Annotated in this window: 165 protein-coding genes, 1 tRNA gene and 3 pseudogenes; 109 read left to right on the top strand and 60 right to left on the bottom strand. The window is 70.6% G+C overall.

What is annotated here, in order from left to right:
- Positions 1 to 314 precede the first annotated feature (314 nt).
- Complete coding sequence (locus ACIBJE_RS19295; protein WP_396750117.1) at positions 315 to 1451, bottom strand: polysaccharide lyase family 7 protein; 1137 nt, start codon at positions 1449 to 1451, stop codon at positions 315 to 317.
- A gap of 274 nt (positions 1452 to 1725) precedes the next feature.
- On the opposite strand from ACIBJE_RS19295, the gene ACIBJE_RS19300 reads away from it, so the two are divergent.
- Complete coding sequence (locus ACIBJE_RS19300; protein WP_396750119.1) at positions 1726 to 2175, top strand: DUF4383 domain-containing protein; 450 nt, start codon at positions 1726 to 1728, stop codon at positions 2173 to 2175.
- Here the strand turns inward: ACIBJE_RS19300 and ACIBJE_RS19305 are convergent.
- From ACIBJE_RS19305 to ACIBJE_RS19330, 6 genes are all read right to left on the bottom strand, one after another.
- Positions 2172 to 3434, bottom strand: coding sequence for an RNA polymerase sigma factor (locus ACIBJE_RS19305; protein WP_396750415.1), 1263 nt, complete (start codon positions 3432 to 3434; stop codon positions 2172 to 2174). The two genes, ACIBJE_RS19300 and ACIBJE_RS19305, sit on opposite strands and share 4 nt — an antisense overlap.
- On the bottom strand, positions 3431 to 3832 hold the full coding sequence (locus ACIBJE_RS19310) for a YciI family protein (protein WP_396750121.1): 402 nt from the start codon (positions 3830 to 3832) through the stop codon (positions 3431 to 3433). Before ACIBJE_RS19310 ends, ACIBJE_RS19305 begins: the two co-directional genes overlap by 4 nt.
- 105 nt (positions 3833 to 3937) lie before the next feature.
- The gene (locus ACIBJE_RS19315) at positions 3938 to 5743 is read right to left on the bottom strand and encodes an IucA/IucC family protein (RefSeq protein ID WP_396750417.1); all 1806 of its coding nucleotides are present in this window, start codon (positions 5741 to 5743) and stop codon (positions 3938 to 3940) included.
- Between the two features lie 74 nt (positions 5744 to 5817).
- Positions 5818 to 6420: a GNAT family N-acetyltransferase gene (locus tag ACIBJE_RS19320; RefSeq protein ID WP_396750123.1), complete on the bottom strand. Its 603-nt coding sequence runs from the start codon at positions 6418 to 6420 to the stop codon at positions 5818 to 5820.
- Positions 6417 to 7709, bottom strand: a complete 1293-nt coding sequence (locus ACIBJE_RS19325) for a lysine N(6)-hydroxylase/L-ornithine N(5)-oxygenase family protein (protein ID WP_396750125.1) — start codon at positions 7707 to 7709, stop codon at positions 6417 to 6419. Before ACIBJE_RS19325 ends, ACIBJE_RS19320 begins: the two co-directional genes overlap by 4 nt.
- 30 nt (positions 7710 to 7739) lie before the next feature.
- On the bottom strand, positions 7740 to 9314 hold the full coding sequence (locus tag ACIBJE_RS19330; protein ID WP_396750127.1) for a pyridoxal phosphate-dependent decarboxylase family protein: 1575 nt from the start codon (positions 9312 to 9314) through the stop codon (positions 7740 to 7742).
- A gap of 206 nt (positions 9315 to 9520) precedes the next feature.
- Between ACIBJE_RS19330 and ACIBJE_RS19335 the strand changes: the two genes are divergently transcribed.
- Entirely contained in the window at positions 9521 to 11584 is a 2064-nt protein-coding gene (locus tag ACIBJE_RS19335) for a penicillin acylase family protein (protein WP_396750129.1), read from the top strand.
- Positions 11568 to 12161 (top strand): GNAT family N-acetyltransferase, encoded by a 594-nt coding sequence (locus tag ACIBJE_RS19340; RefSeq protein WP_396750131.1) that lies wholly within the window; start codon positions 11568 to 11570, stop codon positions 12159 to 12161. The genes ACIBJE_RS19335 and ACIBJE_RS19340 overlap by 17 nt, the downstream gene beginning before the upstream one ends.
- A gap of 116 nt (positions 12162 to 12277) precedes the next feature.
- Here the strand turns inward: ACIBJE_RS19340 and ACIBJE_RS19345 are convergent, their stop codons facing one another.
- From ACIBJE_RS19345 to ACIBJE_RS19360, 4 genes are all read right to left on the bottom strand, one after another.
- On the bottom strand, positions 12278 to 13207 hold the full coding sequence (locus ACIBJE_RS19345; RefSeq protein WP_396750133.1) for a siderophore-interacting protein: 930 nt from the start codon (positions 13205 to 13207) through the stop codon (positions 12278 to 12280).
- 62 nt (positions 13208 to 13269) lie between these two features.
- Complete coding sequence (locus tag ACIBJE_RS19350) at positions 13270 to 15378, bottom strand: iron ABC transporter permease (RefSeq protein ID WP_396750135.1); 2109 nt, start codon at positions 15376 to 15378, stop codon at positions 13270 to 13272.
- On the bottom strand, positions 15375 to 16361 hold the full coding sequence (locus ACIBJE_RS19355) for an ABC transporter substrate-binding protein (RefSeq protein WP_396750137.1): 987 nt from the start codon (positions 16359 to 16361) through the stop codon (positions 15375 to 15377). Before ACIBJE_RS19355 ends, ACIBJE_RS19350 begins: the two co-directional genes overlap by 4 nt.
- A 34-nt stretch (positions 16362 to 16395) precedes the next feature.
- On the bottom strand, positions 16396 to 17220 hold the full coding sequence (locus ACIBJE_RS19360) for an ABC transporter ATP-binding protein (protein WP_396750142.1): 825 nt from the start codon (positions 17218 to 17220) through the stop codon (positions 16396 to 16398).
- A 686-nt stretch (positions 17221 to 17906) separates the two neighbouring features.
- On the opposite strand from ACIBJE_RS19360, the gene ACIBJE_RS19365 reads away from it, so the two are divergent.
- Positions 17907 to 19013, top strand: coding sequence for a polyprenyl synthetase family protein (locus ACIBJE_RS19365; protein WP_396750144.1), 1107 nt, complete (start codon positions 17907 to 17909; stop codon positions 19011 to 19013).
- Positions 19014 to 19074: 61 nt separating this feature from the next.
- Here ACIBJE_RS19365 and ACIBJE_RS19370 read toward each other — a convergent pair whose 3' ends face one another.
- Positions 19075 to 19821 carry an SAM-dependent methyltransferase gene (locus ACIBJE_RS19370; protein ID WP_396750146.1) on the bottom strand — a complete coding sequence of 249 codons (747 nt, stop codon included), beginning with the start codon at positions 19819 to 19821 and terminating at the stop codon, positions 19075 to 19077.
- Between the two features lie 239 nt (positions 19822 to 20060).
- On the opposite strand from ACIBJE_RS19370, the gene ACIBJE_RS19375 reads away from it, so the two are divergent.
- The 8 genes from ACIBJE_RS19375 (at position 20061) to mnhG (ending at position 27693) form a co-directional block, all read left to right on the top strand.
- On the top strand, positions 20061 to 20504 hold the full coding sequence (locus ACIBJE_RS19375; RefSeq protein ID WP_396750148.1) for an SRPBCC family protein: 444 nt from the start codon (positions 20061 to 20063) through the stop codon (positions 20502 to 20504).
- A 22-nt stretch (positions 20505 to 20526) separates the two neighbouring features.
- The gene (locus tag ACIBJE_RS19380) at positions 20527 to 21453 is read left to right on the top strand and encodes an ion transporter (RefSeq protein WP_396750150.1); all 927 of its coding nucleotides are present in this window, start codon (positions 20527 to 20529) and stop codon (positions 21451 to 21453) included.
- Between the two features lie 143 nt (positions 21454 to 21596).
- A complete protein-coding gene (locus ACIBJE_RS19385; protein WP_396750152.1) occupies positions 21597 to 24428 on the top strand; it encodes a Na+/H+ antiporter subunit A in 2832 nt (943 codons plus the stop codon).
- Complete coding sequence (locus ACIBJE_RS19390; protein WP_396750154.1) at positions 24425 to 24886, top strand: Na(+)/H(+) antiporter subunit C; 462 nt, start codon at positions 24425 to 24427, stop codon at positions 24884 to 24886. Before ACIBJE_RS19385 ends, ACIBJE_RS19390 begins: the two co-directional genes overlap by 4 nt.
- A complete protein-coding gene (locus ACIBJE_RS19395; RefSeq protein ID WP_396750156.1) occupies positions 24883 to 26445 on the top strand; it encodes a Na+/H+ antiporter subunit D in 1563 nt (520 codons plus the stop codon). The genes ACIBJE_RS19390 and ACIBJE_RS19395 overlap by 4 nt, the downstream gene beginning before the upstream one ends.
- A gap of 11 nt (positions 26446 to 26456) precedes the next feature.
- Positions 26457 to 27062 (top strand): Na+/H+ antiporter subunit E, encoded by a 606-nt coding sequence (locus ACIBJE_RS19400; RefSeq protein WP_396750419.1) that lies wholly within the window; start codon positions 26457 to 26459, stop codon positions 27060 to 27062.
- A gap of 11 nt (positions 27063 to 27073) precedes the next feature.
- Positions 27074 to 27337, top strand: coding sequence for a monovalent cation/H+ antiporter complex subunit F (locus tag ACIBJE_RS19405; RefSeq protein WP_396750158.1), 264 nt, complete (start codon positions 27074 to 27076; stop codon positions 27335 to 27337).
- Positions 27334 to 27693 (top strand): monovalent cation/H(+) antiporter subunit G, encoded by a 360-nt coding sequence (mnhG, locus tag ACIBJE_RS19410; protein WP_396750159.1) that lies wholly within the window; start codon positions 27334 to 27336, stop codon positions 27691 to 27693. The genes ACIBJE_RS19405 and mnhG overlap by 4 nt, the downstream gene beginning before the upstream one ends.
- Before the next feature lie 73 nt (positions 27694 to 27766).
- Here the strand turns inward: mnhG and ACIBJE_RS19415 are convergent, their stop codons facing one another.
- Positions 27767 to 28147, bottom strand: a complete 381-nt coding sequence (locus ACIBJE_RS19415) for a YccF domain-containing protein (RefSeq protein ID WP_396750161.1) — start codon at positions 28145 to 28147, stop codon at positions 27767 to 27769.
- 288 nt (positions 28148 to 28435) lie between these two features.
- Between ACIBJE_RS19415 and ACIBJE_RS19420 the strand changes: the two genes are divergently transcribed.
- Complete coding sequence (locus ACIBJE_RS19420) at positions 28436 to 28657, top strand: hypothetical protein (protein ID WP_396750162.1); 222 nt, start codon at positions 28436 to 28438, stop codon at positions 28655 to 28657.
- A 73-nt stretch (positions 28658 to 28730) separates the two neighbouring features.
- On the opposite strand, the gene yidD is transcribed toward ACIBJE_RS19420, so the two are convergent.
- Complete coding sequence (gene yidD, locus ACIBJE_RS19425) at positions 28731 to 29108, bottom strand: membrane protein insertion efficiency factor YidD (protein ID WP_396750164.1); 378 nt, start codon at positions 29106 to 29108, stop codon at positions 28731 to 28733.
- A gap of 224 nt (positions 29109 to 29332) precedes the next feature.
- On the opposite strand from yidD, the pseudogene ACIBJE_RS19430 reads away from it, so the two are divergent.
- The 4 genes and pseudogenes from ACIBJE_RS19430 to ACIBJE_RS19445 form a co-directional block, all read left to right on the top strand.
- Positions 29333 to 31317: pseudogene (locus tag ACIBJE_RS19430) on the top strand (ATP-binding cassette domain-containing protein); the annotation flags it as partial.
- A gap of 228 nt (positions 31318 to 31545) precedes the next feature.
- Positions 31546 to 32868, top strand: coding sequence for an NAD(P)/FAD-dependent oxidoreductase (locus ACIBJE_RS19435; RefSeq protein WP_396750166.1), 1323 nt, complete (start codon positions 31546 to 31548; stop codon positions 32866 to 32868).
- Between the two features lie 21 nt (positions 32869 to 32889).
- Positions 32890 to 34449: an aminotransferase class I/II-fold pyridoxal phosphate-dependent enzyme gene (locus ACIBJE_RS19440; RefSeq protein ID WP_396750168.1), complete on the top strand. Its 1560-nt coding sequence runs from the start codon at positions 32890 to 32892 to the stop codon at positions 34447 to 34449.
- A gap of 225 nt (positions 34450 to 34674) precedes the next feature.
- On the top strand, positions 34675 to 36282 hold the full coding sequence (locus ACIBJE_RS19445; RefSeq protein ID WP_396750170.1) for an amidohydrolase: 1608 nt from the start codon (positions 34675 to 34677) through the stop codon (positions 36280 to 36282).
- Between the two features lie 234 nt (positions 36283 to 36516).
- On the opposite strand, the gene ACIBJE_RS19450 is transcribed toward ACIBJE_RS19445, so the two are convergent.
- On the bottom strand, positions 36517 to 37395 hold the full coding sequence (locus ACIBJE_RS19450) for a hypothetical protein (protein ID WP_396750172.1): 879 nt from the start codon (positions 37393 to 37395) through the stop codon (positions 36517 to 36519).
- 456 nt (positions 37396 to 37851) lie between these two features.
- On the opposite strand from ACIBJE_RS19450, the gene ACIBJE_RS19455 reads away from it, so the two are divergent.
- Positions 37852 to 38544, top strand: a complete 693-nt coding sequence (locus ACIBJE_RS19455) for a hypothetical protein (protein ID WP_396750174.1) — start codon at positions 37852 to 37854, stop codon at positions 38542 to 38544.
- 114 nt (positions 38545 to 38658) lie between these two features.
- On the top strand, positions 38659 to 39210 hold the full coding sequence (locus ACIBJE_RS19460) for a DUF5872 domain-containing protein (protein WP_396750176.1): 552 nt from the start codon (positions 38659 to 38661) through the stop codon (positions 39208 to 39210).
- An 8-nt stretch (positions 39211 to 39218) separates the two neighbouring features.
- On the opposite strand, the gene ACIBJE_RS19465 is transcribed toward ACIBJE_RS19460, so the two are convergent.
- Together ACIBJE_RS19465 and ACIBJE_RS19470 are read right to left on the bottom strand one after the other, a co-directional pair.
- Positions 39219 to 39794 carry a hypothetical protein gene (locus ACIBJE_RS19465; protein ID WP_396750178.1) on the bottom strand — a complete coding sequence of 192 codons (576 nt, stop codon included), beginning with the start codon at positions 39792 to 39794 and terminating at the stop codon, positions 39219 to 39221.
- Positions 39795 to 39930: 136 nt separating this feature from the next.
- A complete protein-coding gene (locus tag ACIBJE_RS19470) occupies positions 39931 to 40182 on the bottom strand; it encodes a hypothetical protein (RefSeq protein WP_396750180.1) in 252 nt (83 codons plus the stop codon).
- Between the two features lie 107 nt (positions 40183 to 40289).
- Between ACIBJE_RS19470 and ACIBJE_RS19475 the strand changes: the two genes are divergently transcribed.
- Positions 40290 to 40637 carry a PadR family transcriptional regulator gene (locus ACIBJE_RS19475; protein ID WP_396750182.1) on the top strand — a complete coding sequence of 116 codons (348 nt, stop codon included), beginning with the start codon at positions 40290 to 40292 and terminating at the stop codon, positions 40635 to 40637.
- Complete coding sequence (locus ACIBJE_RS19480) at positions 40634 to 41695, top strand: hypothetical protein (protein ID WP_396750184.1); 1062 nt, start codon at positions 40634 to 40636, stop codon at positions 41693 to 41695. The genes ACIBJE_RS19475 and ACIBJE_RS19480 overlap by 4 nt, the downstream gene beginning before the upstream one ends.
- A gap of 63 nt (positions 41696 to 41758) precedes the next feature.
- Here ACIBJE_RS19480 and ACIBJE_RS19485 read toward each other — a convergent pair whose 3' ends face one another.
- The gene (locus tag ACIBJE_RS19485) at positions 41759 to 43771 is read right to left on the bottom strand and encodes a hypothetical protein (protein WP_396750186.1); all 2013 of its coding nucleotides are present in this window, start codon (positions 43769 to 43771) and stop codon (positions 41759 to 41761) included.
- Between the two features lie 106 nt (positions 43772 to 43877).
- On the opposite strand from ACIBJE_RS19485, the gene ACIBJE_RS19490 reads away from it, so the two are divergent.
- The gene (locus ACIBJE_RS19490) at positions 43878 to 44609 is read left to right on the top strand and encodes a VWA domain-containing protein (RefSeq protein ID WP_396750188.1); all 732 of its coding nucleotides are present in this window, start codon (positions 43878 to 43880) and stop codon (positions 44607 to 44609) included.
- 27 nt (positions 44610 to 44636) lie between these two features.
- Positions 44637 to 45377: a PP2C family serine/threonine-protein phosphatase gene (locus ACIBJE_RS19495; protein WP_396750190.1), complete on the top strand. Its 741-nt coding sequence runs from the start codon at positions 44637 to 44639 to the stop codon at positions 45375 to 45377.
- A gap of 108 nt (positions 45378 to 45485) precedes the next feature.
- On the opposite strand, the gene ACIBJE_RS19500 is transcribed toward ACIBJE_RS19495, so the two are convergent.
- Positions 45486 to 47870: a PASTA domain-containing protein gene (locus ACIBJE_RS19500; protein WP_396750192.1), complete on the bottom strand. Its 2385-nt coding sequence runs from the start codon at positions 47868 to 47870 to the stop codon at positions 45486 to 45488.
- A 224-nt stretch (positions 47871 to 48094) separates the two neighbouring features.
- On the opposite strand from ACIBJE_RS19500, the gene ACIBJE_RS19505 reads away from it, so the two are divergent.
- From ACIBJE_RS19505 to ACIBJE_RS19560, 12 genes are all read left to right on the top strand, one after another.
- Entirely contained in the window at positions 48095 to 48769 is a 675-nt protein-coding gene (locus ACIBJE_RS19505) for a hypothetical protein (RefSeq protein ID WP_396750194.1), read from the top strand.
- Between the two features lie 129 nt (positions 48770 to 48898).
- Positions 48899 to 49162, top strand: coding sequence for a WXG100 family type VII secretion target (locus tag ACIBJE_RS19510; protein WP_396750196.1), 264 nt, complete (start codon positions 48899 to 48901; stop codon positions 49160 to 49162).
- Between the two features lie 47 nt (positions 49163 to 49209).
- Positions 49210 to 53664, top strand: a complete 4455-nt coding sequence (locus ACIBJE_RS19515; protein ID WP_396750198.1) for an FtsK/SpoIIIE domain-containing protein — start codon at positions 49210 to 49212, stop codon at positions 53662 to 53664.
- Positions 53665 to 53774: 110 nt separating this feature from the next.
- A complete protein-coding gene (locus ACIBJE_RS19520; RefSeq protein WP_396750200.1) occupies positions 53775 to 55481 on the top strand; it encodes a protein kinase in 1707 nt (568 codons plus the stop codon).
- A gap of 116 nt (positions 55482 to 55597) precedes the next feature.
- Positions 55598 to 56578 (top strand): AAA family ATPase, encoded by a 981-nt coding sequence (locus tag ACIBJE_RS19525; protein ID WP_396750421.1) that lies wholly within the window; start codon positions 55598 to 55600, stop codon positions 56576 to 56578.
- Positions 56578 to 57951, top strand: a complete 1374-nt coding sequence (locus ACIBJE_RS19530) for a DUF58 domain-containing protein (RefSeq protein ID WP_396750202.1) — start codon at positions 56578 to 56580, stop codon at positions 57949 to 57951. The genes ACIBJE_RS19525 and ACIBJE_RS19530 overlap by 1 nt, the downstream gene beginning before the upstream one ends.
- The gene (locus tag ACIBJE_RS19535; protein WP_396750204.1) at positions 57948 to 60110 is read left to right on the top strand and encodes a DUF3488 and transglutaminase-like domain-containing protein; all 2163 of its coding nucleotides are present in this window, start codon (positions 57948 to 57950) and stop codon (positions 60108 to 60110) included. Before ACIBJE_RS19530 ends, ACIBJE_RS19535 begins: the two co-directional genes overlap by 4 nt.
- Positions 60111 to 60165: 55 nt before the next feature.
- Positions 60166 to 60417 (top strand): hypothetical protein, encoded by a 252-nt coding sequence (locus ACIBJE_RS19540; protein WP_396750206.1) that lies wholly within the window; start codon positions 60166 to 60168, stop codon positions 60415 to 60417.
- Between the two features lie 3 nt (positions 60418 to 60420).
- On the top strand, positions 60421 to 61812 hold the full coding sequence (locus ACIBJE_RS19545; RefSeq protein ID WP_396750208.1) for a hypothetical protein: 1392 nt from the start codon (positions 60421 to 60423) through the stop codon (positions 61810 to 61812).
- Positions 61813 to 61826: 14 nt separating this feature from the next.
- A complete protein-coding gene (locus tag ACIBJE_RS19550; RefSeq protein WP_396750210.1) occupies positions 61827 to 62303 on the top strand; it encodes a hypothetical protein in 477 nt (158 codons plus the stop codon).
- 747 nt (positions 62304 to 63050) lie between these two features.
- On the top strand, positions 63051 to 63317 hold the full coding sequence (locus tag ACIBJE_RS19555) for a hypothetical protein (RefSeq protein WP_396750212.1): 267 nt from the start codon (positions 63051 to 63053) through the stop codon (positions 63315 to 63317).
- On the top strand, positions 63314 to 64033 hold the full coding sequence (locus ACIBJE_RS19560) for a DUF6518 family protein (RefSeq protein ID WP_396750214.1): 720 nt from the start codon (positions 63314 to 63316) through the stop codon (positions 64031 to 64033). Before ACIBJE_RS19555 ends, ACIBJE_RS19560 begins: the two co-directional genes overlap by 4 nt.
- 55 nt (positions 64034 to 64088) lie before the next feature.
- Here the strand turns inward: ACIBJE_RS19560 and eis are convergent, their stop codons facing one another.
- Positions 64089 to 65276, bottom strand: a complete 1188-nt coding sequence (gene eis / locus ACIBJE_RS19565) for an enhanced intracellular survival protein Eis (RefSeq protein WP_396750216.1) — start codon at positions 65274 to 65276, stop codon at positions 64089 to 64091.
- 61 nt (positions 65277 to 65337) lie between these two features.
- On the opposite strand from eis, the gene ACIBJE_RS19570 reads away from it, so the two are divergent.
- Complete coding sequence (locus ACIBJE_RS19570; protein WP_396750218.1) at positions 65338 to 66042, top strand: hypothetical protein; 705 nt, start codon at positions 65338 to 65340, stop codon at positions 66040 to 66042.
- A 351-nt stretch (positions 66043 to 66393) separates the two neighbouring features.
- Here ACIBJE_RS19570 and ACIBJE_RS19575 read toward each other — a convergent pair whose 3' ends face one another.
- The 3 genes from ACIBJE_RS19575 to ACIBJE_RS19585 all read right to left on the bottom strand — a co-directional run bounded on the left by ACIBJE_RS19575 (position 66394) and on the right by ACIBJE_RS19585 (position 70528).
- Positions 66394 to 67284, bottom strand: a complete 891-nt coding sequence (locus tag ACIBJE_RS19575) for a hypothetical protein (protein ID WP_396750220.1) — start codon at positions 67282 to 67284, stop codon at positions 66394 to 66396.
- A 443-nt stretch (positions 67285 to 67727) separates the two neighbouring features.
- The gene (locus ACIBJE_RS19580) at positions 67728 to 69281 is read right to left on the bottom strand and encodes an alkaline phosphatase D family protein (protein ID WP_396750222.1); all 1554 of its coding nucleotides are present in this window, start codon (positions 69279 to 69281) and stop codon (positions 67728 to 67730) included.
- Between the two features lie 143 nt (positions 69282 to 69424).
- Entirely contained in the window at positions 69425 to 70528 is a 1104-nt protein-coding gene (locus ACIBJE_RS19585) for a spore photoproduct lyase family protein (protein WP_396750224.1), read from the bottom strand.
- A gap of 87 nt (positions 70529 to 70615) precedes the next feature.
- Between ACIBJE_RS19585 and ACIBJE_RS19590 the strand changes: the two genes are divergently transcribed.
- From ACIBJE_RS19590 to ACIBJE_RS19600, 3 genes are all read left to right on the top strand, one after another.
- Positions 70616 to 71359, top strand: a complete 744-nt coding sequence (locus tag ACIBJE_RS19590) for a DNA-formamidopyrimidine glycosylase family protein (RefSeq protein WP_396750226.1) — start codon at positions 70616 to 70618, stop codon at positions 71357 to 71359.
- Between the two features lie 79 nt (positions 71360 to 71438).
- A complete protein-coding gene (rpmF, locus tag ACIBJE_RS19595) occupies positions 71439 to 71618 on the top strand; it encodes a 50S ribosomal protein L32 (RefSeq protein ID WP_396750228.1) in 180 nt (59 codons plus the stop codon).
- A 97-nt stretch (positions 71619 to 71715) separates the two neighbouring features.
- Positions 71716 to 72468, top strand: a complete 753-nt coding sequence (locus tag ACIBJE_RS19600) for a class I SAM-dependent methyltransferase (RefSeq protein ID WP_396750230.1) — start codon at positions 71716 to 71718, stop codon at positions 72466 to 72468.
- Between the two features lie 122 nt (positions 72469 to 72590).
- Here the strand turns inward: ACIBJE_RS19600 and ACIBJE_RS19605 are convergent, their stop codons facing one another.
- Positions 72591 to 72854, bottom strand: a complete 264-nt coding sequence (locus ACIBJE_RS19605; RefSeq protein ID WP_396750232.1) for a type B 50S ribosomal protein L31 — start codon at positions 72852 to 72854, stop codon at positions 72591 to 72593.
- A complete protein-coding gene (locus tag ACIBJE_RS19610) occupies positions 72851 to 74152 on the bottom strand; it encodes a CobW family GTP-binding protein (protein WP_396750234.1) in 1302 nt (433 codons plus the stop codon). Before ACIBJE_RS19610 ends, ACIBJE_RS19605 begins: the two co-directional genes overlap by 4 nt.
- Positions 74153 to 74219: 67 nt before the next feature.
- Here ACIBJE_RS19610 and ACIBJE_RS19615 point away from each other — a divergent pair, with 67 nt between their 5' ends.
- From ACIBJE_RS19615 to ACIBJE_RS19665, 11 genes are all read left to right on the top strand, one after another.
- Entirely contained in the window at positions 74220 to 74342 is a 123-nt protein-coding gene (locus ACIBJE_RS19615) for a hypothetical protein (RefSeq protein ID WP_396750236.1), read from the top strand.
- 56 nt (positions 74343 to 74398) lie between these two features.
- On the top strand, positions 74399 to 74635 hold the full coding sequence (gene rpmB, locus ACIBJE_RS19620; protein ID WP_396750238.1) for a 50S ribosomal protein L28: 237 nt from the start codon (positions 74399 to 74401) through the stop codon (positions 74633 to 74635).
- Positions 74635 to 74802 (top strand): 50S ribosomal protein L33, encoded by a 168-nt coding sequence (rpmG, locus tag ACIBJE_RS19625; protein ID WP_095565727.1) that lies wholly within the window; start codon positions 74635 to 74637, stop codon positions 74800 to 74802. Before rpmB ends, rpmG begins: the two co-directional genes overlap by 1 nt.
- On the top strand, positions 74802 to 75107 hold the full coding sequence (gene rpsN, locus ACIBJE_RS19630) for a 30S ribosomal protein S14 (protein WP_396750240.1): 306 nt from the start codon (positions 74802 to 74804) through the stop codon (positions 75105 to 75107). Before rpmG ends, rpsN begins: the two co-directional genes overlap by 1 nt.
- Before the next feature lie 107 nt (positions 75108 to 75214).
- A complete protein-coding gene (locus ACIBJE_RS19635; RefSeq protein ID WP_396750242.1) occupies positions 75215 to 76672 on the top strand; it encodes a choice-of-anchor M domain-containing protein in 1458 nt (485 codons plus the stop codon).
- A 132-nt stretch (positions 76673 to 76804) separates the two neighbouring features.
- Entirely contained in the window at positions 76805 to 77980 is a 1176-nt protein-coding gene (locus ACIBJE_RS19640) for a WxL protein peptidoglycan domain-containing protein (protein WP_396750423.1), read from the top strand.
- A 67-nt stretch (positions 77981 to 78047) separates the two neighbouring features.
- Complete coding sequence (locus ACIBJE_RS19645) at positions 78048 to 79646, top strand: TIGR03773 family transporter-associated surface protein (RefSeq protein ID WP_396750425.1); 1599 nt, start codon at positions 78048 to 78050, stop codon at positions 79644 to 79646.
- A 98-nt stretch (positions 79647 to 79744) separates the two neighbouring features.
- Positions 79745 to 81367 carry an anchored repeat ABC transporter, substrate-binding protein gene (locus ACIBJE_RS19650; protein WP_396750427.1) on the top strand — a complete coding sequence of 541 codons (1623 nt, stop codon included), beginning with the start codon at positions 79745 to 79747 and terminating at the stop codon, positions 81365 to 81367.
- 44 nt (positions 81368 to 81411) lie between these two features.
- Positions 81412 to 82347, top strand: a complete 936-nt coding sequence (locus ACIBJE_RS19655; RefSeq protein ID WP_396750244.1) for a choice-of-anchor M domain-containing protein — start codon at positions 81412 to 81414, stop codon at positions 82345 to 82347.
- A gap of 26 nt (positions 82348 to 82373) precedes the next feature.
- Positions 82374 to 83087: an anchored repeat-type ABC transporter ATP-binding subunit gene (locus tag ACIBJE_RS19660; protein WP_396750429.1), complete on the top strand. Its 714-nt coding sequence runs from the start codon at positions 82374 to 82376 to the stop codon at positions 83085 to 83087.
- A complete protein-coding gene (locus tag ACIBJE_RS19665; protein WP_396750246.1) occupies positions 83087 to 84025 on the top strand; it encodes an anchored repeat-type ABC transporter permease subunit in 939 nt (312 codons plus the stop codon). Before ACIBJE_RS19660 ends, ACIBJE_RS19665 begins: the two co-directional genes overlap by 1 nt.
- Here the strand turns inward: ACIBJE_RS19665 and ACIBJE_RS19670 are convergent.
- The 5 genes from ACIBJE_RS19670 to ACIBJE_RS19690 form a co-directional block, all read right to left on the bottom strand.
- Complete coding sequence (locus ACIBJE_RS19670; protein WP_396750248.1) at positions 84008 to 84973, bottom strand: GlcNAc-transferase family protein; 966 nt, start codon at positions 84971 to 84973, stop codon at positions 84008 to 84010. The genes ACIBJE_RS19665 and ACIBJE_RS19670 overlap by 18 nt on opposite strands.
- Positions 84970 to 85305, bottom strand: coding sequence for a YrhB domain-containing protein (locus ACIBJE_RS19675; RefSeq protein ID WP_396750250.1), 336 nt, complete (start codon positions 85303 to 85305; stop codon positions 84970 to 84972). The genes ACIBJE_RS19670 and ACIBJE_RS19675 overlap by 4 nt, the downstream gene beginning before the upstream one ends.
- Positions 85306 to 85376: 71 nt before the next feature.
- Positions 85377 to 97040, bottom strand: a complete 11664-nt coding sequence (locus ACIBJE_RS19680) for a DUF6531 domain-containing protein (protein WP_396750252.1) — start codon at positions 97038 to 97040, stop codon at positions 85377 to 85379.
- 10 nt (positions 97041 to 97050) lie between these two features.
- A complete protein-coding gene (locus ACIBJE_RS19685) occupies positions 97051 to 97917 on the bottom strand; it encodes a hypothetical protein (RefSeq protein ID WP_396750254.1) in 867 nt (288 codons plus the stop codon).
- Positions 97914 to 98333: a YbaB/EbfC family nucleoid-associated protein gene (locus ACIBJE_RS19690; protein WP_396750256.1), complete on the bottom strand. Its 420-nt coding sequence runs from the start codon at positions 98331 to 98333 to the stop codon at positions 97914 to 97916. Before ACIBJE_RS19690 ends, ACIBJE_RS19685 begins: the two co-directional genes overlap by 4 nt.
- Before the next feature lie 316 nt (positions 98334 to 98649).
- Between ACIBJE_RS19690 and ACIBJE_RS19695 the strand changes: the two genes are divergently transcribed.
- The 13 genes from ACIBJE_RS19695 (at position 98650) to ACIBJE_RS19755 (ending at position 120836) form a co-directional block, all read left to right on the top strand.
- The gene (locus tag ACIBJE_RS19695; protein ID WP_396750431.1) at positions 98650 to 98964 is read left to right on the top strand and encodes a WXG100 family type VII secretion target; all 315 of its coding nucleotides are present in this window, start codon (positions 98650 to 98652) and stop codon (positions 98962 to 98964) included.
- Between the two features lie 33 nt (positions 98965 to 98997).
- A complete protein-coding gene (locus tag ACIBJE_RS19700) occupies positions 98998 to 99300 on the top strand; it encodes a WXG100 family type VII secretion target (RefSeq protein WP_396750258.1) in 303 nt (100 codons plus the stop codon).
- A gap of 96 nt (positions 99301 to 99396) precedes the next feature.
- On the top strand, positions 99397 to 100335 hold the full coding sequence (locus tag ACIBJE_RS19705; RefSeq protein WP_396750260.1) for a hypothetical protein: 939 nt from the start codon (positions 99397 to 99399) through the stop codon (positions 100333 to 100335).
- Positions 100336 to 100412: 77 nt separating this feature from the next.
- Positions 100413 to 102710 carry a hypothetical protein gene (locus ACIBJE_RS19710; RefSeq protein ID WP_396750262.1) on the top strand — a complete coding sequence of 766 codons (2298 nt, stop codon included), beginning with the start codon at positions 100413 to 100415 and terminating at the stop codon, positions 102708 to 102710.
- On the top strand, positions 102703 to 103044 hold the full coding sequence (locus tag ACIBJE_RS19715; protein ID WP_396750264.1) for a hypothetical protein: 342 nt from the start codon (positions 102703 to 102705) through the stop codon (positions 103042 to 103044). The genes ACIBJE_RS19710 and ACIBJE_RS19715 overlap by 8 nt, the downstream gene beginning before the upstream one ends.
- A 19-nt stretch (positions 103045 to 103063) precedes the next feature.
- Positions 103064 to 107023, top strand: coding sequence for a type VII secretion protein EccCa (gene eccCa, locus ACIBJE_RS19720; protein ID WP_396750266.1), 3960 nt, complete (start codon positions 103064 to 103066; stop codon positions 107021 to 107023).
- Positions 107024 to 107036: 13 nt separating this feature from the next.
- Positions 107037 to 108446, top strand: coding sequence for a type VII secretion integral membrane protein EccD (gene eccD, locus ACIBJE_RS19725; RefSeq protein WP_396750268.1), 1410 nt, complete (start codon positions 107037 to 107039; stop codon positions 108444 to 108446).
- Between the two features lie 6 nt (positions 108447 to 108452).
- Positions 108453 to 109808 (top strand): type VII secretion protein EccB, encoded by a 1356-nt coding sequence (gene eccB, locus ACIBJE_RS19730; RefSeq protein ID WP_396750270.1) that lies wholly within the window; start codon positions 108453 to 108455, stop codon positions 109806 to 109808.
- A 5-nt stretch (positions 109809 to 109813) separates the two neighbouring features.
- On the top strand, positions 109814 to 112474 hold the full coding sequence (locus ACIBJE_RS19735; protein ID WP_396750272.1) for a hypothetical protein: 2661 nt from the start codon (positions 109814 to 109816) through the stop codon (positions 112472 to 112474).
- Positions 112475 to 112481: 7 nt separating this feature from the next.
- Positions 112482 to 115817 (top strand): right-handed parallel beta-helix repeat-containing protein, encoded by a 3336-nt coding sequence (locus ACIBJE_RS19740; RefSeq protein ID WP_396750274.1) that lies wholly within the window; start codon positions 112482 to 112484, stop codon positions 115815 to 115817.
- Between the two features lie 11 nt (positions 115818 to 115828).
- Positions 115829 to 116137, top strand: coding sequence for a YbaB/EbfC family nucleoid-associated protein (locus ACIBJE_RS19745; RefSeq protein WP_396750276.1), 309 nt, complete (start codon positions 115829 to 115831; stop codon positions 116135 to 116137).
- Positions 116138 to 116173: 36 nt separating this feature from the next.
- Positions 116174 to 119029, top strand: coding sequence for a hypothetical protein (locus ACIBJE_RS19750; protein WP_396750278.1), 2856 nt, complete (start codon positions 116174 to 116176; stop codon positions 119027 to 119029).
- 175 nt (positions 119030 to 119204) lie between these two features.
- Entirely contained in the window at positions 119205 to 120836 is a 1632-nt protein-coding gene (locus ACIBJE_RS19755) for a protein kinase (RefSeq protein WP_396750280.1), read from the top strand.
- Here ACIBJE_RS19755 and ACIBJE_RS19760 read toward each other — a convergent pair.
- Positions 120806 to 124288: a BTAD domain-containing putative transcriptional regulator gene (locus tag ACIBJE_RS19760; RefSeq protein WP_396750282.1), complete on the bottom strand. Its 3483-nt coding sequence runs from the start codon at positions 124286 to 124288 to the stop codon at positions 120806 to 120808. The genes ACIBJE_RS19755 and ACIBJE_RS19760 overlap by 31 nt on opposite strands.
- 55 nt (positions 124289 to 124343) lie before the next feature.
- The gene (locus ACIBJE_RS19765) at positions 124344 to 126680 is read right to left on the bottom strand and encodes an AAA family ATPase (RefSeq protein WP_396750284.1); all 2337 of its coding nucleotides are present in this window, start codon (positions 126678 to 126680) and stop codon (positions 124344 to 124346) included.
- A gap of 307 nt (positions 126681 to 126987) precedes the next feature.
- On the opposite strand from ACIBJE_RS19765, the gene ACIBJE_RS19770 reads away from it, so the two are divergent.
- The 3 genes from ACIBJE_RS19770 (at position 126988) to ACIBJE_RS19780 (ending at position 128744) form a co-directional block, all read left to right on the top strand.
- Positions 126988 to 127350: a hypothetical protein gene (locus tag ACIBJE_RS19770; RefSeq protein ID WP_396750286.1), complete on the top strand. Its 363-nt coding sequence runs from the start codon at positions 126988 to 126990 to the stop codon at positions 127348 to 127350.
- 114 nt (positions 127351 to 127464) lie between these two features.
- Positions 127465 to 128088, top strand: a complete 624-nt coding sequence (locus tag ACIBJE_RS19775; RefSeq protein WP_396750288.1) for a response regulator transcription factor — start codon at positions 127465 to 127467, stop codon at positions 128086 to 128088.
- A gap of 125 nt (positions 128089 to 128213) precedes the next feature.
- Positions 128214 to 128744, top strand: coding sequence for a sugar O-acetyltransferase (locus ACIBJE_RS19780; protein ID WP_396750290.1), 531 nt, complete (start codon positions 128214 to 128216; stop codon positions 128742 to 128744).
- Between the two features lie 66 nt (positions 128745 to 128810).
- Here ACIBJE_RS19780 and ACIBJE_RS19785 read toward each other — a convergent pair whose 3' ends face one another.
- Positions 128811 to 129812, bottom strand: a complete 1002-nt coding sequence (locus tag ACIBJE_RS19785) for a LysR family transcriptional regulator (protein WP_396750292.1) — start codon at positions 129810 to 129812, stop codon at positions 128811 to 128813.
- Positions 129813 to 129883: 71 nt separating this feature from the next.
- Between ACIBJE_RS19785 and ACIBJE_RS19790 the strand changes: the two genes are divergently transcribed.
- Positions 129884 to 130492, top strand: coding sequence for a class I SAM-dependent methyltransferase (locus ACIBJE_RS19790; RefSeq protein ID WP_396750294.1), 609 nt, complete (start codon positions 129884 to 129886; stop codon positions 130490 to 130492).
- Positions 130493 to 130546: 54 nt separating this feature from the next.
- Here ACIBJE_RS19790 and ACIBJE_RS19795 read toward each other — a convergent pair whose 3' ends face one another.
- Positions 130547 to 131329 (bottom strand): M23 family metallopeptidase, encoded by a 783-nt coding sequence (locus ACIBJE_RS19795; protein WP_396750296.1) that lies wholly within the window; start codon positions 131327 to 131329, stop codon positions 130547 to 130549.
- Between the two features lie 324 nt (positions 131330 to 131653).
- Between ACIBJE_RS19795 and ACIBJE_RS19800 the strand changes: the two genes are divergently transcribed.
- From ACIBJE_RS19800 to ACIBJE_RS19820, 5 genes are all read left to right on the top strand, one after another.
- On the top strand, positions 131654 to 132061 hold the full coding sequence (locus tag ACIBJE_RS19800) for a YciI family protein (RefSeq protein WP_396750298.1): 408 nt from the start codon (positions 131654 to 131656) through the stop codon (positions 132059 to 132061).
- Between the two features lie 8 nt (positions 132062 to 132069).
- Positions 132070 to 133215 carry an RNA polymerase sigma factor gene (locus tag ACIBJE_RS19805; RefSeq protein WP_396750433.1) on the top strand — a complete coding sequence of 382 codons (1146 nt, stop codon included), beginning with the start codon at positions 132070 to 132072 and terminating at the stop codon, positions 133213 to 133215.
- 161 nt (positions 133216 to 133376) lie between these two features.
- A complete protein-coding gene (locus ACIBJE_RS19810) occupies positions 133377 to 136226 on the top strand; it encodes a BTAD domain-containing putative transcriptional regulator (protein WP_396750300.1) in 2850 nt (949 codons plus the stop codon).
- 341 nt (positions 136227 to 136567) lie between these two features.
- Positions 136568 to 139579 carry a hypothetical protein gene (locus ACIBJE_RS19815; RefSeq protein ID WP_396750302.1) on the top strand — a complete coding sequence of 1004 codons (3012 nt, stop codon included), beginning with the start codon at positions 136568 to 136570 and terminating at the stop codon, positions 139577 to 139579.
- Between the two features lie 117 nt (positions 139580 to 139696).
- Positions 139697 to 139876: a hypothetical protein gene (locus tag ACIBJE_RS19820; protein ID WP_396750304.1), complete on the top strand. Its 180-nt coding sequence runs from the start codon at positions 139697 to 139699 to the stop codon at positions 139874 to 139876.
- 46 nt (positions 139877 to 139922) lie between these two features.
- Here ACIBJE_RS19820 and ACIBJE_RS19825 read toward each other — a convergent pair whose 3' ends face one another.
- Both ACIBJE_RS19825 and ACIBJE_RS19830 read right to left on the bottom strand, forming a co-directional pair.
- Positions 139923 to 140465 (bottom strand): MarR family winged helix-turn-helix transcriptional regulator, encoded by a 543-nt coding sequence (locus tag ACIBJE_RS19825; RefSeq protein ID WP_396750306.1) that lies wholly within the window; start codon positions 140463 to 140465, stop codon positions 139923 to 139925.
- A 44-nt stretch (positions 140466 to 140509) separates the two neighbouring features.
- Positions 140510 to 140761, bottom strand: coding sequence for a hypothetical protein (locus tag ACIBJE_RS19830; protein WP_396750439.1), 252 nt, complete (start codon positions 140759 to 140761; stop codon positions 140510 to 140512).
- On the opposite strand from ACIBJE_RS19830, the gene ACIBJE_RS19835 reads away from it, so the two are divergent.
- From ACIBJE_RS19835 to ACIBJE_RS19845, 3 genes are all read left to right on the top strand, one after another.
- Positions 140726 to 141610, top strand: coding sequence for a nucleoside hydrolase (locus ACIBJE_RS19835; RefSeq protein WP_396750435.1), 885 nt, complete (start codon positions 140726 to 140728; stop codon positions 141608 to 141610). The genes ACIBJE_RS19830 and ACIBJE_RS19835 overlap by 36 nt on opposite strands.
- Before the next feature lie 117 nt (positions 141611 to 141727).
- Positions 141728 to 142654 carry a DUF1152 domain-containing protein gene (locus ACIBJE_RS19840; RefSeq protein WP_396750308.1) on the top strand — a complete coding sequence of 309 codons (927 nt, stop codon included), beginning with the start codon at positions 141728 to 141730 and terminating at the stop codon, positions 142652 to 142654.
- A gap of 368 nt (positions 142655 to 143022) precedes the next feature.
- Positions 143023 to 143925: a class I SAM-dependent methyltransferase gene (locus ACIBJE_RS19845; protein WP_396750310.1), complete on the top strand. Its 903-nt coding sequence runs from the start codon at positions 143023 to 143025 to the stop codon at positions 143923 to 143925.
- A gap of 90 nt (positions 143926 to 144015) precedes the next feature.
- Here ACIBJE_RS19845 and ACIBJE_RS19850 read toward each other — a convergent pair whose 3' ends face one another.
- Together ACIBJE_RS19850 and ACIBJE_RS19855 are read right to left on the bottom strand one after the other, a co-directional pair.
- Positions 144016 to 144729, bottom strand: a complete 714-nt coding sequence (locus ACIBJE_RS19850; protein WP_357147630.1) for a spermidine synthase — start codon at positions 144727 to 144729, stop codon at positions 144016 to 144018.
- A 395-nt stretch (positions 144730 to 145124) separates the two neighbouring features.
- Positions 145125 to 145502 carry a hypothetical protein gene (locus tag ACIBJE_RS19855; protein WP_396750312.1) on the bottom strand — a complete coding sequence of 126 codons (378 nt, stop codon included), beginning with the start codon at positions 145500 to 145502 and terminating at the stop codon, positions 145125 to 145127.
- A gap of 1331 nt (positions 145503 to 146833) precedes the next feature.
- Here ACIBJE_RS19855 and ACIBJE_RS19860 point away from each other — a divergent pair.
- From ACIBJE_RS19860 to ACIBJE_RS19870, 3 genes are all read left to right on the top strand, one after another.
- Positions 146834 to 147136 carry a DUF4193 domain-containing protein gene (locus ACIBJE_RS19860; protein WP_396750314.1) on the top strand — a complete coding sequence of 101 codons (303 nt, stop codon included), beginning with the start codon at positions 146834 to 146836 and terminating at the stop codon, positions 147134 to 147136.
- A 1247-nt stretch (positions 147137 to 148383) separates the two neighbouring features.
- Positions 148384 to 149811 (top strand): DEAD/DEAH box helicase, encoded by a 1428-nt coding sequence (locus tag ACIBJE_RS19865; protein ID WP_396750316.1) that lies wholly within the window; start codon positions 148384 to 148386, stop codon positions 149809 to 149811.
- Positions 149812 to 149859: 48 nt separating this feature from the next.
- Entirely contained in the window at positions 149860 to 150072 is a 213-nt protein-coding gene (locus ACIBJE_RS19870; RefSeq protein ID WP_396750318.1) for a DUF4396 domain-containing protein, read from the top strand.
- Between the two features lie 296 nt (positions 150073 to 150368).
- Here ACIBJE_RS19870 and ACIBJE_RS19875 read toward each other — a convergent pair whose 3' ends face one another.
- A complete protein-coding gene (locus tag ACIBJE_RS19875; RefSeq protein ID WP_396750320.1) occupies positions 150369 to 151367 on the bottom strand; it encodes a GlxA family transcriptional regulator in 999 nt (332 codons plus the stop codon).
- 109 nt (positions 151368 to 151476) lie between these two features.
- On the opposite strand from ACIBJE_RS19875, the gene ACIBJE_RS19880 reads away from it, so the two are divergent.
- Positions 151477 to 152118 (top strand): isochorismatase family protein, encoded by a 642-nt coding sequence (locus ACIBJE_RS19880; protein ID WP_396750322.1) that lies wholly within the window; start codon positions 151477 to 151479, stop codon positions 152116 to 152118.
- A gap of 589 nt (positions 152119 to 152707) precedes the next feature.
- On the opposite strand, the gene ACIBJE_RS19885 is transcribed toward ACIBJE_RS19880, so the two are convergent.
- Positions 152708 to 153346 (bottom strand): hypothetical protein, encoded by a 639-nt coding sequence (locus tag ACIBJE_RS19885; RefSeq protein ID WP_396750324.1) that lies wholly within the window; start codon positions 153344 to 153346, stop codon positions 152708 to 152710.
- Positions 153347 to 153971: 625 nt separating this feature from the next.
- Here ACIBJE_RS19885 and ACIBJE_RS19890 point away from each other — a divergent pair.
- The 4 genes from ACIBJE_RS19890 to ACIBJE_RS19905 all read left to right on the top strand — a co-directional run bounded on the left by ACIBJE_RS19890 (position 153972) and on the right by ACIBJE_RS19905 (position 168206).
- The gene (locus tag ACIBJE_RS19890; protein ID WP_396750326.1) at positions 153972 to 157196 is read left to right on the top strand and encodes a hypothetical protein; all 3225 of its coding nucleotides are present in this window, start codon (positions 153972 to 153974) and stop codon (positions 157194 to 157196) included.
- A 374-nt stretch (positions 157197 to 157570) separates the two neighbouring features.
- Complete coding sequence (locus ACIBJE_RS19895) at positions 157571 to 160858, top strand: LamG domain-containing protein (protein WP_396750328.1); 3288 nt, start codon at positions 157571 to 157573, stop codon at positions 160856 to 160858.
- Between the two features lie 91 nt (positions 160859 to 160949).
- A complete protein-coding gene (locus ACIBJE_RS19900) occupies positions 160950 to 167327 on the top strand; it encodes an RHS repeat domain-containing protein (protein ID WP_396750330.1) in 6378 nt (2125 codons plus the stop codon).
- Positions 167328 to 167627: 300 nt separating this feature from the next.
- On the top strand, positions 167628 to 168206 hold the full coding sequence (locus ACIBJE_RS19905; RefSeq protein ID WP_396750332.1) for a DUF1877 family protein: 579 nt from the start codon (positions 167628 to 167630) through the stop codon (positions 168204 to 168206).
- A 23-nt stretch (positions 168207 to 168229) separates the two neighbouring features.
- Here ACIBJE_RS19905 and ACIBJE_RS19910 read toward each other — a convergent pair whose 3' ends face one another.
- Positions 168230 to 169411, bottom strand: a complete 1182-nt coding sequence (locus ACIBJE_RS19910; RefSeq protein ID WP_396750334.1) for a toll/interleukin-1 receptor domain-containing protein — start codon at positions 169409 to 169411, stop codon at positions 168230 to 168232.
- Positions 169412 to 169965: 554 nt separating this feature from the next.
- Here ACIBJE_RS19910 and ACIBJE_RS19915 point away from each other — a divergent pair.
- The 12 genes from ACIBJE_RS19915 to dpdD all read left to right on the top strand — a co-directional run bounded on the left by ACIBJE_RS19915 (position 169966) and on the right by dpdD (position 190667).
- Entirely contained in the window at positions 169966 to 170892 is a 927-nt protein-coding gene (locus ACIBJE_RS19915; RefSeq protein WP_396750336.1) for a hypothetical protein, read from the top strand.
- A gap of 207 nt (positions 170893 to 171099) precedes the next feature.
- Positions 171100 to 171498 (top strand): hypothetical protein, encoded by a 399-nt coding sequence (locus tag ACIBJE_RS19920; protein ID WP_396750338.1) that lies wholly within the window; start codon positions 171100 to 171102, stop codon positions 171496 to 171498.
- On the top strand, positions 171465 to 172568 hold the full coding sequence (locus ACIBJE_RS19925; protein ID WP_396750340.1) for a hypothetical protein: 1104 nt from the start codon (positions 171465 to 171467) through the stop codon (positions 172566 to 172568). The genes ACIBJE_RS19920 and ACIBJE_RS19925 overlap by 34 nt, the downstream gene beginning before the upstream one ends.
- Positions 172569 to 172738: 170 nt before the next feature.
- On the top strand, positions 172739 to 172987 hold the full coding sequence (locus ACIBJE_RS19930) for a hypothetical protein (RefSeq protein ID WP_396750342.1): 249 nt from the start codon (positions 172739 to 172741) through the stop codon (positions 172985 to 172987).
- Between the two features lie 219 nt (positions 172988 to 173206).
- Positions 173207 to 176317: a protein DpdE gene (dpdE, locus tag ACIBJE_RS19935; protein ID WP_396750344.1), complete on the top strand. Its 3111-nt coding sequence runs from the start codon at positions 173207 to 173209 to the stop codon at positions 176315 to 176317.
- Positions 176314 to 178761 (top strand): protein DpdF, encoded by a 2448-nt coding sequence (gene dpdF / locus ACIBJE_RS19940; RefSeq protein WP_396750346.1) that lies wholly within the window; start codon positions 176314 to 176316, stop codon positions 178759 to 178761. The genes dpdE and dpdF overlap by 4 nt, the downstream gene beginning before the upstream one ends.
- 1 nt (position 178762) lies before the next feature.
- Positions 178763 to 179719, top strand: a complete 957-nt coding sequence (gene dpdG, locus ACIBJE_RS19945; protein WP_396750347.1) for a protein DpdG — start codon at positions 178763 to 178765, stop codon at positions 179717 to 179719.
- Positions 179716 to 182628 (top strand): hypothetical protein, encoded by a 2913-nt coding sequence (locus ACIBJE_RS19950; RefSeq protein WP_396750349.1) that lies wholly within the window; start codon positions 179716 to 179718, stop codon positions 182626 to 182628. Before dpdG ends, ACIBJE_RS19950 begins: the two co-directional genes overlap by 4 nt.
- A complete protein-coding gene (locus tag ACIBJE_RS19955; protein ID WP_396750351.1) occupies positions 182625 to 183389 on the top strand; it encodes a hypothetical protein in 765 nt (254 codons plus the stop codon). The genes ACIBJE_RS19950 and ACIBJE_RS19955 overlap by 4 nt, the downstream gene beginning before the upstream one ends.
- 26 nt (positions 183390 to 183415) lie before the next feature.
- On the top strand, positions 183416 to 187888 hold the full coding sequence (dpdJ, locus tag ACIBJE_RS19960) for a protein DpdJ (protein WP_396750353.1): 4473 nt from the start codon (positions 183416 to 183418) through the stop codon (positions 187886 to 187888).
- Positions 187885 to 188424, top strand: a complete 540-nt coding sequence (gene dpdK, locus ACIBJE_RS19965; RefSeq protein WP_396750355.1) for a phospholipase D-like domain-containing protein DpdK — start codon at positions 187885 to 187887, stop codon at positions 188422 to 188424. Before dpdJ ends, dpdK begins: the two co-directional genes overlap by 4 nt.
- On the top strand, positions 188421 to 190667 hold the full coding sequence (gene dpdD / locus ACIBJE_RS19970) for a protein DpdD (protein ID WP_396750357.1): 2247 nt from the start codon (positions 188421 to 188423) through the stop codon (positions 190665 to 190667). Before dpdK ends, dpdD begins: the two co-directional genes overlap by 4 nt.
- A 194-nt stretch (positions 190668 to 190861) precedes the next feature.
- Here the strand turns inward: dpdD and dbpB (ACIBJE_RS19975) are convergent, their stop codons facing one another.
- From dbpB (ACIBJE_RS19975) to queC, 8 genes are read right to left on the bottom strand one after another with little or no spacing between them, the layout of a single operon-like run.
- A complete protein-coding gene (gene dbpB, locus ACIBJE_RS19975) occupies positions 190862 to 192022 on the bottom strand; it encodes a DGQHR domain-containing protein DpdB (protein ID WP_396750359.1) in 1161 nt (386 codons plus the stop codon).
- The gene (dpdA, locus tag ACIBJE_RS19980; protein WP_396750361.1) at positions 192019 to 193257 is read right to left on the bottom strand and encodes a tRNA-guanine transglycosylase DpdA; all 1239 of its coding nucleotides are present in this window, start codon (positions 193255 to 193257) and stop codon (positions 192019 to 192021) included. Before dpdA ends, dbpB (ACIBJE_RS19975) begins: the two co-directional genes overlap by 4 nt.
- The gene (gene dbpB, locus ACIBJE_RS19985) at positions 193254 to 194396 is read right to left on the bottom strand and encodes a DGQHR domain-containing protein DpdB (protein ID WP_396750363.1); all 1143 of its coding nucleotides are present in this window, start codon (positions 194394 to 194396) and stop codon (positions 193254 to 193256) included. The genes dpdA and dbpB (ACIBJE_RS19985) overlap by 4 nt, the downstream gene beginning before the upstream one ends.
- Positions 194396 to 195346 carry a hypothetical protein gene (locus ACIBJE_RS19990; protein ID WP_396750365.1) on the bottom strand — a complete coding sequence of 317 codons (951 nt, stop codon included), beginning with the start codon at positions 195344 to 195346 and terminating at the stop codon, positions 194396 to 194398. Before ACIBJE_RS19990 ends, dbpB (ACIBJE_RS19985) begins: the two co-directional genes overlap by 1 nt.
- Positions 195346 to 196146: a GTP cyclohydrolase FolE2 gene (gene folE2 / locus ACIBJE_RS19995; protein WP_396750367.1), complete on the bottom strand. Its 801-nt coding sequence runs from the start codon at positions 196144 to 196146 to the stop codon at positions 195346 to 195348. Before folE2 ends, ACIBJE_RS19990 begins: the two co-directional genes overlap by 1 nt.
- Entirely contained in the window at positions 196146 to 196502 is a 357-nt protein-coding gene (gene queD / locus ACIBJE_RS20000; RefSeq protein WP_396750369.1) for a 6-carboxytetrahydropterin synthase QueD, read from the bottom strand. Before queD ends, folE2 begins: the two co-directional genes overlap by 1 nt.
- The gene (gene queE, locus ACIBJE_RS20005) at positions 196502 to 197140 is read right to left on the bottom strand and encodes a 7-carboxy-7-deazaguanine synthase (RefSeq protein ID WP_396750371.1); all 639 of its coding nucleotides are present in this window, start codon (positions 197138 to 197140) and stop codon (positions 196502 to 196504) included. The genes queD and queE overlap by 1 nt, the downstream gene beginning before the upstream one ends.
- A gap of 5 nt (positions 197141 to 197145) precedes the next feature.
- Positions 197146 to 197850, bottom strand: coding sequence for a 7-cyano-7-deazaguanine synthase QueC (gene queC / locus ACIBJE_RS20010; RefSeq protein ID WP_396750373.1), 705 nt, complete (start codon positions 197848 to 197850; stop codon positions 197146 to 197148).
- 753 nt (positions 197851 to 198603) lie between these two features.
- On the opposite strand from queC, the gene ACIBJE_RS20015 reads away from it, so the two are divergent.
- The 9 genes and pseudogenes from ACIBJE_RS20015 (at position 198604) to ACIBJE_RS20055 (ending at position 206896) form a co-directional block, all read left to right on the top strand.
- Entirely contained in the window at positions 198604 to 199287 is a 684-nt protein-coding gene (locus ACIBJE_RS20015) for a hypothetical protein (RefSeq protein ID WP_396750375.1), read from the top strand.
- A 32-nt stretch (positions 199288 to 199319) separates the two neighbouring features.
- Entirely contained in the window at positions 199320 to 200405 is a 1086-nt protein-coding gene (locus ACIBJE_RS20020; protein ID WP_396750437.1) for an XRE family transcriptional regulator, read from the top strand.
- Between the two features lie 163 nt (positions 200406 to 200568).
- Positions 200569 to 201522, top strand: a pseudogene (locus ACIBJE_RS20025) (APC family permease); the annotation flags it as partial.
- Positions 201523 to 201835: 313 nt separating this feature from the next.
- Positions 201836 to 202525: a hypothetical protein gene (locus ACIBJE_RS20030; protein ID WP_396750377.1), complete on the top strand. Its 690-nt coding sequence runs from the start codon at positions 201836 to 201838 to the stop codon at positions 202523 to 202525.
- Positions 202522 to 203730, top strand: coding sequence for a histidine decarboxylase (locus ACIBJE_RS20035; protein ID WP_396750379.1), 1209 nt, complete (start codon positions 202522 to 202524; stop codon positions 203728 to 203730). The genes ACIBJE_RS20030 and ACIBJE_RS20035 overlap by 4 nt, the downstream gene beginning before the upstream one ends.
- A 145-nt stretch (positions 203731 to 203875) precedes the next feature.
- Complete coding sequence (locus ACIBJE_RS20040; protein ID WP_396750381.1) at positions 203876 to 204661, top strand: methyltransferase domain-containing protein; 786 nt, start codon at positions 203876 to 203878, stop codon at positions 204659 to 204661.
- 56 nt (positions 204662 to 204717) lie between these two features.
- A complete protein-coding gene (locus ACIBJE_RS20045; protein ID WP_396750383.1) occupies positions 204718 to 205467 on the top strand; it encodes a hypothetical protein in 750 nt (249 codons plus the stop codon).
- Positions 205460 to 206449, top strand: coding sequence for a sigma-70 family RNA polymerase sigma factor (locus ACIBJE_RS20050; protein ID WP_396750385.1), 990 nt, complete (start codon positions 205460 to 205462; stop codon positions 206447 to 206449). The genes ACIBJE_RS20045 and ACIBJE_RS20050 overlap by 8 nt, the downstream gene beginning before the upstream one ends.
- A gap of 374 nt (positions 206450 to 206823) precedes the next feature.
- Positions 206824 to 206896, top strand: a tRNA-Arg gene (locus ACIBJE_RS20055).
- 198 nt (positions 206897 to 207094) lie between these two features.
- On the opposite strand, the gene ACIBJE_RS20060 is transcribed toward ACIBJE_RS20055, so the two are convergent.
- The 11 genes from ACIBJE_RS20060 to ACIBJE_RS20110 all read right to left on the bottom strand — a co-directional run bounded on the left by ACIBJE_RS20060 (position 207095) and on the right by ACIBJE_RS20110 (position 215095).
- On the bottom strand, positions 207095 to 208483 hold the full coding sequence (locus ACIBJE_RS20060) for a tyrosine-type recombinase/integrase (RefSeq protein WP_396750387.1): 1389 nt from the start codon (positions 208481 to 208483) through the stop codon (positions 207095 to 207097).
- Complete coding sequence (locus ACIBJE_RS20065; protein ID WP_285789605.1) at positions 208480 to 208665, bottom strand: AlpA family transcriptional regulator; 186 nt, start codon at positions 208663 to 208665, stop codon at positions 208480 to 208482. The genes ACIBJE_RS20060 and ACIBJE_RS20065 overlap by 4 nt, the downstream gene beginning before the upstream one ends.
- Positions 208666 to 208689: 24 nt before the next feature.
- On the bottom strand, positions 208690 to 210474 hold the full coding sequence (locus tag ACIBJE_RS20070; RefSeq protein ID WP_396750389.1) for a replication initiator: 1785 nt from the start codon (positions 210472 to 210474) through the stop codon (positions 208690 to 208692).
- Positions 210471 to 211154 carry a DUF2637 domain-containing protein gene (locus ACIBJE_RS20075; RefSeq protein ID WP_396750391.1) on the bottom strand — a complete coding sequence of 228 codons (684 nt, stop codon included), beginning with the start codon at positions 211152 to 211154 and terminating at the stop codon, positions 210471 to 210473. The genes ACIBJE_RS20070 and ACIBJE_RS20075 overlap by 4 nt, the downstream gene beginning before the upstream one ends.
- On the bottom strand, positions 211151 to 212581 hold the full coding sequence (locus ACIBJE_RS20080) for an FtsK/SpoIIIE domain-containing protein (protein WP_396750393.1): 1431 nt from the start codon (positions 212579 to 212581) through the stop codon (positions 211151 to 211153). The genes ACIBJE_RS20075 and ACIBJE_RS20080 overlap by 4 nt, the downstream gene beginning before the upstream one ends.
- Positions 212582 to 212584: 3 nt before the next feature.
- Complete coding sequence (locus ACIBJE_RS20085; protein ID WP_396750395.1) at positions 212585 to 212869, bottom strand: hypothetical protein; 285 nt, start codon at positions 212867 to 212869, stop codon at positions 212585 to 212587.
- A 101-nt stretch (positions 212870 to 212970) separates the two neighbouring features.
- On the bottom strand, positions 212971 to 213399 hold the full coding sequence (locus ACIBJE_RS20090; protein ID WP_396750397.1) for a hypothetical protein: 429 nt from the start codon (positions 213397 to 213399) through the stop codon (positions 212971 to 212973).
- Between the two features lie 127 nt (positions 213400 to 213526).
- Positions 213527 to 214252 carry a GntR family transcriptional regulator gene (locus tag ACIBJE_RS20095; RefSeq protein WP_396750399.1) on the bottom strand — a complete coding sequence of 242 codons (726 nt, stop codon included), beginning with the start codon at positions 214250 to 214252 and terminating at the stop codon, positions 213527 to 213529.
- A gap of 84 nt (positions 214253 to 214336) precedes the next feature.
- Positions 214337 to 214612 (bottom strand): hypothetical protein, encoded by a 276-nt coding sequence (locus ACIBJE_RS20100; RefSeq protein WP_396750401.1) that lies wholly within the window; start codon positions 214610 to 214612, stop codon positions 214337 to 214339.
- Complete coding sequence (locus tag ACIBJE_RS20105) at positions 214609 to 214851, bottom strand: hypothetical protein (RefSeq protein ID WP_396750403.1); 243 nt, start codon at positions 214849 to 214851, stop codon at positions 214609 to 214611. Before ACIBJE_RS20105 ends, ACIBJE_RS20100 begins: the two co-directional genes overlap by 4 nt.
- Positions 214844 to 215095, bottom strand: coding sequence for a hypothetical protein (locus ACIBJE_RS20110; RefSeq protein ID WP_396750405.1), 252 nt, complete (start codon positions 215093 to 215095; stop codon positions 214844 to 214846). Before ACIBJE_RS20110 ends, ACIBJE_RS20105 begins: the two co-directional genes overlap by 8 nt.
- A 386-nt stretch (positions 215096 to 215481) precedes the next feature.
- Between ACIBJE_RS20110 and ACIBJE_RS20115 the strand changes: the two genes are divergently transcribed.
- The 5 genes and pseudogenes from ACIBJE_RS20115 to ACIBJE_RS20135 form a co-directional block, all read left to right on the top strand.
- Positions 215482 to 216705 carry a helix-turn-helix domain-containing protein gene (locus ACIBJE_RS20115; RefSeq protein ID WP_396750407.1) on the top strand — a complete coding sequence of 408 codons (1224 nt, stop codon included), beginning with the start codon at positions 215482 to 215484 and terminating at the stop codon, positions 216703 to 216705.
- 24 nt (positions 216706 to 216729) lie between these two features.
- Positions 216730 to 217197, top strand: a complete 468-nt coding sequence (locus tag ACIBJE_RS20120) for an NUDIX domain-containing protein (protein WP_396750409.1) — start codon at positions 216730 to 216732, stop codon at positions 217195 to 217197.
- Between the two features lie 1153 nt (positions 217198 to 218350).
- Positions 218351 to 218746, top strand: a complete 396-nt coding sequence (locus ACIBJE_RS20125) for a hypothetical protein (RefSeq protein ID WP_396750411.1) — start codon at positions 218351 to 218353, stop codon at positions 218744 to 218746.
- Positions 218747 to 219114: 368 nt separating this feature from the next.
- Positions 219115 to 219363 (top strand): hypothetical protein, encoded by a 249-nt coding sequence (locus ACIBJE_RS20130; RefSeq protein WP_396750413.1) that lies wholly within the window; start codon positions 219115 to 219117, stop codon positions 219361 to 219363.
- Positions 219364 to 219564: 201 nt separating this feature from the next.
- A pseudogene (locus tag ACIBJE_RS20135) lies at positions 219565 to 219773 on the top strand (IS701 family transposase); the annotation flags it as partial.

Below are 219773 nucleotides of genomic sequence, written 5' to 3' on the forward strand. Positions count from 1 at the left end.
ATGCCGCTGACCCAGGCCGCCCAGACGGTGCAGGTGTCGGCGTACCCGGACCACTACGCCCAGTGGGAGAAGCAGGCCGCCGACCTGGTCGCCGAACTCTGGACCAAGTGACCTACACGAGGGCCTTTTCCCGGGATCGGGAAGGGGCCCTCGTGCTGTCTACGCGCCGGCGGGGCGGAGGTCGGCGTCGTGGCGTACCCGTCGGGCGGGAGAGCCGACGATCCAGGCGGCGGCGGTCGCCATCCCGATCGCGCCGAACGCCAGCACGGGTGTGGTGCCCCGGGCCCGCCGGAGGTCCGGGTCGCGCCAGGCGGTCAGGAGTGCGTCACGCTGAGGCCGTAGATCAGCGTCTGGCCGTGGTTGTCGCTGCTGCACGGCGACGAGTTGCCGCAGTTGGCCTGGGTGTACGCGCCGGCCTTGAAGTAGGCGCCGGAGAAGCTCTTGTCGAGCGTGGTCTGTAGGGTGCCGTTGTAGTACGCCCTGACCTGCCCGCCGCTGACCACGAACTTCACCTGGATGCGGGTGCCGAGCTGGTAGCTGCTGGTCACCAGCTTGTGGTGGGTGGTGTCGCCGTTGGTGACGTAGAGGTTCGTCCCCTCGAGCCGGAACACGGTCACGTCGTCGTCGCCGTCGTGGATCTGCGCGCCGACGAGGTGCGGCTTGGTGGACGGCAGGCGGGTGAAGGCGAGGTCCACGGTCAGGGTGTGCGTGCCGGAGGTGGAGGACCAGGCCGCGTTGGACGACCCGTTGTTGGTCATCTCGCGCAGCTCGGAGCGGGGGTAGCTGGACCCGCCGGTGGTCACGCCGTTGACCGGGGCGCGGAACTGCACCGCCCGGCACGAGTCGGCGGTGACGAACCACGGGTTGACCTGGTAGCTGTCCAGCGCCGGCTGCTTGATCTCGGTCGGGCTCTCCGACGCTCCGGTCGGCAGGGTGATCTTCCAGTTGGTCAGGTTGAGCACGTCGGCGGGGACGGAACAGGGTCCGCCGCTGCCGTCCGCCCCGTACACCCGGGCCTCGGTGATGCTGTTCCAGTCGTTGTACGTGTTGCCGTAGCCGACCACCCGGATGTAGCGGGCGGTGCGGTCGGCGAAGCCGTACGTCTCCAGTTGCGTGGTGCTGCCGCTGCTCGTCCGCTGGCTGACCACCGTGTTCCAGGTGGAGCCGTCGCCGGAGACCTGCACGGCGAACGTCTGCACCCGGGTGTCACCCTGGTGCCAGGCGACGGCGATCGAGCCGATCGTGGTGCTCGCCCCGACGTCGAAGCGGATCCAGGAGCCGTCTCCCTCGGCCGACCAGCGGGTGTTCAGGTCACCGTCGAGGGCGTTGGCCGGCACGTTGCCGTCGTGCGAGCTGGCGGTCACGGCGGAGACCGGCAGGGTCGTGGCGGCCTGGGCGGGCGCGGCGGTCACGCCGAAGCCGAGCAGCGCCAGCGGCAGGATGGCAGCCATCGATCGTCGCAACGGACACCTCACAGGGTCGGGGCAAGCTCCATCGCTTTGCCAACCGCGAGCGACCTTAGGGAACAATTCGTCGCCGGTCAATGTGTTCCGGGCCCATGCCGTTGCCCGAAAGAGGGCCAGTCGTGGAAATCCCCATTCTTCGCGTCGCCTGAGCAGCGGAACCTGTCGGGCGTCGAACGGTCGCGGTGGTCGTCGCCGCCAGGTTTCAGACGGGCTGAAAGGGGGAGATGCGGTCGGATTTCCAATCTGTGGAGGGAGCGACATGGCCACCAGAACCGGTTCCCGCGCTCGGACCAGTCACCCCGTGCGCCGGGCTGCCCAAGTGGTCGGGGCGGTCTTCCTGCTGATCGGGGTGCTCGGCTTCGTGCCCGGCATCACCTACGACGTCGGCGAGATCACGTTCGCCGGCCACGACTCCGAGGCGAAACTGCTCGGCCTGTTCCAGGTATCGGTCCTGCACAACCTGGTGCACCTCGCGTTCGGCGTCGCCGGGCTCGCCCTGTCACGTACCGTCTCGGGCGCACGGACGTACCTGGTCGGCGGTGGCGCGCTCTACCTGGTGCTCTGGCTCTACGGCCTGGTGATCGACCACGACTCCAGCGCGAACTTCGTACCGCTCAACACGGCCGACAACTGGCTCCACCTGTTCCTGGGCGTGGGCATGATCGCCCTCGGCGTCATGCTGACCCGGGGTAAGCGGGCCCCGCGCTAGCTCTCCGTGGGGCGGGGGCCGGCGAGCCGGGCGGCGCGCATCAGCAGGTACCGCTGCTCCGGCTGGCTGCTGGTGCGCTCGGCCGCCGCCCGGTAGTGGACGGCCGCCGCCTCCCGGTCGCCGGCCATCTCGTGCAGGTGGGCGCGGGCCGCGTGCAGGCGGTGGTGGCCGGCGAGGCGGGAATCGGCGGCCAGTTCCGCGAGGGCGGCCAGACCGGCGACCGGCCCGTGCACCATGGCGTACGCCACCGTGCGGTTCAGCGCCACCACCGGGTTGTCGGCGTGCCGTTCGAGGACCCCGTACAGGGCGAGGATCTGCGGCCAGTCGGTCTCGGCGGCGGTGGGTGCCTCGTCGTGCAGTGCCGCGATGGCGGCCTGGATCTGGTACGGGCCGACCGGTCCCCGGGGCAGCGCGTGGGTGACCAGGGCGACGCCCTCGGCGATCGCGGCCCGGTCCCAGCGGCTGCGGTCCTGGTCGGCCAGCGAGATCAGCTCTCCGTGTGGCCCGGTGCGGGCCGCGCTGCGGGCGTCGGTGAGCAGCATCAGGGCGAGCAGCCCGGTGACCTCGCTGTCGTCGGGCAGCAGGGCGTGCAGGGTCCGGGTCAGCCGGATGGCCTCATCGGACAGGTCGACCCGGAGCAGGTCGGGGCCACCGCTGCTGGTGTGCCCCTCGGTGAAGATCAGGTAGAGGACGTGTAGCACGGCGGCGAGCCGGCGACCGCGTTCCGACTGTTCGGGCATCCGGAACGGGATCCCCGAGGCGCGGATGCGCTGCTTGGCCCGGCTGATCCGCTGGGCCATGGTGGCCTCGGGCACCAGGAAGGCACGGGCGATCTCGACGGTGCTCAGGCCGCCGACCGCCCGCAGGGTCAGCGCGATCGCCGAGGCCGGCGAGAGCGCGGGGTGGCAGCAGAGGAAGAGCAGGACCAGCGGGTCGTCCCGGTCTGTCGTCAGGGTCTCGTCGGCTGCCGGTGCGTACCGCCGGTCCGCCGGCTCGTGGCGGGCGGCCAGGTCCTCCCGCCGCCGCCGGGCCTGCTCGCTCCGGACCTGCTCCACCATCCTGCGGTACGCGACCTGGACCAGCCAGCCGCGTGGGTTCTCCGGCACCCCCTCGACCGGCCACTGTTTCGTCGCCGCCAGCAGCGCTTCCTGCACCGCGTCCTCGGCGGTGGCGAAGTCACCGAACCGGCGGGTGAGCACGCCGAGGACCTGCGGCGCCAGCTCGCGCAGCAGGTCCTCGGGGGCGTGGGCGCCCGTCAGATGTCCTGCGGTGGCGCGGACATCACCGGGTGCACCTCGATCGGCATGTTGACCGGACGTCCGCCGGGGCCGGGGGCGGCCGAGGCGAGCGCGGCGATCTCGACGGCCCGCTCGGCGGACTCCACGTCCACGACCCAGAAGCCGGCGAGGAACTCCTTCGTCTCGGCGAACGGGCCCTCGGTGACCACCGGTCGACCGCCCTCGCCGGCCCGGACGATTCTTGCCTGCTCCGGTCCGCCCAGGCCCTGTGCGTCGACCAGCTCACCCGTGGCGATGAGCTTCGCGTTCAGGTCGCCCATGAACCCGATGTGGGCCCGGATCTCCTCCGGCTGCCAGGTGTGGATCGGCGGGAACTCGTCGAACGCTCCGCTGAACTGCATCAACAGCATGTACTTCATGGTCTGCTCCTCAGGGCCACCGCACCATTCTCGGCGCTTGCACCCTGGGTAGAAGCTGCCACCCGGGTTCTCGACATCCTCTGCGGGAGAAATCTCGGAGATTTCTCAGTCGCCCGGGGCGAAGCGGGCGAGGGGGTTGGCGAGGGTGCCGACCAGTTGCAGGGCGGCGGACGGGTCGGCGAGGTCGACCATCTGCTCGTTGTTGCGCAACTGGAGCCGGTTGAGGCAGGACAGGGCGAACTCGTCGGCGAAGAGGTCGTACCGGGCGAACCGCTCGGCCAGGTGCGGCACCCGGTCGCGGTAGTCGGCGGCGCACTCGGCCACCGTCCGCCAGAAGGTCTCCTCGTCGATGACGCCCTCGGTGGCCAGCACCGCATTCAGGTGCCGGAAGAAGCAGTCGAAGACGTCGGTGAAGATCGACAGCAGCCGCATGTCCTCCGGGACGTCCGCCTGGACCCGGCGGACCTGCTCGGGCAGCTCCACCGCCGGGTCCATCACGCAGATCTCCTCGGCGATGTCCTTGAAGATCGCCCGCTCGACCGTCCCGCCGTCGAGCACCAGGATGACGTTCTCGCCGTGCGGCATGAACGCCAGGTCGTAGGCGTAGAAGGCGTGCAGCAGCGGCACCAGGTAGGCGTCCAGGTAGCGGCGCAGCCACACCTCGGGGGCCAGCCCGGACTCCTCGATCAGCGCGGCGGCCAGCGAGCGACCGTCGGCGTCGACGTGCACCAGCGACGCCATGGTGGCCAGCCGGCGACCCTCCGCCAGGCCCGGCACGGGGCTCTCCCGCCACAGCGCGGCGAGCATCTTCCGGTACGGCGAGTACCGGTCGGTGGCCGCCTCGAACTGCCGGTGCCGGTAGCCGACGGCGGCCCGCTCGCGCAGCAGGGTCAGGCCGGTCTCCTTGATCACCTCGTCGGCGTCGAACAGCTCGGCGAGCCAGTCGTTGATCGCCGGAGTGGCCTCCATGTACGCGGCGGAGAGCCCGCGCAGGAAGCCCATGTTCAGCACCGACAGTGCGGTCTTGACGTAGTGCCGCTCCGGCGCGCTGACGTTGAAGAAGGTGCGGATGGACTGCTGGGCCAGGTGCTCGTCCGGCCCCTCGCCGAGGCAGACCAGCCGCCGCTGGGCCACCTCACCGGCGAAGGTGACCGCGAGCCGGTTCCACCACTGCCAGGGGTGCACCGGGATGAACAGGTAGTCGGCCGGGTCGAGGCCGAGGCCGGTGAGCGTGGCGGCGAACCGGTCCAGGGTCTCCGCACCCAGCTCGTACGTCACCAGGGCGTCGTAGTCGAGGTCGGCGGCGCAGGTGAAGGTGGCGTGGTCGCGGTGCGCGGCGAGCCAGAGCAGGCGGACCGGGTGCGCCGCCTCGGGGGCGTACCGGTGGTATTCGTGGATGCCGAAGCCGAGCCGTCCGTTGTTCGCGACGAAGCAGGGGTGGCCCTCGGTCATGCCGGTCTCGATGGCCTGGAAGTCGGCGCGGGCCAGGTCGGCGGCGCCCAGCGCCGGCCGGCTCAGCTTGTACGCGGTGCCGGCCAGGGTGGAGGTGATCTCCTCCAGGTAGACCGGCAGCACCCGGTCGGAGAGGCCGAGCGTGCCGCGCAGTTCGGTGACCAGGTCCAGGGCGTCCAGCGGCAGTTCCGCGCCGTCGCGGTGGCGGGTGATGCTCTCCGGGTCGATGTGCCAGTGCTCCAGGGACAGCAGCTGGGCGGTGAACCGGTACTCGACGCTGCCGTCGTCGCTGCGGACCAGGTACGCGCGCACGGTCGGGCCGGCGGGCTCGTCGCCGACCGGCTCGGGGGTGAGCAGGCGTTCGTGGGTGAACTCGGCGAGCGCCTTGCGCACCAGCAGCCGGTTCGCCCGCGTCCAGTGCTCCGGGGTCAGGTGGGCGACGGACAGCTCCGGGCTCAGCTCGACGGTCGGCTCCGGGGTCGGGGCGGTGGCGGTCGGCTCCGGGGTCGGGGCGGCGACGGATTCGACGGGGTTCACGCGCGGGACTCCTCCGGGGACGGCCGGACCGTGGTGTCCAGGCCGGTGGCTTTCTCGAACATGGCCCGGGTGCAGACGCTGAGCAGCGCCTCCTTCTCGGGCTTGGCGACCGGGCCGACCACCTCGAAGCCGACCGCCGCGTTGAGGGCGTGCACCGCCGTGTTGCGTACGTCCGGCTCGACGACCACGCGGTGGGTCGCCGGGTCGGCGAAGAGCCAGGCCATCACGGTGGTGATCACGGCGAGGGTGAAGCCGTGCACGGGTGTCTCGGCGGGAGCGCAGAGGAAGTGCATGCCGGCGTCCCCCTCGGCCGCGTCGTACAGGCCGACGAGTTCGACGTGCGCCGGGTCGTACCGCTCGGCGAGGAACGCCGGCCGGTCCCGCCACAGCCCGACGAAGGCGTCGTGGTGCGGGTGCTCGTGGATGCGGCGGTACTCGGCGGCGACCCGGGCCACGTCCGCGTCGAGCATCAGCCAGTACGCGGCCTTCGGGTGGGTCACCCAGCCGTGCAGCAGCGCGGCGTCCGCGTCCGGGTCGAGGGTACGCAGGGCGAACGCGCCGAGCCGGTCGTCGACCCGGCGGTACACGACGGTGGTCACGACCCGGCACCCGCCGGTACGCCGAACTCCTGGAAGGCGATGCGCTTCTCGATCGGGTAGTACTCCCGTCCGGTCAGCTCCCGGATGATCCACGAGTTGCGGTACGGCCCCATGCCCAGGTCGGGCGAGGTGATGCTGTGTGTGTGGGTGCCCGCGTTCTGCAGGAAGATCTCCCGTCCGGCGTGGTCGACGGTGTAGTTGCGGGCCACGTCGAAGCGGCCGTGGGAGTCCCAGCGGATCCGGTCCCGCACCGGCTCCAGGAAGTCCGGCACCCGGTAGTGGTAGCCGGTGGCCAGCACCAGCCCCTCGGTGTCGAGGGTGAAGTCCCGCTCCTGCTCGACGTGGCGCAGCCCGAGCCGGTAGCTGCCGGCCGACGCGTCGTACGCGGCGCTGGTCAGCTCGGTGTTGGTGAGCAGCCGGGTGCGGACCGGGCCGTCGAGGCTGCGGGCGTAGAGCAGGTCGAAGATGTCGTTGATCAGGTCGGAGTTGATCCCCTTGAACAGGTTCTTCTGGTCGGACTCCAGCCGGTAGCGGGTCGGCTCGGGCAGGGCGTGGAAGTAGTCCACGTAGTCCGGGGAGGTCATCTCCAGGGTCAGCTTGGTGTATTCCAGCGGGAAGAAACGCGGCGACCGGGTCACCCAGTTGAGCTGGTAGTCGTGGCTGTCGAGGTCACCGAGCAGGTCGTGGTAGATCTCCGCCGCGCTCTGCCCGCTGCCGACCACGGTGATGCTCCGCTTGGCCCGCAGGGCGTCCCGGTGCTCCAGGTAGTGCGCGTTGTGGATCATGTCCCCGCTCAGCCCCGCACAGGCCGGCGGCACGTACGGCGGGGTGCCGGTGCCCAGTACCAGGTGCCGGGCGCGGTACTCGACGGTCTCGCCGCTCGCGGCGACCGTGGCCCGGACGGTGTAGCCGCCGTCGGCGTACTCGACCGAGGTGACCTGCTGGCCGAACCGGAGCGAGCCCAGCTTGCCGGCCGCCCAGCGGCAGTAGTCGTTGTACTCCCGGCGGAGCGGGAAGAAGCTCTCCCGGATGTAGAACGGGTAGAGCCGGCCGGACTCCTTGAGGTAGTTCAGGAAGGAGTACGGGGAGGTCGGGTCGGCCAGGGTGACCAGGTCGGCGATGAACGGCGTCTGGAGCCGGGTGGACTCCAGCAGCATCCCGGGGTGCCAGTCGAAGTCCGGGCGGGCCTCCAGGAAGACGCCGTCCAGGTCGGCGATCGGCTCGGTCAGACAGGCCAGGCCCAGGTTGTACGGGCCCAGCCCGATCGCGATGAAGTCGTGGGTCGACATGGTTCTCCAGGGAACGAGGGGCGAGGACGGTCAGCCGACGTGGCAGGGTTCGGCGGCGACGTCGACGGACGGCACCTCCGCGGGGGCCGGCACCGACACCTCGGCGGCCGTCCGCGCCCGGACGTACCGGCTCGCGTGCGCGGCGACCAGGTCGAGGACGTGCGCGATGTCGTCGATCGTGGTCTCCGGGTTGAGCAGGGTGAACTTCAGGAAGTGTCGGCCGTCCACCTTGGTCCCGGCGACGACGGCGGCGCCGGAGGCGGCCAGTGCCTCCCGGGCGTGCAGGTTGGCGTCGTCGGCGAGGTGACGGTCGGCCGGCAGGTACCGGAACACCACCGTGCTGAGCTGCGACCGGGTGACCACCTCGAACCGAGGGTCGGTGCTGAGCAACGTGTAGGTGTCCGCAGCCCGGTCCACCACCTCGTCGAAGAGCGCGCCGAGGGCGTCCGCCCCCATGATGCGCAGGGTCAGCCAGAGCTTCAGCGCGTCGAAGCGGCGGGTGGTCTGGAGGCTCTTGTCGACCTGGTTGGGGATGCGCTGCTCGACCATGCGGGCCGGGTTGAGGTAGTCGGCGTGGTAGGTGGCGTGCCGCAGCACCCGACGGTCCCGCACCAGCACCGCGCTGGAGCTGACCGGCTGGAAGAAGGACTTGTGGTAGTCCACGGTGACCGAGTCGGCTTGCTCGATGCCGTTCAGCAGGTGCCGCCGGGTGGTCGACACCAGCAGCCCGCAGCCGTACGCGGCGTCCACGTGCAGCCACACCCCGGCGGCCCGGCACTGCTCGGCGATGGCCGGCAGCGGGTCGATGGTGCCGAAGTCGGTGGTGCCGGCGGTGGCGACCACGGCCATCACGACCAGCCCGGCGCGGTGGCAGCGGTCGATCTCGCGGGCCAGCGCCTCGGGGCGCATCCGCCGGTCCGGTCCGGTCTCGACGGTGACCACCGCGTCGCGGGCCAGGCCGAGCAGCTTGGCCGACTTCTGCACGCTGAAGTGTCCGGCCGCGGAGGTGAGCACGCGCAGCCGGGGCAGCAGCTCGGCCCGGGGCACCGGCTGGGACGCGCAGGCCTCCTCCCGGGCCATCAGCATGGCCTGGATGTTGGACTGGGTGCCGCCGCTGGTGAAGACCCCGTCGGCGGTCGGGCCGAGGCCGATCCGGTCGGTCGTCCAGTCGATCAGGCGGCGCTCGATCAGCGTCCCACCGGCGCTCTGGTCCCAGGTGTCCATCGAGGAGTTGACCGCGCTGAGCACCGCCTCGCCGAGCAGCGCCGGGATCACCACCGGGCAGTTCAGGTGCGCCAGGTAACGGGGGTGGTGGAAGTAGACCGCGTCGCGGAGGTAGACCGAGTCCAGTTCGTCGAGGGCGGCGGCCGGGTCGTGCAGCGGCCGGTCCAGGTCGATCCGGTCGATCTCGGGGGCGAGCCGGTCCGGGGTGATGCCGGTGAACGGACGGTCGGCTCCGGCGACGCGGCCCGCCACCCGGTCGATCCCGGCGCTCACCGTCCGCCGGTAGTCGTCGACCGTGTCCTGGTTGAGCAGGTACGCGCGGGCGGCCGTAGGCCGGCGTCGCGCCGGTCCCGGCGCGGCTTCGTGCCCCTGGAGGTTCATGGCGGTTTCCTCAACGGTCGCGTGGAGACGGTCAGAATCGGCCGGCGGTGGGAAACGGACAGACCGGCGCGAGCCGTGGTTAGGTTACCCTAACCTAACTTCTTGTCAAGGAGTTGTGATCGAATCGCGTACCGTCACTGAGCGGGATTGTGCGTGAGCCCCTCCGTTACGTAGGTTAGGCAAACCTTATCGATGGAAGGGGTCGGGTGGAACATCAGGTCTTCCGTGATCCGTGGGGAATTCCCCACCTGCGGGCCGACGATCCGCAGGCTCTGGCCTACGCCCAGGGGCGCAACGCGGCGATCGATCGCGCCTGGCAGATCGAGGTGGAACGCCACCGGTCACAGGGGACCAGCGCGTCCTTCCTCGGGGCGGAGGCGCTCGACTGGGACCGGTTCGCCCGGCAGGCCCGGCTTGCCGACACCGCCCGTCGGTGCCACGACAACCTCGACCCGGCCACCGCCGCCTGGTTGCACGCGTACGTCGACGGCGTGAACGCCGGCCTCGCCGCCGGGGCCCGCCGGGCACCGCAGTTCACCGCCACCGGGCTGACCCCCGGCCACTGGCAGCCCTGGACCCCGCTGGCCGTCTGGCTCGCCCACCACATCCTGTTCGCCGGGTTCCCGGCCAAGCTCTGGCGGACCGAGGTCGCCCGCCACCTCGGCGAGGAGGCGGTCCGCCTCTTCGCCACCGACCGCCCCGACACCGTTGGCAGCAACGGCTGGCTGCTCACCGGCGCGCGGACCGCCAGTGGGGCGGCGATCGTCGCCGGGGACCCGCACCGGTTCATCGAGGACCCCGGCATCTACCAGCAGATCCGGCTGGCCTGCCCGGCGTACGACGTGGTCGGGCTGGCCGTGCCGGGTGTGCCCGGCATCGCCCACTTCGGGCACACCGGCACGGTGGCCTGGGCGATCACCAACGCGATGGCCGACTACCAGGACCTCTACGCCGAGCGGCTGCGCCGCCGGGGCGACATCGTCGAGGCGCTCGGCCCGGACGGCTGGCACCCCGCCGAGCGGCACGTCGAGACGGTCGAGGTGGCCGACGGTGACCCGGTCGAGGTCGAGGTCATCGAGACCGGGCGCGGACCGGTGATCATCGGCGGCCCCGACGACGAGCAGGCGATCAGCCTCCGTTACCCGCCCCGGGTCTCCGGCGACCTCGGCTTCGCCGCGCTGCCCGCCCTGCTCGCCGCCACCCGGGTCACCGACGTGGACGCCGCCGTTGACCACTGGGTGGAGCCGGTCAACGTGGTGCTCGCCGCCGACACCGAGGGCGGCCTGCTGCACCGGGCCGCCGGGGCGGTGCCGGTCCGGGACCGGGCCAACGGGCTGCGGGTCGTCCCGGCCTGGGAGCCCGGCCACGAGTGGCGCGGCTGGCACGACCTGCCCCGCGCCGAGGTGCGCGACCTCGCCGTGATGGCCAACGAACGGGGCGTGGCCACGCCGCTCGGCGTCGAGTTCGCCCCGCCGCACCGGGCGAACCGGATCCGGGAACTCCTCACCGCCCGCGAGGACTGGACCGCCGACGACCAGGCGACCGTCCACACCGACACCCGGCTGGCGTCCGCCGAACCGCTGCTCGCCCTCCTCGCCGGCCTGGACGGGCTCACCCCGGCCGCCGCCGCGCTGCGGGACCGGCTGCTGCGCTGGGACCGCGAGATGCGCGCCGACAGTGTCGACGCCGCCGCGTTCGCCGCCGTCCGGGCCGGGGTGGTGCGCCGTCTCGCCGCGCACCCGACGCTGACCCCCCTGGCCGACCCGACCCGGTACCCGGCACTGTTCCACCCCTGGCTCGCCCTGGTGCCGAAGGTCGGGTTCGCGCTGGAGAGCCTGCTCACCACGGATCTCCCTCCCACGGATCTTCTCCCCGTGGCGGACCGGGCCGCCGCTGCCCGTGCCGCGCTCGACGAGGCGGCCGACGCCGCCCCGACCCCGTGGGGCGAGGTGCACCGGCTCGCCCCCTGGGCGGCCCTGCCCGACCCGGAGGAGCGGTGGCCGGGCCTGTCCGGCGACCACGACTGTGTGCTCGCCACCTCCAGCGTTCCCGGTGCCACCCACCTCTGCTTCCGGGCGTCGGCTGCCCGCTACGTCTGGGACCTCGGCCGACGCGACGACAGCCGGTGGATCGTGCCGTTCGGGGCGTCCGGGGTGCCCGGCGACCCGCACCGGCGCGACCAGTTGCCGTACTGGCTGCGCGGCGATCTCGCCCCCGTCGTCACCGACTGGCACCGGCTCATTGAGGAGCGTGATGACGAGACCCACTGACCCGGTCTGGCGGCGGCGCGTCGACGGCTTCGGGGAGGTGTCGATCCGGCTCGTCGACCCGGTCGCCGACGCCGACCTGATCCACGACTGGGTCACCCGGGAACGGTCCCGCTTCTGGGGCATGCGGGACGCCAGCCGGGAGCGGGTCCGGGAAATCTACGCCTACCTGGACTCGCTGGACACCCACCACGCGTACCTGATCCACCGGGACGGCCGCCCGGTGGGGCTTTTCCAGACGTACGAGCCGGCGGCCGACCCGGTGGGCGAGTGCTACGACGTGCGGCCGGGCGACTTCGGCATCCACCTGATGGTCGGCCCACCTGACGGCGGCACCGAGCCGGGCTTCACGGGTACGGTGCTCGGCGCGTTCCTCGACTTCGTCCTGACCGACGGGTCCCGACGGCGGATCGTCGCCGAGCCGGACGCCCGCAACGAGCGGGCCATCGCCCGGCTGGTCCGCGCGGGCTTCGTCCCCGGCCCGGAGGTCGACCTACCGCACAAACGCGCCCGGCTCCTCTTCCTGGACCGCCCCGGGTCCGACCGCCCCGGCGCGGCCCCCGCCCCCGCCCCTGCTTGATCGACTCGTCTTGCGGCATGTCGGGGCATCCGTGGCGGCCCGGATGGGGCCAACATGCCGCAAGTCGAGTCGATCAAGCGGCCGGCCGGCGGCCGGCGGGCGGGGCGGGGCGGTAGTCAGTCGGCGGTGCGGCCGAGGCGCCAGTAGCCCATGAAGGCCACCGCGCTGCGGTCGAGCCCCCGTTCGGTGACCAGGTGTCGGCGCAGTCCCCGGATCACCGCCGCCTCACCGGCCAGCCAGGCGTAGAGCGGGGCGGCAGGGGGCACGTCCGGCACCTCCCAGAGGATGTCCCGGTCGACGTCCACCTCGGCCAGCGACCCGACCGGCGCGGGGAACCCGCCGGCCAGCGCGAGAGCGGGCCGGCTGGCCGGCAGCAGTTCCCCGGCGAGCGCCGCCACGGTCGGGGCGAGCCGGCTGCCGTGAGCCGCGCCGATTCGGGGCAGCCAGGTCACCGTCATCCCGGACGGAGCGGTCACCGGCAGGACGTCGCCGGTGTCGGGCACCTCGATCAGGGCGTGGCCCCGGGCGTCGGCCGGCAGCCGCTCCAGGATGGCGCAGATCGCCGGGGCGGCCGTCTCGTCCCCGGCGAGCAGCAGCGTCCCGACCGCCGGGGGCCGGAACTCGACCCCGCCGTGCACCCCGTCGTACCCGGCGTCCGGGCCCACCAGGCCGAGCCGGTCGCCGAGCCGGGCCCGTCGCGCCCACCGGGTGGCCGGCCCGCCGTCGCCGTGCAGCACCAGGTCGACGTCCACCTCCTGGACGTCCTGTCGGACCGCCCGGACCGTGTACGTACGGATGTGGCAGCGCGTCTCCTCCGGCAGCGTCCGCCACTGCTGGTACCAGTCGGCGCCGTGCGGCAGTTCGGCCACCCGTTCGCCGGTGCGGGGCAGCGCCACCTTGATCCGCTGGTCGTACCCGTTGTCGGCGAACCGGTCCAGGTCCGGGCCGGCGAAGGTGACCCGCAGGAACGACGGGCTGAGCCGGCGCAGCGCACGGACCTCGACGGCGAAGACGCGCCAGGGCGCGACGGAGAGGATGCTCGGCATGGCGGCCTTCCTTTATCGGTGCGGGGTAGTCCGGCAGGTGTGCCGGACCACCGACTGGGAACTCATCGAGGCCCGGTCGCCGCGCCGCGCGAGCGCCACAGCAACCAGACGAAGTAGGGGGTGCCGATCATGGCGGTGACCAGGCCGGCGGGGACCTGGGCGGGGGCGATGACCGTGCGGCCGAGGGTGTCGGCGAGGCTGACCAGGGCCGCGCCGAGCAGCACGGCGACCGGCAGCACCCGCGAGTGCCGGCCACCGACCAGGGCCCGGGCGGCGTGCGGGGCGACCAGCCCGACGAAGCCGATCACGCCGACCGCGCTGACGGCGGTCGAGGTGAGCAGCGCCGCCGCGCCCAGGGCGAGCAGCCGGGTGCGCTCCAGCCGGACGCCGAGTACCCGGGGGGTGTCGTCGTCCAGCGACAGCAGGTCGAGTTCCCGCCGGGCCGCGACGACGGCCGGGATGCTGAGCAGAAGCGCGATCACGACCGGGAGCACCTGCGGGGCCGTCCGGCCGTAGGTGGAACCGGAGAGCCAGGTCAACGCCTTGCCGGTGTTCCACGGGTCGGAGCTGACGATGATGAAGGTGATGATGGCGGTGCCGCCCTGCCACACCCCGAAACCGATCAGCACCAGCCGGTCGGAGCTCAGGCCGCCGTACCGGGACAGGCCGTAGACCAGGGCGAACGCCACGAACGCGCCGACTCCGGCCGCACCGGAGATGGCGGCGACCCCGGCCAGCGGGACGAAGGTCAGCAGGGCCACCGCGCCGATGCCGGCCCCGCCGGTGATGCCGAGGATGCCCGGCTCGGCGAGCGGGTTGCGGCAGACGGCCTGCACGGTGGTGCCGGCGACCGCGAGCGCCGCGCCGGCCAGCAGCGCCGCCGCGACCCGGGGCCAGCGCTGGTCCAGCACGAAGGTGTACGCCGGTCCGGTGCGGCCCTGCACCCAGTTGACGACGTCACCGAGGAGGACCCAGGTGTCCCCGGCGAGCATGCCGAGCACCACCGCCCCGGCGGTCACCGCAGCGGCGACGGTGACCACGGTCAGGTGGAAGGCACGGGAGCGGACGGCGGCGTGGCCGCCCGGGGGGCGACGGGTGGGGCCGGCGTCCCGGTAGCGGCGGGCCAACCAGACCATCAGCACCGCGCCGAAGAGAGTGGTGACGACGCCGGTCGGCACCTCCACGCCGGCCTGGGCGCCGAGCACGGCCCGCAGCAGCACGTCGGACCCGAGCACGATGAGCACGCCGACGATGCCGGAGAGCGGCAGCAGGACCCGGTGCCGGTGCACCCCGGGCACCATCCGGCCGAGCAGCCGGACGATCACCGGCGCGCAGAGCCCGACGAAGCCGATCGGCCCGGCGAGGGTCACCGCGGCGGCGGAGAGCAGGACGGCGAGCACGATCACCAGGAGGCGGGTACGCCGGACGTCCAGCCCGAGCACGGTGGCGGTGTCGTCGCCGAGGGCCAGCACGTCCATCCGGTGCCCGAGCGCCACCAGCAGCGCGGCGGCGATCGCGATCACCGGGGCGAGCTGCGTGAACGCGGTCAGGTCGGCCTGCACCAGCGAACCGTTGCCCCAGGCGAACAGGCCGATGGTGGCCTGTTCGAACAGGAGCATCAGCAGCATGGTGAACGAGCTCAGGGCGAGTGCGGTGGCGGAGCCGGCGAGGATCAGCCGGGTCGTGCCGGCCTGACCGCCGGTGGCCAGCGTCATCACCAGCCCGGCCGCCGCGAGGCCGCCGCAGAAGGCCAGACCGCCCGCCGGAAGGGCGGGCAGGGAGATGCCGAACGCCGCCACGGCGACGATGGCCAGGTGCGCCCCCGCGTTGACCGCGAGGGTGTCCGGGGAGGCCAGCGGGTTGCGGGCCAGCGACTGGAGGGCCGCTCCGGCGAAGCCGAGCGCGACACCGACGGCCAGCCCGGCGAGCATGCGGGGGATCCGGGAGGCGACCAGCACCCGGGCCGCCTCGTCGTCCGATCCGGTGATCAGGCCCAGCAGGTCGAGCGCGCCGACGGCCGAGGTGCCCTGGGTGAGGTGCACCGCCGTGACGATCAGGAGCAGGGCGGTGGCGATGACGAAGGTGGTGACGACCCGGGTGGGGGCGAACGGTCCGGTCGGGGCCGGCCGGGTGGCCGCCCCCGACCGGGCAGGTGCGCTGAGCTGGCTCAAGCCGTGTAGACCTTCACGAACTCGTCGATGTACTGCTTGCCGGAGAGCGGCCCGCCGAAGGTCCACATGCCGTCGGACAACCGGTGCAGCTTGTTCTGCTGCACGAAGGGCAGCGACTTCCAGATCGCGTTGCCGGAGAGGCCCTGCTGGAAGACGTCGTCGCCGTCCGAGGCGTTGTAGAGGAAGGTGAGGTCCTGCCCCTTGAGGACGGTCAGCCCCTCGACGTCGGTCTGGCCCAGGCCCCACATCTCGTCGACCTTGCCGGTCCAGGCGTTCTTCAGCCCGAGCTGGATGCCGATCTGGGAGACGAAAGCGCCCTGACCGAACATCCGGATGGTGACGTTGCTGCCGTCCTTCCAGCCGTCGGCCACGGTGAACTGCTTCCCGGCGGCCCCGGCGTCGGCGATCTTCTTCTTGCCGTCGGCGATCGCGGCGTCGAAGTCGGCGAGCAGCTTCTCCCCCTCGGCGCTCTTCCCGGTCGCCTGGGCGATCATGGTGACGTCCGACCGCATCCGGCCGAGGTTGTCCTTGGCGTCACTGCCCTTGGTGACCAGCACCGGAACGTACTTCTCCAACTGGTCGACCAGGGTGGCGCCCCGCTCGGCCTCCATCACCACCAGCTCCGGCTGCAACGCGACGATCGCGTCGACGCTCGGCTCGGCCCGGGTGCCGACGTCCTTCACGCTCGCGTCGAGCTTGGCGGCACGGGACCAGGTGGCGTAACCCTTGGTGTCGGCCGCGCCGACGGGCATGACACCGAGGGCGACCAGCGTCTCGGCCTCGGCCCACTCCAGCGCGACGACCTTGGTGGCCGGTGCCTTGAGGGTGACGGCCTTGCCCCGGCTGTCGGTGACGGTGACCGGGCCGCTGGGCGCGGCGTCGGAGGCGGAGGGGCTCGCGGCCGGCTCTTCGGTGGTGCCGCAGGCGCTCAGCGCCAGCGCGGCGACGGCGGCGACCAGGAGGGTCGCACGGGTACGCATCATGACGGTCTTCTCTGCTCGTGATTCGGTTGTCGGGTCAGGCGAGGGACCGGGTCGAGTGCCGGCCGACGGGTCGGGTGGTGAGGAGGCCGTTGAGCGGATCGACGGTCACCTCGATGCGGATGCCGTACGTCTCGGTCAGGGCCTCCTCGGTGAGGACGTCGGCGGGAGCGCCGGTGGCCCGGACCCGCCCGGCGTGCAGGAGCACCACCTCGTCGGCGACGGCGGCGGCCTGGTTCAGGTCGTGCAGGACGACGCCGACGGCGACGCGGTCGTCGTCGGCGAGGTCCCGCATCAGGTCGAGGATCTCGACCTGGTAGCGCAGGTCGAGGAAGGTGGTCGGCTCGTCGAGCAGCAGTACGCCGGTGTCCTGGGCCAGGCAGGTGGCCAGCCAGACCCGCTGCAACTCGCCGCCGGAGAGCTCGTCGACCGGCCGGTCCGCCATCGCGGTGACGCCGGTGGTCGCCATGGCCCGCTCGACCATGGCCGGGCCGTCGGGGTCGCCGGCCCGCCAGCGTCCGCGGTAGGGGTGCCGGCCGTAGCCGACCACGTCCCGGACGGTGACGCCGCTGGGGGTGGGACGGCTCTGGGCCAGCAGGGTGATCCGGCGGGCGAACTCCCGGGCGGTGAGCGTCCGGGCCGAGGTGCCGTCGGCGAGGTGTACCTCACCGTGCTCCAGCGGGTGCAGCCGGGCCAGTCCGCGCAGCAGCGTCGACTTGCCGCTGCCGTTCGGCCCCACCAGGGCCGTCACCGCGCCGGGGCGCAACGTGATGGCGGCGTCGTGGACCACGGTCGCACCGTGGTAGCCCAGACGCAGATCCACGCCGCGCAGACCCTCGACGCGACTGTCCCGACCACTCATGGCGGTTAGGTTAACCTAACCTTAGTTAGATCTGTCAAGGTTCGGTGATGGTCCTGTCGCCGGTGGTGAACCGGGGCCACGACCGGCCCGCCGGGGCACCATTTCTCCCCGGTGCGCGACCGGGCGGCGGGAAAGTGCGCCGGGTCGGCTGGGTCAATGGGCGGGCGGACGATCGGTCGGGTCGCCCGGTAACGGCGACATCCCGGCAGCGTACGGCTGGCGAACCGCAGGCCGGCTCGACGCGGTAAGTGCGCCCACGCCTGTTGTGTCACTGGGTCGCCGAACCTCCGCTGTCCCGGTCGAATGGTGCATGAGCTGCGGAAACAGAGGGCAGCTGCGATCTCGCCGAGGGGTGCGGCGGGGTTGGGGAAAATGCCCGTGGAGGGCCGCCGTCGGGATCCCGTTCCTATACAATCCATCGAGCACTGCCGAATTGTCGCGTGCCATTGTCCGAACCGGTCGCGCAGTACGTGAACCACCGCCTCCGAGAAGGGAACAGGGCCAGCACATGTGGACGGTCGGATTTCGCGACGGCGGGACGAGCGGAAATCGTCGATCCCGTGGTCCGGCTCACCGGCCGCCCGGTTCTGCCGGTGGCGGAATTCGGTGACCCGACCCGACCCGACCCGACCCGCCGTGCCCGTGCGGTCATGGCCGGCCGTCCGACGGCTGAGGGGAGAACACTCATGGTCAACCTAGGCGGCGCGACCCCGGCGGTCGTGGTGGGCCCGACGGCGGTGATCGCCGAACCGGAGGCCGGATCGCTCCGGCGTGAGGTCGACGCGGTGCTCGCCGACTTCCTCGGTGGACACCTCGACACCGCCGGCGACGAGGACTGGCGGCACGGGATCGAACTGCTCCGCTCCTTCGTCCTGGGCGCGGCCGGCAAGCGGACTCGGCCGACCTTCTGTCACCTGGGTTGGCGGGCCTGCGGCGGGGACGGACCCGGGGTGGTCCGCGTCGCCGCCGCCCTGGAGCTGTTCCACGCCTTCGCGTTGATCCACGACGACGTCATGGACGACAGCGACACCCGACGTGGCCGCCCGACCCTGCACGTCGAGCTCGCCGACCGGCACCGGCGACGCGGCTGGCGGGGGGACGCCGAGCGGTTCGGCCGGAACATGGCGATCCTCTGGGGAGACCTCTGCCTGGTCTGGTCCGAGCAGCTGTTCTGCAGCAGCGGCAGCGCCGACCGGGTGGCCCGGGTGCGGACGCTGTTCCAGCGGATGCGCGTCGAGGCGGTGATGGGGCAGTACCTCGACGTCCGGGGTGAGGCCGCCGGTGCCGGGCTGGCCGACTGCCTGCGGATCCTGCGCTACAAGTGCGCCCGCTACACGGTCGAGCGTCCGCTCCAGATCGGGGCCGCGTGGGCCGGCGCCGACCGCGCCGAGCTGGCCACCTTCTCCCGGGTCGGCATTCCGCTCGGCGAGGCGTTCCAGCTCCGCGACGACGTGCTCGGCGTCTTCGGCGACGACACCTGCACCGGCAAGTCCACCCTGACCGACCTGCGCGACGGCAAGGCGACCGTGCTGATGGCGCTCACCCGGCAGGCCGCCACGGCCGCACAGACCGCCGAGATCGACCGGTGGCACGGCGATCCGCACCTCGACCGGGCCGGCGCGGACGTCCTCCGGGAGATCATCGTCGACACCGGCGGCCTGCGCCGGGTGGAGGAGATGATCGCCGCCCGGACCGAGGAGGCCGTGACCGCGCTCCACGACGCGTCGATCGAGGACGACGCGCGGACCGAACTGACCGGGCTGGCACGCAGGCTCTCGGTCCGGAGTCGCTGACGGACCACAGGGGACCGCGCCACGAGATCGAGGCCCGCGAGCTGAGCCCCCGGCCGCTCGGTCAGCGGCGGAGCAGCGCGAAGACCCCCCAGCCGAGGTGATCCCGGACGTACCGCACGTGGCGGACCGGATCCTCGGTCAGTTCGGCGCGCAGCTGCGGGGCGAGGTCGTCGTCCGGGTTGTCGTCGAGCCACCGGCGCAGGTTGAGCCAGTGCGCCGCCGCGTACCGGTCCCAGCTGTCCTGGTCGGCGAGGACCATCTCGACCAGGTCGAAGCCGCACCGCTGGAACAGCTCGACGAGGCCCGGCAGGTCGTGGAAGTCGTCCCGGGCGGTGGCGTGACAGGCCTCCACGGTCACCTGGTCCGGGGGCGTCCGCCGCCAGTAGGGCTCGCCGACCAGCAGCATCCCGCCGGGGCGCAGGCCGCGTTCCAGGATCTCCAGCGTGCCGGGGACACCCCCGCCGATCCAGGTGGCACCGACGCAGGCGGCCACATCCACGGGTTCCCCGGGTACGTACGCGGCGGCGTCGCCGTGCACGAACCGGACCCGGTCGGCCACCCCCAGCTCGGCGGCGCGGTCCCGGGCGGTGGCGGTGAAGGCGGTGCTGATGTCGACGCCGGTGCCGGAGATCCCGTGCTCCCGGGCCCAGGTGCAGAGCAGCTCACCCTTGCCGCAACACAGGTCGAGGAGGGACATCCCGGGGCGCAGGTGGATCGCCCGTCCGAGCGTGGCCAGTTTTCCGGCGTCGAACGGGTTGAGGATGCGCAGGTCGCCCTCGCGGATGACGTGACTGCGGTCGAGGTCCAACGGGCAGCTCCTCAGCTCCAGGTACGGCCGGCACCGGGCCGGCGGTCCATCGTCCGCAGGCTAGGCACGGGTGCGGCTCGCGCCAACCCGATTACCGTCCGCCCCGGTGACCCGTGCCGCCGCGAGCACCGTTCATGATTGACCCGGACGGCGTCGACGAGGTGCGCCGGCGACGGACGGGGCGTACCGGCCGGAGCGCCGGTGGCGTCGACCGCGTCAGGGCCGGTCGGGGAGGAGCCGTGAGGACGTTGGGCATCGCGTACCACCGGAGGGTGGAGATCGCCGCGCCGGCCGAGGAGGTCGCCCGGGTGATGCAGGACGTGGCGGGCTGGCCGCGCTGGAACGCGTCCGTGGCCCGGCTCGACCGGCCGGCGTCCGGGGCGCTGGAGGTGGGCGAGACCGTCCGGCTCAAGCAGCACCGCCTGCCGGCGAACACCTGGAGGGTCACCCGGGTCGACGGGTCCGGTTTCGCCTGGACGGCCACCAGCCCCGGAGTCCGCACCACCGGCGACCACCGGGTGCGTCCGGCCGGACCGGGGCGGTCCGAGGCCACCCTCACGCTGCGGCTGGACGGACCGCTCGCCCGGCTCACCGCTCTCCTCGGCGGTCGGGTGATCCGCCGCTACCTGGGCATGGAAGCTGACGGGTTGCGTCGGGAGGTCGAGCGGGACACCGCCCGATGAGCACCACGGTGGCTACGGCCCGGTGAGCGACGCGCCCACCCGGACCGCCGGCCGGTCCCGCCTGGCCGACCGGTGCGGTCGGATCGCCCGGTCCCGTCCATTCGAGATCGCCATCGTCGTCGTGATCATCGCCAACGGGGTGGTGCTCGGCGTCGAGACGTACCCGCACCTGGGGGTGGCCGGGCCGATCCTGCACGGCCTGGAGTGGTCCTTCCGGGCCGCCTTCGTCGCCGAGATCGTCATCCGGCTGCTCGCGTACGGCCGCCGTCCGCAGGACTTCTTCCGACACGGCTGGAACGTCTTCGACTTCGTGGTGATCTCGGCGATCTTCCTGCCCGGCCTGCACGGCGACTCCGCGCTGCTCAGGGTGGTGCGGGTCGCCCGGATGGTCCGGCTGGTGCGCTTCTCCCCGGGACTACGCACGATCGTCGCCGCGCTGTGGCGCAGCCTGCCCGGGGTCGGCGGCTTCCTCGCGCTGGCCGCGGTGACCCTCTACGTCTACGGCATGGCCGGTTGGCTGATCTTCGCCGACGCCTACCCCGAGCAGTACGGGGACATCGGCCGCTCGCTGCTGACCCTGTTCGTGCTGCTCTCGCTGGAGACACTGCCGGATCTGATCGAGCAGGGCATGGCCCTCTCCCCGTGGACGCTGCTCTACTACGTCAGCTACGTGCTGATCACGGTGAACCTGCTGCTCAACATCCTGATCGCGGTCATCGTCAACTCGATGGAGGAGGCCCGCCGGTTGGAGATGACCGAGCGGCTCGCCCCGGACTACGACGCCGACGGCGACGGCGTGCCGGACGAGGTGGACCGGATCGCGCTCACCCAGCGGCTGGACGATCTCCGCGCGGTCATCGTCGAACTCGAACGGGAACTGCGCATCGACCGTGACGACCCGCACACACGGACACCGCACCGGTACCCGGACCGCCCGGAAGGGCACTGACGGGCCGCCGCGCCCGGCGGGACCGCTGGTCAGGGCGGGGTCGCCCCGAGTAGTTGATCGATGACTTGCCCCACGGCCCGTGTGGATTTCCCGTCTTCCTGGATAGTGTTGTGGAAAAGCCGGGTGGATCTTGGGGAGGTTGTGTGCTGGTACTGGTGGCGGTCCATGCCCTCGCTGCTGTGATCGCCCCGGCGCTGGTACGCACCTGGGGGCGGCGGGCACTCTACCTCGTGGCGGCCGTGCCGGCGGCGACCCTGGTCTGGGCACTCGCCCACACCGGTCAGGTCCGCGCCGGCACCCCGGTGGTGGAGACCTTCCCCTGGGTGCCGGGGCTGGGGCTCGAGATCGCTCTGCGGATGGGCACCCTGGGCTGGTTGCTCGTCGTCCTCGTCGGCGGGGTCGGCGCGCTGGTGCTGGTGTACAGCGCGCACTACTTCAGCTCGGACGATCCCGGACTGGGCCGGTTCGCGGCGGTCTTCGTCGCCTTCGCCGGTGCGATGCTCGGTCTGGTGGTCTCCGACGACCTGCTGCTGCTCTACGTCTTCTGGGAGCTGACCACCGTCTTCTCCTACCTGCTCATCGGGTACGACCCCGCGAAGCGGGCCAGCCGTCGGGCGGCCATGCAGGCCCTGCTGGTCACCACGCTGGGCGGTCTCGCCATGCTCGCCGGGTTCATCATGCTCGGTCAGCACGCCGGCACCTACCGCTGGTCCGAGATCGCCGGGAACCTCCCCGACGGCGGCTACCTGGCCGTGGCGCTGGTGCTGGTGCTGCTCGGCGCGCTGAGCAAATCGGCGATCTTCCCGTTCAACTTCTGGCTGCCCAACGCGATGGCGGCTCCCACCCCGGTCAGCGCCTACCTGCACGCTGCGGCCATGGTCAAGGCCGGCGTGTTCCTGGTCGCCCTGATGGGTCCGGCAGTCGCCGACGTCGCCCCGTGGCGGCCGGTGCTGCTCACCACCGGTCTGGTCACGCTCTTCCTCGGGGCCTGGTCGGCGCTGCGCCAGGTCGACCTCAAGCTGCTCCTGGCGTACGGCACGGTCAGCCAGCTCGGCCTGCTGATGGTGGTGCTCGGCGCGGGCACCCGGGACACCGCGCTGGCCGGCGTGGCGATGGTGCTGGCCCACGCGCTGTTCAAGGCCACTCTGTTCCTCTCCGTCGGCATCATCGACCACGCCACCGGCACCCGTGACCTCCGCGAACTCAGCGGGCTCGGCCGGCGCTCCCCGGCGTTGGCGGTGGTCGCCACGCTCGCCGCCGCGTCCATGGCCGGCCTGCCGCCGCTGGCCGGGTTCGTCGCCAAGGAGGCCGCCTACGAGGCGTTCCTGCACGGCGGCACCGCCGACCGGGTGGTGCTGGCCGGGGTCGTGCTCGGCTCGGCGCTGACCGTGGCGTACACGCTGCGCTTCCTCTGGGGGGCCTTCGCCGCCAAGCCCGGGGTGCCGAGCACCGAGGCGCACCCGGTGCGCTGGCCGTTCCTGGCGGGACCGGCTCTGCTCGCCGCCGCCGGTCTGGTCGTCGGCGTGTCCGCACCGGCCGTCGACCGGCTGCTCGCCCCGTACGCCGACCTGTACCCGACCACCGGAAGCCCGTACCACCTGGCGCTCTGGCACGGGCCGACGCTTGCGCTCGGGCTCTCGGTGGTGGCCGTCGCGGCCGGTGTCGGACTGTTCCTGCTCGTCCACCGCGGGCGGCTGCGCACCGGCGCACGGCTGCCGTTCGACGGTGCCGCCGCCTACCAGCGGGTGGTCAACGGGGTGGACCGGCTGGCGGTGGAGCTGACCGGCGCGACCCAGCGTGGTTCGCTCCCGTTCTACCTGGGCGTCATCCTGCTCGTGCTGGTCGTCCTGCCCGGCAGCGCGCTGCTGGCCGGCAGCCCGTGGTCCGGCTCGTTCCGGGCCTGGGACACCCCGCTCCAGGCGGTGGCCGCCGCCGTGGTGATCGTCTCCGCGATCGCCGCCGCCCGCGCCCTGCGCCGGCTCACCGCGATGATCCTGGTCGGGGTCTCCGGGTACGGCACCGCGGTGCTCTTCATCCTGCACGGCGCGCCCGACCTGGCGCTGACCCAGTTCCTCGTGGAGACCGTCACGATCGTGATGTTCGTGCTGGTCCTGCGCCGCCTGCCGGAGAAGTTCTCGGAGCGGCCGATCCGGTCCAGCCGGCGCGGCCGGATCGGGCTCGGCATCGCCGTGGGCGCGGTCACCGCCGGCATGGCGTACGTCGCCGCGTCCGGCCGGACGGCCGTCCCGATCTCGGTCGACTTCCCGGGCGAGGCGGTCTCCTACGGCGGCGGCAAGAACGTGGTCAACGTGACCCTGGTGGACATCCGGGCCTGGGACACCATGGGCGAGATCGCCGTTCTGGTGGTGGCCGCCACCGGCGTGGCCAGCCTGATCTTCCGGCGCTCCCGCGACCTGGACAGACGCAGCGGCATCCCCGGAGCGACCGGCACCCCGTCCCGGGCGCGCTGGCTGCTCACCGGCGCGACCACCCGTCGCCAGTCGGTGATCCTCCAGGTGGTCACCCGGCTGCTCTTCCACGCCATCGCGGTCTTCTCCATCTACCTGCTCTTCTCCGGCCACAACGCCCCCGGTGGCGGGTTCGCCGCCGGCCTGGTCGCCGGCCTCGCCCTGACCGTCCGTTACCTGGCCGGCGGACGCACCGAGCTGAACAGCGCCGCACCGGTCGACGCGGGCAAGCTGCTCGGCGCGGGGCTGTTCGTGGCGGTGGGCACCGGGGTGGCCGCGATCCCGTTCGGCGGGGAGTTCCTCCAGAGCGCCCTGCTGGACTTCTACCTGCCGGTCGTGGGCCACCTGCATTTCGTCACGTCGGTCTTCTTCGACGTCGGCGTGTACCTGATCGTGGTCGGGCTGGTGCTGGACATCCTGCGCAGCCTCGGCGCGGAGATGGACCGGCAGCACGAGACCGAACGGAGCGACGTACCGGCCGAGGTGCGGGACAAGGAGCTGGTGTGACCCCGAACCTCACCTATGTCCTCGTGGTCGGCGTGCTCTTCGCCGCCGGGGTGACCCTGCTGCTGGAGCGCAGCCTGACCCGGGTGCTGATGGGCGTCATCCTGCTCGGCAACGGGGCCAACCTGCTCCTGCTCACCGGAGGGCGGGCCGGCGGGCCACCGATCGTCGGCACCACCCCCGAGGAGGAGATGAGTGATCCGCTGCCCCAGGCGATGGTGCTCACCGCCATCGTCATCACCCTCGGCATGACCGCGTTCCTGCTCGCGCTCTCCTACCGCAGTTGGCACCTCAACGGCCACGACGAGGTGCAGGACGACGTGGAGGACCGCCGGATCATGGACCTGGCCGACCGGGACGAGGGGCCGGGCACCGCCGACGAGCAGACCGTCGGCGAGCCGGGCGAGGAAGACGACCCGGTGCCCACCCCCACCGGCGCGGACGCGGGGAGGGCCGGATGAACCACCTCGTCCCGATGCCGGTGGTGATGCCGCTGCTCGGCGCGGCGCTCACCCTCATGCTGGCCGGCCGGCCCCGTGCCCAGCGCTGGGTCAGCCTCACCGTGCTCACCGCCACCGTGGTGGTCTCCGCGCTGCTGCTGATCCGCTCCACCGTCGACGGCCCACTCGTCGTCGAGGTGGGCGGCTGGGTGGCGCCGCTCGGCATCGTGCTGGTCGCCGACCAACTCGCCGCCCTGATGCTGGTCGTCTCCGCCTCGGTCACCCTCTGCGTGCTGGTGTACTCCATCGGGCAGGGCATGGCCGACGGCGACGAGGAGACGCCGCTGTCGGTCTACCACCCCACCTACCTGGTGCTCACCGCCGGCGTGTGCAACGCGTTCCTCTCCGGCGACCTGTTCAACCTCTACGTCGGGTTCGAGATCCTGCTGGTCGCCAGCTACGTGCTGCTGACCCTGGGCAGCACCGAGACCCGGATCCGGGCCGGCACCACCTACGTCGTGGTCAGCCTCCTGTCGTCGATGATCTTCCTGGTGGCGATCGGGCTGGTCTACTCGGCGACCGGCACGCTCAACCTCGCCCAGCTGGTGGAACGGCTCGACGCCCTCCCGGACGACCTGCGCCTGGTCCTCCAGGGCATGCTGCTGCTCGCCTTCGGCATCAAGGCCGCCGTCTTCCCGCTGTCGGCGTGGCTGCCGGACAGCTACCCGACCGCGCCCGCCCCGGTCACCGCGGTCTTCGCCGGCCTGCTCACCAAGGTCGGCGTGTACGCCACCATCCGGACCGAGACCCTGCTTTTCCCCGGTGGCCGGACCGCCGACCTGCTGCTCTGGGTGGCCGGGCTGACCATGCTGGTCGGCATCCTCGGCGCGGTCGCCCAGTCCGACATCAAACGACTGCTGTCCTTCACGCTGATCAGTCACATCGGCTACATGCTGTTCGGGGTGGGGTTGACCACCTCGCTCGGCCTGGCTGCCGCGATCTTCTACGTGGTGCACCACATCACCATCCAGACGACCCTGTTCCTCGCCGCCGGTCTGGTCGAGCGACGAGGTGGCAGCACCGCCCTGGACCGGCTCGGCGGGCTGGCCCGGCTCTCCCCACTGCTCGCGGTGCTCTTCTTCGTACCGGCGCTCAACCTCGCCGGCATACCGCCCTTCTCCGGGTTCCTCGGCAAGCTCGGTCTCGTCCAGGCCGGGGTCGACGACGGCGGGCCGCTGGCCTGGGGGCTGGTCGCCGCCGGCCTGGTCACCAGCCTGCTCACCCTCTACGCGATCGCCCGGGTGTGGAACCTGGCCTTCTGGCGGGCGCCGCACCCGGAGATGCCGACGGCAACCGGCCGCGACGACGACGCGGACCAGCCGTACGAGGACCCGGCCGCCGGCCAGTCGGGCGTCATGCTGCCCAAGCTGATGATCGGGTCGACCGCCGCCCTGGTGGTGTTCGGGCTGGCCCTGACGGTGGTCGCCGGGCCGCTCTTCGACATCAGCACCGACGCCGCCGACGACCTGCTGCGCCGTACGCCGTACGTGGAGGCCGTCTACCCGGAGGGGACGCCGTGAGTGCCGATCCGATGACGCCGGGCCAGCCGATCGAGCCGCCGAACCCGCCACTGACCCGCCGCGACCGGCGGCGCAACCTGGTGATCGCGGTGCCCGGCCTGGTCGCCGTCTGGGTGCTGCTCTGGGGCACCTTCACCTGGGCCAACCTGATCAGCGGGCTGCTCGTCGCCGCCGTGCTGCTGGCCGTCTTCCCGTTGCCGCCGGTGACCTTCGCCGGGCGGCTGCACCCGCTGGGGCTGCTCCGCTTCGGGCTCCGCTTCCTCTACGACCTGGTGGTGGCCAGCGCCCAGATCGCCTGGCTGGCCGTACGGTTCGGGCACGAACCGCGCAGCGCGATCATCGCCGTGCCGCTGCGGGTCAACACCGACCTGAACCTCACCCTCACCGCCGAGGCCCTGTCGCTGGTGCCGGGCAGCCTCATCCTGGAGGTCGACCGGGCCACCGGCACCCTCTACATCCACGTGCTCGGCGTCCGCACCGTCGAGGAGGTCGAGCAGTTCCGGCGCGAGGTCCTGGAGCTGGAGGAGCGGATCATCGCCGCCGTCGGCTCCGAGGACGAACAGCGCCTGATGATCGAAGCCACCCACACCGGCACGTCACCGCCGGCCGACCTGTAAGGGGCACCGAGATGACCGCCGTAGCCGTGACCGTCACCGTTCTGCTCGCCGTGGCCGGTGGGCTGACCCTGACCCGGATCATCCGGGGACCGTCCATCCTCGACCGGGCCGTCGCCACCGACGTGCTACTGGCCATCGTCGTCGCCGCCATCGCCACCGAGGCGGCGTACAGCCGGGACGCCACCGCGCTGCCCGTGCTGGTGGTGCTCGCCATTCTCGGTTTCGTCAGCTCGGTCAGCGTCGCCCGTTTCGCCGCGCGGAAGAGCCCGAAGTGAGCCTCGACGCCGTCCTCGACGCCATCGCCGCAGTCTGTCTGATCGCCGGTGCGCTGCTCAGCCTCGCCGCCGGGATCGCCCTGGTGCGCTTTCCCGACCTGCTCTCCCGGATGCACGCCGCCGCCAAGCCCCAGGTTCTCGGCCTGCTGCTGGTCCTGCTCGGCTGTGCGCTGCGGCTGCGTACCGGGGTGGACATCACCACCCTCGTTCTGGTCGGGGTGTTCCAACTGGCCAGTGCGCCGGTGGCCGCGCACATGGTCGGGCGGGCCGCGTACCCGCACGACCAGATCCGGACGGACCTGCTGATCACCGACGAACTCGCCGCGCACCTGGACCGGATCAGCGAACGCTCCTGACCGCGCGCCCGGCGGCCCGCGTCCGGCGTGCGCCGCTGGCCGCGGGACGGGCGTGTGCTGCTGACCGGGCTGGTCAGGGGGTCTCGACGACCTGCCGTCCCAGCGGCCAGAGCGCGGCCGGGACGAGCTTGAAGTTCGCCACGCCGAACGGGATGCCGACGATGGTGACGCACTGGGCCACTCCGGCGACGATGTGCGCCAGGGCGAGCCACCAGCCGGCGACCAGCAGCCAGACGACGTTCGCGACGCCGGAGGGCAGGCCGGCGTCGGGCTTGTCGACCAGGGTGCGCCCGAACGGCCAGAGCGAGTACGCGGCCAACCGCAGCGAGGCCACCCCGAACGGGATCGTCACGACGAGTGCGAAGCAGACGAGTGCCGCGATTCCGTAGCCGATTCCCAGCACGATTCCGCTGCCAAAGATCAGCCAGAGCAGGTTCAACAGAAATCGAATCACCGTTCCATCATGACCCGCCGCCGCCACTCCTCCCGCCGGCCGAATCGACGCCGAACCGCAGGTGGTGACGGAGGCAGCCGGACGGAAAAGGCATTGTCCCACGCCCCGGCCAGCTGATTCTGTCAGCGACTTCCCAGGTTGCGTTGCTACCGTGCCCGCACGACGACGTCCACACAGGACCGCGCGGTGATCCATTGTGTCGCGATGACCGCGTGGTCATTTTCGTGCCGTTCGTCGCGGTCCACAATCGTTTCCGGCCAGCCCGGCCGGGATCTCGAAGGAGAATGCATGCCCGTCACCGCCGACCTCACCGCACTGGTCGACAAGGCGTACCAGGACAAGACCCTCACCGAGCTGGTCGACGCCCCGGTGTCCGCCCTCGCCGGGGTCAGCTCCGGCGACGCCAAGCTGCTGAAGGAGGCCTTCGGCATCGTCACCGTCGGCGACCTCGGGCGGAACCCGTACTTCCGTACGGCGAGCGCCCTGGTCGCGCTGAACGCCGAGAAGTAGTCCCGAGACGTCCGGTGGCCGTGGAGTCGGGTCCTCCCGGCCACCGGGCCCTTACCCGACGGGTGCCCCCCGGTCAGCGCACCGGGTCGTGGGTGCCGCGTGGCACCGAGGGGCGGCAGCGCCGGACCCGCTCGGCGGCCAACCGTCCGCCCACCGCCAGGCCGTGCCGCTCCACCGCGGTCAGGCCGTACGCCCCGCAGGTCGGGCTGAACCGGCACCGACCGGGCCAGTACGGCGACAGCCAGCGCCGGTAGCCGCGGATCGCCGCCACCCCCGCCCGGTCCAGCCCCGGCGCCCTTGTGCGGGTGGCCGCGGCCGAGCCGAGCAGCAGCAGCGTGGAGAAGATCCCGAGGTCGCAGCAGTCGCAGCAGCCGTCCGGATTCCGGGACTTCGAGAACTTCTGCTGCTGTCTGCGGTTCTCCCGGGCCTGTTCCCGGATACGCCTGAGCATGAGGTCATCCTCGCAGGTCGTTGTCGCGGGGCCGCCGCCCGTGTCCGGTGGAGTTGACCACTTCCCCCGATCCTCCCGATGGCGTTAAGTGGTGAGGTCGGCACCGTCGGCGACGTGGTCGGCCGCTGCGGTGGTCGCCCGGTCGCCGGTGGCCGTGCGCCTGGAACGGCTGCGTGCGGTCGGCGTCGACGCCCGTCCCGCCACCTCGCGAGGAGCGCCCGTGACCGGAACCGCCGTCGGATCCGCCCGACCCACCGACGGGGACGATCCCGGACGCCTCGGCCGCGCCTCCGGCGAGGCGGTCCTGCCCGAGTTACGGGCGATGTGGTGGGAGACCGGGGTGCGGGCGCGGGCCGAGGCGGGACTGTTCGCCGTGTTCGCCGAACTGCCCCGGCTGGTCGCGGAGGCGATCCGGGTCAGCTGGCGGGCCGACCGCTTCCGTACCTCCGTGGTGGCCGTCGCGACGGTCGGCGGCGGGGTGATGTCGGCGTTCGGGCTGCTCGCCACCCAACGGGTGCTGGTGGAACTGTTCGCCGGTGGCCCGACCGCCGACCGGGTGGCCGGCGCGCTGCCCGCGCTGCTGGCCCTGGCGGGGGTCACGGCGATCCGGGCCGGCACGGGCATCGCCACCGGGTACGCCCAGAACGGTCTCACCCCGAGAGTGAGCCGGGACGTGGAGCGCCGGCTGTTCGAGGTGACCACGGCGGTCCGGCTGGACGCGTTCGACGCCGACGCGTTCGCCGACGAGATGGAACGCGCGTCCCGGGGCAGCGACTCGGTGATCTCCCTGGTGCAGGCGTCGATGAACCTGCTCGCCGGGCTGGCCGGCCTGCTCGCGGTGGCCGTGGCGGTGGTCGTGATCCACCCGCTGCTGCTGGTGGCGTTGCTGGTCGCGACGCTGCCCAAGGCCTGGGCGGCGCTGCGTGCCGGGCACCTGCGCTACCAGACCTACACCGCCGGGTCGGTCCGGCGTCGCCGGCAGTGGCTGCTGCACCGGCTGATGGCCGAACGTGTCTCCGCCCCGGAGCTGCGCTCGTACGGGCTGCGCCGGTTCCTGCTCGACCAGTACGACCGGGTGATGGAGGTGGAGACCGACATCCAGCTCGCCCTGGCCCGGCGGGTCACCACGACCACCACCGTCGGCGCGGTGGTCGGCGGTGTCGCCACCGGCGTCGTCTACGCCCTGCTCGGGTTCCTGCTGGTCGAGGGGCAGATCCCACTCGCGGCGGCGGCCACCTGTGTGGTGGCGGTGCAGTCCGCGCAGCGGTCCCTCGGCACGGTCACCTTCCAGATCGACCAGGTCTACACCGAGGGGCAGCACGTCAGCGACTACACCGGATTCCTGGCCCGGGCCGCCGCGTACCTGCCCGACGGGACCGGCGAGGGGGCGGCCCCACCGGCGCTGCGGGAGATCACGGTACGGAAGGTCTCGCTGTGCTACCCCGACCGGGACACACCCGCCGTCGACGACGTCACGCTGACCGTCCGGGCGGGGGAGACCGTGGCGCTCGTGGGGGAGAACGGCTCCGGCAAGTCCACCCTGGCCGCGATGATCGCCATGCTGCGTACCCCCAGCGCGGGTGTGATCGAGTGGAACGGACGGCCGCTGGCGGAGTGGGACGCCGGCCGGCTCCGGACCCGGATCGCGGTGGTCACCCAGGAGTACCACAAGTGGCCCTTCACGGCCGCGACGAACATCGCCATCGGCGACGTGGACACCGAGGCCCGGCAGGACCGGATCGAGGCCGCCGCCGCCCGCGCGGTCGCCGACGACATGATCCGCGACCTGCCGTACGGCTACGAGACGCTGCTCGACCGGACCTTCGCCCAGGGGCAGGACCTCTCCGGCGGGCAGTGGCAGCGGATCACCGCCGCCCGGGGGTTCCTCCGCGACGCCGAGCTACTGATCATGGACGAGCCCTCCTCCGCGCTCGATCCCCGGGCCGAGGACGCCCTCTTCCAGGCGATCCGGGACCGGCAGGGCCGGGCCACCACCATCCTGATCACCCACCGGCTGGCCAACGTGCGGCACGCCGACCGGATCTTCGTCCTGCACCACGGCCGGCTCGTCGAGGCCGGCAGCCACCACGAGCTGACGGCGGCCGGCGGCCGGTACGCCGAGCTCTTCGCTCTCCAGGCCGCCGGGTACGACCCGGAGAGCGGACCGGGTCGCCCGGTTCCGCCACCGCCCCGGACCACCTCGTCCTGACCGTCGTCCCTACCCGCCCGACCCCGGCCCGCACGCCGACCGCCGGGTCCGCAGCCGGCCGCCGGATCCCGGACGCCCGAACACCCATACCGATCCACTGTGTACGGTGACTGTCCATCGCCGCTCGGCCGGTGACACCCCCGCGCGGCGCCCTCCGGTCGGTCGGTCGCCCGTTCCTGTGGTGCGGCCGACGGAGGACATGGACCCCATCGAAGGATAGAGACCAACATGTACGACGCGATAGTCGTCGGTGCGCGCTGTGCGGGCGCCTCCACCGCCCTGTTGCTCGCCCGGCGCGGGCACCGGGTGCTCGTGGTGGACCGGTCGTCGTTCCCCAGCGACGTCATCTCGACGCACTTCCTCTGGCCGCACGGAATGTCCTACCTGAACCGGTGGGGCGTGCTGGACCAGGTCAAAGCGGTCACCCCCACGTACACCGCCATCGACGTGGTCAACGACGGGATCCGGCTGACCGGCTCGGTGCCGCCGGAGCTGCTGCGCGAGTACTTCCGGGACCTGCACGGCGACGAATCCGGCGTGGTGCAGAGCTACGCCTCGGTGCGTCGCCGGGTGCTCGACCAGATCCTCGTCGAGGCGGCGGCCAAGGCCGGCGCGGAGGTGCGCACCGGTTTCTCGGTACGGGAGCTGATCGTCGAGGACGGTCGGGTGGTCGGCATCCGGGGCCGGTCGGTCGACGGGCAGACGGTCGAGGAACGCGCCCGGATCGTGGTCGGCGCCGACGGCCGGAACTCGTTCGTCGCCCGTACCCTCGGCCTGCCGAAGTTCGACGAGCGGCCCCGGTGCACCTTCGCCTACTGGAGCTACTTCTCCGGCTTCGACCCCGGCCACGCGCAACTGCACCGGCGCGGCCGGCTCGCCGCCGCCGCGGTGCCCACCAACTTCGAGCAGAACATGGTGCTGGTCTGGGGGCCGAGCGACTGGTCCCGGGAGTTCCGGGCCGACGTGCCGGGCAACTTCCAGCGGGCGTTGGACTTCGTCAGCCCGGAACTCGGGGAGCTGGTCCGCAGCCAGGGCACCCGCGAGGAGCGCTTCTACGGCACCCTGGACCAGGCCGGCTTCCTCCGTCCCCTGCACGGGCCGGGCTGGGTGCTCGTCGGCGACGCCGAGTCGGCCAAGGACCAGTGCACGGCGATCGGCATCACGCACGCCTTCCGGGACGCGGAACTGGTCACCGCCGCGCTCGACCGGTGGCTGACCGGCGAGACGTCCGTCGAGGAGGCGATGGCCGCGTTCGAGGCCCGCCGCCGCAGCCAGAACGCCGCCGCCTACCACGACTACGTCTGCACGCTCGCCGAGATGCGCCCGTACCGGCACGACGAACTGCAACTCTTCGTCGCCCTACGCGGCAACCAGCAGGAGACGGACCGGTTCATCGCCACCCACGCCGATGTCGCCCCGGTGTCGGAGTTCTTCCAGGCGTCCAACCTGTTCCTGCTCAACGACGCCGCGAAGGAGTCCTCCGCCGACCACGCGGTCTTCGAGAACTTCGCCGAGACGTCCCGCATGTACCAGCAGAACCTCTTCGCCTGACACGCCCCGGGAGACGACACCATGACCACCGAACTGCACCAGCGTGACGACGGCGAACTGATCGAGATCATCCTCGACGCGGCCCGTCGAGGCGACGTCGAGACCATGGCGAAGACCGCCATCGAGGTCTCCGAGATGACCCGCAACTGGGCCGGCCACATCCCCTGGGACGACTTCGCCGACCTCGACGCGTCCGGGGCCGACGGCGAACTCGCCCGGATCGTCGAGGACCTGACCGAGATGTGGGAGCCGGCGCACCTGCGCAACCCCGTCGACCCCGACGAGGAGTACGCGCTGGACAAGAACGCCTACGACTTCTACCGGCCCGCCGGCCGGAACCTGCTGGCCCGCACCGAGGACTTCTACGGCTGGGTGGAGGCCCGCCGCCGGACCGAGACCTGGCAGTACTCCCGGGTGCTGGAGGCCGCCCCGGACAGCATCGCCCAGATCACCAACGACCTCGGCAAGCAGACCCGGGGCATCAACTTCAACTCGCAGGACTACCTGTCGTTCAACACCCACCCCGGCATCCGCGAGGCGGCGGCCCGGGCGATGCGCGACTACGGCCCGCACAGCGCCGGCTCGCCGATGGTGCTCGGCAACACCCACATCTCCAACGAGCTGGAGGCCGCCCTCGGCGACCTGGTGCAGCTCGACCACGTGACGCTCTTCCCCACCGGGTGGGCGGCCGGCTTCGGCGCGGTGGTGGGGCTGGTCCGCCAGTCCGACCACATCCTGATCGACCGGCTGGCGCACTCCTGCCTGCAACAGGGCGCGCGCGCCGCGACCCGCAACGTGGTGCGCTACGAGCACCTCAACGTCGAGGCGGTCCGCCAGCACCTGATCGAGATCCGGGCCACCGACACCCGCAACGGCATCCTCGTGGTCACCGACGGCCTCTTCTCGGTGGACGCCGACTGGCCCGACCTGGTCACCCTCCAACAGGTCTGCCGGGAGTACGACGCCACCCTGCTGGTCGACGTCGCCCACGACCTCGGCTCGATGGGGCCGGGCGGCACGGGCGTGCTGGGCCTGCAGAACCTGCTGGGCGAGATCGACATCGTGATGGGCGCGTTCTCGAAGACGTTCTGCTCCAACGGCGGCTTCGTGGCCTCCAACTCCCCGGCGTTGAAGCAGTACATCAAGATGTTCGGCGGCTCGCACTTCTTCTCCAACGCGCTCTCGCCGGTGCAGACGGCGGTGGTGCTGGAGGCCACCAGGATCATCCGGTCGGCCGAGGGGGACGCGCTGCGCACGCAGCTCTTCACCGCGATCGACGCGCTGCGGGACGGACTCACCACGCGGGGCCTGACCTGCATGGGTGAGCCGTCCCCGATCGTGCCGCTGCTGATCGGCAACGAGAAGCTCGCCCGCATCGCCAACCGGCTCCTCTTCGACCGGGGGGTGCTCGCGTTCATGGTGGAGTTCCCGGTGACCCCGACCGGGTCGTCCCGGTTCCGGCTCCAGGTGCAGGCCGGCCACCGGCCCGAGGAGGCCCGCGAGGCGGCCCGGATCATCGAGGGCGCCATCGCCGACGCCCGGGGGTACCTGTCCAGCGCGTTCGGCAGCGCCCCCCGCTAGTCACCGGCGACGGCCGCGTCACGGCCGACGGGGGGCGGGTCCGTACCGGTGCGGGGTACGGACCCGCCCGCGCCCGGGTCGGGCGCGGTGCGCAGTGGCACCCGTGCCGGATCCGCCGGCCGGGGGTGCGGTGCGCGTGGCCGGACCAGCGGTGCCGGGACCACCGACCAGCGTGGTCCGGCACTAGCATGGTGGACCCTGCCCGACCGTCGAATCAGGCCTCCTATGACCGACACGGTTTTCGAGAACGCCCGGATCCACACGCTCGACCCCGCCCGTCCCCGCGCCGAAGCGATGCTGGTGCGCGGCGAGCGCATCGTCGCCGTCGGGGAGCGCGACGGGTGCCGGAACCGGGCCGGTCGCGGGGCGCGCCGGGTCGACCTGGGCGGGATGACCGTGCTGCCGGGGCTCATCGACAGTCACATCCACTCGGCGCTCTACGTGCGCGGCCTGGAACAGGTCGACCTGCGCGGCACCACCAGCCTCGACGAGGCGTTGACCCGGATCGCACGGCACGCCGCCACGCTGCCGCCCGACGCCTGGCTCTTCGGCGGCCGCTGGGACAGCCACAAGTGGGCCCGGCCGGTGCAGCCGACCCGGGCCGACCTGGACCGGGTCTGCCCCGACCGGCCCGCCGTGCTGCCCAGCATCGACGGGCACACCACCTGGGTCAACAGCGCCGCCCTGCGGCGGCTCGGCATCGACGCCCGCACCCCCGACCCGGCCGGCGGGCAGATCGTCCGCGACGAGCAGGGCGAGCCGACCGGCATCCTGCGGGAGGCGGCCGGGGACGCGGCCTACGACCTGATGCGCTCCTCCCTCTCCGGGGACCTGGTCGAGCAGTTGCGCACCCATCTGCCCCGACTGCTCGCCGTCGGCCTCACCAGCATCCACGACCTCGACGGGCAGGACTGCCGGGCCGCGTACGAGACCCTGTACGCCCGGGGCGAGCTGCCGCTGCGGGTGCACAAGTCGATCCCGTCGACCGCGTTGGACGAGGCGATCGACCGGGGCTGGGCGACCGGCGACGGGGACCGCTGGCTGCGTACCGGACCGGTCAAGATCTTCACCGACGGGGCGCTCGGCTCCCACACCTGCCTGATGACCGAGCCGTACGAGGGCGAGCCGGACAACCACGGCATCGCGGTCACCCCGGCGGAGGAGTTCGAGCACCTCGTGACGAAGGCGTCCGGGGCCGGCATCGCCGTCGCGGCGCACGCCATCGGCGACGCGGCGAACCGGATGGTGCTGCGCGCGTACGCCCGCTGGCAGGAGGCGGCGTGCACCGACCCGGCCGCTGCCGGGGCGGTGCCACGACTGCGGCACCGGATCGAGCACACCCAGCACCTGCGTCCGGCGGACGTGCCGCTGCTCGCCCGGCTGGGCGTGACCGCCTCGATGCAGCCGACCCACTGCACCAGCGACATCCCGCTGACCAGCCGGATGCTCGCCGGGCGCGAACTGGCCTCGTACGCCTGGCGCAGCCTGTTGGACACCGGTGCGACGGTGGCGTTCGGGTCGGACGCCCCGGTGGAGGACCCGGACCCGTTCCACGGCATCCACGCCGCAGTGACCCGGCAGCAGCCCGACGGCACCCCGCCCGGCGGTGTGGACCCGCACGAGCGGCTCGACCTCGACGCGGCGCTGCACGGCTTCACCGCCGCCGGTGCGTACGCCTCCTACGAGGAACACCTGAAGGGGCGGCTGCGTCCGGGGATGCTCGCCGACTTCATCGTGCTGCCGCTCGATCCGTACCAGGTCGAGCCGGCGGACCTGCGTGACCTGGCCGTGGCGCTCACCGTCGTCGGCGGCGTCGTCCGGTGGCAGCGCTGACCCCACCGGGTCGGCGCCACCGGCCGTTCACCCGGTAGGCGTCCGGAGGCCCCGGTTCACCGGTCGGCCGGGGCGGGTCACGCGCTGCCGAGGACGGAGACCGAGGCGGCGCCGAAGTCGATGTGCCGTCACACCGGACCGGCGGAGCGACCGGCGATGGACGGTCCGGCACCCGGGCGGAGGCTGCCCCCGCGCGGGACGGCGCTCCGCTCGCTCGTTGCCGGCGATCCGGGATCAGGCGCAGATCGCGTACGCCCGCGGTGCCCAGTTGCCGGTGAAGCCGTCCTGGTCCTCGGCGGCGGTCACCCGGACCTGGGTGTCCGAGATCGGGTCGACGGCGGTCATCCGGACCTGTCCGGCACCGCTGTCGATCTCACCGCCGACGCCGTGCACCCGCTGCCCGGCCGGGCAGGTCGCCACGGCGGACTTCACCGACGTCGAGTCGAGTACGCCGAGACCCGTGACCCGGTTCAGGCCGGCCGGCGGCGTCACGCAGACGACCTCGCCCCGGATCTGCCACTGGCCTGAGTGCCCGGTGCCGTCCTCGATCGCGGTGAAGGTGACGTTGCTCAGGTCGGCGCTCGGTCGCAGGTCGTCCACCACCACCTGGCCGACGCCGCCGTTGACCTCCACCCCGGCGCCGAGCACCCGCTTGCCGCCCGGGCAGCTCACGGTGAGCGTATTGCTGCTGCTCGAGTTGAAGACGGTGGCCGCCTCGGCGTGCTCCCAGCCGACCGGCGTGCGCGCGCAGAGGGCGGTGGCGGTGATCGACCAGTTGCCGGCGAAGCCGGGAGCGTCGTCCTCCCGACCGGTCACCGAGTAGACGTCGGTCGCGCCGAAGACCGGCACCATGGTGTCCATCACGACCTGGCCGTCGCCGCCGTTGAGCCGGCCGCCGCCGGCGATGAGGAGGGTGTCGGCGGGGCAGGCCGCCTGCCAGGTCTTCCAGTCGCTGTTGCTCGGGCCGGTGCTGGTCACCCGGGTCAGTCCGGGCAGGACGGCGGCGGCCGGCGCGACCAGCGTGAGTTGGGTCGTCAGCGCCGTGGCGGACACCAGGGCGAGCGACAGGGTCGTCCGTCCGGCGGTGCGGACCCGGTGGGATCGGACATGCATGGGAATCTCCTCGTTCGTGGTGGGGTTCGGTGTGGTCGCGCCCGTCGCGTCGGTGACGACACCCCGGTGTCGCGGTGTGCTCAGGGCGACTCGACCCGGCCTCTCGGCCGCGACCGACGTTACGGAAGGGTGTCCACAGTCGACGCGCGATTATTCCGGTGTGCTGATCCGGATTCCACGCCGGAGCGGCCCGGACGACGGGTCGACGAGGGCGTGTCCGTCCTGCTGGTCGCGCCGTCATGGCGCCGATCGACGCCGTGCCCCGAGATGCCGCTGACGACGGTGACGGGTATCGGACAGCGACGGGAGTCAAGAGGTGGCTGACCCCGCGTCCCGATGCCCCCGACCCCGACGAGACCGCCGTCGGGTTTGAGCACGATGGATAACGAGCATACGGAATGTCCGACGACGTGCCGTCGAGTCAGACGGCCCCCGCCGATCGAGGAGGCACCGGAAATGCAGCGTCCGATCGCCCGTTCCACCCGTACCGGCACGGTTGCGGTGCTCTGTGCCGGCGTGCTGCTGACCCAGCAGGCATGCGCGGCCGACCCGGACGGACAGCCCGCAGCGGCGCCTTCGGCCGGTCCGACGACGTCTTCCCCGAGCGGCGAACCGCAGGCCACGCCCTCCGCCACCACGTCGTCGGCGACCACCGGTTCGCCGGCGCCGGGAGGTAATGGCGGTGGAGACGACGCCATCCTGCAGGGTGAACGTCAGGTCGTCATCGCACCGGTCGGTTCGTTCGAGTCGGTCCTGGCGGTCGACGGCAAGGGACGACTCAACCTGACCGACGGTGAGGCGGAGTACAGCCTGTTCGTCCTCGACCCGGTGGGCAGTGGCCGGCACCAGATCAAGACGGCGAAGGCCGGCAGTGGCGGAGAACCCTTCTGCATGGGCCTGCGGGACAACGGCACCAGCCCGATCACCGTCGTGTCGGCCGGCTGCGACACGTCGGCAGCCGGGCAGCTCTTCACGCTGGAGCGGACGCGGGCCACGGACGAGCAGGGCCGCCCGACGTACGCGATCCGTGGGGACGGGAACGTCCACCTGCGGACCACCTCCAGGGACGGCCTGGTGGCCCAGGCGGGGTCGGAGACGACCTTCGCCTTCGTCGACAACGGCAAGGCCACGCTGCCGGACCTCGACTAGTGACATGCTCCCGGTGGGCCGGACCAGGGGTCCGGCCCACCGGCGCGAGCGATCTCGGCGGCGGTGCCGGTTCGCGTGATGTTCACACCGCGCGCCATCGGGTAACGGCCCGGTATGGCGCGGTACACGAAACCGGAACTCCGGGAGCAGATCAAGGCGGAGATCAGGGCTTCCGACCGGGGCGGCAGGCCGGGACAGTGGTCGGCCCGCAAGTCGCAGCTGCTCACCAAGGAGTACGAGAAGCGCGGCGGGGGCTACCAGGGGCCGAAGGACCAGCGGCAGCGGTCCCTGCAACGGTGGGGTGCCGAGGAGTGGCAGACGAAGGAGGGCTCCACCCGAGCGCGGCGGAACGGCGAGACGAGCCGATACCTACCCAAACGGGCCTGGACACGGCTCTCCGAGGAGCAACGGCGTGCGACCGACGAGCGGAAGCGGAAGGCATCCAGGACCGGCCGGCAGTACGTGGGCAACACGGGACCGGCCAGTCGCGCACGTCGGCAGGCCGCCGCACCCGAGCAGCTGACGGACCTGCCGGTCGCCGAGGCGGGCAAACTCGTGCGGGGCCTCGACACGCGTCAGCTCAGGACGGCCCTGCGACGCGAGCGCGGTGGCAAGGCCCGCAAGACGCTGATCCAGCGGCTGGAGTCGGAGCTGAACCGACGTTGACGAACGGTTCAGTCGCCGCCTGATCGGGGGGTCAGCGGGAACAGCCCGGCGAGGACCACGGCCGCACCCACCGGTAGCAGGTCCAGCGATGCGGCGATCGCCGCGAACCCGACCAGCACCAGCACCGGTCCCCACGCCGGCACCAGGCGGGCCCGTACCGCCAGCACCAGCAGGGTCAGCAGCCCGAGTTGGAACAGCAGCGGCCCGCCGAGCATCACCGGGTCCGGGGTCTCGACCGCCTCCGCGAAGCGGGGGAACAGGTCCCCGACGATCACCCACACGAACGCGGCCGCCCCCGCCAGCCCGGCCACGGTCGCCATGTCCAGTACGGTGCCGTTCCGGCGCGCCCGTGCCCGCAGCAGGCCGCGCAACTGCGCCATCAGGGCAGCGAACAGCAGGATGCCCAACAGGAACAGCACGTGGCCGACGTTCCACTCCCAGCCGCCCTTGACCCGGTGCCCGTCCAGGCCGTCGAGCAGACGCAGCAGGCCGTAGCCGAGCAGCAGAAGCGGTGCGGTCACGGCCGTCGGCCGCAACCAGGGGTAGGGGGCACGCCCGGCGGCCCGGGCATCGTCGAGGATCATCGCCCCAGCCTGGCAGCGGGCGGGGTCGGCGACATCCGGCTCGAACCCGTACCCGGCCCGGACCGGCGGACCCCGGCTCGGCTCAGGGGTCAGCTGGAGCTGCGCCGGAGGCGTGGCGGTCGTGGGGCCGCCACGGTCAGCGTTGGTCGTGCTGCCCGGCCGGACCGGTCCGTGTCCGGTCGTCGAGGTCGTCTGCGGCGGCGGGGGGTAGCGGCCGTCCCGGCTCCGGGGCGCGGGGCAGCACGATCCGGCCGCGGTAGCCCGGACCGAGGACGATGACCGGGCTGGTCGGTGGGGCACCGACGGCGCTGCTGTGCGCGGCGGGTGCCGCGGGGCTGAAATCGGGTCCGCCGAGGTCCCCGGCGTCCGCTGCGTCGCCGTCGCCCATGGTGACTCTCCCTCCGGTCGACCTTGTGTGTCGTCGGGCGGGCGGACCGTCCGACGACGCCTGAGTCCTGCTGCGCAGGATATCCTGTCTTCCATTATATTGGATGCATGAGTTCTCGGGCGATGACGGAACCCGCCTTCTTCATCCTCACCGTGCTGCTCGCCGGGCCACGTCACGGCTACGGCATCGTCACCGACGTGGCCGACGCGTCAGAGGGGCGGGTACGGCTGAAGATCGGTTCTCTGTACGGGGTCCTGGACCGCCTCGTCGACGAGGGCCTGGTGGAGTTGGACCGTGAGGAGGTCTGGCAGGGCCGGTTGCGCCGGTACTACCGGCTGACCGAGCCGGGGCGTCACGCTCTCGCCGAGGAGGCTGAACGACTGGCGGCCAACGCCCGCATCGCCTCCATCCGGCTACGGGAGCAGCGGAACCCGATCGCGGACGTGACACCGTGACGAGCCGGCTGGAGGAGCGTTACCGCTCGGTGCTGCGGCTGCTGCCCGCCGCGTACCGGCAGCGCTGGGAAGAGGACATGGTCGCCGCCTATCTCGACAGCGTGGACACCGGCGACCCCGAGACGACCGCCGACATCCTCGACTGCGGCCGGCCGAACCTGTCGGAGGTCGCCAGCATCGTGTCCCTCGCGGTCAGGCTGCGCCTCGGTGGAACGGACGCGCCACCCCGGGCGTACGCCCGGGGGCAGGCGGTGCGGCTGGCGACCCTGGCGGCCGTGCTGGCCCACGCCGTCATGGCCACCGGCGGCATCGCCGGCACCCTGTGGCTGTCCGGAAGCATCGCCTGGCTGCCGGCCGTCCCGCCCGACCTGGCGTTCACCCCGCCGTCGAGCACCTGGCACGCGGCGTGGGGCCTCGCCGGCTACGCCTGGGTGCCGGCGTACGTCGCGCTCGTCCTGGGACACCGGCGGGTGGCCCAGGCGGTCGCTCTGCTCGCCGTCGTTCCGCCCCTGCTCACCATCGCCGTGACCCAGGCCACCGGCGCGGCACCGCTGTCCGCGTCGCCCTGGGCGAACGGGATCGTCGACGTCGTCCTGCTCCTGGCCATGGCGGCGTTCCCCCACGGCAGCACGCCGGTGCCGCGCCGCCCCTGGCTGCTCGCGCTGCCGATCGGCATCCTCCTCGTCCCCGTGCCGCTTGTCGCGCTCCAGGCGGCCCGACCGGAACTGCGACTGCTCGACTGGCCGGGCCTCTGCTGTGCCCTGGTCACCGCCGCGATGCTGGTCCACCTCGCCGTCCGGGCCCCCGACCGGTCGGCACGGTTGCCGTGGTCGCTGGCGTTGACCCTGCTCACCGCGGCCACGCTCGCCCTCCGCCTGGTGACCCTGCCCGACTACGGCGGCCAGGCACAACGCGCCGCGCTCCTCGTCCTCGCCGGCGTGCAGGTCGTCGTCGTCCTCGCGGTGGGTGTACCGGTCGCCCGACGGGCCGTCCGAGCACTGCGCCGACTCCCACCGACCCCCGCCGGCACCCTGGGGCCCACCGCGCCGGCCGGATAGCGACCCGTCGGCCCAGTGCCTCTCCCCGTCGGCGGTCCTGGCGGGTCCGCAGCACCCGGGCCGTCACAGCCGGTAGACGGCCACCCTCGTGACGGCGATCTCGAAGCGGTCCGTGTCGTAGTCGGAGGCGAGGTCCGCGCGCAGACCGCCGGGGGTGCCCGCCCGTATCACGTCCATGGTGTCCCGCACTTCCATCAGCAGTCGTTCGCCGGACCAGAGCCGTAGGTCGACGGCGCTGCCGGCGGCGGAGGTGCTGCACTCGGCGCGCAACCGCCGGTCGCGGGGGATGACCTGGGTGTCGGACAGGCTCGTGCTCTCGCCCGCCTGGTACTTCACCGCGCTCACCCCGTTGGCCATCAGGTGGAAGGCGTAGCTGTCGCGATTGGGAGCGACCCGGCAGAAGATTCCGAACGACGCGCCGGCGGGGATGGACACCGTGCTCATGGTCACGTCCATGCGGACCCGTCGCAGGCCGGCCGCCGCAACGTCCTCGGCCAGCCTGGGGCCGGTACTGGCGATGCCGCCGGGCTGGACGGAGAAGTCCAGCCTGCGCGCTGCCGTGTTGACCGTTGCCGAGGCGCCGACGTCCTCGCGTTCACCCCACCCGCCCGAGTCGGTGGAGAAGTCGTCCGAGAAGACGAGAGTCCCGGTCGGCAACGGTGCGGTCGCCGCTGCTGCGGTTGGCGGCGGTGCCGTCCCGTCCGGCTCGTTCGAGAACCGGCTGACGAAGGCGCCGGCGATCGAGAGCAACGGGACCCCGCAGCACACGGCGAGCGCCCCGACGAGGAGCATGGGCATCGACCTCCGCCACGAGCCCGACGCCCTTGTGATGCCCGCCGGTGGCCGGCCCTGTCGCCCTGCGAGTCCCCCGACCAGCGGCTTCACGGCCGCCGGGCGTGGCGACGGCGTCGCCGGAGTCTGCCCGGGTGGCGTCGCCGGTGGTCGTACGGCTGGTGTCGACCACGGTCGTACCGGCGGCGGGGACGCGGTTGGCGCGGTGGCGGGCGGAAGGGGCTGTTGACGTGGGGCCGGCGGTGGCGTCGAGGCTCGTGGGGACGTTCGCGCGCACCACGGACAGCCAGCACCGGTGTCCGGATAGAAGTGCTCCGGACGAACACGGCACCGGGCCAGCTTCTCCTGAACCCTGGTGAGTGCGGCGTACCACTGCGCGGCCGACGGGCGGGCGTCCGGATCGGTCGCGCCGTGCTCGAACGCCTGCCGGAACAGGTTCCTGACCTCGGCGGGGAGGATCTCGATGCCGATCGCGGACGGCCGGGGAGACAGCGAAGGACTCCCGGAGTGGGTCCACGTGCCGGAGCGGGCCAGTTCCGGGACGGTCGGCTTGGATCCGCCGCCCGACCACCGGCCACGGAACGGATGCTCGCCTTCGAGTAACAGCTGATAGATGTGGACAGCCAGCGCGAAGAGGTCGCTGGAAGGGCGGCGTACGGTGGTGCGCCAGTCAGCGCCGATCAGTTCGGGGGCGGTGAAGTCCGGACGCCCGACGTGGCAGAGGAATGTGCGCCCGGTGGACTTCTCCTGGATCTGCATCGAATCGCAGTCCAGTAGCGTGACCAGCGCCTGCCGGGAGACGCGGATGTTGCGTTCGTTGAAGTCGCCGATGACCGCCCCCGTGTCGTGCACGGCATGCGTGGCGAGCGCCAGATTGGCGGCGATTCGGATGAGGTACTGCCAGGTGAAGCCTCGGAGCCAGGCGGTGTCGCCGGTCGCGTCGCCGCGATCGGTGGGATTGGTCGTACGATGCAGTTCGACCGTGCTGGTGGCGTCGATGAGCGGCATGAGGAAACCCACGAACCGGCTGTCGTCGAAGACGACCTCCCGGGGCCAGGCGAGCAGGATGTGCCCGGACTGCCCTTCGATCGACGAGTTCGGTGGCTGCCTGACCATCGCGGCCACCCGGTCGGCCAGGTGCGGGTCGCGATCGAGCGCGGTGGGGAAGTACCGCTTGAACGCCATCCCCTGCGGGACTCGAACCGAGAAGACCTCGCCCTCGCCACCGGCAGCGAGGCGACGGTCCTCGACGACACGGGTCCCGGTCGCGGTCAGCAACACCATGGAGTCGGTCCACCTCCGTCGCCCGCCGCCGCCAGCGACGCCCTGTCAGACATAGCGGCCGCTCCACGGCCGGCGCTATGCTACCCAATCGGTGTCCTAAAAGGACATGACGTCACCGGAATCTCTCTCGGAGTTCGCCTTGGACCTGGCGCCACGTGTCAAGAATGACAATCCTGATCCGCGTATCGCCTGTGCGCTGCTTCTCGATACGTCCAGCTCGATGGCGGGTGAGCCGATCGAGCAACTCAACCGAGGATTCCAGGGATTCTGCGACGAGATCAAGAAGGACGAGCTCGCGAGGAAACGCGCCGAGATCGCGGTGGTCACCTTCGGGAATGTCGCACGGGTCGACGTACCGTTCACGGAGGCCCGGGACCTGGATTTCCGGAGACTGACCGCGAGTGGGGCGACCCCGATGGGTGGCGCCCTGAATCTGGCGCTCGACATGCTCGCGGCCCAGAAACAGGCTTACCATCTGGCCGGCCTGGAATACTATCGTCCCTGGCTCTTCGTGTTGACCGACGGTGCGCCGACAGACGTGGATGTGTTTTCGACTGCCGTCGAGCGGCTTCGCCAGGTCGAGGCGGCTCGGGGCGTGTCGGTCTTCCCGATCGGCGTCGGTCCGTACGCCGACCTCGACCAACTGGGCATGCTCTCCACCACGCGCACGCCGGTGACGCTGCACGGCCTGAGCTTCGGGGAGTTCTTCTCCTGGCTCTCGACGTCACTCGCGGCGGCTTCCGCCTCCAACGCCTTCGGTAGCGACGACGGCAGCGTCGCACAGGCGGAGACGACCGAGCAGATTCCGCTCCCACCGGCGGGTTGGGCGCGGGCCTGACGACCCGTGCAGCGGAATTCGGCGAGTATGTGGACCGTGGTCGGGGCTTCGGTGGCCGGGCGAGGAAAGGCTGCCGTCGGTGGAGCGTGCCAGGACGCGTCGGACTGGCTGGTCGAGTCGAACCTGGCCTGTCTGGTCGTGGCCGACGGCGCCGGATCCCGGCCGATGTCCGCCCACGGGTCGCGGCTCGCGGTGGAGTGCGTCCTTCGCCAAGCCGCCGTACTGGGCGAAACCACCGGCGTGGACCCCGCCGACTGGCTACCCCGCGTCGTCGACCAGGTCCGCCGGTGTCTCGTCCGCAGCGCCGCCGACAACGGTGACCAGGTGGGCGACTACGCCACCACCCTGGCGGTCGCGGTCCTGGCCGGAGAGGTCCTCGGGGTCGCTCAGGTGGGCGACACGATCGCCGTTGCCGGCGAGGCGGGGCGGTATCGGACCCTGGCACCGGCGCCACGCTTCGAGTACGTGAACGAGACCGTGTTCGTGACGGATCCGGGAGCCATCGACCAGCTGAGGCTGACCACTCTGCCCGCCGACGAGGTCGATGCGGTCTTCCTCTCCACTGACGGGCTCCGCCTGAAGATCATCGACGATCTCGCCGTGGGCAATCCGTTCGTGCCGTTCTTCGATGACGTCGCCGCCTACGTCCGCAGTCCAGGCGCGAACTCGGATGCCGTCCACCGCTTCCTGACCGAGGTCGACGATCAGAGCGGCGACGACAAGAGCCTGGTCGTCGCGGTCCGCCGGCAAGGCACCGGCGCGGTCTAGCTCGATCTCGGCGCCAGCACGCGGCCAGCACGTGCGCGACCGTGGGTGGATCTCGGCGTGTCCCGACCCAGGGTCGGGACACGCCGAGATCCGGTTGCCGGCGTTCGCTCAGGGGCGGGGCCAGACGTTGCAGATCCGGAACTCGAAGTGGTGGTCGAACCCCTGCTGCTTGAAGTAGTCGTACTCCGCGCTGCCGGGCTGCGCCCAGACCCAGACGGCGTCCGCGCCGTGGAAGAGCGCGTGCAGCGGGACGGTGCCGGGCGGGGCGTCCGTGAAGCAGGCGAAGGCCGGCCCCTCCATCACCCAGTTCTGCTGCACCTGCGGGTTGTCCGAGTAGTAGTAGCCGCCCACCTCGCCACAGCCGCTGACGCAGCGCGACTGGTAGATGATTTTCAACCCCGGCACCGCATCCGCCGACGGTCCGTAGACCTGGCCGATGGTGGACTGTTTGCTCCAGCCGCCGGGGCCACCACCGCCGGGGGAGAGGAAGTTGGCCCGCTTCGGCGCCGGTGCCTTGAAGCGGTGCAGCGGCGCGGGCGCGGTCGATTCGTAGGTGACGGTCACCGCGCCGCCGGCTGGCAGCGCGGCCCCGGGTGCCGGGTCCTGGGCCAACACCTGGTTGACCGTGAGGGTGGCCGCGTTGTCGTTGCGGTTGCAGGCCAGCTGCACCGTCTGGAGCGTGGCGCACGCCTGGTCGGGACTCATCCCGACCAGGTTCGGCACGGCCGAGTGCGCGTAGTGGTCCAGCACCACGTTCGAGCCCGGGTCCGCGCCCGCGCCGGCGGCGGGGCTCTGCGCCACCACCACGTAGGCGGGGGTGCCCGGACCGAGGTTGCGGGGCACGCAGTTCAGCCCCACCGGGCACGGCGTGTCGTACGGCTGCCCGGCGAAGTTGCCGACCGTGATCTGCGCCGGGTAGGTGATCTCCACCGGGGCGTTGGTGTCCGCCGCGCTGTCCGGTGCCGGGCTCTGCCCGGTCACCACCCGCACCTTGCTGCCGTCGGCGGCGAGCCCGGCGACCCGCTCCACACACGTCAACCGGGCGGCGATCAGAGCCTGGCAGGCCTCGCCGGCCGGAAGGCCGGCGACCCGGGGCACCCGGGTCGGGCCGCGGTAGACCACGGTCACCGGGCGGCCCTCGCTGAGTCGCGACCCGGCCGGCGGGTTCGTGCTGAGCACCTTGTCGGTCTCGCCCTCGCCGTCCGGCTGGGCCACCGGCACGCAGCGCAGCTTCGGTTCCAACCGGGCGCAGGCCGCCGCCCGGTCCAACCCCACCAGCTCGGGGACGGTCAGCAACTCCGGCGCGGGGGGCGGTGGCGTGGGCCGGGGCGTCTTGGGAGGCGGAGGGGTGGCCGACCGGCTTGGCGTCGGCTTCTTCGGGTCGTCCCCCCGACCGGTGATGTCGATCTCGTTGGAACGGCCGTTGGTGTCGAAGGAGACCACGATGCCGGTGCCGTGCGGGTCGTTGATCCACACCCGGTTGTCCCGGACGCTCACCTCGAAGGTGGCCGAGGTGCCCGGCACGGTGGTGTAGGTGGCCACCCGCAGCTCGGCCACCGGGACCACCAGCACGTGCCGGGTGGTGAAGTCCGGCACGTACACCCGTCCACCCAGGACGACCGGGGGGCCGAACTGGTGACCGGCGCGGTCCGGCAGCGTCATGCGCTTCACCTCGCCGTCGCCGAAGTCCGCGATCACCAGCTCGCCACTGTTCGGCACCACCACGGCCAGGTGGGTCGGAGCGCCGGGGGCGGAGGCGACACCGTACCGGGCGTCGAGGTCGAGCTGGCGACGCAACCCGTCCGGCCCGTAGAGGCTGGCCTGTCCGGTCTCCGGCCGGTAGAGCACCGGCGCGCCGCTGACCAGGGTCAGGCCGACCTGCTCACCGCTGCCGGTGACCCGCTGCTTGCCGGTGACCGTGCCGCCGCTGATCTGCACCAGCTCGCCGCTCTCCGGCGCGTACGCCCAGGCGGTGCCGTTGCCGTCGACGACCGCCTTGGTGACACGCGGTGCCGGCACCGGCGCACCCGGGCCGTCCTTGCGCTCCAGCCGGTTGAGGGTGCCCTGCTCGGCGTCGACCAGGTAGGTCGCCCCACCGCCGGTGACCACGGAGAGCTTGCCCTTGGAGTCGGGCCGCCGCTGCACCGGCTCCGGTTCCAGGGACTCGGTGGGCAGGCGGGTGACCACGCCGGTCTCGTTGTTGACCACGTAGACCAGCTCCGGTCCGACCTGGACCACCTCCAGGGTCTGTTTCCCGGTGGCGAGCTGCTTGGCGGTCCGCGCGTCGATGTCCCGGTTGTCCGCGTTGACATGCACCACCCGGGACGACTTCTGCAGGTACGCGCCGCCGTCGTCGAAGGCCGCCCGGGAGGACCGGTAACCGGTGCCGAAGGCGAACGCGGTCGCCCCGACGACCAGGGCGGTCACCAGCAGCACCCGGTTGAGCCGGGTCCCGGTGAGGGTCTTCCGGCTGGGCCGCACGGCGGTCAGCAAGCGGCGCAGCGGGCGCGGGCCACGCCGGGGCGGTGGAGTGGATCGGTCTGCTCCAGCGGAGCCGGACATGGGAATCCTCCAGAGAAGCGCGGTGGGCCGCAGCGCCCAGGCGGCATCGGCGCGGTGAGGCGGCAGTGTCCGAGAATAGGCGAGGACCGCTGGGGTCGGCGGGCCCGGCGAATGGGGAAGGATCCCCAGCAGTCGCGGAAAGGAGCGCAGAACCGGTGACAGGGATGCGGATCGAGGCGGCCGATCACACAGTGGAACCCGACCCGGACCAGCGGGTGACCTTCGGCCGGATCCGGGAGTGCACCATCTGCCTGGACCCGACGGACACCGGCATCTCCCGGATCGCCGGCACGGTGGCCCGGGAGGGTGACACCTGGTGGCTGACGAACAGCTCCACCACCCGTCCCCTCTCCGTCGTGGACGACCTGGGCTTCCGGTCGGTGCTGGCGCCCGGCCGCCGGATCGCGGTGGAGAGCCCGACCAAGGTGCTGGTCGACGGTACGCACGGCCAGCACGGCCTGACCCTGCTGCCGCCCGCGGCCCCGGCACCGGCCAGTGCGGCGCCTCCCGAGGACGTGGCGGAGGCCACCGCGGTCGGTGCCGAGGTGATGATCAGCATGGCGGACCGGCTGGCCATGGTGGCGCTCTTCGCCGGCTACCTCGAGGAACTGCCCCGCTACGACCCCTACCCGAAGAGCTACGCGGCGGCGGCGGCCCGGCTCGGCTGGCCCCGCAGCACCCTGGTCAAGCGGATCGAGTACCTGCGGACCCGGCTGCACGCCGCCGGGGTGCCCAACATGACCGGCTTCAGCGCGCTGACCAACCTCGCCGAGTACGCCATCAGCCGTGGCCTGGTGACCAGGGAGGATCTCACCCTGCTCCGTCGCTGACCGGTGCTCGCTGCGCTGTCCGGTCGGGTAGGTCGGCATGCCGGCGTGGCGTTGGGGAGCCTTTCCGATTTTGCCGGCCGGTGCCGCTGCCTAGCGTGGTCGACGACACCGACCAGCGAAGGAGATCCGATGTCGGTCATCGGTGGCGAGATCAGCCAACTGCACTCCCTGAACACCAACTTCAACCGACAGAGCTCGGCGGTGGACAGCCTGCTGCGCGAGCTGCGTACCGAACTGGCCAACACCTACTGGCGCGGCGGTGCGGCCGAGCGGTTCCGGACCTCCTGGAGCAGCGAGTACGAGCCGGCCCTGACCCGGCTCTCCACCGCCCTGCAGGACGCGGCACTGGAGGTGCGGCGTCGCGCGGACGCCCTGGAGCAGGCCGGCGGCTGACCCGGGGTCGGACGGTCGGTACGGGTCGGGGTTTTCGGGAGGCCGGGATGGAACGGGAACTACGGATCGCGGTGGGGGGACGGGAGGTCCCGATGGTGGTGCGGGCGGGAGCCCGGGCCACCGTGGCGGACCTCGTCGCAGCGATCGACCGGGCGCTGCCGGACGCCGGTCCGGGGCCGGCCGCCCCGGTCCGGCTCTGGTTCCGGGGGCGGCCGTTGTCCCGTACCGCCCGGCTGGCCGAACTGCCGATTCCCGCCGGCAGTCGGATCGAGGTGGCCGCCCGCCCGGGGGAGGCCGGCACCGAGTCGGTCGGCGCGGTCGAGTTGGCCGTCGTCGGCGGGGCCGGTGGGGTGGCGGCCACCTCGTTCCGTCCCGGGACGGACCTCACCGTCGGACGGTCACCCGAGGCCGACCTCGTCCTGACCGATCCGGAGGTCAGCCGGGTCCACGCCCGCCTGACGACCGGAGCGGACGGCGTCGCGGAACTGGCCGACGCCGGTTCGCGCAACGGTACGGCCTGGCGTGGGGTCCGGCTGGACACGCCGACTCCGGTCGCTCCCGGGGACGTCTTCGGTGTCGGCGAGACGGTGCTGACGCTCCGGCCGGTGGATCCGGCCGACGCCCCGGTCGAGCCGGTCGACGCGACCGGCACCATCCAGTACAACCGGCCGCCGCGGATCGCCGTCCGCGTCGCCACCCCCCGGCTGACCGTGCCCCGCCGCCCCGAACCGCCGCGCACCGTACGGTTCCCGCTGCTGGCGATCCTGCTGCCGGTGCTGCTGGCCGGGGTGGCGTACGCGATCTTCCCGAACGCCGGCTACCTGCTGCTGTTCATGGCGCTCTCGCCCCTGCTACTGCTGGCCAACGTGTTCTCCGACCGGCGCGGTGGCCGTCGGGAGTACCGCCAGGCGCTGGCCGACTACGAGCGGCAGCGCGCCGAGCTGGTGGAGCGCCTGGACCGCCTCGCCGAGGAGCAGGGGCGGACCCGGCGGGAGGAACTGCCCGACCCCGGACGCCTGCTCCGGACGGCCACCGGGCCCACCCGGCGACTCTTCGAACGCCGCCCGGCGGACGCCGACTTCCTGCGGTTGCGGGTGGGGCTCGCGTCGACCCTCGTGGAGGCGACCCTGACCGGCCCGGGCGCCGAGCCCGAGCCGACCGCCGAGCCCCTGGAGCTGCCAGCGGTGGCGCAGAGCCCGGTCGCGGTCGACCTGACCGTCGCCGGGGTGCTCGGGGTGGCCGGTCCCCGGGCCGGCCTGCTGGCCACCGTCCGCGCGGTCCTGGCCCAGCTGACCACCCTGCACGCCCCGCACGACGTCGGGGTCGTCCTGCTCACCGGTGGCGACGAGGCCGACGACTGGGCCTGGCTGAGCTGGCTGCCGCACACCCTGCCGCACACCGCCGACCTGGAGTGCGACCGGATGGTCGCCACCGACGCCGAGCAGGCCCGCGCCCGGCTGGCCGGGCTGCGCCGCATCGTCGACCAGCGCCGGGCCGAACGGGCCGCCACGCTCCGGGCCGGGTTGCCGGCCGGACGGCGACTGGTGCTGGTGGCCGACGGGGCCCGCCGGCTGCGGGGCCTGCCCGGCCTGGCCGAACTGCTCGCCGACGGCCCCGAGGTGGGCGTCTACGCGATCTGCCTGGACGCGCTGGAGACCGAGCTGCCCGGGGAGTGCCGGGCCACCGTGGTGGTCAACAGCGGCTCGGGCACCCGTGCGGTGGTGCGCCGACCGGAGCACCCCGACCTGGACGGGGTGCTGCTGGACCGCCTCGACCCGGGCGGCGCGGCCCGGCTCGGGCACGCGTTGGCCCCGCTGCGGGTGCTCGGGGAGCGTTGGGGTAAGGGTGGCGGCGTGCCGGAGACGGTCCGGCTGCTGGAGCTGGCCGGCCTGGGCCGGGCCCCGGGACCGGCGCAGATCCAGCAGCGGTGGGCCGCCGAGCCGGCCGGCCGTTCCACCCGGGTGCTCCTCGGCGTCGGCCCGGACGGGCCGATCACCGTCGACCTGCGCCGGGACGGCCCGCATGCGCTGATCGCCGGCACCAGCGGCGCGGGCAAGTCGGAGCTGTTGCAGACCCTCGTCACGGGCCTGGCGCTCGGCAACACCCCGGACGCGCTCTCCCTGGTGCTGGTCGACTACAAGGGCGGCAGCGCGTTCGCCGAGTGCGCCCAGCTGCCGCACTGCGTCGGCATGGTCACCGACCTCGACGGGCACCTGGTCAACCGGGCCCTGGCGGCGCTGCGGGCCGAGCTGCGCCGCCGGGAGGCCCTGCTCGCCGAGGCGGCGGCGAAGGACATCGAGGACTACTGGGCCATCACCGGCGGGCGGCTGCCCCGGCTGGTCATCGTGATCGACGAGTTCGCCTCGCTGGTGGAGGAGGTGCCCGAGTTCGTCAGCGGGGTGGTCGGCATCGGCATGCGGGGGCGCAGCCTCGGTGTGCACGTGGTGATGGCCACCCAGCGACCGGCCGGCTCGGTCAACGCCGAGCTGCGCGCCAACCTCAACCTGCGGATCTGCCTGCGGGTCACCAGCGCGGCCGACAGCGCCGACGTGGTGGACGTACCCGACGCCGCCCGGCTCTCCCGACACCAGCCCGGTCGGGCGTACCTGCGGGCCGGGCACAGTGACCTGACCCTGGTGCAGACCGCCCGGATCGGCTGGCCCCGGGCGACGGCCACAGCGGAGCCGACGAGCGTGGCCCTGCGCCCCCGGCGGGTACGGGAGCTGGGGCGCGGCCCCGTCCCGGCCGCCGAACCACCGGCCCCGGCCGGCGGTGCGACTCCGCCGACGGGGTCACGGGCGCCCGGCGCGGCGGCTCCGGAGCAGGTGGAGACCGACCTGACGGTCCTGGTCGCGGCGATCCGGGGCGCGGCCGAAGCGGCCCGGATCCGGGCGCCCGGGAGTCCCTGGTTGCCGCCCCTGCCCGAGCTGGTGGTCGACGCGGAACTGGCCGACGGTGCCGGCGGGGCGCTGGCCGCGCCGGTCGGACTCGCCGACCACCCCGAGCAACAGGCGCAGCGCCCGTTCCTGCTGGATCTGGAGCGCACCGGGCCGGTGCTGGTCGCCGGGATGGCCCGCAGCGGCCGGTCCACCCTGCTGCGCGCCCTCGTGGTCGGGCTGACCCGGCGGACCGGCCCGGCCGACCTACACCTCTACCTGCTCGACCAGGGCAACCGGGCGTTGGCCCCGCTGTCCGGGCTGCCGCACTGCGGGGCGTACGTCGACGGTGACGACAGCGACCGCACCGCCCGGGTGCTCACCCTGTTGGACGCCGAGATCGGCCGCCGGCAGCGGCTGCTGGCCAGCGGCGGGTACGCGGCGCTGGCCGAGCAGCGGGCCGCCGTCGCCGACACCGAGGCGTTGCCCTACCTGGTGCTGGTCCTGGACCGGTACGAGACGTTCGTCGCCCGGTACGGCGAGACCGACGGCGGACGGCTGGTGGACCTGCTCGACTCCCTGCTGCGCCGGGGACCGGCGGTGGGCGTGGTGACCGTTCTCGCCACCGACCGGTCCGGGTTCACCCACCGCCTGGCCGGGGCGGTGGCCACCCGGCTGATCCTGGCCCACGCCGACCCGGACGACCTGGCCGCGTACGGAATCAACCCGCGCGAGGCACCCCGGACCATGCCGCCGGGGCGGGCCATCGGGCTGCCCGGGAACACGATGTTCCAGGTGGCGCTCCTCGATCCCGACCCGGACGGCACGGTGCAGGCGGCAGCGGTGCAGCGGCACGTCGTGGCCACCCGCTCCCGCTGGGACGGGCTGTCGGCGGAACTGCTGCCCCAGCGGGTCGACCCGCTGCCGGTGACGATCACCGCCGCCGAGGCCGACGCGCTGCGCCGGGGCCCGCTGCCGACCCGGCCCACCGTCGGTACGGTCGGCGTCGGCGGGGACCATCTCGGACCGGTCGACGTGGACCTCGCCGAACTCGGGCACACCTTCCTGGTCGCCGGGGCCCCCGGCACCGGGCGCAGCGGCGCCCTCCTGGCCCTGGCCGACTCGCTGCTGCGCCGGCCCGAGGCGCTGCCGGTGGTGGCCCTCTGTCCCCGCCCGTCCCCGGTGCAGGAGCTGGCCGGGCGACCCGGCGTGGCGGCCGTCCTGGTCGGACCACGGGCCGACGCCGAGCTGGCTGCGGTGCTGGCCGGGCTGCCCGGCCCGGTCACCGTGCTGGTCGACGACGCCGAACTGCTCGCCGACGGGTCGGCCGGGCACCTGCTGGAGGACCTGGCCCGGCAGGCTCGGGACACCGGAAACCTGCTGCTCGCCGCCGGCACCACCGACGACCTGGTCCAGCTGCGCTACCGGGGCTGGCTGGCCCGGATGTGCCGGGGCCAGGCCGGGCTGCTGCTCAACCCGGTGTCACATGTCGACGGTGACCTGTTCGAGGTCAAGCTGCCCCGCTCGACCTGCGGCGCCTGGCCGCCCGGCCGGGGGCTGCTGATGCTGCGCCGACGGGCCAGTCAGCTCCAGATTCCCCTGCCCGAGCTGGCGGTACGTGGATGACTCGCCCGACCTCGGGGGTGGAGGGCTATGGTACGACCACGGTGGCGCTCGCGACGGATGGTCCGGCGCCCCCGCTCCGGTCCGACCACACCCCTGTAACCGTGGAGATCATGACCACCCCGGACGTAGACCCGGCGGGGCAACCCACGTTGCCGCCGACCATGCCCTCCGCCGCACCGGCCCCGCCGGCCGAGCAGGCTGTCGCGCTCGGCAGCCGCTACGTGATGGAGCGCCCGATCGGCGAGGGCGCTCACGGTCGGGTGTGGCGCGGCCGACGCCTGGCCGACGACGCACCGGTGGCGATCAAGACCCTGCGGGAGGAGTACGCTGCCGATCCCGCTGCGGTGGCCCGCTTCCTGCGTGAACGCAACGTGCTCCGGGCGCTGCGCCATCCGCATCTGGTGCCGGTCCACGACCTCGTCGTCGAGGGGGACACCCTGGCGATCGTGATGGACCTGGTCACCGGGGAGAACCTGCGGGTCGCCGCCAGTCGGGGCGCGTTCGACCAGGACCGGGCGGTCACCGTGCTCGCCCAGGTCGCGGGCGCGTTGGCCGCGGTGCACGCGGCCGGCATCGTGCACCGCGACATCAAACCGGAGAACGTGCTGGTCACCTGGCGGGGCGGCGAGCCGTGGTCCCGGCTCACCGACTTCGGCGTGGCGCAGGTCGCCGACGGGCAGACGCTGACCCAGCACGGCCACACCGTCGGCACGCCCGCCTACCTCGCCCCGGAGCTGGCCCTGGGCCGCACCGCCACGACGGCGGTCGACGTCTACGCCCTCGGGGTGCTCGGCTACGAACTGCTGGCCGGCCGTCGGCCGTTCGACGCCGAGCATCCACTCGGGCTGCTGCGGGCGCACATCGAGGACGAGCCGGTCCGCCCGGACGGGCTGGCCGAGCCACTGTGGCAGCTGGTGCGGCAGTGCCTGGCCAAGCGCCCCGAGGACCGGCCGGAGCCGGCCCGGCTCGCCGATCGGCTGGCCGCCCTGGGCGGACCGGCCGGCGCGCTGCCGGTCGACGCCCCGCCGCCGCTGCCGCCCACGCCGCAGGCCGCCGGGGCGGATCGACCGGCGTACCGCTTCGAGCCGACCCCGGTCGGCTCGCTGGGCACGCCGGATCCGGAGGACCTGCGCCTCTACTCCACCGCCGGGACCAACCCGCCCAGCGGGACCGGCACGGACGGGCCAGCGGCCCCGACCGGAACGGCGTCGACCGGGGCGGCTCCTGTCGGGGTGACGTCGACCGGGGCGGCCCGCAGCGGGGCAGCGTCGACCGGGGCGGCCCGGTCGGAGGGCGCGGTGGAGGTGCTGCCCACTACCGGCGCGACCGTGCCGGTCCCGGAGCCGGCCCGACCCGAGCCGGTGAAGCGCCGCCGCTGGCTGGCCCCGGCCGCCGGGCTGGCCGTACTAACCCTGGTCAGCGCGGGCCTGGGGGTGTGGTGGGGTCGACCGGACGACACCGCCCGACCGGACACCACGGCCGCCACCCCCAGCGCCCCCACCGGTCCCGCCGCCCAGTTGTACCCGCTGCCGGTCACCGCGAGCAGCCCGCGCGCCGGCACGGTACGACTGGATTTCGGTGACCAGTCCAAGCTGCCGGGCTTCGACTCGTACGTGATCTGGCGGGACGAGACGAAGGTCGGCCAGATCGGTGCCGAGGAGAAGGTGCCGCCGTACCTCATCCCCGGCGTGGACCGCCGGACCCGCCACTGCTACCGGGTCTGGGCGCTGGTGGTCACCGACCGGCCACCACCGGCCCCGGCCGAGCCGGTCTGCCTGACCGCTGACGGCCGGCAACCGGCCACCGTGCCGGGCTGACCCGGTCGGAGTCGCCCACCGGACCGCCGGTCGTACCGGCGGTCGCCACCACCCGGCGACCCGCGTCGCCCGCCGCACCCGGCCGTCCCACCGACTCCCAGAGTGAGGATCGAGTGATCACCAGCAATTCCGAGGCCGGCCACGACCCCGCCGCCTACTTCGCGGCCCGGTACGAGGCGGTCCGGGCCAACGTCACCCGGGCGCTGTCCGGGAAGCCGGAAGCGGTACGCCTCGCCCTGACCTGCTTCTTCGCCGGCGGTCACCTGCTGGTCGAGGACGTGCCCGGGGTGGGCAAGACCACCCTGGCCAAGGCCATCGCCGCCTCGGTGGACGCCACCTGGCACCGCATCCAGTTCACCCCGGACCTGCTGCCGTCGGACATCACCGGCACCACCGTGTACGACCAGCGCACCGGCACCTTCGAGTTCCGGCCCGGCCCGGCCTTCGCCCACCTGGTGCTCGCCGACGAGATCAACCGGGCGTCGCCGAAGACGCAGTCGGCGTTGCTGGAGGTGATGGCGGAGCGGCAGGTCACCGTGGACGGCCGCAGCTACCCAGTACCGACGCCCTTCCTTGTCGTCGCCACCCAGAACCCGGTCGACCTGGCCGGCACCTACCGGTTGCCGGAGGCGCAGCTCGACCGCTTCCTGCTGCGCATCTCCGTCGGCTACCCGGACGTGGCGGCCGAACGCGACATCCTGGTCGGCCGGTCCCGGGACGGCGGGACCCCGGAACTCTCGCCGGTGGCGAGCGTCGAGCAGGTGCGCTGGATGATCGAGTACGTCAGCCGGGTGCACGTGGCGGACGCGGTGGCCGAGTACGTCGCCCGGATCGCCGAGGCGACCCGCCGGGATCCGCGACTGCGGCTCGGCGCCAGCCCCCGGGGCAGTCTGGCCCTGGTCCGGGCCGCCCAGTCCTGGGCCGCCGGGCAGGGGCGGGGGTACGTCGTACCGGACGACGTGAAGGCGGTCGCCGAGCCGGCCCTCGGGCACCGGCTGCTGCTCGCCTCCGCCACCGAGATCGAGGGCGGTTCGGCCGACGACGTGCTGCGCGACGTGCTCGGAGCCGTACCCGTCCCCCTGGCGGCCCGGGTCTGATGCGCCGCCTGCGCCTGAGCACCGGGCTGACCGGCACCGGTCTGGCGGTGGCCCTGGGCTCGATCGTGCTGCTCACCGCCGGTATGCTCGGCGGCTTTCCCACGCTGGGCGGGCTCGGTGCCACCGGGGTCGCGGTGGTGCTGGCCGCCGCGATCCTGGTCCGGATGCCGACCCGGGTCCGGGTGACCCGTACCGTCGCCCCGCACCGGGTGACCGTCGGTGACCAGGTCACCGGCTGGCTCGAGGTGGTCAACGCCGGGCGCCTGCGCACCGGACGGTTCGAGGCGGTTGACGGGCTGACCGCGTTGGGCGGGCTCACCGCCCCGGGCCCGGCCGAGACCTCCAGTGCCGTCGACGGGGGCGCGACGCCCACCGGGCGGCCCACCTCCTCGACGCGGCGTACCCGGGTCGACCGGGACGACCACGGTGGTGGGCTGCGGATCGTGGTGCCCCCGCTGCCGCCCGGTGGAAGGACCCGCCTCAGTTACCCGGTGCCGACCGCCGACCGGGGCGTGCTGCGACTCGGGCCGGTACGGCTGCACCGCCGTGATCCGCTGCGGCTGGCCCTCCGTACCCAGACCCTGGCCGCGCCGGACCAGGTCTGGGTGCGGCCCCGGGCGCACCCGGTCCGTCCGCTGCCGATCGGCCCGGTCCTCGACTTCGAGGGGCGGCTCACCGACCGGGTGCTTCGGGGCTCGATGGCCTTCGCCGCGCTGCGCGAGTACCGGTCGGGTGACGACCCCCGGCAGATCCACTGGCGCTCCACCGCGCGGATGGGCCAGCTCATCGTCCAGGACCGGGTGGACACCACCGAGCCGAGCGCGGCGGTGCTGCTGGACACCCGGGCCGCCGTGCTCGACGCGGAGTTGTTCGAGGAGGCAGTGGAGCTGACCGCCTCGGTGGTGGTCTCCACCGGCCGCTCCGGTCAGTCGGTCGACCTCGCCGTGCTCGGCGAGGACGTCGCGGACCTGGCCCGGCTCGGGGCCCGTGGTCCGCTGGACCGGCTGGCCGCCGCCGGCCGTACCGGCGACCGGGACCTGACCGAGCTGTTGGCGCTGGTCGCCCGTGCCCCGGCCGGAGGCGGGCTGGTGGTGGTCAGCGGAGCGGACCCGGCGCTGGCGCCCGCGCTGACCGGGCAGACGCGCCGGTTCGGCGGGATCGTGCTGGTGCAACTCGTCGCGGACGGGTCGGCGCAGCCGGCCGCCCGCCCCCCGGACGGCCCGGTCCCACCCCGGCCGGCCGCCCCGGCTGCGGAGCCGGCCGCCGGATCCGGCACGTCGGTCAGTGCCCAGGGAGGACTTGTGGTGATCCGCGCCGATCGGGCCCGGACCGCGGCGACCGCCTACAGCGGACTCGCGGGAGGCCGCCGGTGACCCGATGGCGCCTGGCCGGGGCAGCGCTGGCCAGCCTGCTCGGACTGGCACCGGTGGTCGCGTTCGCGGGGCTGTTCGGCCGGACCGCTGACGAGGCCCTGGCCGACCCCGGATACCTGCTGCCGACTGCCGGTGCGGCCCTGCTGCCGGCGGTGGCCGGGATACTGCTCGCCGCGACGACCCGGGTTCCGCCGGTCACCCGGCTCACCGTCGAGCTGCTGGTGCTGGTCGGTTACGTCGTGCTGGTCAGCCCGGCCCGCGTCACCGACGGGCCGTACCGGTTGCTCACCTCCGTGCCGCCGGTCGATCCGGGCGGGCCGGAGCTGGCCCTGGTGGCCGTCCTCGCCGGGCTGGCCGGCATCGGCGCGGTGGAGCCGTCGCTGCGTGGTGCCGCCGCACCCTGGGCGCTGCCGACACCACTGCTGGCGATGACCGCCGGCCTGCTTCTGAGCACGCCGACCGGAGTTCCGGGGTGGCTGGCGCCGGCGGTGGCCGGGACCGCCCTGGCGATGTTCGCCACCGCTGCCGCCGGACACCGGGACCGGAACGCCGACCCCGGCGGCAGGGCCCAGGACGCCGCTCCCGGCCCGTCCGGTCGGCTGGTCGGCCTGCCCGGACTCGTCCTGGTGCTGGCCGTCGGGGCGGCGGCCAGCCTGCTCGGGCCAGCCCTGGTCACGGTGGCGGGCGAGCGGACCCCGCCCGATCCCCGGGACCTGGTCGCGCAACCCGTACGCCCGCGCACGGGCAGCAGCCCGCTGGCCCAGTTCCCGGCGCTGCGTACCGGAAAACTCAGCCTGCGGCTGACCGTCACCGGCGACGGCGCGCCCGACCGGTTGCGGTACGCCACCCTGGACCGGTTCGACGGCACCTACTGGACCAGCGCGGCCACCTACTGGCGGGCCGGACGCCAGCTACCCGCCCCGACCGGCCCGGCGGAGCTGGTCACCCAGCAGATCCGGATCGACCAGCGGGGCCCGATCGAGTGGCTGGTCAGTGCCGGTCGACCGGTCGAGGTGTCGCTCGGCGGGCTCGGGGTGGACCGGGCCACCGGGGACGTGATCTTTCCGGACAACCGGCCGGCACCGGACGGGTACACCGTGCGCAGCGCCGTACCCCGCGTCGAGGTGGCGGACCTGCCGGTCGACCCGCCGGCCGTGCTCCCGCCGGGATCGGTGCCGGCCGGGTCGGTGCCGGCCGGACTGCTCGCCAAGGCCACCTCGATCACCGGGGCCAGCGCGGGCTATCCCGCCCTGCGCCGGCTCGCCGACCACTTCGCCCGCAACGGCGACTACCGGCTGGACACCTCGCCAAAACCACCGGCCGGGCACGGGATCTACCAGATCGACCGGTTGCTGCAGACCCGCAACGGCACCGCCGAGCAGTACGCGTCGGCGTTCGCCGTACTGGCCCGGGCGCTCGGCTACGACGCCCGGGTGGTGGTGGGGTTCCGCACCCGGACGGGCCACGGTGGCAGCCGCGTGGTCACCGGCCGGGACGTGGACGCCTGGGCGGAGGTCCGCTTCACCAACGCCGGTTGGGTGCCGTTCCATCCGACGCCCGGCCAGTCCGGCGACCGCCGGCCGGAGCAGGACGACCCGCCACCGAGCAGCGCACCCGAGCCGACCCGCACGCTGAGCGCACCGGATCCCGCCACATCCTCCGGTACGGCCGCCCCACCCGGTGCCGGCCCGGATGCCGGACGACCGGAATCAGGCCCACCCTGGCTGGCCGTGACGGTGCTGTGCGCACTGGGGCTGGTCCTCGCGGCGGGCGCGCCACCGGCGGTCAAGCGGGCGGTGCGGGCCAGACGACGGCGTCTCGACGATCCCGGTCGCCGGTTGCTCGCCGCCTGGCGGGACACGCTGGAACGCTGTGCCGAGTCGGGAGTCACCGTCTCCCGGGCCAGTACGACCGGCGAGGCGCGGGCCACGCTGACCGGCCGGGCCCCGGCGGCCGACATCCCGGCGCGGGAACTCGTGGCGCTGGTGGACGCGGCGGCCTACGGTCCGGCGCGGGTGACGAGCGCCGACGCCGACCGGGCCTGGGCCCTGGCGGACACGGTACGGCGGCAACTCGCCTCGGCGTCGTCCCGGCGGCAGCGGCTCGCCGCCGCCCTGCGGGTCCCGCCGAGGATCCCGGTGTCCGGCACCGGACGGTGACGCTGGGAAACACTTCCCATTGGCCACCGTCCGACCCGGACCTAGCGTGTCGGTCATGAGCTTGGGATCGATTGGGGCCAACCCCGCCGGGCTGCGTGCGGTGAGCACTGCGGTCAGCACGGCAGCGGCCGGACTGCCCCGGACCTGCCCCGTCCCGGCGTCGGTGGGGGATCCGGCGGCCGACGCCGCGCTGGCCGACTTCGTCCGCCGCTGGAGCACGCAGTTCCAGCGGTTGCAGGACGCGGCGAGCGTCATCGCCCGGCAGGCGAACATGACCGCGGTGGCCTTCGCCCTGGCCGGGGAGTGACCGATGACGACCGACACCGCCGATCCGGACGCCCTGCGCCGGGCGGCCCGGGACAACGGGGCCCGGGCCGGTGCCCTCGACCACTCGGTGCGCACCGTGCGGCGGGCCAGCGCCAGCTTCGCCGGCACGGGTACCGCCGGTGCCGCCCAGGTGCTGGTCGGCCCGGCCGGTGCCCGGTTCCAGGGCGCTCTCGGCGCGTTGGACGCCGCGCTCGCCGCCGCGCGGGCCGCGCACGAGCGGGTCGCCCAGGCGCTCGGCACGGTCGCTGGACCGATCGAGGACGAACAGCGGGCCCGCAAGGTGCTGGACCGCGCCGAAACCCGGCTGGACGAGGCCCGCCGGCAATTGGGCGCCGAGCAGATCGGGTTCGGCGCGGCGGCCAAGCGGGCGTCGGCCGACCGGGCCGCCGGGCTGGAGGTACCCACCCCGGACATGTCCGGGGTGCTCCGGGCCCAGCGGGAGGTGGAGGAGGCCGAGCGGGCGCACCGCCGGGCCGCCGAACGGCACGAGGACGCGCTGCGGGACCGTAAGCGCGCCGTGCAGACGTTCGTCGCGGTGTGCCGGTCGGCCGCCGCGCTCGCGCCGGCCATCCCGGGCGCGCCGGGCGCTCCCGGCGCGGTGAAGAACCACACGGTGTTCGGTCCCCGGCTCCTCGACGACATGAAGACCCGCAGCATGCCCAACAAGGGTCGGGGCACCGGTGGCCGCAACCTGACCGATGCGGAGCGGCGGCGGCTGGCCCGCAACGGCCTGAGCCCCCGGGAACCGCTCTTCTCCCTGCTGTACGGCTCCCGCACCTGGCAGGGCGCGTGGAAGAACTACGAGAAGGCCCTGTTGAAGGGCCGCAACGGGAGCGTGGACGCACAACTGCGCCTGCTGCACCGACTCGCCATGGCCGAGGGCGGCCTGGGCCGTGTCGGCAAGGACCGGTACGGCACCACGCTCAACGCGCGGGCCGAGGTGACCGCGTTCGACGCCCGGCTCAAGGCCCGGTTGCGGGCCGGCGGGTTCGGCGCGGAGGGCGAGCTGCGCGGCCGGGGCGGCGCGGACGCCAGCGGCGGGTTGGACCTGAACGCGGGGCGCAGCGGTGGCCGGGTCCGGGCGGAGGCGGAGGCCTTCGCCGGACTCCGGGGCAGCGCCCGGGGCGAGGTGGACGTGCTCGGGGTGCGTCCCCGGGGGGTCGCGGAGGGGCAGATCGGCGTCGGCGCTTCGGCCGGGGTGGACGCGGGAGTCAACGGCGGCAAGGTGAAGGTGCAGGCCAGTGTCGGGCTGGCGCTCGGCCTCGGCGGCAAGATCACGGTCGGCGGCGAGGTGGACGTACCGAAGATCGCCGATCACATCGGAGACGGCGCCAAGGCGGTCGCCGACGTGGCCGGCAAGCTCAACCCGTTCTGAGAGAAGGAAGACCGATGACCGCCGTGGAGTGGCCGAACGCGATCTCCCCCGGACTGTGGCCGTTCCGGCTGGCCGCGCCGGAGCAGTGGAGCGCCGTCGAACCGACCGAGGGGCTGATCGCCTTCCTCGGCCCGCCGGCCGACGACTTCCGGGCCAATCTGGTGATCTTCGGGCGGCGGCTGCCCGAGGACCTCACCCTGGGCGAGGTGGCCGAGCTGGCACTCTCCGACGATGCGCCGCGACGGGTCGTCGATCCCGGCATCGACCAGCCGGCCGCCCCCGGTGGGCTGCCGGTCGCGGTCCGCTCCAGCGGCACCGTGATCGAGGGCCGCGAGGTACGCCAGATCGCCGTGGTGACCGAGGCGCCGGACCGTTCGCCGTCCGGGCTGCGCAGCGTCTACACGATGCTCGGCACCTACCTGGCCGACCGCGCCGACCCGGACGAGCCGACCCTGACCTCGGTGATGGCCTCTTTCGAGCTGATCCACTAGATCCTGGGTCGAGGTAACTCACCGTCGCTCGTTTGCGTCCGATGACACGATTGTCTGTTCTGCGCATGCTGGTGATCAAGTCCCCCGCACCCCTGCGGCCTGCAACTCAACGCGACAGTGGCATTGCCATCCGTAGTGAATCTCTTGGCGTCGGTCAATGAAATCTTGGGCGATTCGCTCGTGGCCAGGGGGTGACTTGTTGCCGCAAGGCAATCGCGGTGATTGGAGAGTGTCGATGACAAAGGCTCGCGTGCTGTTAATCGTGAACCCGGCTGGCTGGACGAATCTGGGAACCTGCGGAGGCCCTGGCACCCAGTTCACCAACAAGTACGCCCGTGGTGCGACGTGCTCCAACTGCAACCACAGCTTCTCGGGGAACATGAACTACTAGTGCCGTTCTGGCGCTTTTAGTCGACGTCGGCCTATCATGAGCTACGCGCGGCACCTGTGCCGTACGTGCCGTGCGTGGCTCATCGCCTCGCGTAAAGTGTTCACGTATTGCATCGGCATCAAGATGACCCAGGCACCTGGACGGCTCGCCCAGCTCGCGCTGGGTCTGGTTGTATTGACTGTATCGATCATCACCCTAACCTCGTGCGGTCGTGGTCCCAACTCGCCAAGGTACGTCAAAGGGGCGGAGATCCAGGCCGAGTACCGGGATGAATCCCGACGCCTTAGCTGGCGCCCGGCTGGAGCTGGCCCGCCGATCCGAAGTACCCAGAAAGAGACGAGAACGGCGACCGGGTCATGTACGAGGTCAATCTGGGGCGGATCGAGGCTTCATGGTACTGGCACTGCTCATGGGCGGTGCGGTTCTTCTCGGTCACCAGCCCTGCCGAGAAGCAGGAATCATTGGCGAAGGTTCTGGATCTGCGCGAATCCGCGTTCTACAAGTTGGGGCTGGACGAACGCGAGAAGCATCGCCGCGATCAAGTCCTGGATGACGCCAGCGCGGGGAATGTGGAAAAGCTGGAACAGATCATTACTATCAACTGTCCGGTGGATCACGAATGACAGGTACGCGTCCAGCCATCCTTCCAAGCCGCCGCGATGCATGGTCGGCCGCAATTCTCGGCGTCAGCCTCGGAGCGGCTTCGATCGCTCCCGACATCTTGCCGGAGCCGCAAGCCGAAATCCTGACTCCCATCGTGAGTTCAGGCTTCGGGTGGGGGATGACCGCACTGGCGGGGGGCTTCCTCGCTTCCAGCCGCAAGTCGGCGCCAATGGCCGGAATCGGCGCGCTCACCCTGGCTGCCGTAACCTACTATTTCCTGATCCTGACCCTGACCTCCCGATGGCGCCACCGTTCCGGCAATACAGAAGCCTCCCTCGTCGGCCCGGCGTCCGTGGCTGAGGCGGCTGGATTCTGGCTCCTCGTCGCGGTATGCGGTGGGGCGATCATGGGCTACCTCGGATACGTCATCCGACACGACTCCGGGCGTGCCCTGCTGGTATCGGCCGGCATGGCATTCGGGCTTCTAGCAGGAGAAGGCGGTTACGCCCTCTTCCACGCAGCCTTCATATGGGTCGGTCCTGTCGACTCCTTCATGTGGGCCAAGCTGCAGTCGGCGCTGGTGCAGTTGCTTCTATGTCTGTCAGTGCTCGTGGCAGCCCTGCGGTCTGGCAGGCGCCACATTTCTTGGGCTGCCTTCCTCGCAGTCGCTGCGGCAGCGCTGGTCGTGAACATAGGTGCATGGCACCTTATACAGTCCGTTCGACTCACACTCTGAACGAACGATTTGAGGATCGCCCGACCTGATGAGGAGGGCGGGCGAGGAAGTCCGGTCAGAAGTAGTCGTGCAGACGGGCGGGGCCGCCGACGGCAAGCAGGTCCAGGGCGCGGGGGTCGGCGTCGGTGTCGTGCCGCAGCTGACCGGCCTGGACGAGGCTTTCGGCGGTGGTCGTGCCGGCGTAGAGCTGGGCGAAGCCGCGCACGCTCAGGTGCAGTGCCGGTTCGCCGGTGGTCCGGCGTAGCTCGGCCGCACCGTCGGCGACATCCAGTTGCCACGCGCCGGTGTTCCAGTCGGCGAGATGGTCGTGGAGAGTGAACTCGACGCTGCCGCGCGCGTACGACGGCCAGCCGCGCTGGCGTACGGCCCGGATCACGTCCACGGGCCGGTGCATCCAGGGCTGCTGCCGGTGCTCCCGGAGCGCCTCCAGGGGCAGTTGGGCGGTGACGGCGTCGCCGTCGAGCAGGCGTAGCCGCAGGGTGGGGGCGACGCTGCGCCAGCTGGCCAGGACACCGACGATTTCCCGGGCCGCTTCGGGGGTGGTGGCGAGGGCGTCGAAGACGGTGAGCACGGAATCGGGACCGTAACCGCGGCGGCCCCGGTCCCAACTGGCGTAGCCGACCAGGTTGCCGTCGTGTTCGACGAGGGTGACGCCGTCGCTGGGCAGGTCGTCGAAGTCGTCGAACAGCTCGCCGCGACGGGTGAGCATGCCCTGGCGGTGGCGGGCGACGCGCTCGTACAGGTCGACGACCGCCGGCATGTCCTCGGCGGCGGCGGCGCGGAGGGTCAGGTGCGGCGCGGGCCGGTGCCGGGGAAGGTCGGCGGTGGCCAGGTCGACGGTACGCAGCGTGCCCGCCACCTCCCAGCCGCAGGCCCGGTAGGGGCCGCTCACGGTGGGAAACAGGGCGCTGACGGCGGCACCCCGTTCGCGGGCGCCGCGCAGCAGGACGGCCAGCAGGGCACGGGCGACGCCGCGGCCACGTGCCTCGGGAGCGACGGCGACGCCCGCGACGTCGGCGGCAGTTACGGCCTGGCCGGACCACCACTGCTCGTGGTGCAGGTCGACGGCCTTGCCGCACAGCCGTCCGGCCGCGTCGAACGCCCCGTAGCGGGTCATGCCGGGCGTGGCCCGCCCAGCCTCCGGCGGGGGTGGCGGGTCGTAACCGAACGCGTGACCGCCCAGCGCCGCGGCGGCGGGGATGTCGTCGGAGGTGAGCTCGCGGACGGCGACGGTGGGGTGCACCGGCCGACGATAACCACGGCCCGGCCGATACCGAACCGGTTTTCCGGGGCCGGGTCCGCTGTTGGAGGAAGCGCCATTTCCCGGGCTGGGCGCCGACCTGGCGTGGCTGGCCGTCGACCGGGCGATGATCGCCGCCGGGGACCGGATCCTGGTGGCCGCCGCAGCGGTACAACTCGGCCAAGTGCTTCGCGCCGCCGGCCAGGCGAGGGAGGCGACGTCGGCGATGCGGGCCGCCGCGTACCGCATCGCCCCACCCGTGATCGAGTACGGCAGCCCGGCCGAGCTGTCCCTGTGCGGAACCCTGCTCGTCCAAGCCGCCCTGGCCGCCGCCCGCCACGGGGACGATGCTGCCGTTACCGAGTTGCTCGACGAGGCCGCCGACCTGGCCGAACGGGTCGGCGACGGCCACGACCACCACCGCACCGGGTTCGGACCCACCGCCGTGGCCCTGGCCCGTGCCGCCGCAGCCGTCGACCTGGGTGACGCCCGGGACGCGGTGGCCTGGCACGGAAAAGCCATCCAGCGGGACGGCTGGCGGTGGCTGCCCGTCGAGCATCGTGCCGCGCACCTGATCGACGCCGCCCGCGCCTATCTCGAGGTCGGCGACCCGGTCAACGCCGGCCGGGTACTGGTCGACGCCGAACGGATCGCGCCAGCCGAGGTCCGTCATCGCCCCACCGCGCGGGACGTACTCGCCCAGGTTGCCCGCGACCCCGACGCGCTGGCCACGGTCACCCAGCTCGCCGACACCCTCGGGGTGGGCTGAACGGTGACCGGCCCGCACCTGTCCCTGGCCCAGATCCGTAACCGACTGATCCTCACCGTCCGTGCCGTGCTCCGTCAGCACAGACCCGGGCCTGATGGCCGCTGCCCCATGTGCCGTACACCGAACTGCCCGGTGGCCACCGCTGCCCGCGACGTCCTCCGCACCGCCGAGGGAGCACAGCAGCGCACCACAGCATCCGAGCTGGCCACGCGCGACCCGGACGACCCCCAGCAGGCCGGATGACTCCGGACGACACCCGATCCGGCCGGCTTGCCGCCAGTTCCCGGTCCGTGTCCGTCGGCCGGGTGGTACGGCGTCATGACCTCGCTGACCGGCTGACCGACCGTGGGGTCAATCAAGGACCAGGAACTCGGTGGCCGTGCAGCCCTGCTGGCTCATCGTGCCGACGCAGCCCCAGCCCGTACCTGGAACGCGCTCGAAGTACTGGACGGGCTGGGACGGAATGGCCTCGGTGGTGAAGGTGCCGGTACCGCTCGGGATGCGTTGCTCGTGGGAGCCGCTCGTGTCGGTGTACGAGGCGACGAGGTGCCATTCGCAGGTGTGGGTGGACACCTCGGGCTGGATACGGAAGGCCATGTTCGACTGGCCGTTGCCCAACTCGACGACGTTGCGGCGGAAGTACAACTCGCCCTGCGACTCGCCCTCGTCGAGGACGTACGGGCCGCGCGGTTTGTCCGTCGGCCCGCCGGTCAGGTCCCACAGCAGGCCCTGCCGGGATTCGGCACCGGAAGGGGGGATGTTGACGACGGTCTGCGCGGTGGGTGCGCGGCACGAGTCCTTGACGGCGGTCATGTCGTTGATGGTGAGTCCGGCGGCGCGATCGCTGTTCAGGTTCAGGTCGAACGTCTGGGCCTGGCCGCGCTTCCGGTTGCCGTCCTCACGCGGCGCCACATGAGACGCATGCTCGACGATCCGGCCGCCGAGCGGCTTCATGAACCCCCACACCCGCGACACATCGCCGTTCATGGCGGTGAGAGTGGCCTGCTCGCCTTCGGTCAGCGGCCGGTCGAGCAGCACGGCGGCGGCGTCGGGCGTGTCCCGGTCGTAGTCGCGGGGAGTGACGGTGGACACGAACGCGGGTTGCTCGCGGTCGACCGCCTTCTCGGCCTGCCGGTCGGAGCGCGCCCGGTCGGTGGCCGTCGACCGGTCCAGGAGAAGGTTGGCGTGGTAGGCGAACAGCATGCCGACCACGACGACGACGGCGGCGGCGGTCGCGTACACGGCACGCTGCTTCGGCGCGAGCCCGCGAAAACCGGGCAGGCGTTCGTCGGCCAGCACGGCCCAGGCTCTCGGCTCGGGCGGCGGCCCAGGCGGCTGCCCGGGCTGCCCCGGCGGCGGTCCGGGCGGGGGCGCGGACTTCCGCTCGGGCGAAGGTGTGGGCGCAGACGCGGACGACTGCTCAGGCGGTTGCTCGGGCGGCGGTGCGGAGGGCGGAGTCGTAGCCATGGATCCCCGATTCTCGCTCGCAGGCGCCCATGCTCCTCAGGAACGGCCCGGCGATGTCCAGCCGAGCGCCACACGTCCTGATCCGGCCGGGTCCCGGAATCCAGCCTACGACGGGCCATCCAGGACACCGGGGCATCGACCGGAGTGCCCCGAGGGGCCCGGACGGAACGCTCGGTGCCGCGACCGTCCGTCCGGCCGCGGCACCGCGTCGACGGGACTCAGGCCACCTGTGCCCCGACCCGCCCGTCCTCCACGACGTAGGACGCGCCCCTGCGTACGGGTGAACCGGCGTCGAGGACGTCGTCGACGAACCACAGGTCGGCGGTCCACTGCTCCGGCGTCACCGTGCAGGACAGGTAGCCGCGCTGGCGCCCGTTGTAGTAACGGACCTGCGGATTCTCCGGCAGCGCCGCCTCGAAGAGGTCGTTGTTGCCCTTCTCGCTGGTGATCGAGCTGCCGAGGAACTCGGTGGCGACCACCGGCGACGTCGGATCGGCGTCCAGGGTGATGTCGTTGACCATGGCGGCGTGCACGTCGCCGCTGAGCACCACCGGGTTGCGCGGCCGGCGCTGGTGGAGGAAGTTGGTGATGCGGGACCGGGCCGCCGGGTAACCGTCCCACTTGTCCGTGTTGTAGAACTCGTCGTCCCCGGGTTCCATGTCGATCGCGGCGAAGTAGATCTGCTGGCCGATGACGTTCCATCGCGCCGACGAGGCGGCCAGGCCGCTCAGGAGCCACCGCTCCTGGTCCGGGCCGGTCATCGTGCGCGCGACGTCGTACGCCGAGGGCTTGAGGCGCTGGAAGGTCGGCCCGTCCTCCTGGGGGCTGCGGTACTGCCGGGTGTCCAGCAGGGTGAGCTGCGCCAGGTTGCCGTAGTCCAGCCGACGGTACAGCTGCATCGCCGGGCCCTGCGGCATGGACGACCGGCGCAGTGGCAGGTGCTCGTAGTACGCCTGGAACGCCGCCGCTCGCCGCGGCAGGTACACCTCCGGGGTGCTGTTGCCGTCCGCGCCGAGGTCACCGGCGGCGTTGTTGACGACCTCGTGGTCGTCGGGCACGCAGAGGAACGGCGCGGCGGCGTGCGCGGCCTGCAGGTCCGGGTCGAGCCGGTACTGCGCGTGCCGGATCCGGTACTCCTCCAGGGTGCGGATCACCTTGAACGGCGCGTGCTTGCGGTCCGGCCCGGCCTTCGGGTTGGCCGCCCCGGCAGCCTCGTAGATGTAGTCGCCGAGGTGCAGCACCAGGTCGTGGTCGCCGGCGGCGAGGTGCCGGTAGGCGGCGTAGCGTCCGGCGGGAAGCGACTGGCAGGAGACCGCAGCGAGCGTCATCGACGTCACCGCGGCACCGGTGGCGGGGAAGGTGCGGGTCCGTCCGACGGGGCTGAGGTGCCGGCCGGCCCGGAAACGGTAGTAGTAGACCCGGTCCGGCAGCAGCCGGTTCACCTCGACGTGCACCGAGTGCGCCCAGCCCGGTTCCGCCCGTACGCTGCCGGCCCGCACCACGTCGGTGAACCGCTCGTCGGTGGCGACCTGCCAGTTCACCTGCACCGGGACCCCCGGCATGCCGCCGTCCGGATCCAGCGGCGACGGCGCCAGCCGGGTCCACAGCACCACCCCGTCGGGCGACGGGTCGCCGGAGGCCACGCCCAGCGTGAACGGGTCCGCCCGCAGGGGCACGGCGAGCGCCGGTCCTGCGGTGACCTGTGGGGCGACGAGGGCGGTGGCGACGGCCGCCCCGCCCCACCTCAACACGGACCGTCGGGTGACAGACATGCGGCTCCCATCGGGTGATCTTTCGAAGACCCTGTCTGTCTAAGGGCCGCCGGTGACCATGCCCTGCCCGTACGGATGAACGGCGCGCACGCAACCGCTGAACACTGCCGCCGTCGTCCACGGCCCAGCCCAGCCCCGATGTGCTAGAAGGCGTAGCGGATGCGGCAGTACGGTAGGCGGGCCGTGATCAGCTCGGTCAGCGCGGCGACGTAGCGGCCCTTGTGCCCGGTGCGGTAGCGCACGTTCCAGCCGCCGGTCTGCGAGCGTTTGGGCTGCTGGAGGTCCGGGCGCCAGAGCACCTCCTCGGCCTTCGGGTGCCAGCCGAGGTTGACCTCGTGCAGCCGGTCGTTGTGGGTGAGGAAGATGACCTCGGCCGCGAGCTGTCCCTTGGCCCGGGGGCCGATCCCGGCGTCGAGCTGGTCGAGCAGTTCCGCCCAGTCGTCCAGCCAGCCGTCGCGTACCACCACCGGGCTGAGGTTGACGTGCACCTCGTAGCCGGCTGCGACGAAGTCGTCGATGGCGGCGATCCGCTCGGCGACCGGCGAGGTGCGGATGTCGAGCAGCTTGGCGTCCCGGGCGGGCATCAGCGAGAACCGGATCCGGGTACGCCCCTGCGGGTCCCAGTCGAGCAGGTCCCGGTTGACGTGCTTGGTGGCGAAGCTGGCCTTCGCGGTCGGCAGGTCACGGAAACAGGCGACCAGGTCCCGGACGTTGTCGCTGATCCGGGCGTCCAGCGAGCAGTCGGAGTTCTCGCCGACGTCGTACACCCACGCGTGCGGGTCGCACTGGTTCGGGGCGTCCTTCACGCCCTGCCGGGCGACGTGCCGGGACAGGTATCCGGTGATCCGGTCGATGTTGGCGAAGACCGTGACCGGGTTGCTGTAGCCCTTGCGCCGGGGGACGTAGCAGTAGGCGCACGCCATGGCGCAGCCGTTGGCGGTGGACGGGGCGATGAAGTCGGCGGAGCGGCCGTTCGGCCGGGCGGTGAGCGACTTCTTCACCCCGAGCACGAGGGTCTCGGTCTTGATCCGCACCCAGCGGGCCACGTTCGCCTCGTCGCCGTACAGCTCCGGGATGCGGGTGTGGCTGTCGACCTCGATGCGTTCGGCGTCGGGGAACCGGGCCAGCACCTGCTGGCCGCGCGGGAGTGCGGCGGCCTCCGGCTCCATGAAGATCCGCCGGATGTCGAGCAGCCGGGAGTGCGGGACGACGTCGGTCACGAACCAGTACAACTGCGGAGCAGCCATCATCATTCCGCTGATTACCGAGGTTTTCCGACAGGCCGTGCCGGGTATGCGCCGGCATGCCCGCCGCGTCCCGCGCGACCCGCTGACATGCCCGAAGGGCACCTGATCCACCGGTACGCCCGCGAGCAGCACACCACGCTCGCCGGGCAGGTGCTGGCCGTCTCCAGCCCGCAGGGCCGCTTCGACCCCGGCCCGTACGACGGACGGCGGCTGCGCGCGGTGGAGGCGTACGGCAAGCACCTGCTCTACCACCTGGACGACAGCCCGACCCTGCACGTGCACCTCGGCATGCGCGGGCTGTTCCTCCGGTACGACGACCCGACCGTTGCCCCGCGTACCGGAGTGCGACTCCGGCTGGCCGGCGCCGCCGTCGCGTACGACCTGATCGCCCCGATCCGGTGCGAACCGCTCCCGGCCGACGGCGAGCGGGCGCTGCGCGACTCGCTCGGGCCGGACCCGCTGCGGGCCGACGCCGACCCGGCGGAGGCGGTGCGCCGGCTGGCCGCCGTGCGGGGCGCGGTCGGCGCCGCCGTGCTCGACCAGGCGGTCTGGGCCGGCATCGGCAACGCCTGGCGGGCCGAGCTGCTCTTCCTCGCCGGCCTCGACCCGGACACCCGGGGTGTGGGGCCGCCGACGGCCCGGCGGCTGTGGGACCTCGCGGTGCGGTACCTGGCCATCGGGCGGGACGCCGGCCAGGTGGTCAGCGACCCGACCGCGCCGGACGAGCGGTGGGTGTACAAGCGGCCGGCGTGCCGGCGCTGCGGCGCGCCCGTGCGGGTGTGGGAGCTGGGTGGCCGCTCCGCGTACGCCTGCCCGGTCGACCAGCCGTAGATCACACTCTCGCGCACCCCGGGGCCCAAAAAGAAAATGGGAACCGTTAGCATCTTGCTGGTCTGGTGAGGAGAGCTTCATGGCCGTACCCAAGCGCAGGACGTCCCGGTCCAACACCCGCCACCGCCGGGCGCGGTGGAAGGCGAGCGTGCCGGCGATCGTCCGCTGCCCCTGCCCTCGTCAGGAGGCGGTCGTTCCCCATCGCGCCTGCACCGCCTGTGGTCTGTACAAGGGCCGTCAGGTGGTGGACGAGCCGTGACCGGGCGGCCGCCGGTCACGGTGCTTTCCGGTTTTCTCGCGCCGGCAGGACCAGCCTGCTCCATCACGTTCTCGCTAATCGAGACGACCCGCTCCACATGACGACCGCCCTGCCCGCCGGAGCGACCCGTCAGTGGCGGCGTGACTGGGACCCGATGATGAACGACTACATGCCCGGCCGGGACGCGTGCCTCACGGCCGGCTTCGATGCCGTCGAGCAGATCCTGGGGCGACCTCCATCCGCCGTGCTGGACCTGGGTGGTGGACCCGGCACCACCGTCGAGGCTGTGCTGGGTCGTTGGCCGCACGGTCGGGCGGTGGTGCTCGACGCCGACCCGGTACTGCTGGCGTTGGCCCGTGCCGGTCTGCCCGCCTCGGCGTCCGTGCTGTGGGCCGACCTGGGCACACCGGCGTGGCGGGCCACGGCCGGCGGGCCGTACGACGTCGTACTGCTGGTGATGACGCTGCACTACCTGCCGGAGGAACGGGCCCGGGAGCTGTACGCCGAGATCCGTACGGTTCTGGATCCCGGCGGCGTGCTGCTCATGGCCGACAGGGTGCCCACCGCAGACGGGTCACCGGTGCCGAACGGGTCGACGCGACGAGACGGTTCCGGGACACCTGACCCGTGGTCGCGATGGTGGAGTGACATCGCCGGCGAGCCGGCACTGGACGAGCCGCTGCGTCAACGGTCCGCGACCCTGACGGGCGTGACCTCTGTGGAGTTCGTCGCCGACCTGAACTGGCATCGGGTCGCCGCCCTCGCCGCCGGCTTCCGCACCTGCCGCACGGTCTGGCGCAGCGACGAGCATGCCCTGCTCGCCATGCACGACGACACCCCGCAACGATGACGGCTGCCCTTCCGGCCCGACCGGGCGGGCTGGAGCCGCCCCTCCAGACCGGGCCCGGTCTGGAGGGGCGGCATCGACCGGCTGTGGCGCCAACTCGGCCCGGCCGACGGGAACCTCGATGGTCACCTGCCCGTCTGGGGTCCACGGCGGGCGTACCTGTTGCGGAACTTTTCGACCCGACCGGCGGTGTCGAGCAGGCGCTGCTTGCCGGTCCAGAAGGGATGACTCGCGGAGGAGATCTGGACATCGATGACGGGGTAGGTGTTGCCGTCGGTCCACTCGATCGTCTGGTCGCCGGTGGCGGTGGATCGGGTGAGGAAGGCGAAGTCGGCGCCCTTGTCGCGGTAGACGACGGGCCGGTACTCGGGGTGGATCCCGGGCTTCATGCGGGCTGAGCTCCTTCGGTGTCGGTGTCGGTGTCGGCCAGCTCTTCCGTGCCGAGGGGGAAGCAACCGGCGAACGGGTCGTGGTAACCACGCCACGTCTCCTCGCCGTCGGCGAGTTCGGCGTCGGTGAGCAGGCAGCCGGCAAGGGTGCGGTGCAGCTCGACGGGGTCGACGTCGAGGCCGATGAAGACCAGGTGCTGGTGCCGGTCGCCGTAGTAGGGATCCCACTCCAGGGCGGCGGCGAGCCAGCGCTGGTCCCCGACGTGCTCCCACCGGTCCTGCGGAAGGCTGACCAGCCAGTGCCCGAGGGAGCCCATGGCCAGGCCCCCGCCGGCGAACTCCCAGGCCACCACGGTGTCGGGCTGGCTGGCCAGCCAGAGGTGACCCCGGGAGCGGATCATCTCGGCGTTGACGTCCTCCAGGACGTCGTGCAGCCGCTGCGGGTGGAAGGGGCGACGGGCACGGAAGATGGTGGAGACCACACCGCAGTCGGCCTCCGGCTCGTGCGTTCCCAGCGGGTACCCCTGCAGGCCCCGGGCGAGGACTCCGGGGGTTTCCGGCCGGTGCCGGTGGGTGTGCCGCAGCTGGCGGGTGAGTGCGACGGCGTCGACGAGGTCGCCGTCGACCCGGAACTGAGCCGCCCAGGGCGCCATCCGCGCCAGCAGTACCGTCAGCCTGCTGGTGTCGAAAGCCCCTTCCCGGGACTGCCCCCAGAGCACCAGGGTGTCGGCGTACTCGATCTGCCGCACCACGACGTCCGCCAGCGCGCGGTGGTCGTCCTCGGCGGCGTGGATACCGAGCGCCCTGAGGTCGTCGGTGCTGGCGAGGGCGTCGAGCAGGTGCTCGGCGTCGAGGACGGTGACGTAGGAGTCCACGTGGATCAGGTCGGTGATCGGTGCGCCGTCGACCAGGCAGTGGGTGCAGGCGGCGGCGACCGCCTCCGGTTCCACCACCTCCGGCAGCATCAGCGCCAGGTCGTGGCCGGGATTGTCACGGGCGAGCCGGACGAGGGTGGGCAGTACGTCCTCCCGGAGGGTGCAGGAGACGCAGCCGTGTCGCAGGTCGACCTGCTCGTCCTCGACGACGCCGGTGCCGGAACGGACCACACGACGGACGACGCCGTCCCGGAGCCTGGTGAGGTCGTGTCGCACCAGCAGTAGCGACGGGTCGGCGGCGAGCAGCGTACGGGCGACGGCGAAGGTCGCCGCCGGCCAGAGCCCGGAGAGCACGGTCAGCGACGGGCGGGTATCGGCGTCGGCTGTCACGGCATGGGTCGGGGCCTGTGGTGACGACGACATGGCGCTCCTCTCGACTTAAATGGAAACGATTGTCATTCTAGTCGGACCGGGGTCGCCGACGCGAACGGTGGTCCGAGGTCGCGACCGGGTCGGTCGCGGCGGGGTCGACGAGGTGCCCCCGGCGCGGCTCGGCGTCGACCGTTTCGTGGAGGCCGTCGACAACCCGGTGCGGACCTGGCTGAACGGCTGATGTAGAACTGAAAACCGTTTTCGTTATCGTAAGGATCCGAGTAAGGAGCGGTCACTGTGTCCAGACGTTGTGACGTCACCGGCGCGCAGCCGAGTTTCGGCAACGCCGTGTCCCACTCCCACCGACGCACGCGGCGCCGGTGGAACCCGAACCTGCAGAACCACCGCTACTGGCTGCCGTCGGAGCGGCGGTGGATCAGCCTCACCCTCACGGCGAGGGCGCTGAAGACCGTGGACCGTAAGGGCATCGAGAAGGTGGTCGCCGAGATGCGCGGCCGGGGAGTGAAGGTCTGATGGCCCGCCAGACCGACGTGCGCCCGATCGTGCGGCTGCGCAGTACCGCCGGCACCGGCTACACGTACGTGACGCGCAAGAACCGCCGCAACGACCCGGACCGACTGGTGCTGCGGAAGTACGACCCGATCGTGCGCCGGCACGTCGAGTTCCGCGAGGCGCGTTGATGGCGCGCAAGAGTCTGGGCAACCGGCAGGCCCGCCGCGAGGACCTGGTCGCCCGGCACGCCGGGACGCGGACCGAGCTGAAACGGATGATCAGTCAACCGAACACCGACCCGGACGCACGCGCCGAGGCGGTGCGCCGGCTCAGCCGGCTCCCGCGGGACTCGAGCCCGGTGCGACTGCGTTCCCGGGACCAGGTCGACGGCCGCCCGCGTGGCGTGCTGACCCGGTTCGGGCTGTCCAGGGTCCGGTTCCGCGGGATGGCCCTGCGAGGCGAACTGCCCGGGGTCCGCAAGGCCTCGTGGTGACGCCGGTGATCGCCGCCCGCCCGGAGGTCACGGACCCACGGGCCGCCGCCCCTTCGGGGCCAGATGTACCACCGCGCGCAGGGATGCGTGGTGTGGAAAGGGGAGGTATGAGTGCGACATTGAGGGCTCGCGGTTTCGCGGCCCTGGTTGCCGGGGTGGTGGTCGCCGGCACGGTGCTGGCTCCCGCCGCCGCGTCGGCGGCCGAGCGGGTGGTGCTGTCCAAGGGGCACACCGACGCGATCGACGTGCACTACGAGGGCGGTGCGCTGTCGTTGAAGGTGAACGACGACACGGTCAGTCCCTCGGTCACGCGGGACCCGGCGGACGTGACGTTCCAGGTCCTGCCGGAGGCGGCCATGGCCGTTCCGGACGATCCCCGGTTCGCCTTCCTCGGGCCGGCGGGGAGCCAGGTCTGGTTGCTGCCGATGACCCAGGACCCGGATCTGCTCTGGCCGGGCTGGAACACCACCACGCTCGACCCGGGGGCGTTCGAGGGGAACAAGGTGCGGCTGAGCCTGGTGGATGTGGAGGGGCCGGGCAACGTCACGCTGTTCACGCAGGACTCGTTCGGTGGTCCGCTCATCAAGTTCCGCGGTGACGACGGGCTGCCGGACGCGATCGACGTGCCGGTGCAGACCCACGCGCACTCGAACTGGGCGTTCGGCGCGCTGGGCAGCTACACCCTGACGTTCCAGGCCGAGGCGACGCTGACCAACGGCACGACGGTCAGCACCGGGCCGGTCGACTACTCCTTCGTCGTCGGCGAGCTGCCCGGCGGCGGGCCGGAGGTCGGTCTGTCCATCACCGGCATGGCCGACGCGTACCAGCCCAACGACACGGTGACGCTCAACGCGGTGCAGACGCCGCAGACCGAGCTCGACCACTACCACTGGTTCAGCAAGTGCCCGGGCGCGGCGGACTGGAGCATCATCGCGGGCGAGGCGGGCGTGAGCTACTCCTTCACGGCGACCCGGGAGCTGAACGCCTGCGAGTACGTGGTCAAGCTCTACGACGACGACCACGCCGTGGCCGCCACCAGCGAACCGGTGGCCCTCCGGGTGGCGTCCCCACCCGGGCAACCGGGTGCCGCACAGACGATCACCGCGTCGATCGACGACACCCAGGGCGCTCTGGTGATCAGCGTCAACCCGGACGACCGGGCCGTGGTGCTGCCACCCGCGCAGCTCAACGCCGGCGGTGACCGGTGGGAGAGCAACGGCGAGCTCCGACCGGTCACGGTGACCGACACCCGCGCCGGTCAGCCGGGGTGGAGCGCCTCCGGGCAGATCCCGGCGGGCTTCACCGGTCCGGACGGTGCGGCGTTCAGCGCCAACCACCTCGGCTGGAGTCCGCGAATTCTGGCCCAGGGTTCCGGGCAGGGCGTGGTAGCCGGGCCGGAGATCGCACCGCCCGGCGGCGGTCTCGGCGACAGCGCGGTGCTGGGCTCGGCGCCGGGCGGCGCCGGGCGGGGCACCGCACAACTGGGCGCGGGCCTGCGGTTGAGCCTGCCCACCGACACGGCTGCGGGAACCTACACCGCCACTCTCACCCTCACCGCGATCTGATCGCCCGAACCCGTCCGGTGGCCCGGATCTGATCCGGGCCACCGGACGTCGCGGGGGTGGCGGGTCGTCGCCGCGACCCGCCCACCCCCGCCTCGTCCCTCGCCCTCTCAGGAAATGGACACCGGCCCCACCATGCGTCTGCTCGCCGCCATCGCCACCGGCCTCGCCCTGCTCGGCGCGGTTCCGGTGCCCACCGCGAAGGCGCCGGAGCCGTCGGCTTCGACGTCCCCTGCACCGTCGGCTCCGTCCGCTGTGACCTGGGGGGTGGCACCGTCGAGCGCGACGGAGCCGAACGGCCGCGCGGCGTTCGGCTACAAGCTCGACCCCGGTGCCACCCTGACCGACCACGTCGCCGTCACCAACCACTCGACGCGGCCACTCACCCTGAATCTCTACGCCAGCGACGCGTTCACCACCGCACAGGGCGGGTTCGACCTGCTGGCCGGCGGTCGACAGCCCACCGACGTCGGCGCCTGGGTCCGCCTCACCCGCAGTGCCCTGACCATCCCGTCGACGTCGCGCCTGGTCGTTCCGTTCACGCTCACGGTGCCGACCAACGCCACACCGGGGGATCACGCCGGGGGGATCGTCGCCTCGCTCGCCGCCACGGCGGCGGACGCGCAGGGCAACCAGGTCGCCGTCGATCACCGGGTCGGCGCCCGGATCTACCTGCGGGTGACCGGTGAGCTGCAACCGGCGCTGGTTGTCGAGGAGCTTCGGGTGCGGCACACCGGCTCGCGCAACCCTGTCGTCGGCGGCACGCTCACCGCCACCTTCACCGTCCGCAACACCGGCAACGTGCGGCTCACCGGGCGGCCCACGCTCGGGGTGGCCGGACCGTTCGGCCTGGGCCGGCGCACTGTGGACACGCCCGCGCTGCCGGAGATCCTGCCCGGCGGTGAACTGACCACCACCGTACGCATGACGGGTGTCCCGCCGTTGGTCCGGCTGAGCGCGAGCGCCGCCGTCACACCCGATGCCGTCGGCGACCAGGTCCTCGACCCGCCACCGGCGGTCGACACGGCACAGGTCGCCGTCTGGGCCGTGCCCTGGCCGCAGCTTGCCCTGCTCACCCTGGTCGCCCTCGTCGGCTGGGCGCTGGTGGCGGCCCGGCGGCGGCGGGCGCGGCAGACCGCGCGCGCGTTGGCCGCCGCCCGGGAGGAGGGCCGGACGCAGGCCAGCCAGGAGGCCGGGCGGACCTCGGACGGCCAGGACGCCACGGTCCCCGCCACAACCGGCGTGGACCCTCGGGTCGGCAGCGGCGGCCAGGCCACGCCCGACCTCCCGACGCCGGACGCCACGGCATGACGATGCGGCACCACGCCGACCAACCACTACGAAGCCGCCTGGGGAGCAAGCCGTGAGGACAAGAAGCATGCGCGCCGGTGCCGCCGGTCTCGCCGTAGCCGTACTGATGGTGACAGCCGGGGGTGCGCCAGCGGCCGCGGAACCGGTCACGCTCAGCGCAGCCGGCGCGGACCTGGTCTCCGTCGCGCTCGACGGTGACTCGATGTCGCTGCGCGCCCGGGACGCCGTGCAGGCAGCCCGCGACGAGGCCGGACACGACCCGGCGGCGGTGGTGCTCGGCCCGGACGGCGGCCTGGCCGGTCGGGTGCCGGCCGGAAAGGACTTCGCCTTCCTCGGGTCGCCGGGACGCGCCGTGTGGTCGCTGTCCGCCGGTGACACCGGGTTCCCGGCCCTCGACACCACCGGGATACGACCCGGCGTGGTCACCGACGACACGGTGGCGCTCACCCTGCGCTCGGTCGAGGGGCCGGGAACGTTCACCGCCTACACCCTGTCCGGTCTCGGCACGGCGACCCCGCTCTTCGGCAGCGGCCCGGGTCTGACCCGGACGGCGCAGCTGCCGGTGGGGACGCGTACCGGCGGCGCGGTCTGGGCCTTCGACGCGGCCGGGGAGTACCGGGTCACCCTGACCGGCTCGGCCACCCTGCGATCCGGCCAGGAGGTCAGCGCCGAAGCGACGTACCGGGTGCGGGTGCCGACGATCAGCCCGAGCGAGCAGGCGTCGCCACCGGCTGTGCCCGGGCTGGCGGCGCGGCCCGCCGGGCAGCCGGCAGCGCAGACACGTGCCACACCGGACGCTGCGCCGCGAGCCGCCGCCGCGCCGAAGCCCGGCGCAGTCGCGCCGCCGGCCGCGAAGGCGGCGGCCACCACCCCCACGGGCAGCCGTCAGGTCATCGCCGACGGGCATGTCGACATGGGTCCGCAACTGGTTGGCGACAACTGGACGATCCGGATCAAGGACGACCGGACCAGCCCCCCGGTCTGGCGGGAGACCGCCGACGTGGTTCTACAGCTCAAGGACAACGCGAAGATCACGGTGCCCGCCGGTGCCGACTTCCTCGGCAAGCCGGGGGACACCGTGTGGCTGCTGCCGCAGTCGCAGCAGGCGGGCATCGTCTGGCCCGGTTGGAACACCCAGCACGAGTCCGTCGTGTCGGGTGTCAAGGGCAACGTCACGTGGACGCTGAGAGGAGTCGACGGGCCCGGGCGGTTCGCCCTCTTCCTGACCGGCTCGTTCGGCAAGGCCGACGTGCTGTTCGACTCCGTCGAGGCGTTCCCGCAGAGGTTGGAGATCCCGCTCAACACCCACGCGCACGGCAACTGGGCGTTCAGCGAGCCCGGCCTGTACCGGCTCACGGTGCAGATGAGCGGCACCACCACCGCCGGCAAGGCGGTCACCGACACGAAGACGCTCACCCTCGCCGTCGGCGACCGCACCGACCCGAACAGCGGTTTCGGCGGCAGCAACGGCCCCGACGGTGGTGGGGACGGCGACGGCGGCGCGGATCAGGGCGGTGGCGGGCCCCTGCCGCGCACCGGTGCCGGCTGGGTCCTGACGGCCGGCGCGGCCGGCGTCGTCCTCGTGGCCCTCGGGGTCGTGCTGGTGCTGTCGACCCGCCGTCGCGTCGGCCCGGCCGACCCCACGACCAGCCAAACCATCAGTTGATAACAGTTCTCATTTTCACTATTGTCGTGCAGTGCGCCGGGCGGCCGTGGTTCCACGCCGGCCCGCGTGCCGAGAGCCCGGGGGAGGGCAAGGTGCGGATGCCGGGTGTCGGCACCGGTGCGGCTCGCGAGCCCGCCCACCGGGACGGCTCACAGTTGCGGCTGCTGGTCCTACCGCTGCTGGTCGTGTTGCTCGTCGCCGGCTGCCGGTCGGAGGTGGCGTTGAGCGCGCACGACGGGCGGGTGCAGGTCGTCACGACCACCGGAATCCTGCGGGATCTGGTGAGCCACGTCGGTGGTGACCGGGTAGCCGTCAGTTCGCTGGTGCCGGACGGGGCCGATCCACACAGCTACGAGCCGTCGTTGCGGGACATCCGCGATGTCGTCTACGCCGACGTCGCGTTCAGCAACTACCTGCTCCTCGAAGAGCAGGCCGTCATCAAGGCGCTGGACGCGAACCTGCGTGACGGCGTCCCGAACGTCTCGCTGGCCGAGGGGGCGGTGAGGTACGCCGCGGAAATCATCCCGCTGGTCGAGGACGTGTCGCTGGACACCATCTGGCTGGGCATGCGCGTGCGCGGCACCGGTGCCGCGCAGGGGGCTGACCGCTCCTCGGACGTGCTGCTCAGCGCCACCGCCGCGGACGGGCCGGGCCAGGTGTTCGCGTACCTGACCGAGTCGTTCGGTGACCCGTCGTTCTCCGTCGACTCCGCCGACGGCTTCGATTCCGCCGACGGATACCGGGACGACACCGCCACGCTGCCGCCGGACGCGCACACGCACATGAGCTGGGCGTTCACCGAGCCGGGTGTCTACCGGCTGACCATGCGGGCGCAACTGGCCGTCACCCCGGAGACGGCACCCGTCGCCATGGGCGAGCAGGTGTTCACCTTCGCCGTCGGGGTGGACCCGCGCTCGGTGCCGGGCATGGCGGACGCGACGGTACTGAACTCCGGACACGCCGACCTCACCGTCGACCTCGACGAGCGGCGGCTCTACCTGTTCGCCGACCCGGAGGGCGGCGGCGCGGCGAACCAACGGGTGTACGAGCCGGCCGACACCGTGATCGAAGTGCCGAACAAGGCGCTGCTGGAGGTGCCCGGCGACCACAGGTTCCGCTTCCTCGGCCGGCCCGGCACCCAGGTCCACCAGCTGCCGCAGGCGGTGCTCGGCAAGCATGTGCACGGCGAGATCGACCCGCACCTGTGGCAGAACGTCCGCAACGCCATCTCCTACGTGGAACTGATCCGGGACACCCTGATCGGCGTCGACCCGCAGGGCGCGGCGGCCTACCGCGCGAACGCCGCGGCCTACGTCAGAGAACTGGAGAAGCTCGACACCTACGTCCGGGACACGATCGCGCGAATCCCACCGTCCCGACGGCACCTGGTCAGCACTCATGATGCGTTCGGCTACCTCGGCCAGGCGTACGGGATCGAGATCTCCGGCTTCGTCACCCCGAACCCCGCCACCGAGCCGAGCCTCGCCGACCGCCGCCGGCTCACCGAGACGATCCGCAACCTGGAGATCCCCGCCGTCTTCCTGGAGCCGAACCTGGCGGCCCGCGCCACCACCCTCACCGAGCTGGCCCGGGAAGAGGGACTACGGGTGTGCCCGATCTACGGCGACACCTTCGACCGAGACGTCACCAACTATTCCGACATGATGCGGTTCAACGCTGAATCGCTGCACGACTGCCTGACCACGGGGAGGAACCAGTGACGGCAGGACGGGCGCGACGCCGCACCCGCGCGACCACGGCCCTCATGCTGCGATGTGCGCTCGCGACGCTGATCGTGCTGTCGACGGCACAGACCCCTGCGGCGGCGAAGGAACCGACGCCCGGCCTCGACCAGTCGATCGCGGTGGACCAGCCCCTGGCCAACGGTCGGGCGACGCTCGCCGCCGGGCACGTCGACATCGGCCCCCGCTACGTCGACGACCGGTGGACCCTGCTGATCCACGACGGCACACGGGAGCGGTCGGTGTGGCGGGATCCCGACGAGACCCTGCTCCGCGTGTCCGACGCCGCACGACAGACCGTTCCGGACGATCCGGCGTACGCGTTCCTCGGTGTCGACGCCGGAAAACGGGTGTACGTGGTGCCGCAGACGCAGAACCAGGATGTCGTCTGGCTCGGCTGGAACACCCAGGATCCCCGGGTGATGCGGACCATCGACCGGGGCGTCACCCTGACCCTCCTCGGCGTACGTGGACCGGGAACCGTCACGACGTACCTCCAGTCGGGCAACTTCGCCGCCCCGCAGCCGCTGTGGCGGTCCGCCGAGTCGAAGGCCCAGTCCTTCTGGGCCGAGGTCAACACCCACACCCACGCCAACTGGGTCTTCACCGAGCCCGGTGTCTACCTGGTCGCGGTGCAGGTGTCGGCTGACCTGGTCACCGGCGAGAAAGCCTCGGCGACCGGCACGCTGCGCTTCGCGGTGGGGGACGGGACCAGTGCCGACGAGGCCTTCGCCGTCACGGCGGACATCCCCGTACCAGCCGACCAGGCGTCGCCCGGCGCGGACCGGGCCGGAGCCGGCGACCCGGCGGGCGGTTCCCGGACGCCGCTGCTCACCGTGCTGATCGGCGCGGCTGTCGCGCTCGCCGTCGCGGTGGTCCTTCTCCTGCTCAGAGGGCGTGGCGCGAAACGGCGAGCCGAACGGGAACGCACCGCGTCACAGTCGGAGGGGCAACCGTGAGAGCGCTGGAGATCGAGGGGTTGGACGTGGACCTCGGTGGCCGGCCGGTACTGCGGGACGTGCGGCTGCGCCTCGACCGGGGCGAACTGGTGGGGTTGCTCGGTCCCAACGGCGCCGGGAAGACCACCCTGTTGCGCGCCATCCTGGCGCTGATCCGCACCCGTGGCGGCCGGGTGCTGGTGGAGGGCCGGCCGGCGCGCCCCGGCCGGTCGGGAATCGGCTACGTGCCCCAGCGCCACGAGTTCAGTTGGGACTTTCCGGTCACCGTGGAGCAGGCCGTGCTGAGCGGCCGTACCGGCCGGATCGGCCTGCTTCGCCGTCCCGGCGTGGCCGACTGGCGGGCGGTCGGTGACGCGCTGGACCGGGTGCAGCTCACCGGGCTGCGCCGCCGGCCGGTCGGAGAGCTGTCCGGTGGGCAACGTCAACGCGTCCTGGTCGCGCGGGCGCTCGCGCTCGCGCCGAGCATCCTGCTGCTCGACGAGCCGTTCACCGGACTGGACATGCCCACCCAGGAACTGCTGGGCGACCTGTTCACCAGCCTGGCGCAGGAGGACCGCGCGGTGCTGATGACCACCCACGACCTGGTTGCCGCGGTGAGCTCCTGCACCCGGCTGGTCCTGCTCAACGGCCGGGTCGTCGCCGACGGGCACCCGACGGACCTGCAGGACGTCGAGCTGTGGGCGAGGACCTTCGGGGTGAGCGCCACGTCCCCGCTGCTGAAGCTCGTAAAGGCGGCCTAGTGTCGATCACCGATTTCCTCACCGACCTGCTCAACCCGGATCTCGCGTTCCTTCCCAAGGCGCTGGCGATCGCGGTCATGTCCAGCATCGTCTGCGGCGTCGTCGGCTGCTACGTCGTCCTGCGGGGCATGGCCTTCATCGGCGACGCCGTGGCGCACGCGGTCTTCCCGGGCATCGCGGTCGCCTTCGTCCTCCAGGGCAGCCTGGTGCTCGGTGGCGCCGTCGCCGGGATCGCCACCGCCCTGCTGATCGCGATCTTCTCGCAGAACCGGCGCGTCAAGGAGGACTCGCTGATCGGCGTTTTCCTGGTCGCCGCATTCGCCCTCGGCATCGTGATCATTTCGCAGGCACCCGGCTACGCCGGGTCGCTGCAACAGTTCCTGTTCGGCTCGATCACCGGCATCCCGGACCGCGACCTCTACCTGGTCGGGGGCACCGGCCTGGTCATCCTCGGCCTGGTGCTCGCGCTGCACAAGGAGTTCGTCGCGGTCTGCCTGGACCGGGAGATGTCCCGTTCGATGGGGCTCCCGGTCTTCTGGCTCGACATCGTGCTCTACGTCCTGGTGACCCTGGCCGTGGTGATCTCCCTCCAGACCATCGGCAACATCCTCGTCCTGGCGCTGCTGATCACCCCCGCCGCAGCCGCCCGCCTGCTCACCGACCGGCTCGGGGTGATGATGCTGCTCGCCCCACTGGTCGGCGGTGTGTCGGCGACCGTCGGGCTGTACCTGTCCTGGAGCTACGACACACCGGTCGGCGGCACCATCGTCCTCGTCGCCACCGCCGTCTTCCTCGCCGCCTGGCTGTTCGCCCCACGCCACGGCCTGCTGACCAGACGATGGCGACGTCCGGGCGGGGCGGACCCCACCGGCCACCCGCAGCCGGGTTTCCGGTCCGGCCCCGCTCACACACGGGACGCGTCAACGGCTGTTCGGTAGGCGGACGAGGACATCGAGGGGCGTGCGCGGGGCTTCCGGGCGGCCCGGAAGCTGACCGGCCAGCGTCTCGGCCGTGGCGGTGCGCCGTTCGAAGTCGATGCCCGCGTACTCCCGGTAGGCCGCCATCGGGCGAACCGGGCCGATGCCGAACCCGCCCACGATGGCGTACCGCAGCAGGGTCCGCACCCGGCGGCGGCCGGCCCGGTCCAGGTCGTACCAGTGATCGGCGCCCGGTGCCCGGTGGTCCATCCAGTGCCGGAACTGGTTCTCGCGGATGTAGTAGTGCCAGGCCAGCACCTCGACCGGATGGAAGAGGTCGTAGCCCCAGGTGAACGCCCGGGTGGCCAGGTTGATCTCCTCGCCCTGGTAGTAGATGCGCTCGTCGTAGGGCACCTCGCGGACGAACGAGCCCGGGGCGAAGAGGAACCCGGCGGCCACGAAGCGCGCCGGGACCGGCGCGGTCGCCTCCTGCCAGTCGGGAATGCGGAAGTGTTTGAACCGTGGCAGGCCGTCGTGGGTCCAGCCGCTGAGGAAGATCAGGGTCGGCTCGCCGCCGCCGGTGAACTCGACCGCCGGGTCGTAGGTCGGGGGATAGCAGCTCAGGATCGGTTTGGCCGCCCCGGTCTGCCCGGCCATCGCGATCAGCCGGGTGTCCCAGCCGGGGGCGAACCGGGTGTGGCTGTCCACCTGGAGATACCAGTCGGAGTCGACGTAGCCGCGCTGGATCTGCGCGCGGGCCCAGCACACGCCGCGGCTGCGCCGGGCGTCGAACTCCAGCACCGTGACCCGGGGATCGGCCCGCAACGCCGACACGTCCTCGCCGCCGAGATGCTGCCAGTTGACCACGACGCGCAGCTCGTCCGGGCGGTCGGCCTTCGCGAGGCAGTCCAGCACGGTCGGCACCAGCTCCGGATCGCGGTACGCCGCGACCGACACGAAGATGCTCATGGGGCCGTGGCGAACGGGTCGGGCGTCGCCGGTTCGAACACCAGGGGCAGGTCCCGCTCCACGGCGTACCGGTTGAGCCAACGCTCGATCGGCCCACCCGACGGGGCGACCCACGGCGGGGCGCCGTCCTTCGGCACGACCAGCGGACCGGTGGCGAGCGCGTCCATGATGTCGCCGGTCTCGATCGCCCGGACGGTGTCGAAGGGGAAGAGCCAGCACCACGCCCGTTCGACGGCCGCGTCCGGCACCAGCGCCAGCGCCTCGCCCGATCCGTTCCGTTCGAGACGCCGCAGCGCCTCGGTCGCGCGGACGTGTGCCCTGTCGGCGTTCATGTCTCGGTCCCTCCTGTCGATCTCGGATGTCCGCCGGCCCGGACACGGCGGTGTCCGGGCCGGCAGCGGGGTCAGTTGACCGGCACCGGGGCCGTCCGCGACTCCGGCAGCGAACGGCCCGTCAGCGGGTCGTGGTAGCGGGAGCCGTCGTACTGGAGCCCGGTCTCGGCGTCCAGGTACCGGCCGCCCGGCCCCAGGGGGATGCCGTCCGGGTCACCGGGCCGGCTGCCGTCGGTGCCGACCAGCGTCGTCCGGGTCCCGGTGCCGTCGACCACCACGGCCCGCACCGTGCCGTCGGTGAGCTGGGCCACCGGGTGCGCCAGGGGCGGGTGGTACTCCCACGCCGTCGTGGTGACCGGGCCGTCGCCAGCGTGGTGGTGCTGCTCGACCAGCAGGTCACCGGACCACACGAACCGCGTCTCCTCGAGCACCGTGCCCTTCGTGCCCTGACGCTGTTTGGCGATCCGCCGGTCGAACGCGTCGTACCGGTACCGCCACCGTTCGTCGCCGGGCGTGGTGACCGTGGCCAGCCGGTTCCGGTGGTCCCAGGTGAAGTGCCAGTCACCGGTCGGCCCCGACCGGGTGGTCGGGCGACCCAGGGCATCCAGCGTGTAGGTCACCTCACCCGGCGCGCTCCGGGAAGCCTCCGGTGCCGGCTCGGGGGTGGGTGGCGCGACCGTCAGTCCCGCGTCCCAGGTGCGGCTCAGCTCGCGTCCGCCGTCGTAGGTGAACCGGAGCTGCTGGCCACCGGCGAGCAGCACCGCCGGTCGGCCGGACTCGTCGTACGACCACCGGGTGACCGCGCCGGAGGGACGGGTACGCGCGGTGACCACCCCGAACTGCTCGTCGTACGTGACGGCGACCGTGTGTCCGTTCACCGTCTCCGCGAGCACCCGGCCGAATGCGTCGCGCTCCAGCCGGATCTCCGAGTCGGCGTCCTCGGCCGCGACGATCCGGCCGGCCGCGTCGTACGTCAGCCGGGTCACCGCGCTGCCGGTACGACGTTCCACCACCCGGCCGAGCAGGTCGTGGCCGAACCGGGTGACCTCGCCGGCTGCGTCGGTGTGCGCGACGAGCTGCCCGGCGGCGTCGTACGCGTACCGTTGGACGCGGCCGTCGGGATCGGTCTCCTCGACCAGCCGGCCGTTCGGGTCGTACGTGTACCGCCACGTCCGGCCCTGCGGATCGGTCACCGCGGTCAGGCGCAGTTCGGTGTCGTACGCGTACTCCGTGCGGTTGCCCGCGTCGTCGACCCGGGCGGTGACCAGGTCGAACGCACCGTACTCGAAGCGGGTGCGACGGCCGGTGGGGTCGACCGCCTCGACGAGGTTGCCCTCCCCGTCGTAGCCGAACTCCTCGACGTCGCCGTTGGGGTGCTGCCGCCAGGCCAGCTCGCCCTCCAGCGTCCAACCGACCTCGGTGACGCCCCGGTCGTCCTCGACGACGGCGACGCGGCCGAGGTTGTCGTACTCGTACCGGGTCTCCGAGCCTCCGTTCGTCATCGAGGTGACCAGCCGTGCCGCGTCCCGGACGATGGCCGTCGGACCGGCCTGGGTGATCGTGCCCGGCCCGTTCTCGACCGGCCGGTCGAAGCGCACCACCTCGCCGGAGGCGTCGGTCTCGGCGAGCACCCGGCCGTCGGTGTCGAAGGCCCGCTGGCGGGTGCTGCCGTCGAAGTCCGTCCACGCCATGGCGCGGCCGAGCTCGTCGTAGGTGATGGTCGACCGGCTTCCGTCCGGCCGGGTGACCGTGGTGGACCGCCCGTCGGCGTCGTGGTCGTAGGTGGTGGTCCGGCCGAGGGGATCGGTCCGCGACACCAGCCGGTTCGCACCGTCCCACTCGGTCCGGGTCGTCGCCCCGAGCGGATCGGTCTCCGCGACGACCTGGAAGCGGTCGTTCAGCTCGTACCGGCGTACCGCGCCGAGGGAGTCGGTGACCGTGGTCAGGCCGTCGGCGTACGCGAACCGGTACCGCAGGTGGCCACCCCGGCCGTCGGTGGCGACGCAGCGGCCGGCCTCGTCGTACGTGTAGGTGTACCACTCGCCGTTGCGATCGTCCCACCGCACGATCCGCCCGTCGGCGTAGCCGAAGCGGGTGGCCTCGCCGGAGCTGTTGACCACGTCGACGAGGTTGCGCTCCCGGTCGTAGCCGAACCGGTACGCGGCCTGCATGCTCCCCGACCGGTTCGGCAGCCAGAGCACCGTCAACAGCCCGGCGGACGAGCTGAGGCCGATCCGGGCGCCAGCGGTGGAGCGCAGCTCGGTCGGGGTGCCCGCCTCGTCCCGCTCGACGGACCAGCGGAGGTCACCCTCGGCCACGTCGATGAGCAGCGACTCCGTGCCGTGCCCGGCGGCGAACACCAGGACGCGTCCCGACGCCGGGTCGGTCAGCAGCCAGCCGCCGCCCACCAGCCGGCGCAGCGGCAGGGCCCGGCCGACCTCCGGCAGCACCTGCTCGCCCTCCTCGGGCAGCGGGTAGGTGAGCACCGAGCCGTCCGGGGCCAGGTAACGCGCCCGGTCGCCGTCGGCCACGACGCGCTGGTCGAGGGTCGAGGCCCAGGACGGGCCGAAGGACCGGCCCCACCGGTAGTCGGAGCGGTGCGTCCGTTCCAGGGTCAGGCCCGGCAGCACGGCGTCGGTCTCGGTGAGGATCATCCGGCCGGTGGTCACGTCGATCGGGTCACCGGCGGTCGGCGTCTGCTCGGTGGTCTTGGCCACCGTGGCCGGCGGCACGTCGGTGAACGGCGCCAGCGCCGCCTCGTCGGCGGTGCCGGTCGGATCCGTCGTCTCGACGAGCACCACCGATCCCTCCGGCCCGACCGCCGGCACCGCGCCGAGGCCCTGGAGCTGGCCGTCGACGAAGACCACTGGGCCCGACGGGTACCGGACCACGTTGAGCACGTGGGTGGTGGTGCCCACCGGCCCGGCACGGAAGGCGACGATGCCCTGGCTCCTCGTCCCCTTCGGCAGGGCGCCCAGCGCGTCCATCAGGCCCTGCGTGGTGCCGACCTCGGTGACCCTGCCGCCGGGGTACGACCTGCGCAGCTCGTCCAGGGTCTTCGGCACCGACGCGGGCGGCGTGTCGAGGACCCGTCCGGAGCGCTGGTACTCGTCGACCATCAGGGCGGACTCGATGCTGGTCCGGTCGCCCCCACCGGCACCGGTCCGGTCGAGCCAGCCGAGGCTCCGGCGGCCGAAGTCCGCCAGGTCTGTGTCGGTGTCGGCGGTCGTGGCGTGCACGTTGGCCGCGAGCACCTGGAGGTCCGAGCCGTCGGTGAGCGGCACGGTGCGCAGCAGGTCGTTCGGGACGGCGGCGGGACCGTCGGTGGCCGACGGCGTCACGGGCTGCCGTCGCGGGAGGAAGTCCGAGTCGTCGAGGGTCGATTCGACCGCCGGCAGGGGGTTGTTCGGGTCGAGGCCGGCGAGCAGCCCGTGGGCCTGCTCGTAGAGGTTGACGGCCGGTTGCAGGCCGGCCTGGTCGGTGTAGTCGACAGCCGAGACGAAGCTGTCCCAGACGGCGGTGGCGGTGGCGTGGTCGGGATGGGACCCGTGCTGACCGAGGAAGTCGCGCACGGCATCGGACCGGTCGTTCACCAGCGTGGTGAGGTCGTCGAGGATGCGCTGACGCCCGTCCGCTCCGAGGCCGGGGTCGAGCACTCGTGGTGCGGGCTGGGTCGGATCAGTCGCGGTGCCGTCGACGAGGACCAGGTTGACGAACGGGTTGTACGGGCCACTGCCGTACGGTGCGTAGCCACCGCCGTATTGGGCCGGTGGGGCGCTGGGGTAGCTGTTGTACGACACCGGCCCGTAGGAGGTGGTGAGACCGGTGCCGTACGAACCCGGGTACCCGCCCCCGCTGCCGTCGTCGCCACCGTAGGGCGGCCGGCTGCTCCTCGGGGCGGGCGCGTTGGCGAGGTGCTCCTGGATCCGGGCCACGAGTCCGTTCGCGAGCTGCGTCTGCGTCTGCGTGTTGTGGTGGTACGTCCTGGCGTTCCGCCGGGCGGGGTCGTTGTGCGCGAAGGTGGCCTGGGCGGCCTCCCGTAGTTCGTGCGCGTAGGACTCGTTCGTCCGGGCGCGAGCGGCAGCGGTCTGCGCCTGCTCCAGCAGGTTCGTCAGGCTCGACCGCACCCGGTCCGGCGACCGGTCCCGCCGGAGGTTCTCCTCGATCTGCCCGATGACGTCCCCGATGCGCTGGGTCTCGTCGCGGATCCCCTGGATGATCTGGTGTACCTGGGCCGAGGTGAGCGGAGGCGGTGCGGCGTTCCGCCGGACCATGGCCGACAGTTCGTCCGACTGGTGGTCGACGCCGCCGAGGTTCGAGTTCATGGTGACGAGGTAGCGGAACTCCCCACCCACCAGCCCCGGCGGGTCGATGCCGTCGGTCGTGGGGTTGATGCCGAGTTCCTGCTGGAGGCTGAAGAACGGGACAGCGCTGCCGTCCGGGTAGCGGTGCCCGTGGACGACGTTGTCCGCCGCGTTCCTGATGTCCTCGTCGCCGTAGTAGTCGGCGCTGTCCGTGTCGGGGTCGAAGAGGTGCGCCGCCTGGGCGTGCCGCTGGTTCCGGTCGAAGCTCTCGAGGTGTCCGTGCATGAGCTGCTTGACGTGGTCGGCGCGATCGGTCAGGTAGTTCCGGACCTCCCGCGACAGGGCCGCCCGCATGTCCCTGATCTCCACACGCGGCGCGAGGAGGAGGAAGTGCTTGTTCAACATCCGGACGCCGGTCTCCATCGCCTGGACGGCGCCCAGGAGTTGCGCGGCGACGACCGGGAAGGAGATGGCGACGAATCCGTCCAGGCGGCTTTCGTGCCAGGGCAGCGCCCGCCCTCCGGTGTACTGGCGGAAGTCGGCTGCCACCTGCTGCCCGAGGGCGAGGCCCCGCTCGACGAGTCGCCGGGGGTTCTGGTTTCCCGTGGGCGAGTAGTTGGCGGCGGCGTACCCGAGGAAGAGGGGCAGGGAGTGGTTGTGCATGCCCAGGGTCCACTGGGTGTACGGAGCGGAGAACTGGCCGCCCTGGACCGCGACGTTGTCCCCCGTCGACCTGCCGCCGGGGGACCGGAACTGGATCCCCGGCACGCCCTGGAGCACGGTCCTGAGCGTGAAGGCCCGTCCGGCCGGAACGGAGAGGATGGCGTTGACCGCGATGTTCCGCGCCGCGCGGACGGTGGCGGGATCCGCGGCCTCCTCCCACTGCTCCACCCGGCTCGGCCCGGACACCACCTCGACGATCATGACCATGCCGGTCCGGCCGCCGATGGTGCGTTGCTGACTGTCGACCTTGAAGACCAACCCGGGCGCGCGGGCGATCGTCTCTCCCAGCTCGAGGTTGAAGCCGTTCAGCCCGCCGATCTGCACGGCGATCTCGGTCTCGGTGGCGATCCGCCAGTGCGTGTCGGCGGTGGCGACGTCGGCGGCGGAGGGAACCGGTCCGCCCGGCATGTGGAGCTGGTCGTGCACCACCTCGTCGACCCGCCCGTCCGGATCGGCGGTGTAGGTGACCCAGACGTCGTCGGAGAAGACGTGGCCGCGCCCCGTGGTGAAGACGGTCTTCTGCGCCGCCGTGACCGGGACGTTCGGCAGCCGCTTCGCCAGGCCGACGGCGAAGAGGGGACCCGCGTCGCAGGCGACGACCGTGATCGGCCGGCCCCGCCAGCCGGGGTCGTTCTCGATCAGGCCGCCGACGACGTCGGGGTCGTAGGCGTGCCCACCGGCGACGAGCTCACCGTCGACGCCCTCCACCGCCAGCTTGTAGTCCGGTCCGACCGGCAGGGAGTCGGCATGGTCCTGGTGCGCGGTGTCGGTCTCGTGCAGCATGCGCAGACCGGCCGGGGTGAACACCGGCCGGACCGGCCCGAACGGCGTCGCCGTCGGCGTGCCGACGGTGCGGCCCCGCCGCCGCGCGGCCGTCGAGTGGTCCGGGCTCCTCAGGTCCGGCCGGGACTCCGGCTCGGGCAGCGGCTGGAGCTGGTCCCGGACGTCCTCCACCGTCGAGTCCTGTGGCGAGGTGGCCGCCGGCGTGGGCCCGGCCTCGGAGTACCAGGTGTCGGCATGCGTGGCGGTGCCGTCGGTCGTACCGTCCGTCCCGGGCAGGGAGGGCGGACGCGGCTGGTAGCGGACGGTCCGGTTGCCGTCCGGGTCGGTGGTCACCACCTCCGTCAGCGGCGACGTGCCGTACAGCGCCTCCGGCGCGGGCGGGACCGCCCGGGTCGGCAGTTGGCTGGGCTCACCGTCGGGGGCGACGGGCCGCCCCGGAGCGTCGGTGCCGAGCGGGTTCCGGCCCGGCTGCGTCACCTTGCAACTGGTCAGACCGAGCGGGTCCGCGACGGTCAGCGGGTCCGAGACGTACGCCGTGGGGTTCAGCCCGCCGGCGAGGCCGAGCGGGTCCGGGCTCAGGTAGCGGGCCGTCGCGGGATCGTAGAACCGGAACCGGTTGTAGTGCAGGCCGGTCTCGGCGTCGAAGTACTGTCCGGGGAAGCGCAGCGGGGTGGCGGACGGGCCGTGGTCGCGGCCCCACACGTCGCGCCGCGCCCACCAGCGCAGCGCACCGTCCGCCTCCACCAGGTGGGTCGGCGTGCCGACGGGGTCCGTGACGACCGTCCGTAGTTCGTCGCCGTCGGTCTGGGTCACCGGAGTCGACCCGTCCGGGCGGTACTCCCAGGAGACGGTGGCGGTGGTGCCGGTGGTGTCCCGGTGGCTCTGCTCCACCAGCAGGTCACCGGACCAGGCGAACCGCACCTCCTCGGCCACGCTGTCGTCGTCGGCGAGGCGCTGCTTGGCGATCCGGCGGCCGAAACCGTCGTAGCGGTACCGCCAGCGGTCCCCGTCCGGCGTGACCACCTGCACGATCCGGTCCTCGGCGTCCCAGCCGAAGCGCCAGGTGCCGGCCGGGTCGACGCGGGCGACCAGCCGGCCCTTCCCGTCGTACTCGAACGTGGCGTCGTCGGACCGCAGCAGCCTGGTGCCGTCGAACTCCCACCGTTCGCCGCCGGTGCCGGTCAGGTTGCCGGCCGCGTCGTAGTCGTACCGCTCGCGTTCGGCCCCGTCGGCGAGTACCGCGTGGATCCGGCCCACCTCGTCGGACTGGAAGGAGCGCCCGCCGTCGAGGGTGTCGGTGATCGCGGTCACCCGGTCGGTGGCGTCGTAGCTGAAGTCACGTTCGGCGGCGCCGGCGATCTGCTGGACGGCCAACCGGCCGGCGGCGTCGAAGGTCTGCCGCAGCGCCACCACGTCGTCGACGGTCCGGCTGACCTCCCGCCCGGCCTCGTCGTGCCCGAAACGCACCAGGTGACCGCCGGTGCTCAGGCTCTCCGGCCGGCCGTCGGCGTCGAAGGTCCACCGGCTCGACCGACCCGACGGCGTGGTGCGTGCCTGCACGGTGCCGAGTTCCGGGTGGTACGAGGTGCGGACCGTGTGTCCGTCGATCGTCTCGGCGACCACCCGACCCCGCTCGTCGCGTTCGAGGCGGACCACCGCCTCGGGGCTGAGTACCGCCGTGACCCGGCCCTGCGCGTCGTACTCCAGCCGCGTCACGGCGTCGCCGACGCGCCGTTCGACCACCCGTCCCAGCAGGTCGTAGCGGTAGTGGGTGGTCTCACCGGCCGGATCGGTGTGCGCGGTCAACTGCCCGGCGGCGTCGCGGACGTACCGCTGGGTCCGGCCGTCGAAGTCGGTCTCCCCGGTCAGCCGACCGGCCGCGTCGTAGGCGTACCGCCAGACCTGTCCGGCCGGGTTGGTGACCGTGGTCAGTCGCAGTTCGGTGTCGTAGCCGTACTCCGTGCGGTTGCCCGCCTCGTCGATCCGTGCCGTCGGCAGGTCGAACGGCCCGTACTCGAACCGCACCGTCCGGCCCGCCGCGTCGATGCTCTCCACCAGATTCCCCTCGCCGTCGTAGTGCCATCGCCAAGTCGAGCCGTCCGGGCCGGTGCGCCAGGCCAGGTCGCCCTCGGCGGTCCAGCCGAACTCCGTGGCGGTGCCGTCCGGCAGCCGCACCGACCTCGACCGACCCAGGCCATCAAGATCAAAAACCGTTCCGGGTACGCCGTCCGTCCGCCCGTCGTCGTCGGCGATCGTGCGGTGGTTGCCGTCCGGGAGGACCGTCGCGGCCGGGCGGCCCGCCCCGTCGTACGTGAACCGGGTGACCCGCCCGAGCGGGTCGGTCCGCGACAGCAGCCGGTGCGCCGCGTCCCACTCGTCGCGGGTGGTGGCACCGAGTGGATCGGTGACCGCGGTGACCTGGAGACGGTCGTTCACCTCGTAGCGGTGGACACCGCCGAGGGAGTCCGTCACGGTCGTGACGCCGTCGCCGTCGCCGTCGCCGTACGCGAACGCGTAGCGCAGGTAGCCGCCGTTGCCGTCGGCGAGCACGCACCGGCCCGCCTGGTCGTAGGCGTACGTGTACCACTCGCCGTTGCGGTCCACCCACCGCGTGATCCGGCCGTCCTCGTCGTAGTCGAGCCGGACCGGATCGCCGGACGAGTTCCGCACCGCGACCAGGCGACGCCGGTCGTCGTAGTCGAACGCCGGCAACTCGACTTCGTCACTGCCGTCGGCCGGCACGAACAGCGCGCCGGTCACCAGGCCGGCGTGGGTGCGCAACTCCACCCGGTCGCCGGACGACGACGCCAGCAGCGTGGGGGTGCCCTCGTCGTCCCGGGTGAGGTGCCACCGCGTGCGGACCGTCGCGACATCCGACAGCAACGCCTCGTCCCCGTCTCCGCCGGGGGCGAACAGCAGCAGGGCGTCCCGGTCGGTGAGCGACCAGCCGCCACCGACCAGCCGGCGCAGCGGAACCGGGCGGCCGAGCAGCGGTAGCGCCTCCTCGCCCTCGGCCGGCAACGGATAGGTGAGGATCGAACCGTCGGCGGCCAGGAGCCAGGCCCGCGTCCCGTCGGCGACGATGCGTTGGTCCAGGGTGGACGCCCAGCTCGGGCCGAAGGACCGGCCCCAGCGGTAGTCCGAGCGGTGGGTGCGCCCCAGGGACAGGCCGGGCAGGCTGGCGTCGGTCTCGGTGTAGATCATCCGGCCGGTCGTCACGTCGATCGGGTCACCGACGCAGACCGTCTCGGCGGTCGATTTCGCGAATACGGCGGGCGGCACGTCCCGCAGCCACGGCCCCTTGCCGAGCGGCGGAACCGGAGCGACGACCGACCGGAGGCGAGTCTTCCCGCCGCCCGACGGCAGCGCCGTCGCCCGCCCGACGCCGTCGGCGTCGGGTCTGCCCTTGGCCCCGGGACTCGGCGGGATCTTGACGTCGGGTCCCTCGACCGTGGTCGCCGGCCGGGGCGTGGTCGGCTGCTCCACCTTCCCCGTCGTAGGCGGGAGCGATGTCGGCGTGGGGCCGGGAGACGTGGAGCGGACCCTGGTGCGGGAACTTCTCTCCGAAGGTGCTCTCGCACCGGGAACGTGCTGGTCCGGCTCGACCGGCGTGGACGCAGGCGGGCCCTGTCCGGCCTCGTAGGGCGGGGGAAGGGGGTCCAGATCCGCGTAGACCGGCAGCGCCTCCGCCTCCGCCTCCACCGGCGCCGGCCCGACGGCGTCCAGGTAGGACGGCGGATCCGACGGCACCGGTGCCGCACGACCGGTCGTGCCGGGCGTCGGACCGGTCCTCGTCTCCGTCGTGCTCGGCGGCGCGGAGCCAACGGTGCCGGTCGCCGGGACCGGGGACGCCCCGGTCGTCGGCGTGATCCCCGGCGTGGCCGACGGTGCCGTAGGCGGTGTGGGGGACTGCTCGGTTGCCGGTGCGGGAAACGGCTCCGCGGCTGGTGCGGTCGGTGGCGCGGCAGGGGGAACGGAGGTGCTCAGGTCGGTCACGGTGGGGCCGGCGACCTGGTCGGTCGGGGGTGGCACGGTGCCGTCGACCGTCGTGTCCACGGGGCGAGCAACCTGGTCCGGGGTGATGGGCGACGGGCCGGGCGGGGCCGGGGACTGGGTGGTCGGCTGGCTCCCGGGTGTCGTGCTGACCTCCGAACCCGGTGGGACCGGCGTGGTGCCGGTCGGGCCGGGCGTCGCGGTGGACCCGGGGACGGCGGGTGGCGCGAGTGGGCTGGTGGCCGGTGGACTGAGCGGTCCCGGCGTACCGGAGTTGTCCGCGTTCGGGCCCGTCGGGCTGCCCTGACCGGTGGTGGGGACACCACCCACCTGACCGGGCTGGACGGCCACCGGCGGTGGGGCGCCGGGCGGGGCCGGGGCGGTGGGCGGTGCGGAGCCGACGGCCGCAGGGGGTGCGGGCTGGACCGGCGGTGGCTGGACCGGCGCTCCGGCACCGGGGAGCTGGCCGGGCGGGGTGCCGACCGGGTCGGGTAGCTGGCCGTCGGGTCCGGGCACCGGGTCGGGGCGGGTCACGGTTGGCGGGCGGTCGACGATGGATGGGCCACCGTTGGGGGCCTGAGCAGCGCCGTCCGGCGTACCGACGGTGGGTGGGGTGTCGAAACCGGGCAGTCCCGGGCCCGCGCCGGCGGGCGGACCGGGCACCAGGTCGGTCGCTGCCGGCGGTGGCACGCTGGATCCGTTGCCCGACGGATCGCCGGGTCGGCCCGACCACGGGGGGCCGTCGTCAGGGGTGGCGGTCGACGGCGCGGGCCGGGTACCGGGGGGCGGCTGCTGACCGGGTGGGGCGACCGGCGTCGTGCCGAGACCGCCCGACGGAGCACCTTCGGAACCGGAACCGGTGCCGGGGGTCGACGTGTCGCCGGACCCCAGCGGGCCGGTGTCCAGGTCTGCCCCGTCGGGTCGGGGCCGGTTACCGACCTCCTCGCCGGTGCCGTGGGCACCGGGTCCGACGGCGTCGGGACCGCCACCCGTCACCGCCAGGTCCTTGGACGGGCCGGGACCTTCCAGGCCGGCCGGATCGGGCGTTCCCGGGCCGCCCCCGACGGCCGCGCCGAGGTCGTGGGCGTACACGCTGGCGTAGGTGCCGACAGCGGACGAGACGGCGGTGGCCAGCGCGTTGAAGCTCCCGAGCCCGCCGACCATGGACAGGTAGGCCAGTTCGCCGAGCGTCTCACCGATCGCGCCCAGCCCGGCCTGTCCGTGCGTGGTGCCGGAGAGTTTGGGGAAGTAGCGGCCACCGATCAGGAAGACGCCGCCGGCGACGGTGCCGATGGCGACGCCCGCACCGATCGACTCCCCGAGGTCCGACCAGCTGAATCCGTCGTCCTTGTTGTCCTTGGCGATCACGACGGTCTGGGCGATGACGTTCTCGGCGCCCTCCTCCAGCCCTTCCTCCGCGCCCTGGATCGCAAGCTGGGCGATCAGTTGGTGGAGCCGGTTCTGCAACCGATTGAGCAGCGCCTGGGTGATCCGCTGGCCGATGTTGATGTACGCGGGAACGAGCGCGACGCCGAAGCCGGACGCCATCGCCATCGCGATGTCCAGGACGATCATGAATGCCGCGACGACGATCTGGGTCTGGCCGTAGTCGATCTGCTGGTTGGCCCGGTCGGCGACGTCGCCTGCGATCAGGGCGCTCCGGATGCCCCCGGGGAGCGGCCGGGTGATGATCTGCTGGAACTGGGCGAACGCGTCGGCGGCGGGTCCGTCGAGGTTGCCCTGCAGCCCGAGCCCGAGCGCCTGGGTGGCGGCGATGCCGTTGGCCAGGTTCGCGCCGAACCGTTCGAGTTCGATGCTGAGCGCCTTGAGCTCCGACGGATCGCCCTTGGGAAACTGCTCACCGACGGTGTAGAGGATCGCGTCGTACGCCCACTGCCAGTTGGGGTCGTCGGGGATGTGGAAGTCGCCCATGGAAACGGCGTCAGGCGGGATCGATGAACAACGGCGTCGCCGAGCCGTCCGGACCGAAGCTGATCAGCAGTGGACGGTAGCCGGGCGCGGTGGGGTCGACACCGGCCTCCTCCTTCGGCTTGAGCAGGAAGAACTGGTCGCCGCCGGAGTCGACGGGGTGACCGTCGGTGGTGGTCGGTGCCCGGGTGCCCAGCGGGACGATCGAGTCGTAGCCGTTGGCGTCGATCCGCGAGGTGCCGTCCGGGAACGTGGTCAGGGTGCGCAGCTCGTAACCGGGGGGAATCGGGTCGCCGTCGACGAGGACGCCGGTGGCGTCGTACCGCCGGAAGGCGGAGATCGCGGGAGACGCCTCCGCGAACTCCGCCGGTCTTCTTGACGCGAGGAAGCTGCTGGGCGACTCGACCGACTCCGGGTCGATGATCGGGCCGGCGACGCGTACACCCGCGCGCAACACCGGGTCCCCGGATCGCGGAAGCTCGTGCCGGGAGGCCACCTCCTCGGAACGCAGAAGCCTGCCGGCGACGGCCAGCCGGGGGGTGAGCTGGGAGAACTCGCCGGCGATCATCCGCCCGCCGATGGCCGCGTCCTCGTCCGCCTGCCGGTAGCCCTCACCGCTGACCCGCAGCCCGACCGCCGCGTACTCCAGGTAACCCAGGACGGCGAGGATGGCAACTTCGACGCCGTCCAACGTCTGGCCGAACTGCTTCTGGAACTGGAGACCGATCTCGTCATCGCCCCACGCGGGTTCGTACCGCGCCCGCAGCAGGTTCAGCCGGCGCAGACACTCGTGGTAGCGGGCGGCGTGCTGGGCGTACGAGTCGCCGACCGAGACGACGCCCTCGGGGTCGACCCAGATGTGACCGTGCGGCTGGCTCACGGCTGCTCCGGATCGAGGCCGAGCAGGGCACGGACACCGCTGGTCATCCGGGGGCCCTCGGGCGGCAGGTACATGTCGGGACCGGCCTCTCCACGGACCATCTTGGCCGCGTCCATGCCGGGCGGCAGCAGCGGAGCGATGAGCGCCGCCGCCTGCTCCATGACCTGCTCCTTCGCCTCGGTGAAGGTCTGCATGATGGTGGCCTGCAACTCGGCGGGAGTCATCCGCCGGTACGCGCTGGTCGGAAAGCTGATCTCGGTCAGTACGCCGTTCTGGCCGACCGTGACCGTCACCTCGCGGCGCGGGGAGGTGGCGGAGCCCTGCACCTTGCTCATCCGCTCCTGGAGCGTGGTCACGCTGCTGCGCTGACGCTGGTACTCCGCGAACAGTTCCTCGACGCGATCGTCGAAGTTCATCGGCCGGCTCCCTTCTGCGCGGGCTACCAGTACAGGTGTGCCCCTTCGCGGGGTGGAAGGGGCACGCTGCCGGTCGGGCACGAACGTGCAGGGCCTTTTCCCGACCGCACGGCCGCTGCCGCCGCGCGGCACCCGGACGCGCCGAAGACGTGGAGGGGGAAGTAGGCAGAGTTCGGCCGTCATTCGGACATCCACCGGGCGGGGACCTTGCCGGAAACGGTCGATCGCCAGGAATCTTCGGCACGGCGGACGCCGAGCACAGGGAGTTCGACGTCGTCATCCCCTGACGTACGACGAAAGGAATGTCGTTGTGACCATGCCAACGGTCCAGACCGCCGATCCGGGCATGCAGGCGGCGGCCACCGAGTTCGCCAACAAGGCCCAGGAGTTCACCAACCAGTTGCGCGCCGTCAACTCCCAGATGGCGACCCTCCAGGCGAGCTGGCACGGTGCCGCCTCGAAGAACTTCAACCAGGCAATGGACAACTGGGAGAGGTCCTTCCAGACCATCATCGAAAAACTGCTGCACATGATGGACGTGATGGGCGCCACGACCGCCGGCTACCGGGCCGCCGAGGACGAGGCATCGCAGACGGCCCAGAACTTCATGACGGCGCTTCCCGGAGTCTGACCCCGCATCCCCTTACCCCGAAAGGACCTGACCGTGTCCGACTACCGGTTCGATTTCAACCAGGCCGACGCCACCCTCTACGACATGAACCGGATCAACGGCGCAATCTCGGGGTCGCTGGACGAGATGGAGCGCAACGTCGAGCGGAGCATCGAGCAGTGGAGCGGTGACGCCCGGAGCGCCTACCACGTGGCGAAGGTGGAGTGGCGGGCCGCCGCCCAGCAGATGACCGTCTACCTCGAACAGGCTCGCCAGACGCTGCTGGCGATCTCGGACAACTACGGGACCACCGAGCAGCGGCACACCAAGATCTGGAACGACGTCCGCGGCGGCTGACTGCCGGCCGGCTGCCGGGGTCGGTGCCCCCCGGCGGCCGGCGCTCCCCGGGCACCACTTCCCTAGAGTCGGCCACACTGGAAAGGTTGTGGACGGATGGCTTCCATCGATTTCAGCTATCCCAACGACAGAGCCATCGACTACATCGGCATCCTGGACAAGTTCAACAACGGCGAGGTCGACGGCTTCCCACAGGAGCATCCGGACGGATGGATCCAGGCGGTCATCGACCGGGTCCAGGCCGACATCATGTCGAGCAACAGCCGAATCAACAAGGTCGACTGGTCCGAATACACGGCTGAGGAGCGGGCCGCCTACGAGTGGTACATGGCGGATGTGGTCGACACCGACAGTTGGAACGCACTGGTTGACGATTTCCAGGAGAACGACGTCCCCGACGAGGACTCCGTCGACTGGGACGAGTTCGACGAGTCCGACCACCTCGACATCGACGGGTCGATCGACCCACCAGAGGTCAGTGTCTACACCGGCGGTAGCGACAACTCGGCCGGGGATCTGAAGGTCAGCACTGCGGCCATCCGGTATTTCGCCAACTCCATCGGCGAGCTCTTCGACGATCCGAACGGCCGGGGCAGCAGCCTCATGCTCCGGGTGGGTGACGAAATCGCCACCCTGGACGTCAAGCCCGGCAAGTTCGCCGTGGCCGAGATCATGCGGCGCAAGATCCACGGCACCGGGGAGAGCGGGAGCCTGGTCAGCGACACCCAGGGTCTGTTGGAGAAGATCCACCAGACGCTCTACACCCTCCGCCTGAGCCTGCTCGAGATGGCGGACTCCTACGAACTCACCGAGGACGGCAACATCCGTACCGGCAAGGGCTTCGAGGAGAGCACCGCCGAGTTCAACGCGATGACCGAGGAGGAGCTCGGCGACGCGCTGAGCGACCCGTGGGGCCACATCAACGGCATCGACGACTTCGGCCAGATCAGCTCCTCGGGCGAGGGCGGCAACGGCGGTGACGGCTCCGGTGACGGTTCCGGTAGCGGGGACGGGTCGGGCAGCGGAGACAACTAGGCGTCGCACGCTCGGCCGGGATGTCCCGGTGCCGCACGTCGGCGTCCTCGAATTCAGCTAGGGGCTTGGTGTAGGGCATGGCAGAAACAGAGTCGGAGCAGGACGACTGGACCAACTCCGTGGACCCGCCGGCGACCTTTCCTCCGCCGAACACGTCGATCGACGACGTCAACGACCTGGAAACCTGGGCGCGGATGGATCCGCCCGGATGGCGGCGGATCAAGGCGGCCATCAAGGGCGGTTCGGCGATCGAGAACGAGGCCGGACAGGCGTACGCCGAGGGCCTGGTCAGCTATCCGAGCCTGCTGGAGGCGGCCAACGGTTTCCAGCAGGCGTACAACCTGCTGCACTGGCTGGAGACGTTCATCAGCCTCCACGCGCACGCGATCGCCGGTGAGGAGAAGGCCTGGCAGGGCAGGGCGGCCGAGGCGTTCCTGGCGAAGATGGACTATCTCAGCGAGTTCCTGGGGAACCAGGCGGAACGGCTGCTCGGCGGCGACGGCATGCCCGGGACCGCGAGCGTGCCGCACCAGCTCATGATGAACGCCAGCTATCTCAAATGGGCGCAGGAGCAGCTCGACTACCTCGACATCGCCTGGGCGCAGATCGCCGCTGCCGATGGTGCCAACCACACGGACGGCGGCAACGTGGCGATCAGCTCCACCCGGTTCGCCCGACCGATGACGGACCAGATGCTCCAGGTGGCGCAGGTACTGGCGAAGCAGTACGCGCGGCTGAACTACGGCTCGGTGAACGTGCCCGAGGGCGACGGCAGCCTCGGCCCCGCGGACCCCCCGACCGATCCGCCGACCGACCCGCCCACCGATCCGCCGACCGACCCACCGACCCAGCCTCCGTACCAGCCGCCGTCGTTCGATCCTCCGCCCGGCTCCGACATTCCCGACCCCTCCGTGGACGACCCGCCCGTCGTGGACCCGCCCGTCGTGGACCCGCCCGTCGTGGACCCGCCGGGCAACATGAGGGTGAATCCGGAGGGACTGGAGGGCGGGCCGTCGTTCGACCCGCCGCCCAGTGCCGATCTACCCCCTGGGGGCGACGGTCTACCCGGTCTCGACCCCCCGGTGCTCGGCGACCCACCGGGGAGCGGTTCCGGCCCAGGCGGCGGAATGCCGGGCGGACTGGTCCCGCCGGTGATCCCGGTCCCCCCGGGCGGCGGCAACTCGGGCAACGGCGACCGGGACCGGCCCGTCCCGCCGGTCATCGGCGACGTACCGGACGGCGTCGGTGGTCTGCCGGTGCCGCCTGGTGGCGGCAACCTGCCCGGTGACGTACCGGGTGGGGGGAACCTGCCCGGCGGTGTGCCGGGCGGTGTCGATCCGCCCGATCTGCCCGGTGGCGTGCCGGGCGGTGTCGACCTGCCCGATGGGGGCGGTCTGCCGGGTGGCGGCCTGCCCGGTGGGGGCGGTCTGCCGGGTGGCGGCCTGCCCGGTGGGGGCGGTCTGCCGGGTGGCGGCCTGCCCGGTGGGGGCGGTCTGCCCGGCGGTGTGCCCGGTGGCGTCGACGTGCCGGGGGGCGGTCAGGTGCCCGGCGGCACCCCGCTGCTGCCCGGTGCACCGGTGCCGGGACCGATGCCGGGGATGCCCGGGTCGCCCGGCGCCGGTCAGGGCGGCGGATCGCCGGTGGAGCGTCCGGACTCCTCCGGCCTGGTCGAAGGTGACCAGGACGACTGGGCCTCCGGCACCCCCAGGCCCGGCGACCCGTTCGCCCCCGGCGGTGCCACCCCCGGCGCCCCGGGGACGGGTGAGCCCCCGTTGGGGCAGGTTCCGGGTGGGCTGCCGCCGGTTGGTGGGGTTCCGGGGGGTGGTGTGCCGTTGGTGCCGCCGATGCCGGGTGCTCCGGGTTCGCCGGGGGCGGGTGCCGGTGGCGGTTCGACGCCGGAGCGTCCGGACTCGGCCGGGTTGGTGGAGGGTGACGAGGCGGACTGGGAACCGTCCACGGGTGGGGTGGATGGTCCGTCCGCCCCGGGGGGTGTCGCTGCCGGTGGCGTTGGCCTCGGGGAACGGCCCGGAGTCGGCGATCCGCTGGTGCCGGTCCCGCCGTCGCCCGTACCGGCTGAGGTCTCGCCCGTCGCCGGGTCGGTGCCGGTCACCGGACTGCCGCCGATGCCGGGTGCTCCTGGTGCGCCGGGAGCCGGGACCGGTGGTGGTGCGAATCCGGACCGTCCGGACGCCGCCGAGTTGCTCCGCGAGGAGGAGCCCACCTGGACCGGGGCCGAGCCGCCCCCGGAGGAGGACCGGGTGCCGATCGTGCGGCCCGCCGAGGCGGGTGCCGATACGTCGGGCTGGGACGACACCGGCGACGCCTGGTGGCTGTACGGCGACGTCGAGCGTACGGAGAGGACGACCGGTGGCTGACGAGATCGATCCGATGCCGTTCAAGGCGTGGCGGCGGGAACGCCCGGCGACACCGCCCGGCGGGGGACGCCCGGCGATGTGTGGCGGCCCGGACTACACCGCCGCCGAACGCCTCGAACTGATGCGCGAGAAGCAGCGGGCGATGGACGAGGCGGCCCGGCGCGAGCGGGAGGAGGCCGAGGCACGCGAGGCCGCCAAGCGCCGCCAGGCGAAGCAGACCGACGAGGAGGACGGGTACCCCGCCGCCGAGCGGCCACGGTACGCGGTGAACCTGCTCCGGCAGGACGACTCGGCCTGGGGCAGCGGCGGCGCGGGATCGGGGGTGCTCGGATGAGCGGAGACGGGACACCGGCATGAGTACGGTCACGGTCAAACGCCCGCCCCGCGCGACCGGCCCGGAGACCCCGGACGGGGAGGTCGAGCTACAGGAACCACCGCTGATGGCGGAGGAGGCGCCGCTCGACTTCCGGTCGTTCGCCATGATCGTGCCGATGGGGCTCGGCATGGGCGCGATGATGGCCATGTTCGGCCTCTACAGCCGGGCCCCGGTGATGTACGTGATGGGCGGCGCGATGGCCGCCGGGATGCTGCTCATGGGCCTCATGCAGATCGGCCGGGCGGCTGCCGAACGCAAGCGCCAGATGCGCGGCGAACGGCGCGACTTCCTGCGGTACATCGCCCAGTTGCGCCGACAGGCACGCCGGGCGGCCGAGCAGCAGCGCCAGGCGGTGATCTGGACCCACCCGCAGCCCGACTGGCTCTGGTCGGTGGCGATGAGCAGCCGGCTCTGGGAGCGGCGGCCCAGCCACGAGGACTTCGGCCGGGTCCGGATCGGGCTCGGTCGGCAGAACGCGATGCTGCGCTTCCTGCCCCCGCAGACCAAGCCGATCGAGGATCTCGAACCGCTCGCGTCGATCTCGTTGCGCCGGTTCTCCGAGGCGTACCGGACGGTCTCCGGCGTTCCGACCTCGGTGGGCCTGCGCAGCTTCACCAGCGTGGAGTTCTCCGGTGACGCCGACGCGGCCGTCGACCTGGTCCGGGCCATGGTGGCCGCGCTGGTCACCCTGCACGCGCCGGACGAGCTGCGGGTGGCGGTGCTGGCGCCGGAGGTCCACCGGGGCCCGTGGAACTGGATCAAGTGGCTGCCGCACAACGCCCACCCGACCGCGTTCGACGCGGCCGGTCCGGTGCGGCTGTTCGCCGGTGGCCACGAGGAGCTGATGGACCTGGTCGGCCCGGAGGTCTCCGACCGGGGCGACCACGACCGGGAGGCCCGCCCCTCGTCCACCGAGCCGTTCGTGGTGATCGTCGCGCACCTGGCCGACCTGCCGGACAGCTCGCGGCTGCTCGGCGCGGGCATCCGCAACGTGGTCCTGCTGGACCTGACCGGCCAGATGCCGGGCGGGCCCAAGGTGCTGCGGTTGACCCTGGACGGGGAGATGGTGACGTTCCCCGCCGGGGATGCCACCGGATCGGCGGTGCCCGACGGGCTCGGTGTCGCCGAGTGCGAGGCGCTGGCCCGGATCATCGCCCCCAGACGGACCAGCGGCGTCCTCGACGCGGTCGAGGAGCCGTTGGAGAGCGACTTCGAGCTGACCACTCTGCTCGGCATCCGCGACGCGCACACCTTCGACGTCGCGGCGCTGTGGCGGACCCGCGCGCCGCAACGCAACCGCCTCACCGTGCCGATCGGTGTCACCGAGGGCGGTGAGGTCATCGAGCTGGACCTCAAGGAGTCCGCGCAGGGCGGGATGGGACCGCACGGACTGCTCATCGGCGCGACTGGATCCGGCAAGAGCGAGCTGCTGCGGACCCTGGTCTGCGCGCTGGCCGCCACCCACTCCTCGGAGATCCTCAACCTGGTGCTGGTGGACTTCAAGGGCGGCGCGACCTTCCTCGGTATGGAAAAGCTGCCGCACACCTCGGCCGTGATCACCAACCTCGCCGACGAGCTGCCGCTCGTGGACCGCATGCAGGACGCGCTCAACGGCGAGATGACCCGCCGCCAGGAGGTGCTGCGGGCCAGCGGGTACGCCTCGCTGTTCGACTACGAGAAGGCCCGCGCCGCCGGTGCCCAGCTGGTGCCGTTCCCGGTTCTGCTGATCATCGTCGACGAGTTCAGCGAGCTGCTCTCCAACAAGAGCGAGTTCATGGACCTGTTCGTCTCGATCGGCCGGCTCGGTCGGTCGCTCGGCGTGCACCTGCTGCTCGCTTCGCAACGGTTGGACGAGGGCCGGATCAACCGGGTCGAGGGCCACCTGTCGTACCGGCTCGCCCTGCGGACCTTCTCGTCGATGGAGTCCCGATCGGTGATCGGCGTCGGCAAGGCGTACGAGCTGCCGCCCGAGCCCGGCAACGGCTACCTGAAGATCGACACCTCCAACCTGGTCCGCTTCAAGTCCGCCTACGTGTCCGGGCCGTACCAGGGCAGCGGACTGCGCACCGGAGACGACGACGAGGACGAACGGATCCTCGCCGAGGTCGTCCCGTTCGCCACCGGGCAGGTCGCGGTCCGGCACGATCCGGGCCGGGTCCGGGCCGCCGAACCGGTCGAGGAGACCGAGCCGGAGGAGACCGGGAGCGTCACCGGACCGAGCCTCGTCGAGGTGCTGCTCGACCGGATCGCCGGATCCGGCCCGCCGGCCCGCCAGGTGTGGCTGCCGCCGCTGTCGACCGCGCCCAGCCTGGACACGCTGCTGCCCAGCGTCGTACCGGATCCGGTGCGGGGCATGACGGTGGACGACCCGAGCGCGCAGGGGCGGCTCCGGGTGCCGGTCGGCATCGTCGACCGCCCCGCCGAGCAGCTACGCGAACTGCTCACCATCGACCTCGGCGGGGCGGACGGGCACGTCGGCATCGCCGGTGCGCCGCAGAGCGGCAAGTCCGCGCTGCTGCGCAGCGTGATCCTCGCGCTGGCGCTCACCAACACCCCGCGCGAGGTGCAGTTCTACGGGCTCGACTTCGGCGGCGGCGGGCTCGCCTCGATCGCCGGACTGCCGCACATCGGCTCCATCGCCACCCGGATGGAACGCGACCGGGTGGTCCGGACCATCGAGGAGGTCTGGCAGGTCATGGAGCGCCGCGAGTACGAATTCGCCAACCGCGGCCTCGACTCGATCGGCGCCTACCTGGCGGCGCGCGCCCGGGGCGAGATCGACGACCCGTACGGGCACGTGTTCCTGGTCGTCGACGGCTGGTACACGATGAAGCAGGACTTCAGTGACCTGGAGACACGCTTCCAGGAGCTGGCCTCGCGGGGGTTGTCGTTCGGCATCCACGTGATCGTCTCCACCACCCGCTGGTCGGAGATGCGGACCTGGCTGCGGGACCTGCTCGGCACCCGGTTGGAGCTGCGACTCGCGGATTCGATGGAGTCCGATGTGGGCTCACGCCGGGCGGCCACCGTGCCGCACCAGCCGGGGCGCGGCCTGACCAGCGGCGGCCTGCACTTCCTCGGGGCGCTGCCCCGGATGGACGGCAGCTCGTCCGTCGACGACCTCGCCGAGGCCACCAAGTCGACGGTCGAGGAGATCACCACGTTCTGGACCGGTCCGCCCGCACCGGGTGTCCGGCTGCTCCCCACACAGCTTCCGGTGGAGAGCCTGCCGGTGCCGGAGCCGGCCTTCAAGGTGTGCCTCGGCCGGGACGAGCAACGGCTGGCGCCGGTGTGGCACGACTTCATGACCACCCCGCACCTGCTGGTCCTCGGCGACAACGAGTCCGGCAAGTCGAACCTGCTCCGGCTGGTGCTGCGGGCGATCCAGCGGCACTACACGCCGGCTCAGGCCAAGGTCGTCCTCGGCGACTCGCGGCGCGACCTCGACACCGCGATCACTCCCGACTACCAGGTCGGGTTCGGCTTCACCGGCGACCGGCTCCACGAGCTGGCCGGACAGACCGCCGTCTCGATGAGCCGTCGGGTGCCCGGCCCGGAGATCTCCTCCGAGCGGATGCGGCGGCGGGACTGGTGGGAGGGGCCGGAGCTGTTCGTCATCGTCGACGACTACGACCTGATGACCCGCTCGGCCGCTCCGGGCTCCGCGCTCGACCCGGTGCTGCCGCTGCTGGCACAGGGCGTCTACATCGGACTCCACGTGATCGTCGCGCGCAGCACCTCGGGGGCGATGCGGGCCATGATGGACCCGGTCCTGCGCCGGATGTGGGAACTCGGCACCCCGGCCGCGCTGCTGTCGTACCCGAAGGAAGAGGGCAGGTTCCTCGGCGAGGCGGTGCCGCGCAGGCTGCCACCCGGGCGTGCCCAGCTGGTCACCCGCCGCAGCGTCAAGCTGATCCAGACCGGACATGTCGCATGAGAGGGGAGCACGGGTGAGCGCCACGCTCAGCGCCGAACTCTGCCGGGTCACCGTCGTCGGGCCGGCCCGCAGGGTCGACCTGGCGGTCCCGGCGACCACCACGGTGGCCGCCCTGCTGCCGCTGCTGGTGCAGCAGACCACGGAGAACGGCCAGCGCCCCGATTCGAGCGCGGGCGACGGAGCCTGGGTGTTGCAGCGCCTCGGCCAGGCCCCGTTCGAGCTGGCCGGGACCCCGGAGAGCCTGGACTGGCTCGAAGGTGAGGAACTCCACCTCCGCCCGGCCGAGGACCCGCTGCCCGAGCTGGACTTCGACGACCTCGCCGACGGGATCGCCATCGCCGTCAACCGGCGCCCCGACCGCTGGCAGCCCGAGTACCGCCGGACCCTGTTCATCGTGCTGTCGATCGTCGCCATGGGTGCCGTCGCCTCGGTGCTCACCGCGCACGGCCCGGCCCTGCCGCAGGTCGTGGCCGGTGCCGTACTGGGCGGTGTGCTACTGGCCGCGGCGTTGGTCTGCGGCCGACGGCTGGACGACGGCGCGTTCTCGCTGCTGTTCGGCGGCGGCGCGGCCGGGTTCGCGGCGGTCGCCGCGTCCAGCGCCGTCGACGGTGATCCGGAGCGCATCGCGGTGACCAGCGCGGCGATCCTCGCCGCCGCCGTCGCCGTCCTCACCGTTTCCGCTGCCCTGCTGCTCGCGCAACGGACCTTCGCGCCCCACCTGCCGGCGCCGCCGCTGCTGGTGACCGGGGTGACCAGCCTGGTCACCGTGGTGATCCTGCTGATGCGTGACGGCAGCGGGATGAGCATGCCGCGCGCCGCCGCCGTCGCCGTCCTGCTGATCTTCGTCGTGATCGTGCTGGCCCCCCGGATGGCGGTGAAGCTGTCCCGGCTGCGCGGTCCGCAACTGCCGAAGACCAGCGAGGACATGTCGTACGACATCGCGCCCGCGCCGTCCGAGCAGGTGCACCGGCGGACCGACGACGCGGACACCTACCTGACGGTCGCGATGGTCACGGCGGCGCTGGTGCTGCCGGTGCTGTTCCACTTCACCATGACGGTGCCCGGCTGGGCGGGGTGGAGCTACGTGCTGGTGGTCGCCAGTGCAATCCTGTTGCGCTCGCGTACCTTTCTCGGTCTCTGGCAGCGCTGCGCGCTCGTCGCCGCCGGTACCGTCGGCTGCCTCATGGTCATCACGAAGCTCGCCGACATGCTGTCGCCCGCCTGGCGCTGGGCGCTGCTCAGCGCGCTGGTCGGGCTGCTGGTGCCGCTCGTGATGGCGGCGTTGCGACCCTGGCCACGGCGGATGCTGCCGTTCTGGGAGTACACGGCGACCTTCTTCGACGTCGCCACCGGGGTGGCCGTCCTGCCGATCCTGGCGCAGGTCCTGGGCATCTACGCCTGGGCCCGTGGGCTCTTCGGGTAGCCGGCGATGCAGACCCAGCGCGACCACGTCCACGCCCACAGCTTCATGACCGGGCGACTGAGTTCGGCGCTCGTCCAGGGCGACCCGACCAGCGCACAGATCCCCGGGCAGCGGGCGCTGACCGGAATGCTGATCGGGATCATCGTGGTGCTCCTGGTCGGCGGCGGGTTCGCCGTCTACGGCTGGCTCGTCCCCGGCGGCAGCCGGGCCTACCGCCAGGCCGGCGCGATCCTGGTCGAGAAGGAGAGCGGCGTCCGGTACGTCTACCGCGACGGCGTGCTCCACCCGACCTCGAACCTGACCTCCGCGATGCTGGTGCAGGGTCCGTCCGCCGCCGTGAAGCTCATCTCGCGCAACTCGCTCAAGGACCTGCCGCGCGGCCCGGAGATCGGCATCGCCGACGCGCCGCAGTCCGTCCCGACCACCGCCGCGCTGGTCCGGGGCCCGTGGTTGGTCTGCCTGCCGGGGTCGGTGGTGGACCGGCCCGGTGCGGGGCTCGGCGTGAACCTCGATCCGAGAGCCGCCGCCGCGCCATTGACCGGGAACACCTTCGCGGTGGTACGCGACCGGGGCGGCGTCACGTTCCTGCTCGCCGGACCGTACAAGTTCCCGGTGGCCGACGCCTCGGTGCTGGTCGCCCTCGGCGCCGCCAACGCGCGGGTGGCTGTCGCACCCGCCGCCTGGCTGGACCGGCTGCCCACCGGTGTGACGCTCGGTCCGGCCCGGATCCCGGGCGCGGGCACCCCGGGCCCACGGGTCGCCGGGCGGGTCCACCCGGTGGGCACGCTGTTCCGGCAGCAGCCGGTCGCCGGCACGGAGCAGCTGTTCGTGCTCCGCCCGGACGGGCTGGCACCCGTCAACCGGATGGAGTTCGTGCTCGCCACGGTGCGCGGTGGCGACGCGCCGGTGACCCTGGACGCGGCCGACGTCGCCGGGGCGCCGCGCTCCGGCGACCGGACGCTGACCGACCGGCTGCCCGACCTGACCGGCTTCCAGTGGCAGGATCCCGGCGGCCGGGTGCTCTGCCTGCGGCAGCGGCCGGTCGACGGGGAGCGGGTCGCGAGCGAGGTGGTGCTCGCCGACCGGCGCGCGTCGGGGGTCGGCGACGACGGCACGACCCGGGTGCTGGTCGAACCGGGTTCCGGCATGACGGTGACACCGGTGCCCCGGGTGGGCCCCGCCGCCGAGGTGGTGTTGATCTCGGACCAGGGCATCGCGTACCGGCTCGCCGACCCGGACACGGTCTCCTCCCTGAAACTCGCCTCGGTGCCCGCCGTCCCGTTTCCGAGGGACCTGCTGGCGGTCGTGCCGCAGGGCCCGGTGCTCAGCCGTACCGCCGTCAACGGTCCTGCTAGGGGGTAGCGTCCATGGCATCCATCCGAGATCTGCTGCGCGGCGGGCGGAGTCAGCCCGGCGACGTGGTGCAGCACACCGTCGGCAACGCGCTCGTCCTGCACCACCCGGACGAGATCAGCGGCGAGGCGCAGTCCCTGGCGCTCTCGGTGGTGGCGGACAGCGAGAACGACCTGGTCGTGCTGGATCTGGGCAGCGGCATCCCGATCGGCTCCTGGGAGTCGATGGCCGGTGTCCTGCCGCGCCGCCGTCGCGGTATCCGGCTGGTCGCCTGCGGGGAGCGGAACGACACGGCGGCGATGGCCGGGCAGTGGCTGTCGGAGCGGCTGAACCGGACGGTGATCGCGCCCGACGGTGACCTGATCCGGGGGGCGGCCGGTGCGCTCTTCGTGCACTCGAAGCCGGGCAGCGGCTGGGTGCGGTTCCGGCCGGGCAAGCCGCCGGCCTGGGACTCCAAGCGGTATCCGACGCCGGTCTGGGACAGTGCCGCGACCGAACGCCGGGCCTCCAGCTCCACCGGCGAGATCGAGCCGCTGCCCGGCGGGGTGTGGATCCACGACGTACGGGCGCCGGAGGTCGTCGCCGAGCACCGCGGTCGCCTCGTCGCCGACCTGCCGTGCCAGTCGGAGACGATGACCGTCCTGCTCGGCTGCCCCGGCACCGAGCCGCTCTCGCTCGACGACGTGGTCCGGTTCTGGCGTGACCTGGACCCGGACAGCCGGCTGCGGGCCCGCTTCGTGCAGTACGGCGAGATACGCATGCCGGAGGGCGAGTCGTTCGGCCAGACGCTCGCCGACCTGCTCGCCACCAAGGTCGTCTGCTACCCGGGAGTCCCGATCGGCGCGCCCGGCAAGTTCGAGATCCGGACGGTACGCGCGGACGGCGTCCTGGGCTGGTCGCCCTTCGCCCTGGAACTCGGCTACTCACCACGGCCACACCCCAACTCGCTGGCCCGCCGGCCGCTCCTGCTCGACCACCGTGGCCCGTTGCGGTGGACCGAGGAGATCGAGCCCCGGGTGTACTGGTACGCCCCGGACGCGGTGGTCGAGGTGATCGAGGCCGGACTGTGGGTCCGCCCGGCAGAAGAGCCGGGGAACGCGGAACGGGTCCGGGCGACGCCGCTCGACCCCGAGGGCATCACCATGATCTTCGACGACACCACGCCGAACCGGACGGCGCGGATGCGGGAACTCGCCGAGGACCTGGCGGCCCGGATCGACCGTGGCGTGGGGCAGCCCAGCGCACTGTTCCCGGCGTCGGTGCTGGTGCCGGGGCAGAAGCCGGGCGGTCGCGCGGAGGCGAACCTGACGCTGGCACCGGAGCCGCCATCGATGCCGCCGACGGCCGCCTCCCCGCCCGCCCCCGGCGTGCCGGCGGAGATCCCGACCGTCAGCGCCACGGCCATCCCCGAGCCGATCGACCTGTCCCCGGTTTCGCCGGTGGCACCCGCCGCCGCGATGCCGGCGCCAGCTCCGGTGGTCCCACCCGCTGCCGCCGAGATTCCGACCGAGTCCTCGATCGACGGATCCGGTGAGGTCGGGCCGGCGCACCCGGTGGGATTGACGGCGACGGCCGGACCGGCGCTGCCGCCGCCTCCGCCCAGCGCGCCGGGTCCGGCTGTTGTTTCCGCTCCCGAGGTCGCGCCGGGTCCGGCTACCGGTCCTGCTCCCGACGTCGCGCCGGGTCCGGCTACCGGCGTCGCGTCCCGGTCGGCCGAGGCGTCGACTCCGCCCGCGCCGCCGCCAGCCGTACCCGTCGAGGTGTCGGTGGCAGCGGTCGTGGAGGTGCCGACGGAGGTGGCGTCCGTCCGCAGGGTCGGGCCGGTGACGGAGAGCGGGCCGTCCGGTCACCGGATTCAGCCGGTGGTGACGCCGGACGCCTCCGCCCTGATGCCCAGCCACGGGTTGGCGGAGGAGAGGGCCTGGCTGCGCCGCTCACTGAGCCGGGACTTCGACACCATGGCCAGCTCGGTCTCCCGGATCATGTCGGAGCACCCGGGGATGAAGGCCGGTGGTGACAGCACCGCCGACGACATCCTCGTCGACTCGGTGGCGACCCGGCTGTTCCTGACCCGCCGGGGCGCCGGCATCGACGCCGGCCTCCGATCGGGCGCGATCGGTCCACACGTTCCGCTCGCCCGCTGCGCGGTCTCCGGCCTCTCCCGGTTGCCGTCGTTCCGGGGGAGCACCGTCGTGCGTACCTCGCCGGGCGGCGACGAGTGGCACCTGTACCGGGGCCGACGCCTGGTCACCGACTGGAGCTTCGTCACCATGCTGACCGCACCCTGCGCCGGCCAGGACGGCGACACCGACGTGCTGATCTGGTCGATGACCGCCCGCCGTACCGCCCTGCTGGAGCCGGAGGGGGACGAGCGCGTCGAGGACCGGGTGGTGTTCCTGCCCGGCACCCACTTCAAGATCCTGGAGACGGCGGAACCGGCCGGTGGCCGGCGCGGCACCATCCTGCTCCGCGAGATCGGCGCCAACGAGATCGACGACGACGGCCGGGTCGACCAGAAGCGGTCGTCGCTCGACGAACTGGCTGTCACGTCCCTGCGCCGCAGCCTCGACCGGTGGGCCGGCGCGGATCCCCGCAGGCGGATCGGCACCGCCTCGGTCGGCCGCTTCGGCGCGCTGCCCGGCCTCGTCCGTCCGCCGGTCGGGAAGAAGGGGTGATGCCGCGATGAGTCGACAGGTCCTGACGGTGGGCGGCGGACAGCCTGGCGCGTTCGCCACGATCGGCGCGGCGGTCGCCCGCGCCGAGCCGGGTGCCACCATCACCGTCCACCCCGGCCGGTACGCGGAGAGGCTGGTCGTCGGCAACCGGATCACCATCGCCGCCGAGCCGGGCGCCCTCGTCGAGGTGCACGTGGAGGAGGGGAGCGTCCTGGCCGTACACGGCGAGGGCGCCCAGTTGCGGGGGATCTCGCTGTCGAGCGCCGATCCGAAGCTGGCCGCGGTCGACGCGTACGCCGGCGAGGCGGCCCTGGACGGCTGTCGCGTCGAGGGTGCCGCCTGGGTGACGTTGCTGGCCCGGCTGAAGGGCACGATCGCGCTGCGCAACTGCGAGATCCGCTCCTCCTCGGGGGCCGCGATCGTGGTGACCGCGCCGGGCACGAGCACGGTGGAGGACACCGTGATCCGCGACGTCGCCACCTCCGGCATCGTGGTCAGCGACCAGGGCTCGCTGACGCTGCGTCGCTGCACCGTGGAGCGGGCCGGCGCGAACAGCATCTGTGTCAACGGCGACGGCCGGCTCGTCGCCGAGCAGTGCGAGATCACCGCCGCCGGCAAACCGGCGCTCGTGGTGGAGCAGCGCGGGCACGCCCGGATCAACCGCCTGCGGGTGCGGGAGAGCGCCAACGTCGACGTGTTCATGCGCGGCGAGATCGACGCGGTGGTCACGGACTCCGAGTTCACCGGCGCGCTCTTCCAGTCCGTACACGTCGCCGGCGGTGCCGCGCCGACCTTCCGGGGGTGCACGTTCGGCTCCGCCGGACGCAGCGCCGCCCACGTCACCGGTGCGGCGAAGCCGACGTTCACCGACTGCGTCTTCACGGACTCGCCGGTCGGCGTGACCGTCGAGGCGGAGAGCACGCCCCGGTTCGAGGGGATGACCATCCGGGGCAGCAGCGAGCAGGCGGCGGTGGTGACCGGTGCGGCATCGATGAGCGTGCAGCGGCTGCGCCTCGCCGTCACCACCGGAGCCGGGCTGCTGGTCACCGAGGGCGCCGGCCTCGACGGCACTGATCTGGTGGTCGACGCCGCCAGCGCCGTCGCGCTCGACCTGCGGGAGTCGGCGCGCGCCACCATCCGCGACGCCCGGTTCAGCGGTACGGCGGCCGCCTGCGTCGTGGTCGGCTCCGGCGCGACGTTGGCGCTGCGGTCGGCGGTGCTCGACGGAGCCGGTGTGCGGGTGACCGACCACGCGGACCTGCGGATCCAGGACACCGAGTTCACCGACGTGGCGGGAGACGGCCTCCAGGTCGGCGCGTCCGGCGTGGTGACCGCCAGCCGGATGCGGATCCGCCGGGCCCGCCAGGCGGGGATCCGGCTGGAGCGCGGCTCCCGGGGCACCTTCACCGACTGCGAGGTGCTGGAGAGCGGCGCCGCCGGTTTCGACGTGGACACTGCGGAGCCGGTGTCGATCACCCGCTGTGTCGCCCGGGACAGCGGCGGCGAGGACGTCCGTCAGGCCGACGACGCCCGCCCGACCATCACCTCGCTGACCACGGGACGGGCCGCCCGCTCCGTGGCGCCCACCTCCCCGGCCCCCACCGGTGCCGGGTACGCCCCCGAGGAGGTCCCGGACCCGGACGGGCCTCCCGCCGCCGACGCGGCGGACGGGGAGCTGAGCGGACCGTTGCGTGAGCTCAACGGCCTGATCGGCCTGCGTGGGGTGAAACAGGAGGTCACCGCGCTGATCAACCTGATCAGGATGTCGCAGGTCCGGCAGCAGATGGGCCTGCCGATGCCGCCGATGAGCCGGCACCTGGTCTTCGCCGGCCCGCCCGGCACCGGTAAGACCACCGTTGCGCGGCTCTACGGCGCGGTCCTCGCCGAGCTGGGCATCCTGGCCAAGGGCCACATGATCGAGGCGGCCCGGGCGGACCTGGTCGGCCAGTACATCGGCTCGACCGCGATCAAGACCACCGAGCTGGTCAACAAGGCGATCGGTGGGGTGCTCTTCATCGACGAGGCGTACACGCTGTCGGCCGGCTCCGGCGGGTCGGGCCCGGACTTCGGTCAGGAGGCCATCGACGCGCTGATGAAGATCATGGAAGACCAGCGCGACGAGCTGGTGGTGATCGTGGCGGGGTATTCGGAGCTGATGGAGAAGTTCCTCGCCTCCAACCCCGGTCTGGCGTCCCGGTTCACCCGGACCATCGAGTTCCCGAACTACTCGGTCGACGAGCTGGTCACCATCACCTCGAACCTGTGCCGCAAGCACTACTTCGAGCTGACCGACGACGCCGTCGAGGGGCTGACCGCCTACTTCGAGCGGATCCCGAGGACCTCGACGTTCGGTAACGGCCGGGTGGCCCGCAAGCTGTTCGAAGCGATGATCAACAACCAGGCGTCCCGACTGGCGGTCACTCCGCCGACCAAGGACACCCAGATCAACCGGCTCACCGCCGAGGACCTCGCCCCTGAGCTGGCGCTGCTGGACGATCTGCCGGTCGAGCAGAAGAGCCGACCCGACCCGAGCCGGAATCCCACCGGCGCGATCAACGCCGCACAGAGCTGGCAGCGGATCGGCCGGCTGGTCGGTGCGGCCGACACCCGCGAGGCGGTCGGCGCGACCCTGCTCCATCTGTGCGAGCTGCGCAACCGCCGCCGCTCCTACGGCAGACACGGCAACGCCCTGCTCTCCGGCGTACCCGGTAGTGGCCGCAGCGAACTCGTCCGGCAGTACGCCGCCGCCCTGTCCGAACTGGACCTGGTTCCGGTCGGCCAGGTGGTGCACGTCTCGACGGTCGAGCACCTCGCGCCCGGGTGGCCGGGGCAGGTCCACAGCCTGGTGCGGGCCGCGCTCCAGGACGCGACCGGAGGCACCTTGATGATCGACTACGTCGACGACGGCACCGGTGGCGCTCCGGAGATCGTCGAGGCGTTGGTCGAGCAGATGCGCCCCGCGCTGGGCGATCCGGTCGTCGTGCTGGTCGCCGAACCGGCCGTTACGGCCCGACTCGGGGTCGCGGTGCCCGGTCTCACCGAGGCGTTCGGGCAGGCGTGGGGCATCCCCGAACTCACCGTCACCGAACTGGCCGAGGTGGTGGCGCGGCATCTGACGAGGCGCGGTCACGAGATCCCCGACGATGTCCGGGCCGCGCTCACCGGGCTGGCCGCGCGGGTGCCCGAGCGGACCGTACGCGCCGCCCACCTGCTCTCCCGGAGCCTGAGCCGGGCCACCGGGTCCCGCACCCTCGCGCTGGCCGACCTGAACGGACTGGTCAGCCGGAACGATCCGGCGGTCCTGGCGGCCCGCCACCACGGCGGCCTCGCCGCGGTCGGCTGAGAGGAGACGTCATGTCGCAGCAGCAGCCCACGCGTGAGGAGATGATCGAGGCCGGACGCGCGTTCGAACAGCGGCTGCGCAGTGCGCAGGCCAGTCTCGAAAACGCTCTGGTCACCGGCCGTTCCGCCGACGGCACCGTAGTCGTGCTGGCCAGCGGTCTCGGGCAGCTCAAGGCCGTACAGGTCAGCCCCGCCGTGTTCGACACCCGCGACGTGGCGGCCCTGCAGAACGCGATCACCCAGTCGATCCGGGCCGCCGCGGCCAACGCGGCCACGCTGGCCCAGGACAAGATGGGCGCGGTCGAGATCAATCTCTACTGACCGGCCGGTGCCGGGCGTGGTGAGGGGACCAGTCGAATGAGGTTGTTGCACTCCCTTCGCGGCCACACGCCAACGGGGATCTTCCGGCATCAGGTCGGTAACGCGCTCGTCCTGCACGCCGACGAACGGATCAGCGTGGAGGCCCGGTCGCTGGCCCTGGCGGTCGCCGAGGACCCCGACAACGACATCGTCGTACTCGATCTTCACCACGACCTGCCGGTCGGCACCTGGCGGTCGGTCGCCGCAGCGTTGAAGCGGCGTCGGCGCGGCATCCGGCTCGTCGTCTGCGGGGCATCCGCCGACACCGGTGCCCTCGCCGCGCAGTGGCTCTGCGACCGGCTACGCCGCCCGGTCGTCACGTCGCACGGACGGACCGTCCGCGCGGTGGCCGGAACCCTCTTCGCGCACACCGCCGAGGGCAGTGGCTGGGTACGCTACCGGCCGGGCCGGACGCCGGTCTGGGAGTCCCAGCGCTACCCCGCCCCGGCCTGGGACGCCGCTGCCGCGCGGTTCCGGCCGACCAGTGCGGTGGGCGCCGTCGAGCCCATCCCCGGCGGAGTCTGGATCCGTGACACCCGCGATCCGGCCGTGGTCAGCGGCCGTTGGCGGTGGCTGACAGCCGCGTTGCCCTGCCAGCCCGAGGCGATGACGGTCGTCCTCGGCTGCCCCGGCACGCCCCCTCTCGCCATCGACGACGTCGCCCGCTTCTGGCGCGAACTCGACCCGGACGGCCGGCGACACGCCCGGTTCGTGCAGTACGGGCCGGTTCAGTTGCCGGCGGGCGAGGCTCTGGGCCAGCGGCTGGCGGACGTGCTGGAGTCGCCCGTGGTCTGCTTCGGCGGCATCCCCGTCGGGCGGCCAGACCGCACGCACATGCACACCGTCACGCTGGACGGCCGTCTCGGCTGGCAGGTCCTCGTCCGGGAACTCTGTTTCACCCCGCGTCCCACGCCCGGCGCCGCGGCGAAGCTGCCACGGATCCTCAGTCACCACGCCCCGGTGCTGCTCGGAGACCCGGTCGGCCCGTTGGCCCACCGCTACGCCGCAGACGCGGTCGTCGAGATCGTCCAGTCCGGGCTATGGATCCGCGCCGACGACACGCCGCGCAACGCCGGCCGGATCCGGGCCCATCCGGCCGATCCGAGCCGGCACGCCCTCATCGTCGACGACACGGTCCCGTCCCGGGTCCCGCGCCTCCGTGAACTCGCCGAGGACCTGGCCGCCCGGCTGGATCCGGCCACCCGTGCCCGCAGCACCCTGCACCTCGCGTCGGCGGTGGCGGCCAGCCGGCGGGGACGGCCCACCGGCAGCGCCGACGGCGACCCCGGTGACGGGCTGACCTACCGGTTCACCGCGGCGGACCTGGCCCTGGAGGAGCCGATCGAGGTGGCACCGTCATCCGCCGAGGCCCTCGCGGTGTCGGCCGTTCCCGGACCCCAGTCCCCGTCCTGGGTGCCGGCGGCGGCGTCGGACACCCGGGCGGCGACCGGTGTGCCGAACCCGGCCGCCGCCGACTTCCTGACCGCGTCCGTCGCGGACCCGGGACCGCCGGGAGTCGGACCCACCCCGGTCGGGGTGCCACCTCCGGTCACCGCTGCCACTCCGGAGATCGCCACTTCGACCACCACCGTGGGCACCGGGACAGTCGCCGGCCGGCCGACGGGGACGGCCGGGGGTCAGCTCGGCCCGGCCGCTCCGCCGTCGCCCCGGGTCGCCGCGCCGTCGCACCCGGTCGCCGCGCCGCCGTACCCGTTCCCCGCGCCGCCTTCGCTGGCCCCGGCCCGGATGGTGCCCGGTCGCCCGAGGGATCCCTCGGGCGTCGCTCCGCTCTGGGACCAGTCCGTACCCGTCGACGCCCCCACCGGCATCCCTGCCGCGCCGGCCCGGTCGGCGCTCGCCATCCCGACCACGAGCCGGCACATCGCGCGGCCGAACCCGCTGTCCGCGGCGCGACTCGCCGCGCCCGCCGTGCTCCGGGAGCTGCCCGCCACGCCACCCGAACCGCCCGCCGTGGTCCGGGAGCCCATGCCCGCCAGGCGCTCCGCCCCGACTCCGGCCATGCCGCCCGCCGTGGTCCCGACGGAGACCGCGACCTGTCGACCCGATGCCGCCCGGCGGCCCCTGCGGTTCCAGACCACGCCGGCACCGGACGCGCAGGGGCTACCCACCCCGACCGGGCTCGACGCCGAGCGGTCGTGGCTGCGACAGCGGTTCAGCCAGGAGTTCGACGCCGCCGCCAGTTCGGTCTCCCGGCTGCTCGCCGAGCATCCCCGCCTGCACGCGGGCGGCGACTCGCTGGTCGACGCGGTCGCCGTACGCCTCTACCTGTCGGCTCCGGGCGAGGCCGTGGACCGGGCGCTGCGCTCCGGATCGGCCGGCGACGCGGTGTACTTCGCCCGGTGCGTGGCGGCCGGGGTCGCCCGGCTGCCGTCGCATCGGGGCGCCGCCTGCCTCTCCGCCACGCTCTCCGGCGACGACCTGCGGGAGATCGCCGCGCGGGAGACGCTGACGGACTGGGGGTTCACCCACGCGCTGACCGAGCCGCCCATGAACGTTCCGGGCAACGTCGACGTCCTGCTCTGGTCGATGACCGCCCGCCGGACCCGGCTGGTCGAGCCGGAGGACGACCACCGCGCCGCCGGCCGGGTGTTGTTCCTGCCCGGCACCCGCTTCAAGGTGTTGGAGACGGTGCATCCGGGCCCAGACCATCCCGGTCGCCTGCTGCTGCGGGAACTCGCCGCCGAAGAGCCGGTTCGCGAGCGTGGTCCCTTCGACGACCTCGCGCTGACGTCGTTGCTCCGTTGCCACGACCGGTGGGCGGCGACCGGTCGACGTGGCCGGGTCGGCGGTGCGACGGTGCCCCGCTTCGCATGCGTTCCGGGTATCGCATGACAGAGAGTGGCTGAATCGCTCCCCGGGGCGGTTCCGCCGGGCAGTCCGGTACGCCGGTGGGAGCGCTACCCTGCCACAGTCCGTGTCGTTGTCGGTGGGTCGGTGTCTTGGTATACCTGACGATGCCGGCGTAGGCGCTCGGCGCGGACGCGTCGGTTCCGTCCAAGAGGGAGACATGATCGACACCGCGTACCGCGTGAGCCCGTTGCGCTCGACCGATCCCGAGCGGCTGGGTGACTACCTGCTCGTCGGTCGGCTTGGCCGGGGTGGCATGGGAGTGGTCTACCTGGCGGAAAGTGACGACGGCAGCTACGTCGCGATCAAGCTCATCCATCCGGACCTCGCTACCGACCCCGAGTTCGCCCGCCGATTCCGTGGCGAGGTCGAGCGGGCCCGGCGAGTGCCGTCGTTCTGTACCGCCGAGTTCCTCGACGCCGACCTGGACCACGACCCGCCGTACCTGGTCGTCGAGTACATCGACGGCCCGAGCCTGGACGAGGTCATCGCCGAACGCGGCCCGCTGCGGGGCGGTGCGCTGCAGTCGCTCGCGGTGGGGGTCGCCACCGCGCTGACCGGCATCCACGGCGCGGGCATCATCCACCGCGACCTCAAGCCGGACAATGTCCTGCTGGCGCCGGGCAGCCCCAAGGTGATCGACTTCGGCATCGCGCGATCGTTCGAGGCCACCAGCCAGCACACCCGCACCGACGTCATGGTCGGCACGGTGGCCTACATGGCCCCGGAACGGTTCTCCGGTGAGTCGGAGAAGCCGGTCACCGCTGCGGCCGACGTGTTCGCCTGGGGCTGCGTGATCGCCTTCGCCGGCACCGGGAAGACGCCGTTCCACGGCGACTCGCCGTCCGCGACCGCGGCGCGCATCCTCACTCAGCCGCCGCAGCTCGACGGTCTGCCGGAGTCCCTCAGGGAACCGGTGCGCGCGGCGTTGGCCAAGGATCCCGCCGACCGGCCGACCGCCCCGGAGCTGCTCGCGATACTGCTGGGCAACCAGTCCGGGACGCCGACGCCGACCGTCGAGCAGCGCCCGACCGCAACCGCCGACCAGCGCCCGACGGCAACCGCCGACCAGCGCTCGACGGCGGCCCCCGAACGGCCGGTCCGGTCGGCTCGCCGCAGGCGGGCGGCGCTGAGCGGCGTGGCCGCGCTGCTGGTGCTCACCGGGGTGACGGTCGCCGGTCTGGTCGCCAACGCCGACGACCGGCCGGAGGCGGGTCCTGCCACGTCACCGTCCGCCGGGTCGCTTTCGCCGTCGAGCGCGGTGTCCGCGCAGACGCCGGCCCCGGAGCGGACATCCCCATCCTCGGCCGCCCCCACCCCGACTCGGTCGCGCAGCGCGCCGGCAGCCGGGACCGAGCCCTCCCGGCCTGCGGCCAGCTCCGGGCCGCGGGCCCTGGTGAACGCCTCCGGCCGTAACCTGGCCCTCGGCCGACCCGCGACCGCCTCCAGTGTGGAAGGCTATCCGTGGGCCGCCGCCAACGCCGTCGACGGTGACCACGTGAGCCGGTGGGGCAGCCAGTTCAGCGACCCACAGTGGCTGACCGTCGACCTGGGCGCGCAGTGGCGGATCAACGAGATCGTGCTGCGCTGGGAACTGGCCCACGCCACCGGCTACCGGGTGGACGTCTCCCCGGACGGCCGGCGGTGGACGACGGTGCACCGCACCTCAGCGGGCCGGGGCGGGGTCGAGCGGATCACCACCGACGGTGCGACCGGCCGCTACGTCCGGATGTACGGCACCCGGCGCGTCGGCACCTACGGCTACTCGCTGCACGAGATCGAGGTGCGCTGAGCGCCCCTGCCCTCCGGCCGCCGGGCAGGGGAGAGGTCCACGCCGTACTCGCCCAGCCGGCGACGGGCACGGCGCAGATCCCACCGGGCGCCGAGCATGGCGTACAGATCGGCCGCCTCGCCGCCGGCCCGGGCCGCCGCGTGCGGGCGCCGACCGGCCGCGAGCAGCACGGCGGCGTCTTCCAGCGCGGCGGCCAATTCCACCACCCGGCCGACCGCGCGGTAGTGCGCCGATGCGGCCAGCGCCGGCTCCGGGTCGCCGGTGAGCAGCGCCCGGCATCGTGCCGCCGCCGGATGCGCCCGCGCCGGCCGGACCTCCCTGGCCGCCTCGTCGGCGCAGATGGCCGCCGCTCGTTCGGCCACGTCCCGTCGATCCAGCTCCAGCGCGAGCCGGACGGTGTCGGGCAGCCACTGGTGCCGCACCATCAACGGGGCGTACGCCGGCACCAGCAGCGGGTCGAGGAGTTGCAGGGCCGGCTCCGGGCGGCCCTGCTGCTCGGCGAGCAGTGCGCGGGCGACCAGCAGGAAGTCGCAGCTCTCGCGCTCGGCTTCGGTGGCCGGCAGCAATTCGGTCGAGTCGAGGTGCCCGTTGGCCAACACGGCGTCGTCCCGGCGGGCGGCGACGAGCGCGGCCGCGCCGTGCAGCAGCATGGCGACCGCACCCGGCTCCCGGGTGCCCAGCAGCGTAGACCCGAGTGGATCGTCGGTGACCGCGCTGACCACGGACAACACGTCGTCCCAGCGTCCGGACCAGTAGTGCTGCACCGCTGCGGCGACGTGCAGTCCGGACGGCAGCCGGTGCCGCAGCGCGAAGAGCGCGGCCTCGCGCAGCGTCCGCTCGGCGTCCTCGAGTCGGTCCAGGTTGTGGAGCGTGAACGTCCGGTTGTCGAGCAGGTCCAGGTACAGACCGCTGAAGGCCGGGTGGTCGCGCATGATGTCGAGCGCGCGGTCGACGTACTCCAGTGCCCGCTCGTGGTCGCGCCGGATGGTGTTGGTCAGCCAGGTGGTCCGTAGGGCGAACACCGCCTCGTACGGCTGGTTCGCGGCGAGCGCGGCGGTGTACCGCGCCGTCGCCGTCCGGTCCGCCCGGTCGAGGTCGTCGAGTGGACCCCGGTGGAAGTTGGCCAGCAGCATCTGGTGCCGGGTGTGCCAGAGCGCGGGGACGGCGGGGTCGGCGAGCGCCTCCTCGACGATGCCGAGCGCGGCCGCGACGTCACCGCTGCGGTGGGTCATCGCGGCGAGCAGGTGACGCATCTCGGCGCGGTCGGCCGGGTCCGAGGCGAGCCGGAACGCCTCCCGTGCCTCGTCCAGTGCCGGACGCCCGTGCCGGAACTCGAGCCGGACCAGCGCGACCAGCAGGCGCTCCCGCTGCGCCGGATCGGGCAGGTCGGTGGCGAGCACCCGACGGAGCAACTCGCCGGCGAGCTGCGGTGCCCGGCGGACCAGCTCGACGTGATGGGTGACCAGCCAGGCAACCACCCAGCCGTCCACCGTCGAGGTCGCCGCGGCGAGTTGCTCGGCCACCCGACCCACCGGGCTGCCGCCGTTCGCCAGCACCTCGGCGGTGTGCCGGTGCAGTGCCGACCGGGCCGGGGCGGGGATGCTCTCGTACAGCATCTGCCGCAGGAACCGGTGCCGGAAGGCCAGGTCGGTGCCGGCGTCCACGACGACCCTCGCGGCGAGCGCTTCCTCCAGGCTGGACACCAGGTCGACGGCGGAGCGGCCGGCCACCGCGCCCACGTCGTCGACGGAGAAGCGGGCACCGAGCAGCGCAGCCGTCCGGAGCACCTCCTGGGTGTCGGCCGTGAGGCTGTCCATGGCGGCGCGGATCATCGCGAGCAGCGGACGTGGGGCTTCGATCGGGGTGGAGTCGGGAATGTCGGCCACCCCGTCGACCACCTGCACCGCACCCCTTCGCAGCAGGGCCGTGGTCAGCTCGTGGGCGTAACGGGGGTTACCCGCCGAGATGGCGACCACCTCGGCCAGGTTCGGCCCGGGTGGCACGCCCACCAGGCCGGTCACCACCTGCTCGACCGCGTTCGCGGGCAGGGCCTCCAGGTGGAGCAGGTGACCCTGCCGGGCCTGGACGGCGCGGCGTAGCCGCGCCAGGTGCCGGGCGCCCGGCTCCAGCCGGGCGGCTGCCACCACCAGCAGAGGCAGCCGGCGGGTGATGGCGACCAGCCGCTCCCAGAACGGGGCACCGGATCGGTCGGCGCCGTGCAGACCGTCGAGGACCAGCAGGAGGGGAGCGGTGGCAGAGGCGGCGCGTATCTCGGCCAGCACCCGTTCGGCCACCGCCGGGGCGGGGGTTCCGGCCACCCCGGCCACCCCGGCCACCCCGGCGATCCCGCCGGGCCCGGCGGCGGACGGGTGACCTGTGACGGGATCGGTCGCCAGGCCCAGCGCCCGCATCGCCGTCGAGAGTGGGACGTGCTGGTCCGGCTCCTCGGCGAGCCCCCAGGCGACCCGGCACCCTCGCTCGGCCGCGTCGTCGAACGCGGCGTGGAGCAGTGTGGTCTTGCCGATGCCGGGTTCGCCCTCGACCCAGGCGACGGTGCCCTGGCCGGCGGCGACCGCCGCGACCAGTTCCCGCAGCTGACGTAGCTCGGTGTCGCGGCCGGAGAGGGTCGCCGGAGGTGGCCCGTCCCGCGCCGTCCGGTTCGCGGGCCCGGACCCTGCCGGTCCTCCCGGATCGCCGGACGACCCGGACGGGTCGCCGGAGACGATGTCGTGCAGCCGGGCGAGGGCGGCGCCCGGTTCGACTCCGAGTTCGGCACGGAGCGTGTCCCGGGCCGCCCGGTACACCTCCAGCGCCTCGGTCCGCCGGCCGCTCCGGTGCAGGACGAGCATCAGCAGCTCGTGCAGGGGCTCGTGCAGGGGATGGTCGCGGACCAGCACGGCGAGGTCGGCCACCACGCCGTCGTCGCCCATCTCGACGAGGGTCCGGGCCCGCTGTTCGGCGGCACCGAGTCGCCGCTCGGCGAGCCGGATCCGCTCCGCGTCGAGACGATCACCGGTGAGGCCGGCGTACGCCTCGCCGTGCCACAGCCGCAGTGCCTCGTCGAGCCGGGCCACGGCGGCCGCCCGGTCACCGGCCGCCCGCAGCCGCTCCGCCTCGGCGCTGAGCACCTCGAACCGCTCGCTGTCCAGGTCCTCGGGGCGCAGGCGCAGGGCGTAACCGCCCGGGCCGGAGGTCAGCGACCCGGGCCCGAGGCTACGACGTAACCCGGAGACGTACGTGTAGACACTGCCCACCGCGGTGGTCGGCGGCGATGGTCCCCACACCCCCGCGATCAGCTCGTCGCGCCCGACGTCGCGCCCGACGGCCGTGGCGAGCAGCGCGAAGATCACTCGCTGCCGGGCCGGACCCAACGACAGTTCCCGATCACCGCGCCAGGCCCGGACCGGCCCGAGAACGGACACCCGGAGCCGGTCGTCCGGTGTGGTCACCATCGACCCTCCATGGTGGGGAACGGGAGGCGGACGTCGCGAGGGACGGGACCACCGGTCACGAGACGGTGGGCCTTGCCTCGCCGACGAGCCCGGACCGGGACAGGTGCGGCTCGGTCGGGTTGCCCGGCAGGCTCGGCCGGATCCGGCCGAGCAGCGCCCGTAGCCGGTCAATCCACTGCGGGCCGATCCGGCGCTCCCGCAACGCCGCGTGGGCGATCTCCGCCGCGGTCTCGAAGTCGCCCCGGCGCTCGTGGCTGTGCGCGGCTATCCAGCGCATCTCACCCGCCAGCTCCGGATCGGCGGTACGCGCGGCGACCCAGCCGGCCTCGGCTGCGGCGTTGCGATCCTCGCGCAGCAGCAGCCGGGCCAGCCACGCGGTGAGTGTGAGTCGCCGGGCGGGGTCGAGGGCGTGCTGGGCATGAGCCTGCGCGAGCGCGGCGACGGCGATCCGTGGTGCCGTTTCGGCGACCCGTTCGACGTGCTCGGCCAGCCAGCCGCCGTAGTAGTCGTCGACCGGCACCTCCCCGGCGAGCATCAGCGCCACCACCCGTTCGGGCGCCGTGCCCGCCGCGGCGAGCCGCTCCGCGTACAGGCGGCAGAGGGTGACCCGGAGCGCGGCCGGCGTGCTCTCGCACAGGGTGCGGACCACGACCCGGTGCCGGAAGCGCAGCCGGTCCCCGGACGCGAGGATCCCGGCGGCCCGCACCGGGGCCAGCATCCGGTCGAGATCGTCGAGGTGGTGGTCGGTGGCCGCGGCCACCTCGGCCGTCGTGCAGCCGGCCGGCTGCGTGCCCGGTGTCCGCACCTCGTACGCGCTGAGGAACGCGACTGCCCGCAACACCTGGCGGGTGTCCTCCGGGTACGGGGCGAGATGTGCCCTGACCGTCGCGGCCAGACCGGCTGCCGGGAACGGGTCGGTCCCGTTCGTGGCGAGCTGCCGCAGGTATTCCGGGTGCCCGTCGGCCTCGTCGAGGATCCGGGCCAGTTCCTGGGGCCCGGGCGGTTGCGGGGCGACCGCCCGGACCAGGGCGTCCGCCGAGCCGGGGTCCAGCGGACCGAGTGTGACGATCTCGGCGGACGGCTCGGCCGTCCGTCTCGTGCCGGACCGGACGGCGGCGACCAGGAGCAGCGGAAGCTCGCTCGCCTGCCCGCCCAGCGTGGCCCAGGCCCGCAGCGTGGTCGGGTCGGCCCAGTGCAGATCGTCGATGACGAGGATGAGCGGCGCCTCGGCCGTGGTGCGACGGACCAGCTCCACCGCCCGGGCGGCCGCGTCGGCGTCCGCCTGGTCCGTACGGTCGGTGCCGGCGTGATCGGCGCGGTGGGCGTCGTCGGGCTGATCGGCGCCGTCGGGCTGGTCCGGGACGGACGCGGCGACCAGCGCTTGGTCGGCGTCGGGCCGGTTCGGTGGGACGGACGCGGCGACCAGCGCCTCCACCGTGGGATGGTCCGGCCCGGCCGCCAGCGCGGACTCGACGCAGTCGCGCAGGGTGCCGAGCGGGACGTCCCGGGCGACCTCGTCCCCGACCGCCCAGCCGATGCGGCACCCGTCCGGGGCGGTGCGCAGCGCGGCCGTGAGCAGGGCCGTCTTGCCGATGCCGGCGGGACCTTCGAGCAGGATGCTGCCGCCCCGCCCGGTGGCGACCTCGGTCACCGCCCGACGGAGCCGGTGCAGTACCGCGTCGCGGCCGAGCAGCAGGGCCGCGTCGGTCCGGATGGGAGGTCCGTGCCCGGCCGCCGGGACGCGCGCTTCCGGCGGCGCGGCGGCGAGTCTGGCCCGCAGGTCCTCCCGGTGCGGATGGGCCGTCGTCAGCTCGCGCAGGAGCTGGGCGGCCTGCTCGTGGCGTCCGCGCACGGTCAGCAGCTCGGCGTACCGCTCGGCGGTGGCGAGGCGCAGCTCGGCCAGGCGCTGCCGCTGTCCCTCGGCGAACGGTCCGGGGACCCCGGCGAGCGCCTCGCCACGCCACAGGCGCAGGGCCGCCGCCACGGTGGCCAGCTCGGCGTCGGTGTGCCCGGCGGACCGTTGCCGCCGGGCCGTCTCGCGCAGCGACTCGAATCTGAGGACGTCGACGGAGTCCGGCGAGAGGTGCAGTCGGTACGTGCCGCCGCCCGAGCTGAACAACCGTCCCGCCGTCCACCGGCTCCGGGCCGGCTCCAGCATCTGACGCAGGGTGGAGACGTACGTGTAGATGTTGCCGGTCGCGCTCGGCGGCGGTTCCTCACCCCAGACGGCGCTGACCAGTTGGTCGCGGGAGACACTCTGCCCGGTGTGCAGTGCGAGCACGCAGAGCACAGCGGTACGGCGTGCCGAGCCGAGCACGAGCTCGGTGCCGTCCCGCCAGGCTCGCACCGGACCCAACAAACGGAGGTCGATCCCCACCTGCTCCGCTGACATGGCTGCCCTTAGCTCGCTGCTGTGAGTGCCTGACCCCGGCGTAGTGGTCGGGGAGTGCCTGGCATCCCGCTACCGGCGGAATCTCGTCGAATGCCCCACCCGCCCGCTTACTCCCCACCTGTCGATTGTCCACCATCCGCGACGCCGCCTGCCAGTCAGGATGATCGCCTGGCCGGGTGCCCGCCCGCGCCGTCCACGGGGGAAGCCGGATCACGGTGGGCGCAAGACCGGGCAGTTCGGACCGGAGTCCGGGCACACCCGGAGGCGCTCACTTCCGCCTCTGCCGTCGGCCTGATGCACTCGACCGGTGTCGGCTGATCCGGATCCACCGGCGAACCCGTTCGCCGGTGAGCTTCTGCTCACCCTCGCCCGCGAGGGGCGGTTCGTGCTGGACGCGGCGCAGGCCGACAAGGCCATAGCCGAGCTGGAACGCACGCTCTCCGCCGTACGGGCCCGGCTCCGCATCCTGCGCATCTGGCGGCACGTGCCGACCCAGCGGGTGGACGAGATCCCCGACGACCTCGCCCTGGACGTCGTCGACGCCATCTTCGCCGACCAGCTCGCGCCCGGTCGGCTGGAGTTGGCCGCGACGGAGATTCCCAAGTACATCGAGGCGCTGCGTCGGGCCCGGCTCGTGCCGCCCGGGGCGGGCCGGCCCACCAGCCGCTGAGCGCCGTGGCCGCGAATCTTCACATGCCGAGGACCAGCCGTGAAGGCGGTGTGGAGATTTTCTGAAGGATCGTTCCGCAGACTTTCGCCGCAGCCATGAGACGCGGAGGTTCCGGTGGAGAAGGTTCGGCTTGTCCTACAGGCGTCAGACCCGTTCAGCTACGCGGGGCTCGACAGTTTCCTGCGGTCCTGTTCGGCGGTCGAGCTGCTGCCGGCCGCCGATCGCGCGGCTGCGCGGGTGCTGGTGTTCGGCTGCGAGCAGCTGACCGTGGACGTGGTGGCGACGCTGCGACGTTCGGCTGCGGAGACCGGCCTGCCGGTGGTCCTGGTACTCCGGGAGATCACCGAGAGCGAGCTGCTCACGGCGGTGGACTGTCGGGTGGTGGCTGTCCTGCCGCGAGCGGCGGTCACCGCCGAACGGCTGGCGCACAGCATCCTGGCCGCGGCCAACGGCGGCGGCGTCATGCCGCCGAACCTGGTCGGCGAGTTGCTCAAGCACATCGAGCGGCTCCAGCGCGAGGTGCTCGCCCCGAACGGCCTGAACGCCTCCGGTCTCACCCCGCGCGAGGTCGACGTGCTGCGCCTGATGGCGGACGGGTTCGACACCGGCGAGATCGCCGGCAAGCTCTGCTACTCCGAGCGGACCGTCAAGAACGTCATCTACGGCGTCACGCACCGGCTGAAGCTGCGCAACCGTTCCCACGCGGTCGCGTACGCGCTGCGCGCCGGCATGATCTGACCCGCGTCGAGATCCGCCGCGAGGTCCCACAACTGTTGGTTGTTGCTGGCTGGCGTGTCGGTTGTTTGCTACCTGCTCATGGCGTTTGGTGAGATCGTCACATGCTTGGTGCAACAACTCAGCGGATGTATGTCCAGACGCCGGAGTTCGCCCGCGTCGCGGATCGGATCCATCAGGTCACGGACCTGACGTCGCGGTTGAACGTGCTGCCGTTCGGCGACGCCGAGGGACGCGCCGCACTGTTCGCGCGGATCTTCGCCGGACCCCTGCCGGAGTCCGTGCGGATCTTTCCGCCGTTCTTCACCGACTACGGCCTGCGCACCGAGTTCGCCGAGAACGTCTTCGTGAACCAGGGCTGCACGTTCCTGGACCAGGGCGGCATCCGGATCGGGGCCGGCGTGATGATCGGCCCGAAGACGAACCTCGTCACCTCCGGTCACCCGGTCCCACCGACGGAGCGGCGCGAGTACATCAACGCGGCGCCGATCGTGCTGGAGGACAACGTGTGGCTCGGTGCCGCCGTGACCGTCCTGCCGGGCGTCACGATCGGCCGCAACTCCGTGGTGGGCGCCGGCGCCGTGGTGACCAGGGACGTCGGGCCGAACACGCTCGTGACCGGCCCGGCGGCCTCCGGACGCAGAACCTGGGACGCCTGAACCGGTGGGTCCGCGCCGAGCGGGCACGGCGCGGGCCCGACGCAGGTGTCATGGTCTGTGGTTCGGTCAGGGTGTGGCCGGTTCGGCCGCCCATGCCGGGACCCAGGCGTCGGCGGTGGCGTGGCGGTTCGGCACGGACGCGATGTGGCTGCGTAGCGTGGCCAGTCCCGGATGAGGGTTGTCGGTGCGCCAGATGAGGGAATGCGGGTAGACCGGGGTGGGATCGAGGACCGGGACACGGCGCAGGTCGTAGGTCTGCGGCCAGGCCATGCGCGTCTTCTCCCCGACCAGCGAGGTCAGCGTCGGTGAGTCGGCCAGCACGTCGAGCAGGTGGTCGGTGCCGAAGTTGGGACCGATCCGCTCGATGGTGAGGCCGAACTCGGCGGCCAGGGCGTCGTAGTAGGCGGCCCACTCGGTGCCGGGAACGATCCCGGGGATCCAGATCCGCACGCCGGACAGGTCGGCCATGGTGACGTGGCGGGCGGCGGCGAGCGGGTGAGCCGGTCCGGTCAGCAGTTGGTGGGGGTCATCCAGGACACGCGCGGCGCGAATGCCCGGCGGCAGCTCCTCGGGCGGCACGGTGACCGCCCGGAACGTCGCGTCGACCGTGCCGGCCCCGACGGCGGCGATCGCAGCGGCGGCGTCCGACTCGACCAGGGTCACCACATCCAGCTCGGTCTCCGGGTGCGCCCGGTGGAAGTCGCGTAACAGGCCGGCCGGTCCGATCCGCCGGTTGAGCACGTCCACCCGCAACGCGCGACGGCCGGGCTGGACCGAACCGACGGCGCGCTCGGCGAGCCGCATCAGGTCGCGAGCGTGGGGTAGGAACGCCTGACCGTCGATGGTGAGGGCGGCACCCCGCGGCGTACGCGTGAACAGGCGCACCCCGAGGTCGCGTTCCAGTGCCGCGATGCGCTTGGACACCGCCTGCTGACTCATCCGCAGCCGGGCGGCCGCCTCGCCGAAGTAGCGGTCGTCGACCACCGCGAGGAACGCCCGCACGGCGCCCAGGTCGACGTCGGTGACAACTTCCGGTTGTGGCTCCTCGGCGTGCGGCTGCTCAAGCATCCTGGCTTCCCCTCCCTCGGACGTGGGGCGTCCACCCGTGGCCGCCGGCCCGAAGTTCATATAGTCACGGCGTGAACGTGGAGCACGTGGGACAGGCATATGCGTCCGTGGCGGATCTTTACATCCGACTGTTCGGTACGAGCCAACAGGTACACGTCGACGACCTCGCCTTCATCGGGCGACACCTGTCGGGACGGTCCGGCCCGGTGCTCGATCTGGGCTGTGGACCCGGCCATATCACCGACCACCTGCGCTCACTGGGCGTCGACGCACAGGGGATCGACATGGTCCCCGAGTTCATCGCCCATGCCAAGGCGGCCCACCCGAGCGGCACTTACCAGCTCGGGTCGATGGAGAAGCTCGACGTCGCGAACCACTCCGTCGCCGGCATCCTGGCCTGGTACTCGTTGATCCACCTACCGCCGCAGGATCTCGGGAGCGTGCTCGGTGAGTTCCGGCGCGCGATGGCCCCGGCTGGGAGGTTGGTGGTCGGTTTCTTCGACGGTGACGAGGTCGACGCCTTCGACCACAAGGTCGTGACCGCCTACCGCTGGCCCGTCGACGAATTCTCCGAGCGGCTGACGCGCGCCGGCTTCACGGCAGTCGAGCATCTGCGGCGGCCCAGCGACGGCACTCACCGGCCGCACGCCGCGATCGCCGCGATCGCGGCCGACGTGTGAGCAGCCGGTGGGCCCCGGTGCACCATTCCCGGACGGACCCGATCGGTGCAGGGGTCAGGCCGGCACGTGCCCGTTCAGGTAGGCGTTGATCTGGTCGATCTCCAACTGGTTGAAGACCTCCGGCTGGGCAGCGGCCTGGTTCGAGTTGATGATCCGCTTGAACAGGTTGTAGTGCGCCATCGACCGCAGCCCGATGACGCGGTTGGGGGTGACCAGGTAGCCCGTGCCGCCGGTGCTCCAGATGAGATACATCAGTCCGTCCTTGGTGAGAATTCCGGGTGGCTGTCCGGGCGCCCCGGCCAACGGCGCGCCCGCGAGGACCGACTCGGGATCGACTCTTGCACCGTTCGGATGGATGACCTCAAGGTGCAGGTGCGGACCCGTCGAGCGGCCGGTCGAACCGACGTTGCCGACGTGCTGCCCGGCGGCGACCTGAGCGCCTGTCCGGACCACGGGGGCCTCCCGCAGGTGCGCGTAGATGCTCCGCCAGCCGTCGGCGTGGGTGATGATCGCATGGTGGCCGAAGCCGCTCGCGTTGTAGCTGACGCTCGTCACCGTGCCCGCGGCGATCGACCGGGCCGGGTAGCCGAGGATCCCGGAGTAGCTGTAGTCCGTGCCGTTGTGCTGCCGAGTCTCGCCGGTGATCGGGTCCCGTCGGGGCCCGAACGGCGACGTGATCGGGACCCACTTGTCGAAGGGCCGGTTCCATCTGGGCGTGGCGCCGTACGCCGCCTCGGCGAGCCACGCCTCCGGGATGACGCCGGCGGCGAGCGCGGCGGTGATCACCCCGAGCAGGTGGCGACGGTCGATCCGGTGCGGCGACTGCCCGCTTTCCACCGCTGCTCCATCGGTTCGCCGCATGCGCTTCCTCGGTCACGTCGGGTCACGACCGCCGGCGTCCCACGCATGACGAATGGCAGCGATGGGTCTCGATCGCAAGAGATCTGGATCTTAAGCGAGTCGATGCCTCTCCTGTCAAGACCGTGGCGCGACCGGCTCCCTGTCGTCCTGCACGCAGGTGATCGTGGCAACGAGGCGGCACGCAGCCGACCGGCGGCGGACGGAAAAATTCCGGACGACGATGTCGAGAACCCGTGGCTGGCTCCGTCCCTGCGGTGAACGTGACCAGAATGGGTCGCACCAGCACCGAGGAGAAACACGATGGCCAAGTACCTGCTGCTCAAGCACTACCGCGGCGCTCCGACTGCGGTCAACGACGTGCCCATGGACCAGTGGACGCCGGAGGAGATCTCGGCGCACATGCAGTACATGAACGACTTCGCGGCCCGGCTCGAGGGGACCGGCGAGTTCGTCGGCAGTCAGGCGCTCGCCCCCGAGGGGACGTTCGTCCGGTACGACGGTGAGGGGCGCCCGCCGGTCACCGACGGCCCGTTCGCCGAGACCAAGGATCTCATCGCCGGCTGGATGGTGATCGACGTCGACAGCTACGAGCGCGCCGTCGAGCTGGCCGGGGAGCTGTCGGCCGCCCCTGGGGCGGGCGGGAAGCCGATCCACGAGTGGCTCGAGCTGCGCCCGTTCCTGACCGCGCCGCCCACCATCACGGAGTGAACCCGCAGTTGAACGAGGCTCTGCTCCGGAGCCTCACGCCGAGCGTGCTCGGGATCCTCGTCCGCCGCGGAGCCGACTTCGCGGCGGCCGAGGACGCCGTGCAGGACGCGCTGGTCGAGGCGGTCCGCGTCTGGCCGGCCGACCCGCCGCGAGATGCGAAGGGCTGGCTGGTCACCGTGGCCTGGCGCCGGTTCCTCGACGCGACCCGGGCGGACGCCGCCCGCCGCCGGCGTGAGGACCTCGTCGACGAGGAACCGGCGCCCGGGTCCGTGCCCGCGGTGGACGACACGCTCCAGCTCTACTTCCTGTGCGCCCACCCGTCGCTGACGCCGTCGTCCGCGGTCGCGCTCACGCTGCGCGCCGTCGGCGGGCTGACCACCCGCCAGATCGCCCAGGCATACCTGGTGCCCGAGGCGACCATGGCGCAGCGCATCAGCCGGGCCAAGCGCACCGTCTCCGGCGTGCGGTTCGACCAGCCCGGCGACGTCGCCACCGTGCTGCGCGTTCTCTACCTGGTCTTCAACGAGGGCTACTCCGGCGACGTCGACCTCGCCGCCGAGGCCATCCGGCTCACCCGGCAGCTCGCGGCCGCGATCGACCACCCCGAGGTGGCGGGGCTGCTCGCCCTCATGCTGCTCCACCACGCCCGGCGCGCCACCCGGACCGCGCCCGACGGCAGTCTGGTGCCGCTCGCCGAGCAGGACCGCAGCCGGTGGGACACGAAGTCGATCGCCGAGGGCGTCGAGATCCTGCAGGCGGCCCTCACCCGCGACCGGCTGGGCGAGTTCCAGGCCCAGGCCGCCATCGCGGCACTCCACGCTGACGCGCCCACCGCCGAGGAGACCGACTGGGTGCAGATCGTCGAGTGGTACGACGAGCTCGCGCGCCTGACCGACAGCCCAGTCGTCCGGCTCAACCGCGCAGTGGCCATCGGCGAGGCCGACGGACCGCGCGCCGGGCTGGTGGCGCTCGCGGCGCTGGACGACTCACTGCCCCGCCACGCCGCGGTGGCGGCGTACCTCCACGAGCGCGACGGCGACCTGGCGACGGCGGCACGGCGGTACGCCGAGGCGGCCCAGAAGGCCCCCAACCTCGCCGAACGCGACCACCTGACGCGACAGGCCGCCCGGCTCAACGCCCGCCGCTGTCGCTGAGCAGCCCAGCGTGCGGGGACCGGTACCCGATGGCCCGGCGGTTCTCTCTGGTGGACCTGTCGACAGCAGGAGCGAACGGGTCCGCGCCGGCGGGAAAACGGCTCGCGAGCACCACCAGCGGTGCCCGTAGCATCGTGCGCACCGGTGGGAGGTGGCGGAACGTGGTGGACGTGCGGGTCGGGGTGCTCGGGCCCATGGCGGCGACGGTCGACGGGCAACCGGTCGACCTGGGCGGCACCCGCCAGCGTGCGGTCCTGGCGGTGCTGCTGCTCGCCCGGCAACGGCTGGTGCCGGTCGAACGGATCATCGACCTGGTCTGGGCGGACACGAAGGCGCCGGCACTGACCACCCTGTACGGATACATCAAGCAGTTGCGCCGGATTCTCGACCCGGGACGGACGGCCGGCGCGCACGGCGAGCTGCTGGCCCGGCAGGGACCGGGATACACGCTGCGGCTGCATTCGGACAATGTGGACGCGGAGCGGTTCGCCGGCCGGGTGGCTTCCGGTGTCCGGGCGTTGCGGCAGGACGATCCGGCCGAGGCGCTCCACCTGCTCGACGAGGCGTTGGCCCAGTGGCGTGGCGAGCCGTACGCCGAGTTCGCCGGTTACGCCTTCGTGCAGCCCGAGGTGACCCGGCTGACCGGTCTTCGGCTGGACGCCGTCGAGGAGCGGTACGCCGCCCTGCTGGCGCTCGGCGAACACGCGGCCGTGGTCGGTGACCTGGCCGCGCACGCCGCCGAATACCCGTTCCGGGAACGCGGCCACGAGTTGTACGCCCTCGCCCTCTACCGGGCCGGCCGGCAGCGGGAGGCACTGGACGCCCTGCGTGCCGCCCGCGCGGTGTTCGCCGACGAACTGGGCCTCGACCCGGGGCCGGCGTTGCGGCACCTGGAGAGCGCGGTGCTGCGGCAGGATCCGGAGCTGGCCGGCCCGACCGGGACGGCCGCGGTGACGGGCCCCGCCCCAACGGTGCCGGAGCGCACCCGCAACCTGCCGTTCGAGGTCAACCGGTTGCTGGACCGGCCCGGCGAGCGGGCAGCGGTGGACCGGATGCTCGGCCAGCACCGGCTGGTCACGGTGACCGGCCCGGGTGGGGTCGGCAAGACCACGCTGGCCCTCCAGGTGGCCCGGAGCCGGCCGGACACCGACGGCCCGTGGCTGGTGGAGCTGGCCGGCCTGGGTGCACCGGAGCTGCTGGTGGAGACCGTCGGGGCGGCGTTGGGCCTCCCGGCGGTCGCGACGCTGGAGCAGCTCGCGGGGGTACTCGGCGCGCGTGAACTGCTGCTGCTGCTCGACAACTGCGAACATCTGGTGTCCCCGGTCGGGACGGCGGTGGCCACGCTGCTGGCCCGGTGTGGCGGGTTGCGGGTCCTGACGACCAGCCGCGAACCGCTGCGGGTGGCGGGCGAGGCGGTGTTCGAGGTGCCGGTGCTCTCCGGCGAACAGGCGGTGGAGCTGTTCGACCAGCGGGCGGCGGCGGTCACGCCGGACTGGGCACCCGGCCCGGGCGACCGGGAGATGATCCGTACCATCTGCGCCGAACTGGACCGGCTGCCGCTGGCGATCGAACTGGCGGCGGCACACTGCCAGGTGCTGTCGGTGGAGCAGATCGCCGGCGCGCTCGACGACCGGTTGGCATTGCTGGCCGACGGCCCGACCGGCGTCCCGGACCGGCACCGCAGCCTGGTGGACGCGGTGGACTGGAGCTACCACCTGCTCGATACGGCGCAGCAACGGGTCTTCCGCTGGCTGAGCGTCTTCGGCGGCGGGTTCGACCTGGCGGCGGCCGGGGCTGTCGTCGGCGGGCCGGCACTGGCCCCGGTCGCCGCGCTGGTCCGCAAGTCACTGGTGATGGTGGAGCCGGGCACCGATCCGCGCCGGTTCCGACTGCTGGAGACCCTGCGACAGTACGGGCGGTCCCGGCTGGACCCGGCGGAGCTGGCCGCCGCGCAGGCCGCCCACCGGGACTGGGTGCTGCGGTACGCGGAGGACGCCGAGCGGCAGGTCCGGGGCCCGGAATCGGGGGTGGTACTGGCCGGCCTGGCACAGCGGCAGGCCGAGATCCGGCTGGCGTTCACCTCGTCGCTGGCGGCCGGTGACGGCCGGTACGCGCTGCGGCTGGGCGGGGCCCTCGCCATGTACTGGTACCGGACCGGGCAGATCGTCGAGGGGACCGGCTGGTTGCGGGCCGGGTTGGCGGCTGCCCCGGATGCCGAACCGGGGGTACGGGCCCGTGCGCTGATCGGTCTGGGCGGGCTGGCGTACCTGGCCGGTGATCCGGCGGCTGCCGGCCGGTCGATGCGTGAGGCGGTCGACGCCGCCCGCGCGGCGGGGGACACCGTGACTGGGGCGCTGGCCCTGGCGTACCGGGCGCTCTTCGAAGCGGCGGCCGGCGCGACCACCGTCCCGGACGCCATCGCCGATGCCGGCTCGGCGGTGACGCTGACCCGGCAGGTGGGGGAACCGGCGATCGAGGCGGAGGCCCTGTCGGCGTTGGGGATGCTGCGCCGGATCGCCGGCCAGGTCGACCGGGCGCGGGTCGACCTGGCGGAGTCCGTGCAGGTCGCGCGGCGCTGCGGCCACGGGTTCGTCGAGGCATCGTCGTCCTGGTTGGCGATGAAGGTGGCTCTCGACCTGACCGATCCGGCCGGAGCGCTGACTGCCGGGCTGTCCGTGCTCGACCTGCTGGAACGTGACAGTGACGTCACCTCGTGGCTGGTCATCGTGCACACGGCCGCCGCGGCGCTGGCCGGTCTGGGCCGACCGGAGGACGGCGCTGCCCTGCTCGCGGCGGTCGAGCGGCACGGGTCCCGGTACGGCTTCGTGCCGGACCTGATGGACCCGGTGGACTCGCCCCGGCAGGTGGCGACCGTCCGGGAGGCGCTGACGTTGGACCAGTGGGCCACCGCCCGGCAGCGGGGCTGGCAGCTTTCCCGGGACGAGGTGAACGCGCTGCTGCGCGCACACGCTCCCTGGCCGGGCGGTCCGGTCGGCCGGACCGTCGACTGAGGGCCCGGCTCCCCGGGTACCGTGAATCCGGCCTGCCGGGTACCGTGGACCTGACTTCCCGGGTAGCGTGGGACCGCCCGGTCGGCCCGATCCGTCCGCCGGATGGCCGACGCGTTCATCTGATGGACCACCCGGCTCGGCGGCGTCCCATGCCGATAGCACCGGCCGATGGGATCCCAGTGGGACCGTGTCGACTCCGGATCCCACCGGATTCCCATCGGCGTGCCCGACACTCGTTCCCGTCCATCACTGTGGGGGGAACACCTGTGTCAGGTACAACCGTGCCCGAGATCCGATATAGACAGCGCCGCCGTCGATCCCTTTTCGGCCGGGTGGTCGCCGTGGCGACCGCCGTGGTCGTCTCGCTGACCCTGGCCCAGCCGGTCCGCGCGGCCGGCGGTGTCGAGGTCAACAACCAGGAGTTGCAGAACCGGCTCTTCACCGCGTACGCCCGCCTGCACAACCCCGGCCCGAACGGGCTGCGGGACATGATGCTCAGCGCCGACCTCGTCGGGTTCCGGGAGAAGAACCCCTACGCGACGACCGAGCAGCTGCACCAGCGGATGGCGTCCATGCGGTCCTGGTACGACTCGAACCTGACCGCCCAGGACCTGGAGCGGCCGGCGTTCGACTACGCCATGAAGCTGCTCAACCTGACCACGCTGCATCCGGCTGGCGCCCAGGCCGCGCCGATCATCCGGGACCTGCTGGAGTCGACGATCGGCAAGGACATCAAGACCTGGGCCGTGACGTCCGACTACGTGGCGGGGAGCAAGTTCCAGTACACCGCCTTCAGCCAGCTCTACGCCATCCAGGACCTCGTCTGGAGCCGGGTCAACCAGCGGGGCAGCATCGACAGCGCGTTCCGGGCGGCCTGGGACGGTGCGATCGGCGCCGGTATGAACATCAGCGCCAACGCGACCACCGACCAGTTGCTGGCCGACCCGGTCATCGCCACGAACGTCAACGTCCAGGCGTTGATGGACCAGCTGACCAACAGCACCGGGTACCTCCAGGAGGGGCAGGAGCAGCTCGCCGCCAAGCTCGAACTGATCAGCGCCCAGAACGACGCCACGCTGGCGCTCATGAAGGAGCTGGACGCGAAGTACCCGGTCGCGCCGGGCGCACCGCGCCCCACCCTGGCCGAGCAGCAGAACCAGCGGGACCTCGCGGCCGAGCGGCAGAAGATCATCGACGGCGCGGCGACCGCCATCGAGATCCTCTCCACCCTGCTCGGCTTCGCCGACCCCCGGGCCGGCAAGATCGCCGCCGGGGTCGGCAAGGCGGCGGTGCAGGTCGCCACCGCGATCAACAACTTCATCCCGGCCGTGGCCGGGCTGGGTCTCGGGGAGGCCATCTTCTCGATGAGCACCCTCACCCTGACCGGGAACGTGCTGGGCGCCATCACCAGCGTGCTGCCGCTCTTCTCCGGGGTGCCGAGCCCGGAGCAGGTGATGCTGGACGAACTGGCCAAGATCCGGCAGGACATTGCCACGCTGAACACCAACATGCACAGCCGGTTCGACCGGTTGGAACAGGGCCTGACCAACCTGTACGGCGACATGATCAATCGGTTCGACGAGATGATGCAGCTGCAGAACGCCACGAACGCCCAGCTGGCGAACCTGGAGACGCAACTGCTGCGGCTCATGCCCCGGCTGGACATGTGGGGCGCCGAGATCATCAAGGGGCAGCAGGAGGACATCCTCTACGACACCAACCTGACGATGAACAAGTACATCGACTACGAGCAGCGGTACGGCCAGCCGATCCCCAGCTACAACGGCGGCGGGGACCGCTACACGGAGCCGGAGGGCATCCTCCGTACCGCCGCGACGACGCTGTCCACCCGGGCCCCGCTGACCGGCCCGAGCACCGGCTGGAGCACGACCGACCCGGTTCAGGCGCTGAACACCTGGGAGCCCAACGGCGCGCTCGGCTACCTGGAGTGGTACGCCGGCAACCAGTACGGGCTGCCCACCAGCAGCACGCTGACCAAGCCCAACCCGGCCACCTGGTCCTTCGCCGCCCGTGGCTACGGCGTGCTGGCCCTCCAGAACCCGGACTACGCCAAGCAGGTCTCGGCGACCGAGACCGCCCGGATCATCTCCACCGGGCAGGACATCCTGACCGTGAACCGGGCGCTGAGCAAGCCGAGAACGACGCCGGGTGCCGACGGCAAGCGGACCAACGTGCTCTTCACCGGGCTGACCGCCGACTACCTGAACGCGGTCGGTGACCTGCGGCTCAAGCTCACCGCCGTACGCAAGAAGTACAGTGACGACAAGGAGTACAACCTCTTCGGCCCGATCGACCAGACGATGCCGGACGCCGGCAAGCTGACCGACCCGGCGGGCGTGCAGCCGTGCAACGGTGCGCCGGGGTACCTGAGCCGGCCGAACAACATCGCGCTGACCTCGGCACCGAGCGTGTTCGCCTTCGCCCAGTACGCCCACCCGGACAAGCCGAAGGTGTCGCTCTGCTACGACGCCGGCATGGTCAACATCAAGCGCAGCTCCACCACGAAGTTCAACGTCACCAAGGCGGACCTGCGGGTGCAGATGCGGCTACGCGTGCAGTGGGGTAGCGAGGTGCGGGACTACCAGGTCCGGACCCTGACCACTGCGCTGGGCGAGATCTGCCGGGAGTACCGGGCGACCGGTGAAATCGTCTTCTGCTACGGGCTGGAGGACTACCTCGACAACTGGGACGCGGTCTACAAGCCGATGTTCGAGTCGGGTGCCACCTACTCCGGCAACGAGCAGGTCAACACGGACGTTCGGACCCGGATGACCAACTTCCTGGCCGGTCGGCAGGCGGCCTACTACGGCCAGGTGTACGACGACCTGAACAACGAGGCGTCGGACCTCCACCGCAGCAACGCCGAGGTGACCCGGGTGGTGAAGCTGCTCAAGGCGTACACCCAGCTCGGCTTCGGCCGGACGCTGACGCAGGACGACCTGCTCCACGCGGCGCTGTTCGGTGCCACCCGGATCGTCGGCGACGACAGCGACGCCAGCATCGTCAAGGACACCTTCGCCACCGCCCTCGCGGCGTACGCGAACTGCAACGCACCTGCCCGGGGGGCACCGTGCACGGCCGGTAACGGCGCCTTCGACCCGCTCGCCGGGCAGCGGCACCTGACCGACTGTGTGGCCGGCGGCTCGGAGGAGACGTGGGACCCGGTGGGCAACTGCATCGTGGCGAAGGCGAAGAGCCGGCACGGTCTGCTGACCGAACGGTACGAGGCCGCGTCGGTGCGGATCGCCAACGGCGACTACACCGAGGGGATGCCCGAGGTCGAGGCGGTCATCACCAGCCTCACCATGATCGACGCATCGGTCCGCGGTTGACCGACGGTCAGCCCGCCCACCCGAGCTGGTGGGTGGGCTGACCGGTCGCCGACCGTGATGTGAGTCTTGCCCCGGCCGGGACGCCCGATAGCGTCCCGGCCGGGTCGTTTCCGGTGCGTGCGGGTACGACGCGGGAACACCCGCACCGCGCACCGGGGCTACCGGCGGTTGCGGGTCCGGGGGACGCATGAGCTGCTGATCGCGCTGCCCTACCTGCTGGCCGTGCTCGCGTCAGCCACGTTCGTCGGCCGCGCCGCCGCGCCGGCCGCGATCGGCCGGCCGTTCGCGCGGCAGTGAGACCCGCGCCAGCAGCGGCAGAGCCGGGCGGCAGCCGCACCGGGCGCTACGAGGGCCGAGCCGGGTTGCCGGCACTGTCGCGCCCGGCCAGCGCCCGCAACTGCTCCATGAAGCCGGGCGTAGCACGCGCCTCGGCGAAGTACACAGCGTCGATCCGATCCATGATCACGACGCAGCGGCGGGCGAGGTCACGGCCCTGCGGCGTCACCATGACCCGGACGGCGCGGGCGTCGGCGGTGTCCCGGATCCGCTTCACGTGCCCGTCCCGCTCCAGGACCTTGAGGACCTGGGAGGTCATCACCGGCTCCAGGCCGGCATGGTCGGCCACGTCGCGCTGCCGGGGCGCCTCCCCGTTACGCCCCAACCACCACGTGCTGCCCAACACGAGGAACTGCACGTGCGTCATGGACATCCCGGCCAGCGCGGTCGCCACGTGGCGCTGCCAGCGCAACGTCGCATGCCGCAACAGAAACCCAGGCGTATTGCCGGCCGAATGGTGTCGCAGAGCCTCTTCCAGATCCTCCAACGGGATCGCATCCACCTCGGCCGGATCGACGGAACCGACATGCGGCGCGTCAGCTTGCGGCATCCCGGTGCCCAACCCCTGCGGACGATCTCACGGCGCCAGTCTAGTCAGCGCACCGCTGTCCAGTGGCAGTCCAGAAGCCCGGCCTCATCGGCGAACGAAAGGCGCACCGTGACACTCGTCATCGACAGCGACGGCGGGATCGACGTCGCCGCAGCGCCCCGGTGGCTGTGCGGCCAGCCCGACGTCGACCTCGCCGCGGTCACCGCCGTCGGCGGCAGCGTGCCCGCGCCGGTCGCCGCGCGCGCAATCTGCGCGTCGTCCTGGAGGCCGCCGGCCGCCCCACCGTCCCGGTCCACGTCCGGCTCGACCAGACCGCGCCGGCACCGCCGACCCGCCGACCGGTGCCGATCCACGGCCACGACGGACCCGGCGACCTCGGCCCACGGGTACCCCCGCTGCCACCACGCGCACAGCCCGGCGCGCCGGAGGTGATCGCACGCGAGGTCCCCGCCGGAGCCTGGCTACTCACGCTCGGGCCCCTGACCAACGTGGCCGCCGCCATCGGCGCCCACGCCCGCACGTCGCGGGCGCGGCTCACCCTCACGGGCGGCAGCGCCCGCGCCGGCGGCATCGCGCGGGCGGGGATCGCGGAAGCCGACGCCTTGGGTGCGGTCCCCCACAGCGGAGGCGAAACCGCCCACGACCCCTCATGCGCTGCGGCGGTGCTCGCGGTGCCCTGGGCGCAGCCGCCGCTGGTGGTCGGGCTCGACGTGACCCATACCGCGACCATGACCGACGCCGAGCTGGCCATCCTCGACCGCCGGCTCACCCCGGCAGCCGACTTCCTGGACTGTCCCCTGGCGGTGTACCGGCGCTTCGGCGCCAGCCTCTGTCCACCGGGCCGAATGCCCTGCCACGACCTGCTCGCGGCCACGGCCTGCGTGCACCCGACCCTGGTCACGGCCGAGGTCCTCCCGGTCGCCGTGCACACCGGCGGCAGCGCCGCCTGGAACCAGACCGTCGTCGACACACGCCCGCTGGCACGCAGCCGGTCCGGCCGGCCGGAGCTCCCGGCAGACGGCAACGCCGAGGCCGATGGCAACCCGGTCGTCGTGGCGGTCGACGTGGACGTCCCCCGCATCCGCCGCCTCGTCCGCGAACTCCTCGGCGACACCCCCTTGCAGGATAGTAAAGGTACGAACTAATGTCGTGGCGTGACCGTGATCGTGACTCTGCGTTAGCGGTGCTGCCGAGAAGGGGCCTGTCCAGTGACCACACCGACGATTGAAGAAGCCGCTCTAGAGTCCAGGACGGCCCTGGTCATGGGCCACGGAGGAGGCAGTGACTGCCTGGTCGCCTCCCTCGTCGCCGACTGGCTCGGCCGGCTCGGCGTACAGCGCGTCATCCTCGGCGGCGTCGCCTGCCAATGGTGGCCGCCAGCCGGTGAACAGAAGACCGCCCTGCGGATGACCGTCGGCCCGGACTTCTACCAGCCCCTCGACCTCAGCCCCGCCAAGCCGCTCGGCGCGCATGCGGTCATCGTCACTGCGAACTCGCAGATCGACGGCCGTCAGCCGCACGAGGCGACCGCCGCCCGCCACTTCGGCGGAGAAGCATTCCTCATCTCGCTGCGTGGCGGCGGTCAGGGCGTCGCCGACGGGATGCGGCAGGTCGTCGCACACTACGGCGCCGACCTGCTGGTCAGCGTCGACGTCGGCTCCGACACGCTGTCCACCGGCAACGAGATCCGACCAACCCAAACCTCGCTGGCCGACCACCTCACCCTCGCCGGCCTGCTCCAGCAGCAATGCCGCGCCTACTTCGGCCTGGCCGGATACGGCGTCGACGCCGAGATGGAGATCGAGGAGCTGGACCGCAACCTGAGCACCGCGGTCAAAGCCGGCGCGCTGCGCGGCGTCATCGCCCCCAGCTACCCGGCCATCGAGCGCGTGGGCGCGCTGCACGGCGAGGCCGACGACCCGGTCGGCAGCCTGGTGCTCAAGGCCGGCCGAGGCGAGTTCGGGCTGCACCGCACCCTCAAGAGCAACCCGTTCGGCGAGGTCGCCCGGGTCGGGCCGGCCAGCCTCCCGGTCTGGGTCTTCGACCCGCACCTGGTGGCCGACAGCGTCGCCAAACACGCCAAGCACCTGGTACCCACGACCACCCTCGACGAGGCCGTGCAGACCTACCGCTCACTGGGACGCATCCCCGAGGTCGGGCTCACCCGCTTCGTCGACTTCCAGCGCTGACCTAGGGCCACAATGAGCCCTTACGCTGGCCGGCCGGGTGGACGGGACTGTGACGGGACCTGTTGCGATCAGGCTCCTATGAGGTCACTGCCCGTCCGGCCAGCACCACTGGGTGCTGCACCGGCAGGCAGACGACAGATCAACAGCAAGGACACCCAAACCGCAGGGTCCGTCGTAAGCAAGAGTCAGGCCGCCTGACGGCCCCTCAAAGTCTCACAGTCGTAGCAGTCCGCGACGGAGCCCTAGGAGGCAAGGACGCCGCAGGAGTGCAGGGTGCGGCCGAACTCGTGCAATTCCGATCCCGGCAGTTGAGCATCCTGCGGTAATCCACTGGCTTCGATGTAGACCGTCACGTTAACGTCGTGTTTGTGATCTACGAGAGCCCCCTGGCGTACGTACTCGGACTCGAGGGCGTCGCCTTGCTCAGATCGTTCACCGGGAAGCACGACCGTGCGTTCGTCGAGGCCCGCATCGGCGAGATCCGCAAACTGCTCGACGACGAGTCCCTCGCATCCGCGGCGGTCGACGTGGCGCGGGTTGACACCGTCGAGGGCTACCGCATCTGGTCAAGCACCTACGACGACGTCCCCAACTCGGCGTTCGAGTTCGACGAGCCGGTGGTTACCGAGATCGTCGACGCCCTGCCCGCCGGCGTCGCTCTCGACGCGGCCTGCGGCACTGGCCGGTACGCGGCAGCCCTGTCCGCGCGCGGGCATCAAGTCCTCGGGGTGGACAGTTCGCCCGAGATGCTTGACCATGCCCGGCGGCGGGTTCCCAACGCGCGCTTCGAAGTCGGCGATCTGCACCGGCTGCCGGTGGCAGACGGCGCGATGGACCTCGTCGTCTGCGGCCTCGCGCTGGTCCATGTGCCGGACCTCGATCCGGTCCTCGCCGAGTTCGCCAGGGTGCTACGCCCAGGCGGCCACCTGGTCATCGCCGACGTGCACCCCGAAGGGATCGCACGTGGCTCGGTCCCCACGGTGCGGGACGCGGACGGGCGGCCCGGGCGCCTGGTCGCCTACCGACACCTGGTCGGGGACTACCTGCGTGCCGCACTACGAGCCGGCCTGCAGCCGCTGCGCTGCGAGGAACCCCGCCTACCGGTCGGCGACCCCTCCGTGGCGAGGGAGGTGCCAACTGCGGCGGACGTGGTGCGTCGATGGGATGTGTGGCCCTGGAGTCTCACAGCCCTCGTGCCCGAAGCAGCACGAGCGGCAAATGAAGGAGCACCCGCGATGCTCATCTGGCATTTCCGGGCCGCCGACTCCTGAGTCACGACCGATGCGGCGGCTCGGGTTGGTAGACCATCTCACGTGCCCCGTATCGATTCTGCCTGTTCTGCGTGAGAGTGCTCGTCCGGGCTACCGGCCTGCGACGTAGACCGTGTTGGCGGCCTCGCCGCCGGTCAGGTGGTTGGCGAATGTGACCACGTGCGCCCGCGCGGTGACGAACACCTCGCCGAGCATGGCGGTGATCCGGTCATCCGGCGGGTCGTCCGACCACAGCGCGAAGACTCCCCCAGCCCGCAGATGGCCGGCAAGCCGGCGCAGACCGGCGGGGGTATAGAACGCGCCATGGCTCGGGTGTAGAACATGTCGGGGTGAGTGGTCGATGTCGACCAGGACGGCGTCGAAGCGCCGGCCGGGCCTTTCCGGGTCGAAGCCGGCCGGGTCGTTCACCATCGCGAAGAAGTCACCCTGCGTCAGAGAGCTGCGCGGATCCCCGGTGAGCCGGCTGGCCAGTGGCAACGCACCACTTCGGTGCCAGCAGATGACCTCGCCCAGCGCCTCGACCACGGTCAGCGTCCGTACCCGCGGGTCATCCAGCACGGCTGCGGCGGTGTACCCGAGGCCGAGACCACCGACGACAACGTCGAGGTCAGTTCCGTGCAGCTCGGCCAGGGCGAGCCGGGCGAGCTCGCTCTCGGCCACCGTGAACAGGCTCGACATCAGGTATTCGTCGTTCAGTTTCACCTCGTAGACGTCGACGTTGAGTGTCGGATCAAGCCGGCGTCGCAGGCTGATGGCACCCATCGGCGTCTCACGCCAGTCGATTTCCTCGAAACGGCGTCCCACTGAATCTCCCTTGCGTTCGGCTGGTATCGGTTGCGCGGGCATGAGTTGTCCATCCGGACGCCAGGAGGAGAGCCAGGGCCATCCCGCCCCGCCCGGTGCAACCGACGGACCTCCGCCCAGTCCTCCACCCTCAGCACCTCCCGATGCTGCCAGAAGGGGGCGAAGTTCAGCCGGAACCACGGGCTCAGTTTTCCAGGCGGAGCCGACATGTGGGACGAGCTCTGCGTGGTCGGGCCGTGGTCGCACCACAGCCCCGGCTGACTGACAGGGACCGGCTGTGCTGGAGGTCGCAGGGCGGATCGTATGGCCACCACCGAGGCCGACCCAGGTGGAGCTCGGGGTCCAGGGTGAACACCGCGCCGCCGAGCAGGTAGTCGTGGTCGGCCTCGAGCGCGTCAAGCACCTCGGGTCGCGTATGTGACCACCGGTGCGCCAGGTGAGGGCCTGCTCGGGGCCGGCCTCGACCAGAACGTACGGCCAGTTCCAGTAGAGGAACACCCTCGGGGCGTGGGGAAGACGACGTCGTGGGCGCCGGTGTCGAGGTAGGCCAGCCACCACGGCTGGTCTGGGGTGGGCGTGATGAGGTTCTTGATCAGGGCATGCTCGTAGGCGGCGGCGGTGACGTCGTCGGCCTGGTACGTGGTGGCGTAGGCGTCGAAGATCGGCGGGATGGCGGTGGTGATCGAGACGCCGGCAGTGGTGTGACCAGCGATCCAGTCCACCTCGGCGGCGGCGCCGATGCGCCAACTCTGCCCGTCTCTGCTGACCTGCATACCGCCATTCAAGCCGCTGCAGCGTCGGCTGGCGTAGGAATCAGACCGGCCGTGGAACGGTGGCACCGGCGGTCCGCGCCGAAGCCTGAACCAGCACGCTCCCCGCCGACGAGACCCCGGTTCCGCCGGCCGTACCACCCTGCGCATCAAGATCAACCGGAGTCACATGGAGACTCGCTGCTCCGCGCGTGTCCGCAGGCTGATGGCCTGCGGACTTTGGTTTCCTGCCCTGCGTTTTCCGGTCGCAGCGGGGTGTTGCTGTGATCGCTTGCTGAAGATCAGCTTGGTGGGGTTCGTCCTGTTCACGTTGTGATAGGAGAGCCGCCCGGTTGCCCCCAGAATGCTGCGATCTCGGCTCGGTGCTGTGGGTCGATGCCCTGGTCGCGTACTAAGATCCCGGCGTCACGCAGTTCGCCGAGCTTCCGGAGCAGTCTGCGTCCGCCGGCTGGCGATGGTCCGCAGGAAGCCCCACGAATCCAGGGAGATACCGATGTCGGAGCCTGAGCCCGTTCAGGACGCCCACGCCGAGGATGCCGACACGACAACCACGGCCGAGACCGAGACCGAGACCGACGAGCCTGCCGTTTACGCAAATCGGGCTGCCCGGCGCGGGAAGGGCAAGGTCGCCTCGCCTCAACCGTATGGAAAGGGTCAGCGCCCCGACGGCCGGGGCTCGGTCCAGAGCCCGCGCCAGTGGGGCAACCGCCGAAGCGGCTGATCCGTTGGTGGAGCCCTTTGTCGGCACACGGCTTTGGTGTCCGCAGCGATGGTGGCGGGGAAGCAGCGCGCGAGCAGCAGGGTCTCCGTACTTCACGGCCTCAGTCAACCGAAGGATGATCATCGCGGTTTGCGCCAAGCGGATGCTTTGATATCGGGCCTGATGCGGTCGGTGCTCGTTGTGATGCGTGACGTATTCGGCCAGGGTCGTCAGCAAGTGCCGGGGGCGATCCGTCGAGGCACTCGTGCCGTACCGTGCGCACCCGTCTCTCCGCGTACGCGTTGGCCTCGGTGCTTGCGGCGGGGTACGCAGGATGTCGATGCCTTCAGAGGCAAGAACGCGGGCGCGCACTTCGCGTCGCGGTCACGGATTACCTGTTCGTGAGGGCGACAGACGGCAACGACCGGTCCGGGACATCGTCTCGCAGTGCCTGTCGGGGGCCGGCCATGGCCGGGGGAGTGGGGAGTCATTCTCCGCCGGGATGGCGATCACTGCCTATGGTGCCCCTCGCATCCAAGGGCGAGCGCTACCCTTCCACCGCTCGCTTGAGCGCCACGACACGGGCCGCGGGCTACCGACGTGACGCCCGTGAACCAAAGCCGGAGAGGCCACGATGAGCAAGCCCATCGATTACGACGCACCGCGCCGACCGGCCGATGACGTTGAAGACGACAGCCTGGAGGAACTCAAGGCGCGCGGCGCGGCGCCGCAGTCAGCAAGAGTCGACCTCGACGAGGCCGAGGCCGCCGAGAACTTCGAGCTGCCCGGCGCGGACCTGTCCGGCGAGGAACTGACCGTGGCGGTCGTGCCAATGCAGCCGGACGAGTTTCGATGCGCACGCTGCTACCTGGTGCACCACCGCAGCCAGCTCGCCACGCGGGCCGACGGCCGGGACGTCTGCCAGGAGTGCTCCTGACGTCCACTGTCAGGCAACCATTTCCCGCCACTCCGGACGCCCACCCAGCCATGCGCCGGCGAGGATCTCCGCAGACGCCCGACCCGGACAGGGGTGTAGCTTCGACCGACCTGCGATGCCGCCGGTCTGCGCCTCTACCTCCCATCGCTGGCCGTCGGTGCGGATGTAGACGTCGCGACGTCCCCGCAGACTCCGGTCCCCGTTCCACCAGTGACGCTCGATTCTCACCTGCTGACCGTATAGCACGCTTGCGGAAAGACGAACCATAATGATCTTGGGAAGACGGTCGTGTGATCGGGAGACCGCGAATTGTGGACGGAAGTTGGGAGACCTGACCGGGCTGGCACAGGACGCATCCGCGGAGCGCCGCCTTCGCGACGCCGCGCGTATGCCCTTCCCAGCGGATGTTCGGCGAGCGCATCCACGGACCGATTGAAGCGATTCAACAGCGCGCCGACGGCGACCACGTTCCATCGCCGGCGCCGAGACGGGCGGCGCCTACACCGTGCGCTGTTGCACTGGGGCGGCCACCCCGACCGGGTCACGATGGGTGCGGCGGTCGCGGGTCGCGGCAACACCCTCGACGGGGACACGTTGATCGGGATGGCCGACGCGACAACGTGCGTGAGCAAGGCCGAGCGGCGGTGCACCGCCACCGCCCGATCTGGTGGTCCAGTCGTGGAGACGTGCTGATCCACCTGCACAGGACGTCGGTACCTGCGACGCGTTGAACCGATACGGGTGGTAGCCCTTACCGACTGGGCTCCGTTGCGTCGTGATGCCCAACGAGTCGTTGGCTTCCGGTCGGCGTCACCTCGACACGGAACGGGGTGCGCAGGCGGGTCATCGCAGCCGAACTTACGTCGATGGCAGGGGTGTGGTCGAAAGCCGCATTTGCTCCCGGTGTTGCACGGAACAAATTCGAGTCATGCGCGGTTACTTCAGTCAAGAGCTGCTCCAAGTTTGCGCGCCAACGCGCGACCCACCCGCTCGCACATGCAAGCCGGGCGCGGAAAATGAGCGGGGCGGATCCGGCCGCTCGCCGGGGGCGTTGGATCCGTTTCGCTCGGCCCGTCGAACCCTAACCCAGAAAGCCATCGTGTACGGCCTGGGCCGGGGTGCGGGTAGATTGATCAACCAGTCCGCCGGTTTTCCGACCACGGCCTGCCTCTGATGTCGACCACCACGCGCCGCGACCAATCGGTCAGCGCCGTGCAGGGCGACCCCTTTCACGTTCGGAGACTCCTATGGTGGCACGCCGCCCCAGCAAGACACCCCTTGTCACACCCACCTCCTTCGCCGACCTTGGCGTGCCCGGCCACCTGGTCGCCGCGCTCGAGCAGGCGGGCATCAGCACGCCATTCCCGATCCAGGCCGCGACGCTCCCGGATTCACTCGCCGGACGCGACGTGCTGGGTCGTGGCAGGACGGGATCGGGCAAGACATACGCCTTCGCTCTCCCGGTCCTCGCCCGGCTCTCGGCCGCCACGTCTCCGCGGCTGCCGGGCCGCCCGCGCTCGCTCATACTGGCGCCCACTCGCGAGCTGGCGACCCAGATCGAAGCGACGATCGCACCGCTGGCCACCGCGCTGTCGCTGCGGACCCTGACGATCTTCGGTGGGGTGAACGCGCGGCCGCAGGTCGGTGCACTGCGTGCCGGGGTCGATATCCTCATCGCCTGTCCCGGCCGGCTCGCCGACCACGTTTCGAACGGCCACGCGATCCTCGACGCCGTCGAGGTCACGGTGCTCGACGAGGCGGACCACATGGCCGACCTGGGCTTCCTGCCGGTCGTACGGCGACTCCTCGACAAGACACCGCCCCGCTCCCAGCGGCTGCTGTTCTCGGCGACGCTCGACGCGGGCGTCGACGTCCTCGTGCGGCGGTACCTCTCCAACCCAGTCACCCACAGCGTCGACTCCGCGATGTCCCCGGTCGCCGCGATGACCCACCACGTGCTCCGGGTGCGTCACGATGACCGGCTCCCTGTCCTGATCGACCTGACGGCCGCCCCGGGGCGAACGCTCGTATTCACCCGCACCAAGCGGGGCGCCAAGAAGCTGACCAGTCAACTGGTCGCCTCAGGCGTGCCCGCCGTGGAGCTGCACGGCAACCTGGCGCAGAACGTCCGCACCCGCAATCTGGCGGCGTTCTCCGCCGGCGACGCCCGCACGCTCGTCGCGACCGACATCGCGGCGCGCGGAATCCACGTCGACGACGTAGCTCTCGTGATCCACGCCGACCCGCCCGCCGAGCACAAGGCATACCTGCACCGCTCGGGGCGGACCGCGCGTGCCGGAGCGAGCGGCACCGTCGTCACCCTGATGACCGACGACCAGGTCACCGACGTGCACGACCTCACCCGCCAGGCCGGCATCAACCCGACGATCACCCGGCTTGGGCCCGGTGACTCGCTGCTCACCGAACTCGCCCCGGGTGAGCGTCGCTTCGTGACGCCTCCCGTAGCGACGACGGCGCCACATCACGGACGAGGCCACAGCGCCACGCGGCGCCCGGATCCGCGCACAGCGACGGGCGGATCGACCGCCAGCGCAACGCGCGGGAGAGGCTCGGAAAGTCGTCGGGCGAGCGCCGCGGAAACCACGTCAGCGACACGGGGCGCGGCGGCGTTCTCTTCCGGCACGCGGGTTGGTAGCCGGCGCGGTCAGCGCTGACAGCGAAGACACCGCGCGGCGCGCCCGTGCTACGTAGCTGCGGACACGGTGTCCATCGCCGTCATGGAGGGTGTCGACAATGCGGTCATGCTCGCCGTGCCGGGCGCGATGGAAGCCGGGCTCGCCAGCTGGGTGTTCTGGGCGTCGCTGACGTTCGCCCTGGCGGTGGCGTTCGTGCTTACCGTGCCGGTGAACCGGTGGATGATCGGCCGGGGTAAAGGTCATGCCGCAGTGCACCAGTACCACCATGCCGGCCACTGACCGGCCTCCTGCCGTGGCCGGTTCAGCACATGCTGAACCGGCCAGTGGGGAGTCCACCGCCAGAGTGCTGACAAGCGATCTGCGCCACTGGGTGCATGGCCACGTTGGGTTCAGTTACGCACTGTCATGTCAAAGACGGTGATGGTGACCGCTGGTCACGGGAGCTGCTTTCCCTGTCCATGCCCTGGGCTGTGCTCCGGCACCGCGTTCAGCGTGTGTCGGGCGTAGGCGCGAAGCAGCCGACGCCGGTGAGGGCGAGGTTGCCGATGCTGCGTTTGGCCGGAGCCGTTCGAGCGCTACGAGCGCGGGCCACCTGCAGGACGGTCTACGGTGCGGGTGTCGAACCGTCGGCGGTATTCCGACGGTGAGGTGTCGAAGGCCGTAGCGAAGCTCTGCCGCAGCGTGACACTGCTGCCGAAGCCGCATGCGGCAGCGACCTGATCGATCGACAGTTCTGTCGACTCCAGCAGTCGACGGGCCTCGTCGAGGCGCTGACGCTTGACCCAGGCGGCCGGGGTGGCGCCGGTAGATGCCTGGAACGCTCGGATGAAGGTGCGCCGGCTCATGTGCGCGACGGCAGCCAGCCGCTCCACCGATAGGGGTTCTGCCAGGTGCCGCAGAGCCCAATCCATCGCGCCGGTGATCGGGTCGTCGGAGGAGTGCGGGGGTAGGGGCCGTTCGATGTACTGCGCCTGCCCGCCTTCACGGTGCGGGGCCACCACGAGATGGCGGGCCACCCGGTTGGCCGCCGCTGCGCCGAGCCTGCTGCGGACGAGGTGCAAACATGCATCGATCGCCGACGCCGTCCCGGCCGAGGTCAACACGTCGCCGTGATCGAGGTACAGCACGGAGGCATCCATGTCGACGTCGGGGTGCCGGGCGGCGAGCATGTCGACGGCCTGCCAGTGCGTTACGGCCGTGCGTCGGGACAGCAGGCCTGCATCAGCGACGGCGAAGGCCCCGAGGCACAGCCCGGCGACCGTCGCGCCGCGGCTGTGGGCTCCCGTCAGAACTCGCTGCAGCGCCGCCCCGGCAGTGCGACCGTCCTCGAACCAGGAGGGGACGATCACGACATCGGCCCCTTCGGCCGTCGCGGGTCCGCGTACCTCGCCGAGCGTGTAGCCCTCGGCGGTGCGAATCGACCCCGCGCGATCCGAGAAGAGCGTCGTCTCCCAGTTGCCCAGGCCTTGCCGAGCGACCTCGTCGAAGACGAGTTGCGGCACCGAGAGGTGGAACATCGTGATGCCGTCGAAGGCGTAGACGGCGATCCGCAGGGCGTCCTCGGACGTTGGCACGAATCCATCGTAACGCTGCACGTGTGCCAATGGTCGACGCGGTTCGCAGCCTGGAGACTCGATGCGTCGCCCACGAAGACGGCGGTAACGAGTCCAAGGAGCAGAGGCCATGACCACCCCTCGTCGCGCACTCATCCTGATCGACGTGCAGCAGGATTACTTCGGCGGCGGCCCGCTGGAGATCCAGTACCCGCCCCACGTCGAGTCGCTGCCGCAGATCACGCGCGCGATCGATGCGGCCACCGCCGCTGGCATTCCCGTTGTCGCGGTGCAGCACGCGATGGGCGAGGACGCACCCGTGTTCAACCCCACCCAGCCCGGTTTCCAGTTGCACCCGGAGGTCGAGAGCCGCCGCACGGCCGGATGGAAGTCCGTCGTCAAGCAGTACGGCACCGTCTTCGCGGGCACCGACCTGCTCGCCTGGCTGCGCGAGCGCGAGATCGACACCATCACCCTCGTCGGCTACATGACCAACAACTGCGTGCTGGCCTCCGCCGCGGAGGCCGAGACCCACGGCCTGGCTGCCGAAGTCCTCTCCGACGCCACCGGCGCGATCAACATCGCGAACGAGGCCGGCTTCGCCGACGCGAAGACGGTCCACACCACCCTGCTGGCACTGCTCAACTCGAACTTCGCCGCCGTCGCCGACACCGTGACCTGGTCCAGCGCCGTTGCCGCCGGCCGGCTGCTCCCCAAGTCCGACCTCGGCACTTCCGCCGTGCTGGGTGCGCAGCGCGCCGCGCGGGCGTAATCCACGCCCGCCCACGTCCTCGCCCGCCCGCGCGACCGGCAACGGTCGCGCGTGGCAGGGCGTAACCAACCGCTTATTCAAACTCGGCCCGAACGCCATCAGACGGTATGCACGGATCAGCGAGCCGCAACGTCTGGTGCGCGCACCGAAGTGCCGGATCCGCCCTCGTCGCCCCCTGCCGCGACCATCTACGCCACCGCCGCGAACAGGACCCGCCGTCGGCGTCACGCAACTGCTGGCGGAGATCAAAACCGGGCTACACCGGCACTCTGAACGCGTATACCAGTAGATCACCCAGGGCCGGGTCGAAGCCCATACCGCCGAGGGATCTGGCGAACGACGCCAAGCCGGTCACGTTCAACGAGCCCTGCATCCGCGGCCACGTTCCGGAGCTCCAAATGAGGCTGCGACTTGGATGGTGTGCGCGCTGTGTGCTCTCCAGCCGGTGACGCCGTGGGCCAACGGGTGCCACGGCGGGCTGACCAGGGCCACGGTCGTGGTCGCAAATCGGCCGGGTGTGCTCGGCGTGTGGTGATCGCCCGCGCCAGCCGGACGGGGGGCAGCGCAGGTCAACGCGGGGCACTCCCTGCTACCCCGGGTCAACGCGCAGGTCGCGAGACTGGGCACTCGCGCCCCCGTAGCTCAGGGGATAGAGTATCGGTTTCCTAAGACGACGCTCTATCTGTATAGGCAGGCGGAATACCTGCGGCTTTCCCCTGTTAGTCGCAGGTTGAATGGTCGCACGTAGGCGTTGCTGTGATTGCTTGCCGAGGATCAGCAGAAGGCGTAATTCCTGCTCAGACCGTGCTTCGGTCGGTTCGTTGCGTCCTTCTGCTGGAGCGCGGTGGGAAAAGTAACCGCCATCAGGCGGCCCAGAACACCGTGCATTGATTGTTTTGGGCGGCGGCGTCGAAAAAACGACGAGGGCCCGGTAGTGCTCGGCCAGGTGTTCAGTGGCCCACCCCAGGATATCGCTGAGGTACCGCGACTGTTCCTCATTCAAGGAACCGCGGTACTCGGCCGTCAACGCCGCACGTACGTGGGGCGCCAGTACGTCGAACGGTGTCGACTTGAGGTGGGCGGCGACCTGCGCGACTTGTTCGGGGATGAGCGAATGCGAGTCCCCGTCCCGGCTCCAGGCCGTCTGCTCGTCGGGGAAGAGTGATCCGGTGGTGATCGGGTTGATCGGGAAATGCGCCGCGTCCATGAGGAACGCCAGCTGCTCCACGCTCGATCCAGATCCAGTTGGCAACCCGGTTCGCCGAAACCGGCAAGACGCGAATACGCGTTGTTCGGTGTCGCCCGGATTTCTTCCAACTGCTCCGAACTCAGCCGTACGAAATCGCCCAACTCGCCCACAATTCACCCCCTATCGTACCGGCCAGCAGCGCCGAGTCAGATCATCGAGCCTGTGTCCACCGGCGATAGCCAGCAGCTCGGGGGTTGCGTCCGCGCGGATAGTCTTGGGGTGCCCCTTGAAGACTGCCGCTGGACGCTGTAGCCCGCGTCCACCAGGGCAGCTCTCCTTCAGGTCGGTGACCTGGAGCCGCGACGTCCGTCGTCCAGCCGATTCCCGGCCTTTCCGTGGGACCGCCAGAGTTCCTGGATCAGAAAAATCCTCGGCCGGTCCGCGGTGATCCTGTGCGCCGGCCCATTTGGTTGGAATACGCGATTCGTATTGCTTTGTCGACTTGGCCCGGCTGGTGGAGCCGCAAACATTTCGGTGCGTTACTTGATCTAATGAAAGGTCGAGTTTGGTCAATTTCGTCCATGCGGTTTGTAATCAACCTTGTGCCGACGGTTGCCTGCTCACTACAGTCCTTCACCGAACTGAAGATCACGGGGGAGGGTTTGTGGCACGTCTGAAGACTGCCACCGTTCGTTCATGCCTAGCGGCAGCTCTTGCTGCGCTGACGACGGTCGCATCCCTGGGTGTATCGGGCCATCTCATCACCGATCCAGCTGCTGGCCCGGACGATGGGCACGCCCTCCGGCTGGTCAACGGCAACGCTGCGGGCAGCGTCGAGAACACGTCGGACGAGGCGGTGAGCCTGCGGGCGGCTCAGGAGACCGGCAAGCCGGTACAGGTCCAGAGCCTCACGTCGGAAACGACCGAGGTCTTCGCGCTCCCGGACGGACAGTTCCGGGCGGAGATCGCCATGGGCATGCAGCGGTTTCGGCGGGGCACCGAGTGGGTGAAGGTCGACCTGACATTGCGGGCGGCACCGGATGGTTCGGTCACCCCGGTCGCTCACCCGAATGACCTGCGGATCTCGGGTCAGCGCGGCGCTGGCGCGCATGAACTGGCCGCGGTCGGTGTGGGCGGCGACCGGGTGGCGATGGGTTGGTCCGGTGCCCTGCCCGCACCGTCGCTGGAGGGCAACCGTGCCACCTACGTCGATGCCCGGCCAGGTGTGGACCTTGTCGTCGAGGCGACGCGGACGGGGTTCGAGCAGTTCTTGGTCGTGAAGTCCAGGGAAGCCGGGACACAGGTGGAGGAGGTGACCTTCCCGTTCAGCGGTCCCGGCGTTGGGGGATTTAGGCGTGGTGGGGATGGCTCTGTCACTTTGACTGACGAGGCCGGCAAGCAGACCGCCCACATACCTGCGCCGTTGATGTGGGACGCGAAGAAGAAGCCCATCACCGGTGCCCCAGCTGACCAAAAGCCGGTACACACCAACGTGGCGAAGCACGGCGATGACGCCGTGGAGCTGATCATGGTCCCTGACAGAGACTGGCTGGATGACCCGGCGACCGCGTACCCGGTCACCATCGACCCGACCGTAAGCCCGCTTACTACGACGTTCGACACGTATGTCCGGGAGACGGTGACCACCGATCAAAATCAGCAGAAAGATCTCCAGATCGGTCTGCTGAACACCTCGCCGCCCACGCTTTCCCGTTCGTTCCTCACCTGGGACACCACAGCGCTGGCAGGCAAGCAGATCAACTCCGCGACGGTGTCCTTCTGGAACTACTGGTCGCACGACTGCGCTCCGGCCTCGTGGGAGATCTGGACCACCGCCCCGTCGACCTACACCACGACGTTCAGCAACCAGCCCGCCTGGGACGCCGTCGGCCCTGATGCGACTTCCACAGCTACCCTCGGCGGGGAGGCCTGTAGCGATGGCTGGGCAACCATCGACGGCAAGGTCTTCTTCCAACGTGCCGCCACCGCCAACAAGACCCGCGCCGGCATGGGTGTGCGCGCCACCGACGAGACCGCCATCGCCGGGTTCAAGCAGTTCCGGTCCCGGGAGGGCGACAATGCCGCCGAGGACCCGAAGGCGACGGTGACCTACAACTCCTGGCCGACCGTCACCTCCCGGTCCACCGTCCCCACCACCAGTTGCGTCACCGGCTCCAGCCGCCCGCTGATCAACACCCTGACCCCGCAGCTCAAGGCAACCGTGTCCGACGCCGACGGCACCGCCATGACCGTCACCTTCGAGTGGTGGGCCCTCGACGGATCTGCCGCCATCGGCTCGACGGCTTTCGCCGGCGTCGCCACTGGCGGCACGGCCACGGCTACCGTCCCGGCCGGCGCGTTCACCGAGGGCGGTAGCTACAAGTGGCGGGTCAAGGCCTCCGACGGGGTCGCCGGTAGCGATCTCTGGACGTCATTCTGCGAGATGACTGTCTACGTCATCGCGCCTCCGGTCCCGGGCTGCGCAGGCGGCGTCCAGAACGACTTCAACGGTGACGGCGTCGCTGACGTCGCGATCGCGGACCCCGAGGCCGACGTCAACGGCCAGGACGCCGCCGGAGCGGTGCACGTCTTCGATGGCGTGACCAGCACGACCACCACAATCAGCCAAGACGACGCGGAGGTCCCCGGGACGTCCGAGGCGGGTGACCGGTTCGGCCACACGGTATCCGTCACCGACGCCAACCGCGACGGCTGCGCCGATCTAGCAATCGGTTCTCCATACGAGGACAACGGGTCGATCGTCGACGCTGGTGAGGTGCAGATCCTGTTCGGCTCGCCAGCCGGCCTGGGCAAGAGCTCGACCGCCCCGGCGCTCCTCTACAGCCAGGGTGTCGATGGAGTGCCGGGCACCCAGGTGAGAGACGACTTGTTCGGATTCTCCCTCGCCAGCGGTCGGACCGCTGCCGGCGAGCCGTTCCTTGTTATCGGTGCGCCAGGTGAAAACGTCAGCGGCAAGTTCAACGCCGGCACCGTGACGTACCTACGCGGCAGCACAAAGATCGCCTTCGACCAGACCTCGGTCGGAAACCTGTCAGGGGGAGTTGAACAAGACGACCGCGGCGGATGGGCACTTGCCGCTACCCCGTACCACTTCGCGGTCGCCTATCCCGGCGAGAACGGCAGCACCAGCACGGCCGGGGCGTTCTCCGGGCGGGTTTGCGTCTTCAACCACACCATCACCTCCGGCCTGCCGGGCACCGTAGGCTGCGTCGACCAGGACAGCAGCGGCGTCAGTGACGCCATGGAAACCGGCGACACCTTCGGTAAGTCGATAGCCATGGCGCCGTACTGGCCGACCGGTGACTCGATCCTGGCTGTCGGCGTGCCGGGAGAGGACGCCGTCGGTGGGGCCGACGTCGGCATGGTCCATCAGTTCCGGGTGTCCGGCACCATCATCTCCCAGCTGTCGGCGATCGACCAGAACACCGCCTCGATTGCCGACGCCAGCGAGCCGGGCGATCTCTTCGGCGAGAGCGTCCTTCTGGTCAACACCAGCCCCTCGGTGGCGCCGACGGCGCAGACACTGCAGATCGCTGTCGGCGCTCCGGGCGAGGACAGCGCCACCACGATCGACTCTGGCAACCTGCACGTCTTCGCCGCCGGTACCGCCACCCCGACCTCCGACACTCTTGTGGAGCGAGCAGCCGGCAAACTGCCCGGCACGCCCGCGAACCGGGAACTGCTCGGCTTCGGCGGCGGCACGTCCTCGACCCACCTGTACGTGTCCTCCCCGTACGTCAACCACGCGGTCTGGGCCCTTCCCTGGTCGGCCCTCGCGGCCGGCGCGGCCACGCCGTCCAAGACCTGGCAGCCGGGCGTGAACGGCGTTCCGGCCGACGCGGTCGCGTTCGGTGAGCAGGCCGGGTGATGGCAATGGTCAAACTTCAGCGCGGATCTCGGAAAGGCGATCAGGTGAAAACGGGGCACGGGCGGGCTACAGCACGCCGCTGGTGGACAGGGCTGAGTGCGGCCACAATCTCGGTGGCACTGGTGGCCGCAGCGACGTGGTCCGGCGGTGGCACGGCGGACGTCGAGGTACAGGCGCTGGGGCCCTCGGGCGCACAGACGCCAACGGTTCCCTGGACCGAGTCCCAGGCACGCGTCGAGGCCCGGAAGTCGGGCAAGCCGGTGGAGGTGCCATCGGCGGCGAGTGAACGCCAAATCACCTACGCCAACCCGGACGGCTCGTTCACACACGAGTCTCACGCGCAGCCCTTCCGCACCCGCAAGGGTGGCAAGTGGATGCCCGTCGACACCACCCTGATCCGGCACAGCGACGGCAGCGTCGGGCCGAAGGCAGCGGTGACGGCGATGCGCTTCTCCGGCGGGGGCAAGGACCAGCCCCTCGCCACGATTAGCCGCGCCGGCCGGGTGATGAAGCTGTCCTGGCCGGGCGAGCTGCCGCAGCCCACGCTGTCGGGTGACTCCGCGACCTACCGCGAGGTGCTGCCCGAGGTCGACCTGGTGGTGCACGTCTCCGCGACCAGCTTCAGCCACGTACTGGTAGTCAGGACGCCCAAGGCGGCGGCCCTGCCGCAGGTACGGACCGTCTCCTACCGGCTGTCCGGGACGAACCTGCGTTTCAGCGCCGGCCAGGACGGACGGCTGGCCGCCGTCGACGTCGGATCGGGCCAGATGGTGTTCGAATCCCCGACGCCGAAGATGTGGGACGCTGGCAATGCGGCCGAGGCGGCCGCTGCGGGGGAGGGCTACGACCCCTCCCGGTCGGCACCGGAATCGGCCCGCCGGGCGGAACTCGGCGTGCGGATCGACGGGTCCGTCCTGCGGCTCACCGCAGATCCGGCACTGCTGTCCGACCCGCAGGCCCGGTTCCCGCTCTACATCGACCCCTACGTCAACCCCACGTCGAACACCTCCTGGGCGATGGTCGACTCCGGCTACCCGAACGAGGAGTACTGGAAGTTCGCCGACGACCAGCGAATCGGCCTCTGCCCCACCTACGACAGCACTTGTCTCGACTCCAAGGTGAAGAGGCTGTTCTTCACCCTGCCGACCCCGTACCAGGACGACCGGATCGTGGTGTCCAGCGCCACCTTCAAGATCACCATGGTGCACGCATTCGACAGCACGCCCCGCAACGCGTCGCTGTACCGCACGGGCACCATCTCCTCGGCGACCAACTGGAAAAACCAGCCCGGTGGAACCTCCTGGACGGGCGCGACCCATCAGGACACGGGCAGCCCCACTGTCACCCGGTCTTCGTGTACGCCCACCAACCAGAATGTGAGTTTCACCGCCACCCAGGCGGCGAAGGCCGCGGCCTTCGGCAACTGGTCCACAGCCACCTTCGGACTGAAGGCGAACAGTGAGTCGGACTACCAGTACGTCAAGCGCTTCTGCGGCAATGCCGTCCTGTCGGTGACCTACAACCGCCCGCCCGCCGCGCCGACGAACCTGTCGACCAACCCGGGCGGCACCTGCAAGACAGGTACCCCGACCACCTCCTGGTACGTCTCCAGCGTGCCGAAGCTGTCGGCCTATCTCTCCGACCCCGACACCGGGGACGCGGAGCCGCTCCAGGCCAGGTTCACCGTGACGTGGACGCCGACCGGCGGCACCCTGCAGACGAAGACCTGGACATCGCTGCAGAAGGCCAACAAGTCGACCTTCGACTACAACCTCGCGGACCCGACCACCGGAGTCCCGAACCTGCCGGAGCAGGTCGTCGTCTCCTGGTACGTCGAGGCCTATGACGGCACGGCGTGGAGCACCAAGAGCACGACCTGCGGATTCAGGCTGGACAAGACCAAGCCGAGCGGTCCCGACATCGACTCGACCGAGTTCCTGCCATCCGATGCGGCGGACACCGGCCCGAACTGCGTGGAGAGCGGCGACTGGATCGACGGCCTCGGCCGATACGGATCGTTCGTCTTCGACTCTGCGGCCACTGACGTGGTGTCGTACAAGTACGGCTTCGACACCGACCCGGTGCCGACCAACGTCCTGACTCCCACCACGCCGGGCGGTCCGGTCAACCTGACCTGGATGCCGTTGACCGAGGCGCCGCACTTCGTGACGGCCATCGCCGTCGACGGTGCCGGCAAGGAGAGCGACACCTCTATCTGCCACTTCAACATCGCCGCCGGACCTGCTGCGGGGCAGTGGAACCTTGCCGACACGGTTGGTGCCACCCAGGCCGCCGACGAGCGTGCCGCCAACCCAGCCACGGTCGGCCCAGGTGTGACGTTCGGGCAGCCGGGCCCCGGCGGCGGCGCCCACCCGTCGGCGCAACTCGACGGAACCGACGGAGGCTGGATGGCGACGTCGACCACCGGTTTGGTGGACACGTCGAAGGAGTTCGCCGTCTCCGCATGGGTGAAGGTAGACGACCTCACCCGTCCGCAGGCCGCAATCTCCCAGGACGGCACCGGCCAGCCAGGCTTCTACCTCGGCTACACCCCGAACGGAAGCCGGTGGAGCTTCGGTATCCCCACCACTGACGTCCGCGGGTTCGGTGCCTTCGAGGTCACCAGCACGCAACAGGTGACCGCCTCCACGGGGTGGACCCACCTGGCCGCGCTCTTCGATCCGGTCAAGAACACCATTTCGCTGTACGTCAACGGGACCCTCTCGGCGACCGGGGCCGCGCCCGCTGAGTGGGCGTCACACGGCAACCTGCAGATGGGACGGCGGACCGACCGGTCCGGCTACACCTGGGCCTGGCAGGGCGCGCTGGCGGACGTCGCGGTCTACGGCCGGATGCTGTCCACCGTTGAGATCAAGGCGCTGGCCGCGCCACGCCTACAGCGCCAGGTGTACTGGTCGCTCGACGGCGGCGACGTCCCAGACGACAATCTGAACGTCATCATCAGCCCGGAGACAGTCAACGAGGGCGGGATCCCGGACCCGAACCGCAGCCTCACCTTGTACAACGGCGCATCGCTGATGGTGCCTGACCCGGAGGACATCTTCGCCGAGCCGGCGCTGGTAGGTGCGGGACACATGGTGCTCGACGGCGTAGCCACGTACGCTGCGTCGCCTGCGGCACTGGTGGGCCAGACCCGCAGCTTCTCGGTGGCCGTTCGCGCCAAGCTGGCCGCTGCCTGCGCCAACGACCAGGTCGTGCTCTCCCAGCCGGGAGCGAACGTGAGCCGCTTCCAGGTGCGGTGCGGGACCGTCAACGGCCAGATGCGCTGGCAGCTGAGCCTGAACGACAGCGACGCCGTCAACGGCCCCACCACCGTGCTGTCCGATGACACCCACCTTCCCGACCCGGACGACACCGGCGGGCAGCATCTGGTGGTCACGTACAACGCCTTCACCAAGGAGGTGTTCCTCTACGTCGACGGTGAACTGGCACTCAGCGCCCAGGGCACCAGCGACAGCACCTGGAACGGCCCGGACAACGGCGTTCAGGTCGGACGGGCACTCCTCGACGGCACCCAGCAGGCACCGGTCTATGGCGGCTACTTCTCTGGCCTCGTGGACGAGATTCGCGTCTACAGCGGCGTTCTTGATCAGGCCACCGTTGTCCGGCTGGCCAGCACGACCGTCCAGTCCGACATCTGACTCACCGCCCCGCCGGTCGGCGCTCCACCACAGGACGCCGACCGGCCCGGCTCACCTTCCGCCCCTCCTTCTCCCGTGGTGGTTACGGATCATGCTCGCTCGACTGACCCCTGCGTGGCGCCCCCGCGCGCTCCGGCTCTCCGCCAGCCTGCTCGCCGTCGTTCTCGGCGCGAGCCTCGTCCAGATCCAGGCACCGGCGCCGGCTGCCGCCAGCGCCGCCCCGCCGGCTCTCCCGCCACAAGCCGAGCCGGCGAAGGGCAGCCCGCTGCGGGCGCAGAAGCCTAAGCCGGATCCGACTGCGGACAAGGTGATGACCCGGCCCGACCCGGTCACCTGGCCCGTCGGTGGCACCGCCGACGTTGGCGCCACCACCGCTACCGTCGGCGGGCTGCCCGTCACGGTCACCCGGTCCCGCGCCAACCGGTCCGCCACCGCCCCGGGGAAGGCTCGAATCCAGGTGTACGACCGCACGGCATCCACCCGCGCCGGCCTTGACGGTCCCGTGCTGCGGGTCGGCTCCGCCGACGCCGCGCCGCTGGCCGCCATGGGCCTGAAGGTCGGCTACAGCGTGTTCGCGCACGCCGTGGGCGGTGATTGGGGCGCCCGACTGAGACTGGTCCGCCTGCCCGAATGCGCTCTGACCACGCCCGACCGTGCCGAGTGCCGACGTGGCACACCTGTGTCGTCGATCAACGACCCGGCCACGCAGACCGTCACGGCGGACCTGACCACCACGGCCGGCACCACTCTGCTGGCCCTGACCGCCGGCGACTCCTCCGTGCAGGGCGACTACAGAGCCACCAAGCTGTCACCCTCGTCCTCCTGGCAGACGGTGCTGAGCACGGGTGGCTTCGGCTGGAGTTACCCCATCCGCATGCCGCCGACCGCCAACGGCTTCAGCCCCACCGTCGGGATCAGCTACTCGTCCCAGGCGATGGATGGCCGCACGGTGGCCACCAACAACCAGGGCTCCTGGGTCGGCGAGGGCTTCTCGTACGAGCCGGGCTTCATCGAGCGTCGCTACAAGCCCTGCTCCGACGACGGGCACGACACTTCGGGCGACCAGTGCTGGGCCCGGCAGAACGGGACAATCGTGCTCTCCGGCCGCTCCGGCGAGCTGGTAAAAATCAACGATGATACGTGGAAGCTGTCCAATGACGACGGATCAACCGTCGAGCGGCTTACCGGGGCGACCAACGGCGACAATGACGGCGAGTACTGGAAGCTCACCACCACCGACGGCACGCAGTACTTCTTCGGCCTGAACCGACTGCCGGGCTGGGTCGACGACAAGGAAGAAACGAAGTCAACCTGGTCGCTGCCGGTCTATGGCGACGACTCCGATGATCCCTGCTACAAGCCCAGTGGCTTCACCGACTCCTACTGCGACCAGGCATGGCGGTGGAACCTCGACTACGTCGTCGACCCGCGCGGGAACGTCATCTCCTACTTCTATGCCCGCGAGCTGAACCACTACGCCCGCGGCGGCCGTACGGACGTCGACGGCACCGACTACGACCGCGGCGGCTACCTGGCCCGCATCGACTATGGTCAGCGCGACCAGCAGGTCTACACCACCAACGCCCCGGCCCGGGTGGTGTTCAGCACCACAGAACGATGCATCGCTGGCGGCACGGTGGACTGCGATCCGCAGGACCTGAACCAGGACACCGCCGCCTCCTGGCCGGACGTGCCCCAGGACCGTATCTGCGCCGCGGGCACTCACTGCAAGGACACCCAACGGTTCCCGACCTTCTTCACCCGTAAGCGGCTCACCAAGATCCAAACGCAGATCCGTCAGGGCACCGGCTGGACGCCGGTCGAATCGTGGAATCTCGAGCACGCTTTCAAGGCCAACGACGACAACTCCAGGACACTCTGGCCGACCAAGCTCACCCGCACCGGCCACTGGGGCGGCACCGACATCACCGCGCCGGCCACCGAGTTCGACGGCATCCAGCTCGCCAACCGCATCGTCCGGAACAACGACAACCTGGGCCCGCTGATCCGCTACCGCCTCGCCACAATCAAGACCGACACGGGCGCGCAGATCACCATCAACTACAAGGCACCGGACTGCACCAAGGCCAACCTCCCCGATCCTGGTGAGTCCACGCGGCGCTGCTTCCCGGTGATCTGGAACCCCCTCGGCGGCGATGACGAGGACAAGGTAACCGACTGGTTCCACAAGTACGTCGTGGAAAGCGTCGTCACCGACGACCTCGTCGGAGGCAACGACGACATGGCCATCTCCTACCAGTACGTGGGCGATGCGACCTGGCGCAAGGCGGAGCCGAACGGCATCACGAAAGTCGAGGACCTGACCTGGTCTGACTGGCGGGGTTACCAGCAGGTGATCGTCCGCTCGGGCGACGGCCAATCCATGCCCGTACGGACCGACCACTACTTCATGCAGGGCATGAGCGGCGGGAAGCTGCCCGATGACACCACGCCCACCGTCTCCGTCACCGACTCCACCGGCAAGTCCTTCACCGACCACGACGAGCTGTCCGGCCACGAGTACGAGTCGATCCGCTACAACGGCACCGCGATCGTCTCCAAGGAGATCAACGAACCCTGGCGGCTGGTCACCCGTACCCAGTCAGAAAGCTGGGGCGACCTGATCGCCGCAATGGTGGGCACCGGCGTAGCGCGCAAGCTGACCGCACTGCCCGACGGCCCTGAAGGCAACCAGCGATGGCTTGAGACCTCGCTGACCAGCAAGCGCGACGGGCGTGGTCGGATCGAGGAGATCGACGACTTGGGGGAGGTCGGCACCGGTAAGAGCGGCGACGACCGGTGCACCCGCACCTACTACGTCGACAACACCGACAAGCACATGTATTCCTACGTGTCCCGGGTGCAGACCGTGTCGGTCAGCTGCGCGGACACCACACCGGATCTCGCCACCCAGCTGATCTCCGACACCCGCACCAGCTACGACGGCGAGGGCTGGAACGTCGCACCCACCAAGGGCACGCCCACGCGCACCGAGGACCTCGACCATTACGACGGCACCAACATCGTCTATCTCACCACGTCCAAGACCACCGCGCTCGACGGCTACAGCCGGCCAACGACGGCAGAGGACGCCCAGGGTAACGTCACCGCCACGCAGTACACCGACACCAATGGCATCACCACACAGATCAAGACCACCAACCCGCTGCTGCACGCCTCGACGGTCACCCTGGACCCGGCCTACTCGGTGCCGACCCGGGCCATCGACGCCAACGACAAGTACACGGAATTGACGTACGACGCCCTCGGCCGGCTCACCGCGGCCTGGCTGGCCGACCGGGACAGGTCCCAGGGCGCCAGCCCCAGCCTGAAGTTCCGCTACCGGGTGCGCAACGACACGACGACCGTTGTCACCACAGAGCGGCTGAACAACGACGGCAGCTACCGGGCCAGCCACGAGCTGTACGACGGCCTGCTGCGGCTGCGCCAGACCCAGACCCCGGGCACGGCCGGCGGTTGGCTGCTGACCGACACCTTCTACAACGGCACCGGACAGGCGTACAAGAACAACGACGCCTACCTCGCGGCGGGCACTCCCGGCGACGTCCCGATCGTCACCGCTGAAGGCGCTGTCAACGGTCAGACGACCACCGTCTATGACGGCGCGGACCGGCCGATCAAGGGAATTTTCTCGGTCGCCGGTGACGCCCGATGGGAGACCACCACCAGCTACCAGGGCGACCGCACCAGCATCGACCCACCCGACGGCGGTGTGGCGACCACCGTGGTGGTCAACGGCCGGGGCCGAACCAGCGAGCTTCACCAGTACCACGGCAGCAGCCCTACCGGTCCAGCCGATGTCACCCGCTACACCTACACGTCTGCGGGATCGCTCGAGACAGTCACCGACCCCGCTGGCAACGTCTGGCGCTACCACTACAACCAACGCAACCTCAGGGAGAGCGTCGAGGATCCGGACACCGGCGACAGCACCTACGAGTACGACGCGCTGGGCCGGATGACCGCCACGACCGACAGTCGGGGCGATCGGCTCTCGTACGTGTACGACGCCCTCGGCCGTAAGACCGAGGTCTGGAGCGGAGCCGCCGGAACCGGCACGAAACTCGCCGCCTGGTTCTACGACAACACCGGCGACAAGGGACAGCTCTACTACAGCCAACGCATCGCCGGAAACCAGAACTACTTCACCATCGTCATGAGCCGGGACCAGCTCTACCGGCCCACCAAGACCCGCTACAGCTTTCCGGCCGGCGGCGTGGGCACCCAACTCGGCAAGACGTATGACTTCACGACCGCATACAACACTGACGGCACCGTGCAGTCGGTCGGCATGCCGGCCGTAGGCACCACGATGGCCGCCGAGGCAATCGCCACCACGTATGACAGCCTGCGTCGGCCAATCACCCTGGGCGGCGCGACCAGCTACGTCACCGCCACCTCCTACAGCAACACCAACCAGTTGCTCCAGGCCGAGCTCTACACCGGGGGCACCGGCAAAAAGGCGTGGCTGACCTACGGCTACGAGCGCGGCACCGACCGCCTGACCACCACCAGGGTGAACCGCCAGAACGTGCCCATCGTGGACATGGACGCGACGTACCAGTACGACCCGGCTGGCAACGTCCAGTCGATAGCCGACGCGCCGGAAGGCGGCGTCCGAGACGTCCAGTGCTTTACCTACGACCACCTGCAACGGCTCACCGAGGCCTGGTCAACGAACACCACTACCGCAGCCTGCGAAGACGGTGTTGCGCAGACCGGAGTCAGCGGTCCCGCGCCCTATCACCACTCCTGGACCTTCGACGCAGCCGGCAACCGCGACGTCGAGACCATTCACTCGACTACCGGCGGCGCCGACACCACGCGGGACTACACCTTCCCCCAACAGGGCGCGGGTCAGAACCAGCCGCACACCGTCACCCAGGTTGCCGAGAGCGGGCCAGCCGGCACCCGCACCTACCGGTACGCCTACGACACGGCAGGCAACACCCGGTGCCGACCCAACACCGCAGCCGCGAACGTCTGCCAGGCCGGCAGCGAGTCGGGACACCAGGCGCTGACCTGGGACGCCGAGGGCCATCTGGCCAGCAGCACCCCGGCTGGTGGACAGGCCACGACGTACATCTACGACGCCGACGGCAACCGCATCGCTCGCAAGGACCCCAGCGGCACCACCCTCTTCCTCCCCGGTATGGAGGTGGGCCAGATCGGGACCGCCTTGACCGCGACCCGTTACTACACCTTCGCCGGTAGGACGGTCGCTGTCCGCACCAGTAACGGCGTCTTCTTCCAGGCCGCCGACCACCACAACACCGCCACCTCGACCATCAACGCCACAACCGGCGCGATCGCATGGCGGCGGACCACCCCGTACGGCTCATCCCGGGAGACCGCCGCGCCCGCTTTCTGGCCCGACAACCGCGGCTTCCTGGGCGGCACCCAAGACAACACGGGACTGACACACCTCGGTGCCCGCGAGTACGACCCAGCCCTCGGCTCGTTCATCTCCGCCGACCCTCTGATCGACCCCAACAATCCGGGCGAACTCGGCGGATACGCCTACGCGCGGAACAGTCCCGTCACTTTTTCCGATCCCAGTGGCCTGAAGGCATTCGCAGGATTCGAGGGTGGAGGTTCCTCGGGTTCCTCGGGTTCCTCGGGTTCCGTCTTTACGCCGCTCACTCAGCAAAGTGGCACCAGTGCCATTTACGTTGACCAGAATGGGATTCCGCACCGTCAAAGGCCAAAAAACCGGGATGTTGATCCCAAGGACAAGGTCGCATTGGACTTCTTGAATGATCAGTTGAAGGCTTCTGGTGAATATTATGACCCGAAGACCAGAACCGGATCCCGCTATATCCTTCAAGACGAGGATGGTATCGAGGGGCAGCGGTTGAAGGGGGCTGTGACGCTTCCTTCGGGTGAGGTTACGGTTGCGGGCACGACGTCCGATGCGATCAAGGTGTCGTGGATTGACGGTAAGGTGGTCAGTGTTGATTCCTATGAATTCACAGAGGGGGATTTGAAGATAAAAGAGGCGGATCATGTAAATACGGCTGTCAACAAGATGCGGACCGACAATGAGCGGGGAGCGAAGCGGCAGACGCAGTTCGTCGTCTTCGTGGCACAAGACGACAAGCAGGCGGCCGCGATGCGTGAAGCGTTGGGCGGTAACCCGAACGTTCGGGTAATCAACCCCAAGAGCGGGCTCGACACTGGTGAGATGTACAGCAAGACCCATAACTTAGCGCGAGATGCGGCACGTGCCCGCACCGTCGCTCCCCGTGGCCCAGCTGCCACCCCCAAGACTGGTAAAGGTGGTGTGGGGCCAGGCGTTGGCCGAGGAGGCGCGGCGCTCGGGATCGTCGGCGACCTGCACTATATCTACGAGGGTTCTCAAGCGTTCGGAAACGAAGAAAAGAGGGCCGACATGATGTGTGAAATGTACGGGATCTACTGTCCTATGCCCCCTTCATTGATGGGGTAGGAACTCGTTGGCATCTCGCCCCCCCCGCGGGTAGGTTGGCCATCGCCAACCTACCCGCTACTAGCTGTAGGTAAAGCCATGTCGGTCGTCCCCGGTGAATGTTTAGCGCCTGCGCGACTGGCATTGTTAACCGCTGGTGGCGAGGCGTGGAGTGGACGGAGACCCGGTGAAGGGTGGTGTTTTGGGTTGTCCGACCTTCCGCGAGGTCGCGTATGCTCTACTCTTTGAGCGCCCGACGAGGAGGTTGGGATTCCGGGGTGCGATGCTGTCGGTGGTTGACCTGCGCACCGGTTGGTCGTCATGTTTCTACTGAGAGAAGGATGCCGCTACCTGAGTGGCCGTGTGAGGTCGACATGGCCAGCGGCAGGGGGCGGCACTGGTCGTCATGGGAGGTTGTTTAGAGTGAGCCTCTTGGGAGAGTCCGTGCGCCTGAGCATGGACCATTTGGAAGAATTGCGCCGATTGCCGTCGTCGGACTCGTATCGGCAGTTGACCGAATTTGATGCGGCGTACTGTATCGATCTAGACCGGTTCTGGAAGCGACTCGCGCCGCTAATGGATGCGGCGGCCTTCCCTGTCAACCCCATCACCGGCGGATCGCCCTTTCCTGACGAGCGGAGGGCGTGGACGAAGGGGCCCGTGGCGCGGTGGCTTAGCGTACAGGAGGTTGCCTTGGTGGCGGGGCATCTTAACCGGACCTCATATGACGTATTGGTTTCACACATCCGTGCCGTGTTAGAGGCAGGAAGCAGCTCATATGTCGATGATGAATGGGTGGCAGAGGTGGAGACGCTCCTCGCCGAGCCATATCGAGAGTTGGTGGATTTCTACAAGGCTGCCGCCATTCACGGCCAGTGCACCATCTTTTGGGCTGCCTGAACAGGCCCTAGATCAGCGGATCGTCAGCGTAGGCCCGTGGCAGCACGGTGGTCCGCGATGAGACGTGCGACAAGCTCGGCGGCCACGTCGGCGGGGCGGGCGACGACGCTGCCGTAGTCGATGGCTTCGTCTGGAGAGACGTGGATGTGGTCTGCCTGCCCGAACCCGTAGATAGCGGTGTTGCTCGGCACGTTGACCTTGCCGTAGGAGATCATGGTGGCGGGGTCGAGTCCGATGGCGGGTACGACGAGGTTGCCGTGAGGTAGTTCCAGCGCCGTCAACGTGTTGAGCATGTGCGCGAGCTGCTTGATCAGATCGTCCCGGTCGAGCACAGCGCCCATTTGACCTCGGGGCAGCGGGGCCCACGCCGACCGCTGCCCGGATCGGGTGACCACGAGCCCCTTTTCGTTGTCCCGGCCGCTGCTCGTCGCCCGGGCGACGGTGGAGTCGGCGTGCGCGTGCAGGGCTTCCAGCCGGGTGAACATGCCGTGCTGCCGGCCGTGGTCGGGCAGCAGGTCGGCGAGGGCGGCCAGCTCACTGACCTGCAAGCGCCCAGCGTCGGCGGCGAAGGCGAGGTGCACCTCGACGGCTGCGGCACCTAGCCTGCGGTCCTGCGCACCTCGGTCAAGATTGCTGCGCCAGGAGACGCTGACCGGCGGTGCCGGGCTCTGCCAGCGCAGCCGCGATGGGCTAGCCGGCGCGGCAGCGCGGCCTGTCGGATATGGCACAGGCAGGGCGGACGCCTTGGTGTACGCCGCCTGCGTACCTGGGAACGGCGGGGGTGTGGTGGGCTTGTTCCGTTCGCGACGGACGCCTTCCAGGATCTGCTTCCGTGCAGCGCCTTCGTCGAGTCCGTGGATGCGGATCTGCACTACCTGACTGAGCAGCCCTTCCGGCTGGCACTCCTGCACCATGATCGGTACGAGGGCGTTCTTCGCGCCCTCCGGGTCGCTGGCGAAGACGGCTGCCCACTCCGAGGCTGGGAAGGGCGCCTTCAGGTAGGCCGGGGAGAGCACAGCGATCATCCGGGGACACTGCTTGAGGGCCTTGTCCATCTCGACGGCGAAGTTGCTGCCTGGCCGGAAGTCCCACTCCTGGATCGTCACGGCGAAGCCGTCCGCCTCGAGGATGTAGGCGATCCAGCTGGCCCACGCCTTGTCAGCGGCCGTATACGAGATGAAGAAGTCCTTCGCTACACCGTCCACCTGGCCAGGATAGGCACCGGCGGCGACATCGCTCCGCCCTGGACCGCAGCGACGGGCCATACCTGAACGTGGAGTCCGCTGCTCAGGGCCGAGCCACGCGTTGTGGGGACGCTCAACCTCCGCGTTTCGGCTCTCGCACGGCCGGGTCGTGAGGCGTCGGCGGCGGTCGCCCATGGCGTCGGTCAGCGGGTCTTCTTCGTTGCTCGCTTGCGGGGTGGGGTCAGCAGGTCGGCGATCGTCGCGACGGCGGCAGGCTCGGGCTGCCGTACCCGCGGGGCCGGGAGTGGAATGACTGAAGTGTGTTCCGCCGTGCCTGTGGCTGAGCCTCGAGGTGCCATCCACTCCCGCCGCGCGAGCGCGCTGAGCTGAACGGGCGCAGCTGGCTTCTGTTGGTGTCAACGCCGGCTCGACCTGGACCCCTCTCTTCCGGGCGGTTCCGAACCATGGATCGGTTCTCAGGTGGAGCCCACAGTCCGGTCCAATTTCGGACCGGGATGCCACATACACCCCGTGTCCAGCTCCATCGAGTACGCCGTGCCCCTTACTGTCGGGTGGTGCAGCGATGGGATTCGCTCAATGAGCGGCAGCTCGACCTGCTTCGCCGGATCCACGGCGGCGATGACCTCAGCGGCCCGGACGGCGTCGAGTACCGCCGGTCGGCGCGTGCGCTTCAGGACCGGAACCTGGTGACGGTGACACGCAAGGCAGGGGTGTGGAGGGCGTGCTCGACTGATGCCGGTCGCTTCTACCTTGAGCATGGCCACCATCCCGATCATCCCGACCACCGTTCTTTCCTCCTGCGGTCCGAGACGCCGGCACCCGGCGGCATCGCCGGCGGCGCTTCGTCGGCGGACCTGCTGCGATCGGCTGGCGAACTGCTCGACCGCCTACAGCGCGAGGGCGGCATGGTGCGTATCGAGAGTCCCGACAGCGGAACGCGGGCCCGGTACCGCCGGATCATTCACGCGGCCAAGCAGCAGGGACTCGTGCCATCGGGTCACCAGCTACGCCACACTGGCCGTGACGCCGGGGACATCGTCATCCGCCTGTACACCGATGCCGGTCCGGACGAGACCGACTGGAACCGGATCCGGCTCAACACCCGACGTGTCACCACCGACCCGCATCTGGCGTTCAGCGCCCTCGAAGCCGGTCCGACCAACCTCGCCGTCAGCCCGGACTCACTGCCCCGCGCGTTACTGCTGATCCGGCAGCTCGCCGCCGAGGCGGCCCGGCGTGGGTACCGGCTCGGGGTCAACACCAAGGCGAAACACCCGCGGGTGTTCCTCCAGGCCGGGCAGGTTCGACGCACGGTCACCCTGACCGAGGAACGCGACCAGGTCCCGCACGAACCCACCGCCGAGGAGCTGAAGGTGCTGCGCCTGCGGCCGTGGATGAAACCTGCGGAGTTCGACGTCGTCGACTCCGGCAGGCTCCGCTTGGAGATCGCCCGGGCCGGACACGACAACCGGGACACCTAAACCGACACCGCACGCGTACGTCTGGAACAGCGCGTCGCGCAGATCATCCAGGGGTTCGAGGCTGGCGTCGCCGCCGACGAACAGCAACGGCGGGCAGCCGAAGCCGCGCGGGAGAAGGCCGCGGCCGAGCACCGGCGGCGGCAGGAGGAAGCAGCGGCCGAGCGCAGACGGCAGGAGGAGGCCACCCTCGCGCAATGGCACGCCGCGATGGCCGACGCCCGCGTCCGGGCCGCGGACAACATCCGCGCGGAAACCTTCCGCAACGCCTATCAGGCGTGGACCACCGTGGCTGGCATCCGCGCGTTCTGCAGCGCCCTTGAACAGGTAGCCGAGGGGCGGACCGGCGCCGGCGGGTACCTCGCCAGCTGGGTCGCGTGGGGCAGGGCCGCCGCCGACCGGATCGACCCCATTCACAGTCCCCGTGTGCTGGCTGACATCAACTACAACCCCGAACCCGGACCCGACGACCTGCGCCCGTTCCTCGGTGACTGGAGCCCCCACGGGCCACGCAAAGAGCACCGTCCTGATCACGACCGGCAGGCCCACGCCGGCATCCGCCGACAGCCGGAATCGTGGCACCACGGGCTGCTCGACGGCGGCGCCTGAAGTGCGTCGACACTTCAACCGTCACCACACTCCGGCCGGATGCGCGCGAGCCTGCGCCGGGACCTAGCACCATCGCGGCGCGAACCGCCAGCACGACCCGGTACCACGCAACAAGCGACGCTTACCCCAAGGACGGCTGGATGAGAATCGACCCCTCCCGCTTCACCGTCGGCGACGAATGGGCGTACCGGCAGTCGGACCACGGACCATCCGAACGCGTCCGCATCCTGGCCGTCGAGCCGAAGAAGAACAGCGCCCGCCTCAAGATCAGATTCCTCGACGACCCCGACGAACGGGTGGAGAAGGTCCCCGGGTCGCGGCTGCGGGTGCCGTGGAGCGAGGTCGGGACCTTCGACGCGCTGATGGCGAACTGGCAACGCATCGACGATCTGAGCCTCGATCGCACAGAGGAAGCCTGCGTCGAGGAGATCTTCGGCCTCTTGATCAGCGATGACGCAGCCGAACTGCTCTGGTCCCCGGTGTCATGCGCCACCGACATCCGAGACAGGACCCGGCTATGCGAGATCATCGGCGGCCCGGTCGAGGACATCCTCGCCTCGGCTGAATGGTTCGACCACGACGGCCGGACCATCCTGTCACCGGCCGGCACCCTCCAACTGGTCGAGGCCGCGTGCCGCGCCCATCCGACCCAGGTCCTCGACCTCGTCATCGAGCAGGAAGCCCGGTCCCGCCGCAAATGCAAGTTCGGCGATGACTACCGCGTCGGCCGCGACAGCCGGTCGACGACACCGGAATGGGAGTACGACTGGTACCGCCGCCACGACCGGCCCCGGCACGAACTACTACGCCAATGGTGCGGCCACCGGGCAGTCACCCACCACGAACGGTTCCTCGCCGCCGAAGCCGAAACCCACCGCCTCGACATCCTGGTAACCGACCTCCTCAAGGCCCTGGACACCCTCGGCGAACACGAACAGGCCGCCCGCTTCGCCGAGGAACACGAACGCGACCGCATCACACCCCACACGATCCGCCCCGTCGTCGAACGCCCCCTACACCCCTCCGAGATACCCGTACGCGAGATCAAGGTCAGGCGTCGCTGGTGGTGAACACCCTTGCGCGACATGGACCGCAATGTTGTCCCCGCGCTGAGCGGGCACGGGCCTCCAGTTCGGGCTGCCTGATCCTGACAAGTGGAAGATCATGTTCGTTCCAGCGTTATGTGTCAGCTATCTGACCGATTCTGGCGGCGGCCGGGGCAGGGCGGCAGGATGCGCGGATGGCCGTGAACTTCCGGTGTTCCCGGGCCCGTGAGCTACCGGCCGGAGATCCGCTCAGGCGGGCCTGGGTGCGCTGGCGGGATGCCTCGACAAACGACGAGTTATGGGAGCTCAACCGGGGTCGGCGGACCCTCGCTGACCGGGTCGATGACGAGCGGTTCGCCACCCTGCCGATCGACGGCCGCCTTCAGGTGGTCGCGGAGATCAGCGGACGGCATCGCTGCGACGATGACGACAAGGTGAAGTGAGGGTTGTCGGGCGCCGGGCTGCGCCTGGGCCGCCAGCCGGTGACGGAAAAGTGTCGTCGGCCCTTGCTAGGCTCTCTGCGCTCTACGTAAGGGCCGTGACGACCGTGGTTCTAGCGTGGGCACGACGAGTCCGTCGACTGAGGCTCCGCATGATCGAGATCAGGAGGTCGGGGTGTCTCTGCTTGTTGCAGTGCCGTCCCACCAGGGCGGTAGAAGACCTTGGTTGACCGTGCCTTAGCCACCACCGACGTCTTCGTGCACAACCCGATGTTCGGCATCGGCAAGCTCCACCGGAGCGCTGGCGTGGTGAGGTTCTTCGGCGGGCCGACGACCGAGGAGATCGCTGTGCCTGCCACTGGCACGACATTCGTGCCGGTTCAGCTCGAGAGGCACCAGCGCGTTTGGTGCCGCCGCGACGGTACGTGGCGCGCTGGGTTCGTCGATTCGCGCGATGCGAGCGGCGCAAGGTACATGGTGGATTTCCCGAACGGCTCTACTGAGTACGTCGACGTGAACCAGATGTACGTGCTGTGGTCACGGTCGGTCAACGAGCCCGTGGAGTTGTTGAAGGCCGGCACGGTGGAAACCCGCTACTGGCATAGCCGCAGGTCGGCCTTCGTGGGCGATGTCCTGCGTCAGCGTGTCGCTGCTCAGGGACTGGCGGGGATTTGGTCCTCCGGCGTCGATATCCATGCCCACCAGGTCGGAGCCGCCCGTCGCATCCTGGCCGACCCGGTGAAGCGATACCTCCTCGCCGACGAGGTCGGACTGGGAAAGACTGTTGAGGCGGGCATGGTCCTGCGTCAACTGCTACTCGACGGTGGTGGTGAGGCGCTTGTGTTGGCTCCCGACGGTCTCATTGAGCAGTGGAAGGCCGAACTTCGGTCGAAGTTCCGGGTGGATCAGTTTCCAGGACGAGTGCTCGTTCACGCTCATTCCCGGATTGCGGAGCTTGCCCCGACCGGCCGGATGAGTGTCATCGTGGATGAGGCTCATCGACTCACAGCGGCTGCCCCGGGCGGCGACGGCGCGGCCTATCGGCAACTCTGCGCCGTGAGCCATGCCGCGTCCAGCTTGTTACTGCTGTCAGCGACGCCGGTACGGACGAATGAAGACGGGTTCCTGCGGATGCTTCATCTCCTTGATCCGTCGACCTACCCGCTCGATGGCCTCGCACAGTTCCGACATCGAGTCGAAATCCGCGACGATCTCGGGGAGGCGCTCGCGGCGCTCGGCGATGACACGCCGCTGATGTTCCTCGAGGAGCCGGTCGCAACGTTGCGCCGGCTGCTGCCGGACGAGGAGTGGCTTCAGACCGAGCTCGACCTGCTGGACCAGTTCGTCGCCGCTCGGGTCACCGACGAGGTTCGCAGCCGCTGCCGGCGAATACGGATGGAGCTCGCGGAGACGCACCGCATCCACCGCCGCATGATCCGTACCCGCCGGAGCGCCTCCCTCGGACGACTGTTTCCCGTCCGTGGCCGTACGGTCGGGCGTGACTGGTTACTCACGGATCCCGACGAACGGCGGTCCGAGGTCTTCACGTTGATCGAGGATCTTCGGAACGAACTCCCCGCGCTCCCGGAGGTGGAAGCCGAGGCGGTATTTCGCACAGTCCTGGGCCGCGCGATGGCCCCGGTGACCGCTCTGGCCGATCTCGCAGCGGCATTGCGGGAGGAACCTGGGCACGACCTTGACGATGTGGAACGGACTGCGTTGCAGGCCTTGTCGGGCACCGCCTTGGGGCGCTTCCTTGCCGCGCAGATCGAGGCAATCCTCGCGCGTCACACGGCGGCCGATCGTTTCACGGCGATGATCGAGTGGGCGTGGCTTGGCATCGGCACGCGTCGGACGGCGGTGACGTGCTCGTTCCCGGCGACCGCTACCGCCGCAGCCGAACGCCTGGAGACCCAGTTCGGCACCGGCCGCGTCGTGCGCCTGCTATCCACCATGAGCGTCGCGGAAAGGTCGGCCGCCACACGCCGGTTCGTTGCGGACCCGTTCCGAGGAGTGCTCGTCCTGGACCGTGGCGGCGAGGAAGGCATCAACCTGCAGGTGGTCGACGAGGTCCTGCACTTGGATCTTCCGGTAAGCGTCGCCCGCATTGAGCAGCGCCTCGGCCGATTCGACCGGTGGGCTCAACCGGGACACTCGGCGAAGGCACCGGTGCGATCTGCGGCGTTCCGCGAGCAGACCGCAGTCCTGGACGCCCATCTCGGAGGATGGCGCCATGCGCTGGACGAAGGGCTAAGCCTGTTCGGCGAGTCCACCGCGACCCTGCAGTATGTGGTGCCCGAGGTCGAACGGGGCTTTATCGCCCTCGCCATTGATCAAGGGCTCGCCGAGGCCGGTGAGCGCACGGCTGCCCGGCGAGACGAGTTGGACAGGCAGCGACGCCGGATCGAAGGACAGGACCTCCTCGACGCGATCGAGGACCGCACCGAAGACACGGAGTTCGCCGAGGCCATGAGAAGGGCCGACATGGCTGACCGTACTTTCGGGGCATTCCGCGGCTACGCGGTTCAAATGCTTGGCTTCACCGAGGACATCGGCGATATCGCAACCCGCTTCGGTATCAGCTCCAAACACCCGCCGCGCCTTACCGAGTCGGATGTTACGAGCATCGGCCCTGATAATCTGCGCCGGCGCTACGCGCACCGACGGGCGGCTGCCACGAACGGCGTCGGTCTTCTGCGCTGGGGTGAGCCCCTTGTCGATCGGTTCGCAGACCTGGCGCAGAAGGACGATCGAGGGCGAGCCTTCGCGATCGAGGTCTGCCAGCCGCACCGCGAACCGGGATCCGTGCTCGTCGTGTTCATGTTCCGGGTCGTCGTCGCGGCCGACTCCGAGCCGGTGGACCAGTTGCGTACCGTCGACACCGCAGCGGCGACGGCTGCGACAGTTCGGCTTGGTCAACTGTTCCCGCCTCTCGCCGAGACGGTGTGGTGGCGTTCCGATCATGGTGAGCCACCCGAACAGGTTTGCCGGACACTCGACCTGATCGAGGGTGTGAACTTGGGCAGCCGGCCAGAACGATTCGACGAACTCGTCCGTCTCTTGCGTTGGCCCGATCTGTGTGAACGAGCTACCCGCGAGGCCCTGCGCCTGGCAGCGCAACGCCCCGGCGTTCTGCACCACACGTCAGCCGCAGCGTCGGCGACACACGCCCTGCGCACGAAGGAGCAAGCCGTAGTCCAGGCCAGACTCCGCGCCGGCGCGGACACCGCCAGCGACCCTCGTGTGCTCGAAGCAGTCGCCGCCGCGGTCGCAGCACCGCAACTGGTGATCGACTCCTGCGGGGTCGTCTTCCTGACCGGGCCGGACGCGTGAGCACGCCAAGCATCACGCTCGACGAGCTGCGTGCTCGCCACCGGCGACTCGACCGGCGACTGGCAACCCGCGGGTCACCGGCCGACCTCGCCGTGATGATCCGTACCGGTCTAGTTGCTGCCGATTACGCGGCGCTGACACTGACCGGAACGCCCCTAGAGGACTGGGATCCTGCGGTCTGGGCTGTTCACGGACTCCTGCAATCCGGGGCGACGGTGCGGCCGACGGCATGGAAGCCAATCTGGCTCGATCACTACGATACCGTTCCGCCGGACGAGGCCCCAAGCCGTCGCACACGGCGGCGCTTCGACGCTGACGTGCCCGCTGATCCGTTTTATCAACAGACGATGAAGCATGCCGGCGCCAAGACCGTGGGACAGCGCGACGCGGTACGGGCAGCCGCCCTTGCCGGCTCCGGTGACACTGTCATCTGCATCCTTCCGACCGGATCGGGGAAGAGCGATGTCGTCCTCACCCGGGCGCTACGAAACCGTCCGCGCCAAACCCTGATTATCGTGCCGACAGTGTCACTCGCCCTGGATCTTGAGCGCCGAGTGCGGAGACTGGTCGGCGACGACCGAGCCCAGTTCGCCTACTTCGGTGCGGCTGATCAGGCCACCAAGCACGACATCCGCGCCGGGATCGCATCAGGGTCGCAGTGGTTGACGATCGCCGCCCCCGAGGCGGCCTGCACAACTCTGGCCGCGCCGCTGATCGAGGCCGCCTCGAGCGGCTCACTCGATCTCATCGTGGTGGACGAGGCCCACATCGTCGCCCAATGGGGCGACGCCTTCCGACCGGCGTTTCAAACATTTGCCGGCTTACGCCAGAGGCTGCTTGAGACAGCGCCCGTGGGGCGGCAGCCTGCCACCGTTCTGCTCACTGGGACACTAGACACCTACGGCCTGACGACCCTGAGACGCTTGTTCCCCGGACGACGACGCCTCCTCATCTGCGGCCAAGCGACCCGACCAGAACCCGCATGGTGGGCGGCGCAGTGCGCCGACGAGTCCGACAAAAGCGAGAAACTGGTCGAGGCGTTACGCCACCTGCCACGACCTGCCCTGGTGTACACAACCCTGCACCTGTCGGAGCGGTCGACCAACACCAGAACCGCGCTGAAATGGCTGACACACGCCGGGTTCACAGCCGTTACCGAGATCGCCGGCAATCCCCAGCCCAGCACCCGACAGGCTGCCGTCCACGGTCTGCGACTGGAAGGCCGACCGGACAAGGATCTGGACATCGTGGTAGCGACCTCAGCCTTCGGACTCGGCATCGACATCGACGATATTCGCAGCGTCGTGCATCTGTGTGTGCCAGAATCCGTCGACCGGCTATACCAGGAGGTGGGACGTTCCGGCCGCGACGGACGTGCAGCCGCGTCCTTGGTCCTGTGGACCACCGCCGACATGGCCGTGGCGACCGAAATGGCCCGCGAGCGGCTTATAGGACCCGATCTCGCGTGGTCGCGATGGCAAGGCATGCGCCAGGGGCGGTGGTCAGGCGACGACCTCACCGTCGACTTGCGCGCCGACCACGCGAACGTCAAATACCCGGCGAGCGATACCAATATCTACTGGAATGTGCAGACGCTGGCAGCCATGGACCGGGCCGGCATGATCCAGCGCCAGTGGCCGCTGCCCGCCGCGGTACCCACCGATGCAGGCGACGACGAGGTCGAGGCGTTCTTCGACACGCAACGGACAGCGGCCGTCGTGAAGGTTCAGCACAGTGACCTCGACGATTTCGACACCTTCCGGACGCGGTTCACCGCCAGCCAGCGGGCAACCCGCGACGCCGCGAACGCCGCCCTCACCGCCGCGACCGGCCTGATCAACGGAGTCGACGAGTGCACGAACCGGTACCTCGCCCGTCACTACCGTCTCGAAGACGACCGGGGAAACCAGTTCCCGGTGTCGGTGGCATGCGGTGGCTGCCCGCACTGCCGTCGTACCGGGACGCAACCAACGCCGGTCCCGGCCTACCCGACCCTATGGGCAGGTCAACTGCGAACGGAGGCAATCGGCGACCTGCGTCAACTTGCCACCGACGGCAGATTGAGCGTCCAGATGAACACGCCAAACGACGAGGCTGTGCAGACCCTGGTGGATCGGCTACTGCGCCGGGGCATCACCATCGTCGCCACCGCGACCCCCGAGGCCACGCCCTGGCGTACGCGGGCCACGGGACCCTGGTGGTGCGACGACATTCACATCTGGGCTGGACAACTGGACACACCGTGGCGGGTGCCCACCTTGCTGGTCATCGACTCGTCGGTTGACGATGCGGTGCTGCTGCGGGCGTTGTCACGCTTGGCAAAGCAACCCCTTGGCGTCGTGCTGACGGCCTCGGACCGCCGTGACCCCGCCAATCCGAAACAGTTCCTCCACGAGGCGTGGACCCCCAGCTACGAGATCGAAGACGTGTTGAGGAAGATCTGACATGCCGCTGCTCAATCCGCCCGACATCCTGCCTGAGGCCATGCGCTACCTCGCGCGAACTATCATCGCACACCGAGGAAACCGTTGCTCTAAGGCGGATCTGCTGGCCCTGGTCGCTCCCGAAGGACTTGTCGAGACGATGAGACCACTGGACCGTGATAAGGACGACGACCCCGACGCCGACAACACGGCGGAGAGCGGCCGGATCATCGCCGAAAGATCCCTAGCGGCCTTGATCAACCTTGGATTCGTTGTACAGCACGATGCCGAGGTGGCGGCAACCGAAGTGGCTTTGAGCCTGTGGCGCAGCGCCGACGCCATTACCCCGGCGTCGTTCAGCCGTGCCGTCCGATCGCAGATCTGGCGCGTCGCGAAATCAGATCGAGACAGTGGCACCGCCCAAGTGGAAGACCTTGTCCAAGCGGTGGGCGTTCTGTTCGCCGCCCGCGAACCGCTGCGTCCTTTCGAGTTTGAAACGGGACAGGGCCGCCACTTTGCCGAGGCGCAGGCCAGCGAGTTCGGACCTCTCAAGAAGGACTGGCCGGTGACCAACGCCACCCAGTTCCTGCCGTTGTGCCGGTGGGCGCCCTACCTCGGCCTCGCCCAGCCACTCAGCCCTCGGTCACTCGTCGCCGACGCCAGCCAGGCACTTCGGCACGATCTGGCCCAACTGCCGGCCCAGCGATTCCGAGCGGCTGATTTCGTTGCGCGCTGCGCCGAAGCCCTACCGATTAGCGACGGCGGTCCTTGGTCCCGTTGGAAGAGCGATGACGGTCAGGAACTCTCGCCGGGCCTGTCGATGTCGTTGCGACAGTTGGAAGCTGAAGGTTACCTAACCTTTCCTCCGGCGGAAAGCGACACCGACGCCCTCACCGTGACGTTGGGCCAAACCGCAGAGTCCATCCGGATCTCTCACATCGATTGGCATCCGCAAGGCTCAGCGAAGGAGCGGCCGTGACGGCGACGTCGATTCCCCCCTGTTGGTCCAACGCCGAGATCCAGGTGGCGGCCCAAGTCGACGCCGGCGGACTCGAGTTCGGAGATCCCTCCGCCGACGCAGTGTTCAGCGCCGTCCACCAAACGGTTCCGCTAGCCCGGGTGGCGAAGGGAGGTGCACGCGAACCCGTCACCGAAGCGGAGGTTCTCGCAGATCTGTGCCAGCCGTTGGTCTCGAACGAGCCACTGATCCGGTTCATCACAGGAATCGCCGGGCGGGGAAAGAGCCACTTCGTCCGCTGGCTGCGCGTGAACACGCCGCCACGCAACGACTGGCACATCGTCTACATCGAAAAACGGAACACGTCGCTGCGGCGCATCATCGAACAGGTGATCGACGGCATTGACGCACCGTCGGCGGCATCTCTGCGGGCCAGCTTGGCGCGGGCTGCGTCCCGCGTGACAACCGCGAAAGAGGCGATGCTCGCGCTGCTCAATCACCTGCACCGGCTGGTCGAGTTCGACGACACGCCCATCATCCAAAACCTCTCCGGTTCCGACCTCACCGAGATGCGGGGACGCGTGGCGCGGCTCGTCGGCGACTACACGTTCAAGCAACAGCTTTCACGGCCGGGCGGCCCGATCGAGCGCATCGCGAAACTCGCCAAGGACGGCCACGAACCCGGCAGGGACGTTAGCGCCGAAGATCTGCACCTCACCGAAGCTGATCTCAAGGTCGACCCCGAGGAGTTTCTCGACGCCGGCGAGGACATCCAGCTTAGGGTCCGCGAGCTCAATATGAACCGCAGCTACCGCGCCGCGGCGGCGACGATCTTGGACTACTACCTCCCACGAGCCGCCGCTGACGTGTTCACCGGCAGCTCGACTGATCTCTTGCAGGTTTTCGAAGACGTTCGCGGCGAACTGGTCCGCCGCAACCAGCAACTGGTTCTGTTCGTCGAAGACTTGGTCCTCCTCCACGGCATCGACGCGCAACTCGCCCAAGCCTTGACAATTCCCGCGCGCCCTGACCTGTGCCGGATCAGAGCTGTCATTGCTGTCACCACCGGTTACCTCGATGATCGCTATGCCACCTTCGCTGAGCGCGGTGTGCACTACACGATGGACGTGGATCTTGCCGCGGTGGACGTGGGTGACCTTCGTTCGTTCGTGGGCAGGTACCTCAACGCCGGTAGAGTCGGCCGCGAGAAACTTACGGCGGCGGCAAGCACCGGGATGCCGACGCCGAACAAGTGCCCCGACTGCGTGTACCGCGACCGATGTCACCCGGTGTTCGGGGTGACACGGGAAGGACATGGGCTGTTTCCCTTCAACGCGGCCGCAGTTGACCACCTGGTCGCCTTGGCCAGCCCGCGAAGTTTTGACCCCCGAAACATTCTCCGCACGGTGATCCGCGAACCCCTTGCCATCGCCGAAGCCGAACTGTCGACGCCCGGACGGTTTCCTTCGGCGCGGTTTGGGGCCAGCCTCGCACCCACCCGCATGTCCGTACCCGTCGAGTTGCGTGACACGATCGCCCGGCAGTCCACCAGCGCGCAGGCCGAGATCAGCCTCCGCGCCTTCTATGCGACGAACCCGCCGGCTGCCGACGACGGGCTGCTGCCGATCGCCGAGGTCTTCGGCGTTGCATTGACCGAGTTGGCTGCGGACGGCGACAGCGACATGCAACCCGTCGCGGAGCCAGCACCGAAGGGATCAGCACCGGCGTCAGAGATCGATAGATGGGTTGCCGGTAGTCGACTGGCCGTTAAAACAGCTCAGAAGATCCGCCGGTGGATCCTCGACGCACTCGCCGCTCGCCTCCTCACCGGTCCCCACGGGTTGAGCATCAAGCGATCCGCCAGTATCATTCTGATCGGACAGGTTACTATCAGACCAGCCAACGTCGTGATCGAAAATGCCGCTGGCGGTGGCAGTGCACCACCGGACGATCTGACGATCGAGTTTCGGAACAACGACCGCGACGGCGTCCTCTTGAAGGGCATTGTTGCGGCTGTCTCCGGCGACCCTGTAGGACCGAACGGAGGCCGTTGGTTCTTCGAGATGCAGCACCGGCTGGCCCGACTCGAAGCCGAGGTCGTCAAGGCGGTCAAGCACGACGCGAAGGCTGACGTCACAGCTGCGCTCGCCGTCCTGGGCGTACTGAGCTCGGTTGACGGCAGACGGGCTGACTCGCCGGCGAGTGCCCTGGCCATCATGATCCGGCCAAAGCGTCCCGCCGGTCTGAACCCGAAGATACTGGGGTTCCTGTCGGCGGTCGAGCCGTACCGGACCAAGGCGCTCACCGTGGTCCGGGACAGCCTCACCCAGCGCAAGGGCACCGGCGCCGCCTCAATCTTCGACGCCGGCGCCGTCCTCGAACTCCTTCTACCGAGTGTTCGGAAAGCTGATCTGGGTGCCGACATCCGCGACTACGCGAGCGAGCGCATAACCCTGGCCGGCCTCCATGACAAGCAGGCCAAGGCAGCTCAAGACATGTGGGCACCGGTGCGCGATCTGGTCCGAAAAATCAACGGCTACGTCGCCGAGGACGAGGACCTAACGGCCACCGCAAAGATCATGGACGACTTCGTGACGCAGGCGCACCGCGCGTCCGCGCTGACCCGGCACGATGGCAAAGAAGTGTATGACCGGCTGCGCCCGGACGGCGAGCGGCTCAGCACCCTCCGAGCCCTCACACGAGCAGTCCAATCCCCACCAACGCCAAGCGCACTCTGGGAACTAACGTCCGACCCCAGCCCCATGCTCACGGACATGCTTCAGTATTGGCAGCTCTGTGATCGATTGTTGCAATCCCTCCGCGATCCGGCGGACAGGGCCGGCGGAGCAACGAACACCTACAACCGTGCCAGGCTCCAAACAGCATTGAGGGATCTTGCGAACACGCTGGAAGGATTGGCCAAGCGATGACCGAGCCGCTCAAGGACCCGGCTGAGCCGGCCCACCGCTCGCTCGCAGATCGCGCCACTCAGGCCCTCTTGGCGCTGGCTGACCAAGCTGACCGGAAGAAGACCGAGGTAGAGCGAAACGCGATCTCTACAGCGTGCAACCGGGCCGAGGCCCTGACGGCACGGCTCACCACGTGCAGCGACATCGACGCCGAACTTGCCGACCGTGGAGTCGCTCACATTCGGCCGTCAATGCCGGCCGACGCGGCCAGATCGATCACGAACCTTCGTAGAGTAGCGACCCAAGCAGCCGACCCCACTCAGGACCTGACAGAGAGGCTGCGCACCGGGGCCGTGCAGGATTCCCTCCGCTCGGCCGAAACCATCGCCAAAAGTCTCGAGCAATCCCTGCAAAGGGCCGGCAACGCCGAACAGAAACGCCTCCGACCCGAAGGTCTCGATCAGTCAATCGCCGCAATGCCAGGTAGCGAGTCACTGCAGGTACGCATCTCACGGATCCGGTCGGCGTGGTCGCGACCCTTCACCGGCCCGATCGAACAGCTTCCGGCAGCCGTCGATAGCTGGCGGCAACACGCGGCAGACTGGGAAGACATCCAACACGAACTCACCCGACGCCTGGCGAACCTACCGCCCGAGATCGCAACGTTCATCGGGGCGGCAGCCAGCGATGGCGGAGCACCATGGTCCCTCGTGACCGCAGCCGTACGCGACTGGCTGGACACGGACGGTCGCGGGGACGGATACGGGGTTCGCAAGTGGTGAGTGACCCCATTAAAACCCTCCTAGGTGTGCTTGACACCCTAGAGGACATCGAGGCACGCCATCTGGCCTGGGGCCTGACGGAAGAGAGTTGGACCCAGGATCAACTGATCCAGACCATCGGCGCAGCAGCACCTACCCACGATCCTCATGACATCCTCGAACAACTGCTGCAACATAACCTGGTGTTCGAACTGGACCGGCGATGGCCGAAGGAGTATCGCACGCGCATGGCCGAAACCATGCGGTTAATGGCGCACCTACGCCAACTTTTCCCTGGCCGTCCATGGCAGGCCGCCCCCAGTTTGGTCGCCGACTTCCGCTTCCGGCACGAACCGCGGCGATTCCCTTGTCGCAACCTCGACACCGACGCGGTCACGGCGCGGCTGACCAGCGCCCAGCTTTCCAGCGCTCAGGTCGAAACTGCCCGCCTGATCCTCGACGGGGCACCCGACGCAAACGGCCAGTACGACCCTCGAAAATTGTCCGAGTTTCAACTCCAATCCACCACCGGCGTATTAGCTGCGATGACTAAACGTGACCGCGGTGTGATCGTCAGCGCCGGCACCGGAAGCGGTAAGACGCTTGCCTTCTACCTGCCTGCACTGATCCACCTCGCGACTCGACCAGCATCCACGCATGGCGTCGGAGTCGTCGCGATCTACCCACGCAACGAACTTCTCAAAGACCAACTAGCCTCAGCGCTTGACGAGACTCGACGCCTGCGTAAGGCAGGCGGTCGCCAGATTCGGATTGGCGCGTACTTCGGCAACAGCCCGAATGGCACTTCCAAAGAAGCGCCAAAAGCGGCACCCAACGGGGCATGGGGTCGAGCATCTCGCGGCTGGGTCTGCCCGTTCCTGACATGCCCAGTGATGGGACGCCAGGGCGACCGTTGCGGAGGTGACTTGGTTTGGCTGTTTTCGGACTACGGCGTCCCGCGACCGCGACGAAACGAGCGACTGACCTGCACAACCTGCGGCGGGGTGGTCGGCGACGACGAGCTAGCCCTGACCCGCGCGACCATGCGTAATCGCCCACCCGATCTGCTGTTCACCACGACTGAAATGCTCAACCGCTCCCTCAGCGACGGCTGGAGCATGCATGTCTTCGGGGTCGGGCCGAAGGCGCGAACCAGGCCCGCGCTGGTCTTGCTCGACGAAGTACATACCTACGACGGCACGAATGGCGCACAGGTCGCATACCTGCTTAGAAGATGGCGCCATTTACTCAACCGGCCGACCACCTGGGTCGGCCTGAGCGCGACGCTGTCAAACGCCGACCGCTTCTTTGAACAGTTGTGCGGTCTGGCGGACGGCACAGTGGTGACGGTCGAACCTGACCAAGGTGACCTGGAGTTGCGCGGGCGGGAGTACCAGGCTGTATTGCGGGGCGACCCGTCCCAGCAGACCGCCCTGCTGTCCACCACGATTCAAACACTTATGCTGTTGCGTCGGACCTTGGACCTGAACCCGACTCCGCTGGGCGCCTACGGCAGCCGCGTGTTCGCGTTCTGCGACAAGCTCGACCTGGTCAACCGACTCTATCGCCAGATGCAATCCGCCGAGGGGCTCACCGAAACCGGCAACGCACGACGCGGCGCCGTCGCCCTAGCCGCTCTTCGCATGATGCAGACCGTGCAGGGCACGGGTCCGGTAACCGACTGGGACCGTCGAGACGCCGACGGCCAGCACTGGTGGATGTCCGAACTGCTCGGCTTCGGCCCTCGGAGCCTGACGATCGGTCGAACGTCGTCGCAGGATACCGGCGTCCGCGCCGGCGCGGACATCGTCGTGACCACGTCATCGCTCGAAGTCGGGTTCGACGACCCCGCCGTCGGCGCGGTCCTGCAACACAAGGCCCCACGAGACGTCGCCTCATTCCTGCAACGGCGGGGCCGGGCCGGTCGTACCCAAAGGCAGCGGCCATGGACCGTTGTAGTGTTGTCAGATTTCGGGCGCGACCGCACTGCCTACCAGGACTACGAAACGTTACTTTCCCCAAATCTGCCAGCGAAGCGCCTGCCTATGGGCAATCAGTCCGTGCGTAAAATGCAAGCGGCTTTGTGCATGATCGACTGGGTCGCTTACAAGTTGGGCGTGGCGGCCCGAGCCAGTGACCGGAACACCCGCATAGTGTTCACTCAGCCGGATGCCACGGTTGCGGACCTTCGCGACGAGGTGGCCCAGTTACTCACTCGGGTCATGAACGGTGGACCCGAACGGCAAGATTTGATGACCTTCGTCGGGGCATCGCTGCAGTTGAGCCCGGATGAACTAGAATCGGTGTGCTGGGAGCAGCCCCGATCACTGTTACTCGACGCGGTGCCCACTGCTCGGCGTCGGCTTGTGAGCCGCTGGGCCGCATACGTGGACGGCGACTCAGTTGCTGAGCGCGAAGAGTGGGTGAATGATTCACCCCTACCGGAGTTCATCCCCAAAGCGCTGTTCAGCGACCTGTGTCTGCCTGAAGTAGCGATCATCGCGCCGCCCGGCTACGACGAGGCGGCCAACGAGTCGATCGCCGTGCAGATGGCCCTGAATGAACTAGCGCCTGGCAAAGTGACCATGCGGTGGGCCGTTGAGCGAGGCCGCGGGCTCTGGATCGAGCCAGCCGACGATGGAGCCTCGGTCGCCCTGGAAGAGGGACTTGCCTACGACGGTGTGGTTATCGGCGAGGTGGCCGGCGACAGCGGGCCACTTCCACTGGTGCGCCCCCTAATCACCGCGCCACAAGTTCCGCCACCCGAGGTGCAGCCATCGTCGATTGGCCGCCTGCACTGGCATGTGCGCTGGCGACAACCGAACGATGGCCTCATGCTCGTCCGCCCACGGTCCGGCCCACTTGTCGGCAACGTCGTCTCCGTACAGGCCTATCTCCACACCGCCCGCGGAGCTCTTCAGTCCTGGCGGTACGCGACGCACACATCGGCCAACCTCGCACGGCGAGGCGGAGGCCGCCAGCAACTGAACAACAGCTTCACGTGGCACGGTCAACCGGCAGCCGTCGGCTACGACGCTGCCGTCGACGCCCAGATCGTCACGATCACCGTGCCGCAGACACTGCCATCGTTCGAACTTCACCGCTCGCCGCAACGGCTCCGCCAACTCCGACGAGACTTCTTCGTCGACCAACTCCGCGAGCGGCTACACGCGCTTGCAGTCGATCCCTTCCTTGCCCGCAACCTCGCCGAGTCGATCGTCGCCGCTGCCGCTTCGGCCGTACGCGACAACACCGAGCCGGCCCAATTATCAGCATTGCCGTCCGCCCAGTGGCGACAATTAGTCACCGACCTGCTCCGCGACGGCGTCATCGGACTAGACAATGACTCCGACGATGAAGCCGATCCAACGAATCATGGCCTAGGCCCACGCCAGCAACAGCTCCTCGACGCGTTGACCGATGGGCCAATCGCGCAGGCTATCGCCGAAACCGTCGGCCGCCTGACAGCGGAACCGGACGACGATTGGCTGCCCTGGCTGCGAACCCGCTTCGTGCAGACCATGGCCGCCGCCTGGCAAGCCGCCGCCCAGGAACTTTGCCCTGACTTCGACGCCGACCTCGACACCGTCATCGATGTCGACCCGATCGGTGACGGCCCCACCGCCACCTTTGTGCTCAGCGACGCCATGATCGGGGGTGGCGGCATGATCGAAACCCTCAGTTCCCGCATCAGCGACGACCCGCGGCGGTTCGACTACCTCGTGGTCGCAGCCCTCCAGCCATCTGACCTAGAGGACGTCGACCGGTCACTGCGCCACACGTTGACATTGCTCACCACGGAACCCGAGATCGCCGACGCCGCGCAGAGATTCCGCACCGCTGCAAATGAACGGCTCCACGCTTGGCAGGACTTGCTCGGAGCCCTCACGAACCACGGCGTGAGCCCAGCCCACGTCACCGTAACTACCTTGGCCAGCCGCGTATTCCGGGCGAGGTCCGGGCCAGAATCCGACAATCTCATCCGAGAATGCCTCAATGCCTGGAAGGACATCGAGGTCCGCGCCGGCTTCGCGATCGATCACCGCAGCATCTGCATAGCCCTTGCTGCCGATCCCAACATCGTGGCTGCGCTCGTCAAAGCGATTCCTGAAGGCGCGGGCGAAAGTGAGAAATGGGCGCAGTCCGTACTGCAAGGACTGCTGTGGCCAACCGCCGAGGCCCGCCGCGCGCAATCACTCGTAGCATCGAACCGCTTCGTCACCGAAGCCCCGCAGACTGAACGGACCCTCGTGCTTGATGCACTGCCCGACCCGATCGACGAGGTCGACGTCGACGATGCCGATTGGGTCCACCGACTCACCGAACACATCGCGGCATCAGGACGCTGCCAACTGGTTTCCGGCAGCGACGACCGCACCCGCATCAAGCACGCCCTCCAGTACCTCGTCACCAATCCGGTCGACATGGGATGGCTTCACGTACACCCGCACGTCGAAGCCGCTTTGCGTCGCGACGGAACGTTGGCCGTGGACGTGTCGCTGGAAGAGGCACCTCAATGAGCACCCGTCACATCCACCGACTCGCGGCTCGTCCGCACCGGCTCATCAGCGAAGCCCTCCAGGGACTGCTGGTTAGTGAACTCTTAGCGCCAGGACGCCGGCTGTTGATCGCCTCACCGTGGATCACGGACGTGCCGCTGCTGGACAACCGAGGCGGTCGTTTCAACGTCTTGGACAATATGTGGGGTGCCCGAGTCATTCGACTGTCGGCGATCCTGCGGACCCTTCTCGCCCAGCAGACCAGCGTCTACCTCCATTGCGGTCCAGGCCCGGCCGAGACGGCCTATGTAAAACGCCTTAGCGACGTGGCGCGGCGGGACGGCACCGAAGCTCAGTTCCATCCGCGGCAATCGGTGCACGTACCGGGCACCGTGCTCGACCACGAGAAGGCGATCGGTGGCGACGACTGGATCATCCACGGATCCATGAACCTGACATACCGCGGAGTCGAGATGAATGGCGAACTGGTGACCGTTTCTACGGACCCGGTGCACGTCGCAACCGTCACCACTGAACTGATGAGCCTGTTCGCATGAGCGAGCCCGTCGCCGCGCTGACCGTGCTGCAACGGTGGCCATCGTTTCGCGACTCGTTCTTCGGACCGCCTAATTCCCTCCGCCCTGGCAGCGGAATAGCCGCGCTTGACGAGGTCGTCGCGACCGCCGACGCCCTCATCGCCGAGGACCCTCCGAAGCCGGTGGTGCTGCCTGCCCGCATCGACGGAAGCACCCATTACTTCGCCTTGGCGTTCACCTCGGATCAGGCCCGCACCCTCCGGGAACTGCTGCAGTCGCACGTCGGGCGAACCTGGACCGACTTCGACGGGCGAAGCCTGGCTACCAGCAACGGCTCTGACCCACTGGAGCAGGCCGCCGTTGCCTTCACGGGCGACAGCCGTTACGTCTATCGCTTCCGCGTTGGCAGACAAGCAGCAGCCCGTAATTGGGTGCGCGAATCGGTGCAGACGCTGCTCGCATCGTTAAGGTCAGCGCCACGGCGGCAGGCGCGCATTGCCCTGCCCATCGGACGCCTCATCGGCGACCTGACCGATGCCTGCGCTGCACGTGCGGAACACGCCGCTCAAGCCGCCTATGAGGTCCTGGCCGCGGACCATCGACTGTCGCAAGCAAACCGACTCTTCCTGCAGATCCAACTGCTCGCCGCGTTCGACCGATGGGACGAACTCGAGCAGCATCCCGAACTGGACACGCTGCTACGGCTTCCCCGCCCGATCCTGGCCTCCGACGCACTCGCACGTCTCGCGACGTCCAAGTTGGCGGACCCGCCGGATCTCGCGACGTTCGCCCCGATCGCCACGCGCTTCAACGGTCTCATCGACTCGGTGTCCGCGATCCGGTCGGTTGCCGGCGCACGCTATTACACGTTGTGGGCGCTCGCCGCCGACGAGTCGCCCGACCGACTGCGGGAGCGGCTCGCCGAAGCCGGCTGGACCAGCGATCCTGGCATCGCCGCCCTACTCCACACCGCAACGAGTAACCCAGTCCGTGGGGTAGAAGAGACCACTGAAGCCGTCGACGACCTGCGGAAACGGGCCAGGCAGGCCATTGAAGCCGGGCGCTTCGACGCCGCGATCGACCTGCTGACCCTTCTTCCGACCGACCGCGCCGATCTCCCGGCCGTCGTGGAGGCGATTACCCACACCTTCACCGCGAAGGCCGTTACGCTCCTTGAACGGCACCGAACCGAGCACGGCGAGGACGCCATCCGCGGTGCACTCGGCTCCTGGCGACCGGAGCGCCCGCTCGAGTCTGCCCCGCTGCCCGACAGGCTGGCCCGTCTGTTCTCAGATTCAACCAGCCCGCAACAATTGGAGTACCTGCGGTCGTCCATCGAACGCAGTGGCGTCGCCGAACTGCGGGCACCAGGGGGCACCGACGCCGTATGCCGGGCGATCCTGCAGGCAATGGACGGCGTTGGGCCCGAACGGCTATCCCCGGGGATCGATGTCTGCATCGATCTGGTCCGCGACCTCAAAACCAGTGACGCCCCGATCGACGACGTTCGTAGCCTCAGCCATCGGGTCCTCGAGCTCTGGGCCTACCACGACAACAGCGGCGACCGGCATCGCGCCGGTCGAATCGTGCAACTCGTCGGTGATCTGGTTGAAATGGGCCTCAGCGTGCAGGCATACGAGGAGGTCGTTGAACTCGTTCGGGCCGGCTGGGACCCGTTTCTCGCCAACGCCGATTTACCGACCGGCCTGGATCTGCTCGAACAGTTCCTCGCGCACCGCCCTGAGGCCGCCTGCAACCTCAACACCTTCGCCGCCCCGATGCTGTCGCGCATTGGACCGCACAATGCCGCCCGGGTACCGTCGGCTGCGCTCGCCGTGGCGGTTGACCTGGCCCCGTCGTTCGACCTTGCCCTCGACGTCCCAGCGCCGTCGCCAGCAGTCCACGAGCAGGAACCGTCCGTACGTCCTGGCACCCGTGTTGCCCTGTACTCGCTGCAGGAACAGGCCCTCGACCGTACCGCACGGATTCTCCGCGAACGCCACCCGGGTCTTGACGTGGTCATCTGCGCCGATCACGTGGCAACCGAAGGGCTGCGTGCTGCAGCCCGTTCGGCGGACGTGTTTATCGTGATGGACCGCGCCGCGACCCACGCCGCGACCAACGCGCTCAAGGCAGAGCGCGCTGGAATGCCCATCCGGTACGCGGCGGGCAAGGGTTCGACGTCCATGATCGAAGCTGCCGAAACGTGGCTTCGCGACCAGCACGCAGCCGGCGGCGGCCCGTCCGCCGCCGCCTCCGTGTGACCGACCTGTTGGCGTTCGCCGTGTCAGCGACTGCGACGTGGGAACGGCACAGCGCGGAGGCTGTGCCGGTACCCCCTTCCCCAACGCATCGGGGAACACTTCGGCAACTGCCTCCCAGAAGTCGCGCAGGCGGATGGACCGCGTTACGGCTTATGGTCCGGCCCGGGGCCCGCACGAGCCTCATACAGCCACGGCTATCGTCCTCGCGTAACCTGACTGGACCGATAGCGATTCTGCAGGAGGTCTGCGACACGCTGGATGTCTCGGGGAGTGTTCTGGATGTCGTTCCACTTCCGCACGACGCCATCGCTAAAGACCCATTCGCCCTCGGTCCAGTGGCAGTCGTCAGCGATTACCTTAAGGTCGGCGACGAACTCGTCCGACTCAATGATGCCGTTGCCGTCGTCGCGGGCGTGGCTGATCGCGTCCATGAGGTAGCCCATGCTGATGATCCCGGCACCGTGCATCAGACGTGACCTGCGGGGAGGCTTGTTCCACGCATCAGGGAAGACCTGCTTCACTGCCGCCCAGAAGTTGCAGAGCAGGGTGAACATCTCGCCGGTGTACGGCAGCGCTTCGTCGTTGCGAAATCGATAAAGAGCTCCGTCGGACAGGCTGTTCTCTAACATCCGTAATACCGAGTTGTCTTTGATGTGGCCGCCTGGGTTGGTGGGCATTTGGATCATCCGGTAGAGCGGGGACCGCAGCTCATCGAAGTTCAGCTTCTCGAGCAGGGTGGCGGGTAGTTGGCGGACCCGCAACGGAGTGGGTAGCGCACCAGAGGCGCCTGGCAGCAACTCGTGGATGAGGCCCTTGGGGAGTGCCTTGGTGGAGTTGACCAGGATGAACTGGGAGCGCTGGTCGGCGGTGTCGTTGGCGATGAAGGCGCTGATGCTCACTGGGAACGCGTCGATGTTGGCGTCGCGGATGGCGGCGCAGCGCTGTTGGCCGTCGACGATGAACCCTGGCCGGTTGTGTTCCGGTCCGTCGATGAGCGGGATGACCAAGGTTCCCGTCTCGACGTAGCTGGGGCCAGCGGCAGTGGTGGGGTTTGGTTCGAAGCGTACGCGCTCGTCGAAGGCGATGACGATGGCGTTGGGCAACAGTGGGCTGTCGTCGGTTTCAATGTACCGGCGGATAGCCGCAACGTGGGCTAGGATCTCGGGTCGCTGGTAGCCGTGCAGCTCGGTCGTCTCGTCGCGTCGGATACGCGAGACGGTGGCGACCTGCGGGACGAGCTTGCCGTCCATCGCGAGTGTGTAGAGGCTGCGTCCGCGACCCTGCTGGATCTTCAGCGCGGGCAGCCGGAGCTCGGGGGTGGTGCCTGCGGGGAGGTCACGCCGGGTCGGGGTCACGCGGGAGTCCTTTCTCGTTGTGCGCGCAGTCGCTGTTCGAACACGTACAGGTTGTGAAAGCCTCGCCGTTTGTTGCGTTCGGTGCCTCTGAAGATCAGAACTTCGATGCCGATCGCCCTGCACAGGTCACAGGGGCAGTCCCGCCAGGGCCGGTCCGTCAGGGTTGCACGATACTGCGCGCTGCGGTCGGACTTGCCGTCCCAGACGGCGCTGTAGTCGACGAGTGCTTGGATTGCCGGGTCGACGTCGATCTCGTCGGCGTCGTACTGGCGGAGCCGGGTCAGTGCAGTGCGTTCCAGGGCCAGTGCTTGGGCTTGGCTGATCTCGCCGGAGCGGATGCGGGCCTTGAGCTTGGGGTTGCCACCGACCTGCGGTACGCGCAGGGCGACGTAGGTGCCGGTGGGTGTGTAGTAGTTGTCGCGGTCGTCCTTGAATGCTTGACGGAACGGTGAGGTGCTGTCGAAGCTGGTGACGCCGTGGGTGGCGAAGGTAGGCACGTCGTCGCAGCGGCTGATGCCCAGCAGGTGCAGTTGCGTGGTGGGCTCACGGACCTGGTCGATCGCGGCGAGACATGCCAGGATCTCCGGGGTCTTGAGGGGGACCATGCCCCCGAGCGCGATGCGTTGATAGCCGATGCGTTGCAGGGCGACGACCGCGTCGGCGTAGGACTGTGGGCTCCAGCCTTGGGCCACGCCGAGGGGGGCGAAGCAGACTCGGCGTGATTTGCAGCGCTGCCAGAAATCCGCAGCCAGCGCAAGGGTGATCTCCTGGCGGCGTACCCACTCGGCGGCGCGCTCGTCGTTGCGGGTTGCCGTGGGCTCGTATTGAAAGATGACGTGGTCGACGGCGATGCCGTAGTGGAATCCGCAGCCATCGTAGAAGTCGATGACCTCATCGACACTGTAGGGCGGGTACTCCTCTGCGACGTATGAGAACGCTCCACAGTCGCCCATGATCTTCAGCGGTGTGTGGCCCCGGTCGAGTCGGAAGAAGCGTCGGGCACCCTCGCGGTAAAGGCGGTGGCGTTGCGCGGCGGTGTACTTCCCGGTGCCTCCACCGGCCTTGCCATCGACGATGGATTTCGAGACCAACAGCCCGTCGAAGGGGGCTTGGGTGAGTATCTCGTGGGCGTATAAGTCGTCGCGTTGCCGGACGCGGAACGGGTCGCGTTCTTCAGTGACGAAGTCGAAGCCTGGGTCGACCTGGTCCTGGCTGTCAGGAAAGAAGAATCTCACGACAGTTCTGCCCGGGTGTTGTGGTAAAGGCGGATGAGGTAATTGGATAGTTCTTGAATGTGCCGGTGCATGTTTTCGATTTCGTTCCAGCGCAGGCCTAGGTCGTCCCAGACGCCAGCGGTCCAATGACAGCGCGGTGCGATAAGGGCAAGGTGTTGGCGGATAGCCTCCGGTGCGTTGGGGCTGCGGGGATCGACGGCGCCCAGAATGCGGTCCATCAGCCGGCCCATCGAGCGAATCCCGGCACCATGCATGAGGCGGCTCTTGGTGGCCGGCAGTCCCCAGGCGTCGGGAAAGGTGTCGCGCACTGCGGCCCAGTAGACGTACAAGGCCTGCAGGATCGCTTCGAAGTCCGTCTCGTTGCGACTGACGTCGCGGTACGGGAACAGGCAGCCTGATGATGAGGTCAAGCTCTCATTGAGCATGTTCACCACCACGGTGTCGGTGATCACCGCGTGGGGCGTCTGTTCCCGGCTCGTGGAGGCCCGTTTGATCAGCCCGTGCATGGGCGAGTTTGGATCGGTGTTGAGGACGTCACACAGAGCGGCGGGCGCTTTGCGGATTGCTAGACGAGGGGGCAATGGGCTGTCGACCTCGGGCAGTAGTTCGGTGACGAGCCCGCGCGGCAAGGGTCGGGTGTTATTGACGCGAAGGAACTGGTCGCGCTGGAGGGTAACGCTGTCGGCGACGAAGGCAGTGACGGGGACCGGGAAGCCGCGGCGTTGGGCCCGCGTCAGGGCGAGGGCGCGCTGCTGGCCATCAACTATCCAAGCTGGCTTCGGCTTGCCCTGTGCCGGTAGTGGGATAGTCAGCTTGCCGGCGGTGGCCAGACCGTCGCCGGCGCCAGGGCCGCGGCTGGACTCGAACTTCGCGCGCGAGGACAGCGCGAGGATAATCGGGTTCGGGAACAGCGCGCCGTCGGTGTTGAGATAGTCGATGATCTCCTCGACGTGCCGGCGTACCTCGGGGCGCTGGTAGCCGATGAGGTTGCCGGCCTCGTCGCGGCTTACTCGGGAGATGTCGGCGATTTGCAGGACCTCGTCGGCGCGTAACGCGAACATGAAGAAGGGATAGGTGCTGTTTTGGTCGATCCGCAGCGCCCGGCGGATGATGTTCTTGACGGAGGGGACGGCGGGCATCAGCGGGTCACCTTGGCCGCGACGTCGGCGAACAGGGCATGGAACCGGGACTGCTCGCAGGACTGCCCGGACTGACGTAGTTGGCGCAGCAGACTGGTCGCGGTGACGGGCCCGTTGGTGAGTTGGCCGCGGATGAAGTCGCGCAGGGCTTTGTCGCTGAGCTTTTGCCCGTTGGGCCGCCGGCTGGGGTCAGGCGGCGCAGTCGCGGTGGCTTGTTCGGCGAGTTTGCGCAGGTTGGTGTGGGAAAGGTCGTCGGCTGCTGCGGTGAGCAGGTGGGCGGCGGCGCGAACATTGAGCGCTTGCATGCTGCCACCGACCACTGGCCGAAGTGTGGCCGTGACCGGCACGATGAGGTCGTCGATACCCGAGCAGCGCCCGGGCGGGCCGATGATGGCCAACTGTTCGCGGCTGGCCAGGCAGCGGGCGGCTTGGCGCAGGTCGTCGGCGCAGGCGCGTAGGTAGGCCTCGGACAGCACCGCGATGACAGCCGCGTGGGGATTCTGGCGAGCCAGCGTTGTGAAGGAGCGAGGGGCATGGATGTCGGGGCCGTTCCAACGGTTGAGTCTGCTCCACCAGTCGCGCATGGCGGACGACGAGGATCCGGCGGCATCGGCCTCCCCTGCCGTAAAGGTGGCTGCATAGGGGGCGATCGGCGCATCGGCGGTGATCAGCCCGTAGCCAGCGGAGCACACCCACAGCTTTGCCGCCCGCTGCAGGCTGGCAGGAAGACGACGAGCGATCTGCCAGTGTTCACCGGCATACAGATCGATGGCGGCGACTCGCTCCGTGTTGCAGGTGGACAGCCGGTGCGCCCAAGCGGCGAAGCGTTTCCCGGGTAGTTGGTCGTGCAGACTGCCAAGTCGCAGGTGATCGGGCACGATGCGGGTCTTGCGGTTGGCGCAGGTGACCACAAGGTGCACGGGGCGGCCGGCGATGTCGGATCTCGACATTACGCGTCGCCGCCAGCCGCAGGGTCGGTCCACTCGAGCCGCGCGAATGCGGCGTGGTTGTGGATGCTCTCGTCATTGATCACGCGCACCCGGAATCGCGTCACACGAGGGTCATCGCGCAATGTCATGGCAACGTGGCGGGTCATATCTTCTACAAATACCGGATTGTCGTAGCCGGCCATAGTGACATGACGCTCGTCCGGCCGCTTGAGCAGCGCGTAGACCGGTGAGGACGCCGCAGCCTCGGCGACCTCGATGAGGTCGTCGAACCACAGACCTTCCGGGTCGACCGGATGAACTTCGATGGTTACGTAGCCGCGCTGGTTGTGCGCCCCTCGATCACTGATGGCCTTGCTGCAGGGACATACGCTTGTCACGGGCACGCGGGCCTGCAGCGTCAAGACCGGATCGGCTGCGCTCACGCTGGCGGTCAATGCGCACTGGTATTCGCTGAAGGATCGCGCGCCGGTGACCGGGGCCTGCCGCTCCAAGAAGTAAGCGAAGGTGAGGTGAACGCGGGCGCTGCTGCTGCCCATACGCATACGAAGGTCTTCCACCAGGCGCAGGGCACTGGCCGGCGCGACCTCGTCTCGCCAGGCGTGCAGCACTTCCACAAATCGGCTCAGATGGGCGCCTTTGACCTCGGCGGAGAGGGGGACCGACATGTCGATGGTGGCGACAGTTTCGCGTTTGGCCCCTTGGCCGTCAGCGATCAGAAGCGGGTAGCGCAGCCCTTCGATGCCGACCTCATCAAGGGCAACCCCCCGCTGATCGGGTAGTGCCTGGACGTCGGGAAGCATCACAGCTCTCCTCGATAGACGCAGCCGGAGGTGCACGTTTCTTGAACCATGACGGTCGACAGGGGAACCTGATCGATCAGTCGGTCCCAGATCCATCGGGCCAGTACTTCGCTGGTGGGATTCTCCAGGCCGGGCACCTCGTTGAGGTACTGGTGGTCAAGTTGGTCGAGGAGCGGTTGGACCGCCTTCTTGAGCTCGCCGAAGTCCATAACCCAGCCCGCTTGAGGGTCGACGTCGCCGTGGACATGGACTTGAACCCGGTAGGAGTGACCGTGTAGACGGGCGCACTTGTGCCCAACTGGCACGTTCGGCAGTCGGTGCGCGGCTTCGAAGGTGAACTCTCGGAAGATCTCCATCAGGCAATCCCTATGTACTTGTGCGTCTGCAGACTCAGTTGCCACTGCGGATGGTCAAGGCAATACCGCACCGCAGCCTCGGTGTTAGCCGCCCTGTCAGGGCCATCCATGGGCTGCAGCAGAAAGTGCTCGAAGGCAAGGTCTTCGAATAGTTGCGGTTCAGCGCCGACCTGCGGGTAGACCAACTTGAGGTCATGGCCGCGGGTAAGCACGAGGTCCGCGCCGGACTTGGGGCTGACGCAGACCCAGTCAAGCCCGGCCGGCGCTGGCCGAGTGCCGTTTGTCTCGACCGCGACCGTAAAGCCCTCGGCGTGGAGGGCCTGCACAGCGGCATCGTCCAGTTGCAGCAGCGGTTTACCGCCAGTGCAGACGACATAGGGGCGGCGGCGAGGATGGGATTTCCCCTGCCAGGTCTTGGCTACGGCCGTGGCCAGATCAGCCGCAGACCGGAAACGACTCCCACCCGGGCCATCCGTGCCAACGAAATCGGTATCGCAGAATCGGCAGATGGCGCGATGCCTGTCCGACTCACGCCCGGTCCACAGGTTGCAGCTGGTGAACCGGCAAAACACCGCGGGCCGGCCCGCATGGGTTCCCTCACCCTGCAACGTGTAAAAGATCTCCTTAACGCGGTACACCGACCTCACCCAGCCGCCGCGACCAGCGCGGGGTCGGTGCGGCCGAGTTCCGCGAAGCCGCGACCGCGCAACAGGCAGGAGTCGCAGGTTCCGCATGCCCGCCCATCGACCGGGTCATAGCAACTGTGCGTCCAGGCGTAATCCACGCCCAACTCCAGACCTTGGCGAATCGTCTCGGCCTTGGTCAGTTGGATCAGCGGCGTGTGGATACGCAGCCGTTGGCGACCCTCCACGCCGGCCTTGGTGGCAAGGTTGGCCATCTGCTCGTAGGCGGCGATGTACTCCGGGCGGCAGTCGGGGTAGCCGCTGCAGTCCAGTGCGCTGACGCCGATGAACACATCCGAGGCATCCAGGGTCTCTGCCCACGCCAGCGCAAAGGACAAGAAGATCGTGTTCCGGGCGGGCACGTAGGTGATCGGGATGTCGCTATCGAGGTCGTCGGCGCTGTCATGGTGCGGTACGGCAAGAGCATCGTCAGTCAGCGCCGAGCCACCGAAGACGCGCAGATCGATGTCAGCGACGACATGCTTGACTGCTCCAAGGTTCGCGGCTACACGGCTCGCGGCTTCGAGTTCCACCGTGTGCCGCTGGCCGTAGCGGAAGCTCAGCGCGTACGTTTCGTACCCCTCGTGTACCGCCATTGCGAGAACCGTGGCGGAGTCTAGTCCTCCGCTGAGTAGCACCACAGCCCTGCGCCTCGCCGCAGACATATGCCGGCCTCCGCCTCTTCACTCGGGTCCGAGAAACTGCACGGTCATGCGCCGAAAGTCGGCCGCAGTTTCGACGGTCAGCCTACCGAACTACTGGGAACGATGGAACGCGCCTAGGGGGTGCCAGTTGATCGCCGGCAGCGGCAGGCCGCCTTGACTACCCAGCGCAACCTCCTCCGCCATGCTTGGTAGCGCGGTCAGTACTTCAAGGGGGCGCCTCTTGCTAACTGCAGTAGATCGAGCCAGCGAGAGGTCGCACTTTCTTGCACCAGCAAGGCTGAAGCTCTCCGAGAAACTCGCCGCTGTCCGGTAGCTCAAGATAGTGCCTCTGTACGAACTGGTGCATCGGGCACGTCGGCGGAGTGGCCGTCGTTGGACGATCAAACTCGACCGCTTGCCAGTTCACCGTTGAGGGCGAGTACGTCGAAGACGTGGTGACTACGTCGCCTGCCCAGCGCCAGCGCTGGGCAGGCGACGTGCCTGCTCTGCTGCAGCAGCGAGAGGCTGGGCTGCTCGCCGGGCTGGAGCGCAACAAACTCCCTGTCGAGACGGTGGTGCAACCGGCCAGCAGGATGGCCAGCTCCCACAGTTCGGGGGAGCTAGTGGGACGTTGTCGAACGCCGTCGACATTCATGCCCTGTCCAGGGACACGTATAGCGAACATCAGCCTTGATGAGCGGACACTCGTGTCGGTGGCGTGTCGACCGCTTGACTTCTGCAACATCAACTGTGGGATGGGCTAGGTTTTCCGGCATGGGTCTGCTGGACGATGCGATGCTGGTGCTGGGTGAGCGGGGCGTGCTGGAGCCGCTGGGCGGGTTGATCCGGCAGGTCTACCGGCGCGCTGCTGACCGGCACGAACCGGAACTCGGCGACGACGCGATGAGTTTTGGCACGACCGTGTGGCGGAACCTGACGAACCTGGGCAAGGCCACCTTGGGCGGCGCTGACGGCATACGGGTGCGGCTGGAGGACAACTCGCTGGAGGTCCTCTGCGCCGGCTACGTGGTCCGGTTGTACTCGTTGCAGGGCGGCATCGAGTCCATCCGCTGGGAGGGCAGCGATGCCCGGCTCGGCGGTGCGGTGGAGAACAGCCGGGACGGGCAGTTGGCGTTCGACGACGCGGAACAGTTCCCCGAGGTGTTCACCGGCGTGGTGCCGCCGAAGCGGCACGTGCGGGTCGCGCACACCGGCGACCTCGGCACCGGGGAGGCGACCGCGTACATCGGTCTGCCCCGGGACAACCGTGACGGCGGTTCGCCTTGGTTCGACGTACGGCTCTGGTTCGGTGACGCGGCCATCCCGGTACTGCCGTTGCCGGTCGTCGATGGTGTGCCGGGGCAGCGGCACGACGAGCTGGTGATCCCTGAGTTGTCGCTGGAGACCCTCCGCGGGCCGGGACGGGCCGCTGGCGGGGCTGCCGGCCGGCTGGCGTGAGCGGCGGTTCACGGCCGCCGGTGCCCGCCGCCGTGGCGGCTGCCGGGTTTGAGGCACACGCGTTGGGCCTGGCGCGTCGGTGGCGGCGGATGCGCAAGAACGAACTCGCCAGACAGATCGGGGTGACGGCGGCGGCGGTCAGCCAGTACGAGCTGGGTCAGGCCCGCCCCTCACCGGCGGTACTGGCCCGGCTGGCGTTGGCGCTGGCGATGCCGGTGGAGTTCTTCGCCTCCGGCTTCGCGGTGCCGGCGACCCCGGGGCACGCGCACTTCCGTAGCCTGCGAGCGACCAGCCAGGCCGAGCGGGACCAAGCGGAGGCGTTCGGCGAGGTCGCCTGGCGGGTCGTCGAGGTGATCGGCCGGCACCTGCGGCTGCCGGCATTGCGCCTGCCGCACCTCGATCTTCCCGAGCTGGTGCAGGCCGAGGACATCCGGGCGGCGGCGCTGGCGGCCCGGGAAGCCTTCGACCTCGGTACCGGGCCGGTCCCGCACATGGTGCGGCTGCTGGAGGCGTATGGGGTGATCGTGTTGGACCTGCCCGACGCCTCGGAACGGGTGGACGCCTTCTCCCGCTGGTACGGTCAGCGCCCGTTCGTGTTCCTCAACCCGGCCAAGAACGACAAAGCGCGTTCCCGGATGGACGCGGCCCACGAACTCGGTCACCTGTTACTGCACCACGACGCCGAACCCGGTAGTCAGATCCTGGAGCGGGAGGCGACCACATTCGCCTCCGACTTCCTCGCTCCGAGCACGGTGCTGGCCGCCGAACTGCCGGCCCGCCTCGACTTCGACCGACTGAACGAGCTGAAACGCCGCTGGGGCATCAGCCTGAAGGCGCTCGTCTACCGGGGGCATGAACTGGGCGTATACCGTGATCACACCTATCGACGCGGGATGAGCCTGCTCGCTCAGTGGGGTCTGCCCGAACCCGGCGACCTTGGCCCCCGTGAACAGCCCTCGCTGCTCGGCAAGGCTGTCGAACTCCTCGCCCAGCAGCGGGTCACCATCGATGGTCTGGCTGGCCAGGCGGGCCTTCCGCCGGAACTCGCTCGAGCTGTCACCAGTGCCGGCAGTGAACGGATCCCGGAACTTGAGTCTCTCCTACAGATCCGGGTCTGAATGACGATGGGTGGCCGCCATCACCGATGGCGACCACCCGCCGCAGAGGTGTCGGCGGTGTTCAGGCCGCGTCGCGAGCCTGCGATACGCCGACATGCCGCAGTTGCCGGGCGGCTGCGGCTGGCTTCGTGTGAGCCGTTTCCGCTGGCGGGCTACCAGTGAGGTAGGCGGAGTCGGGCAGCCGGCGGACGGTGGGCTGTCCTGGGAGGGTTTCGACCCTTCGGGGTTGGCGGTCGGCGGTCTTGGTGGCGCGGTCGCCTTCTGTGTGGCGGCGTTCATGGGCGTCGACGGTGTGGGTTCGTTCGTGGAGGAGGCCATCGACGGTAGGTCGCTCAGCCGGGCCACGGTCGGCGGCATGCTCGTGCTGGGCGGGGTGTATGCGGTCGCGGCGTGGGCGATGGGGGTGGCGGTCGGCCCGGGGTCCGTTGCCGGGGTGGCCGCCGATCCGGCGGGAGGGTTGCCGTTCTCGGTCCTGGACCGTCTCGGCGCTGGGTGGGGTGTTCTCGGTGAGCTGATGCTGGCCGCCGCGGCCGTCACCTGCATGCTCGCGTTCCACGCGGTGATCGCGCGGTATGTGTTCGCGATGGCCCGCGAAGGTGTCCTGCCGGCCGGTCTCGCGCGGGCCAGCGGCGGGATCCGGGTTCGTGCGCCGCGTGGCGGGTCGCTGACGCAGACCGGTGTCGCCGCGGTGGTGGTGGGCGTGTTCGCGCTCGGCGGCGCTGACCCGACGTCGGTGATGTTCACCTGGCTGTCGACGTTGGGTGCGATGGGGTTGCTGTGTCTGCTGCTGGCCGCGTCGGTGGCCGCGCTGCGGGCGCCGGCCAGCGTGCGCGGGCTTCGGCCGGGGGTGTGGGAGTGGCGGCTCGCGCCCGTGCTGGGTGTGTTCGGCGGGTTGGTGGTGCTGGCCCTGATGGTCGGCAACGTCGGTTCGCTGCTCGGTGCGGCGCCGGGGTCGCGGTATCCGTTCCTGCTGCCCGTGATCCTCGCCGTCACCGCTGTCATCGGTGGCGTCTGGGCGGTGGGTCTGCGGCGGTCGCGTCCCGAGGTCTACGCCGGCATCGGCCGTGGCACCCCGGCAACCCACGCCGTGCCCGACCCGATGAGCATCTCGATCTGAGGCGGAAGCGATGACCAGAACGTACGCTTCGATGCCTTCACCTGGTGGGCACTACGGTGTTGATCCCCTGGATCCCGCCTGGCGGCCGGCTCACCCGCCGGTGGTGCCGCCTGCCGGCCGGCAGACGCCCGTGGCTCAGGTTCCACCGCCGGTGTACGGGGCTGCGCGGGTTCCTGCCGAGCACCAGCGGCCCCCGGCCACCGCCGTCCGCCCGCCCGCGCCCCCGGGTGCGGGTCAGTCTCCGGCCCTTGGTGGGCCCGGGCATGTCGGTGACGGGCCGTCGGCGGGGGGCCGCCGTCAGGCTGATCTGCGGATGCAGATCGCGTATCGCTGCAAGCGGGCCAACACCAGCCACCTGATCGCGGCCGATCAGGCGTTCGGTCGGCGCGACGCGGTCAGTCCACACGCCGTGCTGCTGTTCTTCACCCGCGACGCCGTGGCCGAGCCGCACGGCTACAAGCTGTACACCGCCACCCGGACCTGGCCGCAGTCACCGGACTCCGACGACCTGCGCAGGCTGCTGGGCGACCTGACGGACGTCGCGGCGGACAACATCGCCACCTTCGGGCGTGCCTGGAGCCCCCTCGGGCCCCGGGGCTCGATGGTCAACGGCGGGGACATGACCCTGCCCGCCGGCGCCACGTACGTCGGTGTCGGTGTCAGCACCCTCGACTCCGATCGCGGCCGCTGGTACCAGGTCGCCGCGACGCTACGCGAAGCGGCTGCCGGCGGCCGCTACATGTCGGCCTTCCACCTGAAGGGCCAGTGCTACGCGGCGATGGTCGACGGCACCGCCCTGCACATCGACCGCGACCCCGACGCCCGCCTCGGTGACACCGGGATCCGCTGCAACAAGCCCCTCGACCCGGATCGCATCACCTACCACAACCCCTACGCCGATCTCACGGAGCGGGGCGACGACGAGACCCGGGCGGTGTGGCGGCGGCTCATCACGCTGAACACCGTCCTCGCCACCCACCTGCTCGCCGGACGGCCGGCGTGACCACCCCGGCCCTGAGCCTCGCCGACGCCGCGGACCTCAACCATGCGCCGGTGGACGTCACCGCCGTCCTCGACCACCTCGTGCGGGAGGCCGACGCCGCGGCGGCGACGAGCATCGGCTTTCCCGGGGCGGTGGACCTCGACCAGACCGGGGTCATGGCCCGCCTCGGCACGCGGTTGTGGAACAACATCGGCGACCTACAGGATCCGGGCGGGGTCGCGCACACTCGGGTACTGGAGCGGGCCGTCGTTGCCTGGGTCGCCGACCTTCTGGCCATGCCCGCCGACGACCGGTGGGGTTACGTCACCACCGGCGGCACCGAGGGCAACCTGTCCGCCCTGCACGCCGCCCACCGCCGCTATCCGACCGCGCGGATCTACTACTCGACCGCCGCGCACTACTCGGTCCCCAAGGTGGTGGAGATCCTCGGGGCCCGTGCCGTGGTCGTCGACGCCCGCCCGGACGGGGAGATGGACTACGCGCACCTGGCCGCGCAGGTCCGCAAGCGCCGACGGTGGCCGGCCATCGTGGTGGCCACCGCCGGCACCACCCTCACCGAGGCAGTAGACGACCACATCCGCGTCCGCGCCGTCCTCGACGAACACGGCGTCGCCGGGCACCTGCACGTCGACGCGGCCCTGTCCGGTATCCCGCTCGCCCTCGACGGCCGGCTGCGCTTCGACGACGCCGGCGGCATCGGCAGCATCACGGTGTCGGGACACAAGTTCCTCGGCACGCCGACGCCGTGCGGGGCCGTACTCATCCGCGACAGCGTGCGCGCCGATGGCAACCGTGTCGCCTACACCGACACCGTCGACACCACGATCACCGGTTCCCGCTGCGGCCTGGCCGCCGCACTGCTCTGGCACGCCATCGCCACCCACAGCCGCGAAGGACAACGCTGGCGTGCCAGCGAAGCCCGGACCCTCGCCGCCTACACGGTCTACCAGCTCACCGCCGCCGGATGGCCCGCATGGCGGCACCCCCACGCCTTCACCGTCGTCCTGCCCACCCCACCCGAACCCGTACGCAAGAAATGGCTGCTCGCCGCCGATGGCGACACCAGCCACATCATCTGCATGCCCGGCGTCACCCGCGGCCAGATCGACGCCTTCGTTGCAGACATCGCCGCCGCCGCTCCACTGGGACCGGTCCCACGACCGCGGCCCTCGCCCGACTCACGCACCGGCACCCCCGGGCACTGACCGGCGGGTTTTCCAGCACCTTCCCGAGGCGCTCACCAAGGAACCGCCCCCCGACGACCACCGTCACCTCCCACCGCTCGCGTCTGCCCACACGGGCCTGCCTGTCCCACGACACCCGGCCGTCCACGACCGAAGGAGCGCACTGATGACCACCGGTAGCAGCCGTTACCAGTTCCGCAACCACATCTACCACCTGCACCCCTTGCAGGAGATCCTCGACCCGATCACCACCGACGAACTGGCCCGCCTGGAGATCACCGCCGGGCAGACCGCCCTGGAGGTCGGCGCCGGAGCCGGTTCCATCGCCCGCCACCTGTGTGACTTGGTGGGTCCGACGGGGAAGGTCATGGCCGTTGACCTCGACACCCGCCTGCTCGACCCCACCGACGTCCTGGACGTCTACCAACGCGACCTGCGCGCCGAGCCGCTCTCCGTCGCGCCCGGCAGCATCGACGTGGCCGCCGCCCGCTGCGTCTTGGCGCACCTGCCCAACCGGCACGCCCTGCTCAACCAGATGATCACCGCGCTGCGGCCCGGCGGATGGCTCGTCCTCGGGGAGATCGTCTACGCCCCCGTCGTCGCCCACGCACCTCGCAGCGCCGACAGCGACCTGATCATCCACGTCGTACACGCCATCCTCGACGTGCTCTCCGCCCACGGCGTCGACCTGCACTGGGGCGACAAGACCGCCGGCGTTCTGCTCGGCAACGGCTTCGAGCGGACGCGCACCCGGTGGGTCGCGCAGACGTGGACCGGCGGCAGCGCGGGTTGCCGCCTGTTCGCCGACAACGCCCACCAGCTGCACCACAAGCTCCTCCGCGAGGGCCTGTCCCACCAGGACCTGGACCGGTTCGCCGAACTCATGACCGACCCCGCCGTGCTCGTCCGCGGCTACCAGTTCGCCTCCACCACCGCCCGCAAACCCCACTGACCCCTCCCGCTATCCGACACCTCCCCCGGGACCGGAGCACCAGCATGAAACCCCCGATGACGACCATCCCGATCCGCCTGGCCACACCAGCCGACGTACCGGCGGTCGCGCACACCCTCGCCGTCGCGTGCGAACACGACCCCGTGGTGGCCTGGCTGATACCCGACCCCCACCCCGGGACCCGGGTCCAGACCCTGCACGACCTAATCGCCCTGCACCTGGACGACGCCCTCACCCACCCCGAGGCCCGCGTCGAGGTGATGGTGGACATGGCCGCCGTCGCCGTCTGGCACCACCACACCCCACCCGAACCGCTGCCGGCCGCCCTCGTCCGCGAGGTGGCGGGACGGTGCGCGGCCCGCCTGCACACCCTCCATACCCTCATCACCCGACACCGGCCCGACCACCCACACCACTGGCTCGGCGCCCTGGCCGCGCACCCCTACTACCAGGGCCAACGGCTCGCCGAACAACTCCTGCACCGCCACCACCAGCACGCCGACACCACCGGCCAACCGATACACGCCCTGGCCACCACCACCCACGCCCACGACTGGTTCACCGACCACGGATACGAACCCGACACCCTCCTGCGGCTACCCGACGGACCCCACCTGTGGCTGATGCGCCGCGAACCCGTCCCCGCACCCGCGCCCACAGCACCACCACACGACACTTCGACCGGACGTCAGCCCGCAGCCCCGCCGTTGCGTCACGGACCAGTCCCGCTACCGCCCCACCCCCGTCCCGCCGCACCCGACAGCCACCAGACCGCCCCCGCACTTCCCGCGAACCCCGATGACTGACACTGACCGGCGGACAGAGTGGGACCTTGTACGCCGCGCCCAGGACGGTGATCAGGACGCCTTCGCGGATCTTTACCGCGACAACAAGGACCTGGTGGTGGGCTACCTCCTGGCTCGGGTCGGCCCCGGCCGCCGGGCCCTGGCCGAGGACCTCACCTCCGACACCTTCTACTGGGCCTGGCGGAACCTGCACCGCTACACCGAGCCGCGCCAACGGCTCGCCTCCTGGTTGAACACCATTGCTCACCGGCTTTTCCTCGACCACCTGAAGAACCACCGCGTCCGCTCCGAGATACCGGTGGGACTCGTCCACGACTCCCCGATGCTGTGGGGTACCGAGGAGACCAGCGCCGAGGCCGCCGTCATCCGCAGCCACGACCTCCAGCAGGTGCTGGCCGCCCTGCTCGCCCTCAAGCCCAAAGAACGCGAATGCCTGGTCCGCAGATTCTGGGAAGGCCACAGCACCTCCGACGTCGCCGACGCTTTCGGCATGACACCAGCAGGCGTCAAGACCCTCCAGGCCCGCGCCCTGAAGAAGATCGAGCGGTACCGGGCGTCCGGGAAACGCCCACCGAGCCCACACACGAAGCGGAACGGTTCCCAGGCCACCAGCCTGACACCGCTCGGGATACAGAACAGGCACGGCCGGTACGCGCGGCTGGACATCTCCGACGACGGCGAGACCCTGCTGTGCCACGAATGCGGACAGTGGAAACGGTCACTGGGCAGACACGCGTCAATCCGGCACGGGATCACCGCAGCCGAGTACCGCCACCGGCACGGGCTACCAGCCGGACAGTCACTGGCCTCCCCGGCGACACGACGGCGCTTCGCCGCCATGCCCCACATACAGCCCGGCAACTCAGCCTGGCGAGCCTTCGCGGAACACCGTGACCCGGCCAAGGCTAGAGCGGCGAGAAAGGCGAAGGCCGCAGCAGCGGATGATTCGATCACAGGGAGACGCGGCGGCCCCGGTCGGTGACGTCCGGGCCACAACGGAGATTGACCGCCGCGGGGTGGCCGAGGAGGCCCGCCGACAGGCACTACCGGCACGTGTAGTGGTCGAGGCCGCTCGGCGATGTCCGTACCGGTAACTTGGCGGCCGGTGGACGATCGGTTCGAACGATCTTGATGGGTGTGCGCGGTGTGTGCTCTCCAGCGGATGCCAACCCGGGTCAACCGGTGCCGACGCGGGGCAATGCGGCCGGTCGGTGGTCGCAAACGGGGGTTGATGTGCTCGGCGTGTGCTCTGGGCTGGGCGAACAGGGGCGCGGGTGACGTGGGTCAACGCGGGTCGACGGGGGCCACGCCCTGCCACCCCGGGTGAACCCCCAGGTCGCTAGACTGGGCACTCGCGCCCTCGTAGCTCAGGGGATAGAGCATCGGTTTCCTAAACCGTGTGTCGCAGGTTCGAATCCTGCCGGGGGCACCTCGAAGATCAGCAGAAACGCCACCTGAGCAGCGGATACGCTCCTGCGTCGATCGGTCGACCTGTGCAGTGGTGTGCCGTCCGCAGCCGCCGTTTGTCGCCGTCCACGGACTATTCACGGACTGATCTTGACGGAGTTTTCCCAGGTCGCGCCCGCTGCTTTCGCCAAGATCCGGACTGGCCGGGACGCCGCCGAGACTACGCATCCGAGCCTCGCAACGCAGCCTCGATCCGCTGGTTGACGGTCGACTCCTGGCCGTCGATGCACTTCGCGTACACCTTCAGCAGCACGTCGACGGAGTGCCCGGCACGGGCCGCGACGTCGGTCGCCGGTACACCGGAGTTCAGCCAGAGCGACACCGCCGCGTGCCGCAGGTCGTAGGGCCGACCGGCGAGCGGAGACGCCACCTGAGCCGGAGTGAGAGCCAACTCCCGGGCGGCCTTCCACACCCGTGAGTACGTCGAGGCGGCCACGACGTTGCCCTTCTCGCTGCGGAACAGCCGACCGTCATCGGCGACGCCGAACCGGTCGACGTGCCGCCGTAGGAGGCCCACCAGTTCCGGCGGGATCGGTACGACCCGTGAGTCTGCCGCCGCCCGGTGCTTCAACCCGCGTCGGTCGTGCACCTCGCCGCTGTCGGTCCACCGCTTGCCCGCCTGCGGCCGGTTGTCGACCAGCGTCAGCCGGCCCCAGCCGGTCGACGGCAGGTGGCAGTCCTGCTCGCGCAGCGCCAGCGCCTCGCTCGGACGCAGCGCGGCGAAGTACAGGCAGCCGAAGAACGCGACCAGGCGCTCACCGCGACCGACCCGGCCCCGCTCGCCGACGTAGGACACGGCCGTCAGCAGTTCCCGCGCCTGGCGACCGTTGACCACCACCCGCCGGTCGATCGATTCGGCGATCTTCACCCGCTGCGCCCGTACCCGGATCTTGTCGACCGGGTTGAAGGCCAGCGCATCCAGCTCGACGGCGTACTGAAGCACGTTGTAGAAGACCGACCGCTTGCGACGCACCGTGGTCGGTGCCGCTGGCCGACCGTCGAGGCGCAGCGCCAGGGCATCCAGGGCCGCCCGTACGGTCGCCGGCTCACCCACCTCGGTCACCGGAAGCGAAGCCCGTCGCAACCACCGCAACGCCGGACCCAGCTCGGCCGGCACGTCCGCTTCCCGGAGAGCCGGCGGCAGCAGGTGATCCCGCAGCACCCGCCGTAGCTCGTCCGCCGACGGTCGCCCCGCCTGGTCGCGTACCAGTACCGGCGTCACCGTCACCAAGGCGTCGACCATGCTTCCCCGGGACTTCGCCGCCGCGCCGGGCCACTTCATGTCGAGGTACGCCTGAACGAACTCAAGCCACGACGCGGCGGCCTTGCTCTTCACCATCGAGTCGGGCAGGCCGGTGGCGTCGTCGAACGCCTCGCCCCGATTGATTGCCTGCATCAGATCGGACCGGTAGTTGTCCGCCAGTGCACGGGTGGCGAAGTTGCGCGACTTCTCCCGACCGCCGACGATCCACCGGACGGTATACGTCTTCTTCTTGCCGGCCCCCTTGTTGACGCGGATGTCCCAGACCCGTACCGACCGCGACTTCACGCCGCCTCCCGGTGCTGCTCCAGCCACGCACGCAGGTCGCGCCGTTCGACGCGAAGCTCACCGTTGGGGAGCTTGATGCACTCCGGAGCGATGCCCAGCTCACGCCAGCGGTAAAAGGTCCGCCGCGATACGCCGTTGAGCACGGCGAGGACTTCCGGAACGGTCAGCAGCTCACTTTCCATGAGGGGTTCGGTCCTCCGAATGGTTCAGGCAGCAGGGGAGAGGAGAACGCCGGTTGCCGGAACAGCGGCGGCTGTTCGTAACCGTGCGGTGTCGAGGTCTGCGCGCCAGCGGATGCGTGCGGAGATGGCGCGAAGGAGGCGATGTTCCAGGGGTGGCACGTCGGGGTCTTCCGGCCGGGCGAGTTCGAACCGGTACCGCTTCGGCCCGTCCGCCTCATCGGCCGCCTGGTCGTGCTCCTCGGTGTCGGCCATCCCGCCGGCGAGGATTGCGCGGACCCAGGCCCGGTTGTCGGCGCGGTGGTCGGCGAGCGTCTTGCCGGACCACTGCCGGGAGACGAGGACACGGCGGCCGGTGAAGCCCAGGGTGGTGCGTTGGTGGACCTTCCCGGTGCAGCGGCCGGGGGCCAAGCCTGGCTTGACGCCGTCGGGTTGGACGCCGTAGAGCAGCCAGTTCGCGCAGGTCGGTGAGCAGGGCAGCACGGCCAGTTCCGCGTGGAGCCGGTCGAAGTGGGCTTTCTGCGCGTCGGAGCGTGGCCGGGCCTGGTCGGTCAGGTCCTTGGTGACGTACTTGGTGACGTAGCGGATGGAGCGTTCGGCGTCCTTGGTGCCCTGGTCGATGCCGCGGGCGTCGATGCGGCCGAGTCGGGCGACGTACGCGGGTCGGCTGTCGGGTTCCTCCAAGGCGTCGAGGGCTTCACCCCAGGTAGGCAGCGGTTCGCGCGTCTTCGGGTCGACGTACGCCTGTCGGTCGACGTCCCACACCGGCGGCTTGTCGACCGGGTAGACGACTTCGTCGAACGGTGGCCACCACACCTGGTGGTAGGTGGCGGCGGCGACCTGTTTGAGCAGGCGTCGGGGCAGGGTGCCCCGGATGGCGAAGTGCGCGTGTGGGGCGAGTCGGCGTTGCAGCTCGACCGCCCCGGCGTACTGGACGTTCCAGCCGGCGGCCCGGCGGACGTTCTGCCACCACCGGTCGAGGACACGGGCGAAGTGGATCGCGTCGAGGGCGGCCCGTCGGTAGTCGTAGCTGGTGGGGTCGACCGGGGTGCCGAGCAGGTCATCATGTGGCCCGTGCCGCTGCCCGCACTCGCACGGCGCGACGTAGGCGCCCCGCCGGACGTGGGAGTGCACCGGCCCGTGGGAGCCGAGCGTTAGCGTGACCAGCATCGACGGGCGGTGGGTCTTGCCGGACCGGCCGGAGTAGGCCCGGCCGACGGTGCGTGGGTCGACCGGTCGCCGGGGCAGGTCCGGTGAGTCCTGCCGCCGTCGGGTCGATCGCTTGCGGCGTGGCCGCTCGTCGCGTTCCTTCGGGGTGAGGTGACCTCGGAGGCTGGTTTCGGCGAGGGCTTCGTCCAGTTCGGTGATTGCAGCGTCGACGTCGGCGATCTGCGCGGCCCGTTGGTCGGGGTGCATCGGCTGGTGGTTCAACGCCTCACGTTCGAACTCCAGATGCGCCCGCACCCGGACCAGGGCGAGCGCGTCCTCACCGGGGCGATCGGGTTGTACGGCGGGTTCGTCTGCGAGGTGCCAGCCTTCCCGGATCTGCTGGATACGCAGCCGCCGCCCGCGTTCGGCGCAGGGCTTGCACTTGACGGCGAGGGTTGCTCCGCAGGGCACCTCCACCACCTCGGTCAGCCCGGTGACGGTGTCGGTGCGGCGCAGGGCGAGGGGGCGGACGCAGACGCCGTGCTGTTCGGCGAGTTGCTTGAGGGCGTCCTTGGCGAGGGGTTGGCGCATCCGGGCCGCCCGCGAACCGGGCCGAGGCTCGACCACGGCCGGGGTCGACGGGATCAGTTCGAGTTGACTCATCGGCCGGACTCCGAGGCGAACGACGATCCGTTACGCGGGCCGAACGCCGCCGCCGACACCGGCACCAGACCCGCACGCCGGACGGGCATCACCGGCTGGATCGGTTCGACGGTCACCGCCTGGTCGCCGCCGTCCGGCTGGCCGACCGTCACGGCCTGGTCGTCACGCTCCCGCTGGTCGACGGCCGCCGTCCGGCCGGTGTCGGTGTGCGCCTGGTCGTCGACGACCTCGGGCGGTGCGGCGATCGAGCCGCCGTCATCGACCGGCTTGTCCCCGGCCGGTACGGCGACGGGGGTGGGAGTGCTGGAGAAGACGAGTTTGGTCAGGCCGAGGAACGCCAGCGCGGGCACGGCCGAGAGCAGCCACCCGGACAGGCCCGGTTTCGCCACCGCCAGTTGCGCCGCCAGGGAGAGCGCCACGGCCGCGACGAGGAGAAACATGGGGTAGCCGATCGGTCCGCCCGTACGGCGTCGACGCCGAATCGTCAGCAGCGCCGCCAACGGGAGCAGTTCGGAGATGGCGGCGTTGGCCCACCCGAACCAGTCCCCCGTACCGGCCGGCGAGTTGGCCATCGTCCAGTCATGCACATGGGTGAACGACGCCGCCCCGGCGAGCCCGCCGACGACGAGGACGATGAGCACCAGGACGAAGCCCTCCACCCGGTCCGTGTGCGTCTTCACTCGGTCACCTCCTGGCCGTCGTCGTTGCGGTCGTGGCGTTGGTAGTCCCGGCCGAGTTGCCGGATGTCGTCATCCATGAGGTAGGAGAACCGCACCCGGGCGGGTTCGCGGACGCCGTCGAGGGCGACGTAGCCGACGCCGGGTAGGGATTCGGGGATGCGGTCGCAGAGCGCGCCTCGGTCACGTGCGCCGTCGCCAAGGACCATGTCCACCTGTTCGGCCTCCGTCAGCCGCAGGCCGATGCGGGTGGGGAACAGGTCCCGGAACGGCAGCACGTCCTTACGCGGGTCCTGCAAGGCGGCGATCACGTGCACGCCGACGGCACGACCTTGGGACAGGAGCAGGCCGAGGGCTTCCTTGATCCGGTCGCGGACCTTCCGATCGGTCAGGTACGCCGTCAACGCGGCCAGCTCGTCGACCACCAACACGAGGAGCGGTTCCTCCACCGTCGGGACGTGCTGGCGGGTGACCCCACGCAGCCGGGCGGCCCGCAGCCGCATGCGCTTGACGGCCTCTTCCAGGACGCCGGCCATGCCGTCCGGGTCGTCGTAGACGAACCGGGCGAACAGCGGGGCACCGGCGGCGAGTTCCATGCCGCCCTTGGGGTCGAACGCCCACACCTCCACCAACCCCGACCGGATACCACCGGCCAGAGAGCGGATCAGCGACCAGAGGACCGAGCCCTTGCCCGCGTTCGTCGCTCCGGCGACGAGCACGTGATTGCCGGCCAGGCGCAGTAGGTACGGCAGCCCGTCTTCCCGCACCCCGAGTGCCAGACCGTCGAGGTCTGGCACGTCGGGTACGGGCAGCGGGTTGACGGTCGCGGCAAGGGGGTCACGGCGTAGGAAGCGGATCACCACTCGATCCGGGCGGCTGGCCGACCGGGCGTGACCATCGCGGAGACGGAAGGCGTAGGCGAGACGTTCGGCCGCCTGTGCCCAGTCGTCGGGGATCTGGCCGGGCAGCATCCGCACCGTCAGCTCATCGCCATACCGGTCGCAGCGCACCCGCAGGAGCCGGGGAACGTACCGGTCGCCGCCGAACACCGTCGCCAGACCGCAAGTCGCCATCACCGATGCCCACCGGACCCGGTAGACCACCAGCGCCCGCACCCGGGCGACCATCGGATACCAGCCGAACCGCAACCACGACACCGAATGCCACCGCCACCAGGCCATGCAGACGGCTACAACGGCCAGCGAGACGGAGGCGAGGACCAGGCCGCCATACTCCAACCGAAGCCAGAGAGCGAGGCCGGTCGGAACGGTCAGCCACCAGTACCGCACCGCCAGGACCGTCACCCGGACCAGGCCGCGTAGGAGCCACCAGAACACCAGGAGCCAGCCCGGTACCCGCCACGCCGGCAGGCGCAGGTTCATCGGCGCGACCGGGATCTTGTCCCCCGGGATGATGTTGATCAGAGGCACAGGTCACCGCCCCACACCGGCCGCGCCATACCGGATCAGGCAGCCACGGCAGGCCATCCGCCGAGGATCGAACCGGCGCGGCTTGACCCAGCGGCGGCAACGCGGGCAGCGGATCGCGCACACCTTCGCCGACGCCGGTGGCAGGCACAGCGCAGAGCGGACGGCCTCCTCCGCCTCCCGGTAGGCGTACCGCAGGGCGACCAGCAGTTGACGGGACAACACAGCTAACGCCCCGACGAGCAGCAGGAGTGCGAGGGGGATCAGGGCAGGCTGAACTACGGTGGGCATCACGCCCTCCTTCACACGTGAGGGATGGGAGAGCGCGGGACGGGCCGGGACTCTTGGCGGGGAAACGACCCGCCCCGCGCGCCAGAAGAAGTGCCGAGAAGTCAGGCCGCAGCCGAGCTGGCGGCCGCCGCCGCCGGACGCATCGCCGTAGCGCGCAGCGAGTACGCCATTCGCGACCGGCACTCACCCGACGAACGCCCTGGCTTGCACCGCTGCGAATCCACGTACGGCGTCAGGGTCAGGCCCTCGAACTGCACCGCAGGCGGGTAACCCGGCACCGCCGACGCCGGAGGCACCGGCTGATGCGCCGCCACTACCTTCACCTTCACCTCGGTCGACCGACCGAACTTCCCGGCCTCCGGGTCCAGGTCCATCACCCGCACCATCCACACCCGCTCGCCGGTCTCCTTGTCCCGCGCCTGGTTGTCCGCCTCACCACGTCGGTCAAAGTCGACCTGCGGGGCCACACCCAGGCACAGCGCACCGGCCGGGAAGACGTACTCGAACGGGACCGGCACCTTCAACGTCATGCGAACCACTACGCAGCCTCCTAGCACGACCGATCGTCAATCTGACATCCGGTTGAGATAACAAGTTACGTCAGCTTGTAAGCACAAGCAAGAGGGATTGAAGATCCTTCGCGTCGAGGGGCAATTCCTACTTGAGCGGGTAGGTGTCCTCGATCTCGTGCCGACTCCCCGGCATCACCAGCAGGGACGTCAGGATCGGTTCGCCGTTGGCCTGGTAGACCGTGAGTACCACCGAGATGACGGCCTCATCCTCCGGCACCGCAAGGGCTTCCGCTTCGGCCTGGTCGACCAGTCGAGACGTTAGGCGCTCGGTGGCGTAGTCCGCCCGCAGGCTCTTGTGCCGGGCGATGTGGTCAAGCAGTCCGCCCGTGATGGGCTCCGGCTTGGTGATCTCCGTACCTACGGCGATGTCGACCGGCACGAACGTGGCGATCAGATCGACTGGCCCGAACTGCGACACCGTCCGCCGCCGCCGCTCGTAGACCGGTGTCCCTTCGGGGATGCGCAGTTCGGCGGCGACCCGACGGGAGGCGAGGACCGGGCCGACGTGCAGGATCTCCGCCTCGCCGGTCTCGTCCAGCTCGACGGCTTCCTTGGCGTACTGCGGGGAGGTCCGGCCCGAGGCCGGTCGGCCCCGGACGAAGCTGCCTCGTCCCTGCTGTGACTCGATCCAGCCGTCCTGCTTGAGGATGCCCAGCGCCTTGAGCACCGTCGGACGGGAGACCCCGAACTCCGTGCAGAGCTGAGCTTCCGACGGCAGTGCCGCACCGGGGGCGTACTCGCCATCCTCGATGCGCTTCCGCAGCGTGTTCAACACGCGCAGGTACTTCGGCGTCGGAATCTCGTACGCCATCGCGGGCCACCCCACCGAATCTGCTTGATCACAGCATGTCAACACAGCAGCTTAGAGCCCGTCAGCATGACGGGACAATCATGGTCAGTCGTTCAGCCGTTCATCGGGAACCACATGGGTAAGCCACCCGTACCAGGCGACCGGCGTCCGGACGAGTTCCGGCCGGGACGCTCCCGGCCAGCGGCGCGGCAAACGGCCGTAGCGCCCGAAGACCCGGAGCGCCGCTCGCCGCTGGGCGCAGGGGCCATCCTCGCCGCAGCGGACGCAGCACCCGTCCCGGATGCTCGGCGTGTGCCGGTCAAGCTGGTACTGCGCCGCTTGGAGCTGGTCGCGCACCGCCCCGGACAGGTAGATGCTCACCGTCGTGGCCCGTCGCCAGCCAGAAAGGCAGCTCGTACGAGGATCTGGGTGCGCAGGCCGTCGGGGTCGTCAGGCGTGATCTTCATGCCTTCCAGCCAGACCCAGCCGTCACCCTGAGGGCGGTTGCCCACCAGCCGGACGCCGGTCACCCGCAGCGTGACCGGCCCGTCTTCAGGCCAGTTCCGATCGGCCGCGTCGATGCGCAGCTCCTCACCGAGGCGTACCCGGATGTCATACACGGCTCGTTCCCTTCGCTCGCGCGGTCTTGCGTGCCGCTTGGGTCAGCGGAGGCGGGGCGGGACGGATGCCGGCCCGGTGGACGAACACCTCCCGCTTCGCCACCGCATCGCCCAGGGCATCGATGACGTAGCCCGTCAGCCAGACCCAGTCGTCGGTCGTCAGCGCGTTCGCCACCGAGGCGATCCGCAGCAGCAGCGCCCGATTCCCGCCGAACTGCGGTGACGCCCGCCCATCGAGGGCCACCAGGTCTCCCGGCTTGGGCAGATGCGGACCGGATACGGCTGATCGAGGCTGAGGCGCCGGGGCGGGCGGGCCTTTCACGGAGCGCTGTTCGGGTCTCGGGCCCACGCCAGCACCCACCCCGGGCCAGCCTCAGCGGTCCGCCATGCGACCGGACCCCGCGCACTCCACACAGGAGCGCCGCATCAGCAGACGTGTGCGCTGGGAGCCCTGCCCGATCGAACGCACCTCGCTCCGGTTCGAGCTGTACTTCCAGCCCGCACCCGAGCAGGATCGGCACCTGGTCGACACGTTGAGCCCCGTCATGACAACAGGCTGTGGCACAACCTGGTCAACAACCCGGAAAATCCTTCCGGGGTCACCATGCACCGAGGGGAGACAGTGAACCCATGCGCGGAATGGGCAACAGCCTCACCATCGGGGAACGGGTCGCCTGGTACCGGAGACGGCGCGGGCTCTCCCAGGAAGTCCTGGCCGGCCTCATCGGCCGTACCGCCGACTGGCTGGGCAAGGTCGAGAACAACCGCATCGAACTCGACAGGCTCAGCGTCATCAAGTCCCTCGCCGACGTCCTAGACGTCTCCCTCGGCGACCTGCTCGGCGAACCCACCGTCCTGGACTGGACCGCCGACAGCGGCACCGCCACCGTCCCCGCCCTCCGCGCCGCCCTGATGAGCTACCACGCCATCACGCCACTACCCGGCCGCCACGACACCGCACCACCCACCACCGCCGCACTACGGCAACAGGTGGGCGAGCTATGGACCGCCTACCAGAACTCCCGATTCGGGTACGTCACCGGACGCCTCCCCGAACTACTACGCCGCGCCCAAGCCGCCGCCGACAGCCACGACGGCGAGGACCAGGACCACGCCCGCCGGCTACTCGGCCTGACGTACCAACTCGCCGCCACCCAACTCACCAAACTCGGCGAAACCGACCTCGCGTGGCTCGCAGCAGACCGCGGACTCGCCGCCGTCCGCCCCACCGGAGACCCGGTCGTCACCGGCTCCCTGTTCCGGTCCGTCGGCCACGCCCTGCACTCCACCGGCCGCTACACCGAAGCCGTACGCCTCACCGAAGACGCCGCCGCCTTCCTACAACCCCACCTCACCGAGCCGACGCCGGCCCTGCTCTCCGTCTACGGGACGCTCTTCCTGTCCGGCGCGATGGCCGCCGCCCGCGCCAACGACCCCGGAACCACCCGCACCTTCCTCGCCGAAGCCGACCAGACCGCCAGCCGACTCGGCGAAGACGCCAACCACCTCTGGACCGCATTCGGCCCGACCAACGTCGCCATCCACCGAGTAGCCACCGCCGCCGAACTCGGAGACCTTCAGGTCGCCATCGACCTCGGCCCCCGCGTCGACACCACCGCCCTACCCATGGAACGCCGCGTACGGCACGCCCTCGAAGTCGCCCGCGCCTACAGCTCATGGAACCGCGTCGACGACGCCCAGGCCGCCCTACTCGACGCCGAACAGATGGCACCCGAGCAGGTACGACACCACTTCCTCAGCCGTCAACTCGCCCTCACCTGGATCCGCCGCCAGCGCGGCAAGCCCTCTGCAGAACTCGTCGGCCTGGCTCGCCGGCTCAAGGTGCTCGACTGACCCAGCCGTCGCTACGCTGCCCTGGTGACGGCCAACGAGATGCCACCCATGGCAACCCCACGCGTCGCCGCAGGCGCCCTATTCCTCGATGAGGAAGGCCGGGTGCTTATGGTCAAACCGTCGTACAAGGACTTCTGGGACATCCCAGGTGGCTACGTCGAGCCCGGTGAGTCACCTCGCGCGGCATGCGTGCGCGAGATGGAAGAAGAGCTGGGCTTAAGGACCAACGTTGGTCGCATGCTGGTTGTCGATTGGGCACCGGCTGATAACGAGGGCGACAAGCTTCTATTTATCTTCGATGCCGGCACCCTGAGCCGTGGCCAAGAGCAGGCGATCCGATTCTTAGATGGCGAGCTCACCGAATGGCGCTACGTGGCTACTGACGCCTTGGAGAGCCACGGGCCGTCCCGTCTCGCCCGCCGCATTCGTGCAGCAGCCGTGGCGCGCCAAACGGGCAACACCACTTACGCAGAGCACGGGCGAGCCCTTTAACGGGAGGTTCGACTCCCGCAACCGTTAGGGGTGGCGGATGTTCCTGCAACAACGACCCTTCTCGCACGGAGGGAGAATCGCGCCTCAGATTGGTAATCGTCCCTGAACGTAACCGCCGGTTCCAGACTCTGGCGGCAGAAGGTCCATCACGGACTCCCGTTCCTCTCTCGTCAAGTTGAGTAGGAGTGGAAGGGCGTAGCGGATGAAGTCTCGGAGTTCATAGCTTGCGTTCGTATGGCCGCTGGCGCTTCCTGTCCGCAGGTCACATATGAGCCCTCTAGCGGCGCGCACGCTAACGGTGGCCGTTGTAACTACGGCTTCCGGGCTATTCGCATGCTGAGCGACCTCTTTGCGCTCCATCACATCCCTGCCCACCGTGGACTCGAACGTGATGCTCAATTCAGGTGTCCTGACCCGAACGTTCTTGACTACTAGCCCGGCGTCCTTCGCCCGCCGTCGTACCTCTCGGAGTGCTGGTGCCCGTACATCTTGCTCCGGCGGCAGTTGAGTTTTTGAGGCTGCAAAGTGGGCCGTCCATCCTGCCCCGCGCAGAACGAGGCAGCCGCCCTCAACCAGCCAGCGAGGGAAAATTTCAGGCTCCCCTAGGTATTTGGGCCGCTCAACCACGCGCAGCCCACGTGCTGACAGTCGATCCGCATTCGCGGCAATGATGCTCTGAAGCCCAGGGGAAAAATCCTTGATATTCATCCCGCCAATTTGCTCTAGCGAAATGTTGCGGCTTACTCGCTGCCAAAAGTCGACCGCATCAGTATCAACTACGTCCAAGAGAAGAGCAACGTCTTCGCCTGTGAGAGGCCCGGTGATCCCGAGGCTGCTACGCGGGAAGGATGAAGTCGACCCTCCGTTTCCTTCCCACACTGCTTGGACCACCCTCGTCAGTCGACCCGCCTGCTCTGACTCAAGAAGTTGAGCAAACAGTTCAACAGCCGCGCTGGTTTGGACCGTGTTCAGTTGCTCTGCGCCTGTAAAGCCTGCTGACGTAGACTCAATGACGGATCTTGACCTATCTTCGTCAAGGCGCCGCGCGAGCGCGGCGCGGCCAGCCGCGCTCGGCCTCCTGGCGGCCTCCGGCCGGCATCGGCCGACGCGGCTGGCACCAACCGGTTGTCGCCCCGAGTGGCACCATGCCGTCATGGCTCATCTCGCCGAGGCCCAGCAGTTAGCGGATCGGATGCACAAGGTGCTGGCTGGAGCCAGTTGGACTCCCGACGACGATCCAGACGTGGTGATCAGCATCCTGAGCCGCGTCAGCCACGACATCGAGGCCCTCCTCACGCTGGACAACGCCCTAACCGTCCTAAGTGAGCAGGCCCTCGCTGACACGTACCTCTTCTACGCCAGCGTCTACAAGGCTGTCCGCCAAGAGCACCCGGCGAAGCCGCCGGAGCGCCGAGGTATGGCCAGAGCTGACTTCGTAGCAGAGACCCGGAAGCTCTTCACAACCTTCCATCAGCGGCAACAGGAGCTGTTAGCGGCTCTTGACGAGGCTCGCCTGCCGACAGGCCAAGGCTCCCAGCCCGGAGTGTGACCAGTGCCGAGGCCGTCACGATCGCGGGGTACCGGACCACCGCCGAGGGCAGGGCGATCGCTGCCGCGCCGCTTCGCGGCTTGCCACCGGGTACCGGGGTCCAGGCGCGCGGAGAGCCGGCGACACGGCAAGCCGCCCCCGGCCCAACAGGCCGGGGGCGGTGAGCCGTACGTCGCCGAAGAGCCGCGCACCCACCGCGCCGCCGTGCCAGCCACGTGCCAGTAGCCGGTGTCCCGCAGGGTCACCACCGGTCATGATCGGGCAGCACGGCACCGCCCTTGAGCAGGCGTACCGGACAGATCACGACAGCCGAGAACGATCTTCCAAACTGGTGGTGCGGAGACCTACCGGCGGGAGAGCATCGTCCGATGCTGGCTTGCGTGGTGTATGGCTGTCATCGTCCGGCGACGCGTGGACAGGCGTGGACCGACGAACCGCTGGATGAGATCGAGCAGTACCAGAAGGGGATCAAGCTCGAACTTTCCGTCAAGGACCTCGCGGTCCGGTTGGTGCTGTGCGACGAACACGCCCGGGAGTTGACCGCAGCTGCGTGGGAGGCGGTGCTGGCCAAGCTCGCCGGGTGGGGGTGGCAGCCGCTTCGCCGAGTGAACGGCTGACCCCGCTAGTGACCCCGCTAGACGTCGACCGACTTTGGCCCTCCTTCGGACCGAAGGGAGAGCGGTCCGCATCCAGTCCGCAAGAGGTCGGCGGACAGCGGGGAGTGGTGCGAGATGTCGAGAGGCGTTTCCGCTGCTAGACGCCTAGTACTGCAACGGCAGTAGGCGAATCGAGTTCGCCTCGTGTTCGTTGGTCAGGTCGTGACGGATGTTGATGTCGACCGGTGGCATGCGGAATTGGACCGGCTCCACGCTCGGATCGGTGGACGTTTCCGCAGGTCGGAGCCGCGTCGGCGGGCGAGGCAGTATCTGTGCGGGCTGGTCTCGGGCTTGGACCGGAAGAACGGGTGGACTCTTGCTGAGCAGGCCGGTGATGTGTCGCCGGACGGGATGCAGCGGTTGTTGCGGTG

The sequence above is a fragment of the Micromonospora sp. NPDC050187 genome, assembly GCF_044459745.1.
GTDB lineage: Bacteria > Actinomycetota > Actinomycetes > Mycobacteriales > Micromonosporaceae > Micromonospora.

What these genes read in the sequence shown, in the direction of transcription:
- ACIBJE_RS19325 (WP_396750125.1), bottom strand. Translation starts at nt 7,709, where the DNA reads ATGTCGACCCACGACTTCATCGCGATCGGGCTGGGCCCGTACAACCTG.
- ACIBJE_RS19710 (WP_396750262.1), top strand. Translation starts at nt 100,413, where the DNA reads ATGGCAGAAACAGAGTCGGAGCAGGACGACTGGACCAACTCCGTGGAC.
- ACIBJE_RS19450 (WP_396750172.1), bottom strand. Translation starts at nt 37,395, where the DNA reads ATGCATGTCCGATCCCACCGGGTCCGCACCGCCGGACGGACGACCCTG.
- ACIBJE_RS19855 (WP_396750312.1), bottom strand. Translation starts at nt 145,502, where the DNA reads ATGCAGGTCAGCAGAGACGGGCAGAGTTGGCGCATCGGCGCCGCCGCC.
- ACIBJE_RS19590 (WP_396750226.1), top strand. Translation starts at nt 70,616, where the DNA reads ATGCCCGAAGGGCACCTGATCCACCGGTACGCCCGCGAGCAGCACACC.
- ACIBJE_RS20085 (WP_396750395.1), bottom strand. Translation starts at nt 212,869, where the DNA reads ATGCCCACCGTAGTTCAGCCTGCCCTGATCCCCCTCGCACTCCTGCTG.
- ACIBJE_RS19865 (WP_396750316.1), top strand. Translation starts at nt 148,384, where the DNA reads ATGGTGGCACGCCGCCCCAGCAAGACACCCCTTGTCACACCCACCTCC.
- ACIBJE_RS19600 (WP_396750230.1), top strand. Translation starts at nt 71,716, where the DNA reads ATGACGACCGCCCTGCCCGCCGGAGCGACCCGTCAGTGGCGGCGTGAC.
- ACIBJE_RS19955 (WP_396750351.1), top strand. Translation starts at nt 182,625, where the DNA reads ATGACCGAGCCGCTCAAGGACCCGGCTGAGCCGGCCCACCGCTCGCTC.
- ACIBJE_RS19690 (WP_396750256.1), bottom strand. Translation starts at nt 98,333, where the DNA reads ATGAACTTCGACGATCGCGTCGAGGAACTGTTCGCGGAGTACCAGCGT.
- ACIBJE_RS19645 (WP_396750425.1), top strand. Translation starts at nt 78,048, where the DNA reads ATGCGCGCCGGTGCCGCCGGTCTCGCCGTAGCCGTACTGATGGTGACA.
- ACIBJE_RS19900 (WP_396750330.1), top strand. Translation starts at nt 160,950, where the DNA reads ATGCTCGCTCGACTGACCCCTGCGTGGCGCCCCCGCGCGCTCCGGCTC.
- ACIBJE_RS19440 (WP_396750168.1), top strand. Translation starts at nt 32,890, where the DNA reads ATGACCACCGAACTGCACCAGCGTGACGACGGCGAACTGATCGAGATC.
- rpmF (WP_396750228.1), top strand. Translation starts at nt 71,439, where the DNA reads ATGGCCGTACCCAAGCGCAGGACGTCCCGGTCCAACACCCGCCACCGC.
- ACIBJE_RS19470 (WP_396750180.1), bottom strand. Translation starts at nt 40,182, where the DNA reads ATGGGCGACGGCGACGCAGCGGACGCCGGGGACCTCGGCGGACCCGAT.
- ACIBJE_RS19760 (WP_396750282.1), bottom strand. Translation starts at nt 124,288, where the DNA reads ATGGTGACCACACCGGACGACCGGCTCCGGGTGTCCGTTCTCGGGCCG.
- ACIBJE_RS19445 (WP_396750170.1), top strand. Translation starts at nt 34,675, where the DNA reads ATGACCGACACGGTTTTCGAGAACGCCCGGATCCACACGCTCGACCCC.
- ACIBJE_RS20090 (WP_396750397.1), bottom strand. Translation starts at nt 213,399, where the DNA reads ATGACGTTGAAGGTGCCGGTCCCGTTCGAGTACGTCTTCCCGGCCGGT.
- ACIBJE_RS19785 (WP_396750292.1), bottom strand. Translation starts at nt 129,812, where the DNA reads ATGCTTGAGCAGCCGCACGCCGAGGAGCCACAACCGGAAGTTGTCACC.
- eccCa (WP_396750266.1), top strand. Translation starts at nt 103,064, where the DNA reads ATGAGTACGGTCACGGTCAAACGCCCGCCCCGCGCGACCGGCCCGGAG.
- ACIBJE_RS19765 (WP_396750284.1), bottom strand. Translation starts at nt 126,680, where the DNA reads ATGTCAGCGGAGCAGGTGGGGATCGACCTCCGTTTGTTGGGTCCGGTG.
- ACIBJE_RS19675 (WP_396750250.1), bottom strand. Translation starts at nt 85,305, where the DNA reads ATGAACGCCGACAGGGCACACGTCCGCGCGACCGAGGCGCTGCGGCGT.
- ACIBJE_RS19605 (WP_396750232.1), bottom strand. Translation starts at nt 72,854, where the DNA reads ATGAAGCCCGGGATCCACCCCGAGTACCGGCCCGTCGTCTACCGCGAC.
- ACIBJE_RS19540 (WP_396750206.1), top strand. Translation starts at nt 60,166, where the DNA reads ATGAGCTTGGGATCGATTGGGGCCAACCCCGCCGGGCTGCGTGCGGTG.
- eccB (WP_396750270.1), top strand. Translation starts at nt 108,453, where the DNA reads ATGCAGACCCAGCGCGACCACGTCCACGCCCACAGCTTCATGACCGGG.
- ACIBJE_RS19490 (WP_396750188.1), top strand. Translation starts at nt 43,878, where the DNA reads ATGACGTCACCGGAATCTCTCTCGGAGTTCGCCTTGGACCTGGCGCCA.
- ACIBJE_RS19330 (WP_396750127.1), bottom strand. Translation starts at nt 9,314, where the DNA reads ATGAACCTCCAGGGGCACGAAGCCGCGCCGGGACCGGCGCGACGCCGG.
- rpmG (WP_095565727.1), top strand. Translation starts at nt 74,635, where the DNA reads ATGGCCCGCCAGACCGACGTGCGCCCGATCGTGCGGCTGCGCAGTACC.
- ACIBJE_RS19455 (WP_396750174.1), top strand. Translation starts at nt 37,852, where the DNA reads ATGCAGCGTCCGATCGCCCGTTCCACCCGTACCGGCACGGTTGCGGTG.
- ACIBJE_RS19460 (WP_396750176.1), top strand. Translation starts at nt 38,659, where the DNA reads ATGGCGCGGTACACGAAACCGGAACTCCGGGAGCAGATCAAGGCGGAG.
- ACIBJE_RS19295 (WP_396750117.1), bottom strand. Translation starts at nt 1,451, where the DNA reads ATGGCTGCCATCCTGCCGCTGGCGCTGCTCGGCTTCGGCGTGACCGCC.
- ACIBJE_RS19695 (WP_396750431.1), top strand. Translation starts at nt 98,650, where the DNA reads ATGCCAACGGTCCAGACCGCCGATCCGGGCATGCAGGCGGCGGCCACC.
- ACIBJE_RS19495 (WP_396750190.1), top strand. Translation starts at nt 44,637, where the DNA reads ATGTGGACCGTGGTCGGGGCTTCGGTGGCCGGGCGAGGAAAGGCTGCC.
- ACIBJE_RS20045 (WP_396750383.1), top strand. Translation starts at nt 204,718, where the DNA reads ATGACGACCATCCCGATCCGCCTGGCCACACCAGCCGACGTACCGGCG.
- ACIBJE_RS19360 (WP_396750142.1), bottom strand. Translation starts at nt 17,220, where the DNA reads ATGAGTGGTCGGGACAGTCGCGTCGAGGGTCTGCGCGGCGTGGATCTG.
- ACIBJE_RS19655 (WP_396750244.1), top strand. Translation starts at nt 81,412, where the DNA reads ATGCTGCGATGTGCGCTCGCGACGCTGATCGTGCTGTCGACGGCACAG.
- dpdK (WP_396750355.1), top strand. Translation starts at nt 187,885, where the DNA reads ATGAGCACCCGTCACATCCACCGACTCGCGGCTCGTCCGCACCGGCTC.
- ACIBJE_RS19355 (WP_396750137.1), bottom strand. Translation starts at nt 16,361, where the DNA reads ATGATGCGTACCCGTGCGACCCTCCTGGTCGCCGCCGTCGCCGCGCTG.
- ACIBJE_RS19920 (WP_396750338.1), top strand. Translation starts at nt 171,100, where the DNA reads ATGGCCGACGCCCGCGTCCGGGCCGCGGACAACATCCGCGCGGAAACC.
- ACIBJE_RS19905 (WP_396750332.1), top strand. Translation starts at nt 167,628, where the DNA reads ATGTTTCTACTGAGAGAAGGATGCCGCTACCTGAGTGGCCGTGTGAGG.
- dbpB (WP_396750363.1), bottom strand. Translation starts at nt 194,396, where the DNA reads ATGCCCGCCGTCCCCTCCGTCAAGAACATCATCCGCCGGGCGCTGCGG.
- ACIBJE_RS19550 (WP_396750210.1), top strand. Translation starts at nt 61,827, where the DNA reads ATGACCGCCGTGGAGTGGCCGAACGCGATCTCCCCCGGACTGTGGCCG.
- ACIBJE_RS19475 (WP_396750182.1), top strand. Translation starts at nt 40,290, where the DNA reads ATGAGTTCTCGGGCGATGACGGAACCCGCCTTCTTCATCCTCACCGTG.
- ACIBJE_RS19545 (WP_396750208.1), top strand. Translation starts at nt 60,421, where the DNA reads ATGACGACCGACACCGCCGATCCGGACGCCCTGCGCCGGGCGGCCCGG.
- ACIBJE_RS20050 (WP_396750385.1), top strand. Translation starts at nt 205,460, where the DNA reads ATGACTGACACTGACCGGCGGACAGAGTGGGACCTTGTACGCCGCGCC.
- ACIBJE_RS19840 (WP_396750308.1), top strand. Translation starts at nt 141,728, where the DNA reads ATGGGCCACGGAGGAGGCAGTGACTGCCTGGTCGCCTCCCTCGTCGCC.
- ACIBJE_RS19650 (WP_396750427.1), top strand. Translation starts at nt 79,745, where the DNA reads ATGCCGGGTGTCGGCACCGGTGCGGCTCGCGAGCCCGCCCACCGGGAC.
- ACIBJE_RS19860 (WP_396750314.1), top strand. Translation starts at nt 146,834, where the DNA reads ATGAGCAAGCCCATCGATTACGACGCACCGCGCCGACCGGCCGATGAC.
- ACIBJE_RS20030 (WP_396750377.1), top strand. Translation starts at nt 201,836, where the DNA reads ATGCAGATCGCGTATCGCTGCAAGCGGGCCAACACCAGCCACCTGATC.
- ACIBJE_RS19780 (WP_396750290.1), top strand. Translation starts at nt 128,214, where the DNA reads ATGTATGTCCAGACGCCGGAGTTCGCCCGCGTCGCGGATCGGATCCAT.
- ACIBJE_RS19310 (WP_396750121.1), bottom strand. Translation starts at nt 3,832, where the DNA reads ATGAAGTACATGCTGTTGATGCAGTTCAGCGGAGCGTTCGACGAGTTC.
- ACIBJE_RS19405 (WP_396750158.1), top strand. Translation starts at nt 27,074, where the DNA reads ATGACCGCCGTAGCCGTGACCGTCACCGTTCTGCTCGCCGTGGCCGGT.
- ACIBJE_RS19990 (WP_396750365.1), bottom strand. Translation starts at nt 195,346, where the DNA reads ATGTCGAGATCCGACATCGCCGGCCGCCCCGTGCACCTTGTGGTCACC.
- ACIBJE_RS19560 (WP_396750214.1), top strand. Translation starts at nt 63,314, where the DNA reads ATGACAGGTACGCGTCCAGCCATCCTTCCAAGCCGCCGCGATGCATGG.
- ACIBJE_RS19300 (WP_396750119.1), top strand. Translation starts at nt 1,726, where the DNA reads ATGGCCACCAGAACCGGTTCCCGCGCTCGGACCAGTCACCCCGTGCGC.
- queD (WP_396750369.1), bottom strand. Translation starts at nt 196,502, where the DNA reads ATGGAGATCTTCCGAGAGTTCACCTTCGAAGCCGCGCACCGACTGCCG.
- ACIBJE_RS19635 (WP_396750242.1), top strand. Translation starts at nt 75,215, where the DNA reads ATGAGTGCGACATTGAGGGCTCGCGGTTTCGCGGCCCTGGTTGCCGGG.
- ACIBJE_RS19895 (WP_396750328.1), top strand. Translation starts at nt 157,571, where the DNA reads ATGCCCGTCGACACCACCCTGATCCGGCACAGCGACGGCAGCGTCGGG.
- ACIBJE_RS19345 (WP_396750133.1), bottom strand. Translation starts at nt 13,207, where the DNA reads ATGCCGAGCATCCTCTCCGTCGCGCCCTGGCGCGTCTTCGCCGTCGAG.
- ACIBJE_RS20130 (WP_396750413.1), top strand. Translation starts at nt 219,115, where the DNA reads ATGCTGGCTTGCGTGGTGTATGGCTGTCATCGTCCGGCGACGCGTGGA.
- ACIBJE_RS19735 (WP_396750272.1), top strand. Translation starts at nt 109,814, where the DNA reads ATGGCATCCATCCGAGATCTGCTGCGCGGCGGGCGGAGTCAGCCCGGC.
- ACIBJE_RS20125 (WP_396750411.1), top strand. Translation starts at nt 218,351, where the DNA reads ATGGCTCATCTCGCCGAGGCCCAGCAGTTAGCGGATCGGATGCACAAG.
- ACIBJE_RS19395 (WP_396750156.1), top strand. Translation starts at nt 24,883, where the DNA reads ATGAACCACCTCGTCCCGATGCCGGTGGTGATGCCGCTGCTCGGCGCG.
- rpsN (WP_396750240.1), top strand. Translation starts at nt 74,802, where the DNA reads ATGGCGCGCAAGAGTCTGGGCAACCGGCAGGCCCGCCGCGAGGACCTG.
- dpdD (WP_396750357.1), top strand. Translation starts at nt 188,421, where the DNA reads ATGAGCGAGCCCGTCGCCGCGCTGACCGTGCTGCAACGGTGGCCATCG.
- ACIBJE_RS19740 (WP_396750274.1), top strand. Translation starts at nt 112,482, where the DNA reads ATGAGTCGACAGGTCCTGACGGTGGGCGGCGGACAGCCTGGCGCGTTC.
- ACIBJE_RS19520 (WP_396750200.1), top strand. Translation starts at nt 53,775, where the DNA reads ATGACCACCCCGGACGTAGACCCGGCGGGGCAACCCACGTTGCCGCCG.
- ACIBJE_RS20040 (WP_396750381.1), top strand. Translation starts at nt 203,876, where the DNA reads ATGACCACCGGTAGCAGCCGTTACCAGTTCCGCAACCACATCTACCAC.
- ACIBJE_RS20015 (WP_396750375.1), top strand. Translation starts at nt 198,604, where the DNA reads ATGGGTCTGCTGGACGATGCGATGCTGGTGCTGGGTGAGCGGGGCGTG.
- ACIBJE_RS19880 (WP_396750322.1), top strand. Translation starts at nt 151,477, where the DNA reads ATGACCACCCCTCGTCGCGCACTCATCCTGATCGACGTGCAGCAGGAT.
- ACIBJE_RS19485 (WP_396750186.1), bottom strand. Translation starts at nt 43,771, where the DNA reads ATGGTGTTGCTGACCGCGACCGGGACCCGTGTCGTCGAGGACCGTCGC.
- ACIBJE_RS19435 (WP_396750166.1), top strand. Translation starts at nt 31,546, where the DNA reads ATGTACGACGCGATAGTCGTCGGTGCGCGCTGTGCGGGCGCCTCCACC.
- folE2 (WP_396750367.1), bottom strand. Translation starts at nt 196,146, where the DNA reads ATGCTTCCCGACGTCCAGGCACTACCCGATCAGCGGGGGGTTGCCCTT.
- ACIBJE_RS20115 (WP_396750407.1), top strand. Translation starts at nt 215,482, where the DNA reads ATGCGCGGAATGGGCAACAGCCTCACCATCGGGGAACGGGTCGCCTGG.
- ACIBJE_RS19640 (WP_396750423.1), top strand. Translation starts at nt 76,805, where the DNA reads ATGCGTCTGCTCGCCGCCATCGCCACCGGCCTCGCCCTGCTCGGCGCG.
- ACIBJE_RS19515 (WP_396750198.1), top strand. Translation starts at nt 49,210, where the DNA reads ATGGAACGGGAACTACGGATCGCGGTGGGGGGACGGGAGGTCCCGATG.
- ACIBJE_RS19750 (WP_396750278.1), top strand. Translation starts at nt 116,174, where the DNA reads ATGAGGTTGTTGCACTCCCTTCGCGGCCACACGCCAACGGGGATCTTC.
- ACIBJE_RS19705 (WP_396750260.1), top strand. Translation starts at nt 99,397, where the DNA reads ATGGCTTCCATCGATTTCAGCTATCCCAACGACAGAGCCATCGACTAC.
- ACIBJE_RS19825 (WP_396750306.1), bottom strand. Translation starts at nt 140,465, where the DNA reads ATGCCGCAAGCTGACGCGCCGCATGTCGGTTCCGTCGATCCGGCCGAG.
- ACIBJE_RS19365 (WP_396750144.1), top strand. Translation starts at nt 17,907, where the DNA reads ATGGTCAACCTAGGCGGCGCGACCCCGGCGGTCGTGGTGGGCCCGACG.
- dpdG (WP_396750347.1), top strand. Translation starts at nt 178,763, where the DNA reads ATGCCGCTGCTCAATCCGCCCGACATCCTGCCTGAGGCCATGCGCTAC.
- ACIBJE_RS20095 (WP_396750399.1), bottom strand. Translation starts at nt 214,252, where the DNA reads ATGGCGTACGAGATTCCGACGCCGAAGTACCTGCGCGTGTTGAACACG.
- ACIBJE_RS19420 (WP_396750162.1), top strand. Translation starts at nt 28,436, where the DNA reads ATGCCCGTCACCGCCGACCTCACCGCACTGGTCGACAAGGCGTACCAG.
- ACIBJE_RS19755 (WP_396750280.1), top strand. Translation starts at nt 119,205, where the DNA reads ATGATCGACACCGCGTACCGCGTGAGCCCGTTGCGCTCGACCGATCCC.
- ACIBJE_RS19400 (WP_396750419.1), top strand. Translation starts at nt 26,457, where the DNA reads ATGACGCCGGGCCAGCCGATCGAGCCGCCGAACCCGCCACTGACCCGC.
- ACIBJE_RS19580 (WP_396750222.1), bottom strand. Translation starts at nt 69,281, where the DNA reads ATGTCTGTCACCCGACGGTCCGTGTTGAGGTGGGGCGGGGCGGCCGTC.
- ACIBJE_RS19680 (WP_396750252.1), bottom strand. Translation starts at nt 97,040, where the DNA reads ATGGGCGACTTCCACATCCCCGACGACCCCAACTGGCAGTGGGCGTAC.
- ACIBJE_RS19340 (WP_396750131.1), top strand. Translation starts at nt 11,568, where the DNA reads ATGACGAGACCCACTGACCCGGTCTGGCGGCGGCGCGTCGACGGCTTC.
- ACIBJE_RS19930 (WP_396750342.1), top strand. Translation starts at nt 172,739, where the DNA reads ATGGCCGTGAACTTCCGGTGTTCCCGGGCCCGTGAGCTACCGGCCGGA.
- yidD (WP_396750164.1), bottom strand. Translation starts at nt 29,108, where the DNA reads ATGCTCAGGCGTATCCGGGAACAGGCCCGGGAGAACCGCAGACAGCAG.
- ACIBJE_RS19745 (WP_396750276.1), top strand. Translation starts at nt 115,829, where the DNA reads ATGTCGCAGCAGCAGCCCACGCGTGAGGAGATGATCGAGGCCGGACGC.
- ACIBJE_RS19510 (WP_396750196.1), top strand. Translation starts at nt 48,899, where the DNA reads ATGTCGGTCATCGGTGGCGAGATCAGCCAACTGCACTCCCTGAACACC.
- ACIBJE_RS20065 (WP_285789605.1), bottom strand. Translation starts at nt 208,665, where the DNA reads ATGGAAAGTGAGCTGCTGACCGTTCCGGAAGTCCTCGCCGTGCTCAAC.
- ACIBJE_RS19800 (WP_396750298.1), top strand. Translation starts at nt 131,654, where the DNA reads ATGGCCAAGTACCTGCTGCTCAAGCACTACCGCGGCGCTCCGACTGCG.
- ACIBJE_RS19670 (WP_396750248.1), bottom strand. Translation starts at nt 84,973, where the DNA reads ATGAGCATCTTCGTGTCGGTCGCGGCGTACCGCGATCCGGAGCTGGTG.
- ACIBJE_RS19555 (WP_396750212.1), top strand. Translation starts at nt 63,051, where the DNA reads ATGTACGAGGTCAATCTGGGGCGGATCGAGGCTTCATGGTACTGGCAC.
- ACIBJE_RS20070 (WP_396750389.1), bottom strand. Translation starts at nt 210,474, where the DNA reads ATGAGTCAACTCGAACTGATCCCGTCGACCCCGGCCGTGGTCGAGCCT.
- queC (WP_396750373.1), bottom strand. Translation starts at nt 197,850, where the DNA reads ATGTCTGCGGCGAGGCGCAGGGCTGTGGTGCTACTCAGCGGAGGACTA.
- ACIBJE_RS19610 (WP_396750234.1), bottom strand. Translation starts at nt 74,152, where the DNA reads ATGTCGTCGTCACCACAGGCCCCGACCCATGCCGTGACAGCCGACGCC.
- ACIBJE_RS19465 (WP_396750178.1), bottom strand. Translation starts at nt 39,794, where the DNA reads ATGATCCTCGACGATGCCCGGGCCGCCGGGCGTGCCCCCTACCCCTGG.
- ACIBJE_RS19585 (WP_396750224.1), bottom strand. Translation starts at nt 70,528, where the DNA reads ATGGCTGCTCCGCAGTTGTACTGGTTCGTGACCGACGTCGTCCCGCAC.
- ACIBJE_RS19530 (WP_396750202.1), top strand. Translation starts at nt 56,578, where the DNA reads ATGCGCCGCCTGCGCCTGAGCACCGGGCTGACCGGCACCGGTCTGGCG.